This is a genomic window from Rubrobacter tropicus (assembly GCF_011492945.1).
Classification (GTDB): domain Bacteria; phylum Actinomycetota; class Rubrobacteria; order Rubrobacterales; family Rubrobacteraceae; genus Rubrobacter_D; species Rubrobacter_D tropicus.
Genome location: NZ_CP045119.1, coordinates 342752 through 573437 on the forward strand (window position 1 = coordinate 342752; position 230686 = coordinate 573437).

At 66.4% G+C, this 230686-nt stretch carries 218 protein-coding genes, 1 tRNA gene, 4 pseudogenes and 2 riboswitches (2 of these 225 cut by a window edge); of the genes and pseudogenes, 129 read left to right on the top strand and 94 right to left on the bottom strand.

Annotated features, from left to right (window positions below; genetic code table 11):
• A protein-coding gene (locus GBA63_RS01530; protein WP_166172832.1) for an aminotransferase class I/II-fold pyridoxal phosphate-dependent enzyme crosses the window boundary here: on the top strand, window positions 1-3054 show its 3' portion. The gene continues 294 nt to the left of window position 1, outside the view; the window shows 3054 of its 3348 coding nt (coding positions 295-3348); its start codon lies beyond the left edge, outside the window; the stop codon is at window positions 3052-3054.
• Window positions 3055-3291: 237 nt separating this feature from the next.
• On the opposite strand, the gene GBA63_RS01535 is transcribed toward GBA63_RS01530, so the two are convergent.
• The 9 genes from GBA63_RS01535 to GBA63_RS01575 form a co-directional block, all read right to left on the bottom strand.
• A complete protein-coding gene (locus GBA63_RS01535; RefSeq protein WP_166172834.1) occupies window positions 3292-3774 on the bottom strand; it encodes an SRPBCC family protein in 483 nt (160 codons plus the stop codon).
• 9 nt (window positions 3775-3783) lie between these two features.
• Window positions 3784-4146, bottom strand: a complete 363-nt coding sequence (locus tag GBA63_RS01540) for a hypothetical protein (RefSeq protein ID WP_166172836.1) — start codon at window positions 4144-4146, stop codon at window positions 3784-3786.
• A gap of 149 nt (window positions 4147-4295) precedes the next feature.
• Window positions 4296-5015: a mechanosensitive ion channel family protein gene (locus GBA63_RS01545; RefSeq protein WP_166172838.1), complete on the bottom strand. Its 720-nt coding sequence runs from the start codon at window positions 5013-5015 to the stop codon at window positions 4296-4298.
• 88 nt (window positions 5016-5103) lie between these two features.
• On the bottom strand, window positions 5104-5739 hold the full coding sequence (locus GBA63_RS01550; RefSeq protein ID WP_166172840.1) for a hypothetical protein: 636 nt from the start codon (window positions 5737-5739) through the stop codon (window positions 5104-5106).
• A 29-nt stretch (window positions 5740-5768) separates the two neighbouring features.
• Window positions 5769-6728 carry an MIP/aquaporin family protein gene (locus GBA63_RS01555; protein WP_207957015.1) on the bottom strand — a complete coding sequence of 320 codons (960 nt, stop codon included), beginning with the start codon at window positions 6726-6728 and terminating at the stop codon, window positions 5769-5771.
• A 47-nt stretch (window positions 6729-6775) separates the two neighbouring features.
• A complete protein-coding gene (locus tag GBA63_RS01560; protein ID WP_166172842.1) occupies window positions 6776-7021 on the bottom strand; it encodes a hypothetical protein in 246 nt (81 codons plus the stop codon).
• A 40-nt stretch (window positions 7022-7061) separates the two neighbouring features.
• Entirely contained in the window at window positions 7062-7307 is a 246-nt protein-coding gene (locus GBA63_RS01565; RefSeq protein ID WP_166172844.1) for a hypothetical protein, read from the bottom strand.
• Window positions 7308-7361: 54 nt separating this feature from the next.
• Window positions 7362-7817: a DUF2382 domain-containing protein gene (locus GBA63_RS01570; protein ID WP_166172846.1), complete on the bottom strand. Its 456-nt coding sequence runs from the start codon at window positions 7815-7817 to the stop codon at window positions 7362-7364.
• 86 nt (window positions 7818-7903) lie between these two features.
• The gene (locus GBA63_RS01575) at window positions 7904-8818 is read right to left on the bottom strand and encodes a DUF2382 domain-containing protein (protein ID WP_166172848.1); all 915 of its coding nucleotides are present in this window, start codon (window positions 8816-8818) and stop codon (window positions 7904-7906) included.
• Between the two features lie 383 nt (window positions 8819-9201).
• Between GBA63_RS01575 and GBA63_RS01580 the strand changes: the two genes are divergently transcribed.
• The 3 genes from GBA63_RS01580 (at window position 9202) to GBA63_RS01590 (ending at window position 10563) form a co-directional block, all read left to right on the top strand.
• Window positions 9202-9960: a helix-turn-helix domain-containing protein gene (locus GBA63_RS01580; RefSeq protein WP_166172850.1), complete on the top strand. Its 759-nt coding sequence runs from the start codon at window positions 9202-9204 to the stop codon at window positions 9958-9960.
• Between the two features lie 14 nt (window positions 9961-9974).
• Window positions 9975-10349: a hypothetical protein gene (locus GBA63_RS01585; protein WP_166172852.1), complete on the top strand. Its 375-nt coding sequence runs from the start codon at window positions 9975-9977 to the stop codon at window positions 10347-10349.
• A gap of 67 nt (window positions 10350-10416) precedes the next feature.
• Entirely contained in the window at window positions 10417-10563 is a 147-nt protein-coding gene (locus tag GBA63_RS01590; RefSeq protein WP_166172854.1) for a hypothetical protein, read from the top strand.
• A gap of 74 nt (window positions 10564-10637) precedes the next feature.
• Here the strand turns inward: GBA63_RS01590 and GBA63_RS01595 are convergent, their stop codons facing one another.
• Window positions 10638-11057 carry a hypothetical protein gene (locus tag GBA63_RS01595; protein ID WP_207957016.1) on the bottom strand — a complete coding sequence of 140 codons (420 nt, stop codon included), beginning with the start codon at window positions 11055-11057 and terminating at the stop codon, window positions 10638-10640.
• Window positions 11058-11140: 83 nt separating this feature from the next.
• Here GBA63_RS01595 and GBA63_RS01600 point away from each other — a divergent pair, with 83 nt between their 5' ends.
• The 6 genes from GBA63_RS01600 (at window position 11141) to GBA63_RS01625 (ending at window position 15866) form a co-directional block, all read left to right on the top strand.
• On the top strand, window positions 11141-11878 hold the full coding sequence (locus GBA63_RS01600) for a VOC family protein (RefSeq protein WP_166172858.1): 738 nt from the start codon (window positions 11141-11143) through the stop codon (window positions 11876-11878).
• Window positions 11879-11949: 71 nt separating this feature from the next.
• Window positions 11950-12159 (top strand): hypothetical protein, encoded by a 210-nt coding sequence (locus GBA63_RS01605; protein ID WP_166172860.1) that lies wholly within the window; start codon window positions 11950-11952, stop codon window positions 12157-12159.
• 251 nt (window positions 12160-12410) lie between these two features.
• Window positions 12411-13163, top strand: a complete 753-nt coding sequence (locus GBA63_RS01610; protein ID WP_166172862.1) for an SDR family NAD(P)-dependent oxidoreductase — start codon at window positions 12411-12413, stop codon at window positions 13161-13163.
• Window positions 13163-14263 carry an aldose 1-epimerase family protein gene (locus GBA63_RS01615; protein ID WP_166172864.1) on the top strand — a complete coding sequence of 367 codons (1101 nt, stop codon included), beginning with the start codon at window positions 13163-13165 and terminating at the stop codon, window positions 14261-14263. The genes GBA63_RS01610 and GBA63_RS01615 overlap by 1 nt, the downstream gene beginning before the upstream one ends.
• A gap of 64 nt (window positions 14264-14327) precedes the next feature.
• A complete protein-coding gene (locus tag GBA63_RS01620) occupies window positions 14328-15467 on the top strand; it encodes an amidohydrolase family protein (RefSeq protein WP_166172866.1) in 1140 nt (379 codons plus the stop codon).
• Window positions 15468-15509: 42 nt separating this feature from the next.
• A complete protein-coding gene (locus GBA63_RS01625) occupies window positions 15510-15866 on the top strand; it encodes a cupin domain-containing protein (protein WP_166172868.1) in 357 nt (118 codons plus the stop codon).
• A gap of 20 nt (window positions 15867-15886) precedes the next feature.
• On the opposite strand, the gene fghA is transcribed toward GBA63_RS01625, so the two are convergent.
• Both fghA and GBA63_RS01635 read right to left on the bottom strand, forming a co-directional pair.
• On the bottom strand, window positions 15887-16738 hold the full coding sequence (gene fghA / locus GBA63_RS01630; protein WP_166172870.1) for an S-formylglutathione hydrolase: 852 nt from the start codon (window positions 16736-16738) through the stop codon (window positions 15887-15889).
• Between the two features lie 99 nt (window positions 16739-16837).
• Complete coding sequence (locus tag GBA63_RS01635; protein WP_166172872.1) at window positions 16838-17947, bottom strand: S-(hydroxymethyl)glutathione dehydrogenase/class III alcohol dehydrogenase; 1110 nt, start codon at window positions 17945-17947, stop codon at window positions 16838-16840.
• A gap of 165 nt (window positions 17948-18112) precedes the next feature.
• On the opposite strand from GBA63_RS01635, the gene GBA63_RS01640 reads away from it, so the two are divergent.
• Together GBA63_RS01640 and GBA63_RS01645 are read left to right on the top strand one after the other, a co-directional pair.
• Window positions 18113-18487 (top strand): Rieske (2Fe-2S) protein, encoded by a 375-nt coding sequence (locus tag GBA63_RS01640; RefSeq protein WP_166172874.1) that lies wholly within the window; start codon window positions 18113-18115, stop codon window positions 18485-18487.
• 2 nt (window positions 18488-18489) lie between these two features.
• Window positions 18490-18744, top strand: a complete 255-nt coding sequence (locus tag GBA63_RS01645) for a hypothetical protein (protein WP_166172876.1) — start codon at window positions 18490-18492, stop codon at window positions 18742-18744.
• Between the two features lie 25 nt (window positions 18745-18769).
• On the opposite strand, the gene GBA63_RS01650 is transcribed toward GBA63_RS01645, so the two are convergent.
• A complete protein-coding gene (locus GBA63_RS01650; protein ID WP_166172878.1) occupies window positions 18770-19666 on the bottom strand; it encodes a proline iminopeptidase-family hydrolase in 897 nt (298 codons plus the stop codon).
• A gap of 259 nt (window positions 19667-19925) precedes the next feature.
• On the opposite strand from GBA63_RS01650, the gene GBA63_RS01655 reads away from it, so the two are divergent.
• Window positions 19926-22733 (top strand): UxaA family hydrolase, encoded by a 2808-nt coding sequence (locus tag GBA63_RS01655; RefSeq protein ID WP_207957017.1) that lies wholly within the window; start codon window positions 19926-19928, stop codon window positions 22731-22733.
• Window positions 22734-22925: 192 nt separating this feature from the next.
• The gene (locus GBA63_RS01660; RefSeq protein ID WP_166172880.1) at window positions 22926-23975 is read left to right on the top strand and encodes an alpha/beta fold hydrolase; all 1050 of its coding nucleotides are present in this window, start codon (window positions 22926-22928) and stop codon (window positions 23973-23975) included.
• 230 nt (window positions 23976-24205) lie between these two features.
• Here GBA63_RS01660 and kduD read toward each other — a convergent pair whose 3' ends face one another.
• Entirely contained in the window at window positions 24206-24976 is a 771-nt protein-coding gene (gene kduD / locus GBA63_RS01665; RefSeq protein WP_166172882.1) for a 2-dehydro-3-deoxy-D-gluconate 5-dehydrogenase KduD, read from the bottom strand.
• Window positions 24976-25461, bottom strand: a complete 486-nt coding sequence (locus tag GBA63_RS01670; RefSeq protein ID WP_166172884.1) for a 2,4'-dihydroxyacetophenone dioxygenase family protein — start codon at window positions 25459-25461, stop codon at window positions 24976-24978. The genes kduD and GBA63_RS01670 overlap by 1 nt, the downstream gene beginning before the upstream one ends.
• Window positions 25462-25826: 365 nt before the next feature.
• On the opposite strand from GBA63_RS01670, the gene GBA63_RS01675 reads away from it, so the two are divergent.
• The 4 genes from GBA63_RS01675 to GBA63_RS01690 all read left to right on the top strand — a co-directional run bounded on the left by GBA63_RS01675 (window position 25827) and on the right by GBA63_RS01690 (window position 29940).
• On the top strand, window positions 25827-26939 hold the full coding sequence (locus tag GBA63_RS01675) for an amidohydrolase family protein (protein ID WP_207957018.1): 1113 nt from the start codon (window positions 25827-25829) through the stop codon (window positions 26937-26939).
• 14 nt (window positions 26940-26953) lie between these two features.
• Window positions 26954-28072: an amidohydrolase family protein gene (locus GBA63_RS01680; protein ID WP_166172886.1), complete on the top strand. Its 1119-nt coding sequence runs from the start codon at window positions 26954-26956 to the stop codon at window positions 28070-28072.
• The gene (locus GBA63_RS01685; RefSeq protein WP_166172888.1) at window positions 28073-28531 is read left to right on the top strand and encodes a Rieske (2Fe-2S) protein; all 459 of its coding nucleotides are present in this window, start codon (window positions 28073-28075) and stop codon (window positions 28529-28531) included.
• Between the two features lie 65 nt (window positions 28532-28596).
• Window positions 28597-29940 carry an MFS transporter gene (locus tag GBA63_RS01690; protein ID WP_166172890.1) on the top strand — a complete coding sequence of 448 codons (1344 nt, stop codon included), beginning with the start codon at window positions 28597-28599 and terminating at the stop codon, window positions 29938-29940.
• A 225-nt stretch (window positions 29941-30165) separates the two neighbouring features.
• On the opposite strand, the gene GBA63_RS01695 is transcribed toward GBA63_RS01690, so the two are convergent.
• The 10 genes from GBA63_RS01695 to GBA63_RS01735 all read right to left on the bottom strand — a co-directional run bounded on the left by GBA63_RS01695 (window position 30166) and on the right by GBA63_RS01735 (window position 38832).
• A complete protein-coding gene (locus GBA63_RS01695; RefSeq protein WP_228282433.1) occupies window positions 30166-31014 on the bottom strand; it encodes an IclR family transcriptional regulator in 849 nt (282 codons plus the stop codon).
• Window positions 31015-31060: 46 nt separating this feature from the next.
• A complete protein-coding gene (locus GBA63_RS23870) occupies window positions 31061-31183 on the bottom strand; it encodes a hypothetical protein (RefSeq protein ID WP_266096288.1) in 123 nt (40 codons plus the stop codon).
• Window positions 31180-31641: a VOC family protein gene (locus GBA63_RS01700; protein WP_166172894.1), complete on the bottom strand. Its 462-nt coding sequence runs from the start codon at window positions 31639-31641 to the stop codon at window positions 31180-31182. The genes GBA63_RS23870 and GBA63_RS01700 overlap by 4 nt, the downstream gene beginning before the upstream one ends.
• 4 nt (window positions 31642-31645) lie before the next feature.
• Window positions 31646-33094, bottom strand: a complete 1449-nt coding sequence (locus tag GBA63_RS01705; RefSeq protein WP_166172896.1) for an aldehyde dehydrogenase family protein — start codon at window positions 33092-33094, stop codon at window positions 31646-31648.
• A gap of 75 nt (window positions 33095-33169) precedes the next feature.
• Window positions 33170-33985 carry a fumarylacetoacetate hydrolase family protein gene (locus tag GBA63_RS01710; protein ID WP_166172898.1) on the bottom strand — a complete coding sequence of 272 codons (816 nt, stop codon included), beginning with the start codon at window positions 33983-33985 and terminating at the stop codon, window positions 33170-33172.
• Between the two features lie 217 nt (window positions 33986-34202).
• Window positions 34203-35150, bottom strand: a complete 948-nt coding sequence (locus GBA63_RS01715; protein ID WP_166172900.1) for a glycine betaine ABC transporter substrate-binding protein — start codon at window positions 35148-35150, stop codon at window positions 34203-34205.
• A 41-nt stretch (window positions 35151-35191) separates the two neighbouring features.
• Window positions 35192-36019 (bottom strand): ABC transporter permease, encoded by an 828-nt coding sequence (locus GBA63_RS01720; RefSeq protein WP_207957019.1) that lies wholly within the window; start codon window positions 36017-36019, stop codon window positions 35192-35194.
• On the bottom strand, window positions 36016-37188 hold the full coding sequence (locus GBA63_RS01725; protein ID WP_323127026.1) for an ABC transporter ATP-binding protein: 1173 nt from the start codon (window positions 37186-37188) through the stop codon (window positions 36016-36018). The genes GBA63_RS01720 and GBA63_RS01725 overlap by 4 nt, the downstream gene beginning before the upstream one ends.
• On the bottom strand, window positions 37185-37844 hold the full coding sequence (locus GBA63_RS01730) for an ABC transporter permease (protein ID WP_207957020.1): 660 nt from the start codon (window positions 37842-37844) through the stop codon (window positions 37185-37187). Before GBA63_RS01730 ends, GBA63_RS01725 begins: the two co-directional genes overlap by 4 nt.
• Window positions 37845-38436: 592 nt before the next feature.
• Window positions 38437-38832 carry a hypothetical protein gene (locus tag GBA63_RS01735; RefSeq protein WP_166172902.1) on the bottom strand — a complete coding sequence of 132 codons (396 nt, stop codon included), beginning with the start codon at window positions 38830-38832 and terminating at the stop codon, window positions 38437-38439.
• A 376-nt stretch (window positions 38833-39208) separates the two neighbouring features.
• On the opposite strand from GBA63_RS01735, the pseudogene GBA63_RS24230 reads away from it, so the two are divergent.
• Together GBA63_RS24230 and GBA63_RS01745 are read left to right on the top strand one after the other, a co-directional pair.
• Window positions 39209-39355 (top strand): annotated as a pseudogene (locus GBA63_RS24230) (DNA-binding response regulator); the annotation flags it as partial.
• A 67-nt stretch (window positions 39356-39422) separates the two neighbouring features.
• Complete coding sequence (locus GBA63_RS01745; protein ID WP_228282435.1) at window positions 39423-39866, top strand: response regulator transcription factor; 444 nt, start codon at window positions 39423-39425, stop codon at window positions 39864-39866.
• Here the strand turns inward: GBA63_RS01745 and GBA63_RS01750 are convergent.
• On the bottom strand, window positions 39863-40210 hold the full coding sequence (locus GBA63_RS01750; RefSeq protein WP_166172906.1) for a hypothetical protein: 348 nt from the start codon (window positions 40208-40210) through the stop codon (window positions 39863-39865). The two genes, GBA63_RS01745 and GBA63_RS01750, sit on opposite strands and share 4 nt — an antisense overlap.
• A 308-nt stretch (window positions 40211-40518) precedes the next feature.
• On the opposite strand from GBA63_RS01750, the gene GBA63_RS01755 reads away from it, so the two are divergent.
• The 4 genes from GBA63_RS01755 (at window position 40519) to GBA63_RS01770 (ending at window position 44485) form a co-directional block, all read left to right on the top strand.
• Window positions 40519-40746 carry a hypothetical protein gene (locus GBA63_RS01755; RefSeq protein WP_207957021.1) on the top strand — a complete coding sequence of 76 codons (228 nt, stop codon included), beginning with the start codon at window positions 40519-40521 and terminating at the stop codon, window positions 40744-40746.
• 294 nt (window positions 40747-41040) lie between these two features.
• The gene (locus GBA63_RS01760; protein ID WP_166172910.1) at window positions 41041-42108 is read left to right on the top strand and encodes a fatty acid desaturase family protein; all 1068 of its coding nucleotides are present in this window, start codon (window positions 41041-41043) and stop codon (window positions 42106-42108) included.
• Between the two features lie 182 nt (window positions 42109-42290).
• On the top strand, window positions 42291-43502 hold the full coding sequence (locus tag GBA63_RS01765; RefSeq protein ID WP_166172912.1) for an alpha/beta fold hydrolase: 1212 nt from the start codon (window positions 42291-42293) through the stop codon (window positions 43500-43502).
• Window positions 43503-43603: 101 nt separating this feature from the next.
• Window positions 43604-44485 carry an MBL fold metallo-hydrolase gene (locus tag GBA63_RS01770; protein ID WP_166172914.1) on the top strand — a complete coding sequence of 294 codons (882 nt, stop codon included), beginning with the start codon at window positions 43604-43606 and terminating at the stop codon, window positions 44483-44485.
• Between the two features lie 202 nt (window positions 44486-44687).
• On the opposite strand, the gene GBA63_RS01775 is transcribed toward GBA63_RS01770, so the two are convergent.
• Window positions 44688-45503 carry an MBL fold metallo-hydrolase gene (locus GBA63_RS01775; protein ID WP_166172916.1) on the bottom strand — a complete coding sequence of 272 codons (816 nt, stop codon included), beginning with the start codon at window positions 45501-45503 and terminating at the stop codon, window positions 44688-44690.
• 145 nt (window positions 45504-45648) lie between these two features.
• Between GBA63_RS01775 and GBA63_RS01780 the strand changes: the two genes are divergently transcribed.
• Together GBA63_RS01780 and GBA63_RS01785 are read left to right on the top strand one after the other, a co-directional pair.
• Window positions 45649-46425, top strand: a complete 777-nt coding sequence (locus GBA63_RS01780; protein ID WP_166172918.1) for an HpcH/HpaI aldolase family protein — start codon at window positions 45649-45651, stop codon at window positions 46423-46425.
• Window positions 46426-46571: 146 nt separating this feature from the next.
• A complete protein-coding gene (locus tag GBA63_RS01785) occupies window positions 46572-47660 on the top strand; it encodes a golvesin C-terminal-like domain-containing protein (RefSeq protein WP_166172920.1) in 1089 nt (362 codons plus the stop codon).
• A 97-nt stretch (window positions 47661-47757) separates the two neighbouring features.
• Here GBA63_RS01785 and GBA63_RS01790 read toward each other — a convergent pair whose 3' ends face one another.
• The 9 genes from GBA63_RS01790 to GBA63_RS01830 all read right to left on the bottom strand — a co-directional run bounded on the left by GBA63_RS01790 (window position 47758) and on the right by GBA63_RS01830 (window position 56621).
• On the bottom strand, window positions 47758-48816 hold the full coding sequence (locus GBA63_RS01790; protein WP_166172921.1) for an aldose 1-epimerase family protein: 1059 nt from the start codon (window positions 48814-48816) through the stop codon (window positions 47758-47760).
• 40 nt (window positions 48817-48856) lie between these two features.
• Window positions 48857-49639, bottom strand: coding sequence for an ATP-binding cassette domain-containing protein (locus GBA63_RS01795; protein ID WP_166172923.1), 783 nt, complete (start codon window positions 49637-49639; stop codon window positions 48857-48859).
• Window positions 49639-50655 carry an ABC transporter permease gene (locus tag GBA63_RS01800; protein WP_166172925.1) on the bottom strand — a complete coding sequence of 339 codons (1017 nt, stop codon included), beginning with the start codon at window positions 50653-50655 and terminating at the stop codon, window positions 49639-49641. The genes GBA63_RS01795 and GBA63_RS01800 overlap by 1 nt, the downstream gene beginning before the upstream one ends.
• A gap of 130 nt (window positions 50656-50785) precedes the next feature.
• Complete coding sequence (locus GBA63_RS01805; protein ID WP_166172927.1) at window positions 50786-51883, bottom strand: sugar ABC transporter substrate-binding protein; 1098 nt, start codon at window positions 51881-51883, stop codon at window positions 50786-50788.
• 193 nt (window positions 51884-52076) lie between these two features.
• Window positions 52077-52844 (bottom strand): SDR family NAD(P)-dependent oxidoreductase, encoded by a 768-nt coding sequence (locus GBA63_RS01810; RefSeq protein WP_166172929.1) that lies wholly within the window; start codon window positions 52842-52844, stop codon window positions 52077-52079.
• Window positions 52844-54007, bottom strand: coding sequence for a mandelate racemase/muconate lactonizing enzyme family protein (locus GBA63_RS01815; RefSeq protein WP_166172931.1), 1164 nt, complete (start codon window positions 54005-54007; stop codon window positions 52844-52846). The genes GBA63_RS01810 and GBA63_RS01815 overlap by 1 nt, the downstream gene beginning before the upstream one ends.
• Entirely contained in the window at window positions 54004-54939 is a 936-nt protein-coding gene (locus GBA63_RS01820) for a U32 family peptidase (protein ID WP_166172933.1), read from the bottom strand. The genes GBA63_RS01815 and GBA63_RS01820 overlap by 4 nt, the downstream gene beginning before the upstream one ends.
• Window positions 54936-55661, bottom strand: a complete 726-nt coding sequence (locus tag GBA63_RS01825) for a FadR/GntR family transcriptional regulator (RefSeq protein WP_166172935.1) — start codon at window positions 55659-55661, stop codon at window positions 54936-54938. Before GBA63_RS01825 ends, GBA63_RS01820 begins: the two co-directional genes overlap by 4 nt.
• A 162-nt stretch (window positions 55662-55823) precedes the next feature.
• Window positions 55824-56621: a DeoR/GlpR family DNA-binding transcription regulator gene (locus tag GBA63_RS01830; RefSeq protein WP_166172937.1), complete on the bottom strand. Its 798-nt coding sequence runs from the start codon at window positions 56619-56621 to the stop codon at window positions 55824-55826.
• 343 nt (window positions 56622-56964) lie between these two features.
• Here GBA63_RS01830 and GBA63_RS01835 point away from each other — a divergent pair, with 343 nt between their 5' ends.
• The 24 genes from GBA63_RS01835 (at window position 56965) to GBA63_RS01955 (ending at window position 86660) form a co-directional block, all read left to right on the top strand.
• Window positions 56965-58365, top strand: a complete 1401-nt coding sequence (locus GBA63_RS01835) for an ABC transporter substrate-binding protein (RefSeq protein WP_166172939.1) — start codon at window positions 56965-56967, stop codon at window positions 58363-58365.
• 9 nt (window positions 58366-58374) lie between these two features.
• Window positions 58375-59238 (top strand): carbohydrate ABC transporter permease, encoded by an 864-nt coding sequence (locus GBA63_RS01840; RefSeq protein WP_166172941.1) that lies wholly within the window; start codon window positions 58375-58377, stop codon window positions 59236-59238.
• A gap of 1 nt (window position 59239) precedes the next feature.
• On the top strand, window positions 59240-60091 hold the full coding sequence (locus GBA63_RS01845) for a carbohydrate ABC transporter permease (protein ID WP_207957022.1): 852 nt from the start codon (window positions 59240-59242) through the stop codon (window positions 60089-60091).
• A gap of 85 nt (window positions 60092-60176) precedes the next feature.
• Entirely contained in the window at window positions 60177-61652 is a 1476-nt protein-coding gene (locus tag GBA63_RS01850; protein WP_207957023.1) for an FGGY-family carbohydrate kinase, read from the top strand.
• Complete coding sequence (locus tag GBA63_RS01855; RefSeq protein WP_166172943.1) at window positions 61649-62290, top strand: histidine phosphatase family protein; 642 nt, start codon at window positions 61649-61651, stop codon at window positions 62288-62290. Before GBA63_RS01850 ends, GBA63_RS01855 begins: the two co-directional genes overlap by 4 nt.
• Window positions 62287-63318 carry a 2-hydroxyacid dehydrogenase gene (locus GBA63_RS01860; protein WP_166172945.1) on the top strand — a complete coding sequence of 344 codons (1032 nt, stop codon included), beginning with the start codon at window positions 62287-62289 and terminating at the stop codon, window positions 63316-63318. The genes GBA63_RS01855 and GBA63_RS01860 overlap by 4 nt, the downstream gene beginning before the upstream one ends.
• A 14-nt stretch (window positions 63319-63332) precedes the next feature.
• Entirely contained in the window at window positions 63333-64781 is a 1449-nt protein-coding gene (locus GBA63_RS01865) for a xylulokinase (protein WP_166172947.1), read from the top strand.
• A 41-nt stretch (window positions 64782-64822) separates the two neighbouring features.
• On the top strand, window positions 64823-65602 hold the full coding sequence (locus GBA63_RS01870) for a class II aldolase/adducin family protein (RefSeq protein ID WP_166179726.1): 780 nt from the start codon (window positions 64823-64825) through the stop codon (window positions 65600-65602).
• 91 nt (window positions 65603-65693) lie between these two features.
• Window positions 65694-67139 carry an FGGY-family carbohydrate kinase gene (locus GBA63_RS01875; protein ID WP_166172949.1) on the top strand — a complete coding sequence of 482 codons (1446 nt, stop codon included), beginning with the start codon at window positions 65694-65696 and terminating at the stop codon, window positions 67137-67139.
• Between the two features lie 234 nt (window positions 67140-67373).
• On the top strand, window positions 67374-68030 hold the full coding sequence (locus tag GBA63_RS01880; protein WP_166172951.1) for a class II aldolase/adducin family protein: 657 nt from the start codon (window positions 67374-67376) through the stop codon (window positions 68028-68030).
• A gap of 178 nt (window positions 68031-68208) precedes the next feature.
• Window positions 68209-68775 carry a GNAT family N-acetyltransferase gene (locus tag GBA63_RS01885; protein WP_166172952.1) on the top strand — a complete coding sequence of 189 codons (567 nt, stop codon included), beginning with the start codon at window positions 68209-68211 and terminating at the stop codon, window positions 68773-68775.
• Window positions 68776-69594: 819 nt separating this feature from the next.
• Window positions 69595-70380, top strand: a complete 786-nt coding sequence (locus GBA63_RS01895) for a DeoR/GlpR family DNA-binding transcription regulator (protein ID WP_166172954.1) — start codon at window positions 69595-69597, stop codon at window positions 70378-70380.
• Window positions 70381-70463: 83 nt separating this feature from the next.
• Complete coding sequence (locus GBA63_RS01900) at window positions 70464-71837, top strand: MFS transporter (RefSeq protein ID WP_207957025.1); 1374 nt, start codon at window positions 70464-70466, stop codon at window positions 71835-71837.
• A gap of 47 nt (window positions 71838-71884) precedes the next feature.
• Window positions 71885-74608, top strand: a complete 2724-nt coding sequence (locus GBA63_RS01905) for a glycoside hydrolase family 78 protein (RefSeq protein WP_166172956.1) — start codon at window positions 71885-71887, stop codon at window positions 74606-74608.
• 143 nt (window positions 74609-74751) lie between these two features.
• Window positions 74752-75114 carry a sensory rhodopsin transducer gene (locus GBA63_RS01910; protein ID WP_166172958.1) on the top strand — a complete coding sequence of 121 codons (363 nt, stop codon included), beginning with the start codon at window positions 74752-74754 and terminating at the stop codon, window positions 75112-75114.
• A gap of 57 nt (window positions 75115-75171) precedes the next feature.
• Window positions 75172-76053: a sugar phosphate isomerase/epimerase family protein gene (locus tag GBA63_RS01915; RefSeq protein WP_166172960.1), complete on the top strand. Its 882-nt coding sequence runs from the start codon at window positions 75172-75174 to the stop codon at window positions 76051-76053.
• Window positions 76053-77567: a rhamnulokinase gene (locus tag GBA63_RS01920; protein WP_166172962.1), complete on the top strand. Its 1515-nt coding sequence runs from the start codon at window positions 76053-76055 to the stop codon at window positions 77565-77567. The genes GBA63_RS01915 and GBA63_RS01920 overlap by 1 nt, the downstream gene beginning before the upstream one ends.
• Before the next feature lie 70 nt (window positions 77568-77637).
• On the top strand, window positions 77638-79218 hold the full coding sequence (locus GBA63_RS01925) for a sugar ABC transporter ATP-binding protein (RefSeq protein ID WP_166172964.1): 1581 nt from the start codon (window positions 77638-77640) through the stop codon (window positions 79216-79218).
• Complete coding sequence (locus GBA63_RS01930) at window positions 79211-80209, top strand: ABC transporter permease (protein ID WP_166172966.1); 999 nt, start codon at window positions 79211-79213, stop codon at window positions 80207-80209. Before GBA63_RS01925 ends, GBA63_RS01930 begins: the two co-directional genes overlap by 8 nt.
• A complete protein-coding gene (locus tag GBA63_RS01935) occupies window positions 80206-81165 on the top strand; it encodes an ABC transporter permease (protein ID WP_166172968.1) in 960 nt (319 codons plus the stop codon). Before GBA63_RS01930 ends, GBA63_RS01935 begins: the two co-directional genes overlap by 4 nt.
• Before the next feature lie 62 nt (window positions 81166-81227).
• Window positions 81228-82256: an autoinducer 2 ABC transporter substrate-binding protein gene (locus GBA63_RS01940; protein ID WP_228282262.1), complete on the top strand. Its 1029-nt coding sequence runs from the start codon at window positions 81228-81230 to the stop codon at window positions 82254-82256.
• A gap of 64 nt (window positions 82257-82320) precedes the next feature.
• Window positions 82321-83538 (top strand): L-rhamnose isomerase, encoded by a 1218-nt coding sequence (gene rhaI, locus GBA63_RS01945; protein ID WP_207957026.1) that lies wholly within the window; start codon window positions 82321-82323, stop codon window positions 83536-83538.
• A gap of 178 nt (window positions 83539-83716) precedes the next feature.
• Window positions 83717-85801, top strand: a complete 2085-nt coding sequence (locus GBA63_RS01950; RefSeq protein WP_166172971.1) for a bifunctional aldolase/short-chain dehydrogenase — start codon at window positions 83717-83719, stop codon at window positions 85799-85801.
• A 442-nt stretch (window positions 85802-86243) separates the two neighbouring features.
• Window positions 86244-86660 (top strand): hypothetical protein, encoded by a 417-nt coding sequence (locus GBA63_RS01955; protein WP_166172973.1) that lies wholly within the window; start codon window positions 86244-86246, stop codon window positions 86658-86660.
• A gap of 20 nt (window positions 86661-86680) precedes the next feature.
• Here the strand turns inward: GBA63_RS01955 and GBA63_RS01960 are convergent, their stop codons facing one another.
• Window positions 86681-87154: a hypothetical protein gene (locus GBA63_RS01960; protein WP_166172975.1), complete on the bottom strand. Its 474-nt coding sequence runs from the start codon at window positions 87152-87154 to the stop codon at window positions 86681-86683.
• 293 nt (window positions 87155-87447) lie between these two features.
• Here GBA63_RS01960 and GBA63_RS01965 point away from each other — a divergent pair, with 293 nt between their 5' ends.
• Complete coding sequence (locus tag GBA63_RS01965) at window positions 87448-88596, top strand: DEAD/DEAH box helicase (RefSeq protein ID WP_166172977.1); 1149 nt, start codon at window positions 87448-87450, stop codon at window positions 88594-88596.
• A 20-nt stretch (window positions 88597-88616) separates the two neighbouring features.
• On the opposite strand, the gene GBA63_RS01970 is transcribed toward GBA63_RS01965, so the two are convergent.
• Window positions 88617-89144, bottom strand: coding sequence for a cupin domain-containing protein (locus tag GBA63_RS01970; RefSeq protein ID WP_207957027.1), 528 nt, complete (start codon window positions 89142-89144; stop codon window positions 88617-88619).
• Window positions 89145-89307: 163 nt separating this feature from the next.
• On the opposite strand from GBA63_RS01970, the gene GBA63_RS01975 reads away from it, so the two are divergent.
• The 3 genes from GBA63_RS01975 to GBA63_RS01985 all read left to right on the top strand — a co-directional run bounded on the left by GBA63_RS01975 (window position 89308) and on the right by GBA63_RS01985 (window position 91037).
• On the top strand, window positions 89308-89550 hold the full coding sequence (locus tag GBA63_RS01975) for a type II toxin-antitoxin system prevent-host-death family antitoxin (protein ID WP_166172979.1): 243 nt from the start codon (window positions 89308-89310) through the stop codon (window positions 89548-89550).
• 1 nt (window position 89551) lies between these two features.
• The gene (locus GBA63_RS01980; RefSeq protein ID WP_166172981.1) at window positions 89552-89968 is read left to right on the top strand and encodes a type II toxin-antitoxin system VapC family toxin; all 417 of its coding nucleotides are present in this window, start codon (window positions 89552-89554) and stop codon (window positions 89966-89968) included.
• Between the two features lie 91 nt (window positions 89969-90059).
• Window positions 90060-91037, top strand: a complete 978-nt coding sequence (locus tag GBA63_RS01985) for an HNH endonuclease (RefSeq protein WP_228282436.1) — start codon at window positions 90060-90062, stop codon at window positions 91035-91037.
• A gap of 2 nt (window positions 91038-91039) precedes the next feature.
• Here the strand turns inward: GBA63_RS01985 and GBA63_RS01990 are convergent, their stop codons facing one another.
• Both GBA63_RS01990 and GBA63_RS01995 read right to left on the bottom strand, forming a co-directional pair.
• A complete protein-coding gene (locus tag GBA63_RS01990) occupies window positions 91040-94309 on the bottom strand; it encodes a DNA polymerase III subunit alpha (protein WP_166172985.1) in 3270 nt (1089 codons plus the stop codon).
• Entirely contained in the window at window positions 94309-94728 is a 420-nt protein-coding gene (locus GBA63_RS01995) for a hypothetical protein (RefSeq protein WP_166172987.1), read from the bottom strand. The genes GBA63_RS01990 and GBA63_RS01995 overlap by 1 nt, the downstream gene beginning before the upstream one ends.
• A 256-nt stretch (window positions 94729-94984) precedes the next feature.
• Here GBA63_RS01995 and lexA point away from each other — a divergent pair, with 256 nt between their 5' ends.
• The 7 genes from lexA to GBA63_RS02030 all read left to right on the top strand — a co-directional run bounded on the left by lexA (window position 94985) and on the right by GBA63_RS02030 (window position 101765).
• Window positions 94985-95638, top strand: coding sequence for a transcriptional repressor LexA (gene lexA / locus GBA63_RS02000; RefSeq protein WP_166172989.1), 654 nt, complete (start codon window positions 94985-94987; stop codon window positions 95636-95638).
• Between the two features lie 226 nt (window positions 95639-95864).
• Window positions 95865-97418 (top strand): hypothetical protein, encoded by a 1554-nt coding sequence (locus tag GBA63_RS02005; RefSeq protein WP_166172991.1) that lies wholly within the window; start codon window positions 95865-95867, stop codon window positions 97416-97418.
• A 166-nt stretch (window positions 97419-97584) separates the two neighbouring features.
• Window positions 97585-98559, top strand: a complete 975-nt coding sequence (locus GBA63_RS02010) for an ATP-binding cassette domain-containing protein (RefSeq protein ID WP_166172993.1) — start codon at window positions 97585-97587, stop codon at window positions 98557-98559.
• Window positions 98556-99362: an ABC transporter permease gene (locus GBA63_RS02015; protein WP_166172995.1), complete on the top strand. Its 807-nt coding sequence runs from the start codon at window positions 98556-98558 to the stop codon at window positions 99360-99362. Before GBA63_RS02010 ends, GBA63_RS02015 begins: the two co-directional genes overlap by 4 nt.
• 10 nt (window positions 99363-99372) lie before the next feature.
• A complete protein-coding gene (locus tag GBA63_RS02020) occupies window positions 99373-100452 on the top strand; it encodes a winged helix DNA-binding domain-containing protein (protein ID WP_166172997.1) in 1080 nt (359 codons plus the stop codon).
• Between the two features lie 57 nt (window positions 100453-100509).
• Window positions 100510-100842, top strand: a complete 333-nt coding sequence (locus GBA63_RS02025; protein WP_166172999.1) for a hypothetical protein — start codon at window positions 100510-100512, stop codon at window positions 100840-100842.
• Window positions 100843-101009: 167 nt separating this feature from the next.
• Window positions 101010-101765 (top strand): hypothetical protein, encoded by a 756-nt coding sequence (locus GBA63_RS02030; RefSeq protein ID WP_166173001.1) that lies wholly within the window; start codon window positions 101010-101012, stop codon window positions 101763-101765.
• 206 nt (window positions 101766-101971) lie between these two features.
• On the opposite strand, the gene GBA63_RS23055 is transcribed toward GBA63_RS02030, so the two are convergent.
• From GBA63_RS23055 to trxA, 7 genes are read right to left on the bottom strand one after another with little or no spacing between them, the layout of a single operon-like run.
• A complete protein-coding gene (locus GBA63_RS23055; protein ID WP_207957028.1) occupies window positions 101972-103081 on the bottom strand; it encodes a thioredoxin domain-containing protein in 1110 nt (369 codons plus the stop codon).
• Window positions 103078-104052 (bottom strand): DMT family transporter, encoded by a 975-nt coding sequence (locus tag GBA63_RS02045; protein ID WP_166173003.1) that lies wholly within the window; start codon window positions 104050-104052, stop codon window positions 103078-103080. Before GBA63_RS02045 ends, GBA63_RS23055 begins: the two co-directional genes overlap by 4 nt.
• On the bottom strand, window positions 104053-104421 hold the full coding sequence (locus tag GBA63_RS02050) for a DUF2255 family protein (RefSeq protein ID WP_166173005.1): 369 nt from the start codon (window positions 104419-104421) through the stop codon (window positions 104053-104055).
• Window positions 104414-104947, bottom strand: a complete 534-nt coding sequence (locus GBA63_RS02055) for a nitroreductase family protein (RefSeq protein WP_166173007.1) — start codon at window positions 104945-104947, stop codon at window positions 104414-104416. Before GBA63_RS02055 ends, GBA63_RS02050 begins: the two co-directional genes overlap by 8 nt.
• A 9-nt stretch (window positions 104948-104956) precedes the next feature.
• On the bottom strand, window positions 104957-105580 hold the full coding sequence (locus GBA63_RS02060) for an NADPH-dependent F420 reductase (protein ID WP_166173009.1): 624 nt from the start codon (window positions 105578-105580) through the stop codon (window positions 104957-104959).
• Complete coding sequence (locus tag GBA63_RS23875; RefSeq protein WP_266096289.1) at window positions 105577-105699, bottom strand: hypothetical protein; 123 nt, start codon at window positions 105697-105699, stop codon at window positions 105577-105579. Before GBA63_RS23875 ends, GBA63_RS02060 begins: the two co-directional genes overlap by 4 nt.
• Window positions 105696-106034 (bottom strand): thioredoxin, encoded by a 339-nt coding sequence (gene trxA, locus GBA63_RS02065; RefSeq protein ID WP_166173011.1) that lies wholly within the window; start codon window positions 106032-106034, stop codon window positions 105696-105698. Before trxA ends, GBA63_RS23875 begins: the two co-directional genes overlap by 4 nt.
• A 163-nt stretch (window positions 106035-106197) precedes the next feature.
• Between trxA and GBA63_RS02070 the strand changes: the two genes are divergently transcribed.
• The gene (locus GBA63_RS02070; protein ID WP_207957029.1) at window positions 106198-106461 is read left to right on the top strand and encodes an ArsR/SmtB family transcription factor; all 264 of its coding nucleotides are present in this window, start codon (window positions 106198-106200) and stop codon (window positions 106459-106461) included.
• A gap of 159 nt (window positions 106462-106620) precedes the next feature.
• A complete protein-coding gene (locus GBA63_RS02075) occupies window positions 106621-107898 on the top strand; it encodes a putative sensor domain DACNV-containing protein (protein WP_166173015.1) in 1278 nt (425 codons plus the stop codon).
• 35 nt (window positions 107899-107933) lie between these two features.
• On the opposite strand, the gene GBA63_RS02080 is transcribed toward GBA63_RS02075, so the two are convergent.
• Together GBA63_RS02080 and GBA63_RS02085 are read right to left on the bottom strand one after the other, a co-directional pair.
• Window positions 107934-109109, bottom strand: a complete 1176-nt coding sequence (locus GBA63_RS02080; RefSeq protein WP_166173017.1) for an MFS transporter — start codon at window positions 109107-109109, stop codon at window positions 107934-107936.
• Between the two features lie 2 nt (window positions 109110-109111).
• Complete coding sequence (locus GBA63_RS02085; protein ID WP_207957030.1) at window positions 109112-109945, bottom strand: alpha/beta fold hydrolase; 834 nt, start codon at window positions 109943-109945, stop codon at window positions 109112-109114.
• A 104-nt stretch (window positions 109946-110049) separates the two neighbouring features.
• Here GBA63_RS02085 and GBA63_RS02090 point away from each other — a divergent pair, with 104 nt between their 5' ends.
• Window positions 110050-110637 (top strand): CGNR zinc finger domain-containing protein, encoded by a 588-nt coding sequence (locus GBA63_RS02090; protein WP_228282264.1) that lies wholly within the window; start codon window positions 110050-110052, stop codon window positions 110635-110637.
• A 32-nt stretch (window positions 110638-110669) separates the two neighbouring features.
• Here the strand turns inward: GBA63_RS02090 and GBA63_RS02095 are convergent, their stop codons facing one another.
• The 16 genes and pseudogenes from GBA63_RS02095 to GBA63_RS02165 form a co-directional block, all read right to left on the bottom strand.
• Window positions 110670-111503 (bottom strand): NAD-dependent epimerase/dehydratase family protein, encoded by an 834-nt coding sequence (locus GBA63_RS02095; protein WP_166173023.1) that lies wholly within the window; start codon window positions 111501-111503, stop codon window positions 110670-110672.
• Window positions 111504-111560: 57 nt separating this feature from the next.
• The gene (locus GBA63_RS02100) at window positions 111561-112397 is read right to left on the bottom strand and encodes an SDR family oxidoreductase (protein ID WP_166173025.1); all 837 of its coding nucleotides are present in this window, start codon (window positions 112395-112397) and stop codon (window positions 111561-111563) included.
• Window positions 112394-113860 (bottom strand): glucuronate isomerase, encoded by a 1467-nt coding sequence (gene uxaC, locus GBA63_RS02105; protein ID WP_166173027.1) that lies wholly within the window; start codon window positions 113858-113860, stop codon window positions 112394-112396. Before uxaC ends, GBA63_RS02100 begins: the two co-directional genes overlap by 4 nt.
• Window positions 113860-114909, bottom strand: a complete 1050-nt coding sequence (locus GBA63_RS02110; protein WP_166173029.1) for a Gfo/Idh/MocA family protein — start codon at window positions 114907-114909, stop codon at window positions 113860-113862. The genes uxaC and GBA63_RS02110 overlap by 1 nt, the downstream gene beginning before the upstream one ends.
• Before the next feature lie 56 nt (window positions 114910-114965).
• On the bottom strand, window positions 114966-115817 hold the full coding sequence (locus GBA63_RS02115) for a sugar phosphate isomerase/epimerase family protein (protein WP_166173031.1): 852 nt from the start codon (window positions 115815-115817) through the stop codon (window positions 114966-114968).
• A gap of 49 nt (window positions 115818-115866) precedes the next feature.
• Window positions 115867-116862: a hydroxyacid dehydrogenase gene (locus GBA63_RS02120; RefSeq protein ID WP_207957031.1), complete on the bottom strand. Its 996-nt coding sequence runs from the start codon at window positions 116860-116862 to the stop codon at window positions 115867-115869.
• Window positions 116859-117701, bottom strand: coding sequence for a sugar phosphate isomerase/epimerase family protein (locus tag GBA63_RS02125; protein ID WP_166173033.1), 843 nt, complete (start codon window positions 117699-117701; stop codon window positions 116859-116861). The genes GBA63_RS02120 and GBA63_RS02125 overlap by 4 nt, the downstream gene beginning before the upstream one ends.
• Window positions 117701-118870, bottom strand: coding sequence for a dihydrodipicolinate synthase family protein (locus GBA63_RS02130; RefSeq protein ID WP_166173035.1), 1170 nt, complete (start codon window positions 118868-118870; stop codon window positions 117701-117703). Before GBA63_RS02130 ends, GBA63_RS02125 begins: the two co-directional genes overlap by 1 nt.
• Entirely contained in the window at window positions 118863-120026 is a 1164-nt protein-coding gene (locus GBA63_RS02135; protein ID WP_166179738.1) for a Gfo/Idh/MocA family protein, read from the bottom strand. Before GBA63_RS02135 ends, GBA63_RS02130 begins: the two co-directional genes overlap by 8 nt.
• Before the next feature lie 38 nt (window positions 120027-120064).
• Window positions 120065-120913, bottom strand: a complete 849-nt coding sequence (locus tag GBA63_RS02140; protein ID WP_166173037.1) for a sugar phosphate isomerase/epimerase family protein — start codon at window positions 120911-120913, stop codon at window positions 120065-120067.
• 23 nt (window positions 120914-120936) lie between these two features.
• On the bottom strand, window positions 120937-122304 hold the full coding sequence (locus GBA63_RS02145; protein WP_166173039.1) for a family 4 glycosyl hydrolase: 1368 nt from the start codon (window positions 122302-122304) through the stop codon (window positions 120937-120939).
• Window positions 122301-123017: pseudogene (locus tag GBA63_RS23880) on the bottom strand (ABC transporter ATP-binding protein); the annotation flags it as partial. The gene GBA63_RS02145 and the pseudogene GBA63_RS23880, both read right to left, overlap by 4 nt.
• 77 nt (window positions 123018-123094) lie before the next feature.
• A pseudogene (locus tag GBA63_RS23885) lies at window positions 123095-123598 on the bottom strand (ABC transporter substrate-binding protein); the annotation flags it as partial.
• Between the two features lie 46 nt (window positions 123599-123644).
• Window positions 123645-124529, bottom strand: a complete 885-nt coding sequence (locus GBA63_RS02155) for a carbohydrate ABC transporter permease (protein WP_166173043.1) — start codon at window positions 124527-124529, stop codon at window positions 123645-123647.
• Between the two features lie 6 nt (window positions 124530-124535).
• Window positions 124536-125495, bottom strand: a complete 960-nt coding sequence (locus tag GBA63_RS02160) for a carbohydrate ABC transporter permease (protein ID WP_407690828.1) — start codon at window positions 125493-125495, stop codon at window positions 124536-124538.
• Between the two features lie 77 nt (window positions 125496-125572).
• A complete protein-coding gene (locus GBA63_RS02165) occupies window positions 125573-126910 on the bottom strand; it encodes an ABC transporter substrate-binding protein (protein WP_166173047.1) in 1338 nt (445 codons plus the stop codon).
• Between the two features lie 170 nt (window positions 126911-127080).
• Between GBA63_RS02165 and GBA63_RS02170 the strand changes: the two genes are divergently transcribed.
• Window positions 127081-128112 carry a LacI family DNA-binding transcriptional regulator gene (locus GBA63_RS02170; RefSeq protein ID WP_166173049.1) on the top strand — a complete coding sequence of 344 codons (1032 nt, stop codon included), beginning with the start codon at window positions 127081-127083 and terminating at the stop codon, window positions 128110-128112.
• Window positions 128113-128226: 114 nt separating this feature from the next.
• Here the strand turns inward: GBA63_RS02170 and GBA63_RS02175 are convergent, their stop codons facing one another.
• Window positions 128227-129726 carry a tagaturonate epimerase family protein gene (locus GBA63_RS02175; RefSeq protein ID WP_166173051.1) on the bottom strand — a complete coding sequence of 500 codons (1500 nt, stop codon included), beginning with the start codon at window positions 129724-129726 and terminating at the stop codon, window positions 128227-128229.
• A 273-nt stretch (window positions 129727-129999) separates the two neighbouring features.
• Between GBA63_RS02175 and GBA63_RS02180 the strand changes: the two genes are divergently transcribed.
• Window positions 130000-130683, top strand: a complete 684-nt coding sequence (locus GBA63_RS02180) for a DUF5612 domain-containing protein (RefSeq protein WP_207957033.1) — start codon at window positions 130000-130002, stop codon at window positions 130681-130683.
• 131 nt (window positions 130684-130814) lie between these two features.
• Here the strand turns inward: GBA63_RS02180 and GBA63_RS02185 are convergent, their stop codons facing one another.
• On the bottom strand, window positions 130815-131720 hold the full coding sequence (locus GBA63_RS02185; protein WP_166173053.1) for a VOC family protein: 906 nt from the start codon (window positions 131718-131720) through the stop codon (window positions 130815-130817).
• A 148-nt stretch (window positions 131721-131868) separates the two neighbouring features.
• Window positions 131869-132303, bottom strand: a complete 435-nt coding sequence (locus tag GBA63_RS02190; RefSeq protein ID WP_166173055.1) for a DoxX family protein — start codon at window positions 132301-132303, stop codon at window positions 131869-131871.
• 97 nt (window positions 132304-132400) lie between these two features.
• On the opposite strand from GBA63_RS02190, the gene GBA63_RS02195 reads away from it, so the two are divergent.
• From GBA63_RS02195 to GBA63_RS02225, 7 genes are all read left to right on the top strand, one after another.
• Window positions 132401-132784, top strand: a complete 384-nt coding sequence (locus GBA63_RS02195; RefSeq protein ID WP_166173057.1) for a winged helix-turn-helix transcriptional regulator — start codon at window positions 132401-132403, stop codon at window positions 132782-132784.
• A gap of 84 nt (window positions 132785-132868) precedes the next feature.
• Window positions 132869-133921, top strand: coding sequence for an LLM class flavin-dependent oxidoreductase (locus GBA63_RS02200; RefSeq protein WP_166173059.1), 1053 nt, complete (start codon window positions 132869-132871; stop codon window positions 133919-133921).
• A 404-nt stretch (window positions 133922-134325) separates the two neighbouring features.
• Entirely contained in the window at window positions 134326-134955 is a 630-nt protein-coding gene (locus tag GBA63_RS02205) for a YIP1 family protein (protein ID WP_166173061.1), read from the top strand.
• Window positions 134956-135305: 350 nt separating this feature from the next.
• Window positions 135306-135755: a hypothetical protein gene (locus GBA63_RS02210; RefSeq protein ID WP_166173063.1), complete on the top strand. Its 450-nt coding sequence runs from the start codon at window positions 135306-135308 to the stop codon at window positions 135753-135755.
• 327 nt (window positions 135756-136082) lie between these two features.
• Window positions 136083-136601, top strand: a complete 519-nt coding sequence (locus tag GBA63_RS02215) for a Rieske (2Fe-2S) protein (RefSeq protein ID WP_166173065.1) — start codon at window positions 136083-136085, stop codon at window positions 136599-136601.
• A 57-nt stretch (window positions 136602-136658) separates the two neighbouring features.
• A complete protein-coding gene (locus GBA63_RS02220; RefSeq protein WP_166173067.1) occupies window positions 136659-137747 on the top strand; it encodes an amidohydrolase family protein in 1089 nt (362 codons plus the stop codon).
• A gap of 133 nt (window positions 137748-137880) precedes the next feature.
• On the top strand, window positions 137881-138585 hold the full coding sequence (locus tag GBA63_RS02225) for a GntR family transcriptional regulator (protein WP_166173069.1): 705 nt from the start codon (window positions 137881-137883) through the stop codon (window positions 138583-138585).
• A 35-nt stretch (window positions 138586-138620) separates the two neighbouring features.
• Here the strand turns inward: GBA63_RS02225 and GBA63_RS02230 are convergent, their stop codons facing one another.
• Window positions 138621-139796 (bottom strand): amidohydrolase family protein, encoded by a 1176-nt coding sequence (locus GBA63_RS02230; RefSeq protein WP_166173071.1) that lies wholly within the window; start codon window positions 139794-139796, stop codon window positions 138621-138623.
• 346 nt (window positions 139797-140142) lie between these two features.
• Here GBA63_RS02230 and GBA63_RS02235 point away from each other — a divergent pair, with 346 nt between their 5' ends.
• The 8 genes from GBA63_RS02235 (at window position 140143) to GBA63_RS02270 (ending at window position 147717) form a co-directional block, all read left to right on the top strand.
• The gene (locus GBA63_RS02235) at window positions 140143-140802 is read left to right on the top strand and encodes an RraA family protein (RefSeq protein ID WP_228282437.1); all 660 of its coding nucleotides are present in this window, start codon (window positions 140143-140145) and stop codon (window positions 140800-140802) included.
• Window positions 140802-142028 (top strand): alpha-hydroxy acid oxidase, encoded by a 1227-nt coding sequence (locus GBA63_RS02240; RefSeq protein WP_166173075.1) that lies wholly within the window; start codon window positions 140802-140804, stop codon window positions 142026-142028. The genes GBA63_RS02235 and GBA63_RS02240 overlap by 1 nt, the downstream gene beginning before the upstream one ends.
• An 18-nt stretch (window positions 142029-142046) precedes the next feature.
• Window positions 142047-142934, top strand: a complete 888-nt coding sequence (locus tag GBA63_RS02245; protein ID WP_166173077.1) for an SMP-30/gluconolactonase/LRE family protein — start codon at window positions 142047-142049, stop codon at window positions 142932-142934.
• An 85-nt stretch (window positions 142935-143019) separates the two neighbouring features.
• Window positions 143020-144366, top strand: a complete 1347-nt coding sequence (locus GBA63_RS02250; protein WP_166173079.1) for an MFS transporter — start codon at window positions 143020-143022, stop codon at window positions 144364-144366.
• A gap of 2 nt (window positions 144367-144368) precedes the next feature.
• The gene (locus GBA63_RS02255) at window positions 144369-145223 is read left to right on the top strand and encodes an alpha/beta fold hydrolase (RefSeq protein WP_166173081.1); all 855 of its coding nucleotides are present in this window, start codon (window positions 144369-144371) and stop codon (window positions 145221-145223) included.
• Window positions 145224-146061: 838 nt separating this feature from the next.
• Complete coding sequence (locus GBA63_RS02260; protein ID WP_166173083.1) at window positions 146062-146859, top strand: hypothetical protein; 798 nt, start codon at window positions 146062-146064, stop codon at window positions 146857-146859.
• Entirely contained in the window at window positions 146856-147164 is a 309-nt protein-coding gene (locus GBA63_RS02265; protein ID WP_166173085.1) for a hypothetical protein, read from the top strand. Before GBA63_RS02260 ends, GBA63_RS02265 begins: the two co-directional genes overlap by 4 nt.
• Before the next feature lie 103 nt (window positions 147165-147267).
• Window positions 147268-147717: a hypothetical protein gene (locus tag GBA63_RS02270; RefSeq protein WP_166173087.1), complete on the top strand. Its 450-nt coding sequence runs from the start codon at window positions 147268-147270 to the stop codon at window positions 147715-147717.
• A 199-nt stretch (window positions 147718-147916) separates the two neighbouring features.
• Here the strand turns inward: GBA63_RS02270 and GBA63_RS02275 are convergent, their stop codons facing one another.
• Window positions 147917-148147 (bottom strand): DUF3892 domain-containing protein, encoded by a 231-nt coding sequence (locus tag GBA63_RS02275; protein ID WP_166173089.1) that lies wholly within the window; start codon window positions 148145-148147, stop codon window positions 147917-147919.
• Between the two features lie 324 nt (window positions 148148-148471).
• Here GBA63_RS02275 and GBA63_RS02280 point away from each other — a divergent pair, with 324 nt between their 5' ends.
• From GBA63_RS02280 to GBA63_RS23065, 3 genes are all read left to right on the top strand, one after another.
• Window positions 148472-148816 (top strand): hypothetical protein, encoded by a 345-nt coding sequence (locus GBA63_RS02280; protein ID WP_166173091.1) that lies wholly within the window; start codon window positions 148472-148474, stop codon window positions 148814-148816.
• 245 nt (window positions 148817-149061) lie between these two features.
• Entirely contained in the window at window positions 149062-149547 is a 486-nt protein-coding gene (locus GBA63_RS23060; protein WP_207957034.1) for a Fic/DOC family N-terminal domain-containing protein, read from the top strand.
• Entirely contained in the window at window positions 149519-150154 is a 636-nt protein-coding gene (locus GBA63_RS23065) for a Fic family protein (protein WP_207957035.1), read from the top strand. Before GBA63_RS23060 ends, GBA63_RS23065 begins: the two co-directional genes overlap by 29 nt.
• A 95-nt stretch (window positions 150155-150249) precedes the next feature.
• On the opposite strand, the gene GBA63_RS02290 is transcribed toward GBA63_RS23065, so the two are convergent.
• Entirely contained in the window at window positions 150250-150816 is a 567-nt protein-coding gene (locus tag GBA63_RS02290; protein ID WP_166173093.1) for a helix-turn-helix domain-containing protein, read from the bottom strand.
• 580 nt (window positions 150817-151396) lie between these two features.
• On the opposite strand from GBA63_RS02290, the gene GBA63_RS02295 reads away from it, so the two are divergent.
• From GBA63_RS02295 to GBA63_RS02325, 7 genes are all read left to right on the top strand, one after another.
• Window positions 151397-153025, top strand: a complete 1629-nt coding sequence (locus GBA63_RS02295; protein ID WP_166173095.1) for a GmrSD restriction endonuclease domain-containing protein — start codon at window positions 151397-151399, stop codon at window positions 153023-153025.
• 192 nt (window positions 153026-153217) lie between these two features.
• Entirely contained in the window at window positions 153218-155848 is a 2631-nt protein-coding gene (hsdR, locus tag GBA63_RS02300) for an EcoAI/FtnUII family type I restriction enzme subunit R (RefSeq protein WP_166173097.1), read from the top strand.
• Complete coding sequence (locus tag GBA63_RS02305; protein WP_166173099.1) at window positions 155845-157359, top strand: type I restriction-modification system subunit M; 1515 nt, start codon at window positions 155845-155847, stop codon at window positions 157357-157359. The genes hsdR and GBA63_RS02305 overlap by 4 nt, the downstream gene beginning before the upstream one ends.
• A gap of 17 nt (window positions 157360-157376) precedes the next feature.
• Window positions 157377-158621 (top strand): restriction endonuclease subunit S, encoded by a 1245-nt coding sequence (locus tag GBA63_RS02310; protein WP_228282438.1) that lies wholly within the window; start codon window positions 157377-157379, stop codon window positions 158619-158621.
• 53 nt (window positions 158622-158674) lie between these two features.
• On the top strand, window positions 158675-160576 hold the full coding sequence (locus GBA63_RS02315) for an HsdM family class I SAM-dependent methyltransferase (RefSeq protein ID WP_166173103.1): 1902 nt from the start codon (window positions 158675-158677) through the stop codon (window positions 160574-160576).
• Entirely contained in the window at window positions 160573-162087 is a 1515-nt protein-coding gene (locus GBA63_RS02320; protein WP_166173105.1) for an AAA family ATPase, read from the top strand. The genes GBA63_RS02315 and GBA63_RS02320 overlap by 4 nt, the downstream gene beginning before the upstream one ends.
• A gap of 38 nt (window positions 162088-162125) precedes the next feature.
• Window positions 162126-163397, top strand: coding sequence for a hypothetical protein (locus GBA63_RS02325; protein ID WP_166173107.1), 1272 nt, complete (start codon window positions 162126-162128; stop codon window positions 163395-163397).
• Window positions 163398-163424: 27 nt separating this feature from the next.
• Here GBA63_RS02325 and GBA63_RS02330 read toward each other — a convergent pair whose 3' ends face one another.
• A complete protein-coding gene (locus GBA63_RS02330) occupies window positions 163425-164303 on the bottom strand; it encodes a hypothetical protein (protein WP_166173109.1) in 879 nt (292 codons plus the stop codon).
• Window positions 164304-164749: 446 nt separating this feature from the next.
• Window positions 164750-164826 (bottom strand) — tRNA-Arg (locus GBA63_RS02335).
• Window positions 164827-164942: 116 nt separating this feature from the next.
• Here GBA63_RS02335 and GBA63_RS02340 point away from each other — a divergent pair.
• On the top strand, window positions 164943-165632 hold the full coding sequence (locus tag GBA63_RS02340; protein ID WP_166173111.1) for a response regulator transcription factor: 690 nt from the start codon (window positions 164943-164945) through the stop codon (window positions 165630-165632).
• Window positions 165633-165997: 365 nt separating this feature from the next.
• On the opposite strand, the gene GBA63_RS02345 is transcribed toward GBA63_RS02340, so the two are convergent.
• Entirely contained in the window at window positions 165998-167029 is a 1032-nt protein-coding gene (locus tag GBA63_RS02345; protein ID WP_166173113.1) for a sugar phosphate nucleotidyltransferase, read from the bottom strand.
• On the opposite strand from GBA63_RS02345, the gene murB reads away from it, so the two are divergent.
• The gene (gene murB, locus GBA63_RS02350; protein ID WP_207957036.1) at window positions 167001-168047 is read left to right on the top strand and encodes a UDP-N-acetylmuramate dehydrogenase; all 1047 of its coding nucleotides are present in this window, start codon (window positions 167001-167003) and stop codon (window positions 168045-168047) included. The genes GBA63_RS02345 and murB overlap by 29 nt on opposite strands.
• Before the next feature lie 107 nt (window positions 168048-168154).
• Here the strand turns inward: murB and GBA63_RS02355 are convergent, their stop codons facing one another.
• Complete coding sequence (locus GBA63_RS02355; protein ID WP_166173117.1) at window positions 168155-168742, bottom strand: LabA-like NYN domain-containing protein; 588 nt, start codon at window positions 168740-168742, stop codon at window positions 168155-168157.
• A 104-nt stretch (window positions 168743-168846) separates the two neighbouring features.
• Between GBA63_RS02355 and GBA63_RS02360 the strand changes: the two genes are divergently transcribed.
• The 5 genes and pseudogenes from GBA63_RS02360 to GBA63_RS02380 all read left to right on the top strand — a co-directional run bounded on the left by GBA63_RS02360 (window position 168847) and on the right by GBA63_RS02380 (window position 173714).
• Window positions 168847-169203, top strand: a complete 357-nt coding sequence (locus GBA63_RS02360) for an STAS domain-containing protein (RefSeq protein WP_166173119.1) — start codon at window positions 168847-168849, stop codon at window positions 169201-169203.
• Between the two features lie 246 nt (window positions 169204-169449).
• Window positions 169450-170367, top strand: a pseudogene (locus GBA63_RS02365) (dipeptidase); the annotation flags it as partial.
• 69 nt (window positions 170368-170436) lie between these two features.
• Complete coding sequence (locus GBA63_RS02370; protein ID WP_166173121.1) at window positions 170437-171972, top strand: HD domain-containing protein; 1536 nt, start codon at window positions 170437-170439, stop codon at window positions 171970-171972.
• 4 nt (window positions 171973-171976) lie between these two features.
• On the top strand, window positions 171977-172849 hold the full coding sequence (locus GBA63_RS02375; protein WP_166173123.1) for a sulfurtransferase: 873 nt from the start codon (window positions 171977-171979) through the stop codon (window positions 172847-172849).
• A gap of 256 nt (window positions 172850-173105) precedes the next feature.
• Window positions 173106-173714, top strand: a complete 609-nt coding sequence (locus GBA63_RS02380; RefSeq protein WP_228282439.1) for a class E sortase — start codon at window positions 173106-173108, stop codon at window positions 173712-173714.
• A 74-nt stretch (window positions 173715-173788) separates the two neighbouring features.
• Here the strand turns inward: GBA63_RS02380 and GBA63_RS02385 are convergent, their stop codons facing one another.
• The 3 genes from GBA63_RS02385 to GBA63_RS02395 all read right to left on the bottom strand — a co-directional run bounded on the left by GBA63_RS02385 (window position 173789) and on the right by GBA63_RS02395 (window position 175622).
• On the bottom strand, window positions 173789-174499 hold the full coding sequence (locus GBA63_RS02385; RefSeq protein WP_166173127.1) for an SDR family NAD(P)-dependent oxidoreductase: 711 nt from the start codon (window positions 174497-174499) through the stop codon (window positions 173789-173791).
• 215 nt (window positions 174500-174714) lie between these two features.
• Complete coding sequence (locus GBA63_RS02390) at window positions 174715-174933, bottom strand: hypothetical protein (RefSeq protein WP_166173129.1); 219 nt, start codon at window positions 174931-174933, stop codon at window positions 174715-174717.
• 161 nt (window positions 174934-175094) lie between these two features.
• Entirely contained in the window at window positions 175095-175622 is a 528-nt protein-coding gene (locus GBA63_RS02395; RefSeq protein WP_207957038.1) for a calcium-binding protein, read from the bottom strand.
• 121 nt (window positions 175623-175743) lie between these two features.
• Window positions 175744-175818, bottom strand: a riboswitch (cyclic di-GMP riboswitch).
• A 312-nt stretch (window positions 175819-176130) separates the two neighbouring features.
• Between GBA63_RS02395 and GBA63_RS02400 the strand changes: the two genes are divergently transcribed.
• Complete coding sequence (locus GBA63_RS02400) at window positions 176131-176883, top strand: Crp/Fnr family transcriptional regulator (RefSeq protein ID WP_166173131.1); 753 nt, start codon at window positions 176131-176133, stop codon at window positions 176881-176883.
• Between the two features lie 277 nt (window positions 176884-177160).
• Window positions 177161-177394, top strand: a complete 234-nt coding sequence (locus tag GBA63_RS02405; protein WP_166173134.1) for a 4Fe-4S dicluster domain-containing protein — start codon at window positions 177161-177163, stop codon at window positions 177392-177394.
• A gap of 87 nt (window positions 177395-177481) precedes the next feature.
• Here GBA63_RS02405 and GBA63_RS02410 read toward each other — a convergent pair whose 3' ends face one another.
• Window positions 177482-178051 (bottom strand): SRPBCC family protein, encoded by a 570-nt coding sequence (locus GBA63_RS02410; protein WP_166173136.1) that lies wholly within the window; start codon window positions 178049-178051, stop codon window positions 177482-177484.
• Between the two features lie 40 nt (window positions 178052-178091).
• Between GBA63_RS02410 and GBA63_RS02415 the strand changes: the two genes are divergently transcribed.
• From GBA63_RS02415 to GBA63_RS02475, 13 genes are all read left to right on the top strand, one after another.
• On the top strand, window positions 178092-178652 hold the full coding sequence (locus GBA63_RS02415) for an NUDIX hydrolase (protein ID WP_166173138.1): 561 nt from the start codon (window positions 178092-178094) through the stop codon (window positions 178650-178652).
• A 3-nt stretch (window positions 178653-178655) separates the two neighbouring features.
• A riboswitch (TPP riboswitch) is annotated at window positions 178656-178770 on the top strand.
• Window positions 178771-178805: 35 nt separating this feature from the next.
• The gene (thiT, locus tag GBA63_RS02420) at window positions 178806-179366 is read left to right on the top strand and encodes an energy-coupled thiamine transporter ThiT (protein ID WP_166173140.1); all 561 of its coding nucleotides are present in this window, start codon (window positions 178806-178808) and stop codon (window positions 179364-179366) included.
• A gap of 1 nt (window position 179367) precedes the next feature.
• Window positions 179368-180036 (top strand): thiamine diphosphokinase, encoded by a 669-nt coding sequence (locus GBA63_RS02425; RefSeq protein ID WP_166173142.1) that lies wholly within the window; start codon window positions 179368-179370, stop codon window positions 180034-180036.
• On the top strand, window positions 180033-180800 hold the full coding sequence (locus GBA63_RS02430) for a 3-oxoacyl-ACP reductase (protein ID WP_166173144.1): 768 nt from the start codon (window positions 180033-180035) through the stop codon (window positions 180798-180800). The genes GBA63_RS02425 and GBA63_RS02430 overlap by 4 nt, the downstream gene beginning before the upstream one ends.
• A 66-nt stretch (window positions 180801-180866) precedes the next feature.
• Complete coding sequence (thiD, locus tag GBA63_RS02435; protein WP_228282268.1) at window positions 180867-181643, top strand: bifunctional hydroxymethylpyrimidine kinase/phosphomethylpyrimidine kinase; 777 nt, start codon at window positions 180867-180869, stop codon at window positions 181641-181643.
• Window positions 181640-182440 carry a hydroxyethylthiazole kinase gene (gene thiM / locus GBA63_RS02440; RefSeq protein WP_166173148.1) on the top strand — a complete coding sequence of 267 codons (801 nt, stop codon included), beginning with the start codon at window positions 181640-181642 and terminating at the stop codon, window positions 182438-182440. Before thiD ends, thiM begins: the two co-directional genes overlap by 4 nt.
• Window positions 182433-182936, top strand: coding sequence for an energy coupling factor transporter S component ThiW (thiW, locus tag GBA63_RS02445; RefSeq protein ID WP_166173150.1), 504 nt, complete (start codon window positions 182433-182435; stop codon window positions 182934-182936). The genes thiM and thiW overlap by 8 nt, the downstream gene beginning before the upstream one ends.
• Before the next feature lie 68 nt (window positions 182937-183004).
• Window positions 183005-183772: a YqjF family protein gene (locus GBA63_RS02450; protein ID WP_207957039.1), complete on the top strand. Its 768-nt coding sequence runs from the start codon at window positions 183005-183007 to the stop codon at window positions 183770-183772.
• On the top strand, window positions 183769-184380 hold the full coding sequence (gene thiE, locus GBA63_RS02455) for a thiamine phosphate synthase (RefSeq protein ID WP_207957040.1): 612 nt from the start codon (window positions 183769-183771) through the stop codon (window positions 184378-184380). The genes GBA63_RS02450 and thiE overlap by 4 nt, the downstream gene beginning before the upstream one ends.
• Before the next feature lie 168 nt (window positions 184381-184548).
• Window positions 184549-185421: an NUDIX domain-containing protein gene (locus GBA63_RS02460; protein ID WP_166173152.1), complete on the top strand. Its 873-nt coding sequence runs from the start codon at window positions 184549-184551 to the stop codon at window positions 185419-185421.
• The gene (locus GBA63_RS02465) at window positions 185418-185711 is read left to right on the top strand and encodes a transporter suffix domain-containing protein (protein WP_166173154.1); all 294 of its coding nucleotides are present in this window, start codon (window positions 185418-185420) and stop codon (window positions 185709-185711) included. Before GBA63_RS02460 ends, GBA63_RS02465 begins: the two co-directional genes overlap by 4 nt.
• Window positions 185708-186640 (top strand): thiamine-phosphate kinase, encoded by a 933-nt coding sequence (thiL, locus tag GBA63_RS02470; protein WP_166173156.1) that lies wholly within the window; start codon window positions 185708-185710, stop codon window positions 186638-186640. Before GBA63_RS02465 ends, thiL begins: the two co-directional genes overlap by 4 nt.
• Before the next feature lie 87 nt (window positions 186641-186727).
• On the top strand, window positions 186728-186925 hold the full coding sequence (locus GBA63_RS02475) for a ChaB family protein (protein WP_166173158.1): 198 nt from the start codon (window positions 186728-186730) through the stop codon (window positions 186923-186925).
• A 111-nt stretch (window positions 186926-187036) separates the two neighbouring features.
• On the opposite strand, the gene GBA63_RS02480 is transcribed toward GBA63_RS02475, so the two are convergent.
• The 3 genes from GBA63_RS02480 to GBA63_RS02490 are packed head-to-tail and all read right to left on the bottom strand — an operon-like array spanning window position 187037 to window position 192542.
• Entirely contained in the window at window positions 187037-189364 is a 2328-nt protein-coding gene (locus GBA63_RS02480; RefSeq protein WP_166173160.1) for a hypothetical protein, read from the bottom strand.
• A gap of 32 nt (window positions 189365-189396) precedes the next feature.
• Entirely contained in the window at window positions 189397-190893 is a 1497-nt protein-coding gene (locus tag GBA63_RS02485; RefSeq protein WP_166173162.1) for a glycosyltransferase family 2 protein, read from the bottom strand.
• Entirely contained in the window at window positions 190890-192542 is a 1653-nt protein-coding gene (locus GBA63_RS02490; protein WP_228282444.1) for a HEAT repeat domain-containing protein, read from the bottom strand. Before GBA63_RS02490 ends, GBA63_RS02485 begins: the two co-directional genes overlap by 4 nt.
• 109 nt (window positions 192543-192651) lie before the next feature.
• Here GBA63_RS02490 and GBA63_RS02495 point away from each other — a divergent pair, with 109 nt between their 5' ends.
• Entirely contained in the window at window positions 192652-193047 is a 396-nt protein-coding gene (locus GBA63_RS02495) for a response regulator transcription factor (protein ID WP_166173166.1), read from the top strand.
• A 118-nt stretch (window positions 193048-193165) separates the two neighbouring features.
• Here the strand turns inward: GBA63_RS02495 and GBA63_RS02500 are convergent, their stop codons facing one another.
• From GBA63_RS02500 to GBA63_RS02525, 6 genes are all read right to left on the bottom strand, one after another.
• Complete coding sequence (locus GBA63_RS02500) at window positions 193166-194107, bottom strand: diguanylate cyclase domain-containing protein (protein WP_166173173.1); 942 nt, start codon at window positions 194105-194107, stop codon at window positions 193166-193168.
• Window positions 194104-200043, bottom strand: coding sequence for a PAS domain S-box protein (locus tag GBA63_RS02505; RefSeq protein ID WP_166173175.1), 5940 nt, complete (start codon window positions 200041-200043; stop codon window positions 194104-194106). Before GBA63_RS02505 ends, GBA63_RS02500 begins: the two co-directional genes overlap by 4 nt.
• Window positions 200044-200139: 96 nt before the next feature.
• Window positions 200140-204573, bottom strand: a complete 4434-nt coding sequence (locus GBA63_RS02510; protein ID WP_166173177.1) for a PAS domain S-box protein — start codon at window positions 204571-204573, stop codon at window positions 200140-200142.
• A 131-nt stretch (window positions 204574-204704) separates the two neighbouring features.
• A complete protein-coding gene (locus GBA63_RS02515; protein WP_166173179.1) occupies window positions 204705-205481 on the bottom strand; it encodes a sensor histidine kinase in 777 nt (258 codons plus the stop codon).
• Between the two features lie 3 nt (window positions 205482-205484).
• Entirely contained in the window at window positions 205485-206207 is a 723-nt protein-coding gene (locus GBA63_RS02520) for a response regulator transcription factor (RefSeq protein ID WP_207957041.1), read from the bottom strand.
• Between the two features lie 306 nt (window positions 206208-206513).
• Entirely contained in the window at window positions 206514-208064 is a 1551-nt protein-coding gene (locus GBA63_RS02525; RefSeq protein ID WP_166173181.1) for a PQQ-dependent sugar dehydrogenase, read from the bottom strand.
• Between the two features lie 402 nt (window positions 208065-208466).
• Here GBA63_RS02525 and GBA63_RS02530 point away from each other — a divergent pair, with 402 nt between their 5' ends.
• The 7 genes from GBA63_RS02530 (at window position 208467) to erpA (ending at window position 216382) form a co-directional block, all read left to right on the top strand.
• On the top strand, window positions 208467-209438 hold the full coding sequence (locus GBA63_RS02530; protein WP_166173183.1) for a dipeptide epimerase: 972 nt from the start codon (window positions 208467-208469) through the stop codon (window positions 209436-209438).
• Entirely contained in the window at window positions 209435-210460 is a 1026-nt protein-coding gene (locus GBA63_RS02535; RefSeq protein ID WP_166173185.1) for a DUF1611 domain-containing protein, read from the top strand. The genes GBA63_RS02530 and GBA63_RS02535 overlap by 4 nt, the downstream gene beginning before the upstream one ends.
• Window positions 210461-210763: 303 nt before the next feature.
• On the top strand, window positions 210764-211303 hold the full coding sequence (locus GBA63_RS02540) for an HNH endonuclease (protein ID WP_228282270.1): 540 nt from the start codon (window positions 210764-210766) through the stop codon (window positions 211301-211303).
• A gap of 206 nt (window positions 211304-211509) precedes the next feature.
• Window positions 211510-212457 carry an AAA family ATPase gene (locus GBA63_RS02545; protein ID WP_207957042.1) on the top strand — a complete coding sequence of 316 codons (948 nt, stop codon included), beginning with the start codon at window positions 211510-211512 and terminating at the stop codon, window positions 212455-212457.
• 4 nt (window positions 212458-212461) lie between these two features.
• The gene (locus GBA63_RS02550; protein WP_166173187.1) at window positions 212462-213736 is read left to right on the top strand and encodes a DUF58 domain-containing protein; all 1275 of its coding nucleotides are present in this window, start codon (window positions 212462-212464) and stop codon (window positions 213734-213736) included.
• On the top strand, window positions 213733-215970 hold the full coding sequence (locus GBA63_RS02555) for a transglutaminase family protein (RefSeq protein ID WP_166173189.1): 2238 nt from the start codon (window positions 213733-213735) through the stop codon (window positions 215968-215970). The genes GBA63_RS02550 and GBA63_RS02555 overlap by 4 nt, the downstream gene beginning before the upstream one ends.
• A 64-nt stretch (window positions 215971-216034) precedes the next feature.
• Window positions 216035-216382 (top strand): iron-sulfur cluster insertion protein ErpA, encoded by a 348-nt coding sequence (gene erpA / locus GBA63_RS02560; protein WP_166173191.1) that lies wholly within the window; start codon window positions 216035-216037, stop codon window positions 216380-216382.
• A 153-nt stretch (window positions 216383-216535) separates the two neighbouring features.
• Here erpA and GBA63_RS02565 read toward each other — a convergent pair whose 3' ends face one another.
• From GBA63_RS02565 to GBA63_RS02575, 3 genes are read right to left on the bottom strand one after another with little or no spacing between them, the layout of a single operon-like run.
• On the bottom strand, window positions 216536-217897 hold the full coding sequence (locus GBA63_RS02565; protein ID WP_166173193.1) for an HD-GYP domain-containing protein: 1362 nt from the start codon (window positions 217895-217897) through the stop codon (window positions 216536-216538).
• A complete protein-coding gene (locus GBA63_RS02570; RefSeq protein WP_166173195.1) occupies window positions 217894-218448 on the bottom strand; it encodes an NUDIX hydrolase in 555 nt (184 codons plus the stop codon). The genes GBA63_RS02565 and GBA63_RS02570 overlap by 4 nt, the downstream gene beginning before the upstream one ends.
• Window positions 218441-218836 carry a response regulator gene (locus GBA63_RS02575; protein WP_166173197.1) on the bottom strand — a complete coding sequence of 132 codons (396 nt, stop codon included), beginning with the start codon at window positions 218834-218836 and terminating at the stop codon, window positions 218441-218443. The genes GBA63_RS02570 and GBA63_RS02575 overlap by 8 nt, the downstream gene beginning before the upstream one ends.
• A 75-nt stretch (window positions 218837-218911) precedes the next feature.
• On the opposite strand from GBA63_RS02575, the gene GBA63_RS02580 reads away from it, so the two are divergent.
• Window positions 218912-220729, top strand: coding sequence for an ABC transporter ATP-binding protein (locus GBA63_RS02580; protein WP_166173199.1), 1818 nt, complete (start codon window positions 218912-218914; stop codon window positions 220727-220729).
• A 174-nt stretch (window positions 220730-220903) separates the two neighbouring features.
• Here the strand turns inward: GBA63_RS02580 and GBA63_RS02585 are convergent, their stop codons facing one another.
• A complete protein-coding gene (locus GBA63_RS02585; RefSeq protein ID WP_166173201.1) occupies window positions 220904-221608 on the bottom strand; it encodes a response regulator transcription factor in 705 nt (234 codons plus the stop codon).
• Complete coding sequence (locus tag GBA63_RS02590; protein WP_166173203.1) at window positions 221605-223290, bottom strand: sensor histidine kinase; 1686 nt, start codon at window positions 223288-223290, stop codon at window positions 221605-221607. Before GBA63_RS02590 ends, GBA63_RS02585 begins: the two co-directional genes overlap by 4 nt.
• 174 nt (window positions 223291-223464) lie before the next feature.
• Here GBA63_RS02590 and GBA63_RS02595 point away from each other — a divergent pair, with 174 nt between their 5' ends.
• From GBA63_RS02595 to GBA63_RS02615, 6 genes are all read left to right on the top strand, one after another.
• Complete coding sequence (locus GBA63_RS02595; protein WP_166173205.1) at window positions 223465-224334, top strand: sigma-70 family RNA polymerase sigma factor; 870 nt, start codon at window positions 223465-223467, stop codon at window positions 224332-224334.
• Window positions 224335-224515: 181 nt separating this feature from the next.
• Window positions 224516-224647, top strand: coding sequence for a hypothetical protein (locus GBA63_RS23890; protein ID WP_266096290.1), 132 nt, complete (start codon window positions 224516-224518; stop codon window positions 224645-224647).
• A 107-nt stretch (window positions 224648-224754) separates the two neighbouring features.
• Window positions 224755-225855, top strand: coding sequence for a S1C family serine protease (locus GBA63_RS02600; protein WP_166173207.1), 1101 nt, complete (start codon window positions 224755-224757; stop codon window positions 225853-225855).
• Window positions 225856-225858: 3 nt separating this feature from the next.
• A complete protein-coding gene (locus GBA63_RS02605) occupies window positions 225859-226179 on the top strand; it encodes a hypothetical protein (protein ID WP_166173209.1) in 321 nt (106 codons plus the stop codon).
• 160 nt (window positions 226180-226339) lie between these two features.
• Window positions 226340-227194, top strand: a complete 855-nt coding sequence (locus tag GBA63_RS02610) for a Gmad2 immunoglobulin-like domain-containing protein (RefSeq protein ID WP_207957043.1) — start codon at window positions 226340-226342, stop codon at window positions 227192-227194.
• Between the two features lie 178 nt (window positions 227195-227372).
• Window positions 227373-228686, top strand: coding sequence for an ABC transporter substrate-binding protein (locus GBA63_RS02615; protein WP_228282272.1), 1314 nt, complete (start codon window positions 227373-227375; stop codon window positions 228684-228686).
• 176 nt (window positions 228687-228862) lie between these two features.
• Here GBA63_RS02615 and GBA63_RS02620 read toward each other — a convergent pair whose 3' ends face one another.
• Complete coding sequence (locus GBA63_RS02620) at window positions 228863-229888, bottom strand: AI-2E family transporter (protein ID WP_166173215.1); 1026 nt, start codon at window positions 229886-229888, stop codon at window positions 228863-228865.
• Between the two features lie 308 nt (window positions 229889-230196).
• On the opposite strand from GBA63_RS02620, the gene GBA63_RS02625 reads away from it, so the two are divergent.
• Window positions 230197-230686, top strand: partial view of a heavy metal translocating P-type ATPase gene (locus GBA63_RS02625; RefSeq protein WP_166173217.1) — the beginning only. 2222 nt of this gene lie beyond the right edge of the window; 490 of the gene's 2712 nt are visible here — the first part of the coding sequence; it begins with the start codon at window positions 230197-230199; the stop codon falls past the right edge of the window.

The following is a 230686-nucleotide window of genomic DNA, read 5'->3' on the forward strand; positions in this document are numbered from 1 at the left end:
GCGTTCCTCGGTTGCCTGTACGCCGGGGTGGTGGCCGTGCCCGCCTACCCGCCGCGGCTCAACCGCCCCATATCCAGGCTGCGCTCCATCGCCACGGACTCGGGCGCGACCGTGGCGCTTGCCCCCTCTCCCGTCCTGTCCAACCTGGAGAAGCGGCTCGCGCACGCCCCGGAGATGAGGTCGCTGCGTTGGCTGTCCACCGACGACGGCGAAGACCGGGCCGAAGCGTGGCGCCGGCCCGAGGTGGACGCCGATACGCTTGCTTTTCTGCAGTACACGTCGGGTTCTACTTCCTCGCCCAAAGGAGTAATGGTCACCCACGGCAACCTGCTGCACAACCTGGCCCTGATCTACCACGGTTTCGGGCACTCGGCGGGCAGCCACATGGTGAGTTGGCTGCCCCCCTACCACGATATGGGGCTGATCGTCGGGATACTGCAGCCGCTCTACGGGGGCTTCCCGGCCACCCTCATGCCGCCCGCCTCCTTTATGCAGCGACCCCTTGGCTGGCTGCGGGCCATCTCCCGTACGGGGGCCGACAGCGCCGGCGCGCCCAACTTTGCCTACGACCTCTGCGCCCGTGTGATCACCCCCGAAGAGCGGGCGACCCTGGACCTCAGCGGCTGGAAGTTGGCCTTCAGCGGGGCCGAGCCCATCCGGCGGGAGACCCTGGAGCGGTTCGCGGAGGCCTTCGCGCCCTGCGGTTTTCGATGGGAGGCGTTCTACCCGGCCTACGGCCTCGCGGAGGCGACCGTGTTCGTGTCGGGGGGAAGGAGGCAAGATCCGCCCGTGGTGCTCCCCCTCGAAGGGGCTGAGCTCGAGCGGGATCGGGTGGCCGTCGCCGCGTCGGATGGAGGCCAGCGTTCGATCGTGGGCTGCGGGCGCGCTCCGGCCGACCAGGAGATCGTCGTGGTCGATCCCAAAACCCTGACCGTCTGCCCGCCCGACCGCGTGGGAGAGGTGTGGGTGTCGGGTCCCAGCGTCGCCCAAGGGTACTGGGGGCGGCCCGAGGAGACGAAGGACACGTTCGGGGCTTACCTGGCGGATACGGGCGAAGGGACCTTCTTGCGGACCGGCGACCTGGGGTTCTTGCACCACGGGGAGCTCTTCATCACGGGGCGGCTCAACGACCTCATCATCGTCCGTGGACGCAACCACTACCCGCAAGACATAGAGCTTACGGCGGAGCAGAGCCACGCGGCCCTCCGTCCGGACTGCAGCGCCGCTTTCTCCGTGGACATCGACGGGGACGAGCGCCTGGTGATCGTCCACGAGCTGGAACGCAGCCACGTGAAGAACGTGGATGCCGACGAGGTGGCCGCGGCCGTGCGCAGCGCGGTGGCGGATCTTCACGAGTTGGAGGCCCACACCATCGTCCTGGTCAGGACCGGGAGCATACCCAAAACATCCAGCGGCAAGATCCAGCGCCGCGCGACCCGGGCCGCCTACCTGGAAGGCTCCCTGCCCGTCGTGGCCACAGACGAACTGTCTGACGACGCGGGTCGGCAAGACACCGAAGAGGAGGGAGATCCGGTCGCGCCCGAGGTTGCCGGCGAAGCAGATCGCGTACTGGACACGGTCGGCGATTTCGTCCGACGAAGGGGACGAACGGAGCCCGTGCGGCCCTCCGACTCCCTGCGGGGGGATCTGGGGCTCGACTCGCTGGCGATAGCAGAGATGCTTATGGACTTGGAGTCCGCCTTCGAGGTGCGGATGGGCGATTCGGTTATCGCCGACTCGCGAACGGCGGAAGACGTAGTCGGCGAGGTGCTCAGGGCCCGCCAGACGGACGCGGGGGGGCCGTCGGAGAGCGACGGGATCGCCGGGCTGCAGGAACGAATATTCCGCCAGATCCCCCAACTCGGCGCGGTCGTGAACGAGCAGGACGGTCGGAGCGTCAAGATCGGGGGGCGGTGGTGCGCTGATTTCGCGTCCGCGAACTACCTGGGTCTGGACCTGCACCCGGAGGTTCTGGCTGCGATCCCCGATGCGATAAGACGCTGGGGCGTGCACCCGAGTTGGACGCGGGCCGTGGCCTCACCGCAGATCTACGACGACCTGGAGCGGGAGCTCGCCGACTTCGTCGGTGTCCCGGACGTACTGGTGTTCCCGACGATCACCCTCCTACACAGCGGCGTCTTGCCCGTCCTTGCGGGCGCGGACGGCCTCATTCTCCTGGACCGGGCCGTGCACACCTCCATGCAGGAGGCGGCCTACCTCGCCAAAGCCCGGGGCACGGCCGTGGACTGGTTTGACCATAACGACCCCCAGGACCTCGAACGGGTGCTGGAACTCCACCGAGGGCGGCCACGAAAGATAATAGCCGTGGACGGTGTCTACTCGATGTCCGGTGCGTATCCCCCCCTGCCGGAGTTCGCGAGGCTGGCACGCAAGCACGAAGCCAGGGTGTACGTGGATGATGCCCACGGTATCGGCGTGGTTGGCGAAAACCCCACGCCTGACAACCCGTACGGGGATTGGGGCAACGGCATCGTCCGCCACCTCGGTCTGCGCTACGGCAGGGAGATAGTCTACGTCGGCGGCATGTCGAAGGCGTTCTCTTCGATGGCCGCTTTCGTCAGCTGCTCGGACGAGGACGAGAAGCGTCGTCTGGCCATGGCCTCGACGGCGGTCTTCTCCGGGCCTTGTCCCACGGCGAGCCTGGCGAGCGCCCTTGCGGGCCTCAAGATCTCGCGGAGGGATGAGGGATCCGCCATACGCCGTCGCCTGTTGCGCCTTACCAGAGATCTGGTCGACGGGGCTCGCGCGCTGGGCTTCGCCGTCGACAACAACGAAAGGTTTCCGCTCGTCGGCGTGAGGATCGGCGACGTGGACGCCGTCATCAGAGCCTGCAACGTCCTGTGGGACCACGGTATCCTCTTGACGCCCGCCTTGTACCCCGCGGTGCCCATGGACCGCGGCGCACTGCGCTTCACGGTCACCGCAGCCAACACTGAAGAGCAGGTCCAGCGGGCGATCGAAGGTCTGCGGAGGGTTCGCGAAGAGGTATTCCCGCACGGGCATCCTTCAGCGCTCGCCGCGTCGGCGGAGTAAACGGCCGGGCCGCTCCTTGTCGAGAACGTCTCCTCGACCCGCACCCAAGGGCGGGCCAAGGCGCGGCCCAAGGCCATTGCCGGCGTCGGCTACAGAGCGATCCGCCGGCAAACCTCTCCACGATGATGTGGGAGCCGAATGCCACCAGGTGGGTTATCTTCTTGCGCTCGGATGATTGGACTCAGTGAACGTTCGACAGTCCTGTTTACGCAGCCCCTGACGCCCGAAGCCTACTCTTTAGTTTTCGGGCGAGGGTGGCGCGAGCTTGCCGCTTCCTTCTTCGATCTGGCGCCGGATGGATTCGAGGGTTGCGGCGAGTGACTCTTCGAGAAGGTTGCGGTCGTCGCTGGACTCCTCCTGGATCTCACCTTCTACGGACCGCGGGCCGAAGGAGAGGTGGACGGTTACCTCGCTCTGGCCGTCTCCTTTCCCGGACACCTCCAGCCGGCCCGAGTAGTCCCGGCCGGTCTCGGCGCCCCAGCGCATCGTGCGGGCGTCGGCGTCCACGTCGAAGTAGCCCTCGCTCTCGAACTCTCCTCTGTCCGGGATCTCGACGTGCATCCGCACCTTTTCACCGGGGTTGTCTCCCGCCGATGCCCCGTCGATGCCTGCGTCTTTTATGGGCGGCAGGTACTTCGGGAGGTTCTCGACGTCGGAGACCCAGGCGAACACCTCGTTCGCGGGGGCGGCTATCGTCTCGCTCTGCTCGTACTCTCGCACCCCGTCCTCCTAAACCCTTGTCGCCCTGTCCGTCAACGCGTCGCCTTCTTTGCCGAGCAAGACGCCGAGTTGCGAGAGTTTGCGGCCTACCTGCTCTCCGACCTCGGCGCCGGCCACCCGCTCGACCTGGTCCCCCAAAGACATCAGCAACGCGCCGACGCTTACGGGGTCGAAACCGTCGGGGTCCAACTGGGCCTTCAACTCGGAGAGGGTCTCCGCCACCGCGCTCAGGCCCGGGTCGCCGGAGGCCGCGAGCCTCTCCTGCCAGGCGGATATCTCGGGCAACGCCGCCGACACGCCCAGGCGCACCACGCCTTCTCCCAGCGAAGCCACCGTAAGGTCCAGCGCGCCGCCGATGTCGTTCTCCGCCACTCTCGTCTCCTCATCGCCAACGGATACCGTCGCGAACCATTGTGCCCCGCGGGATCGCCCCGGCACTGTGGCAGAGAACACCCGGAGCAAGAGAAAGGCGGGACCCGAAGGGCCCAGCCCGCTCTGGACGCCACGGGTTTCGTTTGGCGCTACTCCTTGCGGGGGGTGGGACGGGCGGTCGGCCTGTCCTCGGCGGAGCCGTCCTGCCGCTCTATCTTTTCGCGGGCTTCGCCCCTACGGGCGTAGGCGCTCTCGACTATGTCCTGGGCCACGTTGCGGGCGCCCCAGCCGAAGGCTATGGCCGCGGCGAGGGCGACGGCGCCGAGCACTATCAGGAACGTGGGGGCGGTGAGCTGGACCGCGATCCCGAGCTGCGTCAGCGCCGCGAAGATCGCGTACACCATGATCGCCGCCTGCGCCACGGTGCCGAGCACGTCGATACCGGTGGCCCCGCGCACCAGCCCGGCGACGAACTGGGCCAGAAGGCCGGCCAGTACCAGGATCAGGACGGCCGCTATGATGTTCGGGATGTAGGCGATGAGCTGGCTGAAGACCGCCGAGACCTGCTGGATGCCCAGGGCGTCCGTCGCCATCGTGATCGCGATGATGAACACGAACCAGAAGACCAGCTTGCCCAGAATGGTCGCCGGCGTCTGCCTGGTGTCGGCCCTGTCGAAGTACTGCTTTATGCCGCTGCGCTCCATCCAACCGTCGAAGCCTATGCTCTTCAAGACCCGGCTGACGACGGCCTGCAGGATCTTGGCCACGACGTAGCCGATGATCAGTATGATTATCGCGCCGATGAGCTGAGGAATGAAGGCGAAGAAGGCGTTCAACCCCTGGGACAGGGACTGGGTTACTGACTGCATTCGTTTGTTTCCTTTTTCTGTTCTTGTCTACGCAACAGCGAGGGCGGCGGGGTCTCGAAGACCCCGCCGCCCCTGTGACGAATCCTTGTTACGGTCGCGCCTGGCCGGTCTTCGCGCCCTTGGACCCGCCGAGGGCCCCGCCGAGGAACGGCGCGAGGAGCACGAGGATGCCGCCTATTATGGCCGCGATGCCGAGCCCCTCGGGCACGCTCGTCGGGATCGCCTGCGTGAGGCCCGGCGGTACCGCGCTTGCGAGGGCGTCACCGAAGACCCCACCGAGCACGCCGCCCGCGACGGCGAAGATTATCGCGACGATGAGGGCGAGGAGGGCCACCAATAGGCCGTGCTTGGCCCCTGAACGGCTCGCCATCCTGCCGGCCACGTAACCGCCGATCAGGAACGCCAGGAACAGGGTGATCACGGCTCCCACGATGCTGGATATGCCGCCCCCGGATGCCCCGAGACCTAAAGCCGCGATGAGCCCGCCCACGATGGCGCCGACGATGCCGGTGAGGATGAACCCGGCACCAAGCGCCGCGAGCCAGCCGAAGACGACGCTGGTCCAACTCGTGCCCAGCTCGCTCTCCCTGCGCTTCCGATCCGCCTCGTGGTCCCGGCGTGCCTCGCCCACCCTGCGCGGGCCGGACTCCGTCCCTCCGCCGGAGCGCGCGTCGTGCTCGTCCACCTTCGGCGCGTTCTGGTTTCCTCTGTCTCTGTCGGTCATTCTCGTGCCTCCTGGTTCGCGAATCGTCGTTACGACGGGGTCTCGGCCTGGGCCATGGTGCGGTCGTAGAGGAACGCCGCCAGCACGCCGCCGATGATCGGGCCCAGGATGTAGAGCCACGCGCTCGTCAGGTCGCCCGCCACGAGCATCGGCCCGAGCGCCCGCACGGGGTTGACCGCGCCGCCGGTAACGGGCCCCGCTATGAAGACCCCGACGGCGAGCGCGAAGCCCACCGCGATCGGGGCTATGGGCGCCGGCGCCCTGTCGTCCGTCGCTACCGCCATTACCACGAAGACGAGGATGAAGGTTATGAGTATCTCCAGAAGGAAAGCCTGGAGATCCCCGACCCCCTGCGCCGGGTAGGTCGCGGCCAGCTTCGCCTCGACCCTGCCGGGCCCGCCGAACGCGAGCCAGGTGCCCAAAGCGCCGAGCACGGCCCCGACGAGCTGCGCCCCGATGTAGAAGGGCACGGACTTCCACGGGAACTTGCCCGTGGCGGCCATGCCCAGCGTTACGGCGGGGTTGACGTGGGCGCCCGAGACGTGGCCCACGGCGGCCACCACCGCCGCAAGCGCGAGGCCGAAGGCGAGGGCTATCGCCAGCGAGTCGTAGGCGGCGCCCGCCGTCGGGAGGTTCAGGATGGCGCCGACGGCGACGGCCGTACCGCCGAAGACCAGGATGAAGGTGCCGACGAGCTCGGCCAGAGCGGCGCCGAAGATCGGGTCGCTCGTGCTGCTGCCGTAGAGGCCGTCGCCCTTGAGCTCCTCTTCCCTCTCGATGAGCGCCTCTTTGGCGGCGCGGCGCATCTCTTCCCTGGTGGTGCGATCTCCGCCCGCTCCTGCCGCGCCGCTGCCCGTCCGGGCCTCACCCGGCGCGCGGCGCCGGACGTCCGGGGATGGATCGTACCTCTCCCCATTCTCCCCGTCGGTGGCGAGGCGCGAGGCCTCCGCACGCCGCAACTCTTCTCGTCTGTTTCCTTCTGAATCCAAACGTCCGTCCCCCTTCGGTGGTCTTGGTCGTGTTTTCGGTCCGTTCTTTACTTGAGCGCGCTCGGTATGAGGACCTGGCGCTCGGTGTCGAAGTACAGGCTCTCGCTCGACTGGATCAGCTTGATCAGGACCTTGGTGTCCTGGGCGACCGGGCGGATAACGTACTCCTCCGCACCGTTGTCCAAAACGAACTGGAGGGAGAACTTGCCCGGCTCTCCATCGCCCTGCTCGCTCCAGTTGGCGTGTATGTCGGTTACCTGCCTGACCTTGATGCCCTGCGCGTTGTCCGCCATGGGTCGGACTCCTTCCGTTTCGCCTTGATGAGTGCGTGTGCTAGGTGATGTCCCTGAACAGCAGGACGCCGCGTCCTAGGTCGAAGTAGAGACTCTCGCCCGCCGCGAACAGGTCCATCAGCACGTCCGCGTCCTCCGAGGTCGGACGGATCACGCGCTCCTCGGCGCCGTTGTCCAGGACGAGCTGGAATGAGAACTTGCCGGGGGCCTCGTCCCCCTGCTCGCTCCAGTTCGAGTGGATGTCCGTAACCTGGCGGACCTGTATCTTCTCCGTGTAGTCGCTCATGGAACCCCTTTCCTATCCGGGACGGACCTCGAAGATCCGCCCTTCTGCTTTCCGCTACCGCGCGCCCCTGGTGGTCTGGTCGTCTATCTCGACCTCTTCCTTGCGGAGGTCCACCTCGACGACCTCCTCTTCCTCGACCACCCTCTTGCGCAGCCGGATCTCCTCTTTCAGCACGACCCGCTTGGTGACCACCACCTCCTCCTCGAAGACCTGCACGACGACCTCTTCGTCGCCGAACTCGAACTCGGCCCCCGAAACCTCCCTGTCCATCTGCACCCGCTCGACGTCGACCTGCTCGCGCCTCTTGGGTACCCGCACCTCCTCGCGCTCGGTGTGCACGCTCTTCTTGACGTTCACGGAGCCGGCCTCGCGCTGGCGGACGCCGGCGCGGAGCTCCTCCTCGGAGCGTTGAACTCTTAGATCTTCGTGCTCCGTACCACCGCGCTCGTCCGCCGTCGTACCCTCGGGAACGTCCCCCGGCGGCCGTTCGTCGCGCTCTTCATTGATCAAAACGGACCTCCTCAGGCCGAGAACCGACCAAAGCGAAGGGGATGCGACGGACTACCCGCCGCATCCCCCAGAACAAGGTTTCGACCTTACCTGTCGAGGCCGCTGCCCCGCTCGGTGGCGTCTTCGACGTCGATCTCCTCGCGGCGGACGTCGTCCTCGACGACCTCGGTGTCCTCCACCACGTCCTTGCGCAAGCGCACCTCCTCCTTGGCCACGGCCCGCTTGTCGGTGACGACCTCCTCCTCGGTCACCGGCACCGAGACCTCCTCCTCGCCGATCTGGGCCTCGGTCGCCTCGCCGGAGACGGGCACCCGCTCGACGCTGACCTCCTCGTGCTTGACCGGGACCTCGATGCGCTCGCGGTCGGTGCGCACGCGCTTGCGGACCCTCATGGCGCCCGCCTCGCGCTCGCGGGTGCCCGCCCGGAGCTCTTCTTCGGAGCGCTGCACCCTCAGCTCGTCGCGGTCCTCGAGGTCGTCGCCGCGGCTCTGGTTGACGCCCTCGTCGTTCGAGTCGTGCTCGCGGAACTCGCCGGTCTCGGTGTCGCCCATGCTCATGCCCGCGCCCACGGTGCCGGCCGAGGTCGAGCCGGTCGTGCCGGCGCCGGAGTGCTCCGCGCCCTCGTCGCCGTAGTACTCGCCGTAGGAGCCGCGGTCGTCGGTGCCCGTGGCGGCGCCGAGGCCGTAGTAGGAGCGGATCTCGCCCTCGTACTCGGGGGTGATCTCCCGGTCGTCGTCGAAGGAGGGGCCGTTCTTGACGGTGTCCTTGTCAGAGGAGACGGTGATCGTGCTGTTCGCCTCGTCGGTGGTGGCCATGTCGGCCGGGATCAGCGTGGAGCTGGTGCCCAGAAAGCCCATCTTCACGCCGAAGTACTCGGGCTGGTCGTTCTCGTCGAGGAACAGGTCGTCGACCTTGCCGATCTTGCTCCCGGAGTTGTCGTAGACGGTGTAGCCCGCGTACCTGTCCTCTATCGCCGTGAAACCGTCGCTGCGATTCTCCATTGCTCTGCCTCCTTCGTAGGATTTCGGCCTCGTACTTTTGTCGAAGCCTGACCTTGCGTACTTGTCCCGCCAATGGTGTCCGGGATTACTTCGACCTCTACCCCTCGAAACGTTCACGCAAAAGCGATTTCGCGCCCAACTCAAATAAATGGACCGAAAGGTGCAGGCCACCCGTCCGAAAACACTCCCGGTGCTACACGCCAGAGTTTTGCCTTCGCACCTCCTTTTTCCGTCTCACAACGCGCTCGACACTGTGCTGTCCGGTATCGTTACGCCCAAAGGTTTACATTCAAGTAGTGTAAAGTCAAGTAAAGTCCATAAAAGTACAATAAAGAAACTGCTATGATCTGTCTCCGGGTAGGCAGAGAGAAGGTTGGGAAGACGTGGGCAACGTTTCTAACGGGAAAAAGGATCTGCTGGACGTGGCGGAGGTGTCCGAGTACCTGGGGGTTGGATCTGTAACGGTCTACCGCTGGTGTCGGGAGGGCCGTCTGCCGTGTTTGAAGGTCGGAAAGTCCTGGCGCATAAGGCGTGAGTCGTTGGAGGATTTTCTGAGCCGGGGGGAGCGACCGACCACGCTCGTCGGGCAGTTGCGGCAGTACCTGGCGGTGCCCGACAGCGTGATCGCCATAGCCCAGACCACGGAGTTGTTGCACCAGCTCGACGCCGCTTTCCTGCAAGTGGGGGAGGCGCACGGGGGGTTGCTCGTCAAGTTCCACGGTGGCGAGCCGACTTCCAACGAGAATGAGTTGCGGGCGGAGTTGAACCGGGCCGGGCTCGACGTGCCCCGTCTGGAGAGCGAGGGTCGCCTGGTCTTCGTCGCCGAGAAGGACCCGAAGGTCCCGCGGGCCGACGCCCTGCGACGGTTCATCAAAGAGCAGGCGGCCGAAGGTCGCACCATCTGGGCCACATTCGACTGGACGCAGAGTGCGAGTCTGGAGGAGGCGCTGGAGCAGCAGGAGGCGTTGACGGAGATCGCCAACGCCGGCCAGCTCGTCATCAAGACGGCCCTGCTAGAGCGGGTGACGGACGAATGGACAGCCGAGGAGCGGCGCCGGGCGCAGGCGGCGCACGCCGGCATGATCTGGCTCTCCGAGGCCGGCCTCTCGCTGAGTCGCGTCACGCCGTTGTCCGCGGGATAGAAAAAGGAGGAAGGGTGTCGACCAGAGAGCGTGGGGGAGTTGGTCCCGTGTACTGGCTGATCTCGGGCGCCTCGGGGCGAGACGGCGTGTTCGTGCTGGACCTGGCGGGGCTTGGCCGGTCCCTGCCCGTCTTCAGCTTCAAAGAGGAGGCCGAACTTTTCCTGGCGCTCGGGGGCCTGGGCGAGGGCTGGCGGGCCGTGGAAAGCGGGGCCGGCGATTTCCTGTCCCTGTTCTTCGGGCCCGCCGCCGACGTGAAAAGCGTGGTCCTCGACCCGTTGCCCAACATGTTCCGCGACAGCACGGCGGGCCTGGTGGGCCTGAGCCTCGGTCGTTTTATGGACCGTTTCCTCGGCGTATCCGGGGCCGACGTCGTGCCGGAGCCGGGTTAATCCCTTAACGAACTAACTGCGCCTGGCGTGCGATACTAGGCGCGTCCGGAAGTTTAGGGGAGGTCTTTTGACGGCGGAGTTGTGGCAGTTTGCGGCACTGATCGGGGTCTTCCTCATGGTTGCCGTGTTGTGGCTCTGTATCATCTACCTGCCGGCGCGCACCATGGAGTACTCGGAGGCCCGCCGGTCGAAGACGCGCGACGAACAGAGCTAGTCAGCCTGTTAGCACGCTCCGGCCTTCGGCCTCCGCTCTCGGCCTGTCAGCTTCTTCTCTCGCTGACCGCTTTGTCATCCCGGCCCGCGCCTCGCGCGGAAAGCTCGCTCCCTCCTCGCTTCCACAGCCTCCCGCAGCAACTCGTCTAAAGGCCTGCCGGACTCCGCGTGTGCGTCCAACACCTCGCTGAACTCCAGCACCCGGTCCCTCGTCCCGACCTCTCCCAGGAAACCGGCCGCCTCGTCCGTTTCCACGCCCTCCCGCGCGGCGAACTCGCGCACCACGCGGTTCATCAGGTCCATCAGGAGGCGTCGGGTCTCCTCCTCTCCGTCGCCGACCGGCCGTCCGGAGATACGTTCCTCGAACTGACGGCCGAAGATGACGGCGGCCGAGACGATCCGGCGCCGGTCCTCGGGCGAAGCCTCCTCGCCCCACGCCAGGCGCATAGTCTCTTCCCGTAACTGGTTCAGGTACGCGACGGTAGCGTCGCCCATGTCGGACATCTCCCGACTCCTCTCGCCGGCGGCGCGGACATGGTATCACCGGGTACCTCGAAGACCGAAACAGGGGGCAAAGCGTGTTGACCCGGCTTGACCATCTGGTGATCCTCGTCCAGGACCTGGACAGGGCCACCGAAGATTACGAACGTCTAGGCTTCAGGGTCATACCCGGCGGAGAGCACGCCGACGGCCTCACCCGCAACGCCCTCGTGCCGTTCGGCGACGGCACCTACCTCGAGCTGGTCGCCTTCATAGATCCCGAAGACGACCAGGACAACGTCTGGGGCTGGCGGGAGTTCCTGCCCCACGAGGGCCTCATCGATTACTGCGCCGCCTCGGACGGGCTGCCTGAAGACGTCCGGCGGCTCCGGGACCTCGGCTTCGAGGTTGACGGCCCGCACGAAGGCGGCAGGAGGCTGCCCGACGGGCGGAAGATCCTGTGGCGCAGCGCCAGCTTCGCGCAGGGCGAGAGGGTCCTGCCGTTCATGATCGAAGACCTCACGCCAAGAGAGACGCGCGTCCCAACCGGACCCGACACCTCCCACCCGAACGGCGCGACCGGCATCCGGAGGTTGGAGATTGCCGCGTCCGATGCGCAGGAAGCCACCAAAAACCTCGCCGCCCTGGCGGCGGTCGAACCGGAGCATCTCAAGCTCGGAGCCTGCGAACTCTTCCCGGTGGACATGTGCACAGAGCAGGGGCCCGGCCCGGTGGCGGTAGAACTTTCGACGGCCCCATCCGAGAACATCGGGGCGTTGGACCGGAGCCTCGCCCACGGCGTCCGGTTCACGCTCTCCCCAGAAGCTGATAGCTGAGGGCTGATAGCCAACAGCTATTTCTCCTGTATCATTCTGCGGGACGCAGCGTACCACCGAGAGGGGAGAACGTGAACGACGCGACGAAGCAGCGGGTGATCACCATAGTGGCAGCGGGCATCGCCTACCTCATAAGCTCGATGGTGACGAACCGCTACATAAACATCCCCGAGCAGCGCGGCCTCAAAGACGACGCGCTGGAGGCGATCCTCAAAGGCGCCACCACCGCCACCTCGACGATCCTCGCCTCCGTCCTGGTCCGCCGCTTCTTCAAGGACTAGAGCTTGTCAGCCCGCTGCGCCCTATGTGCTCCGCTTTCGGCACGCGTCGGGCCTGCTTCGCAGCCCCTCGCTTTCAGCAATCAGCTTTCAGCCGCGCAGGGCCGAACCGGGCAGCGCCGGGCGCGACGGTCCGGTTGTCGCTTGGCGTGGGGTGTACGGACGACTTGCTGATAGCCGACCGCTGAAAGGCGCGAAGCGCCGGGCTGAAAGCGTAGGCGAAGCCGGAGCGTGCTAAAAAGGAGGTCGGTGCTTTGGCGGGTCGTTTGGATGGTCGGGTTGCTATCGTTACGGGCGGGGGCGGGGGGCTCGCCGAGGGTATCTGTGGGAGGTTGTCGAGGAGCGGCGCGGCCGTCGTTTGCGCCGACGTCTCGCTCGAGAAGGCCGGACGGGTCGCCGGGCTGGTGTCGGAGGGGGGTGGACGGTCTCTCGCGGTCGAGGTGGACGTTTCGGACAAAGGGTCCGTAGAAGGTGTGGTTGAGCGGGTGGTCGAGGAGTTTGGCGGGGTGGACGTTCTCGTGAACAACGCCGCGATCTACCCCCGCAGGGCGTGGACGGAGATCGAGGAAGAAGAGTGGGATCGGGTGATGGCCGTGAACCTCAAGGGCTACTTTCTCTGCGCCAGGGCCGTCTATCCGCACATGAAGGAACGGGGCGGGAGCATCGTCAACGTCTCCTCGATCACGTTCTTCGTCGGGTGGACGCTCCTGATGGACTACGTCGCCTCGAAGGGGGGCATCGTCGGGTTCACGCGCACGCTGGCGCGGGAGATCGGGCCTGACGGGATCAACGTCAACGCCATAGCCCCCGGCGCCTTCCCCACGGACGCCGAGAAGATCCACCCGGATCAGGAGGGCTACAACCGCTGGGTCCTCGAACAGCAGTCCATCAAACGCCGCGGCACGCCCGACGACGTTGGCAACCTCGTCGCCTTTCTCGCCTCGGAGGAGGCCTCCTTTATCTCAGGCCAGACCATCGGCATCGACGGCGGCTGGATGATGCGCTGATGCCCGACCTCTTCGGAGAGCGCCTCGGACGCGGGGACCTGATGCGCCGCATCGGCAGGTTGGATCAGGCAGCCGGCGTCAGGCTCGTCTCTTTGGGCGACGGCGCCGAGCGCGGCGTCAGGCTGCTGGAGTTCCAGACCGGTACGGGCTTCTCCTTCGACGTGGTCGTCGACCGCGCCCTGGATATCGGGCGCTGCGAGATGGGCGGGCGCCCTTTGGGCTGGCTCTCGCCGGTGGGCTTCGCAGGTCCCTGGTTCGACGAGCCGGAGGGTCTGGGTTTCCTCCGCAACTGGGGCGGCGGCCTGCTCACGACCGCGGGCCTCGACCACGCCCTGTTCATGGCCGAGGACACCGCCGAACACTTCCACTACCCGCCGAAAGAGACGGAGAGCTACGGCCTGCACGGGCGCGTCTCGAACCTTCCGGCCAGGCTCCTCGGCTACGGGGAGCGGTGGGAGGGAGACGAGTGCTTCCTCTGGGCCGAGGGCGAGGTGCGCCAGGCCGCGGTCTTCGGCGAGAACCTCGCGCTGCGGCGGCGCGTCGAGGCCAAGGTAGGGGAATCGCGCCTCAGGATCCACGACGAGGTCGAGAACGCGGGCTTCGACCCGACGCCCCACATGTACCTCTACCACGTAAACGTCGGCTGGCCCGTCGTCGACGAGGGCTCCGAACTCCTTGCCCCGGCGCGCGGCGTCTCCCCCCGCGGCGACTACCAGGCCGAGGGCTACGAAAGGTTCCACGGTCCCCAAAGGGGTTACGTCGAGCGGGTCTTCGAGCACGACCTCGCCGCCGAACAAGGCGGGACCGTGCCTGTCGGAGTCGTCAATCGTAGATCTGGCCTCGGCTTCTACGAGGTCTACAGGCGCGACCAGCTACCCCACCACTTCGTCTGGCGGATGCTCGGGGAAGGAACCTACGTAGTCGGCGTCGAGCCGAGCACCAACCGCACCGCCGGGCGCCTGGACGCGAGGGAGCGGGGGGAGCTGATCGAACTCTCCCCCGGAGAGGGTCGCACCTACGACCTGGAACTCGGCGCCCTCGACGGAAACGAAGAGATAAACCGCTTCGCACGGCGCGTTGAAGCCCTGCGCCCGGGATAGGAGCGTACTGAAAGCTGATGGCTGAGAGCTGAAAGCTGAAAGCTCTAGAGAAAGCGAGCGTGGCGTGGCGGAGACGGTAGACCGAACTCACGAACGCAAGGAAAGACTCGAGGACATCCTCGTCGTCGACTGCGACGTCCACGTCAGCGAGACGCCGGGCAAGCTCGCTCCCTACTGCGACATGCCCTGGCGGGTCTCCCTGGAGCATATCGAGAAGAACGAGCCCGTACGCTACCTGGACATCCCCGGCTTCTCTCCCGGAAACGCCGCCTACGAGGCCCGCTTCCCGACGGGCCACGAGGCCACCCGCGGCGTCGACACGCCCGCCCAGATGCGCCGCGAGCTCGACGCCATCCACGTGGACATCGGCATCCTCTTCCCCGACCACCTCCTCAAGCTGCCCGTCATCACCCAGTCGGACTACGCCGCCGCGATCGCCCGCGCGTACAACGCCTGGCTTCTCGAAGAGTGGTGCTCCGTCGAGAACGGCCTCCTCGGCTGCATCCTCGCCTGCCCCCACGACCCGGCCGACGCGGCGCGCGAGATCCGGAAGTACTCGAAAGAACCCGGCATGGTCGGCGTCTACCTGCCGTGCGCCGGCCTCGACCCCTTGTGGGGACACCGGATGTACGACCCCATCTTCGAGGCCGCGGAGGAGGCGGACCTGCCGGTCTTGCTGCACAGCGTCACCGTCATACATCCCGTCTTCCCCTTCAACACCCACGGCTTCGAGACGGAGTTCGGGCGGCACATCTGCAGCCACACCTTCTCCATGATGGCGAACCTCGTCCACATGGTCACCACAGGCGTCCCCGTCCGCTACCCGAACCTGCGCATCGCCTTCACCGAGGCCGGCATCTCCTGGGTGCCTTTCCTGATGTACAAAATGGACAAAGAGTACGTCGAGCGTCGCCGCGAGGTCCCTTTCCTGACCGAGAAGCCGAGCCACTACCTCAAGAAGATGTACTTCGCCACCCAGCCCGTCGAGGAGCCCGAGGACCTCGGGGACCTGGTGAAGTTGATGGACCTCTACGACGGCGAGGACACGACCATCTTTGCTTCCGACTGGCCCCACCACGACTTCGACCACCCCATGAAGGTCCACCAGGTCCCGTTCACGAACGAGGTCCGCCGCAAGGTCTTCGGCGACAACGCCTTGCGGCTCTTCAACATCGACGCGAGAGGGAACCGGCTCAACCCGTGAGCGGGTGGTCGGAGCGGTGGACCGGGGTGCGAGAGGAGGAGTATGGAAGGGGCTGTGGACCTTGGGGGGATCTCGGCTGGCGCCCGGGGGACGGGAACCGTGTGGACGGAGCGGGAGGGACGGGACTTGAACGCCAACCTGGTCCGTTTCCCCCAAGGAGAAGGCGTCGGGGAGCACGTAAACGGTGAGGTGGACGTCCTCTTCGTTGGCGTGTCCGGCTCCGGGGTCGTGGGGGTGGACGGCAGGGAGCACGCGCTGGAAGCTGGGGTCCTCGTCCTCGTTCCCAGGGGAGCCCGGCGGTCCACCCGAAGCACCTCGGAGAGTTTCTCCTACCTGACCGTACACAGGAGAAGGGGGCCGGTGCGCCTCCGCGCCGGCCGGGATGGGCCGAACGCGTGAGGCACCATCGGGGCGTCGGGTCAGGCGCGGTTCAGGGCCGCTGAGTGGTGGCGGATGTGTTCCTCCATAAAGGTCGAGATCGCGTAGTACGAGTGGTCGTAGCCCTCGCGGCGGTTCAGGGTTAGCGGCTGCCCGGACTCGGCGCAGGCCTCTTCCAGGGCTTCGGGCAGGAGCTGCTCTTCGAGGAACTGGTCCGAGAGGCCCTGGTCCACGAGGATGTTCCGTCCGTCGGGGAAGGGGTGCTCGCGCACGAGCTCGCTCGCGTCGTAGGCCTTCCAGGCCTCCCTGTCCCCTCCGAGGTAGCCCGAGAAGGCCTTCTCGCCCCAGGGGACGCGGGTCGGGGCCGAGACGGGGGCGAAGGCCGAGACCGAGCGGAAAAAATCGGGGTTCTTGAGGGCGCAGACGAGGGCGCCGTGGCCGCCCATCGAGTGGCCGAAGACGCCGCGGGCATCGGGGCCTGCGGGAAAGTTCTCTTCTACGACGGACGGCAGCTCCCTCGTGACGTAGGAGTACATCCCGTAGTGGCGGGACCAGGGCTCTTCCGTGGCGTCCACGTAGAAGCCCGCGCCGGTGCCGAAGTCCCAGTCGTCGTCTTCGCCGGGTATGTTGGCGTCGCGGGGGCTGGTGTCGGGCGCGACCAGCATCAGGCCGTGCTCGGCGGCGAGGCGCTGGGCCCCACCCTTGATCATGAAGGTCTCCTCCGTGCAGGTCAGGCCGGCCAGGTAGTAGAGGACGGGCACAGGCCCGTCCGCCGCCTGGGGGGGCGTGTAGACGGCGAAGCGCATCTCGCCGTCGCAGGCGGAGGAGTGATGCTCGTGAAACGAGACGGTTCCGCCGAAACACGCGTGCCCGCCCAGGGTGTTGAGGTTCATTATGGCCCTTTCTGGAGTCTCTCTGGTCAAGCCTCGTCGGCGAGCCAGAGTAGATCGCCGACGAATCCTGAAGCCTGCAACCTGATGCCCGAAGCCTCCCTAGAACGTCACGACGCTGCGGATGGACTCGCCGCTGTGCATAAGGTCGAAGGCCGTGTTGATCTCTTTGAGGGGCATGGTGTGCGTGATCATGGAGTCCACCTCGATCTTGCCCTCCATGTACCAGTCCACGATCTTCGGCACGTCCGTGCGGCCCCTGGCTCCCCCGAACGCGCTTCCTTTCCACGTCCTGCCCGTCACGAGCTGGAAGGGGCGCGTGGAGATCTCCTCCCCAGAACCCGCAACCCCGATGATGACCGACTGCCCCCAGCCCTTGTGGGCGCACTCGAGGGCCTGGCGCATCACGTTCACGTTGCCGATGCACTCGAAGGAGTAGTCGGCCCCGCCGCCCGTCAGGTCAACCAGGTAGGGAACCAGGTCCCCCTCGACCTCGTTCGGGTTCACGAAGTGGGTCATCCCGTAACGCTCGGCGACCGCCTTCTTGGCGGGGTTCAGGTCCACGCCCACGATCTTGTCCGCCCCGACCATGCGGGCGCCCTGCACGACGTTGAGGCCGATGCCCCCGAGGCCGAAGACGACGACGTTCGAGCCCGGCTCGACGCCCGCGGTGTAGACGACGGCCCCGATGCCGGTCGTCACGCCGCAGCCGATGTAGCAGACCGACTCGAAGGGGGCGTCCTCGCGGATCTTGGCCGCCGCGATCTCGGGCAGCACGGTGTGGTTGGCGAACGTCGAGGTGCCCATGTAATGGTAGAGGGGATCTCCGTTCAGCGAGAGCCGGCTCGTCCCGTCTGGCATGACCCCGCGTCCCTGGGTCGTCCTGATGGCTTGGCACAGGTTCGTCTTCGGGTTCAGGCAGTACTCGCACTCCCGGCACTCCGGCGTGTAGAGCGGGATGACGTGGTCGCCTTCTTTCAGGCTCTTCACGCCGGGTCCCACCCCCACCACGACCCCCGCCCCTTCGTGGCCCATCACGGTGGGGAAGAGCCCCTCGGGGTCGGCGCCGGAGAGCGTGTAGGCGTCCGTGTGGCACACCCCTGTCGCCTTCACCTCCACGAGTACCTCGCCCTCTTTCGGGCCTTCCAAATCGACGGTCTCTATGCTCAACGGTCTCTCCGCCCCGAAGGCGACTGCTGCTCTTACTTCCATCTCTCCTCCTCCGTCTTCATCTACGGCCCAACACCTTAGCACGGGGCGGGGGCCGTCCTCGCGGATAGGAAACACGCGTCCCTGGCGCGGGGATGGCCACGGACTTATGGTGATCCCGAACGGGCGCGACCCGGCGGTCGTCGGCGGGAGAGACGGGAGGCACGAGTGGCGAAGAGGCGCGAGGAGCACGTCGTGGGAGACCTTTCGGACTTCCCCGAGGGCATCCACAAGGTGGTCAAAGCCGGGCGGCGCGAGGTCGGGATCTTTAATATCAGTGGCGAGCTCTACGGCCTGCCCAACCTTTGCCCCCACCAGACGGGGCCGCTGTGCGCCGGCGTGAAGCCGACGACCGGCGCCCTCGTCTCCCGCAAGGAGAACGACTGGAGGTTCGAGTGGGTCCACGAGGGCGAGGTCGTGGCCTGCCCCTGGCACGGCCTGGAATACCACGTCCCAACCGGCCGCTGCCTCGCCTACCCGAACGTCAAGCTCCGCTCCTACGAGGTCGTCGTCGAGGACGGAAAGGTGAAGGTCCGGCTCTAGCTGTGGACCAAGACTCTTCAAACGGCCCGCAGGTGGACGGCCCGCTCGCCGTCAGGGAGGTGGAGGCTGCGTTCCTGGTGGTCCGCGAAGGGGACCCGGGGGACTGGTTGGCACGCTTCGAGAAGGGTGGCGGCTTCCCGGCCCGAGCCTGGGCCGAGAACATGGTCGCGGTCTACAACCGGCGGTTGCGGGGTCGCGACGCCGGGCCCCCCACGCCGCCGGACGCGCGGCTGGACGGCCACCATTCTCCGACTTGACGCGGCGTCCCGACGCGGACGGGGCTTACGGTTTCGTCTGGCTCTCCGAGCGGGCGAGGAAGCCTTCTAGCGTGTCGAGGAAGCGTTCGGGTTCCTCGGCGAAGGGGTAGTGAGAGCTTTGCTCGAAGATCGCGAGCTCGGAGTTCGGTATGCCCGCGTGGATGTCGCGCTCCTGGCCCGCGGCCATGCCGTCGTAACGGCCGGCGGCCACGAGCGTGGGTACGTTTATACCTCCGAGGCGAGGGCGCAGGTCCCACGCGCGGAGCGGGCCTGGCTGTGGCGCGTTCGGTGGGCCCCACATGGCGGTATTCGCCTCCACGTCCATCTTCGAGAGCGCCCGGTTCAGCCAGTTGGGCCACGGGTCGAGGCGACAGGCGTGGCGCCGGTAGAAGAGGTCCATCGCCTCCCCGTACTCGGGGTCTTCGAACGTGCCGGCCGCCTCGTGTTTGCGGATTGCTTCCCGCGCGTCCCGGGGCAAGCCGTCGTAGAAGCCCTGCCGGCATTCGAGCATCGTTTTCCCGCTCACGACGGCGCCTACCAGGATCAGGCCCGCCGGAGGTTTCTCCGCCTCCAGGACGTGCTCCATGGCGAGCAGGCCGCCCCACGAGTGGCCCAACAGGTGGACTTCGTCCAGCCCGAGCTCGCTCCGGACCACCGCGAGCTCCCCCAGGAAGGCACCCACGCTCCAAGGACCGGGGCCTCCCGAACGGGTCGAGTTGCCGCAGCCGAGCTGGTCGTAGAACACGACAGGACGCCCCCCGCGCGCCAGGTCCTCCAGGGGCTCCAGGCTGTCGTGGGGCAGGCCCGGTCCCCCGTGGAGCGCGAGCACCGGGAGCTTGCGCGCCCGGGAATCTGCCGGATCCCCAACCACCCGATACCAGATCCTGTTTCCCCCGAAACGAAGCGTGCCTTCGCCCGCCATGACTGCCTCCCGTTGCCGCCCGGTTCCGGCCCCGCGCTTTACCCTGACCTTACCCCAACCCGCCAGGAACCTACTAGAGCGGTCGCGGTGGCATTGAGCTACCGCGATCCGCGCCGTCGGCTTTTTGCTCCTGGCTGAAAGCCTACGGCTAAAGGCTGACAGCTTCGCAAAGAGGTTCGACCTCTCTGCAAACCGCTCTAGGATAAACTGAACGGGAGATGGAATGCTCCGACGGGAAGTTATGGGAGGCGGTATTTCGATGACGGGGACCGGGCAAACCTTCGGCTTTGATGAGGTGGGCCGCCTTCCGGCGCCGGGGGACAACGTCGCCATAGCCACCCGTCGCCTGGAGGCCGGGACGCGGGTGGAGCGCGGGGGATCGGAGTTCGTCATTCCTCATACCGTCCTCGAAGGGCACCGCTTTGCGGTCGAGGAGATCCCGGACGGAGGAGAACTCCTCTCCTGGGGTTTGCCATTCGGGCGCGCGTTGTCGGGCATATCTCCGGGCGACTACGCCTGCAACGAGAAGATCCTGCGCGTGCTCCGCGAACGGTTCGCCGCACTCCCGAACCGCCGCGAAGGGGAAGATCCCGAAGGCACCTCCGACCAGGGCGGGGGAAGGGTGCCCGGAGGCTACAAGAAGAACGGCCTCGACCTTCCCGATAGACCAAATTTTCGGGACGCCGAACTGGAACCGTACGTCCTGGACGAAGAGAACTTCCGGCCCGGCGAGCAGGTGCCGCTACACGACGAGCCCCGCACTTTCATGGGCTACCGGCGCGGCTGGGGTCGTGGCGTCGGCACGCGCAACTACGTGGTAGTGCTCGGCGTCAACTCGCGGCTCACGGGCTTCGTGCGGGCGCTCGAGTGGGAGATGAACGGCGTGTCGGACGCCTACGAGAACGTGAGCGGCATCGTCTGCGTCGCCCACACCGAGGGGGGAGAGGGCCGGACGCCCAACAACTTCGACCTTTTGCTGCGCACCCTGAGCGGCTTCATGGTCAACCCGAACGTGGGGGCCGTGCTCGCCATCGACGGCGGCGACGAGGGTGCCGTCGCGAACGCGGCGCTCCGCCGCTACGCCGAAGAGAACGGCTACCCGCTGGACGACGTGCCGCACGAGTTCATGAGCCTGGAGGGGAGCTTTCGGGCCGATCTTGAGCGGGCAAAGTCTCGAGTAATGAATTGGATGGAGCAAGTCAACGCGCTTCGGCGGACGGAGGAGCCGCTCTCCGAGCTGAAGGTTGGGCTCCAGTGTGGCGGTTCGGACGCGTTCTCCGGCGTCTCGGCGAACCCCCTGGTCGGCTGGGTATCGAGGGAGGTAGTGCGCAACGGCGGGGCCGCGAACCTGGCCGAGACGGACGAGCTGATAGGGGCCGAGCGCTACGTCTTGAAGAACGTGAAGGACGCGGGGACGGCGAAGAGTTTCTTGGGGGCGGTCGAGCGGTTCAAGGAGAGAGTCGGTTGGCACGGGCACACGGCCGAGGACAACCCCTCTGGCGGCAACAACTTCCGCGGGCTCTACAACATCTCCATAAAGTCCATCGGGGCGGCCAGAAAGAAGGATCCCGATGTGAGGTTGGACCACGTCATCGAGTACGCGGAGAGGATGGACGGGGGCGGCTTCTACTTCATGGACAGCCCCGGCAACGACCTCGAGAGCGTGGCGGGGCAGGTCGCTTCTGGCGCGAACATGATCTTCTTCACCACCGGCAACGGCTCCATCACCAACTTCCCCTTCGTTCCGACCATAAAAGTGGTGACCACCACCGGCCGCTACCAGCTCCTCTCCAAAGACATGGACGTAAACGCCGGTGCCTACCTCGACGGTACCCCCATGGACGGGCTCGGGCGGGAGATGTTCGAGCGGACCATCGAAGCCGCCTGCGGCGAGAAGACCGTGGGCGAGCGGGCGGGCCACGCCCAGGTCTCCATCTGGCGCGACTGGAAACAGACGGGGCCCGAACACCTGGAAGAGTTGGAGAACGCCCCCGAGCCCGACGGCGAGCCGTTGCCCGTGCGTAACAATGTTCCGGACGCGGACTTCTCCTTCGAGGCGATAGCGACGGATCGGGGCCCCGCAACAGACCAGGTCGCGCTCGTGATGCCGACGAGCCTGTGCTCGGGCCAGATCGCCCGCCGCATAGCCAACCGCCTGAACGGGCGCGGCGCGGGCTTCGCCGGGGACAAGGTGACCCGCTTCGTCGCCCTCCCGCACACCGAGGGCTGCGGCGTCTCCGCGGGCTCGGCCGAGGCCATCTACTCCCGAACCGTCCTCGGCTACCTCGCCAACCCGACCGTCAGGCTCGCCCTCCTTCTGGAGCACGGCTGCGAGAAGACCCACAACGACTACTTCGAGAACCGCCTCGCCGAGCGCGGCCTCGACCCTGACCGCTTCGGCTGGGCCAGCGTCCAGCTGGACGGCGGCATCGAAAGCGTGGTGGAGAAGGTGGAGTCCTGGTTCGCGGAGAACCTAAAGGCTTCAGGAGCTATCGAGTACGAGACCGCTGGGCCGGGCGCCCTGCGGCTCGGGCTCTACGCCGCGGGTCCCCTGCCGGACGAGGCGGCGAGGAGCCTCGCCGAGACGACGCTCGCCGTCGTCGGCGCGGGCGGCACGGTGGTCGTCCCCCAGACGGCGGCGGTGCTCGGTTCCGAGGTCTACCTGGACGCCGTTTTTGGGGGCCGCACCGTCAAGAATACCCTGGCTTACGGGCAGGCTTTCCGGGAGCCCGGTTTTCACGTGATGGAGGCGCCGACGGACCATTGGATCGAGACGGCCACGGGGCTCGGGGCGACCGGCGTGGAACTCATGCTGGCGCACGTCGCCGGACGGCCCTTGCAGGCGCACCGCATGATCCCGCTCGTCCAGGTCTCGTCCGATCCCGAGACCATCCGCAACCACGCAGACGACCTGGACACGCTCCTCGACGGAGACCCGGACGCATGGACGGAGAAGACGCTTCGGACCGTCTCCGAGGTCGCCTCCCGCGAGTACACGCCCAAGCTTCTCGCGGCGAACAACACGGACTTCCAGTTCACCCGCGGCCTGCTCGGCGTCTCGATGTAGGGTTGTCTCCGGGGACTTTGGGCGACCGGGCCAAGAGGGGTCTCCCGTCTCCGGCGGTTGCGAGGCCGGAATAGCGCCCAAAGAAGCATAGATGACTTAGATTCCCGACCGCGTGTTGCGCGGCATCCGGGGTGTGGTTAGCATCACCGTTGGTGAGGAGGGCGCGCGCCCCGCAAAAGGTGGAGGAGACAAGTGATCGAGAACCCGTTCTACACGCCGGAGTTTCACGGCCCCTACGAGCTGTTTTCGCTGGGGGATTTCGTGCTCGAAGAGGGGCAGACGCTGCGGGATTGCAGGCTCGCGTACGCGGCGTTCGGGGAGTTGAACGGGGCGAAGGACAACGCGATTCTGGTCCCGACGTGGTTCTCGGGGACGCACCAGATCCTGCGCGACCTCTACATCGGCCCCGAGCACGCCCTGAACCCGGAAGAGTACTTCGTAGTCGTCGTCAACCAGATCGGCAACGGCCTCTCGACCTCACCCCACAACACGCCGGGCAACTTCGCCTCGGGCCCCCGGTTCCCGAAGGTCAGGATCGGCGACGACGTCGTCGCCCAGGAGCGCCTGATGCGCGAGGCTTTCGGCGTCGAGGAACTCGCCCTCGTCGTCGGCGGCTCGATGGGAGCCCAGCAGACCTACGAGTGGGCCGTCCGCTTCCCCGAGAAGGTCAAGCGGGCCGCCCCCATAGCCGGGACCGCCAAAAACACCCCGCACGACTTCCTCTTCACGCAGGCGCTCATGGACGCCATCACGATGGACCCGGGCTACGCCGGCGGCTGGTACGAGACGCCGGCCGACGTGCGCGAGGGCCTCGTCCAGCACGGGCTCGTCTGGAGCGTGATGGGCCTCTCGACGGAGTGGTGGAAGCAGGAGCGCTGGCGTCCCCTCGGTTTCGCCTCGGCGGAGGACTTCCGCGCGGGCTTCGTGGACGCGTACTTCAGCGTGCTCGACCCGAACAGCCTCCTCGCCCAGGGCTGGAAGTGGCAGCGCGGCGATGTCAGCCGCCACACGGACGGGGACCTGTCGGCCGCCCTCGGCCGCATCAGCGCGAAGACGTTCGTCATGCCCATAGGCGAGGACATGTTCTTCCCCCCGCGCGACTGCGCCGCCGAGCAGAAGCTCGTCCCGAACAGCGAGCTGCGCGTGATCGAAGACATCAGCGGCCACTGGGCCCTCTTCGGCTTCGAGACGACCTTTATGGAGCAGGTGGATCGGCACCTCGGCGAACTGCTAGCGTCGTGAGCCCGGCTTCGCCGGTCAGCACGCCTCCTTCGGAGGCTTTCAGCCGGTCAGCACGCTTCGGCTTCGCCTCGCTTTCAGCGGTCAGCCAGTCGTCTCGACACGCCGCTCCCGGCGCTATCCGAACCATGCCGGGTTACGCTGCTCGGTCGCGTTATGCACGGCGAGATGCTGACAAGCTGAAAGCGAAGCCCGAAGGGCGAAGCGTGCTGACCGGCTGACAAGCTGAAAAGCTATCTCCCCAGCCAGCCCCCGTCGACGGGCAGGACCGAGCCGTGGATAAAGTCGCCCGCTAACGAAGATAGCAGGACCACGGCCCCTTTGAGGTCTTCGGGCTCGCCGTAGCGGCCCGCGGGGATACGGGCCAGAAGCGCCGTGGAGCGCTCTTCGTTCTCGCGGATTGCGCCAGTCAACTCGGTTGTGTAGTAGCTGGGTGCGAGGGCGTTGACGTTTATGCCTAGCGGGGCCCACTCGTTTGAGAGGGCGCGCGTGAGGTTGGCGATGCCGGCCTTGGAGGCGGCGTAGGACGGGACGGTTATGCCGCCTTCGTAGGAGAGGACGGAGGCTGTGTTTATGATCTTTCCTCCGTCGCCCTGTTCGACGAAACGCCTGGCCGCCGCCTGGGAGAGGTAGAAGGCCGCCGAGAGGTTTACCTGGATGACGCTCTCCCAGTCGTCCTCCCCGAACTCCAGGGCCTGATCTCTCCTGATGATGCCGGCGTTGTTGACGAGTATGTCGAGGCGGCCCATCTCGGAGACGCAGTGGGCCACGATCTCCGCGGCACCTTCCGCCTTGGTCTCCAAAAGGTCGCGGTTCATGGCGTGGAACCGGCGACCGGTGGCGGCGACCTTCCCTTCCGTCTCTTCCATCGGAACTATATCCAGGCCCACGACGTCCGCGCCGGCTTCTGCGAGGCCCAAGGCCATTCCCTGTCCGAGCCCACGCGCCGCCCCCGTGACCAGCGCGACCTTGCCGTCCAGCCTGAGGTCGTCAAGAACGCCCATTAAAAGCGGAGGTCCATCGGCTCGATGCCTTCCTGCTCGCAATAGTTGAGGTAGCGGTCGAGCTTGGAGAAGACGTCGTCCTGGTAGATCGGGTTATCTTCGTCGTCGAGGTACTGGATCACGCCCTCCAGGATAAACAACGTCTGCATCTCCTCGACACCCTCGTCTACCACGAGCGTGTGTATGTCGCCGGGTGGCTCGTAGACCAGGGTGCCCGGCCTGGCCACCCAATCGCGTTCGAGGTAGTGCCAGGAGCCCTCCAGGCAGAAGCCCATCACCTGGCCTCCGGAGTGCCGGTGGCGGTTGATCCTGCCCGAGCCCCGGACTTTGAGGAGGTTGATCCAACGCCCCGTGGCGAGGTCGAAGCGAAGCGGCTTGAACCAGGCCCGCTCGCCCTGGGGCACCCAGGGGATCTCGTCCACATTTATTGCCTGGTCCGGCAACGCCCAGTCCTCGGTAAAGGACTTGAACCTCTCGTCTATCATCGTCCCGCCTCCCTCGTACCGCGTCGTTTTATAGAACGAAACCTCGTCTCATACAACAGCACGCAACATATTATACTCCCGGGCGAACCGCGTCAATGCTACGTTCGTTCTCTCTCGACCGGCGTGGCGCAGCACACAGATTATCCATCTATTTGTTGCTCCAGGCTCACAAGGTTCGTGACTGCTTGCCGCACACCGTCGTCGCGCGACGGCGGTGTGCAAAGGACACGCGTGCTTGTTGACGACGATCTGCGTCCGTGCTACGGTTCTTACGTATTTCGTAGAATAGTGTATCGTTTCATTCTACGAGACGAACGGGAACGGAGCGAGGATCGCAGGGAAGCAGTCGAGGGGAAGGGGCAACCTTGGGCAGGACAGTGACACTGCCGGGTCGGGAGAAGCGGGGCAACATAGAGGGCGGCATCATCGACTGCGACGTTCACAACGCGGTGCCTTCCATCGAGTCCCTGTTTCCCCACCTGCCGGACCGCTGGGTCGACTACATGGTCGAATCCGGCATTAAGACCATAGAGCCCAACTACTATCCGAAGGGCGTCCCCCTGTCGGCGCGTCCCGGATCGGAGCCTGCGGGGGGACCGGCGGGTTCCGACCTTGGGCTGTTGAGGGACCAGTTGCTAGATCCGTGGAACGTCCGGTACGCGATGCTCAACTGCGTCTACGGCGTTCAGCTGATCCAGAACCGCGAGTGGGCCATGGTCATGGCCAGCGCGCTCAACGACTGGCAAATTGCCGAATGGCTCGAAAAAGACGGGCGCCTGCGGGCTTCGATCACAGTTTCGACGCGTGATCCGGGGACTGCGGCGCGGGAGATCGAGCGCGTGGGCGGCCATCCGGGCTTCGCGCAGGTGCTCTTGTTGGCCAGATCCGAGATGCCCTACGGCGAGCGCTACTACTGGCCGATCTACGAGGCCGCCGAGCGCCACGGGCTGCCGGTCTGCATCCACGCCGGCGGGAGCGCCGGCAACCCCATCACCTCGGTGGGTTGGCCTTCCTACTACATCGAGGATTATGTGGGGTTTGCCCAGGCTTTCCAGGCGCAGGTAGTCAGCATGGTCACCGCCGGCGTCTTCGCGGAGTATCCCGGGCTCCGGGTCGTGCTCGCCGAGGCCGGCATCACCTGGCTGCCGTCGCTCATGTGGAGGTTCGACAAGGACTGGAAGGGCATCCGGCGGGAGACGCCGTGGGTCAGCCGTCCGCCGTCCGAGATCATCCGGGAGCACGTGCGCCTCACCACCCAGCCGATCGACGAACCTTCCAATCCCGAACATTTGCTCCAGGTCATAGACCAGATCGGGTCGGAGGAGATGTTGCTCTTCTCGACGGACTACCCGCACTGGCATTTCGACGAGCCGGAGGACGCGCTCCCCGTGAAGCTCCCCCCCGACCTGGAGCGCAAGATTTTTTCCGGGAACGCCCGCGCCTTGTACGGGCTGGACGACGCAACCAGCGAGCGGTAAAGGAGGCAACCGCGATGGTCGAGAAGTTGACAGAGAGAGCAACTGCGGGCCGGACCAGGGTTGGTGTGGTCGACGCAGATATACACAATGTCTTTCCGTCCCGGGAGGTCCTAAAGAGTTACCTGCCGTCGCGCTGGCAGAGGCACCTCGAGACGATCGGGCCGCGAGGGCACGACGGCTACATGTACGCTTCGACGAAGTACCCCAAGGTTTCCGCGGCCACCGCACGTACAGACGCGTGGCCGCCTTCCGGGTTGCCGCCGGGTTCGGACCTCGAGTTCATGCAGGAGCAGCACCTCGACGCCTTCAACATCGAGTACGGGATCCTGAACTGCTTCGAGCACGTCGGGCACGAGCTCAACGACGAGTGGGCCGCGGCGATGGCGCGGGCCGTGAACGACTGGCAGATCGCGGAGTGGCTCGAAAAGGACGAGCGCCTGCGGGCCTCGATAGTGGTGCCTTTCGAGAACGCCGAGCTCGCGGCGGAGGAGATAGAGCGGGTCGGGGACCATCCCGGCTACGTGCAGGTGCTCTTGCTTACCCGAACCCTGGAACCCCTGGGCCGGCGCAAGTACTGGAAGATCTACGAAGCGGCGGAGCGCCACGGCTTGACGATCGGGATGCACGCCAGCAACACGACCGGCGTACCGCCCACGCCCGTCGGCTGGCCCTCCTACTATCTGGAGGAGCACGTCATAGTTTCCCTGGCCTCCCAGAGTCAGGTGATCAGCCTCGCTTGCGAGGGCGTATTCGAGATGTTTCCGGACCTGCGCCTCGTGTCGATAGAGGGAGGGTTCGCCTGGCTTCCTCCGCTCATGTGGCGCCTGGATCAGAACTGGAAGAGGTTAAAAGAGGAGGTGCCGCACCTCAAACGGCCGCCGTCGGAGTACATCCGGGAGCACCTCTGGGTAACCACCCAGCCTATAGAGGAACCGGCCGACCCCAACCACCTCCTCCAGGCCATAGAGCACTTCGGGGCGGACGACAAGATCCTCTTCGCCTCGGACTACCCGCACTGGGATTTCGACGACCCGAACAGGGCCTTTCCACCCAGGATGCCGAAGGAGCTGAAGCGCAGGATCTTCTCCGAAAACGCGAAGAAGCTCTACGGATTCGGCCAGGAGGGCGGCTGAATGGGCGAGCACGTGGTGGGGACGGTGGAGGAGATACCGCCCGGCGGGCGCAAGATAGTCGAGGTGGGCGGACGTTCCATAGGCGTGTTCAACGTGGGGGGTGAGTTCTTCGCCCTCCGGAACCAGTGCCCCCACCAGGGGGCCGAGCTGTGCAAGGGCGTCCTGTCTGGGTTCGTCCACGCCGAGAAGCCGGGCGACGTGACGTACGTCAGGAGGGGGGAGATCCTCCGGTGCCCGTGGCACCAGTGGGAGTTCGACATCAGGACGGGTCAATCCTGGGTCGACCCGGCAAAGGTCCGGGTGCGGCGCTACGAGGCCAAGGTCGCGCCCGGAAACACGCTGCTCTCCGAGCCTGGCGGCAGCAAGGAACTCGCCGAGGCCGGCCTGGAGAAAGGGCTTTACGTAGCGGAGACGTACGAGGTCTCGGTCGAACACGAATACATCGTTCTCAACCTGTAGCTTTCGTGACCGGTGGTCGGACAAGAGAGGGGACATCTAGTGCGTCTCAGGGAGGAGCAAGAAGCATGGAAACCATAGAGAAGTTGGGTGGGGAAGACCGTGGGCAGACCGCGGACGTCAGGACCGTTGCCGTGGCGAGCATGGTGGGCACGACCGTCGAATGGTTCGACTTTTTCGGCTACGCTACGGCGGCGGCGCTGGTCTTCGGCCTCCTGTTCTTCCCTGGGGCCGATCCGCTGGTAGGCACGATGCTCGCCTTCGGGGGGATCGCGGCGGGATATCTCTCGCGTCCGCTCGGTTCCATCGCTTTCGGCCACTACGGGGACCGGCTCGGACGCAAGACCATGCTGGTCGTGTCCCTCTTCGTGATGGGTGCCGCCACCTTCCTCATCGGGGTGCTGCCCACCTATGCCGCCATAGGCGCCACGGCCGCCATTCTGCTGCTTGTGCTGCGCTTCATACAGGGGTTCGCCCTCGGCGGGGAGTGGGGCGGGGCCGTCCTCATGGCCGTGGAACACGCCCCGCCCAACCGGCGGGGTTTCTACGGCAGCTTCCCCCAGACGGGGGTAGCCCTGGGACTGCTCCTCGCCACCCTGATCTTCCTCGCCATCGAGGCGCTCCCCGAAGACCAACTCCTGACCTGGGGCTGGCGCGTACCGTTCCTGGCCAGCGCCTTGCTCGTGGCCCTGGGCCTCTATATCCGGTTGAAGATCGTCGAAACCCCCGCTTTTCAGAGGGTCAAGGAGAGCCAGACCGAGGCCCGGGTGCCCTTCGTGGAGACGCTGCTCACCCACTGGAAGGAAGTGATACTGACCTGCCTCTCCTACCTGGTCATCGGCGGGATCTTTTACGTGATCTTCGTCTTCAGCCTGACGTACGGCACCGAGCAACTGGGGCTGGAGCGTAGCACCATGCTGCTCCTCACCGTCTTCTCCAGCATCTTCAGCTTCTTCGGGCTTTTGTTCTTCGGCCACCTGTCGGACAGGGTGGGGCGCAAGCGGGTGTATGTGGGCGGGAGCCTGCTCGTGATGGCGTCGGCCTTCCCCATATTCTGGCTTATCAACACGGAAGTGTTCGTGTTCATGCTGCTGGGATACCTGCTGGCCACCGCCGGGTTCTGCGCGACCTACGGACCGATGGGCACGCTCTTCTCCGAGGCGTTCGACGTGCGCGTACGCTACACGGGTATCTCCCTGGGGCTCACGATCGGGACGGTCCTGGGCGCCGCATTCGTGCCTATGATCTTCACCCAACTGCTGGCGAGTTTCGGCAGCTACTGGCCGATCTCCGTGTACCTGATCGCCGTAGCGGCGATCAGCGCCGTGGCCGCAACCCTGCTTCGGACGACCGGCTCGGACAAGATCGAGCGCCCGGAGGATGCCGCAAGAACGGCGGAACGAGTCCATTAGAAGGGACAGCAGCCCCGACTGGGGAGACCGGGCCGGCATCGATGCCGGCCCGGTCTCCCGTTCTTAAAGCGAAGTGGCTCATAGCGGAGTTCATGAGCATTGATCCCCCTGGCCCGAAGGCCCCGGGTTGGCGACCGCCGTCCGTCCGGGAAGACGTTCCTGATGCCCGAAGCCTGAAACCTGTAGCCCGGCTCGCAGGAGGATCGATCCTCCCGCGAGCCGTTATCAGGCGGTAGGGAGCCCGTCCCGCCGTTGTGTGTAGCCCAGACGGGTACTGATCTCTACGGCCGCGGCTCTCACCGCATCGGCGAGCTCGCCCTGAAGCAGGTGCTCCGGAAGCCTCTGCGTGGGACCGGAGACCGAGACGGCGGCGACCGTATTTCCGCCGGCCGCCCTGATCGGGCACGCCACGCATCGAACGCCCGGCTCGCGCTCTTCGAGATCCAGGGAGTACCCTTGCGCTCTTATCTGTTCCAGTTCGCGTCGGAGGGCGTCGGGCTCGTATATGGTGCTGGGCGTGTGGCGCTTGAGAACCCCGTTGGCTTCCAGGACCTCGACCGGGTCGTAGTCGAGCTCGGCCAGCAGCGCCTTTCCGCTCCCTGTGCAGTACGAAGGAACCGTCCGGCCGATCCTTGACGACATGAGCCCCAGGGCGTGGGTGGTGTTCAGCTTTTCGAGGAACACGACCCGCAGTTCGTCGTCTAGTACGGAGAGATGAACCGTCTCGTCGAACTCCTGGCGCAGGCGTTGCAGGGTGGGCAAGGCCTCGCCCCGGAGGTCGGTCTGTTCCAGATATGCCTGGCCGAGCGTGAGGCAGCGCACGCCCAGCCGGTACGAGTCCGAACCGGGTATGCGCTCGATCAGACCGGTACTCTCCAACGTGCGGACCATGCGGAAGATCGAGGCTTTCGCCAGATCGGAACGCCCGGCCAACTCGTTGAGAGAGGCCCCCCCGTCGCTCGTTCGGAGCAACTCGAGGATGTCTACCGCGCGGACCACCGCACGTACCTGGTAACCGTTCGTGCCGGGGGAGGTGTTTGTTCCGACTTCGCCCTTATTATTCGTCGTAGCCATTACGATCAAGTGTAACCTGTTTCCGGGACGGCCGAGGTAACGTATATTATGTACTTGAGGAGGTTGAGCCAACGCCCAGGAGCGTCCAGGAGACCTCGTCCTTGTTTATGGCCCTGTCCGGCAGCGCCGAGTCTTCGGTGAGCGTCTTGAGGCCCTCGCCGATCGTCACTCCTCTTCTCCTTCTGGGTTTATGTACAAGACGGCGTCCGGGGGGCCGCCGATTTTGCGGATCTCCCCGATAAGCTCCAGATCAAGCGTGCCCACGTCGCGCCAGTTGACCTCGACCAGGTTCCCGGACGGGTCCCGCAGGTACATCTGTACCGCCCCATCGGGTAGCTCCCTGACGGTCGAGTAATTACCGCTCTTGACGCGGGCACCGGTCTCTCCGGCTTTCCTGAATACCTCCTCGAAGTCGTCCACGTCGAGCGCGAAGTGGTGGCCGACGGGCGCCGGGTTCTCGTCGTGGAAGAGGTGTAACTGGAGATCACCGACTCGCAGCCAGCGCACCGGGCCCGAGAAGTCCGGGGCCGGGACTTCCTCCATTCCGAAGAAGTCCTTGTAGAATCGGGTGGACTCCTCCAAGTCCCTGGCGCCGATGCTGACGTGGGTGAAACCCTTCGCCTTCATTGCCCTAGAGCGGCATCACGGAGACGGTCTTCCAGGCCGAGTAGAAGTCGAGGGCCGCGGGGCCCTGCTCCCGACCGCCGACGCCCGACTCCTTGTTGCCCCCGAAGGGCACCTGGAACTCCAGGCCCGCCGTCGGCAGGTTCACGTTCACCAACCCCGTCTCCGAGCGGGCCATGAACTCGTAGGCGTAACGCAGCGACTTCGTGGCTATGCCCGCGGTCAGGCCGTAGCGCGTGTCGTTGGCGAGTTCCACGGCGTGGTCGAAGTCGCGGGCCTTTATAACGGCGAGGACGGGGCCGAAGATCTCCTCCTGCGCCGTCTCCGACCGGTTGTCCACATCAGCGATGATCGCCGGCGCGATGAAGTAGCCTTCGTCCTCTGAGCCCGTCGCCCCGCCTTCTATGACCACCCGGCCCTCGCCCTTGGCCGTCTCCAGCGCGGCGAGGATGCTCTCGTACTGATCCTTGTTGACGACGGGGCCGACGGCGACGTCCTCGTCCATCGGGTCGCCGACCTTGATGGCCTCCGTGGCGCTCTTCAACTCTCCTATGAACTCGTCGTAGACCTCTTCGACGACGATGGCGCGGCTGGCGGCGGTGCATTTCTCGCCCGCGAAGCCGAAGGCCGAGAAGGAGATCTTGGCGGCCGCGTCCGCGAGGTCGGCGTCTTCCATTACGACGAACGGGTTCTTGCCGCCCATCTCCAGCTGCACCTTCTTGCCTATGGCCCGCTCCTGGATGCCGAGGCCCGTCGCCGTGGATCCGGTAAAGGAGAGGCCCTTGACGCGCGGGTCTGTAACGAGCGCGTCGCCGACGGTGGAGCCAGGCCCCGTCACCATGTTCACCACGCCGTCGGGCAGGCCCGCCTCGGAGAGGATGCCGACCAGGGCCGCGGCGTTCAGGGAGGCGTTCGCGGCCGGCTTGATGACTATGGTGTTGCCGCAGATCAGCGCGGGCGCCATCTTCCAGGACGGTATGGCGAGCGGGAAGTTCCACGGCGTTATGAGGCCGACGACGCCCAGGGGCTCCCTCATGGAGGCGTGGGTGACGCCGGGGCGGGCCGAGGGCGGGTTGATGCCGTCCAGGCGCCAGCCCTCGGAGCCGTAGTAGCGGAAGATGCTGGCGGCGCGGCCCACCTCCATCCTCGCCTCCTTCATCGGCTTGCCGGCCTCGCGGGCCATGAGCGTCGCCAGCTCGTCCTCGCGCGACTCGATGATGTTGGCGGCCTCCATCAGGATCGCACCCCGGGAGGCCGGGAGCGTCGCTTTCCAGTCTGGGAGCGCTTTTGTAGCCGCCTCGATGGCCCGTTCGGTCTCGGCCCTGTCCGACCTGGGCGTCGTTCCGAGGATCTCTGACGGGTTGGACGGGTTCACCACCTCGGAAGTCTCGCCGGAGTCGGCCGGGACCCATTCGCCGCCTATAAAGTTGAGGGCCTCTGTCTGGGATTCGATCACGTTCTCCTCCAGGTTTGCTCGTAAAACCTTCGTCTTTTCTCTACCCGATCTCCGCGCTTCTTATTTCCTGCCCCGCTACGAGACCACGTCGTTCTCGAGGTCCAGCTCCCCGACGGAGATCTCGACCCTGTCCCCCGGCGTCAACGTGAACTCCTCCCCCGGCACTATGCCCGTCCCCGTCATCAGGAGGGCGCCGGAAGGCAGCGTCAACTCCCTCCCGAGGTACTCCGCGAGCTCTTCGAAGGAACGCTTCATCCTCGACGTCGAGACCTCGTCCTCGAAGACGGCGGCACCGTCCCTGAAGACGCGGAGCCGTATCGGCAGGTTTCGCATCTCATCAGGCCCGGCGAGCACGATGCCGGGGCCTAAAGAGCACGAGCCGTCGTAGACCTTGGCCTGGGGCAGGTAGAGGGGGTTCTCGCCCTCGATGTCCCTCGAAGAGACGTCGTTGCCCGCGGTGTAGCCCATGATCTCCATCCCGCTGTTCAGGACGAGCACGAGCTCGGGTTCGGGCACGTTCCAGCGGCTGTCCTTACGGACGCGGACGCTGCCCCCGTGGCCGGCGGCCCGCCAGCCGTGGCCCTTGAAGAAGAGCTCCGGGCGCTGTGCGTCGTAGACCCTGGCGTAGGCGTCCGCGTCGGCCGACTCGAGCTCGCGGGCCTCGCGGCTCCGCTCGTAGGTAACCCCGCTGGCCCAGACCTCCTGGTAGGGCTCGACTGGGGGCAACAGGGGGCCTTCCGCGGTGTCTCCTGTCGCCAGGTCTTCGAGGGCCGTGCGGGTTCGCGCTGCGGGTCCTTCCAGCAGCCCGGCCAGGGTGAAGTCCCCGGGCAGGTAGCGTCCGTCGAGCGCCCACCGGGGGCCCTCGGCGGTCCCGTGACGAGAGAGATACATGTTGGTGGGATCCTCCTTCCTCCAGGGACACAAGCTAGCACGACTCCGGCGCTCCTGCCCGCCTCTTGAGAGCCGTCAGCGATCAGCTTCAGCAAGAGCGAAAAACTGATGGCCGACAGCGGAGGCGAAGCCGATGCGTGCTGATCTCTTTGCAAAGCCGCTGTGGCAACGCGAAAAGGCCCGGGGGCGCGTGCCCCCGGGCCTGCAGGAAGCCTCCCTACTCTACGAAGCCCTTCTCGGAGAGAAAGTCTTCGGCCACGTCCTCGGGGAGCTCGCCGTCGACGTCCACCCTGGCGTTCATCTCGGTCATCGTCTTGGCGTCGAGCGCCTTGGCGATGGGGGTGAAGATCTCCTCGAGCTGGGGCCCGTACTGGTCGAAGGTCTCCTTGCGGACCTCCAGGGCCGGGTTGTACTTGGGGAAGAAGTTCTTGTCGTCCTCGATGGCCGTCAGGCCGAGGGCCTCGATGCGGCCGTCGGTGGTGAAGACCTCGCCGAAGTTGCAGGGGTCGCCCTTGTCCGTGCGCTGGTAGACCGTGCCGGTGTCGAAGAGGGCGACGTTGCCCTTCGGGAACTGGAAGCCGTACTCTTTCTCCAGGCCGGGCAGGCCGTCGTCGCGCGAGTTGAACTCGCTCTCGACGCAGACCGTCGCCTCGTCCGGGTTCTCTTCCACGAGTGTCTTGAGGTCGGAGAGCTTCTCGACGCCCACGTCTTCGGCCGCCTCCTCGCGGATGGCGAGCGCGTAGGTGTTGTTGAACGGGGCCGGTTCGAGGAGCTTCAGGTTCTCCTGCTCCATGTCCGCCTTCGCGGCGGCCTCGTACTGCTTCTTGCTGTCGGGGATGGGCTTCGTGTTGCCGAGGTGGTTGATCCAGATAGTGCCCGTGTACTCCCAGTACATGTCTATGTCGCCGCCGACGAGCGCCTGGCGGGCCGCGTCGGTGCCCGCGAGGCCCACCTGGTCCTCCACGTTCGCCCCGGCGTTCTCGAGCGCCTGGAGGGTGATGTAGCCGAGGATCAACTGCTCGGTAAAGTCCTTGGAGCCGACCACCAGGTCCGCGTCCGAGAGGTCCACGTCCCCGCTCGCCCCGCCGCCGCCACCGCCGCAACCGACGGCGACCATCGCCGCCACGACCAGCACGCCAACCATCCGAAACACGGCTCTGTTCACTAAACGATCCTCCCTGTAGGGTTTGCTCTCCATCGGCCCGCTCACAGGCCCTTCGGTCTCAAGACGTCCTCGGCTATGCCGGCCAAATAGTCTATGGCCAGGGCCAGCACGGCGGTGAGGATGGAGCCCGTGATGAGTATCGGCTCGCGGCTCGTCTTGATCCCGGTGTTGATGATGTCGCCCATCCCGCCCGCGTTGATAAAAGTCGCGAGCGTCGCCGTGCCGACGACTATGATCAGGGCGGTCCTGATGCCGGCGAGCATGATGGGCACGGCGAGCGGCAGCTCTATCCTGAAGAGCACCGCTGTCTTGGTCATGCCCATCCCGCGGGCCGACTCGATGGTCGGGCGGTCCACCTGCCTTATGCCGACCATCGTGTTCCCGAGCACGGGCAAAAAGGCGTAGAGCACGAGCCCGAAGACCGCCGCCCTGAAGCCGAACTGGTCGAAGAGGATGGCTATGAGTATGAGGACGCCTATGGACGGTATCGCCTGACCCGTGCTCGCCAGCGCGGCGACGTAGGGCGACACCTTGCGGAAGGCCGGGCGCGTCAGGACCACGCCCGTGGCCACGGCAAGCACCACGACGACCAGCGTGGCGACGGCGGTGATCTCAAGGTGCCGCACGACGCTGCGCAGGATGACGTCGCTGTTTATGGAGCGCCGCTCGATGCTGTCGAGGTCCAGGGTGCCGAGCCACACGTACAGCCCCGCGCAGACGGCCACGAGAAAGACCGGCATGACCAGGTAGCGCGCGAGCGTCCTCCCGAGGCCGGCCCCGCCCGCCTTACTAGCAGGCCCGGGCGTCCGCGGGGTCTCTGAAACCCCGCCCGGGGGTGCGGTCTCCCGCCTCTCCTCGGTGCCCCTCACGCGCCCCCGCCCACGCGGTGCTCCTCCGGCCTCATCTCCTCGATGGCCTGCAGGACCGTCCCGAAGTCGACGACGCTCTCGTAGCGCCCCTCGTCGTCGACGACTATGGCCGAGCCCTTGTATGAGGTGATCATGGTGTCCAGCGTCTCGTAGAGGCTGGACTTGCCTTCCACGATCGCCACGGCGGGCCACCCGGCGTTCCTGAGCGGGGCGCCGTCCATCTCGAGCTCCGCGACGCCCACCCAGCGCTTGGGCTTGCGCCCCTCGTCCAGCAGGAGCACGTAGTCCTTGCCCGACCTCTTCAGCGTCTGGAGCACCTCTTCGTGGCTGTCGGTGAGGCTCGCGACGGGCCACTCGCTCGTCTTTATGTCCCGAACCCGGCTTAAAGACAGGCGCTTCAAAGAAGCCCCCGCCCCTATAAAGTCCTCGACGTAGGCGTCTGCCGGGTCGGTGAGGATGCGCTCGGGGGTGTCGTACTGGGCTATAATGGACTGTTCGCGCAGGATCGCTATCCTGTCGCCCATCTTTATGGCCTCGTCGATGTCGTGGGTGACGAAGACTATGGTCTTCTGGATCTCTTCTTGAAGCCGCAGGAATTCGTCCTGGAGCCGCTCGCGGGTTATGGGGTCGACGGCCCCGAAGGGCTCGTCCATGAGCATGATCGGCGGGTCCGCCGCCATCGCCCGCGCGACGCCCACCCTCTGTCGCTGGCCGCCGGAGAGCTCCTTCGGGAAACGGTCCCTGTAGGACTTGTCCATGCCGACGGTCTCCAGCAACTCGTCCGTGCGTTCGGCTATGCGCCTCTTGTCCCAGCCGAGCATCTTGGGGACGGTGGCGATGTTGTCGGCGATGGTCATGTGGGGGAAGAGGCCGATCTGCTGGATCACGTACCCGATGCGCCGCCTTAGCCTGTCAGGGTTTGTCCTCGTCACGTCCTCGCCGCCGATGATGATCCTGCCGCCCGAGGGCTCGATGATGCGGTTGATCATCTTCATCGTCGTGGTCTTTCCGCAACCGCTGGGTCCGACGAAGACGACGATCTCGCCCTCGTGGATGTCCATGGTCAGCTCGTCCACGGCGGGCTCGGACTGCCCCGGGAAGGTCTTGGAGAGCTTCTCCAGCCGGATCATGGCCTCCGACCCCTGATTACTTCGTTCTTCGTCTTTCAACCCAACCCCCTTGAAGTGGTCAACCTGCCGAGAACCGCGAACAACACCTCGAAGACGAGTGCCAGGATGACGATCCCAAGCACCCCTCCGAGCACCAGGTTCAGCGAGTTGGCGCCGCCGATGCGGCTGAGGCCGGAGAAGATGTCCCCGCCGAGCCCCGGCCCGTTGACGTACGCCGCTATCGCCGCGATGCCGAGAATGAGCAGCGCCGAGACCCGGATGCCGGCGATGATCACCGGCCACGCGAGCGGCATCTCTATCTTGAAGAGCACCTGCCACTCGCTGAGGCCCATCCCCTTGGCCGACTCCGTGACGGCCGGGTCGACGGACTGCAGGCCGGTTATGGTGTTCCTCAAGATGGAGAGCACCGCGTAGGCCGAGAGCGCCACGACCGTCGGCGTGTACCCGAGCCCCATGAAAGGCAGGCTGAGCACGATTCCGAAGAGCGCGAACGACGGGATGGTCAGTATGGCCGAGAAGACGGCCAGGACCACCTGCGCCGCCGCCGGACGCCGGTAGGTCAAGACGCCGAGGGAGACCCCGATCACGGTCGCTATGAACAGCGACACGAGCACCACCTGCGCGTGCTCTATGGACAACTCCAACAGGTCGTCCCACCGCGAGGCGAGGTACTCGAAGAATCCCATGCTGTTCATGCCGCCGCCTCACGTGAGTAGCCGCGCATCACGTGTAACCATGCATAATCATTAGCACAACCTCTCTCGAAACGACTCCAGATAGTGCACGTCTCCACCGGCTCATCCGGTGGCAGGCGCACGGTAATAATAGACATTTCTTGTTGCGGGCGCCACCGTCACGGTTTTGGCTTCCTTCCGGCGCGGGTCTTTGCGCGGCCTGCCAGGACGGGTTCGGGCCGCGCGGCATGCCCCCTCGAAGATGCAAAGCAAGCCACCAGCCGAGACATCCCGTCGCCTAATTGGCCAGCATCTCGGCCCGACGGTGGCGTCGCTTTGTTCCTCGGCATCTCCGGCTCCCCTCCAAATAAAGATCGATCCGTAGGAACCGTGGTTCCCGGATCACGCCGCGCCAGATCCTGTAACTCTAATGGTTCGCGGCTGCGCCGGAAACCCAGGATAGGCTTTACTATCGTAAATGTGTCAAAGTATGTAAGCGATGGACCGCCGGAACCAACCCGCGGGGCGACTTCCTTACCCGGAGGGTCGTGAAGGTCGCAGCGTGCTGGAAGCCAGCGGCGCGCTGGGCGGGAGTTCACCCATTCCGATCGCTTCAGTTACGCGCGAGCCTCTCCTGCGACCTTACCGCGTGGCGCTCCGCGAAGCCGGCCAGGCTCAAGGTCACGAGGGCGATGGTCGCGTCGGACATGGAGCCAACCATCTCCGGCAACGGGTCCAGGGCCACGAGATCGACGCCCGCACGCTGGTACTCCGCGAGCCGCGAGACGAGCTCCCCGGCCGTGCTCTCGACGGCCAGCCAACCTTCTTTTTCCAATCCGCCGAGCCTCAGGAACATATCGGCTTCGTCCGGGAAGCTGAAGACCGGCAGCGCCTCTCTCTGGGCGCCTATACGGACTGTGAACGCATCCGACCATTCGGCTTCGGGGTTCTCTATCAGCCAGTAAACGGTCGTCAGGTTCGGCGGCTGCGCCGTCTCATGCCTCAACATCTCCGACTCTCCTTCGCGTGGAGACCGATCCGCGAGAGCCTCACGAGGATCGCGCTTGCCCGGTCCCTATATCGCCGCAATGGGCACGAGCCGACAGCTTAATACACGGCCATTATCCCGGAAACCCCGGAAGGCCGCCTCGCACGGCAAATGTGTCGAAATGTGTAGACGAGGCCACTGCGGGGGCCTGGAAGAGTACGGACGTAGACTACATACTAAGACACACGTAAAATGCGCAAACAGTCTGGCGTCGTGGACGTTCGGCGCGAACGCGTGGGAAGGACCCGTTACTTTGGGGATGTCTGCAATCTTCGATAGGTTCAAATAGACGATGGACGGCCGGCCGACGACGGTGCTACTGGCGGACGACCACACCATGTTCCGCGAGGGGCTGGCGCAGCTCTTGACCGCCTACGGGGGGCTCGAGGTCGTCGGCGAGACCACCAACGACGATGGCGCCGTCGACCTCGCCCGCGAGAAGAAGCCCGACGTGGTCATCATGCAGGTGCAGATGCCCTTCGAGAAGGCCAGGGAGTCCCTCGACAGGATGCGCGAGGTCGAGCCGGCGCCCAAGGTCATCGTCCGTGACCATGTTCGAGGACCCCGAGATGATGCGGACCTTCTTGAGGCTTGGGGCCAGCGGATACGTGCTCAAGAGCTCCTCCACGACCCAGCTCGTGAGCGCGATCCGCGCCGCCGCCTTCGCCCCCGAGGACGGCAACGTGGTGGTGGGCATGCCAAGGACGATGTTGGAGGAGTCGGAGGGCGGTTCCGAAGGCTTGCTCTCGGTGCGGGAGCTCGAGATCCTGCTGCTCGCGGCACGGGGCCTCTCCAATCGCCAGATAGCCAGCCGGGTGCACCTGGCGGAGGGGACCGTCAAGCGCCACCTCTCGAACACCTACAACAAGATGGGGGTGGGATCTCGGGGCGAGGCAGCGAGAAAGGCGCTGCAGGAGGAGTGGATCACCGTCAGCGAGATCACGGACTACGAGCCCTCCGACGAGGACGGGCAGCCCGGAGGCCGGCCGGGTTAGTCCACCGGCTCCGTGGAGATGAACTCCTCCACCTCGTCCAGGACCGCGAGCAAGTCCGCCACGCCCATGTCTTTTATCTCCCTGACCCGGCCGTCCAGGTTGACCCTGACGTCCATCCCGTCGCTGAACAGCACCTCGATCCGGCACGCGATGCCGACGAAGTCTTCCGGCGAGAGGCCGTCGTTGTCGTTGCGCACGAGCAGGTCGGGCGCGAAGTCCCGCACCTGCCCGTCGAGGGAGTCCGCAGAGGCTATCATCACCTCGGCGTCGGGACGGTGCTCGTGCAGGGCCAGCGCCAGCGTCTCGCGGTACATCTTGGGTTTTACGGTGACGAGTATGCGCACTCCCGCACGCTCCTGACTCGCGGGAAACCAGATACGAAACGATACGCACAAGAGCGGCCCACAAATAGCTGTGAGTGCACTATACACCCGTCGCCGGAGGATTGGGACGGCCGCGACGCATAATGTGTGAAAGTGTGTAGCGGGCGTTTCGTATCCCGGGTGCCGGCTCCGCCGTGAACCGTGCGGACCTCCCGCTACACACTTCGACACATTTCCTATATGTAGGGATCGAAATCACTACCGGGAGGGTCAGGGTGAGGCTATATTCGCGCGCGTCCACCCATCCTCGAATACAGGAGCGCGACCGGATGCTTGAGCGGGGCGGAGAAGGCGGACGGCGTTCGGGCGGTCCCGTTGCCAGCCGCGGGGACTCCCTCGAGTGGGCCCGCTCCGGAAATCGGACGAGGCTGGTGAAGCTCCTGAACCTCGTCAGGACCGAGATGCTCTTCGACATCGACTCCTCCGATGGACCGTGGTTGAACCGCAACCGGGTATCGAGAGCAGACGCCACGCCCAGCCCGAAACGCGCCGTCTGAAGACTTGACTGCGGCGCCCTCTCACATCCGGAGTCACCGTCTGCTTTTCGAGTCGTCCGTTTTGCATACTTTGACACATTTTTGGTTCGTATCTGCCGAATCGGGCCCGGAGGAGCCGCCAGGAGGGTATGCTCATCTCCATTGTTCGGCGTCTGACCTTCCTTCTTTCCCCATCTCACCCACCCAGGCGCCGGGCGTCACCGGAAAGAGGGTCGAGGACAGGCTTCGAGAGACCCAATCGAACTCCACACAGAGCCGCCGGACAGTCGCCCCGGCCGGAAAGGAATACGACGTATGAGACCAGACGTTTCGCCCTCCGCCGAGATGCCGGACCCGTCCGGCCGGCGTCAAGAAGTCAACCTTTACGCCGAGTTAAAGCGGATCGTCAAGAAGGACGGGCTGCTCGAACGTCAGCCGGCCTACTACGCGGGCAAGACCGCCCTCACCCTGGGCCTGCTGGCGGTGGGCCTTGCCTTGTTGTTCGTCTTCGACGACCTCTGGTTTCAGCTCTTGAACGCCGTATATCTGGCGTTTGTGTTCGTCCAGATCAGCCTGCTCGCCCACGACTTCGGGCACCGGCAGTTCACCTTCCGCTCCGCGCGGAAGAACGACTGGCTTACCCTCGTCTTCGGCAACCTGCTGCTCGGCGTGAGCCGCCAGTGGTGGATAGACAAGCACAACGAGCACCACGGCCACCCCAACCAGGTCGACGTGGACCCGGACGTGGACATCCCGCTGCTCGCCTTCGACGAGGACCAGGCGATGGACAAGAGGGGCATCGCGCGGTTCGTCGTCAAGTACCAGGCGGCCCTGATCTTCCCCCTCTCCTTTCTCCAGGCGTTGAGCATGCACCGCAGCAGCGTCGAGTTCCTGGCCTCGGGCAAGGCGAAGAGCACGCTGGTCGAGGCGCTCGTGATCCTGGCCCACTTCGCCCTCTATTTTGGCCTGCTGTTCTCCGTGCTGGAACCCCTGACGGCCGTGCTGTTCGTCGTCGTCCATCGCGGGCTCTTTGGCGTCTACATGGTCTCCATCTTCGCCCCCAACCACAAGGCGATGCCCCTGCTGGAGCAGGACAGCCGGGTCGATTTCCTGCACCGTCAGGTCCTGACCAGCCGCAACGTCCTCTCCCACCCGATCACGGACTTCTGGTACGGGGGTCTCAACTACCAGATAGAGCACCACCTCTTCCCGAGGCTGCCCCGCAACAAGCTCAAGGAGGCGCAGCCGATCATCAAAGACTTCTGCCGGAAGCACGAGATCCCGTTCCACGAGACGAGCGTGCTCCAGTCCTACCGTGAGATCCTGAGCCACCTCCACGAGGTCGGCTCCCCCCTCCGCAAACCCCGGCGCACCAGCCCGTAAAGCCGGCCAGAGAACATACGACGGATTTCTAATATCGCATGTATATGTAGAATGCACATAGTATACGGGTATTGAGGCGATTGTTTCGGAGGCATCGGTATGGTGGCAGGCGGGTATGGGCTTTGGGTGGCGGGCGGGCGTGCCGTCGCCGGGGTCTTCGGGCGGCGGACGGGCGGTCTGGTTTGATCCGCGAGCGGTCTTCCGGCGGGGCGGGCCCGTTGCGGTTGGTGGACGGTTCGGCCGACGGGTGGGGCCTTGGGCCGTTGGGCATCTGCAACTACGACGGTCCCGAGACGATCCGGGCCAGAAAGTACGCGACGGGCACGCACGTGCTGTTGCGGGAGGTAGGTGTCGAGACGGGGGCCACGCCCAGGGAGGTGGTCTGGAGCAGGAACAAGGCCAGGCTATACCGCTACCGGGGCGGTGGGGGTCGTGCGGGGAGAAGGCGTCCGGTCCCGGTGCTTCTGATCTACGGCTTCGTGCTCAAGCCCTACGTCCTGGACCTGGTGCCGGGCAACAGCCTGGTGGAGTATCTGGTGGGGGAGGGGTTCGACGTCTACATGCTGGACTTCGGGGTCTCCGGCGCCGGGGACGCGCGGCTGTCGCTCGAAGATTTCGTGCTGGACTACATGCACGGCGCGGTCCGGAAGGTCGTCGAGACTTCCGGCGCAAAAGAGGTAAGCCTCTTCGGGCAGTCGCAGGGGGGCACCCTGTGCGCCATGTACGCTTCGCTCTTTCCCGAGGGGCCCATCAAGAACCTCGTGCTGCTCTCGGCGCCCACGGAGTTCGTGCCGCGGGACCCCGGTCTCCTCGGGCTCTGGACGTTCGCGAGCCGCAACGGCGGGGCGCTCTTCGACCCGGCGGTGGTGCCGCGGTTCCTCGGGAACCTGCCGACGGGTTTTGCCAGCTCGCTCATCAACGCGGCGGCCTCCCTGCAGGCCGCCGCCGTGGGCACGGTCGCCAGGGCCGGCGGCTTCGGCCTCTACGACGCCGTATTGCGCGAGGTCCGGGATCTCGCCGGGCGCGACGTCTCCCTGCGTTCGTGGCTGGCGGTGAGCAAATGGGTGGACGACGCCGCCCCTTTCCCGGGCGAGACGTTCCGCCAGTGGGTAAAGGACTTCTACCAGCGGGACATGCTCGTCAAGGGCCGGGTGGAGCTTCGCGGGCGTAGGGTGGACCTCTCGAACATCCGGTGCTCCGTGCTCAACGCCTCCGGAAAGTGGGACTACGTCGTCCCGGCCTCCCAGACGGGGGCCACGACGATCCTCGCCGGTAGCCGGGACAAGGAGTCCGTCTCCCTGGACGCCGGTCACGTGGGCATGCTCGTCGGGCCGGGCGCCGCCGACCTCTGGCCCAGGGTCGGCGACTGGCTCGCGCCCCGCTCCGGTCGCTAGGCACCGAACGGTGGCCGCGCCCGGACGGCCGCGGCGTTGCGCGGAACCCTGAGGATGTTAGTGTGGGCCTTCGCGGATCTTGTGGATAGGGGAGGGCCGAAGTGGAGATCCTGCCTGGAGTGCATCGCATCGAGTCAGACCTCGGCGAGCGGTTCGTGTGCCAGTACCTGCTGGTCGGGGAGGATAGGAAGATCCTTGTGGACACCGGCCTCTCCGGCACGCCGGAGGGCGTTATCGTCCCCTATCTCGAAGGCATCGGGCTTTCGGTGGACGATTTGGACGAGGTCTTCGTCAGCCACGCCGACGTCGACCACTGCGGCGGCAACCGGGCCTTGAAGGAGATGAACCCGCGGCTCCGCTTCCTCTGCGGCGAGTCAGACCGGGCCTGGGTCGAGGGCAACGACAGGATACTCGCCGAGATCTACCGCTGGTCCGAGCCCTACGGCTTCGGCCTGGACGGGGAATCGCTGGCCTGGATCCGCGCGGAGCTCGGCGGCGACTGCCCAGTGGACACCGGCCTGCGCGGCGGAGAGACCCTTCGCCTCGGTGCCGGCCGTCGCGTCGAGGTCTTGCACCTGCCGGGCCACACCCCGGGCCACCTCGGCCTCTGGGATCCCGACAGCGGGGCCGCGATCGTCATAGACGCGGCCCTCGAAAGGGGCATCTACGACCGCGCCGGCACCCTCCTCCAGCCGCCCCGCTACTTCGACGCCACAACCTACCGCGCCACGATCCGCAAGCTCCGCGCCATGAACCCCGAATACCTCCTCACCGCCCACTACCCGCAGATGCAGGGGCAGGAAGCCCTCGACTTCCTCGACCGCTCCCTGGAGTTCACCGACCGGGTACACGAGGTAACGCGGGAAGGAATAAAGGGCGGCATCACCGGCCTCAAAGAGCTGACGGAGCTGGCCGACGAGAAGCTCGGTCCGTACCCGGACTTCGCCATCGAGATCGGGGCCGCCATCCGCGCCCATATGTGACGAGGGCTTTGCCCTCGTCAGCACGCCTCCTTCGGAGGCTCTCAGCCTGTCAGCTTCTTTCCACCCGGGGCCTTACTAGGCGGCGCTATACGTGAAGGTCCGGCGATCGCTAGGCGGCACGCACCGAGACGACTGGCTGACGGCTGAGAGCGAGCCCTGCGTAGCAGGGCGAAGCGTGCTGACAAGCTGAAATGCTGACAAGCTATTTAGCGAAATACAGAAGCTCGCCCGGGAGCAGCAGCTTGTGGCGGCGCATCGGGTTCAGGCCGTACAGATAGCTCACGAAGTGGCCCGGGTCTGCGCCGTTGAAGGCGAAGAGGTCGTAGTGGGTGGGGACGATCAGGCCAAAGTTCAGGGCCTCGGCGAGCTCCGCGGCCTCCCTGAAGTCCGTGTTGCCCGCGATGCCCCGCGCCGTCCTGAAGTAGTCGCGGCCGTTGATCGGGACGAAGGCGACGTCTATTTCCCAGCCGGATAGCCTCTCTATGAGGCCGTCGTAGATCACGGTGTCCCCAGCGTGGTAGACGGTGACCCCGTTCCACTCGATCACGTACCCAAAGTATGGGTAACCGCGCCCCGCGTCGTGCTCCAACTCCGTGTGCGCCGAAGGGACCGCCGTCACTTTCGCCCCGGCGACCTCGACCGGTTCCCCAACTTCCGGCTCGACGAGGCGGTCGGAGGCCAGTCCGGACTCCACGAGCGTTTCGCGGCTGGTGAAAGGGGCGACGAACCGGGCTTCCGGCGACGCCCCGGAGAGCGGCAGGACGGTGTCGGGGTCCGTGTGGTCTATGTGGTCGTGGGTGAGGAGAACCGCGTCCGCGTTCCTGACCTCGTCGGGACGCAGCGGGGGAGGGAAGGCGCGTTCGAGGCTCCCGCCCTCGCCGTCCGAGTCGGTCAGGTACGGGTCGACGTACAGCACGCTCTCGGGGCCCTGGATCGCCACCCCCACCTGCCCCATCCCCCAGAAGGCGAGCGCCCGTTCCCCCACCCGCAGCCCGTCGATACCGGAGATAATGTCCATGCCGTCTACCTACCTCTCCCGCCGGCCGTTAGTGCCGGCCAGCTTACCACCGAGTCATATCCCCGCGCCCCCCCTACCGCGAAGCGGGGGGACACCTTCCGGCATAGAATTACCGTCCGTCATCATCTAAGAGGGAGGAGAGGGCGTGCGGGAGAACAGGGTGAGGTCCATCTGGGAGGGCGGCGGCGTGGTGCTCAACGGCTGGCTGCACGTGCCCAGCTCCTTTTCGGCCGAGGTCATGGCCCACGCCGGCTACGACAGCCTCACCATAGACCTGCAGCACGGTCCACCCGACATGGGGAGCGTCATTCCGATGCTACAGGCGATATCTACAACCGACGTCGTACCCTTCGCGCGGGTGAACTGGAACGATCCGGGCACGATCATGAAGCTATTGGACGCTGGCTGCTACGGCATCATCTGCCCCATGATCGAAGGCCGCGAAGACGCCGAGGCTTTCGTCGGGGCCTGCCGCTACCCGCCCGAGGGCTACCGCAGCTACGGCCCGTTTAGGGCGAACCTCTACGGCGGCCCCGACTACGCGGCGAACGCCAACGAGGCCGTCGTGACGGTGGCGATGATCGAGACCAGGGAAGCCCTCGAAGACCTGGAAGGCATCCTCTCCGTCCCGGGCCTGGACGCCGTCTTCGTCGGGCCTTCGGACCTGGGCCAGGCCCTCGGGCACGGGCCCGGGATGGACCGCGAGGAGCCCGAAGTGGTCGAGGCGATCGTCCGGGTGGTCGGCGCGGCGCGGGACAAGGGCCTGGCAGCCGGCATCTTTACCGGCTCCACGGGGTACGCCGGGCGCATGATCGAGGCCGGCTTCAACTTCGTCAACGTCTCCTCGGACGTCCGATTTCTGGCGGACGGCGCCTCGGCCGCGGCCGCGGCCCTCAGGGAAAAACGTCCTCCAGAGAGGTAGGCGGCGCTCCCGGGCCAGACCGTAGGGTCACCCTGGCGCCGGGGCCCGTATGGTCTTCAAAATCGTTGTTTCGAAACCTTAACTTTTGTGTTTCGTTACGTTACACTACGTTGCGAAAATGACCCATTCGCCCGGAGGGGGGCCACATGCGTCGGATCTCGTTGGTCGGTGTCACCATGTTCGTGGCTTCCATCATGGCCGTGTTCCTGTCTTTATTGGTAGTCGCGGAGGCGAAGTCCGAACCTGGACCACCCACCGCCAGGGCCCTGGAAGAGCTCGAGGGCGTGGAGGACCGGGTCTTGAACGAGTCCCCGAAGAACCCCTACCACCAGGTAGTAGACAACTCCAGCAGCAACTTCGAGGCGAAGGGCTACCAGAGCAAGCAGGTGGCCGGAAGCGCTTTCGGCAAGGGGTATGCCGTCGCCACCGAGAAGGCGGGGCCCGTCTCTTTCAAGATGAAGGTTCCCCGGACCCGCTACTACTCCGTTTGGGCCCGCTGGCCCGCCGGTGGTGAGAACGCCCAGGCGGCGCGCCTCGGCATCCCGGCGGCGGGCGGGACGAAGTGGGAAGAGGTGGACCAGAGCAAGGACGGCGGTATGTGGGTCAGGATCGGCGCCTACAAGATGCAAAAAGGCCAGAGGGACATCCGGCTCGAGTCCGGCGGCGGCAGGGCGGTTGCCGACGCCGTCATGATCGTGGGCGACGCCCTCGTTGGCAAGGACGGCCGGACGGCCAGCGTCGCCGACCCATACACCTTCGCCGCGGACGAGGAGGACCGGAGCTCGTACGACTCCTCGGGGTCTCTCTCCAAGAGCTCCACGACCACGAAGGCGGGCCAGCCTACCGGCGCCGACGTCCTGCGGGTCGCCAAGAGGCACCTCGGCACCCCCTACGGCCACAACCGCTGCCGCAACGACGTTCAGGAGGACTGCTCCTGCCACACGAAGCTCGTCTTCAAGAGGTTCGGCCAGAGCCTCCCGGACTCCCCGGTCTACCAGTGGAACATGGACAGGGGATACAAGATCTACGGTAAGACCCGCCTGCGGGCCGGCGACGTCGTCTTCCACGACCTGGACAGGGATGGGCGGCTCCGCTCCCACTTCGCGGACCACGTCTCGATCTGGGCCGGCAGGGGCAACATCATCCACGCCTCGACCTACTTCGGGCGCGTGGTCGTGAGCGAGGAGAGGTACCTCGGCGGATACTGGGGAGCCAAGAGGTTCGCGCTCAGGTAGGCTTCAGGCTACGGGTTTCGGGTATCGGGGTGGGCCGTTCGCGGCCCACCCCGATGTCGTTTCCGGGAGCTCCGGAACCCGGCATCGCGCCTGATGCCTACCTGCAAACCATTCCCCACACGCTCGTGAACGATTCGCCCGGGGCGAGGACGCGCAGGCCGTCGCCAGAGTTGAAGGCGTTGGGGGCGCAGGTCATCGGCTCTATGGCGATGCCGCGCCGCTGGTCCTCTTCGGGCAGGGTGTCGCCCGTGTAGACCTGGATGAAGCCGTGGGACGGGTCCATGCCGAGCGTGATCTGTGGGCTGCCATCGGGGTGGGTGAGGTACACGCGGGTGAAGCCGTCGGCCTCGGGGATCACGTCGGTAAAGCAGGTGTCGAGTTGGGTGGCCCCGATCTCACGCCCATCCCGGAAGTCGAAGTCCGTCCCGGCGACCGACGACCTCCCGGTCGGGATGAGCCGGTCGTTGGTTTCGAGGGTCGTCCGGGCCGGCAGTCGCAGCGTCGCCGCGTCGATGGTCCGGGTGCCGACGGTCAGGTAGGGATGATGGCCGGCGCCGAAAGGCAGGGGGCTATCCCCGACGTTGGTGGCCGTCGTCGCGACCGTGAGGCCGAGGTCCGAGAGGGAGTACTCGATCTGGAGCGCCAGCAGGAACGGGTAGCCGTCCTGCGGATAGAGCCGCTGGCACAGGGTCACGCCAGAGGCCGTCCAGCGCAGGGGCGTCCAGTCGAGCCAGCGCGTCAGGCCGTGGATGGCGTTGTTCGCGGCTGCTTCGGTGAGCGGGAGTTGCTGCTCCTCCCCCTCGAACTCGTAGAGGCCGCCGTCTACCCGGTTCGGGAACGGGAGGAGCACCTGCCCGCGCGAGGCGTCGCTCATCTCGTCCACCCCGAAGGTGTCCAAAAGCTCCAGGCCCGCGACGGAGAAGGAGCGAAGCGTGGCGCCGACCTCCGTGACTATCGCGCTCTGGTCGCCGTGGACTATCTCGAACTGCCCGCCCGTGGGCAGGTACGCCCCTGCGCCTGTCATGCCCTGCGCCTCAGCCCCGCGCGGTGCGCCCAGCGAGAGGGCGAGGGCCGCCCCACCCACTGCCGCGCCGCGCAAGAACTGGCCGCGGCCGAGCCTTCGTCCGGTACCTTCCGGTACGGCGTCGGTACCCATCCTGAACCACCCCCGGATTCGCCTTTCTCTCCAGAAAGGATTATTGTCCGTCGCCGGTGTTGCCCGCGCGGGCCTTGCGGTACTCGGCTACGACGAGCTCCGTCAGTTCCTCCACGGACGTCTCGGCGACTGGTTTGTCGTACTCGATGCGGCCGTTGCGCAAGAGGTTCACGCGGTCGCAGACATCGAAGACCTGGGCGTAATTGTGGACTATGAGGATCATGGGTATCCCCCGCTCGTCCTTGAGGCGTTGGATCAGGTCTAGGATAAGCGCCCCCTCTTTCGCCCCCATCGCCGCCAGCGGCTCGTCCAGGAGCAGCATCTTCGCGTCCGAGTAGACGGCCCGCGCCACGGCTATAGCCTGGCGCTGGCCGCCGGAGAGGCGGGCCACCTCGGTGTCTATGGACGGGATGCGCACGCCCATGTCTTCAAGGTAGCGGGCCGTCTTCTCCTTCATCTTGCGGTTGTTCAGGAAGGGGCCGACGGTCAGCTCCCCGTTCAAGAACATGTTGTGGAAGACCGACAATTCGTTGACCAGCGCCAGGTCCTGGTAGACGGTCTGGATGCCCAAAGAGCGGGCCTGAGAGACGGAGCGGAGGTTCACCTCCTTGCCTTCTATGAGGATGCGCCCGCTGTCCGGACGATGAAAACCCGTGATCGTCTTCAGCAGCGTGCTCTTGCCCGCGCCGTTGTCCCCGATGAGTCCCAGCACCTCGCCCTTCTTGACGTGCATGTCCACGCCCTTTAGGACCGAGACCGCGCCGAAGCGCTTGACCACGTTCTCGGCGCGCAGGAAGTCCCGGCCGTTGTTTTCGTTCTCCATCAGACCCTCCCCGCGCCGCGCAGGCGGGCCACGTAGACGTTGAGGATCATGGCTACCAGGATCGCCGCCCCCAGGACTATATTGAAGGTGTCGGCGTTGATCCCCTGCAGGGTGAAGCCGTTGCGGAGGATTACGAGCACGAGCGCCCCGAGGAACGCGCCCGTCACCGTCCCGATCCCACCCAGCAACGCCGTACCCCCGATTACCGCGGACGCTATGCAAAGGAGCACGATGTCGGGCCCGCCGGCCAGGGGGTCTATCGAGTTGATGCGGAAAGACTCGATGATCCCGACGAACCCGCCGAGCACGGCGCACATGATGAAGTTGCCGATCTTGATGCGCGCCACCCCGACACCTGCTTCTCTAGATCCGAGCGGGTTTCCGCCCGTCGCGTACGTGTGGAGCCCCCACCTGGTACGCGATAGGACCAGTTGAAGCACGGCGACTATGACCAGGGCCCAGATGGTCCCGGCCCACGGGTACTCGCCCAGGATTTGGGTCAGGGCGTTCGTATCCGGCGTGGTCGCGGGGAAGCCGCCGGTGAGCGTCACGTTCAGGCCGGCGAGCAGGAAGAACATCCCCAGCGTCGTGATGAGCGAGGAGACGCCGAGGTAGACCGTGATCAGGCCGTTGACGAGCCCGACGACCGCCACGGCGAGTATGCCCGCGAGCACCGCGAGCGGCAGCACGAGGAAGAGCTCGTCGTAGGCCAGGTACATGACGATCGGGGCGAACGCGAACGACTGGCCGACCGAGAGGTCTAGCTCGCCGCAGATCAGGAGCAGGCACAGCGCCGACGCTATGACCACGTACGGCACGGCGAACCGGGCGAGCGAGAGGATGTTCTGTTCGGAGAGGAAGGCTGAGTTGGCGGCCTGGAAGTAGAGCACCAGCCCAACCGCGACGATGAGCACGCTCACCTCCCGCACCCGGACAAGCGCGGTCAGCAACCGGCCGCCGAAGCCCCGCTCCCGCGGCCCGGCTTCGGATGTCTTCTGCGCGGTAGTCTCGCTCAAGCTCTCTCCTCTCCGGAGGCTTCGGGCTTCAGGTCGCCTGCTTCGCAGGCTCTCAGGCTTCAGGAGCGCGCATCCGAGACCGAGTCGCGCCAACCATCCCTGATGCCTGTAACCTGATGCCTGACACCTCTTAGGCCGGCGCCTCTACGATCTTCTGCTGCTCCGAGTCCCCCTCGAAGCGCGACTCGGTCTGCAGGTAACGGTCCACCGTGTCGGGGGTGACGAAGATAAGGCCCGTGTTCGTCTCCGCGGGGCCCGTTACGCCGCCGGAGATCTTGTACAGGTAGAGTTGCATGATCGGCAAGAAGCCCTGCAAGTAAGGCTGCTGGTCTATCGTGAAGTCTATGTGACCGGCCTTCATGAGCTTGAGGATCTCGGGCAACAGGTCGTACCCGCCGGCCCTGACGCCCTGCTCGGCGAGCCCGAACTGCTCCATCACCTGCGCCACACCCTGGGTGCTCCCCGCGTCCACGGCGAACATTCCCGCGACGTCCTGGTGGCCGTTGTACCAGGCCTCTATCCTGGAGCGCTCCTCCGGCAACTCCGCGCCCGTGGTGACCTGCTGGATCTCGATGTTGGCGCCCGAGTCTTCTATGGCCTGCCTGGCCCCGTCGATTCTAGGCTGGATGTTGAGCTGGCCCGGCGTCGCGATGAACAGCGCAACGAGACCCTCGTCCACGATATCGACGATCCTGTTGCCCATCTCGACCCCGGACTGGAACAGGTCCTGCCCCACGTACGCGAGCGCCGGGTTCTCCTGGTCCGCCGCGCCGTCCGCGTTGTACGCGATCACCGGAATGTCCTGGTCCAGCGCCCGCTGGATGGGGTCGTTGAAAGCCTCGGGGTCCACGATCGACACCGCGATCCCATCGGCGTTCCCCGAGATGGCCGAGTCCATCGCCCCCACCATCTCCCTGACCACGGAAGTCTCGGACCCCGTCCACTGCGACTTGGTCCCGAGCAACGCCTCGGCGTCCTCGATCCCATACTGCGTGGGCACGAAGAACGGGTTCGTGGTCACGTGGTTGACGAAGACGAAGTTGTACTCCGGCGTGTCAGGGAAGTTGCCACCCGACCCCCCGGATCCCCCCTGGCTCGCCTGCTGCGCCTCCTGCCGGCACCCGGCTAGCAACAACCCGGCCGAAGCCAGCGCACCCCCCGCCAGGAACTGCCGCCTCCCCAGCCTGAGGTCGCCGAAACCAACCGTGCCGGATCCACGCCCGCCCATACGCTACCCCTATCTACTCTTTGCGCGAAAGCCTTTCCCATCAGGCATTGTCATACCAATATGCATCCGTGTCAAGAGAGGCTTCAGGTTACGGGCATCGGGCTTCAGGGGCGCGGGGTCGGGGCCCGGCCGCGAACAGCACACCTGATGCCTGAGAGCCTCCGAAGGAGGCGACCTGACGCCTGATGCCTTACTACCCCTGCTCCCACCAGAGGCCCATACGCGCCGTCGTGCCGCCGTCTGCGTAGAGGACCTGGCCCGTCACGAAGTCGGCGGCGTCGGAGGCGAGGAAGGCGACGGTTGGTCCTATGTCCTTCGGGCGTCCGACGCGGCCCCAGGGGACCAGGGTGTTCCCGAACTCCGAGGAGTAGTTCGGGTCGTCGAAGTAGCGGGGGACCTCTATGATGCCGGGACCAACGGCGTTCACGCGGATCTTCTCGTCCGCGAGCTCGATGGAGAGCTGGCGGGTGAAGGCGTTGATGGCGCCCTTGGTGGCCGCGTAGGCCGTGTGCCTGGGCAGCCCTGCGAACCCGTGGATGGAGGTGATGTTTGTTATGCTTCCCCTGCCCCGCTCCCGCATGAAAGGCACGGCCCGCCGGGCCAGGAAGAAGTACCCCTTCATGTTCAGGTCGAAGAGGGAGTCGTAAGTCTCTTCGTCGGTGTCCAGAAAATCCAGAGCCTTCGTAACGCCGGCGTTGTTGACGAGCGTGTCGAGACCGCCGAGCGCCTTCGCCGCTTCGTCCACCACCCGCTCGCACTCTGAGACTTTGCTCAGGTCTCCCTGGACGGTGAAGGCCTTGCCGCCGAGCTTCTCTATCTCGGCGACGGTCCCTTCCGGTTCGGTGTGGGCGTAGTGGACGGCGACCTGTGCGCCCTGGCTGGCGAGCTCAACCGCGATGCCCTGCCCGATGCCCATGCCGGCGCCGGTTACGAGGGCCTTCTTGTTCGATAGGGCGGCCATCAGAACCCCGGGGCCCTCGTCGTCTCGCGCTTCTCCCAGCCCTCCGCGAAGAGGTTAAAGTGGACGTCCTGTTTCGGGTGGGCGGCTATGACCTCTTCGTTCAGTTCGACGCCGAGGCCGGGGCCTTTGGGCAACTCGAAGTAGCCGTCTACCACCTCGGGCAGGCCCGGGGCGGTCTCGCGGACCCAGGGGTCGGCGAAGTCGTTGAAGTACTCCTGGATACGGAAATTCGTCGTGCAGGCTGCGAGGTGCAGGGCGGCGGCCGTGTTGATCTGGCCCCCGACGTTGTGCGGCGCGATGGTGACGTAGTACGCGTCGGCCCACGCCGCGAGCTTCTTCGTTTCGAGCAGGCCGCCTATGTGGCTTATGTCCGGCTGGATGACGTCGGCAGCCTGCAACTCGAAGACCTCGCGGTACTCGAGGCGCTGGTGGATGCGCTCCCCGGTGGCGACAGTGGAGCGGATTCCGTCCGAGGCCTTCTTGAGGGCTTTCAGGTTCACGGGCGGGACGGGTTCCTCGACCCAGCCCAGGCCGAACGGTTCGAGCATCCGGGCCATCTCGATGGCGGTGGCCGGGGAGAAGCGACCGTGCATCTCGAGCAGGATCTCGGGCTCCGGCCCGATAGAATCCCTGACGGCCTCGACGAGCGCGACGGCTTTGAGCTTCTCCTCCCGCTCCATCTCGTAGTGTCCCGGTCCGAACGGGTCGAGCTTGAGCGCCCTGTAGCCCTTCTCCACCACCTTCTTCGCGGCGGCGTGGAACTCCTCGGGCGTGCGCTCGACGCGGTACCAGCCGTTTGCGTAGGCTTTTACCTTGTCGCGGACGGGCCCGCCGAGGAGGTTGTAGACGGGCTGGTCGAGGGCCTTGCCGACGATGTCCCAGCAGGCGGTCTCGAAAGCCGCTATACCGCTGCTCATCACCTCGCCGGCGCGCGAGAAGTCGTCGCGGCCCATCTTCTTTACGAGGTCCTCGATGCGGAACGGGTCGTGCCCGACGAGGTGGCGCGGGATGGCTTCGGCCAGGTACCCGACCAGGGCGTCCGTGTGGTTGACCATCCTGACCTCGCCGAGGCCCGTCAGGCCTTCGTCCGTGTGGACGCGGACGATCGTGAGGTTGCGCCATTCCGTGCCGACGACGAAGGTCTCGGCGTGCGTGATCTTCATGATCCCTCCTTTGCGGGGATGCCGGGGAAGACGGCCCCCTTCTCCGTGGTCTCGGCCTCCGGGTAGTAACGGTCCAGCATCGAGAGCCCGATCTCGGCCCGCCTTACCCGCTCTCTTCCGAGTGCCACCGCGGTCGCCTCCAGGTGCGTCCCGCTCGGGTAGATGTTCGGGGCGTTGCGGAGGCCGAACTTGACGAAGACGGGCGAGGCCACCCTGACGAGGTCCGGGATCTCGTAGTGCCTGACGAACCCGCCGAAATCGTCCGGAACTTCCACATACACGTCGAGCGGGAGATCCGTGACGGCCCGGATCGCCGCCAACTGCGCGAGCGAGAGGTCGGTCGGCGTGTTGTAGGTACCTGCCCCGAGGTCCTCCATCGCCTTGACGGCCGCCGCGTTCGCGGCCGCGAGCTGCACGGAGACCTTGACGACGAGGTCCTCCGGCAACCCGCCCTTCGCCTTGAGGTCCCGCAAGACCCACAGCAGGCCCGCGTCCGCGACGAGCACGCCGCGAAGGCCCAGGCTCACGCCCCGGAGCACGTCTTCGAGGGCGTAGGCCAGCTGGTCCTGGCCCCTATGCTGGGCGCCGAGCACCCCGCCCGCGCTGGAGCCGGCGGAAGCGCCCGTCTCCCAGGAGGCCCGCGGGCCGACGAAGAGCGAGAGCTCCAGCCCCGACTCCCGCGCCATCGAGCACATCTCGAGGATCTCGGCGTCCGTGAGGAGCATGATGCCCGAGCCCTGGGAGACGCGGTGGAGCTGTACCTCGCGTTTCTCGGCCTCGTCGAGCACCGCTTCGAGGACGCGGGGGCCTTCGACGCTCGGGATCTCGACGCGGTACCGCGCCCCGTCCGGGAACCGTTTTTCGGTGTCGGGCAGATCGTAGAGGTCCTTGCCCGGCAACCCCAGGCCGGCCAGCAGTTCGCGCGCTCTCATGTGTTCTCCTCCCCGGTCTCCAACATCCCCTCCCTGATGGCCTCCTCGATGTCCCTCGCGGTGTTCGCGAGGTGCGAGCGCATCTCATCCCTCGCCCCATCCGCGTCGCCGGACTCTACGGCGGCGAGGATCCGCTCGTGCTCCCCGAGCGCCCGCCGCGCGTTTCCCGGGCGGGAGGCGCTGACCCGGCGGCTGGCCCTGAGCAGATCCACCACGGGATCTAGCATCGTGAGCAGCACCCCGTTGCGCGCCGCCCGCGCCAGCAGCGCGTGGAAGGCGACGTCCGCGTCCACGTACCCCTCGGGCGCGTCGATGGACCCGCGCATCCTCTCCACCTGGACCCGCATCTCCTCCAGGTCCCCCGGACCTGCGCGCCCGGCAGCGAGGCCGGCGACCTCGACCTCCAGGATGCCCCGCATCTCCAGAAGCTCCCACAACGTCTTGGGCTGGACCCTCAGCAACAGCCCCAAAGTGTCGCGCACGGCCCGCGGTTCTCCGCCGCTCACCACCGCGCCGCGGCCGTGCTCGATGCTGATGAGCCCGCGCGCCTCCACCAGATTAAGCGCCTCCCGAACCACGGTCCGGCTCACGCCGAGGCGCTCGCACAACTCGCGCTCCGGCGGAAGGCGCTCACCCGGCCGAAGACCGCCGGAGATCACCATGTCCAGGAGCTCCTCGGCCGCCCGGTCCCTGAGCCTCGTACGCTGGATCTTGTCTTTCACCCCAGCGGCATTGTCATACCAATCGGGCGGAGTGTCAAATAGGTTTCAGGCGTTGTAGAGAAGCGCCGCTGCTGATGCTATGCCCTTGGCAGAACGTAGTTGCGTAATCCGGCTGCGATGTCGCTCATCTTCTTTACCTGCAACCCGATGCCTGTAGCCTCATTACAGGGAGGCGATTTCGAAGGGGATTTCGTTTTCTTGGAGTTCCTGGATCTGGGCTTCGCTGACTTTGGCGTCCACTATTACGAGGTCGAAGTCGCTTAAGTGGGCGAGTCGGTGGAGGGCGACTTTGTCGAATTTGGTGTGGTCCACGAGGAGGATGCGGCGTTTGGCCGAGTTCATCATGGCCCTTTTGCCGCGCATTATCTCCTGGTCCTGGTGGAGGGCGAAGCAGTCGGAGACGGCCGAGGTGGACATGAGGACGACGTCGGCGCGGACTACGGAGAGGGAGGCTTCGCAGACGGCGCCGCCGAAGGCTTCGAGGGCCGGCAGGTATTCGCCGCCGAGCATGATCAGGTCGACCCCCCTCAAACCGTGTAGCTCGTTCATCGCCATGACGAAGTTGGTTATGACGGTGATGGGGCTCTTCTCCGGCAACAGCCTCGCCGCCATGAGCGCCGTCGTGGACTCGTCGAGGATCACCGAATCGCCGGGCCGCACCTGGGCGGCCGCCGACCTCGCGAGCGCCTCTTTCTCCGCCGTCGCCGTCCTGAGCCTGTAGCGCACGCTGCTGTCGAACCGGCTCGTCGGCTGCGCCGTAACGTGCCCCCGCAGCTTCCGCAGCAGGCCCTGGCGCTCCAGCTCGTCCAGGTCGCGGTGGATCGTTATGAGGCTCACCCCGAAGAGGTCAGTCAGGTCCTTGATCCCGACAGATCCCTTCTCCAACACGTACTCCGCCACCCGCGCCTGACGCTCCGCCACCCGCCCGACACTACCCCTGCCAGACCCTTCTCCAGTCAACTCGAAGATCCCATACCCCCCTCCTACACCACGCGACGACACCACGCAACAAGACGGACAAAACGATTGTACATGTCCGAGAATCGCACGTGTACCTTCGAGACGCAAGAGAAAATTTCATGAAAAGAACACTTGACATGAGATTATTTCATCATTTACGATAAGAATAGGAGTATAAGTTACGAGGCTAGGGTGAGCGGGTGCTGGCGGGAGGCGTTCGGGCTACCGGCGGAAGGTGGGTCGTGGGTTCGGGTTTCTCGTGAGCTTTTTCGGTAACCGAGGCCGACGGTTGGAGGGGACTCGATGGGCCGCTTCGTTTGGGTGGTCCGGGGAAGGAGAAGGGATGCGGGAAGAGGGTATGGGGTTGCGCAGGATGCGGCGCAGGGACTTTCTGAGGGGGGTCGGGGCCGGGGCCGCGGCGCTTGGGCTGGCCGGTTGCGGGGTGGACTTCGCGCAGGAGCGGTCGGGCGGGCAGGATCCGTCCAAGGTCAAGGGCGAGTTCTCGTGGACGCGGGAGAAGGGCAAGACCATCAACGTGCTCTTCGCCAAGCATCCGATGGCCGACTCGTTCATCAAGGAGCTCGGGAGCTTCGAGAAGAAGACCGGGATCAAGGTCCAGTACGACACGCTGCCCGAGGAGGAGTTCTTCCAGAAGCTCAGGACCGACCTCTCGACCGGCAAGGGCAACTACGACGCGTTCATGAACGGGCCGCCAAACAACTGGGAGTTCGCTGCCCCGGGCTGGAGCGAGCCGCTCGACGCCTACATCAACAACAAGGCGCTCACGAGCGCCGACTACGACCTCGACGACTTCTACCCGGCGGCGCTCGGGGTGAACAGGTGGCGCGGCAAGCTGTGGTCGATACCCGCCAACGAGGAGGGGTACTCGCTCTTCTCGCGGACGGACATTTTGGAGGAGGCCGGGATCTCGGCTCCCCAGACCTGGGACGAGCTCATAGCGGCCGTCAAGGAGGTCGACGGGAAGACCTTCGGCGGCAAGAAGGTGGACGGCTTCGTGGCGCGCGGGGACAAGACCTTCCCGACCATCCAGTCAGGCTACAGCACTGCGTTCCTGGGGTACGGTGCCACGGATGTCGACGAGAACGGCAAGGTCGCCATCAACTCCCCCGAGGGCGTCGAGGCGACGGAGAAGTGGGCCGAGGTCATGGGCCACGCGCCCAACAACGTGGGCACCTTCACGTGGTACGAGGCCATGAACCACTTCAGCGCGGGGAACGCGGCGTTCTTTATCGACGCCGACCACATGTCCGAGGCCTTCGAGGACCCGACGGCGAGCGCCGTGGCCGGGAAGGTGGACTACGGGTTGCCGCCCGAGGGGTCGGCGGGAAGGATGGGGAACATCTGGCTCTGGTCGCTGGCGATGTCGGCGTCCTCAAAGAACAACATAGCGGCCTGGATCTTCCTTCAGTGGGCGACGACGAAAGAGCAGCTCGAAAAGGCCATCACCGAAGGGAACATCAACCCCACCCGCCAGTCGCTCGCCAACTCCGAGACCATGAAGGAGTACACCAAAGACTGGGGCTCCTACAACGAGACGTGGCAGAAGATCCTCTCCGACCACGCAGCCTGGAACTACATAAAGTCGCCCAAGTACCCGGCCTTCGGCGACCGCTGGGCGCTCGCCATCCAGGAGATAGCCCTCGGCGGCGGGTCCGTGAAGGAGACGCTGGACGCGGCGGCGAAGGACATGCAGGAGATCTACGACTCGGCCAAGGGCTCGTAGGCCGGGGCCATGAACCAGTCGCGACGGCTCCCGTACCTGCTGCTCCTGCCGGGCATAGCGCTGCTGCTCGCGGTGCTCTACCCGTTCCTGAGCGGGGTCTACTGGAGCTTCACGGACTTCGACCTCACGCTCGGCCAGAACCCCGCCTTCACCGGCCTGAGCAACTACGTCGAGGCGTTCAGGCCGAGCGGGGACGGCCTGCACTCGATCCTCATCACCTTCGCCTACGCCGCCCTGGCTGTCACGGTGCAGCTGTTGCTCGGGTTCGGGGTCGCGCTGCTGCTGACGAGGGAGGGGGCGCACATAAAGGTCTACAGGGCGCTGATCGTGCTGCCGCTCCTCATGCCGCCGGTGGTGGCGACCATGATGTGGCGCGTCATGATGACGCCAGACGGGGTCCTCAACTACATGCTCAGCTGGGTTTACCTGCCGCCTTTCGATTGGCTCGGCTCGACGAGCACGGCGCTCTTCTCGGTGGTCTTGATAGATACCTGGATCTACACGCCCTTCGTCATCCTGATCCTGCTCGCCGGGATGCAGTCCATCCCGACGGAGGTCCACGAGGCCGCCAGGGTGGACGGCGCGAGCTACGCAAGAGAGGTGTGGAACCTCGTAGTGCCCCTCCTGCGGCCGTTCTTCGTAATCGTGATCGTGTTCAGGGGCATCGACTCGCTGAAGATGTTCGACATCATCTACACGGCGACCAGGGGCGGCCCGATAGACGCGACGATGAACCTTCACGTCCAGTCGTACTTCACGGGCATAAGGGCGCTCGACATCGGAAGCTCGATGACGTACCTGGTCGTGCTCTGGGTCCTCTGCTACGCCCTCGCGTTCTTCTTGCTCCGCGCCAGGAGAGGGAGGTTGGCCTGAAGTGTTAGGAAAAGGCAAGACCAGCGCCAGCCGGGCGAAGCGCAGGAACGGCATCCTCGCGAACGTGGCGTTGCTCGCCTATACGGCGTTCGCGTTGTTTCCCCTGTTCTGGATCTTCCTCATGTCCCTCAAGGTGCAGCGGGACGTTATAGCCACGCCCCCCAAGTTCATCTTCACCCCGACGCTCGCCAACTACGCCGAGGTCCTCTCGCGGCCCGACTTCCTGACGCCGTTCAAGAACTCCGTAATAGTCACCTTCGGGGCGTTGTTCTTGTCGGCGCTCATCGCGTTGCCGGCGGCGTACGCGCTGGCGAGGATGGAGTTTCGGGGCAAGGAGGATCTGGCGTTCGCGTTCCTCTCCTTGCGGTTCGCGCCGGAGCTGATCATATTGCTTCCCCTGTTCGTGATCTACCAGTCGTTCGGGCTCTACGACACGTACATCGGCCTTATCCTGATCTACCAGCTCATCACCTTTCCCCTGATGGTCTGGATGATGAGGAGCTTTCTGGAGGACGTGCCCAGGGAACTCGAAGAGGCGGTCCAGATAGACGGCGGGAGCTGGTTCACTTCCTTCCGCATGATTATCACGCGCATAGCGTTGCCGGGGCTCGCGGCCAGCTGCGTGCTGTCTTTTATTTACGCCTGGAACCACTTCGTCTTCGCGCTGGTGCTGGCTTCGCAGAGGACCCAGGTAATTACAGGGGGTTTGCTCCAGTTCATCTCCTTCGAGCAGATACAGTGGGGGTCCATGGCGGCCGGCGTGATGCTGGCTATCGTCCCCGAGTTCGTCATCGCGGTGTTCGCGCTGCGGTACATGATCCGGGGCCTCACGGCCGGCACGGTAAAGGGTTAAGGTAGGCGTCTGGTGCGGGCACGCGAGGGGAGGCAGGCGATGACGCGGGGAGGGCGGGCAAGGTCGTGATCTCCTGGGAGAACGGGTGACCTCGAACGGCACCGACGCGCCGGTAACCGTCGGCATAGACCTCGGCACCCAGAGCGTCAGGGTCGTGCTGGTGGAAGAAGACGGCGCGGAGGTGAGCTCGGGCAGCGCCCCACTCACGAGCGAGCGTTCGGACGAGGTGCGCCACGAGCAGGACCCCGAGTCCTGGTGGGAAGCCGTGGGCGAGGCCGCGCGGGAGGCGACGAAAGACCTCGGCGGCAGGCCCGTGGACGGCCTCGCCATATGTTCCACCTCGGGCACGATCCTTCTGGCGGATAAAGAGGGGCGCCCGCTGACGCCCGCGATCATGTACAACGACGGCCGCGCCGCCAAAGAGGCCGAAACGGCCCAGGAGGTCGGGCACGAGCTCTGGGACTCGCTCGGGTACAAGATCAGCGGCTCCTACGCCCTCCCGAGGTTGTTGTGGCTACTCGAACACGGCTTCGGCGAAGGTGCCTCCAGGATGATGCACCAGGCGGACTTCGTGGCCTCACGCCTTGCCGGGGAACCCGTCGGCACCGACTGGAGCCACGCCCTGAAGACGGGCTGGGACCTCGTAAACGAGCGTTGGCCCGAAGGCGTGATGGAGCACCTCGGCGTCCCGGTAGGCCTCCTGCCGCCGGTCGTGCGTCCCGGCACCGACCTCGGAGAGGTCTCCGCGCGGGCGGCCGAACACACCGGCATCCCCGCGGGCACCCCGATCCGGGCGGGAATGACGGACAGTTGCGCGGCCCAGATTGCCGCCGGAGCCCTGGAGCCCGGGCGCTGGAACTCGGTCCTCGGCACGACGCTCGCCCTGAAGGGTGTCGCCCCGAAGCTCCTGCGCGACCCGGCCGGCGTCGTCTACTGCCACCGCCACCCCGACGGCGGCTGGCTCCCCGGCGGCGCCTCCAGCACCGGCGCCGGCGTCATCCCCGAGATGTTCCCCGACGCCGACCTCCAAGCCCTGAACGGGGAGGCGGAGAAGAGGGGGCCGTCGAGCGCGGTCTTCTACCCGCTGGCGACGAAGGGCGAGCGTTTCCCCTTCTCTGCGCCGGAGGCCCGAAGCTTCTGGGAGGGCGAGCCGGAGGACGAGGTGGACCGCTACAGGGCCGTGCTCGAAGGGGTGGCTTTCGTCGAGAGGCTCTGTTTCGCCCACCTCGACTCGCTCGGGGCTGAGGTGTCGGGGCCGGTGAGCAGCACGGGGGGCGGGGCCAGGAGTCGTCTGTGGTCCCAGATCCGGGCCGACGTCCTCGGGATGCCCGTGATCGTGCCCCGTTCTTCTGAAGGTTCTGTCGGAATGGCGATCCTGGCGCGCGCCGGCTCCGGCCCCGTCGCCGAGACCGCGACGAGCATGAGCGGGACGAAGTGGGAGTTCGAGCCCGAAGGCTCCAACGGCGGGCTCGCGGAGAACTTCGAACGCTTGGCGGACGCCTTCGTCGAGCGGGGCTTTATACACGAGGATCTGGCCCACCGGGCGAGGCTGGACGGATGACGGAGCCTGTACGTCTCCTGTTGGCCCGCCACGGCCGGACGGAGTGGCACCGCGACAACCGCTACGTGAGCCGGACGGACATCGGCATAGACGAGACCGGCCGCGAGCAGGCCAGGACGCTCGCCCGGCGCGCGAAGCAGGAATCCCCGTCTCTCGTGCTGAGCTCGCCGCTCAAGCGGGCGCTGCTCACCGCCGGGCCCGCCGCGGAGGCCTGCGGCCTAAAGCCGGAGACGGACGACCGGCTGAGGGAGCTGGACTTCGGGGAGTGGGAGGGCAAGACTTTCGATGAGATCCGGTCGGAGGACCCGGAGCGCGCCGAACGGTTCCTCGAATCCGCCGAGCACGGCTTCCCTGGCGGCGAGCCGCTGGAGGACGGGGCGAATAGAATCCTCGCGGTCTTCGAGGACCTGCGCCTCTCGCGCGCCGGGGCGACGGTCCTCGTGGTGGCCCACAACACGCTGCTCAGGCTCGGGCTGTGCGCGGCGCTCGGCGTCCCGCTCGGGGAGTATCGGCGGCGGCTGCCGCGCATCGTCAACGGCGCCGTGAGCGAGATGCGCTTCGGCGTGGGCGGGGGCGCGCTGTACTCCTTGAACGACCTTGCACACGCGGAGAACACGAAAAGGGAGAACGTCAGATGAAGATCCTGGTCGCGGGGGACCGCCACGTACTGAGCCGGCTGATGGTGCAGGCCCTGAAAAAGGAGCTTGGGGATAGCCTCGACGTCACGACCATAGACTTCGACTGGCCGATGGAGCCGCACGTGGACGTGGCCGAGGTCAGGGAGGCGGCCGGCGGCGAGGAGGAGATCGTCGCCGCCGGTCGGGGCGCGGAGGTCATAGTCACGCAACTGGCCCCGATCACGCGGAAGGTGCTGAACTCCCTCCAGGACCTCAAGCTCGTGGTCGTGACGCGCGGAGGACCCGTCAACGTGAACGTCGAGGCCGCCACCGAGAACGGCGTCATCATAGCCAACGCCCCGGGACGCAACGCCCCGGCCGCCGCCGAGTACGCCCTCGGGCTCATGCTCGCCGCCATGAAGCGCATCCCGGACGCCCACGCCTCCCTCAAGGGCGGCGAGTGGCGCGGCGAGTTCTACGCCTACGAGGAGAACGGCATCGAGCTGGACGGCTCGACCGTCGGGCTGGTGGGTTTCGGGGCCATAGGCAGCCGGGTGGCGAAGGTCCTTGCCGCGTTCGGGGCCGAGGTGCTGGTCCACGATCCTTTCGTCGAAGACGGACCGGTCGTGAAGGCGGGTGGGCGCAAGGCCGGGCTCGACGAGTTGCTCGAAAGGTCGAAGGTCGTCAGTTTGCACGCCCGCCTCAGCGACGAGACGCGAGGCATGATCGGGGCCGAGCAGATCGGAAAGATGCCGGAGGGCTCCGTCCTCGTCAACACGGCCCGCGGGGGGCTGCTGGACTACGACGCCCTCTGCGACGCCCTGGAATCCGGCCAGCTCGGGGCCGCCGCGCTGGACGTCTACGAGGAGGAGCCGCCGCCTGAGGGGTCGCGGCTCTTCGCCGCGCCGAACCTCGTGCTCTCGCCCCACATAGCGGGTGCCACCAGGGAGACGGCGCACCGGGCCGCGGATATCGCCGCCGCGGAGGTCGGGCGGTACGCGCGGGGGGAGAAGATGGAGAACGTCGTCAACGGGGAGGCGGTCGGCTAGAGGCCGGTCCGGTCATGAACGCCATCGGCATAGACGCGGGCACCACTGGCCTGAAGGCGGTCGCGGTCAACCCCGACGGGGAGATCGTCCGCGAGAGGACGGTTCGTTACCCCACCAGGCTCGCCGGGCTCGGGGCCGAACAGGACGCCCGGGCCTGGTGGCTGGCGGTGACCGACGCGCTGCCGGGGGTGGTCGCGGGGGAGCCCGTCTCGGGCGTCGCCGTGACGTGCCAGGCCCCCACCCTCGTCTGCGTGGACGGGGACGCCGAGCCGCTCGGGCCGGCGCTCACCTGGATAGACCGCCGCGCCCTTCGGGAGACGCGGGAGATCTCCGCCGCCACACAGCCGACCCGCAACCCGCCGGACCCGTACTTCGCCACAGGCAAGCTCCTGTGGCTCGCGCGCAACCGCCCGGAGGAGTTGGAGAACGCCCGCGCGGTCCTGTGCGTCAACGGCTTTCTGGTGGCGCGGCTGACGGGGGAGTTCACCCTCGACGAGACCACCGCCGGGCTCTTTCAGGGGTGGGACGGCGAGTTCGACCCGGCGCTCCCAGGCCTCGTCCCGCTGGATCTGCTCCCCCGGGTTCGGCCCGCGTTGCAGATCGCCGGTGAGGTCTCAGGGGCTGCGGCGGTCGCCACGGGCCTGCCCGAGGGCACGCCGGTCGCCCACGGCGGGATAGACGCCGTCGGCGCGGCCCTTGAGGCCGGCATCTTCGGCCCGGGAGACGGGCTCGTGGAGATGACCGGCTTCTCCACCGTGGCCATCACCGCCGCCGAACGCGGGACGCGCGTGCCGGGCATGATCCACACGCGCCACGGCGTCGGCGGCAAGGACCTCATCCTCGCCGCGATGGTGACCGCCGGCGCCGTGACCGACTGGGGCGTGAAGCTGACCGGCTTCGAGAACCCTGCTGGCTTCGACGCGAACGCCTCCGAAAAGATCGGGGAGCGCCCCGGCAGGCTCCTCATGGTCCCCGCCTTCGCCGGCGAGAGAACCCCCACCTGGGACGTAACCGCCCGCGGCGCCGTGGTCGGCCTCGACCTCGACGTGGACGCGGGAGACTTTGCAGTCGCCATCTACGAGGGCACGGCTTTAGGCCTCGGGGATAACTTCGGGCGTCTGCGGGAGGTGCTCGGCGACCTCAGCCCCGTGCGATCCGTCGGCGGCGGCTCGAAGAGCGAGGGCTGGACCCGGATAAAGGCCGATGTGCTCGGCGTCCCGGTCACGGTGCCGCGCCTGGGCCACGGCGCGGCGGCGGGGGCCGCGATGCTCGCCGGCCTGGCCACCGGGCTGTGGCCCGACGAGGCGTCGGTGAAGGCGCTGTCCAACACGGAGGGACGGACGTTCGAGCCCGACCCGCGGATGACCGCGCGGTACGCCGGGCGCCTGGAGCTCTACAAGAACCTGCAAAGCATGCTTCCCCCCATCACGCAGGCCCTGCAAGAAGGGCGTGGAGGGCGGTAGCGGTTGGGGAATGCGACCCGGAGGAGGAGACGCCCGTGAACATGCCTGTGAACGCGCCAAGCGGTACGCGACTGGACGAGCTGGTGGGCCTGTCCAGGTCCCTCGGAAGGCCCGAGAGGGACCTTGTGATCCTGGGCGAGGGCAACACCTCGGTCCGCCTGGACGACGAGACGTTTCTCGTCAAGGCCAGCGGCACGTCGCTGGCCGAGGCGAGGGAGGGGAGCTTCGTCAGGATGGATCTCGGGCGCACGCTGGCGCTCCTGGACCTCGTGGACCCGTCGGACGGCGAGCTGGGCGAGGCGTTGATGGCGGCCCGGAGCGAAGGGGAGGGGGACTTGCGCCCCTCCATAGAGGCGGTGATGCACGCGCTCTGCCTTACGGAGGGGGAGGCGACCTTCGTGGGGCACACCCACCCGACCGCCGTGAACGCCGTGCTGTGCTCCGACCGGGCGGGTTCGCTCTCCGAGGGCGCGATCTTCCCTGACCAGGTCGTGGTGCTCGGCCGGCACCCCTTGTACTTGCCCTACGTGGACGTGGGGCTTCCCCTGGCCCACGCCCTGCTCGATGCCCTGCGGGCGCACCGGCGGCGCGTCGGAGCGGCCCCGAAGACCATCTACCTCCAAAACCACGGGCTCGTCGCCCTGGGGCAGTCCGCGGGAGGGGTGGAACAGGTCACCACGATGGCGGCCAAGCACGCCCGCATCATGTCCGGGGTGCTCGCCGCCGGGGAACCGGTCTACCTGACCGCCGGGCAGGCCGACAGCCTTGATGCCCGCCCGGACGAAGAGTACCGCCGACGGGTGATCCAGGGCGACCGTTGACCGCCGAGTACCGGGGAAACGGGCCCGCAAAGGACGCGAGAAGGATCGGAGGGCGTCGTGACCGGAGAGAGACCAAGGAGATGATGCGCAGATGATACTCGGTATAGACCTCGGCACCTCGGTCGTGAAGGCCGCGGCCTTCTCGCGGGACGGGGATGTCCTCGCGACCGAGGGCCGCGGCGTAAAGCTTTACAACCCCCGCCCCGAGTGCTCGGAGCAGGACATCGACGAGACGATGGAGGCGCTCGGCGCGGTCGTCCGGGCCGTGCTGGAGCAGACGGACGAGCCCGTGGAGGCCGTCGGCCTCACGGGCCAGGGCGACGGCCTCTGGCTGCTGGACGAACGCGGCCGCCAGGTGCGCCGCGCCGCGACCTGGCTCGACGCCAGGGCGAACCCGATAGTCGAGGAGTGGACGGCCTCGGGCGTCTTCGAGGAGCATTTCCGCAGGAACGGCAACGTCACCTTCCCGGGCGCGCCCTCGGCCATCATGGCCGCCCTCAAGCGCGACGAACCGGAATCGCTCGAGAAGGCCGCCACCGCCGGCTACTGCAAGGACGTAGTCCTCCAGCGCCTAACCGGCGTGCGGGCCACCGACGCCTCAGACGCCTCCGAACCGTTCATGGACCACTCGACCCGCCAGTACGACGCCAGCCTGTTGGAGCTCTTCGGCCTGGAAGACTACGAGCGCCTGCTCGCGCCCATAGACGAATCGCCCGGAGAGGCCCGTCCCCTCGGCAAAGCGGGGGCGGAACTGACGGGGCTTCCGGAGGGGACGCCGGTCCACAACGGCCCGTTCGACCTTCCGGCGACGGCGATGGGCGCGGGCGTCACGCGGCTGGGGGACGGCGTCATCATCGTCGGCACCACCCTCGCCTGCGAGGTACTGACCGACCGCGTGGAGACCGGCGGGGAGCCGGGGGGGCAGACCCTGTGCGCGCTGGAGCCCGACCGCTGGCTCAGGGCGATGCCGGCGATGGTCGGCACCGCCTCCATGGACCTGACCCTGAACCTGCTCCGCTCCGAGCACGCGGAGATAGAGGACTTCCTGGCCGAGAGCCCGCCTGGCGCAAACGGGGTGGGCGTCCTGCCGTTCTTCTCGCCCTCGGGCGAGCGGGCGCCCTTCGTCGAGCCCCACGCCCGCGGGCAGCTCTCCGGCATGACCCTGGGCACCACCCGCTCCGACGTGGTCAGGGCAGTGGCCGAGGGCGTCGGGTACGCGGCGAAGCACTGCCTGGCGGCGGCGGGCCTGAAGGGTGAACTGTCCATCTGCGGTGGCGGGGCGGAGTCCCGGGCCTGGCGGCAGGTGCTCTCCGACGTGCTCCAGCAGCCCCTCAAGGTCGCCCGCAGGCCCGAAGTCGGCGCCAGGGGCGCGGCCATGGGGGCCATGATCTCACTCAAAATAGACTTCGACCACGACGCCTGGACCCGCGCGGAAGACGAGGTGCAACCGGGCGAAGACCTCGCCGAGCTCTACGAAGAAGGCTTCGAGCACTACCTGGCGAGGGTCGATTCTGCCCGCGATCTGTGGGGGAGATAGCCATCAGCTTTCAGCCATCAGCTTTTTGTGGTCCTGGCCGGGGGTTGGGGTATGGGCGGGACGCTTCGGGGGAATGCTGAGAGAAAGAAGACCGACAGTACGGTTGGCAAGGGTTGGAGCTGCCTTATTAATGCCAGCGGCATTCAACCGTCCCAGGCAAAGCTGACAGCTGAAAGCGGAGGCCGAGAGGCCGGAGTGGGCTGACCGCTGACGGCTTCGAAAAGGAGGAACGGATTGAAGTACCAGGAGCTACGCGAAGAGGTGACGAGGATCTCGCGCCGGATGGGTGACTCCGGCCTCGTCCGCACGACCGCAGGCAACGTCAGCGCCCGCACCCCGGACGGGGACGTCCTCATAACCCCGAGCGGGCTGCCCTACGAAGACCTGGAGGCCGGGGATCTCGCCCTCGTCGACCTCGACGGGAACCTCCTGGAGGGCCCGCTGGAGCCATCGACGGAGGTCCCCATGCATACCGGCATCTACCGCCAGAGGCCGGGCGTCGGCGGCATCGTTCACACCCACGCGCCCTACTCGACCGCGCTCGCCTGCCTGGGCCTCGAAATACCCGCGGTCCACTACATGCTCGCGGCCCTCTCCGAAGAGGGCCGCGTCCCCCTGGCGCCGTACGCCACCTACGGAACCGAGGAGCTGGCCGGATACGCGAGCGAGACGCTCGGCGGGACCCACTCCGCCTGCCTTCTCCAGAACCACGGCACCATCACCGTGGCGGAGACCGCGACCAAAGCCTACTCCCTTACCGAGATCCTCGAAGAGATGGCCGAGCTCTACTACCGGACCCGCCTCGCCGGCGACCCGATCATCCTCGGCCCCGACCGCATAGCCGAGACCCGCGCCAAGATAGCCGGCTACGGACAAGCTAAACGCTCGTAGCTTGTAGCTTGTCAGCCGGTCAGCGCTGGCCCGAGGCCGGGATTAGCGTCAGACCATCCCAGACTAGGAGATAAACCCCGGGCTCTGGCGAATTCTTGATGAAATGGCGCGGCGCAATCCTTGGCGGAGCTATGGCGCATAATTGTGGCGTCCACGAAGCAAGGGAGGTACCGTTACTGTGCAGCCGCTTCCCACCTTGGAGACCGAGCGACTGGTGCTGCGGCCCCTCGCGCCCGGGGACGCCGCCGCGGTGCGCGCCCTGGGCGGCGACCGGCGCGTCGCCGAGATGACCCTGTTGCCGCACCCCTTCGGAGAGGAAGAGGTGCGCCGATGGGTGGAGGGGCGCCTCGAGTGGGCGGCGCAGGGCAAGAGCCGTCCGTTCTCGGTACTGCTCAAGGAGGACGGCGCGCTGGTCGGCCACGCTGGGCTCCTCCTCGACCGGGACAACGATAAGGCCGGGCTCTACTACTGGATGGGGGTGCCCTACTGGGGACGTGGTTACGCCACCGAGGCCGCCCGGGAGCTTGTCCGCCACGCCTTCGAAGACCTCGGCCTGGGGCGCGTCTACGCCGACCACGTCGCCCGCAACCCCGCTTCCGGCAGGGTGCTCCAGAAGGTCGGCATGAGCTACGAAGGCTGCCGGAGACGGGACTTCAAGAAGTGGGATCGCTTCGAGGACCTGGCGCTCTACGGCGTGCTCGCCGAGGAGTGGTCCCCGGCGGCGACGTCCGCGTCCCCGCGGTAGCGGCGCCGTGCGCCCCATCGCCGCGAGACGAAGGAGGCCCTTAGTGTAAGACCCGCGCGGTGCCCGTTGCCCCGCGTGCGGGAAGGACGCCGCCAGGGCGCACAGTGTCTACACTCGCACGATCGCCGACCTGCCCTGGCGCGGCGCCCCGGTCATCCTGCGCGTCCGCGCGAGGCGCTTCTTCTGCGACGAGCCCTCTTGCGAGCGCAAGATCTTCTGCGAGCGGCTGCCCGACGTTCCCGCCCACGCCCGCAAGACGGGCAGGCCGGAGGAGGCCGGCACCTCGGAGGCCGAGGTGGTGAGGAAGCACGCCGCCGGGCTGAAAAAGGACCTCTCGGCGGTGAGGGCGGGTCTCACGGAGAGGTAGAGCAACGGGCCGGTGGAGGGCTTCGTCCACAAGTCGAAGCTCGTCAAGCGCCAGGGCTACGGGAGGGCCGGCTTCGACCTGCCGAGGGCGAGGGTGCTCTGGCGGCTGACCTCCGCCGCGACGGCGGTCAGGAGGACGCACCGCTTTCACCAAGAAGCCGACAGAACCCGGGGTTTATGTCCTAGTTTGGACTATCCCACCGTGGGCGAGTTCGAGACCCCGCCCACGCCTGGAGAAAGGCCAGAGAAGACGGTCTCTTTCGCCGACGACCGTTCGCCGGGCGATGCCGGGCGCAGAGCCCGGCAACAAGCGGAGAGCCGCGAAGCGGCGTGCTGACCGGCTGACAAGCTGAAACGCTGATCTTGCGCCAGAATGCAGCCTCCGTTACAGTATGAGCGGGCAGAGGAGGTATTTGAGCGATTTAGAATAAAAATTGCTCGAACAATCATAAATTGTCAGACAAACGCGCAGATTTACCGGGCCAGCGGCAGCAGCGGATAGCTGAGCTCGTCCGCGAATCGGGGAGCGTCACGGTGTCGAGGTTGGAGGAGGACCTCGGCATCTCTTCGGCGACCGCGAGGCGGGATCTTGCGGTGCTCGAGAGGCAGGGCAAGGTAAAGAGGACCCACGGCGGGGCCGTCATGCCGGGGTTCACGCAGCACGAGGACTCCTTTCAGCAGCGGCTGGGGGAGGCGGTGGAGGCGAAGGGGCGGCTGGCGCGGGTCGCGGCGGCGATGCTCGAGGCGGACGAGACCGTGTTCGTGGATTCGTCCACCACGGCTTACTACGCGGCGCGGCGCATCCTCGCCGACGCGCCCAGCGTGACGTGCCTCACCAACCTGGTGCCGGTCATGGACCTGTTCTCCACGGCGGACCCGTCCGGCGCGAGCATGGTCGGGGTCGGCGGCATCTTCAGGGCGCTGACGCTCTCCTTCGTGGGACCGTGCGCCGTGCGCACGGTCGAGTCTTACCTGGCGGACAGGGCGTTCGTGAGCGTCAAGGGGATCACGGCGGGGGGGCACCTCACGGACGCGGACCCGCTGGAGGCCGAGGTCAAGCGTGCCATGATCCGGCAGTCAGACAAGCCCGTGCTGCTGGTGGACGGCAGGAAGTTCGAGCGCCGGGGCATGAGCGTAATAGGTCACGTCTCCGAGGTCTCCCTGGTGTTGACCGCCGACGCGCACCCTTCGCACGTGCGGGCGTTGGAGGACCTGGGGGTGGCCGTGAAGAGCGTGTAGGAGGAGCGCGCAAGGCCGGCTGGGGAGCCGGATCGCGGGAAAGAGAAGTCGAGGGTGTATGCCCGGGAGGATTTATCTGAGTCATGGCTACTTCGGAAGCGGACATGAACAGGCAACACGACGACAGCCACGTCACGGCCCAGCAATGGAAGTGGAGCGCACTCGCGGGTATGGCGTCCTACATAGATGCCGGGTCGATCGTGGCCCTCGCAGCGGGACTCGCGCTGTGGGAGCAGTACCTGGATTTGAGCAACACCACCCTCGGATTGCTTACAGCCCTGGGGCCGAACGCCTTCGGGGCGGCGCTCGGCGCCCTGATAGGGGGACGGCTCGGCGACCTGTTCGGCCGCAAGCGCATCTATCAGTACGACCTGCTCGTCTACGCCTTCGGGACCCTCCTGATCGTCTTCTCGGTCAACCTGCCGATGCTCCTCATCGGGACCTTCATAGTGGGCGTCGCGGTCGGCGCCGACGTGCCGACCTCGCTCGCGCTTATCGGCGAATTCTCGCCGAGCAAGGCCCGCGGCAGGCTCATGGGCCTCAGCCAGGTGGCCTGGAGCCTGGGCCCGATCGTCGTGTTCGTGCTGGCGTTCGTGCTCACCCCGTACGACTTGCTCGGCAACAGGATAGTCTTCGCCCACCTGTTCGTGGTCGCGATGGTCACGTGGGCCCTCAGGCGTGGCATGGTGGAGTCCGCCATCTGGACCGCCGCGTCGGGCGCCGGTGAGGCGCGGCCCACGCCCGATCCCGAAGAGCAGCCCGAGGAGGCTAGCGTGCCGGCCGATCCGCTGGCGAAGAGCCGCCTGCGCGACCTGTTGTCCGGGCCGACCCTGGCGGCGATGGTGTTCACCGCCACCGTGTACCTGTTCTGGAACCTGGCAGCGGGGACCTTCGGCGTCTTTACCCCCTTCCTCCTGAGGAACCTCGGGGCGCAGAGCCAGGCGGCCAGCGTCGCCCTGTCGTGCGCGGGCTTCGTCATCACGCTGGTGGCCGTCGTTCTGATCTTTATGCCCTTCAGCGACCGCAGCGATAGGAGCCGCCGCATCATGTGGGGCGTCGGGGCTCTCCTGAACGTGGTTGCGTTGGGCCAGCTGCTCATCTTTCCCTTCAACACGGCGACGGCCATCACTTTGATCGTGCTCTTCGGCATCGGGGCCGCGCTCGCGGGAGAACCGTTCTACAAGACGTGGTCGCAGGAGCTGTTCCCAACCATGCTCAGGACCACGGCGCAGGGGCTCACGTTCGGGGTCGCCCGCTTCCTCCTCGGCATCTGGAGCTTCTTCGTGCCCGTGCTCGCGGGTTTGAGCATCAGGCCGGTCGCCCTGATCCTCATGATCTTCCTCCTCATAAGCGGCGTGGTCGGCTTCCTGTTCATGCCGAACACCGCCGGCAGGTCGCTGGAGGAGATCGAGGCGGAGCGCAGCGGTAGTCCGGCACCCGACAAGGTTCCGGCCTAGACGATGGCACGATCCGTCACCCACGAACGGCGACAGGGAGAACGAGGATGACCGCGGCGGACCTACGCCCCGTCCACCTGAAGTGCGAGCACCGCGTCGATCCCCTCGGCATCGACGAGAGGTCTCCGAGGTTGAGCTGGGCTTTGGCGTCCGAAAAGCGGGCCGAGGTGCAGTCCGCCTACCGCGTCCTGGTCGCGGGCGGCGAGGAGGACCTCGCCGCGGAGACGAACCTCCTCTGGGACAGCGGCAGGATCAAGTCCGGCCGCTCCCTCGGCGTCGAGTACGGGGGCGAGGCGCTGAGGTCGGGCGCGCGCTGCGTGTGGAACGTGCGCGTCTGGGACGGGGAGGGAGGGGCGTCCTCCCCGAGCGAGCCCGCCGTCTTCGAGATGGGTCTATTAGAGAGGTCCGGCTGGGAGGGAGGCTGGATCTCCGCGGGCGAGGGCCCCGCCGGGGACATGGAACCCCCGACGGGCGACGAGTACGACGCCCTCGGCAACGGCCTCGCCCCGAGCCCGTACCTGCGCAGGGAGTTCGGCCTGGAAAAGTCGGTGCGCCGGGCGCGCCTCTACGCGACGGCCCGCGGGCTCTACGAGATCTCCATAAACGGCGCCCGTGTGGGGGACGACGTGCTCGCCCCCGGCTGGACGGACTACCGCAAGCGCATCCAGTACCAGACCTACGACGTGACGGATCTCTTGCGCGAGGGGCCGAACGCCCTGGGCGCGATCCTGGGCGACGGCTGGTACGCCGGCTTCGTCGGGTTCGACCCAAAGCGGGCCGGTGCCCACTACGGCACCCGCCCGCAACTCCTCGCGCAGCTCGACGTCGAGTACGAAGACGGCGCGACGGAGAGCGTCGCGACCGACGGCTCGTGGCGCTCTTCCACGGGGCCGATCCTCTTCTCCGACCTCCTCGCCGGCGAGTCCTACGACGCCCGGAAGGAGATGCCGGGCTGGAACGAACCGGGCTTCGAAGACGCGGGCTGGCACGGCGTCGGCGTCGAGCCTTTGGGTGACGTACCGCTCGTCGCCCAGCCCGACGAGGGCGTCAGGGCGACCGAGGAAGTAGCGGCACAGGCCGTGGCCGAGCCCGAAGGTGGGGTCCACGTCTTCGACATGGGCCAGAACATGGTCGGGTGGGCGCGGCTGAAGGTGCGCGGTGAGGCCGGAACAGCGGTGAGGATGCGCTTCGCCGAGGCGCTCAACCCGGACGGGACCATCTACACCGAGAACCTCCGATCGGCCCGCCAGACGGATACGTACGTTCTCAAGGGCGAGGACGAAGAAGTCTACGAACCGCGGTTCACCTCTCACGGCTTCCATTACGTCGAGGTGACCGGCTACCCCGGCGAGCCGCCGCTCGACGCCGTGGTCGGGCGCGTCGTCCACTCCGCGACGCCGCCCAGCGGTTCGTTCGAGTGTTCGAGCCCCATGGTCAACAGGCTACAGAGCAACATCGTCTGGGGACAGCGGGGCAACTTCCTCTCCATCCCGACCGACTGCCCGCAGCGCGACGAGCGCCTCGGCTGGACGGGGGATGCCCAGATCTTCGTCCGCACCGCCTCCCTCAACATGGACGTCGCCGCCTTCTTCGCCAAGTGGATGGACGACGTGGAGGACGCCCAGTCGCCGGATGGAGCCTTCACCGACGTGGTGCCCCTGCTCGAAGGCTCGGGCCTCATAAACCTAAGCCGCGGCGCCCCCGCCTGGGGCGACGCCGGCATCATAGTGCCGTGGACCATCTACAAGACCTACGGCGACACCAGGATAGTCCGGAAGCACTACGACGCCATGACCCGCTGGATGTCCTACCTCCACGAGGCAAACCCCGACCTCCTGCGCCGGAACAAGCTGGGCAACAACTACGGCGACTGGCTCTCACCCGAGGGCGACGCCACCCCCAAAGACCTACTGGCCACGGCCTACTGGGCCCACGACGCGAAGCTCGTGGCCGAGATGTCCCGCGCGATAGGCCGCGAAGGCGCCGGCTACGAAAGTCTCTTCGAGAACATCAAAGACGCGTTCAACCGGGCCTACGTCACCCCCGACGGGCGTGTGGGAGCCGACACCCAGACGGGCTACGTGGTGGCCCTGCACATGGGGCTCCTGCCCGAAGAGCTGCGCGCGAAGGCCGCCGGGCACCTCGTCAGGGCCATAGAGGCGAAAGACTGGCACCTCTCCACGGGGTTTGTCGGCGTGGGGTACCTGTGCCCCGTGTTGACGGAGGCCGGCTACCCCGACGTCGCCTACCGTCTGCTCAACAACGAGACATATCCATCCTGGGGATACACCATAAAAAACGGGGCCACCACGATCTGGGAGCGCTGGGACGGTTGGACGGAGGAGAACGGCTTCCAATCGCCCAACATGAATTCCTTCAACCACTACTCCTTGGGCTCCGTGGGCGAGTGGCTCTACCGCTACGTGGCGGGGCTGGACATGGATCCCGAGACGGCGGGCTACGGGCGCATCGTCATACGCCCGCGCCCGGGCGGCGGCCTGGCCCACGCGCGGGCCGAGTACGACTCGGTCCGTGGCAGGATCGCCAGCGCCTGGAGCGTGGAGGGCGACCGGTTCGAACTCGGGATCGACATACCCCCAAACACGACGGCCACGGTCTACGTGCCGGCGGAGGGCGGGGCTGGTATCTCCGAGGGCGGCAAGCCGGTAGAGAGAGCCGAGGGCGTCAAGGTCTTGAAGATGGAGGAGAAACAGGGCGTTCTGGCCGTCGGTTCCGGCAGGTACGAGTTCGTGGGCAGGGTAGCCCGGTGACCGCCTCTCAAAGATTCCACAGCGCGTACGGGACAACGCCGGAGGGGCACTTCACGGACACCGACCCCCTGGGCCGCACGATCCGCGTCCGCGGGGTTACACTGGTACTGGCGGCCGAGGTGCGGTGTGTTTAGGAATCTTTCGTGAGCGAAGGCGCCAGAGTATGGATCGTGCCCGACGGGTTCATCCCGGCGGAGAGCACGGGTTCGCAGCAGAGCCACGAGGCGATCTGCGTGCTCAACACGTCGGCGGAGCGGGCGCGGCTCTCCGTCTCTTTCTACTTCGAGGACCGGGACCCGGTCAAAGACGTCGAGGTGATCGTCCCGCCGGAGCGCACCAGGCACATACGGACTGACGAGATAGACGGCGTCGAGATCCCGCGCGGCGTGCCGTACGCGGTCCGGGTCGAATCGAGCGTGCCCGTCACGGTGCAGGTCTCCCGGATGGACACCACCCAGCCGGCCCTCTCGCTCATGACCGCCATGGCCTATCCGGTGGAGCGATGAGCGCGAAGCCAGACTTCTCAGCTTTCGAGATCCCAGGGTCCAGGGAAGGGTAACGGTATGCCGCAGTTCGGAGCGCACGCGTTCATCTGGGCGGGCGAATGGACGCCCGAGGGGGCCGAGAGGGTGATCCGGGGCGCGTCCGAGGCCGGGTTGGATTTCGTGGAGATTCCCCTGTTGCATCCCGAAAGCATGGACGTCTCCGGGACGAGGGAGCTGCTGGACCGGTACGGGATCGGGTGCACCTGCTCGCTTGGATTGCCCGAGTCGGCGCACCTTCCCTTCGCCCCCGACGCGGCGGAAAGGTTTCTCAAGAAGGCGGTGAACGTTACGGCCGAACTTGGGTCTGACGCTCTTTCTGGGGCGATCTACACGCACCTTGGCACCCTGACCCGCAAGCCGCCCACCGAGGACGAGCTCGCGACGGTGGCGCGGGTGATCAAGAGCGTGGCGCGGTACGCGGCGGAACAAAACGTCTCGCTCGGCATAGAGGCCATCAACCGCTACGAGACGTACCTGATCAACCTGGCCTCCCAGGCCGACGAGATGGTGGGCCGGGTCGACGAGGCCAACGTGTTCGTTCACCTCGACACCTACCACATGAACATCGAGGAGAAGGGCTTCTACGAACCGATAGTCGCCACCGGGCCCAGGATGCGCTACATCCACCTCTCGGAATCCGACCGGGGGACGCCTGGCACGGGCAACGTGCACTGGGACGACGTCTTCGGGGGCCTGAAGGATGCGGAGTACGACGGGCGGCTGGTGATGGAGTCGTTCGCGGCTGTCAACGAGGACATCATAGGCGCCACGGCCCTGTGGCGGAACGTGGTCGGAGATCCGCAAGCCTTGATAACCGACGGGCTGGCCTTTCTGCGCGATAAAGCCGCCGAGCACGGTCTACTCGACGGCCCGGCCGGGCCACCGCGGGGCGGTCGGTAGTGGCCGCGGAGACCGCGTTCCTGGCGGTCGACCTGGGGGCCGAGAGCGGACGCGTCGTGCTCGGGCGTTTCAGCGGCGGGCGGATGGCCCTCGAAGAGGTGCACCGGTTTCCGAACGTGCCCGTCCGGCTACCCGACGGCCTGCACTGGGACGTGTTGTGGATCGTCGAAGAGGTCAAGAACGGGATCGCCAGAGCGGCCAACGACGGTGAACGAATAGAGAGCCTCGGGGTCGACTCCTGGGGCGTGGACTTCGGCCTCCTGGACCGCGACGGCTGCCTGATAGCCAACCCCTACCACTACCGCGACCCCCGCACCGAGGGCATGGAGGAGAGGGCCTTCGATCGGATGCCCAGGGAGGAGATATACGAAACGACGGGCGTCCAGTTCATGCCCATAAACACCCTCTACCAGCTTTTGGCGATGGAGGGTTCGCCCCTTCTCCAGGCGGCGCAAACGCTGCTCCTGATCCCCGACCTCATCGGTTACTGGCTCACCGGCGAGAGAGCCTGCGAGTTCACCGCCGCCAGCACCACCCAGCTCTGCGACGCGCGTTCGGGCGGTTGGGCCCGCGACCTCCTGGAGAAGATGCGCCTCCCCGGCCACATCTTCGGCGAGATCGTCCCACCCGGCACCCAACTCGGCCCCCTGCTGCCCGCGGTTGCCGAGGAGACGGGGGCAAAGGGAGGGTTGCCGGTCACGTCCGTCGCCTCCCACGACACCGCCTCCGCCGTGGTCGCCGTCCCCGCCGAAAACGAGAACTTCGCGTACATCTCCAGCGGCACCTGGTCCCTGGTGGGCGTGGAGTTGCCGAAACCGGCCATAGCGCCCGGGGGCATGCACGCAAACTTTACGAACGAGGGGGGCTTCGGCGGTACGACGCGGTTCCTGAAGAACGTCATGGGCCTCTGGCTTTTGCAGGAATGCCGGCGCACCTGGGCCCGCGAAGGACGCGAGTACTCCTACGAAGAGCTGGCCCGCCTCGCTCAGGCGGCGCCGGGCGGCGGTCCGCTGCTGGACCCGGATCACCCCTCCTTTCTCCCCCCTGGGGACATGCCGGGACGGATCCGCCGTTTCTGCCGGGAGACGCGCCAGAGTCCGCCCGGGGAACCGGGGGAGGTCGCGCGGTGCGTGCTCGAAAGCCTGGCGCTCAAGTACCGGTGGTCTCTGGAGCGGGCCGAGGAGATAACCGGCCGGCGGGCCGAGGTCGTCCACGTGGTGGGGGGCGGGGTGCGGAACACGCTCCTGTGCCAGCTCACGGCGGACGCGACGCGACGGCCCGTGCGGGCAGGACCGGTGGAGGCGACGGCCCTTGGCAACCTCATGGTCCAGGCCCACGCCAGGGGGTACCTGGGTTCTTTAGAGGAGATCCGGGCCGCCGTGCGGCGCTCCCCCGTAGAGCTGCACGACTACGAGCCGATGGGCAGCGCGGACGAGTGGGATGGGGCCTACGAGAGGTTGCGGGGGGTCATGGACGCTGCCGCGCACCTGGACGCGGAAGGAGCGAGCTTTTGAGTAGGTGGGCAGGGAGGGATAGAGAGCCGGGTGGTGACCATCTGGAGGGCCTCGGGAAAGTTGGAGCGCCATGAGCCTCTCCGAGGAGCCCGGCACGGAGAGGGCCGCCACGGTCGCCGAGACACCGCCCGTCTTCCGTTTGCGCGACGTGACGAAGCGCTTCGGCGGCGTGACAGCCGTGGAGGGGGTGAGTTTCGACCTGCGGCCCGGCGAGGTCCACGCCCTGGTGGGAGAGAACGGCGCGGGCAAGAGCACGCTCATGAAGATGGTCCACGGCCTGTACGCACCAGACGAGGGGACGCTGGAGGTGGGCGGGGAGGCCGCCGAGTTCTCCTCGCCGCGCGACGCCGAGGCCGCCGGCATCGCCATGATCCCGCAGGAGCTGGACCTGTTCCCGGAGCTCTCCGTTACGGAGAACCTGTTCGTGGGCCGTCACCGGCCCCGCACACGCTGGGGCACCCTGGACAGGACCGCCATGCGGGCCGAAGCCCGCGGGCGGTTGAGGTCCCTCGGCGTCGACCTGGACGTCACCACCTCCGTCAAGGGGCTCTCGGCGGCCAACCAGCAGATCGTGGCCATCGCGCGGGCCCTCGTGGGCGAGGCCAGGGCCGTGGTCATGGACGAGCCGACCGCCTCCCTGACCGAGCGGGAGGTCCGCCAGCTCTTCAGGATCATCTCCGATTTGACCGCTGGCGGCGTCGGCGTCGCCTACATCTCGCACCGCCTGGAGGAGATCTTCACTATCTCCGACCGCATCACCGTGCTGCGCGACGGGCACCACATCACCACCGCGCCCGCCGCAGACCTCGACTCCGAGGAGCTGGTGCGCCTCATGGTGGGCCGGCCCTTGAACGAGCTGTTCACCCGGAGCGCCCACAACCCGGGCGAGGTGGCCCTGGAGGTGCGCGGCCTGAGCAGGGCCGGAGAGTTCGAGGACGTAGACCTCGTCGTGCGCCGGAGCGAGATCGTCGGTTTGTCCGGGCTCGTCGGGGCCGGCCGTAGCGAGGTGGCCCAGGCGATCTTCGGCATCCGCTCACCCGAGTCGGGCGAGATCCGGATCGACGGCGAGGTAGTCCAGATACGCTCCCCCCAGGCGGCCATGGAGCGGGGCATCTTCTACGTCCCCGAGGAGCGGCGCTCGCAGGGGCTCATCCTGCCTTTCTCCATAAAGAACAATATTACCCTGAGCATCCTGGATCGGATCGCGCGGTTCGGGTTCGTGCCGAGGACGGAGCGGCAGACGGCCGACCGGTTCGCCAAGGGGCTATCTATTCGGGGGGGCAGTGTGTCAGATCCCGTCAGCCGCCTCTCGGGCGGCAACCAGCAGAAGGTGGTGCTGGCGAAATCGCTAGCCCGCGAGCCCTCCATCCTGCTCCTCGACGAGCCGACCAGGGGCATCGACGTCGGGGCCAAGTCCGAGATCTACCGCCTCATAGACGACCTCGCCAAGGAGGGAAAGGCCATCCTGCTCATCTCCTCGGAGCTCGAGGAGGTCCTCTCCATGTCCGACCGGGTGGTGGTCATGCGGGAGGGCAGGATCACCGGCGAGTTCGGGCGCAACGAGGCCAGCCAGGAGATGGTGATGACCGCGGCCACCGGCGGCAAGAACCGGCCGGCCGGTCCGGGAGAGGAGGCACCCGAAGATGAGTGAAGCACAGGCGCCGATCCCCGCAGAGAGTAGCGCTAACGGTACCGCGCTGCGCCGGTGGTTGGTGCGCCCCGAGGCTCCTGCTCTGGTGTTTTTGGCCGTTCTGCTGGTGGCCTTCTCGCTCAGCAGCGACAAGTTTTTGAGCGGCTCCAACCTCGAGTCCATCCTGGTCTCCGTGGCCGTGCTGGGCACTATCGCCCTCGCGGTCAACCAGGTGATCCTGTGCGGGGAGATAGACATCTCGACGGGCTCGATGATGGGCCTGTGCGCGGTCGCCGCGGGGGCCGTGGCGACGAGCACGGGCGGCCTGATCCTCCCCCTGCTGACGGGCGTGGCCGTCGGCGCGCTGGCCGGGGCCGTCAACGGCCTGCTCGTGACCCTCGGGCGCATCCCGTCCATAATCGTGACGCTCGGCATGCTCTACGCGCTGCGCGGGGTGATCCTGCTGGTCACCGGAGGGACCTGGATCACCGGCATCCCGAACGAGACGCGCGTCCTCGGGACCGGGTCGGTGCTGGGCATCGAGTACCCCGTGTTCGTCCTCCTCTTTCTGTTCGTGGTGATGGAGCTTGTCAGCCGCCACTCGACCTGGGGCCGAAACGTCTTCGCCGTCGGCGGCAACCGCCGGGCCTCCCGCCTGGCGGGCCTCCCGATAGACCGCGTCCGTTTCCTGTCCTTCGTTCTCGTAGGCGTCTTCGTCGGCATAGCGTCCATCATCTACCTCGGGCGGGCGGGGTCCGTGCAGACCAACACCGGGACAGGCCTCGAGCTTCAGGTGGTCGCGGCCGTGGTGATAGGGGGCACGAGCATTTCGGGCGGGCGGGGTTCGACGCTCGCCGCCCTCACAGGGGCCGTACTCATAGGCGTCATCCTCAACGGTCTCATCCTGCTCGGGGTGCCCGGCATCTGGCAGGACGCCGTGCTAGGGGCCCTGATCCTGCTCGCCGTCACGACAGACGTGTTGCGCCGGCGGCTTTTGGGAGACAAGTCATGAGCGCGGCCACGGCGGTCCTCAGGCGGTTGAAGTTCTCCCGAGAGGTCGTGCTTCTCGGGGTGCTGATCGTCCTATTGGTCGTGATGTCCCTTCTCTCGCCGCTCTTCCTCACGGTGGGCAACCTGCTCAACACCTCGCGCTTTTTCGTCGAGGTGGGGCTAATGGCGCTCGGGATGACCCTGATAATCATCACCGGGGGCATCGACCTCTCGGTCGGCTCGAACCTGGCCCTCGTCTCGGTCGCGGTCGGGTTCTCCTACGCCGCCGACCTGCCCCTGCCCCTGGCGATAGTGTTCGGCCTCGTGGTCGGCCTTGCAGCCGGTCTCTTCAACGGCCTCTTCATAACCTTTCTGGACCTGCACCCGCTGGTCGTCACGTTGGGCACCTTCGCCCTGTTTCAGGGCCTGGCGTACGGCCTGTCGAGGGCGGAGGCGGTCTCGGATTTCCCCGCCTGGTTCGCCTACTTCGGGCAGGCTTACTTCCTGAACGTGGTGCCGGGGCAGTTGTTCATCTTTATCCTAGCCGTGGTGGTGGTCTGGCTGATCCTGTCGCGCACCCGCTTCGGCCGCTACGTGTACGCCATCGGCAACAACGAGGAGGCGGCCCATTTCTCCGGGGTGCCCGTCCGCAGGGTGAAGCTGGCCCTCTACTCCGGGATCGGGCTGCTTGTGGGCATGGCTGCGGTCATCTACACCTCGCGGGTCTACACGGCGCGCGGCGACTCGGGCCTCGGGCTGGAGCTCGACGTGATAAGCGCCGTGGTCCTCGGCGGGGCCAGCATCTACGGCGGATCGGGGACCATAGGCGGCACCGTGCTCGGCGTCCTGATCATCGCCACCTTGCGAAACGGCCTGGTTCTGGCCGGGGTGCCGAGCACCTGGCAGGTCTTCGTGCTGGGGGTCCTGCTCCTCGTGGCCGTCTTCCTGAACGAGTTTTTCCGAAGAAGGGAGGAGTGAGCCGTATCCGAGAGAGGAGATCGTCGGTGAAGAGCGAAGCGTACCGAGAAGGAGGAGAGAACGTGTCAGGATCCACGTGGGGGGTCAAGATAGTCCGTGTAGCCCTGCTGATGGCGTTGGTGCTGGTGGCCGCGTCCTGCGGCGTGGGACAGCAGCCGTCCCAGGGTGGCGGTGGCGGCGGCGGGCCGAAGAAGATCTGCATGATGCCCAAACTCGTCGGCATTCCCTACTTCAACGCCTCCGAGAAGGGCGCCGAGGAGGCGGCCAAGGACCTCGACGTCGAGCTTGTCTACGACGGGCCGACGGAGGCCAAGGCGGCGCTTCAGTCCCAGATGATCGAGCAGTGGATCCAGCAGCAGTGCGGCGCCATCTCGGTCGCCGCCAACGACCCCGACGCCCTCGCCCCCGCCATGAAGAAGGCCGAGGACGCCGGGATCAAGACCTCTTCCTGGGACGCCGACGTGGCCAAGGACGCCCGCGAGGTCTTCGTGAACCAGGCGACCTTCGAGGCCATAGGCTACGAGCTCGTCGACGTGATGGCCGAGCAGACTGACGGCAAGGGCAAGTTCCTGGTAGTCACCGGCTCGCTGACCGCCCCGAACCAGGTCGCCTGGCTCAAGGAGATGCGCGAGCGCATGAAGGAGAAGTACCCCGAGATGTCCATCGCCTCCGTCGAACCCGGCGAGGAGGATCTCCAGCTCGGGATCGACATAACCAAGAACTACCTCAGGGCCAACCCCGATACGGCGGGCGTCTTCGGGATAACCTCCGTCGCCCTGCCCGGCGCGGCCGAGGCCGTCGAGCAGGAGGGGCTCGAGGGCGAGGTGGCCGTTACCGGCCTCTCGACGCCGAACGACATGAAGCCCTACCTCGAGTCGGGGGCCGTGGAGAAGTTTGTCCTCTGGAACCCTGTGGACCTCGGCTACCTTGCCGTCCACGTCGCCAACGCCCAGATAGAGGGCAACATGCCCAAATCGGGGACCTTCGAAGCCGGCCGGCTGGGCAAGGTGGAGATGATCGCCGAGGATGAGGTCCTTCTCGGGCCGCCGCTGGTCTTCAGCCAGGACAATATAGACGAGTACGACTTCTAGGGCAGCACAGGCGCCGGCGCCCCTCATGAGAGGCGCCGGCACCCGATTGGAGGAGGAGAAAGCTTTGAAGAGTACGGAAGGGCCGGCCTACGAGGGCCTTTCGGGGACCCTCGCGGCCCGGGGGGTCGACGTCGACCGGGTGGAGGGGCGGCTGCGCTCGCAGAGGTTGGAGACCCCGTCCTGGGGCTACGGCGACACCGGCACGCGCTTCGCGGTCTTCCCGCAGAGGGGCGTGCCCCGCGACCCCTTCGAGAAGGTGGCCGACGCCGCCCGGGTCCACGGGCTGACCGGCGTCTGCCCGACGGTCGCCGTCCACATCCCGTGGGACAGGGTGGACGACTACGGTGAGCTGAGAGGACACGCGGAATCCCTGGGCTTGCGCATCGGCGCGGTCAACCCCAACCTTTTTCAGGAGCCGGGGTACAGGCTCGGCAGCGTCTGCCACCTTGATCCGGACGTCAGGCGCGAGGCCACGGACCACCTGCTCGAGTGCGTGCGCGTGGCGGGGGAGGTCGGCTCCGACGTCCTCTCCCTGTGGTTCGCCGACGGCACCAACTACGCCGGCCAGGACTCGTTCATCGAGCGCCGCCACCGGATGGTCGATTGCCTGGGCGAGGTCTACTCGGCCATGCCCGAAAGTATGCGGATGCTGCTCGAGTACAAGCCCTACGAGCCGGCCTTCTACCACACCGACCTCGCAGACTGGGGCGCGGCCCTCACCGTCTGCCAGAAGCTCGGCGACAGGGCCGAAGTCCTGGTGGACCTCGGGCACCACGCCAAGGAGGTAAACATAGAGTACGTGGTGGCGCTGCTGTTGGACGAGGGTCGGCTCGGGGGTTTCCACTTCAACAACCGCAAGTACGGCGACGACGACCTCATCGTCGGGAGCGTCAACCCGTTCGAGCTGTTCCTGATCTACGTCGAGCTCGTCGGGGCGGAGGAGCACTCCGAGACGCGCATCGACTACATGATCGACCAGACCCACAACATCGAGCCCAAGATGGAGGCCATGATCCTCTCCGTCATGAACCTCCAGGAAGCCTACGCGAAAGCCCTCCTGGTGGACCGCCGGGCGCTCGACGAGGCCCGTCGCGCGGGCGACGTCCTCGGCGCGCACCGAACCCTGCTCGACGCCTACGCCACGGACGTACGCCCGCTGTGCGCGAAGGTCCGCGAGGACCTGGGCGCCGCGGCCGACCCGATAGCCGCCTTCAAAGAGAGCGGGTACGCGGAGAAGGTCGCCGCCGAGCGCGGCGAGGGCGCCGGGGCGGGATGGAGTTAAAGCTGTCAGCCATCAGCGGTCAGCTTCCAGCCAGTCGATGGGTGGCGAAAGTGAGTCCCGCTCTTGGAACCGCGAGGTTGGCGCTGCACCGTGAAACGCTTGCGAATGACGAACGGAATACAAAGAGCTGATGGCTGACGGCTGATAGCTGACAGCGCCGACCGTAGGGAGGCCACACATGCAGACGAGGATACCCGGGTCAACGGAGAACCTGTGGGACGGGGGCGCGGTCGCCGGCCTCTCGGAGCTCGAGAAGCTGGCCCACCGCTCGAACCTCCTGGGCAGGGACCGATCTGTCGCCAACTTCGGGGGCGGCAACACTTCTACAAAGGCGAGGGAGCGCGACCACGCCGGGCGGGAGGTGGACGTCCTCTGGGTCAAGGGCTCCGGCTCGGACCTTGCCACGATAGGGGCGGGACAGTTCACCGGTCTCAAGTTGGGCGAGGTGCTGCCGCTTGAGGAGCGGGACGGGATGAGCGACGAGGAGATGGTCGCCTACCTCGCCGCCTGCCAGCTCAGGCCGGACATGCCGAGGGGGTCGATAGAGACGCTCCTGCACGCCTTCGTGCCCCACCCGCACGTGGACCACACGCACCCCGACGCGATCAACATGATCTGCTGCGCCGGGGGCGGCGAGGACCTGGCCGCCCGGTGCTTCGGTCATGAAGCCGTCTGGATCCCCTACATCCGTCCCGGCTTCACCCTCTCCAGGCAGGTCGGGGAAGCCGTGAGGAACAACCCGAACGCGAAGTTCGTCCTGCTCGCCAAGCACGGCCTCGTCACCTACGGGAGCACCCACGAGGAGAGCTACGGGCGGACTATCGAGGCCATCAACCGCGCCGCCGAGTTCGTGGCGGGCAGGGCCGGGGAGCCGTTCGGCGGCCGGTCGGTCGAGCCGCCCGCGCCAGGGAGACGTGAGGAGCTGCTCGCGGGCGTCCTGCCCGCCTTGCGCGGGGCGCTCTCTTCCGGGTCAGCGGAGGCTGCGCACAAGATCCTGCGCGTCGACCACACCTCGGACGACGTCCTCGAGTTCGTCTGCGGGCGCGACTCCAGGGAACTCTCCCAGGTTGGCGCCGCCTGCCCCGACCACCTGGTAAGGACGAAGGTAAGGCCCCTCTGGGTGGAATTCGACCCCGCGAACGAGGGTGCCGGGGAGCTGAAAACGAAGCTCTGCGAGGGGGTCGAGGCTTACAGACGGGACTACGAGGCGTACTACGCGCGCCACGAGGAGGCCGACGAGGAGATGTTCGACCCGAACCCGAGGGTCGTCTTGATCCGGGGCGTCGGGCTCGTGGCCGCCGCGCAGAACGCCAAGGAGGCGGGCCTGAGCAGGGACTTCGCCTACAGGGCCATCAACGTCATGCGCGGCGCCCACACCCTCGGCGGCTACGTCTCCCTGACGGAGGAGGAATCCTACGCGATCGAGTACTGGCCCCTGGAGCTCTACAAGCTCGCCCAGGCTCCGCCTCCCCGCGAGCTCGCGGGCAGGGTCGCCTTCGTCACCGGAGGTGCCGGGGGCATAGGCGGCGCCGTGGCTCGGTCCCTGGCCGCGGAGGGGGCCTGCGTCGTGGCCTGCGACCTCGACGAAGAAGGCGCCGGAGAGGTCGCGGAGAGCCTGCCTCAGCCTGGCATAGCCGCCCGGGCCGACGTCACCGAAGAGGAGGAGGTCGCCCGCGCCTACCGCCGGGCCATCCTCGAGTACGGCGGGGTGGACGTCGTGGTCTCAAACGCGGGCCTCGCCTCCTCCGCGCCCATCGAGGAGACGAGCGTCGAGATGTGGGACAAGAACCACGCCGTGCTCGCCAAAGGGTACTTCCTCGTCGCGCGCGAGGCGTTCAAGATCATGAGGGAGCAGGGGATCGGGGGCAGCCTCATCTTCGTGGCCTCCAAGAACGCCCTGGCGGCCGGCAAGAACGCGGCCGCCTACTCCTCGGCGAAGGCCGCCGAGCTGCACCTGGCGCGTTGCCTGGCCGAGGAGGGGGGAGCCGCGGGCATCCGGGTCAACACGGTCAACCCCGACGCGGTCCTGAGCGGGTCGAGGATCTGGGGCTCCTCCTGGCGCGAGGAGCGCGCCGCCGCCTACGGCATCGAGCCGGGCGAGCTGGAGGAGCATTACCGCCAGCGCAACGTGCTCAAGGTCAACGTGCTCCCCGAGAACATCGCCGAGGCCGTCCTGCACTTCGCCTCAGCGGCGCGCTCATCCCGCAGCACCGGCAACGTCCTGAACGTGGACGGCGGCGTGAAGGACGCCTACCCAAGGTGAGGTTGCGGCATCCGGCGGCGGTACTGTTCCTGATAGCGGGTTGCGTAAGGACCGAACGTTGGTGTTGGTGAGGTTTTGAGGTTCTTGGGCACCGAGGTCTTGAGGGGCGCGTCACGAAACGGACGGGGGAGCCCCGACCCTCCGCCCCTGAAAGCCTAAAAGCCTTGGAACCTCGAAACCTCCGCAACTCGTGGCCCGTTCGCGACGGGCCCCATCCTTCCGCAAACCGCTGTGAGGCCAGAAGAGTCCGACGCGTCGGGCTGGCTGGGGCGAAAGGCCAGACCGGGGTCGACCCGAGCATGAGTTTCCCCCGCATCCTGTCGCTGCGGTGGCGCATGGACCGATCCGTACCGAACGAAAGAGGCAGAGGTTACGCCGGACTTTCTCCGGGTACAGCTATTCCGTTTACGCGAGGCGTCGGCGAGGACGGAGGAGACCTGACATGGGCAGAAGGGGCAGGCGCGGGGGATCGCAGGGTCGCGCGCAGGGCCGCGTGCGGGAGCGCGTGCGTGGGGGCTCGAAGCGTGGCGGCGGAGGAAGCCCGGGCCGCAAACGGAGTGGCTTCGACGTGGGCGCCATGGAAGACCTGGCGGGCCGCCTGACGGACCGCCGCGGGGGGTCTTCGGGGCTCGCGGGCGCCGCCGCGGGGCTCGCCGGTGGAGGCCTCGCGGGCAAGCTCCTGGGAGGCGGTTCGGAGGGTTCCGAGGAGGACTTCAGGGGCGAGGTGGCAGACCGATTCGCCCTCGTCGAAGAACGCCTGCAGCTCTTGGAGGATCAGGTGCGGGAGCTACGTGAGATGCTGGGGAGCGGAGAAGCTTCCGGGGAACCCGAGGGCGGGGCGGACACCAACGAATTTTAGCGTTCGGGGCCTCTGGCGGGTCAGGTCTCGTCTTCCAGGGCTTCCACGATCGCGTCTTCGATGGCGTCTTCCACGATGTCGGCGGCGAGTATCGATTCCAGGCCGTCGAGGACGTCCTCGGCGTCCAGCACGTAGGTGCCGTAGCCATCGGTTCGCGCCCGTTGCCTCAGGGCGTCCATTATTTCGAGGAGGCATCCGGCGCCCCACTGGATGTCTGACTGATCCAGCCTGGAAGTCGCCACGCTCACCACGGCATCCACGGCGGCCGGCTCCAGCCCGCCTGACTCGGGGTCGATCAGCAGGTAGTCGTTGGCCCGGAGCACCTCCTCGACCACCCGTTTGGCGTCCGGCATCGGGGGGACTTCGAAGAGGGGGAGGTAGGCGGCGGAGATCACGCGCAGCGCCTTTACCTGGTGGTTGTGGTCGCCCCGCGCGTAGTTTTCTATGACCCCGAAAAGCTCGGGAAAACTCTCTGTGCCCGTGGGCTCCGTCATCGTCCGTCCTCCCGTCAGCGTTGGCCGTGGCGCCGGGCCGGGCCCGACGCGCAATCTATACCCCCGCAAACGGAAACCTACCCGTGACGATCCCCGCCTCGAATACGGGCGAACGTGCGGTATACTCCCCTCCGTTACGCGATAAAGAACTTACGTCCACGATCTTCGAGATGCCCGAAGCGCATCTCTTTTTTTGTGCTTTGCGTCTATCTCCTCACGTTGAGCGGTAGCCCACGACGTACGCTCCTTATTGTGGCGACTACTGACCAGCGAGAGAGAGGAAGCGCACCACCTTGACAGAGACCATACACGAGGTCCGAACGGCCTCGTTCACAGACCTGCCCATCTCCGAGAACGTCCGACGGGCCGTCGCCGGCCAGGGCTGGGAGACCCCGACGCCCATCCAGGCTCTGGCGATGCCCGAGCTTCTAGACGGCGAAGACGTCGTCGGCCTCGCCCAGACCGGCAGCGGCAAGACCGCCGCCTTCGCCATACCCCTCATAGAGAGCCTGGATAGGAAGCCGCGGGGCGTCCAGGCGCTCGTGCTCGTGCCGACGCGGGAACTCGCGTCTCAGGCCGCGACGGAGATCTCGAACCTCTCCCGCTACAGCCCGGTTCGTCCGGTAGTCCTATGCGGCGGCGTCGGCATAGGGCCCCAGATCAAGGCCCTCAAAAACCGCGCAACCTCCGTCGTCGTCGGCACGCCCGGGCGCATCCTCGACCACCTCCAGCGCGGCACGCTGCGGTTGAACGCGGTGCGCTACCTCGTGCTCGACGAGGCCGACCGGATGCTGGACATGGGCTTTGCCCCGGACGTGGGCCGCATCCTCTCCCACACCCCGAACGAACGGCAGACCGCCCTCTTCTCGGCGACGATGCCGGACGCGATCAAGGGCATGGTCAAGCGCCACATGCGCTCCCCCCGCTACCTGACGGTCGAGTCCGAGGCCCCCACGGTCGACACCGTCGAGCAGGTCTACTACCGCCTCGACGGCAAGGACAAGACCCGCGCCCTGCGGGCCCTCATCGACGCCGAGAAGGACCCCGTGGCTATAGTCTTCCGCCGCACCAAGCACGGCGCAACCAAGCTGCACCGCCAGCTCGAGAAGGCCGGCTACAGGGCGGCCCTCCTACACGGCGGCAAGACGCAGGCGCAGCGCACGAAGACGCTCGACGGCTTCACCAAGGGCCGGACCCGCATCCTGGTCGCAACCAACGTCGCCTCGCGCGGGCTCGACATCCCGAACGTCTCGCACGTAGTCAACTACGATCTGCCCGAGGACACCGAGACCTACGTCCACCGCATCGGCCGCACCGCGCGGGCCGGCAAGGAAGGCGTGGCCGTAACGCTCGTTGGCGAGGCCGAGGTGAGGGACTTCAAGAAGATCCAACGCGCCCTGCCCGTCGAGGTCCGCGAGAGCCGGCTCTCCCTCTCCGCCTGAGTCGGCGGCGTAGGAGGCACTTATCCCGGCCAGCGCCGGAGTAGCGGACCCTCCCCGCCGAAGAGGGGGTCCGTCTCCGGCATCGGGACGTCGCGGATGTTCTCAAGTACCCCGGGCCGTTCGCCCTCTTCGCCGGTTCTCAGGTCGTAGTTCTCCTGGCCGCGCGGGTACGCCCCGACCACGGTGAACCCGCCGCCGGAGCTTTCTCTACAATGCCCCACCCCCGCCGGGATGACCACCACGTCGCCCGCCCTCACTTCGACGGTCTCACCTTCGGGACCGCCGAAAGTTATGCGCGCCTCACCGCCGACCACGCACAGGACCTCGTGGGACGTGCTGTGGTAGTGGTGGTACGGGAAGACGCCGTTCACCCAGGCGCCGCCCCAGCCGTTCTCGGCGAGTAGCCCTTTGCAGCGCGAAGGGTTCTGTTCGTCCTCTGGCAGCGCCTGCGGGTAGAAGAGCAGTGGCAGTGTCGGATTGTTAGGGATGAGACCGTCGTCCTCGAAGAGGTACTCTCGTACATCGATGCCCGGCATTCGCCCTTGCATGGAACCTCCCCAAGGTCTGTCTATCCTGGAGAACATCTTAGACGTCGGGCCGCCGACGGCGCCAGCCTCGGGCGTGGTACGGAGGGCCGACACTCGCCTGGATCTCTCCTGCGTCCAGGCCTATAATCTGGACAGACTGGACAGAAAATGTAGGAGTGAGAGCATGACCTGGCAGTTGCAAGAGGCCAAGCAGAGGTTCAGCGAGTTGGTGCGGCGGACGCTAGAGGAGGGGCCGCAGGTGGTCACCAGGCACGGGAAGGAGGTGGTCGTTGTGGTTTCGGCGGAGGAGTACGGGCGGACGGGTGAAAAGAAGCCGGACTTCAAGGAATTTCTGTTATCCGGGCCGGACTTGAGTGTGCTGGATCTGGAACGGCCCAAGGAGATGCCGCGGGACGTAGACCTGTAAGGTGAAGTATCTACTCGATACGAACGTCATCTTCGAAGCGCGCAAGCCACGGGGCGCCGAGCGGGTGAAGCGTTGGATCTCCTCCGTGCCAGTAGAGGATCTGTACCTGAGCGTCCTGACGCTCGGGGAAGTCAGACGGGGTATCGGGCTTCTCGAAGGAAGAGACCCCGTGCAGGCGGAGGTCTACGAAGCCTGGCTAACCACCGTTCTCAGGGACTACGCTGATCGGATCATACCCGTCGATGCCGAGACCGCGGAGGAGTGGGGGAGGATGAACGTACCCGGCCCCGTACCCGTGGTCGATAGTTTGATGGCCGCCACCGCCAGGGTCAGGAACATGACCTTCGTCACCCGCAACACCTCCGACGTCGCCCGTACCGGCGTGCGGCTCCTCAACCCGTTCGAGTCCTCTGGCTAGGGATGCTGCCGTTGGTTTGCGGAGCACACACCTCGACACGGTTCGAGACTGGCGCGAGAAGAAGCGTGGCGGCTAATATGCTTGCACGTTGATGGGTGATGGGATAGACGGCTACGCGGAGCGTTTCGCCCGGCTAAGGACCAACAGGAACCGAAAGGGGTGGTCCGGGGTCACGGCACACCAGGCTCCGCACAAACCGCTCCTGCTTCTCTGCGTTTTGGATCTTTTTGAATCCGGCAAGGTCTTCTCGAACCTCGTCGAGATCACGGACGATCTTGCGGAATTGTTCGGTCGGTACTGGGAGCGCGTCCTGCCTTTCGGCCGTTCGGGCAACCTCGCGCTGCCCTTCTTTCACTTGCAGAGTGATGGCTTCTGGCACCTGCTACCGAAGCACGAGGACGCCCGGATCGGCCCGCAGATCTCGTCGCTGTCCCGGCTCCAGGAAGAGGTCCTCGGGGCTCGTCTGGACGAGGACCTCTACGACTTTGTCCTAATAAAAGAGTACCGCGACCGGCTACGAAGCGTCCTGATCGAGACTTACTTCTCTTCAGAAACTAGAAGCATCGTCTTGGAACAGAGCTTCATCAATCGCGGCGCCTTCGTCTACAGCGAGGAGTTGCTGAAACATCCCGAAGATCCCAGAGTGAAAGAGGCGCTGCCCGTCGAGGAGGCGTACCGTCCCGCCGTCCGCGACCAGGGTTTCAGGCGCGCCGTCGTGACCGCGTACCGCCACCGTTGCGCCCTGTGCGGCATCCGCGTCCGCACGCTCGACGGGCACACGGCCGTCGCGGCGGCGCACATCGTCCCGTGGAGCGAGACGCGGGACGACCGGCCTGCCAACGGCATGGCTCTCTGTCGGATGTGCCACTGGGTGTTCGACGAGGGGCTCATGTGGGTGTCGTCGGGGTACGAGATCTCGGCTTCCCCCCAACTGACCACCTCCGCCAACCTTCCCGGTTATCTGACCAACCTCGAAGGGCGCGGTATCGTGGGCCCCTCGCAAAAACCCTTCTGGCCGGACATCGAGTCGCTGCGGTGGCATCATGAGAACGTATTCCGTGCGAGATAGCCCTAACTGGCCTTTCTGCTCCGCCTCCCCGCCCGCAGGAAGGCCCCCGGCGAAGGCGTGACCCGCGGCGTCGGCACCGCGGCCCCGGCCAGGGCTTCCCGCAGGCTCCGCGCGCTGTCGACCAGGAAAGCGAAACCCCTGGCGGCTGTCTGCTCCACCCGGCCCTCTAGAAGGAAGGCGCCCTCGCGGTGGAGCAGGTCCCCGCACCTCTGGTATGCCGAACGGAAGAGGGTCGCCTGCAATAGGCCGCTTTCGTCTTCTATCAGGAGGAAGTACACCCGGTGGCCGCTCTTTGTCGGCGGGCTCTGCAGGCACTCTATGAGGCCCGCGGCGCGGGCCCGGGTGCCGTGGGGAAGTCTCCTTATCTCCTCGCTCGAAACCGCTCCCAACTCTCTGAGCGCCGCCCGGTAGGGCAGCAGCGGATGCCTGCGGGCGTTGAGGCCGAGGACCTCCCACTCCATCTTTTCTCGGGCGGTCTCGGCAAGGGGCAGGTGCTCGATGCCCCTCCTCTCCCGCGTCGTCCACCAGCTCGCCGGGTGCCTCAGGGGTATCTCCGGCTGCTCCCCGCGCCTCCGCTTCTTCGGTAGGGTCATGGCCTCGTCGAGCAGCCGTGACCGGCCGGGCTCTCCTGGTAGATCGTCCAGAAAGCCGCCCTTGATGAGGTTCTCCAGCGAGTCTTTCTCGACCGCGGTCCTCCCGTACAGGTCGGTGACGGAGGCGAAAGGCCTTTCGCGACGACCTGAGAGGATCGAAGATATAGCCTTCTCCGAGAGGCCCTTGCAGTAGCGGAGGCCCACGCGGAGCGCGGCTCCGGCTTCGACGGCGAATTCTGCTTCGGAGAGGTGGATGTCGGGTGGGAGCACTTCGAGCCCGATCCTGCGCGCCTCGTTCAACAGCAGCCTGGGGCTGTAGAAGCCCATCGGCTGCGAGTTTAGAAGGGCGGCGAAGAACTCGGCCGGGTAGTGGGTCCTCATGTACGCCGATGCGTAGGAGAGCTCGGCGAAGGAGGCGGCGTGGGCTGCCGAGAAGCCGTAGACGGAGAAGCCCTCCATCCAGGAGAAGACCTCGCTCGCCCTGACGGCCGTAACGCCTTTCTCGCCCGCCCGGTCCAGGAACTCGCGGCGCAGCCCGTTCATCGCGCCCGGGCCCCGGTCTTTGGTCATGGCGCGGCGGAGCATGTCCCCCTCTGTGAGGGAGAAACCGGCCACGGCGTTCGCCACGGCGAGGACCTGCTCCTGGTAGACGAGGACGCCATAAGTCCGGCGCAGCACTTCCCTTAATTCGGGTAGGATCTCCGCGCTCCGTCCTTCTTCGTTCTTCCTCTGTATAAAAGGGGTTATGAGGTCTCCCCTGACGGGTCCGGGCCTGAAGAGCGAGATCTGGGCCACAAGGTCCGTGAACTTCTCGGGCCGGAGACGCCGGCTCAAATGCATCTGACCCGGGGACTCGAGCTGGAACATCCCGGCGTTCCGGCCGGTCCTGATGAGCGCGTAGGTGTCCCCGTCCTCGGGCGGCAGGTCGTAGGGGTCTACCTTCCGGCCCGTTCTCTTCGTTGCGAGGACGCCTGCCCTGTGCAGCGCGGTGTGCATCCTCAGGCCCAGCAGGTCGAGCTTGGGGATGCCGATCCGCTCCAGGTCGTCCTTGTCGTACTGGCAGCGCAGCAGCCCCTCCTTCCCCGAGGGCTCTAGCGGCACGAGCTCGGAGAGGTGGCGCTCGGCCGTCCCGAAGACCATCCCGCCGCTGTGCGTCCCCGCCTCCCTGACGCGCCCGAGGAGACCCGCCGAGAGCTCCAGAAGGAGCCGGTATCTCTCCACGTCCTGCAAGGGGTGGTTCCGCATGGCCGGTTCGGAGAGCGCCTCCTTCCAGCCGTCGAGGCCCGCGTAGACCCGGTCGCGGTCCCTGAAGCGGGTAGGGACGTGCCGGCTGAGGTCGTTTATCTCGCCAGGCTGGTGTCCGAGCGCGCGGGCCGCGACCCTCACCGCCCCCCGCAGGGACATGGTCTGGACCGTGGCCGCCTCCGCGGCACCGCTCCTTTCGTGGCGCCGGACCATCTCGAAGCGGACCTCGTCGCGCCGGAGCGAGCAGAAGTCCAGGTCTATGTCCGGCGGGTCTTTGCGACCCTCGTGCATGAACCGCTCGAAGAGGAGCCCGTTGCCGAACGGCTCGGGCTGGGTCAACTCCAGACAGTACGAGACCAGGCTGTTCGCCGCGCTCCCCCGGCCCGTCACCGGGATGCCTCTGGAGCGCGCGATCTCCCGCGCCTCGCACGCCACCAGGAAGTATGGCGCGAACCCCAGCTTCTCTATGCACCCGAGCTCTCGCTTTAGCCGGGCCGCCACCTCCCCGAGCGTCGGGTCTTCGCCGGCCTTCCCGTAACGCTTCCTCGCCCCCGCGAAAGCCATCCTCCTTATAGTCCTCCACGCCGAAGATCCCCGCGGGACCCTGGCGGCCGGCACGTGTACTCTCCCGGAGAGGTCCACCGCGCCGGCGCAGCGCTCCGCCACCGCCGCGGCGCATGCCAGGGCCTCCGGGCGGTCCTCGAAGAGCCGGCGCATCTTTTCGGGAGTTTTTAGATAGAGCTGATCTGTCGGCCTGTACTCCGGCCCCGGCAGGCGCGAGAGGTGCGAGGCGGCGACGAGGACCTCGTGCAGGCGATGGTCCCCCGGCCGCAGGTAAGACACCTCGTTGGTCGCCAGGACCGGCAGACCTCTTTTCCGGGCCAACGCCGCGACCTGTCCCATCCTTCTTCGGCTGCCGGCGGTCCCGTCGTCCGTGAGCTCCACGAAGACCCCGTCCCGCCCGAACGCTTCCCCCAAAAGGTCCGCGACCCTCTCCGCGCGGGCGCCCTGACCGGAGAGAACGAGGCGGGGGACGAGGCCGAAGGGAACGGCCCCCGTCAGGCAGACGAGACCTTCGGCGTGGTCCAGAAGGGTCGCGAGCGGGCACGCCGGTTTGCGCCTGTCCCCAGACGAGCACCTGTAGGCCGTGATGAGCCTGCAGAGCGAGCGATACCCTTCCATCCCTTCGGCCAGCAGAACCAGGTATCCGCCGCCTTCGATGCAGATCTCGGCCCCTACGATGGGAGATATACCCGCCTCCCCGGCGACCTCCAGAAAGCGCGGGATGCCGTACAACCCGTCGCGGTCGGTGAGGGCGAGGGACCTCATCCCCATGCCGGCGGCCTCCTCGACCAACTCCTCCGGCGTCGCCGTCCCGTATCCGTAGGAGAAGCCGCTCCTTACGTGCAGGTGGACGAAGTGGTGGGAGGCCATCAATCCAGCACCCCGACCACGAACCAGCCGCCTTGCTCCCGGGTGAGATCCGCCACCGTTCCGTCGGAGAGGAGCACCCTGGCCGTGGTCCTGTCGGCCGCCCTGTCCTCGTCCCACCACCACCCGACCTCCCGCCAGCGAACGAGACCCTCCACGATCCACGCTTTACGTGAACGCCCCCGGCCCGAGGTCCGCGTGACCCGCACGCGACCGCGGAGGTTCTCGACCTCGACCGGCTCCCGCCTGACGCGGGCGGCCTGTCCCCCGGTCCCGGCCAGCTCCGAGGCCCGCGAGAGCCACGGCGCCCGAAGCAAATGCTCGACGACCGCCCGCTTCGACCCGCTGGTGGGAAACAACGGCTCCTCGAACCCATCGGGCCTCGCCGGGTAGGCGTGTATCTCGGCGACGCTCGCTTCCAAGAGATCCTCCTCCCAGAGCGCCGGCAGCCGAGCCAGGGGTGGGGAGGACCCGCGCCGCCCGGTATAATCCGGACGAAGGGCGTCCTCGCCTCCTCAAACCCCCGAAGACCGCTACTGGTTGGTCGCCGTTCGGTCGCCGGGGCCCGGGGTGGGGGCGCTCCTCTATTTTTCTTTCACGCTACCACAAACTATTGTTTGCGGTCTAGGGCAAGATCCGCTAGAGTGTTCCCGCGGCACGGCGACAGAGGGAGCGGAGATGGTCCCTGAGAACTGGGGGAAGAGGTTGGAGATGCTCCGGCACCTGGCCCGCCTGGGCGCCGGGGGGGGCGGGGCGCCGACCGTGCGCGAGCTGGGGGAGGCCGTCGGGTTGCGGAGTTCCCAGACGGCCTACAAGCACCTCAAGAAGTTGGAAGAGGCCGGCTACGTCGAGCGGGAGGGCGCGTCGCGGAGGGCGCGGGGCATCAGGCTAACGGGGAAAGGTTGGGAGGTGGTCGGGGAGATGCCGCTGCTCGGGCGCATCGCCGCTGGTCGCGGGCTGGAGGCCGTGGCGGCCGTGGACGGGGCGTACTCGCTGGCCGCCGAGCTCGTCGGGTCCCGTTCGGGGCGTCGGCGGTACCTGCTGAGGGTGGTGGGGCAGTCCATGATCGGGGCCCACATAGCCGACGGTGACCTGCTCGTTGTCGAGGAGGACGAAGACCCGGCGGACGGCGAGGTCGTCGTGGCGCTCTTGCGGGGCGGGGAGGAGGTAACCGTAAAGAGGATCTTCCGCGAGAGGGGCGAGGCCGGGGAGTTCGTGAGGCTCAGGCCCGAGAACGGGGACCACGAGGACCTCGTCGTGCCCGCCGAGGAGGCGGAAGTCCAGGGGCGCGTGGTCTACGTCGTCCACCCGCCGCGGGGAAGACGTCCCTGAATCGGCCCGCTCCGGCTTCGCCTCAGCTTTCAGCGGTCGGCTTTTTTGCCCTCGCTGAAAGCTGACCGCTGAAAGCTGAAAGCTGGCGTTCTGCACGGAGCTGCCGTAAAGTGAGAGGACTAACAAGCATCGTTTTCTTGGCGATGTAAGCTTTGTGGCGTTGGTGCGTGGGTTTGGGGCTGTCTTCGGGGGTGGCCGCTTCCGTAAAAAGGGTTTAGGAGGGGTTTTGGCTGGCACTGAAGATCGCGGGGTTTTGGGCGGTGGGGTCAGTCGCTCCCGTTTCCTGAAGTTGGCGGGCCTTGGGGCCGGGCTCTCGCTTTTCCCCGGCTCGCTGCTCCCTTCGGGGGCCGGCCTGGCGCAGACGGTGGGCGGGCCGGCCATCTTGAACGACGGCAGGTATCCGATCGCGGCGTGGTGGCCGCCGCCGCCCGTGCCAAACACGAACCCCGATCCCGCGTCGGAGACGGCGAGGCGCTACGCGGAGCTCGCCGGGGCGAACTTCAACACCGTCATCGGCGGCAACGGCGTGAGCAACGACAGGGCGAACAGGCTCGCCCTGGAAGCCTGCGGGCCGAACGGCCTGCGGCTCGTGCTCGACGACGGCAGGCTGCGCAACGCCATCGAGGGCACGGCCCCCGCCCAGGCCGCCCGGGCGGGGGGACAGGAGGAGCCTGAGGGCGTGTTGCAGGCCCTCAACGAGCAGGATTCCGAGCAGGACGTGCGGGCGCAGGCGGCCGCCGACCCGGCGGCGATCACGCAGAGGATCCAGGAGCTTCAGGTCAGGTTCGGCAACGGCCAGTACCCGGCGCTCGCCGGCATCTTCCTCTACGACGAGCCGGGCAGGAGCCTGTTCCCCACCCTCCGGTTCGCCAGAGAGGAGGTCGAGCGGGTGTTCGGCGGCGAGGAGTTGCCGTACGTGAACGCCTGGCCTTCCTACGCGTCTCCCAGCAACGCGCTCGAAGCCCCGTCCTACGAGGCCTACCTCAACTACTACATGAACGAGACGCAGTATCCCAACTCGGCCATCGCCCCGCCTTTCCTGAGCTTCGACCACTACCCGCTGTTGGCGAACGAACGGACCACCACAGACTACTTCTACAACCACGCGGTCATCAGGCGTTTCGCGCTCCGTTTCGGGGTGCCCTCCTGGGGGTTCGTGCAGAGCATGGGCTTCGACGGGCGGGGCATCGGGCTCGCGCCGCGCCGGTCGCCCGACGAGGCAGAGCTCTTCTGGCAGCTCAACGTGGCCCTCGCCTACGGGGTGAAGGGCATCCAGTACTTCACCTACTGGACCCCGGCCAGCGGCAACGGTATCAGGTTCGGCAACGCCCTGATCACGCGCGCCGGCCAGCGCACTTTTCTCTACAACTACGCCCAAAGGGCGAACGAGTACCTGCGAAGGGTGGGCGCCGTCCTCTTGCCCCTCACCTCCACCTCCGTGACCCACGCCAACGAGCCAAAGCCGCCGCGCGGCGCCCAACCCTTCAGGGGAAACCCTTACGTCAGGGCCGCCACCGGGAGCGCGGTCATCCTGAGCTTCTTCAACAAGCCGGGTGCCCCCTCCGAGCGGTACATGCTCGTCGCGAACCGCGGCCCCAACCGGGCGGCGAAGGCCCGCCTGACCATCTCCAACCTCGTCAGGGGCGTGGAGGTGTTCGACCCCTCGGCCGGGGCGGACGGCGCGTTCGTCCAGACCAACCTTGGCGGGACGCCGCCCCAGTACCTCTACCCCGTAATCTCTCCCGGCAGGGCCCGCCTGTACCGTCTGCGCACCGGCTAAATCGCCCCGCAGACCGCCAGCAGAAAGCGTCAAACCGGCCATCGCTCGGGCGAACCGACCGATGGAATAGAGGGCTTTGCAAGTAGAATTATTGGCAGAAACAACACGTCGAAACACGGGCAAAAAGCGGGGAGGCGGTAGGGGTTTGGGCGCGCGAGGGGCATCTTTGAATGGAACCGCGATCAGGGCCGAGGGCCTCGTCCGGCGGTTCGGGGAGAACGCGGCGGTCGACGGGGTAGACCTCTCCGTAAAGCCGGGTGAGATCTACGGCTTCCTCGGCCCGAACGGGGCCGGCAAGACCACGACGGTCAGGATGCTTGTTACCCTGCTGTCTCCGACTGCCGGCCGCGCCACGGTCGCCGGACGGGACGTCGTCTCCGAGCCGCACGAGGTCCGGCTCCGGATCGGGGTGGCGTTGCAGGAGGCGGCGCTCGACGCGCAGCAGACGGGCGCCGAGATCCTGCACCTCCAGGGACGCCTCTACGGCCTGACCACCGGCGAGACCAAGCGCCGCCTCGCCGAGCTCGGCGAGCTCATAGACCTCGGCGACGCCCTCGACCGGCGCGTCGGCGGCTACTCCGGCGGGATGCGCCGCCGCCTCGACCTGGCCGCCGCCCTCGTCCACAACCCGGACGTCCTCTTCCTCGACGAGCCGACCACCGGCCTCGATCCCGTAAGCCGCCAGAAGGTCTGGGAGGAGGTGAGACGCCTGAACGATGAACTGGGCGTCACCATCTTTCTCACGACCCAGTACCTGGAGGAGGCGGACCGTCTCGCCGACAGGGTGGGCATCATCGACGCGGGCCGCATCGCCGCCGAGGGCACGCCCGAAGACCTCAAGCGCTCCGTGGGCCAGGACATCGTCGTCGCCCGCACCCGCGGCGAGGCGAACGGCGCGGTCGAGAAGCTGCGCGGCCTGGAGGCTGTCGAGAGGGTGGACGTCCACGGCGAGGAGCTTACCGTCGCGACCCCCGACGGCCCGCGCGTAGTCGGCAAGGTGGCCGTGGCGCTCGAAGAGTCGGGCGTTGCCGTGGAGAGGCTGACCCTCCGCACCCCGACCCTCGACGACGTCTTTCTGGAGGTAACCGGCAACAGGCTCGGCACGGACGACGGCGCGGACACGGACGAGGAGGGACGATGACAGGGGCCAGCATCGAAGTGGGCGACGGGCGCGTCGGGGCGCGGCCAGCGGGTTTCTGGCGGGACCTCGTAAGCGTCGCGGGGAGGGCCCTGCGGGCCATACCACGCGAGCCGGAGGCGCTCATACCGGCGCTCATAGTCCCGATCTTCTTCTTCGCCGTGAACGTCGGGGCGCTCGCGGACATCTCCTCGTTCGCGGGCGTCGAGGACTTCGAGGCGTTCCAGTTGCCCGTCGCCATCGTCTTCGCCGTGACGGGCATCTCCAGGGCGTCCGCGCTGGTCACGGACATCCAGTCCGGCTACTTCGACAGGCTGCTCGTCTCCCCCGTGAGCCGCTACAGCCTGCTGCTCGGCCTGATGGCCGCCGACCTCGTGCTCGTCATCGCGCTCTGCGTGCCTGTTCTCGTCCTCGGCTTTATCCTCGGCGTCGGCTTCGCGACCGGGCCCCTGGGCGTGCTCGCGTTCCTGCTTCTCAGCGGTCTCTGGGGGCTCGCCTTCACGGGTTTTCCCTACGCCATCGCGCTCAGGACCGGCAACCCGGCGGCGGTCAACTCCTCCTTTATCCTGTTCTTCCCCTTCGCCTTTCTGACGACCACGTTCTTGCCGCAGGAGGCGCTGACCGGCTGGCTCGCCACCGTCGCGGACTACAACCCCGTGACGTACCTTCTGGCGGGACTGCGGGCCCTGATCTCCTCCGGCTGGGTCCTCGCCGACCTCCTCCCCGCCATCGGCGCCGTCGCCGCGGTCGGCCTCGTCTCGTTCTACCTGGCCTTCTCCGCCCTGCGTGCCAGGGTCCGAAACTAGCGGATACGCCTTGTCCGCCATCCAGGAACAGGCCGGGCGCTGGTCCTACGACCGCCAGCGCCTGGGACACAGATCCCCCGACGTGGAGGCCGCCCTGCGGGCCGTCGTCGGCGTGTACAGCTCCCACCCGTCGGCCCCGCTCTCGCTACGCGCCCGCGCGAAGGGCTTCACCACGGAGGCCTTCAGGCGTCTGGACGCCGATCGGCGGGCGCTCCGGCTGCCGGCGATGCGCGGGTCGATCCACCTCCTCCCGCGCGAGACGGCCCACCTCGCTTTCCGCGCCGCCCCCGAGCCGCCGTCGGGCCTGAGGCAACGCCTCAAGTACTTCGGCATCGCAGAAGATCGCTACCCCGAACTGCGCGAAGCGGCGCTCGCCGCGGCCGACGAACCGAGCACGGCCAGGGATCTCGGCCAGAAACTGCGCGAGGCGACAGGCTACGATGGCAGCCCGACGCCCGTCCTGAGCGGCATGGCCCGTGAGGGCGTCCTCCTGCGCGTCGGCGCCGAGGGACCGCGCTCCAACGCCCTCCGCTACGTCGCCACCCAAACCTGGCTCGGCGACGACCTGCCCGCGGCCGACGCCGACAAAGCCCTCGCCTGGCTCGCCGGCGAGTACCTCCGCGCCTTCGGCCCGGCCCGGCCGGAGGATTTCCGCTGGTGGGCCGGCGTCTCTAAAGGCCGCGCCGCCGCGGCGCTAGAGACCGTGGAGACCATCGAGCTCGAAGACGGCCACCTCCTGCCGTACCAAGACCTCCAGGCTTTCGAGGCTGCCGAAGGCCCCGGTCCCGACGCCGTGGACGTCCTTCCGAAGTGGGACTGCTACACGATGGGGTACGCCCCCGATGGGCGGGAGCGCTTCGTGCATCCGGACGTGCGGGGACGCGTCTACACACCGGCCGGGGACGGCCTCGGCGTGGTGCTCGTGGGCGGGACGGCGGTCGGGGCCTGGGAGGCGCGGTTCTCCGGCAAGGTCATGGAAGCGCGGCTGGATATGTTCGAGCGTCCCGGCGCGCGTTTGAAGAGAATCCTGGACGGCCGGTTCGGGGAAATAGCGGTCTTGCTAGGCGCGCGCGAGATCCGTTTTGCCTGATCCCAAACGGCGAACGCGCTCACCCGTCCCAAAACGACCCGGCAGTAAAATACGCGGGTGAACTACACGAACGGCGCAGGGGGTGGGAGGTGCGAGTTGTGCGGCCGGCCCGTGGAGCGGCTGACGCGCCACCACCTCGTCCCCAGGACGCGCCACAAGAACAAACGGAACAAAAAAACCTTCGACCGGCGGGAGATCCACCGCACCGTCGGCCTCTGCCCGCCCTGCCACCGGCACATCCACACCGTCCTGGACAACAAAGATCTCGAACGCCACTACAACACCCTGGAAGCCTTGAGGTCACACCCCGAAGTCGGGAAGTTCGTAGCCTGGATCGGCAAGAAACCCCACGGCACCACCACGGTTGGCCGCCACCGCGACCCCCGCTAGGAACGGAGCAGCCCGACTTGGACCGACTCCCCGTGACGCCGCCGGACGTCGCGCGCGTGAACTATTTCACGCGAATCGCCGCCCGGAGGTTTCGGATTGCGAGAGTGTGGTACATATATGCAGTAAGAACATAGAGGAAGCGATCTACTTCAACGGAGGCAAGACTGATGGCTACTACTACGAACATTGACAAGATGACCCGCACTGCGCGGGAGATGACGGAGGCCCAGCGGGATTCTTACGAGGCCCTCGCGGAGAGCTTTACCGCCTCCCAGCGTCGGAGCGCCAGGCTGGCCCAGGACGGGCTCAAGTTCTTCAAGCTCCAGGAGGACAATGCCAGGGCGGCGCAGGAGTGGTTCGCCAACGGCGTGCGCCTGATGCAGCTCCAGCAGCGCAACGTCAGCTTTGCCCAGGACTGGTTTGGCGGCGGCGTCGAGGCCCTGCGGGACCAGGCGGAGCAGAACCTCCGCACGGCGGACGTCTTCGCGCGCAGCGCCCGCAAGCAGCAGGAAGGTCTACAGGCGCTCGGCCGCGAGTGGGTGGGGGCCTACCGTAACTTTTTCTCCCCCTTCGCCTACGCCCGGGAAGGCCTGAGGACCGCCCAGAAGGCCACCGAGCAGGGGATCCAGGCCACCCAGCAGGTCGCCCAGCAGGGTCTGCGGGTTGCCGAAGAGACGGCCGGACAGACCGAGAAGGTTCTTCGGGAGACCGTCGAGGCCACCCGTGAGGCCGAGCTCAGGACTGCCGTCTACGGCGCCCTCAAGACCCAGAGCTATGAGGATCTCAACGTCGACGAGGTCTCCAAGAGGCTCGACGGCCTCTCCGCCGGGCAGCTCAAGCAGGTGCGGGAGTTCGAGAAAAAGAACAAGAACCGCGAGACCCTCATCGAGCAGATCGACCGCAAGATAAAGGCCGCCTCGTAGCTTAGGGCGCTACCGATACAGGTATGTGAGGGCCGGGGTTCAACCCCGGCCCTCTTTTTCGTTGGTCGACCCGGCAGGCGGGGCGTTCATCAGCCTAGAGCGGTCAGCTATCAGGCCGCTCCGGCTTCGCCTTCGCTCTCGGCCTTCAGTTTTTTGTCTTTGGCTGAAAGCCGACCGGCTGACAGCTAATAGCCTCGCAAACCGCTCTAACGCCCGGGATACGGCCCGTAGCCGCGGAGCATCCACACCTCGGGCACGACCTCGGCGACGACGCCGCCTTCGTCGAACACCCTGACGGTCGAGCTCTCGGAGACGGCGACGGCCACTGTTCCCGTGTTTCTCGAGATGGAGGCCGCCGCCATGTGGCGGCTCCCGAGGCCGAGGGGGATGTCCAGGTTCCGCGAGGCCGCGTCGAGGTAGCGGGCCGCCGAGACGACGACGCCACCGTCGGAGACCACGAAGGCGCCGTCGAGCTGGGCGAGCTCCTTTATGGTTTCGCGCATGTCGGGGTCCTTGACGCGTTTCTTGTCGTCCGGGTGGCCGGTGAGGGGGTCGAGGATGAGGGGCCTGGACCTGACCAGGACCTCCTCGTGGTCGCCGACGGTGAACAACGTCCCGATCTTGCGCCCCTCCCGGCCCTCCCGCGCTATCTCGACCGCGAGCTCGACCACCTTCTTGAGCGTTCTGTTGTCGACGCCCCTCTCCTCGGAGCAGATCTCGGCGATAGGGTCGTCCAACCCGTCCAACAGGCTCCCCGGCCCGACGCGCCGAACCGCGCGGTCCTCCCCTCCGTCAGGGCGGTCAAGCTCCCCCTCGACCGCTTCGAGCAGAGCCTCGAACTCCAGGGGGCCGTTGTACGGAGCGCCGTTGAGGAAGACGCCCGGCGTGCCGCGCACGCCGCTACGTTCTCCCGCGAGGCGGTTCTCCTGGACCCGTTCGGCGTGGCGGTGCTCCGCGAGGTCCCCGTCGAAGCGCGCGAGGTCGAGCTTTAGCCTCACCGCGTAGGAGCGCAGGTCCCCGTCGGACAGGTCATCCTGGTTCTCGTAGAGTAGGCCGTGCATGGGCCAGAAGGCGCCCTGCGCTCCGGCCGCCTCTGCCGCCTCGGCCGCGCGCCTGGCGAGTGGATGGACGGAGTCGAGCGGGTAGTGGCGGAAGACGAGGCGCACCTTCCCGTCGGACCTCTCGACGAGGTCTTCGAGGACGGGCCTGGCTTTGGCGCAATAAGGGCACTGGTAGTCCCCGTACTCGACGAGCGTCACCGGCGCGTCGGCCGGCCCTATTGCGTGGTCTCCACCCTTCGTCTCTGCCACCGTCATCTTTCCTCCGTCCTGAGGTCCGTATCTTGCAGGGTCTTGTCTCCCGACCTACCGAGGGCGTAGATGGCCGCCCAGAGCAGGAAGAACCCGACTACCTGCCCTGCGTTGATCCCCACGCCCAGCAACGCCCAGTTCAGGGCGACCGCGGTCGCCGGGAAGGCGAGCTCCGCGAGCGTCGCGTGCGAGGCCCTCGTCGAGGAGAGGCCACGATAATACAGCAGGAGGCCCAAAAGACCCGGGATCAGGGCCAGCAGGACCAGCCTCCCCGGCTGGGACCCGAAGCCCGCGCCAAGCTCTCCGAACGCCCCCTGGGCCAGCGCTATAACCGTCAGGGGCGCGAGGGCGAGCAACAGCCGGGCGCCGGTCAGGGCGTGGAAGGGGACGTCCCGCAAGACGAACCTCCCGAGCGCCGTCGAAGAACCCCACAGCGCCGCTGCCCCCACCGCGAGCAAGGCCCCCGACGCCGCCTCCGAGCCGAGCGCTGCGAAGGGGCTCAGGTTTCCGAAGGAGACCAGGTAAGCCCCGACGATGGCCGCGGCGAAGAGCGGCCAGTAGGCGGGCTTCAGGCGTTCCCCAAGGACGAGGTGAGCCGCCCCGATCGCGAAGAGCGGCTGCGTCTTTTGCAGGAGTATGGCGACCGTGGGATCTCCCGCCGCGAACGCCGCCGTAAAGAGCAGCGTGGCCAGCGCCGACCCGCCCCACCCGATGACCAGCAAGGCGCCCCAGCCCCTGACGCCGAGCCTTCCAAGCGCGCCCCATCCGAGCGCCACGGCCGGGACGGAGTAGAGCAGCAGGATCAGGTGCTCCCCAAGCACGATGGCCGCGGGCGACATCTCCCCGAGCAGGGGCACCCGCAGCACCCCGTCCGTACCCCACAGCGCCGCCCCGAGGGCGACCAGCAGCACGCCTGCGCCGACGCCTGCCCTGCCGGAATAATTCGCGTGCCAGTGGCGGGCGATCCGGGCGGGCATCTACGCCGGGAGCAGCCTGAGCGTGGTCGGCAGGACCTCTTCCCGCAACATCGCCGCCGTCGGGCCGGGGTACGAGGCCCCGTACTTATCTCGGTAGGCTGCGCTGACCTTCTCGATGGTCGCCGCGTCCGTCTCGGGCACGGCGCGCACCAAAATCCGCCTGTCGTCCACCCGGAGCGCCGCTTCCCGGTTCGCCGAGGCCTCGCGGTACCAGCGGCCCTTCTCGCCGCGCACGGAGCGCACGAAGACGGTGTCGTCGACGACGACGGCCCAGATCACGGCGCCGGGAGATCCGCCCCCGCCGGTCTCGACGCGGACCTCCTCGGCCTCGTCGAGCACCTCCAGCGTCTCCCTGTCGAACTTATCCATAACGCTCCTCGTGGACTATCTCCGAGAGCGGCTTGCGCGCCGGGGCCCCGCGCCCCCGACGGGCCTCCTCGTCCGGGTAGCCGAGGGAGATCGCGGTCCGCACCGTCCGTCCTGCCGGGATGCCGAGGAGCCTCTTTGCTTCCGCCCTCCCCTCCCGGACGAACCAGCCGATGCCGGAGCCGACGCCGTGGGCCCAGGCGGCGAGCATGATCCTCTCGCACAGCCGTCCCTCGTCGTAGGCTTCCTGCTCTTCCCGCTCCCCGGCCATGACGAGCACTATCCCGAGCGGCGCGTCCCTCAGGTGGCCCGCGTAACCTCTCACGCCGGCCAGGGCGTCGAGCGCCGCCCGGTCCCTGACCACGACGAGCTCCCAGGGTTGCCTGTTCGAGGCGCTGCCCGAGAGGCGGGCGACCTCCAGGACGTCGTCCACGACCTCCCGCGGCACGGGCTCGTCTCTGAACTCTCGCACGGCCCGCAGCGAGCGCAGGAAGGAGGCGTGGTCACCCGGTTTTTCTCTCCCGGTCACCGCCCTACCTTAACCCATTTCGGCGAGCATCTCGCGGGCCTTCTCCGGCCCCATGGGGACGTTGTAGATGGGGGAGCCCGGCTCCTGTCTGCGGCTCCCGGCGAGCGTGCCCGTGTCCACGGGGGCGAAGCCTATCTCCTCGATCAGGCCGGAGACTACCCTCTTTGCCTCCCCGTCGTCCCCGGCCACAAAGACGACTTCCCGGTCCTCCAGCGGCGCGTCGGGACGGCCGTTGTCCCGCAGCCTCTCGTAGTAGATGGTGTTGAAGGCCTTTACGACGCGGGCCCCCGGGAGGTGCCTCTGGACCAATTCGCTGGACGCCAGCCCATCGTGGTCTATCTCCCCGTCGCGCCCGGGGTAGTAGTTGGACGCGGTCACGAAGATCTTGCCCGCGAGCCCTCCGGCCGGCAAGCTTTCGTAGAGCCCGAAGGGGATGGCCTCCATCACGACGTCCCCGAACCCGGCCGCCTCCTCGACGGTGGCGGCGCGGGCGTTTGGCCCGATCCCCCGGACCAGCTCGCCCAACGTCTCTGGCCCGCGCGAGTTGCTGACGGCTACCCTGTGGCCGGCCGCCGCGAACAGCTTCGCCGCGTTGGCGCCGATGTTGCCCGATCCTATGACCCCGATGTTCACTTTTCTTTTTTCTCGGGCTCTTCCCGATCTTCGAGGTACAGGACCGGGTCTTCCGTGGGATCCGGGCCGTTCTCGTCGGTCTCGCGGCCAAAGAGGCGTCTTGCCTCGGCCCGCGTCACGCCCGCGCCCCGTCTAGCGCCTCGTCGAGCTGGGCCTCTATGCGGGCCTTCGGCAACGCGCCGACGACGCGCCCCACCTCTTCGCCGTCCCTGAAGACTAGCAGCGTCGGGATCGAGTTCACCCCGTAGCGCATCGCCACATCCGGGTTCTCGTCCACGTTGAGCTTGAAGACGCTCAAGCTGTCGGCCCTCTCCGTGGAGATCTCATCGACTATGGGACCCACCTTGCGGCAGGGACCGCACCACGCGGCCCACAGGTCCACCAGCACCGGCTTCTCAGACCCCAGAACCTCAGCGTCCCAACCCGCCGTTCCAACCTGCCTCACCTCGGACATCCGACCGCTCCTGACTCTCTAGCCAAACTCGACACCCGCAGATTATGCTCCCAACTCCCCGGATAGTCAAACAATCGCTTGTGTGTTTGACTATTTGACCGAGACGGGTGTGAGAAGTAAGATAGGTTTCATGGTGGAGAATGCGGGACAAGGCAGGCGGGGGGTGGATCTCGAGCGTCGGGCGAAGGTTTTCGCGGCGCTTTCGGACCCGAACCGGTTGAGGATCGTGGAACTGCTCAGGGAGCGGGAGGAGTTGTGCGGCAAGGAGGTTGCGGGGGCTTTGGGTATAAGCCTCTCGCTCTACTCCCACCACGCCCGGGCGCTCAGGGAGGCCGGCATCATCACGCGCCGCAAAAGCGGGCAGACCGGGTATTGTTCCCTGGACCGGGAGCTGCTGGCGGACGCCCTGGGGCCCCTCAGCCGCTAGGGGCTTGTGTTACGGTTCGCGGGCGGCCTCTTTCGGGGCCGTTGACGTTGCGAGAGACACTTTCGGCACGACAGACGGAGGTGCTGGATCTTTACGACCGAACAACCGTCCGACAAGACGGAGAGGGAGCACGCCTACCCGGGCGACCTGGCGGCCTTCGTGCGGGAGCGGTGGGCAAGGTACCCGGACGATACGGGGGACTCGGACGGCGGGGAGGGGGCGTTGCCGGAGGCGTCCGTGATGGAGGCTTTGCTTTCCACCTGTTACCAGGCGAGCCTCTTGCGCGAAGAAGAGCGGCCCGTGATCTTCCGCATGATCTTCGCCTCCCCCGAGGAGTTTCCGGAGGGCGATGGCCCGCCAGAAGGGCTGCACCGGCTTGAGTTCGACAAACCCCGCCCCTTCGACGAGCATGAGCTCAGGCGCCTCTCCCCGGCCGCCGACTTCGACCGGTCCCTGATCGGGGTCTCGCACGACGACGACGGGGACCTGAAGGTCTGGGGCGTCGTCCACTCCGGGCCGCGCTGGCTCAGGGGCGTGCAGGGCGGGCGGGAGCCTTCGGCGCCGCTGCCGCCCGTGCCGGTCGTCGAGGTAGAGGGCCCCGGGCGTCTGCAGGTGAGGAAAGGCTCCGTCTCCATCGCGGAGCTGGAGGCCGGCCGGCTCGGCGACTCGTACACCGACGTCTTCGCCAGCTGGTGGCTCCCCGAAATGTTCGCGCCCGTGCGGGCCGAGCTCGTGGAGCTCCACGAAGAGGCGCGTCGGGAGGCCGCCTCCGTCGAGGAGCCGTGGGCGCCGCTCGACCACGACCTCTCGCGCAAGGTGGCCCAGCAGATGTTCCGCAGGCTCGTCTCGACCGTGCGCGACGCGCGCCACGGGGGCACCATTATCATAGTCCCGCCGGAGAGGGCCGATGAGGTGCTCGCGGGCAGACGCGTCTCCCTCAAACACGCGTTCGTGGACGGCGAGCCCAGGCGGCGTTTTCGGACCCTGATCGTGCGCATAATGAACCGCCTGGCCCAGTCCCACGGCAGGGGCGAGGAGGCGGCCTACCCGAGGGCGGTCGGGTGGGAGGAGTACGTCTGGAGCGAGGACCGCGAGCTGGCCGAGCTCGACGAGGCGATCTTCGAGTTCGCCCACCTCGTCGCGGGCCTCGCCGCCGTCGACGGCGCCGTCGTGATGACCCGCCGCTTCGAGCTCCTGGGCTTCGGGGGTGAGATATCCGGCGAACTGGAGCCCGTCCAGACCGTCCGAAACGCCCTCGACCTCGAAGGCGAGAGCACCATAGAGGAAGGCACGCAAGGGGTCGGCACCCGGCACCGCTCCGCCTACCGCCTGGCGGGGTCTCTCCCGGACGTCCTGCTGGTCGTGATCTCCCAGGACGGCGACGCCCGCTTCGTCAGGGATAAAGACGGCGCGGTGACGTGCTGGGATCAGGCGTAGGGGGCGGTTCGGGAACCGCCCCCTACGCTCGGAGATCAATACTCGCGGGGTTCTGGTCCACGTACTCGCCGTTTGGGACGGATGAACGCCGTAGCGACGGAGAGCGCGGCCATAAAGGCAAAGGCAGGCCTGAGGCCGGATTCTCCCACCGTCGCGCCCACGAGGGCGGGGCCGACGACGCCCCCGCCTCCGAAAAAGAGCAGGGCGGCGCTGAAGCCGGACGAAGGCCGCTCGCGAAATGCGGCCGAACTCCACAAAGACAGCAGCGCGCTCATGAACATCGTGCCGGCCCCAAAGAGAACCGCCGAGGCCATCACGGCCGGAAGCAGAGCCGGCGCCAGGCCGAGAAGCCCGGCCGCGATGCCTACGCAGACGAGCGTCACGCAGAGCGTACGCCGCAGCCCGAAACGGGCCACCGTGTCCCCGGTGAGAAGTCCGGCGAACCCCGAGGTCCCGAGGGTCGCATAGAGTAGCGGTCCCGTTACCGCAGGGGGGCCGGTCGCGCCGGAGACCGCGTCCACGGCGAAGGACCAGTACACCGCGTTGACCACCCCGAAGCAGAACGCCACGACAAACAGCGGCGCGGACGCCGGGCGCCAAAACCACCGCAATCCCGGCCGATCCACCGCCCGCCCGTTTCCCGGGAACCCGGTGCCCCGCGGAAGGAGCGCGGCGTTGGACACCGCGGCGGCCAGGGCGCCCGCGGCGAAACCGAACCAGGCGGTGCGCCACGGGAGCCCGTGGGTCGTCGCCGCCAGAGCGGCCAGCCCGGCGACCGCAACTCCCAACGTCGTGCCCGTGCTTATGACCGAGAGTACCCTGTCCCCCGAAGCGGCCGGCACCGTCCGTCCCACGGTGTCGTTGTACGGTGCCCATGACCAGCCCGCAGCAGTTCCGGCGATGACGACGCCCGCAGCCAGAACCGTCACGCTATGGGAGAACGCCACCAGGGCCATCCCCACGCCGGCCGAGAGGAGCCCGATCGTCACCGGCAGACGCGGGCCGTTCCTGGCGGCGAGCAGACCAACGGCGAGCAACGCAGCCAGATAACCCACGTAGAGCCCACTCGCTATGAACCCGAGCATCTGCGTGGACAGCCCGAACTCTTCTCGTATCTCCGGCAGGAATAGACCGTAACCGTTGCGGGCCGGACCGAAGGTTACAGCCGTGGCGACGAACCCGGCGAAGCCCAACCGCCTCGATGCGCCCACCGCTACGGGTTCGCGCCGGGCGGGATCTCCGCGAAGAACCCTGCCAAGATCTCCGCCACCCTCCCGGGCGCGTCCTCCATCACGAAGTGCCCTGCACCAGCGACGAACCGCAGTTCGGCACCGGGTATCTTCCTTACCAGGGCCTCGGCCTGCGAAGGATGGAGCCACGCGTCCTCCCCGCCCCACACCACCAGCACGGGCGCCCGAACATCTCCCAACAGCCGCTCGACTTCCGCGGTGTCCCGCTCTATGAGCGCCTCGTCCTTTCTCAGGTACGCCGCCTGACCCTCCGGCCCGCGCCACTGCGAAAGGTAGGCCTCTGATACTTCCCTGTCCATCTTACGGCTCGTGGTCCCTTCCAGGCGGGCGGCGACGTATGCTTCGAAGACTTCTGTCGGCATCGTCCGGTAGGCGCCCAGATGCTCCCTGACGTGTCTCAGCGCAGGCGTTCCCCACGGCGTCAGGACCACCGCGTCGAGGAGCGAGATCTTCCTGAAAGAAGTTCCTTCGAGAAGGTGGGCCCGCAAAACGATCCCACCACCTATGTCGTGCCCCGCTACCGCCGGCTCCTTCAAACCCCACCGCTCGACGAGCCCGGCCAGCACCCTTCCCTGCGCGGCTATGGAGATGTCCTGACCCTCGTGCCTCTCGGACTTCCCGAAGCCCGGCAGGTCGTAAACGTAGACCGCGTGACGCTCCGCCAACCGCGAAACCACGCCCCGCCAGATGTGCGAACGGCTCGGAGTCCCGTGCACCAGGACCACCGGCGAGCCCTCCCCGAAGACCCCGTAGGCCACCTCGCCGACATCCGTCCGTACCCGATTCTCAAGCCTCAAGCCACCCTCCACTACCGTTCCTCCCGATTCCGTATTAGTTACTGTCAAATACTTTATGGTAGTAACTAATACCGGTCAATAGTTTTAGAAGGTAAAATCTCGGTATGGAGAGAAAACGTCAAGAAGGTCGGGACCTCGATGGCCTGAGGTTGAAGCCTGCGCCGGGACCGTTGGCGCTGGTACAGGGTTTCGTAAACACAAGGAACGTTATGCACGACTACGACTTGTTGGAGGGTACTCGGGAGGCGGCCGCCTGGCTGTCCGAGCGGGATCTATTGGATAAGGGCGTCCCGTTAGAAAAAGAGGAACTGGCCCGGCTGTTGGTACTTCGGGAGGGGTTGCGGGAACTGCTCCTGGCCCACAACGGGGGGAGCGCGGAGAGAAGCGTCGAGATCCTGAACGAGTTGGCGGAAGACGCGCTCCTGTGTCTACGCTTCGACGAGGAAGGCAAGCCCGACCTGTTGCCGGCGGGCTCGGGTACCGCGGCTGGCGGGGTGACGGCCCGTCTGCTCGTCGCGGCGGTGCGCGCGTCGTCGGAGGGAACCTGGCGGCGGCTCAAGGTCTGTCGCAACGAGGACTGTTTGTGGGCCTTCTACGACGGCTCCAGGAACCGCTCGGGCAGCTGGTGCACGATGGATGTGTGCGGTTCCAGGGCCAAGATGCGTGCCTACCGGCAGCGCAGGTCCTCCTAGCCGATACGGAGATCCTACTATCGGCGTTGGCTTTACAGGTGGTTACGCCACGAGTGATCCGGGGCGTACCCGAGCAAGTCTCGGGCCTTGTCTATCGAGAGGAGCGTGTCGAAGTTTCCGGTTCCGTCTTTCAGGGGAACGCCGGGGAAGACCTCGGCCATCAACTCCGCGTTGGGCCGGTTCATTACCGTATCGGCCGCCGCGATGATGAACGCCTCCGCGCCGGTGACGTCGGCCTCGAGGCCCACGCGGCAGCTCTGGGCAACGTCGCGGGCGTCCACGTAGCCCCACAGGTTCCACTTGCGGAGCATCGGGTCGTCCCAGAAGCCGGGGAACCTCGCGTAGTCGTGGGGCTCCATGATGTTCGAGAACCGCAGGCCCACGAACGGGATGCCGCCCGTCCGGTTGAGCTGGCGGGCCATCTCTTCGGAGAGGACCTTCGAGAGAGCGTAGCTGGACTCCGGGTAGAGTGGGTGTTCCTCGTCTATGGGCGCGTAAAAAGGCTTCTCGCGGTCGAACGGGAGTCCCAGGGTGGTCTCGCTGGAGGCCCAGACCACCCTTTCGAGCCCGAGAGAGACCGCGGCCGAGAAGACGTTGTGGGTGCTCACGGTGTTATTGCGGAACGTCTCGCCCTCGGGGCGGCGTCCGGGGGCCGGGATCGCGCCCAGGTGGACCACCGCATCCGCGCCGGTCAAAACCTCGAACGTTTGTCCGAGGTCCGTGAGGTCCACTTCGAGGGAGGGGCAGAGGTCTTCTTTCGGGGGAAGCAGGTCAACGTTTAGGACCTCGTAGCCGTTCTGGAGGAGGTCCCGGATCACCGCCCGCCCCGCCTTGCCGCTCCCGCCCGTTACCACGACGTTTTTCACGTTCTACGTTCTCCTTCGTCTTGGACCGTATCCACGTCTCGCAAAGAGCTCCGGGCGCTACACCCCAGAGAAGGCGCCGAAGCCCCCGTCAACGGGTACGACCACGCCGGTCACGAACCTGGCGGCCGGGGAGCACAGGAAGATCAGGGCCCCCACCAACTCGTCCGGCTCCCCGAATCGTCCGGCCGGCGTGTGGTCCACGATCTGCCGTCCCCTTTCGGTGAGGCCGCCGCTCTCGTCGACGAGCATCGCCCGGTTCTGTTCCCCGAGGAAGAAGCCTGGGGCCAGGGCGTTGACCCGCAGGCCGGCGCCGTACTTGCGCGCCAGCTCCACCGCCGTCCAGCGGGTAAAGCTCTCGACCGCCGCCTTGGCCGCCGAGTAGCCGACGACGTTGGTGAGGGGTCTCTGCGCCGCCATCGAGGAGACGTTGACGATGGAGCCTCCGGGGTCGGTACCCTGCGCCATCGCCTCGCCGAAGACCTGGACCGGCAGCACGGTCCCGATCAGGTTGAGGTCAAAGACGCGTCGCAAAGCCTCCTCGGGCAGATCGAAAACCTCCATGCCGCCGGAGACCGTGGCCTCGGGAACGTTGCCGCCGGCGGCGTTCACGAGGATGTCCGGCCCGCCCCAGCGCCCGACGAGCGCGTCGCGGGCCGCCTCCAACTGCCCGCGGTCGAGGACGTCGGCGGGCAGCGCCATCGCCTCCCCGCCCGCCGCCTCTATCTCCGCGACGACCCTGGCGGCCCGTTCCTCGCGCCGTCCCAGCACGCCGACCTTCGCGCCGGCGCGGGCGAGGCCGCGGGCCATCTCGCCGCCTAAAGTACCCGTGGCGCCGGTGACGGCCGCCACCCTGCCGGAGAGGTCGAAAAGCCCGCCAAGGAACGCCTCCGTCATCGGGTGCTCCTCACTGGCTCCCCTTCGAGGTTGTAGGCGCGCCTGGCGAGGCCGTAGGCGAAGTCGTGGGCCATCTCCCCGGCGTCCTCCTCGTCTATGACGCCGGTGATGAGTTTTTCGGCCAGCCAGTCGCACGTCACGCGGCGCCAGACGTCGTGGCGGGAAGGGATGGAGGCGAAGGCTCGGGTGTCGTCGTTGAAGCCCGCGGTGTTCTGTAGGCCGGCCGTCTCGATCACGGCGTCGAGGTAACGGCGCATCCCGAGCGGGCTGTCGTAGAACCACCACGGCGCCCCAAGCAGCATCGCCGGGTAGTGCCCGGCCAGGGGCGCCAGCTCCCGCGCGTAGGCGCCCTCGTCGAGGGTGAAGACGACCAGCCGGAAGCGCGGGTTGGAGCCGAAGTCGTTGAGCAACTCCCCGAGGCCCCGCGTCCAGTCCGCCCTGACGGGGATGTCCGCGCCCGAGTCGGGCCCGAAGCGTTGGTGGACGTCCTCGTCGTGGTCGCGAAAGCTGCCGATGTGCATCTGCATCACGAGCCCGTCCTCGGTGCTCATGCGCGCCATCTCGTGGAGCATGTGCGCCGTGAAGCTCCCGGCGTCTTCTTCCGTGGCCTCGCCGCGCAGGGCCCGCGCGAAGATCTCCTCCGCCTCGTTTTTGGGAAGACGCCTCACGAGCGGGTAGAGGGCGCTGTGGTCCGTGGCGAGCGCCCCCATCTCTTTGAAGAAAGCCCTTCGGTCCTCCAACGCCCGCGCGAACGAGCCGTAGTCAGTTACTCCCACGCCCGAGGTCTCGGAGAGCCTCTCGATGTTGTCCATCCAGTCCGGGTGGGCGAGGTCCGTGACGCCGTCGGGGCGGAAGGTCGGGCGCACGGTATCGCCCCAGCCCTCTTCGCGCAGGGAGCGGTGGTGCTCCAGGGCGTCGCCCGCGGCGTCGGTCGTGCAGAGCGTCTCGACCCCGAAGCGCCGGAAGAGGGCGCGCGGGGAGAACTCGGGCCTGGAAAGCTTCTCTTCCAGTTCGTCGTATAGCCTCCGGGCGTTCCCGGCCGAGGGTTTCTCTGTCATGCCGAAGACGTTCGCGAGTTCGTCGCGGAGCCAGAGGCCCGTGGGGGTGGCGCGGAAGAGGTGGAAGTTCTCGCAGAAGCGCTGCCAGACACGTCGGTGGTCCGTCTCTACCGGCGTCCCGTCCCTGGTCGGCACGCCGAGCCCCTCCATCGGGACGCCGCGGCTGTAGAGCATGCGGTAGACGTAGTGGTCGGGGATGATGAAGAGGTCGGCCGGGGTGCCTAAAGTCGCGTCGGGGTCGGAGAGGAGTGCCGGCGGGACATGGCCGTGCGGGCAGACGAGCGGCAGGTCTTTTACCTCTGCGTAGAGTTCCCTGGCCGCGGAGCGCCGGGACGGCTCCGGGTCGAAGAGACGGTCGGGTGAGGGGGCGTGGACCGGACCTGCGGTCTCGCGCGCGGCGCCCACTATGCTTCCTTCCTGGCGTCGAGCGCGGGGTCGAGGGAGACCCGTTCCCCTTCGCTGGCGGCGCGGTAGATGCCGAGTATGATCTCGACGGCCTTGCGGGCCTCTTCGCCTGGTATGGGCGGCTCCGTGCCTTCGCGCAGCGCCGAGAAGATCGCGCGCAGTTGCCGCTCGTGGGCGGCCCCGAAGGGTTCTTCCGGCGCGTCGGGGAAGGCGGCCAGCTCCCCGGCGGAGAGGACCTCCTCCTCGCGGGCAGGACGCCAGTCGGTCAGCCGGGACCTCTCGAAAGTGGCGCCCCCTTCTGTGCCCCGGATCTCCACCTTCAGCGGGTAATCCGCGTGGGTCGAGGTGGTGCCCTGGATCGCGCCCAGCGCCCCGCTCGTGAAGCGCAGGGCCGCAGATGCTACGTCCTCGGTCTCTATGTCGTGGGTGAGCGTGTCGGCGTAGGCGCAGAGGCTCTCCACGGGACCGAGGAGCCACTGCAGGAGGTCGACGGCGTGGACGCTCTGGTTCATCAGGGCCCCGCCGCCGTCGAGGTCCCACGTGCCCCGCCAGCCGCCCTTCTCGTCGTAGTACGCCTGGTTGCGATGCCAGTGCACGAGGGCGTTGCCAAGGACGGGACGCCCGAAGAGCCCCGCGTCGAGGGCCCGTTTCAGGCGCAGGGCCTCGCGGTTGAAGCGGTACTGGAAGATCACCGACAGCGTCACCCCGGCCTCGCGGGTGGCCCAGATCATGCGGTCCAACCCTTCGAGCGTTACCGCCATGGGCTTCTCCGTGATGACGTGCTTTCCCGCTTCGGCCGCGGCCACGGCGGCATCGGGGTGCATCCCGGAAGGCGTACACAGCACCACCACGTCCACGTCGTCTCTGCCGAGCAGGGCCCCCGCGTCGGCGTGCCACCCGGCCCCGTTCTCCCCGGCGAGCGTCCGCCCCGCCTCCTCCCGCGGCTCGGCGACCGCCACCAGGCGGGCCTCCTCTATCTCGCCTATTGCCCTGGCGTGTACCGCCCCTATGGTCCCCGCCCCGACGATGCCTACCCCAAACTCCGCCACGCTTCTCCTCTCCGTCTATCGGTCGGTCTACGCTCCCGCGTCCGCCACCGGCCAGCTCAGATCCTCCCCGCGCCGGCCCTCTCCAGGAACGTCCGGACGAAGCCCAGGTTGTGCCTCAGGGCCTCGCGGCTCGGGCGGGCGTCGCTGAAGTCCTCGATCACGAGCCACCCGTCGTAGCCGACGCCCTCCAGGGCCTCGAAGACCCCACCGAAGTCCACCACCCCGTCCTCCAGCGGCGACCAGCGGGGCCTCCACACGCCGCCCCCCTCTGGCCGCTCGAATGCGGCGTTCTTGATGTGGACGTGCGCCAGGTACGGGCCCAGAAGCTCAGCGCCGATGCGGTAGTCCTCGAAGCCCTCCTGGGCCATGTTGCCCGGGTCGAAGATGACGCCAACGAGGTCGGGATCGAAGGCAGAGACCAGCCTGTGGGCGAGCGAGGCGCTCGGGCAGATGGTCTTGTGGTGGATCTCCACGAGCGCCTTGACCCCGTGCGACCCGGCCAGGTCTTCGACCCCCCTCAGGAACTCCTTAGCCACAGAGAACAGTTCTTCGTAAGAAGATCCATCCGGGGCCCCGACGCCCACCCGCACCTGCGGGGCGCCCGCGGTCCGGGCGAAGCGCATCGCCTCCTCCGCGGCTTCGATGTCGCCCACGGCGACGTAGGTGCCGATCCCTGGCACCTCGAGGCCGGCCTCCTCCGACACGCGGCGCGCCCTGCTGGCCTCCTCCTCCGTGGGCGCCAGGGTGCAGAGGTTGTTGCCCCAGAACGAGGGCTCTTCGTATCGGACCTCGTCCGGGACGCGGGTGACGCGCCACTCCACGCCGTCGTAGCCGGCGTCCTTTATCTCGCGCGCGGCCTCCTCGGGCGTCAGGTCCGGCAGACCCACCGTAAAGACTCCTACCTTCATGAACCTCCTCTTCGGCTCTCCGATCTACAGCTCTTCGGGCCCCGCCTCGTCAGGCCATCAGGGCCTCCCTCTCCCTGGTCACCTCGTGCTGCAGGGGATCCCCGCCCACGTACCGGCGCAACTCGTCCACCACGAGGCGGCCCATGCGCCTGCGCTCGGCGCCCTGGGAGCCGGCGATGTGCGGCGTGAGCACGACGTTGGGCAGGTCGTAGAGGGGGGAGCCGGGCTCAGGCGGCTCGGGATGCGTCACGTCGAGGACCGCCTGGAGGTCGGGCCTCTCCGCGAGCACGGAGACCATCTCGGCCTCCCGCACGACGGCCCCGCGCGAGGTGTTGATAAACGTGGCGTCCGGTTTCATGGAGGCGAGGTGGGCGCCCTCGACCATGCCCTCCGTCTCCTGCAGCCAGGGCGTGTGCAGCGAGACGACGTCCGACGTCGCGAACAGCTCTTCCAGCGGAACGAGCTCGACGCCCAGGCCGGCCGCCTCTTCTTCCGTTACGTAGGGGTCGTGGGCCACCACGCGCAGGTCGAAGGGTTCGAGGCGCTTACGCAGCAGGCGTCCGGTGGCGCCGAGGGAGACGATCCCGACCGTGCTCCCGTAGGCGCCTGGTATCCCCACGCGCGGCGGGAAACCCCGCTCCCGCCTGACGGCGGCGGCGAGGTGCCAGACGCGCTTCAGGGAGAACAGGACGGCAGCCAGGGCATATTCCGCGACCGGAGCGGCGTTGGCCGCGTAGGCGCTGACCACGCGGACATTCCTCTCCCAGAGCTCATCCGTGACGAAGTGGCGGACGGACCCGGCCCCGTAGAAGACGGCTTCGAGACCTGGGGCCGCCTTCAGGAAAGCCGCATCCATGACCGGGGCTCCCCAGCCGGAGAGGATCACCTCCGCCCCGGCCAGTAACCCCGGGTCCTCCGCGACGGACTCGGCGGTCTGCGGCGGGGCATAGACGTCCACCATCTCCTCGATGTCCGCCCTCTCGGGCCCGCCGTAGACCCCGGCGAAGGCGTCTGGCCTGAGAACGTACAGGGCGCGGGGCTTCACGCAGAACCTCCCGCGGGCACCTCGCCGAGCACGTGCTCCAGGTAGCGACGCTTCATAGTTTCGAGGACCTCTTCGCCGGGCTTCGCCCAGATCGCCTCGTTGAAGATCTCGACCTCCACGGGGCCTTCGTAGCCCGCGTCTTCGACCGCCTCGCGCATCCGGCGAAGCCCGATCACGCCGTCGCCCATCATGCCGCGGGAGAGAAGCGGGTCCCCGCCTCCCCTGGGCCAGTCGTCCACGTGAAACCCGAGAATGCTTCCGGACGCCCGCCCTATTTCGGTGTAGAGATCCGCGTCCCACCACACGTGGTAGGCGTCAATGACGACCCCGACCCGTGGCGAGCCGACCCGTCTGACTATGCCGTTCGCCTCGCCCAGGGTGCAGACGACGGAGCGGTCGGCGGCGAAGGCGGGATGCAGAGGCTCTATCCCCAGGTTGATCCCCGCCTCGTCGGCGTAAGGCGCCAGGGTTTCTATGGCCTCTTCTACCTCGTCCCTGGCTGCCCTGAGGTCCCTGCCTGGGGCCGCGCCGCAGACCAGCACGAGCACGTCCGTGCCGAGGGTGGCGGCCTCGTCCACCGCGCGGCGGTTGTCGTCGAGGCGGTCTAATCGCTCCCGCTTCGTGGTGGCCGGGAACATGCCGCCGCGGCAGAGGCTCGAGACCTTCAGGCCCGTCTCCCGCACGATGCTGGCGCTCTCTTCCAGGCCCGTTTCGGCCACCTTGTCGCGCCACAGTCCGATCCAGGGTATCCCGGCCCGCGCGCAGCCCTCGGCCGCCTCGCGCACGCCCCACCGTTTCGTCGTTGCCTGGTTGAGGCTGAGCCGTGAGAGGCCTGTCATCAGGAGACGCCAGCCAGCGCCAGCACGGGCCGCATCCTTCCGGCGGACTGCTCGGGGTCGGCCAACAGCCCGGCCCGGTCGGCCAGCACGAAAATCTCGGAGAGGTGGATGATGGATCTCGCCCCTTCGAGCCCCCCGACCATGCGGAAGTGGTCCTGGTGGCCGTTCAGGTAAGCGAGGAAGACGACGCCTGTCTTGTAGAAGCGGGTTGGCGACCGGAAGACGTGGCGGGCAAGGGGGACGGTGGGGGAGAGTACCTCCCCGTAGCGTTCTTCGTCGCCCTCGTCCAGGGCGCGCAGGGCGAGGGACGCGGCGGGTGCTATGGCGTCGAAGACGCCGAGCAGGGCGTCGGAGTAGCCCTCCTCGTCGCCAAGGATGAGGCCGGGGTAGTCGAAGTCGTCGCCGGAGTACATTCTCACGCCCTCGGGCAGCCGGCGGCGCATAGCGACCTCGCGCTCGGCGTCGAGCAGGGAGACTTTTATGCCCTCGATCTTGGGCGCGTGCTCCCCGATGATGCCGAGGCACGACTCCATCGCGAGGTCGAGGTCGTCGTGGCCCCAGTAACCCTTCAAGGCGGGGTCGAAAGCTTCCCCGAGCCAGTGCAGGACTACGGGTTCCGAGACCGCCGAGAGCACGTTCCCGTAGACCCTGGCGTAGTCTTCGGGGCCGCGGGCGGCGGCGGCCAGCGCCCGGCTCGCCATCAGGATGACGCGCCCGCCCGCGCTCTCGACGGAGGCGCACTGTTCCTCATAAGCCCTTTCTACGTCCACGAGGGAGCTTGCCTGGTTCTGATCTAGGTGGTCCGTGCCGGCGCCGCAGGCTATGCGGTCTTTGGCGCCCTCCGCGCGGGCCTCGGCGACGGAGCGCCGTATCAACTCCCCCGACGTCTCCCAGTCGAGGCCCATCCCCCTCTGGGCCGTGTCCATCGCCTCTGCCACGGAGAGGCCCAGGGACCAAAGGTGACGCCTGTAGGCGAGCGTAGCCCCCCAGTCTAGAGCTACCCTGAGCGTCGGGTCGTTGTCTGCCAAAGGGTCGGCGACGACGTGGGCCGCGGCGTAGGCGACCCGCGTCCGCGGCGGCGCGGCGGGCACGATGGGTAGCGGTTCTCCGTGGGGTATGTATGGTTTCAGCGACCCGTCGGCGCGCGGGAGCGTTAGTTCTTTAAGCACGGCCCAGCTCCCTCTCGGGCTCCCGCGACGGCCGCGCCTCGAGTTCGGGGACGTCTAGCCAGCGCCGCTCCCTCCAGGACTGCAGGCCGAGCTCGGCCAGTTGCACGCCCCTGGCGCCTTCGAGCAGGTCGTAGGGGAACGGGTCGTCGGCGACCACGTGTTTTAGGAACATCTCCCACTGGATCTTGAACGCGTTCTCCGGCTCGTCGTCCTGAGGGATATCGAACCACTGCGAGCGGTAGTCGTTCGTGTCGGGCAGGTCGGGGTTCCAGACGGCCTTCGGCGTGTTGGCCCGGTGCTGGGCCTTGCAGTCGCGCAGGCCCGCGACCGCGCTTCCCTCCGTGCCGTCGACCTGCAACTCGAAGAGTTCGTCCCGGTTGACGCGCACGCACCACGAGGAGTTGAAGTGCGCGACTATGCCCCCCTCCAGCTCGAAGGTCGCGTAGGCCGCGTCGTCGGCCGTCGCCTCGTACGGGGCGCCGGCCTCGTCCCGGCGTTCGGGGATGTGGGTCGCCCCGAGGCAGGAAAGGGCCTTGATCGGGCCGAGCAGGTTGTCCAGGACGTAGCGCCAGTGGGGGAGCATGTCCACGATGATCCCGCCCCCGTCCTCCGCGCGGTAGTTCCAGGACGGCCTCTGCGAGGGACGGCCCTCCCCCTCGAAGACCCAGTAGCCGAACTCGCCCCGCACCGAGAGGACGCGGTCGAAGAAGCCCTCGTCGACGAGACGCCTCAGCTTGAGCAGGCCAGGCAAAAAGAGCTTGTCCTGGACTACGCCGTGCTTGACGCCCCGCTCGCGGGCCAGGCTGGCGAGGTCCAGGGCTTCATCCAGGCTCGTTGCGGTCGGCTTCTCGCAGTAGACGTGCTTGCCCGCTTCTATGGCCTGGCGAACGGCCTCCACCCTGCGGGTCGTTGTCTGGGAGTCGAAGTAGATCTCCGTATCGGGATCTGCCAGGCACCCCTCGAGGTCCGTGCTCCAGCGCCCGACTCCGTGCGCCTCGGCCAGGGTGCGCAGCTTCTTCTCGTTGCGCCCGACGAGGATCGGATCGGGCATAAGCGTCTCGCCGCCGGGCAGCGCGACCCCGCCCTGCTTCCTGATGGCGACGATGGAGCGCGCGAGGTGCTGGCGGGTTCCCATCCTCCCCGTGACGCCGTTCATTATGATGCCGATCCTGCGTCCCGAAGGCGACGCCACGGCTACGCCTCCAGCTCCACGCCGGCCTCTTTGCAGAGGACCCGGATCTCGGCGAGCGACTCCCGGGTGGCGCCTTCGAGGCCGCCCCGGGCAGTCTCGTAGTGGGTTTCGAGGGAGAGCAGGCCGGCGTACCCGTCATCGGCGAGGGCGCGAAGCTGGCCAACGTAATCTATTACGCCCGAGCCCATCTTCGTCCAGTCGCCTCTCTCGTCCACGTCCTTGAGGTGGACGTGGACTACGCGGTCGCGGACGTGGGCGTAGCCTTCGGGGAAGGGCCGTGAGCTCATGGCCGCCTCGTTGCCGGGGTCCCAGATCACGCCGAGCGCCGGCGACCGCACGCGGTCGAGGACCCAGCCGGTCTCCTTGCCCGTGGCCAGGTTGCAGGCGTGCTCGTTCTCGATGCCCAAAGTGAGGCCGGCAGCCTCCGTTCTCCTGGCTGCTTCGGCCAGCGCCTCCGAGACCTCCTCCCGCACCTCGTCAGGCCTCTCGACCCGCCAGAACGAGAACGCCCGCACCAGCGGGGCATCGAAGAGGCGGGCGACGTCGAAGGAGCGTTCGAGGACCTGCCACTGCTCGTCCCTGGCCGCCGGCGAGGCGAAGTGCGTGGCGCCTCCCGGCTCCCCGCTACCGTCGAGGTGGCACTTGAAGAGCGGCGAGGCTATCCCGCCGACGCGTATCCCCCTGGCGTCGAGGAGCGACTTCATCTCGGTCAGGCTATCCTCGTTTTGGGAGACAACGTTCTCGCCGCCGACGGCGCGCAGCTCGACCGTGCTCACGCCAAGGTCCTCGCAGACGTCGAGGGCGTGGGCAAGATCCTGGGAGATTTCGTCAGTGATCACGCACAGGCGCACCTGTTCTCTCCTTTCGTCGTGTCCTAGCGGGGGCCGGCGGTGAGCCCGGAGGGTTCCTCGAAATGGGACAGGTACTCCGACTGGGCCTCGAACATCTCATCGAACATCTCCCTCGCGCCTGGCCTGTGGCCGACGAGGGGGTCGTTCGCGAAGGCCCTGTAGGCGAGGTCCCGGTCCCCGGCCAGGGCCGCGTCGACGATCACCTCGGCGTTCCAGACGTGCGGGTGGACGAGGGCCGCGACTTCGGGCGGGAGCTCCCCGAACGCGACGCCCGAGGCCCCGAGTCCGCCGACCGCGCCGAAGGTCTCGACCACCGCACCATCCGGGACGCCGCGGAGCTGGCCGTTGTTTGGCAGGTTCATTATGTTGACGGATGTCCTGCCCGTCGTCATCGCGGCGATGATGTCGGAGATCTCCTCCCGCGAGCGCTCGAGGGGGATGGGCTCTTCGCCGGAGGCCATCCTGCGCGTCTTCTCCCTGGCGGCGGCGAGCTTCTCGCGCCGGGTCTCCATCGTCGTGATCCTGAGGTCGAGCCGCCCGCGCTCCTCATCGCTCTCCAGGTAGCCGGGGACGAACTCGCAGACGTGTCGGTCGCCCGCCGCGGGCAGGTAGCCGTGCGTGCGGCACAGCTCGGTCCTCATGCCCCAGGTGTTCACGAACGGGTCGCCGGAGGACGACCTCCCCAGCGCCCGCTCGCGCGCCTCGCCGCCCGCGACGCGCCGGAACGCTTCTCCCGTGACGTCCCGCCCGCGGGCGGAGACGGCCGTGATCCAGATAAAGTGGTTGACGCCGGCTACGCCCACGCCAACCTCTTCTTCCGGAACGTCGAACATCTCGGAGAGCATGGCCAGGGTCGAGAAGAGCTCGTGGCAGAGGCCGACGCAGCGCACGGAGGTCGCCTTCGTGACGGCCCTGGTGAGCGTCGTCATCGGGTTGGTGAGGTTGAGCATAACCGCGTCCGGGCAGTGCTCCTCCATCGCGCGGGCGATGCCGACGACGACTGGGATGTTCCGCAGGGCGCGGAACACGCCGCCCGGGCCTACCGTGTCCCCGACCGTCTGCACCACGCCGTATCGGGCCGGTATCTCGAGGTCGAGCGCCATCGTGTCGAGGCCGCCGGTGGAGATGCAGAGCACCACGAAGTCCGCCCCGGCGAGGGCCTCCTCCAGCACGGTAGTCTTCTCCAGCGCGAGGTCTGCGCCGGAGAGGGAGACCATGCGTTCACCCAGGCGATAGAGGTCTTCAAGGGCCTCGGGGTCGAGGTCGTGGAGGGTGAGCGTGCTCCCCGACAGGTCCTCGTTCAGGGCGACGTCTTCTATTATCTTCGGCCCCCACTGGTAGCTGCCGCCCCCGACGACGGCTATCTTCGGTGCCGCTTTACCCTCGCTCACCGGTTGGCCTTCTCGAGGGCGCTCTCGGCCTCGGTAAAGAACTGGTCGACGGCCTGGTCGACGTTCGACCGGCCGAAGGCTACGTCCTGGTTGGTGCGGAGCAGGATCTCCTCGATCTCGCCCGCTCCCATCGGCGGGGGAGGGGGCAGGGGCGCGGCGTCCTGGCGGACGGAGGCGAGGTAGTCGAAGACCTTCTGCTCCGTCTCGGGGACCTCGCTGCGCAGCATCTCGCGGATCTCCGAGTTGCCCGAGATGCCGCGCTCGGTGCCGAGGATCCTGTTCGCCTCCTTGTCGTTGAGGAAGAAGTCTATGAGTTGGACGACCTCCTCCTGGTAGTCGCTGCGCGAGTAACCGCTCAGGAGCTGGGAGGGCTTGAGGTATATGCCGGGCTCGGCGCCGCTCGGTATCGTGGTCAGGTCGAGCTCCCTCTCGGTAAGCTCCGCCAGGCCCGTGTACTGGTTGGAGAAGGCGAACTCCATGGCGGCCTTGCCCCGGATCAGGAGCGTCGTGTTGAGGTCCCCCGTGTCGGTCGCCTGCAGGTCGCCGGGCGCGGCGGCACCGGAGCGGCGCAGGTCGTCCCAGAACGTCAGCCACTCCCTGTAGGTCTCCTCGTCGAAGCCGAGGCTGGTGCCGTCGTAGAGGCTCTGGCCCCTCTGGATGGTGAAGATCTCGAGCACGGGCTCCACACCACCCGCGTCCTCGACCCCGTAGAACTCTTCCCCGCCTGCCCCCGAGAGCTGCCCGGCGGTCCGGGCGAGGTCGTCCCAGGTCCAGGAGTCGTTCGGGGCTCCATGCCTGCGTCCTCGAAGCGCGCCACGTCGTAGGCGACTATCTGCGCGTTGTCCCCGAAGGAGAGCGCGTAGGTCTTGCCGTCGATCTGGCCGTTCTCTATCTGCCCCCGATCGAAGTTCTGGAGGTTGATCTCGTCCGGTATGTACTCGTCGAGCTCCATGAGTACGCCGCGACCGGCGTACTCCGTCAGGTAACGGTAGTCGGTCTGGATGACGTCCGGGGCGTTGCCGCCGGAGGCCTGGGTGGCGAGCTTGTTCCAGTACTCGTCGAAGTCGCCGATGGGCTCGGGCGTGATCTTGACCCCCGAGTTGTTCTTCTCGAAGAGCTTGAGGGCCTCCCTCGTCCTCTCGTGGCGCACCGTCGAGCCCCACCAGGTCATGCGCATCTGCGTCCCGCCGGCGCCGCTGCCGGCGCAGCCGGCCAAAAGCCCAGACGCGTAGAGGCCGGCCAGGACCGCGCCGCCCCCCTTGAGCACCTGCTTCCGGGTCAACGTGTTTTGCATAATTCCTCCAAGGTTCTCTGGTCTTTGGCTCGTCTTCTCCACAGGCTCAGCCTTTCAGGCCCGTGGTGGAGATGCCCTCCACGATCAGGCGCTGGAAGAACAGGAAGAACAGGAACGTGGGCGCGAGCGAGAGGACGCTCATCGCGAACATCGGCCCCCACTGCGAGTCTCCGGTGGAGTCGAGGAACAGCCTCAAGCCCAGCGGCACCGTGTAGAGCGCGGTGTCCGAGAGGTAGATGAGCTGGCTGAAGAAGTCGTCGTAGGTCCACAGGAAGGTAAAGATCGCCGTCGTCACCAGCGCCGGCAAAAGGAGCGGGACGATGATGCGCCAGTACACGGAGAACGGCCCGCAACCGTCCACCTTCGCCGCGTCGTCCAGCTCCCTCGGGATCCCCCTTATGAACTGGACCATGAGGAAGATGAAAAAGGCGTCCGTGGCGAGGAACTTCGGCACGATCAGGGGCAGGAACGTGTTGACCCAGTCGAGGTTGAGGAAGAGCGTGTACTGCGGGATCAGGGTGACGTGCTGGGGCAGCATGATGGTGAGAAGCATCATCGCGAACCAGAAGCCCTTGAAGCGGAAGTCGAGCCTGGCGAAGGCGTAGGCCGCCATCGAGCAGGCGAAGACGTTGCCCACAACGGCCCCGGCGCACACGACGAAGGAGTTAAGGAAGAAGCCGCTGAAGGGCGTCCCGGCACCGAACCAACCGTCCACGTAGTTAGAGAGCACGATCTCCCTCGGGATCAGGGACAGGTCGCTGAAGATCTGGTCGGCCGGCTTGAGGGAGCTCGCGAACATCCAAAGCAGGGGGTAGAGCATGATCACGGCCCCCCCGATGAGCAGGGCGTGCAAGGTCAGGGCCCGCCAGCCGGCCCCCGCCCCCCGCTTGCCCGCCGGCGCTTCCGTCGGTGCCGCGCTTTGCGTCGCCATCTCCTCCTACCTTCCGTCGTCTTCGTAGTGGACCCAGTAGCGGCTCATGAGGAAGTTGGCCGCCGTAAAGGTGCCTATGATCAGGAGCAGGACCCACGCCATCGCCGCCGCGTAGCCCATCCGGAAGTTGGCGAAGCCCTCCTGGTAGAGGTAGAGCGTGTAAAACAGCGTCGAGTCCGAGGGACCGCCGGAGCCGCCGGAGACTATGAAGGCCGGCGTGAAGGCCTGGAAGGCCCGGATGAGCTGCAGGACGAGGTTGAAGAAGATGATCGGGGTTAGGAGCGGGATCGTTATCCTCAAGAACCGGGACACCTTGCCCGCCCCGTCCACGGCCGCGGCGTCGTAGAGTTCCTGCGGGATCTGCCTGAGGCCCGCCAGGAAGATGACCATTGGCGAGCCGAACTGCCACACCCTCAGGAGCACCAGCGTGTAGAGGGCTGTCCCCGGCGTGGAGATCCAGCTCGGGGCGGTCTCCCAACCCAGGAGCGCCAGGAACTGGTTGAAGAGCCCGTCGCCGCCGAAGACCTGCCGCCACATGATGGCGATGGCCACGCTCCCGCCCAGGAGCGAGGGCAGGTAGTAGATGGCCCGGTAGGTCCCGAGCGCCCTGATGCCCCTGTTGAGCAGCACCGCCACCAGGAGGGCGAACGCGAGCTCCAGCGGCACCGAGAGCGCCACGTAGATGAAGGTGACCTTGAGCGACTGCATGTAGCGCGGGTCTTCGGTGAACATCCTGACGTAGTTCTCCAGGCCCACCCACGTGGGTGCCGTCAGGAGGTCGAAGTCGGTGAACGAGAAGTACAGCGAGGCGAGCATCGGCCCGAGCGTGAGCGCGAAGAGCCCGAGAAACCACGGAGCGAGGAACAGGTAGCCCCACAGGTTCTCGCCCTGCTGGCGCCGGCTCCGGCCGCCGGAGGGCGGTCGGGCGGGCACGACCTCGCCCGCGGCGTCGTCTCGCGCTCCCACTTCCGTGCCCCTCTCGCGGGCGGTCCCGCCGACGGCGAGGGCGCGCGGGTCGTGCCCGTCCGCGTTGCCTGAGAGCGTCATGACAGAATCCTCCCCGCCTCCTCGAAGAACCGGTCGACGCCTTCGTCTATGCTCGTGCGGCCGAAGGCTATGTCCTGGGAGGTGCGCTCGAGGAGGCTGCCGGTGTCGGCCAGCACCTCCCCGACGTTCACGGGCCTCTGGATGGTCATGGGTACCTGCTCCTCGGCGACGCGCTCGACGTAGGCGACGATCTCACGCTCCATCTCCTCCATGTCGGGCAGGAGGAACTCCCGGATCTCGGGCGAGGGCGGTACCCCCCGCTCGGTGCCCAACGGCCTCGCCACGTCTGGCACGTTGACCAGCGCGTTCATGACCTTCGTCGCCTCCTCCGGGTACTCGGTGCGCGAGTAGGCGCACATGGTCAGGGCCGGGCGCAGGTACATCCCGTACCGCGAACCCGAAGGACCGTTTGGTATGACGTTGTGCCCGAGACCCTTGTCCACGAGCCCCGAGAACGCGATGAGCCTGTTCGAGAAGTCGAACTCGGCCGCGGCCTTGCCCGTGACGAGCGGCGTGTCCGTGACGTCGCCGGTGGAGAGCGCCTGCACCTCGGCCGGCACGGCGGCCCCGCTCTCTCTCAGACGGTCCCAGAACTCCCACCAGTCGGCGAGGTCGGACTTCTCGAAGCCGAGCCGGCCGTCCTCGGTGAAGAGCTCCCTACCCCGCTGGCGCACCCACACCTCCAGCACGTAGCCGTCCCCGCCGGTGTCCTCCGTGCCGAAGTACTCTCCCCCCGAGGACCGCCCGACGTCGGTGGTGATCCTCTCGAAGTCCTCCCACGTCCAGCCCTCGTCCGCCTCCCTGACGCCGGCCTTCTGGAACGCCGCCGCATCGTAGATGAACATGAACGAGTTGAGCCCGAGCGGCACGCCGAGCAGCTTCCCGCCTACCCGGTCGAGATCTAACGTCTCCTCCGGCCAGCCTTCGACGGAGAGCAGGTCCGGCACGAAACGGTCGAGCTCGAGCAGGATGCCGCCCCGCTGGGAGAGCTCGGCGAACTGGTTCGGCTCGGACTGGAAGACGTCCGGCGCGTTGCCGCCCGTGGCCTGCGTGACCAGCTTCTCGAAGTACCCGTCCCCGCCCGAGAGCTCCGTGGCGATCTCTACCCCCGGGTTCTTCTTCTCGAAGACGCGCAAAGCCTCCTGCGTCCTCCTGTGCCGCCCCTGCTCTCCCCACCACGTCATCCGCAACCGGGTCCCCCCGGCGGAATCCCCTCCCCCGCAACCGACCAGGCCCATCGCCAGAGCCCCGGCCACCGCGCCCCCGCCAACCCTCAGAAAATCGGCCCGCGTATGCCCCCGCCGAAGACCACCGGTCCCTCCAATGCCAGACACCTGCTTTCCTCCCCACAGATAGAAAGCGTTTTCTAAACAGGGAACATAACAAACGGTTCCTGGGGTGTCAACCCGATCCGGGAGGGCGGTCGATGACTTGTTTTCGCGAGGAAAGGGGTAGGATAAGCTTATCGTTCGGGTGTGGCGTATGGTTCAGGAGGTAGGGCGGGTTGGCCAATCTCGCGAAAGTCGCCAGGCGGGCCGGGGTCTCTCTGGCCACGGCTTCGCGGGTGATCTCCAACAGCCCGTACGGGGTGACGGCGGAGTTGCGGGAGCGGGTGTTGGAGGCGGCGCGGGAGCTGGATTACGTGCCCAACGCGCACGCCAGGGCGCTTGTCAGTTCCAGGACGCAGACCATCGGCGTCGTGGCCCAGGACGTCAGCGACCCTTACTTCTCCGAGGTCGTGCGGGGGGTGCAGCACGTGGCGGACGAGGCGGACCGGCTCGTGACCGTGTGCAACACCCACCGGGACCCAGAACGGGAGCTCGCGTACTTCAGGCTATTGAGGTCGCAGATGGTAGAGGCGATCCTGCTCGCCAGCAGCGGGCTCGAGGACGAGGGGCACGTCAAGACGATGGCCGCGCAGATAGCGGCGTTCCAGTCCTCCGGGGGGAGGGTTGCCCTGATCGGGCGCCACAGCCTCGTCGCGGATAACGTGGTGCCCGAGAACTTCAAGGGCGCGAGGGCTCTGGGCCTCGAGCTGTCGCGTCTCGGGCACCGGCGCTTCGGGGTCATATCCAGCCCGACGCGCCTCGCGAGCACGACGGACAAGCTGGAAGGCTTCAAGGACGCGCTCTCCGAAGCCGGCATCGAGCTGCCGCCTGAGTGCGTGGTCGAGGGGGACTTCACGCGCGACGGCGGCTACGAGAGCATGCGTAAGCTCCTTGGCAGGGTCCCCGACCTCACCGCCGTCTTCGCGGCCAACGACCTGATGGCCGTCGGGGCGCTTGCCCTGCTGCGGGAGAAGGGCGTGGCCGTGCCCGAAGAGGTCTCGGTCGCCGGCTTCAACGACTTCCCCATAGCCCGCGACATGGTCCCGTCGTTGACTACGGTTCGCCTGCCGCTCGTCGAGATGGGAGCAAGGGCCGCCAGGCTAGCCCTCAGACCGCGCGAGGACGGGGCCGACGGCGGGCCGCGCGTCGAGAGCCTGCCCACGCGCCTGATCCTACGCGACAGCACCGGCCCAGCGCCGAAAGGTTGAGCCGGTCAGCATTTCAGCTAGTCAGCACTTCAGCTTTTTGCTGACGGGCTTAGAGCGAGGCCTGCTACGAGCAGGCCGAAGCGTGCTGACAAGCTCGCGAAGCGAGCGGGCTGACTAGCTGCCCGAAGGGCTGGCGAAGGGGGCGAGGTGTCTGCGGAAGTGCGACTCCAGGTTGGCGGCGTAGGCTTCCTCGTCTTCGCGCAGGAGCTCGAAGAGGCGTCCGCCCAGCGCGGCGGCGTCGAGCACCGAGCCGAAGGTTACGTGCAGGATCTCGCGCTCGTCGAACCTGTCCAGGAGCAATGGTAGCTCCGCATCCTCGACGGTTTCGGGACGGGCGGCCTTCTCCACGTTCGCGGAGACGTGGTAGCTCGCGCGGTCCTCCGGGTAGCGGGCCAGGGCGAGCGCGTAGACCTCGCGGAAAAATGCTGGGTCGAGGACCGCGGCGGTCCTGAGCGCCTCCAGGTAGCTCGTCCCCGCGGTCTTGAGGTGCGCCAGCCCGCGGGTCTGGCGCACGAAGGCGGGGTAGACGGAGAACTTGTCGGAGCCCGAGTGGAGGCTGAGCTTGTACGGGCCGTTCGGGGAGGCCTCCCTGGCGATGGCCGCGTGTACCGCAAGGTCCTTCTCGAACTCGGCCACGTCGCCCAAGTAGTCGACGCCCTTCTCGAAAGAGCCGACGAGGCGCGGCGCGAGGCTGACGAAGCGCACCCCGAGTCGGGAGAGCTCGCGGACTATGTAAAGGTGCTGGACGTGCGTGGTTGGCGACTCGGTCTCGTCTACCGAGACCTCCACCTCGAACTCACGCTTCCCCATTACCGACTCAAGCCGCCGGTACAGGTAGGCCGCGTGTACGACGGCCCGGCCGTACTTGACGGCGGCCCGGGCTACCGACTCCCCGTCAACGGGGACTTCGTGGCCGTCAAGGGAGAGGCTTGCGTCCGGGTAGCGTCCCAGGAGGTTTCCCGGGGTATCCTCCAGATCGTCCCAGGGCAGACCGTCGAAGAGGGCGCGCAGCGCGGTCGGGTCGGCGGTCCCGGCGCGGTCGTCGACGCGGTCGCCAGGGTCGAAGGTGAAGAAGGTGTAACCGGCCGCGGCGCAGGCGTCCACGTGTTCGGCCGTCTTGAGGTGGTCCGCGTCGGCGCCGAAGCCGTCGCGCCAGTCCTCAGCGAAGACGCCCCACGCCGCGTCGTCCATCACCTGCCGCGGCGTGCGGCCCGCGCGCTCCATCTCCCGGATGGACTGCTGGGCGAAGATGGGGCCTATGCCTGCACCGGAAGAACGCATAGCCCGCACGTGGCCCGGCGTCGCCAACCCCAGCCTGTCGCCCATGCCGGCTGAGGTGCCCAACCCTAGCGGACGCGGGACGAGCCACGGCAGGACCCCGCGCAGGGCATCCAGGTTCTTCGGCCCCGCGGGGCCGAGGAGCAGGACTTCGTCGCCGCGGCGGGCGCGGTCGCCCTCCAACCTCGCCAGCAGCGGCGAATCCGGGGGAGCCAGCGCGGCCAGCCGGGGCTCAGAACCGTCCCGGGACAGCCCGACCTCCGCCTCTCCGACAACGCTCACGGACCGGACGTCCAGGTCGCGCAGCGCCCGTAGACCGCCGGGTTTGAGGCTCATGATCCAGGTCCTTTCATATACGCTTCGTTACACGCCGAGGGGCGAGAACGTGGGGTGGCCTTTCTTCTATCAGGTTGTTGACCCCTGATGCTTTCCCCTGTTCCAGGGTCGACGACTCGACCACCAACAACGTACAGGACGGAGAGGATCTGTCAACCTGACGGCGCCGGGCGTCGCACGGAAGCCCTCTTTCGGAGCGACGGACGACGCTCTGCTCTAAACTCTGTTTGTGCGTCACGGAAGAGACAACTTCGTCGGCTCGAAAGAGTGCCGGTGAGCGGGGAACTCGACGGGCGTCCGGCGCCGGTTGCGCTTGTGGTCCGCGCGGTCGAAAGGCCGGGGGTGCTCCACGCGCTTACGAGCGTCATTCTGGAGCATGGGGCGAACATCGCCTACGTCGATATAGCCGAGCGGCGCGAGGACGGGTCCACGGTCTACTTCGAGCTCGAAGGCGTTACGGAGGCGGCGGCTGAGGTCTTGATCCGGGACCTGGAGGCGCTGCCAATCGTCGGGGAGGTCGAGCGGGCGCCGTCGTTCGCGAAGATATACGGGAAGAGGATCATAGTCGTCGGCGGCGGCGCCCAGGTGGGTCAGGTGGTCATCGGCGCCGTCGCCGAGGCCGACCGCCACAACATCCGCGGGGAGAAGATCTCGATCGACACCATCCCGCTGGTGGGCGAGGAGGACCTGGCCGCCGCGACGAGGGCCGTGGCCCGGTTGCCCCGCGCGGTGGCCCTGGTGCTCGCGGGCGCCTTGATGGGCGGGGACGTCGCCAAGGCCGTGTACGAGATCCGGGAGAAAGGCATCATCGTCCTCTCCCTGAACATGCCGGGCAGCGTCCCCGACGCCGCCGACCTCGTAGTCAGCGACCCCGTCCAGTGCGGCGTCATGGCCGTGATGGCCGTCTCCTCCTCCGCCCGCTTCGACATCGCCCGCCAGCGGGGAAGACGCTATTAGAGCGGTCAGCTATCGGCGCGCTGCGGCTTCGCCTCCGCTTTCGGCGGTCAGCTACTTTGTTCTTGCTGAAAGCTGACCGCTGATGGCTGATAGCCTTGCGAAGAGGCTTATGGGCCTCTTCACAAACCGCTTCAGGAGCCTTGCGCCGCGTCCTCCGAGGTTATGCGGATGCCGTTGCGCGAGTGGTCGCGCAGGAAGACGGCGTTCGGCTGTTCCTCGAAGTCCGTCCCGGCCTCCCGCAGGCGCGAGACCACCTTTTCGAGGTCCGCGGGTTCGGGAAGGTGGATCTCGAAAAGGCGCAAACCCGCGCTTCCGTCCGGCGGTGGTGGGGCGCCCGCGCCGGCCCAGGTGTTGAGGCCTACGTGGTGGTGGTAGCCGCCGGCCGAGACGAAGAGGGCCTGCCCCCCGTAGCGGGCCACCACGTCGAAGCCCAGGACGCCGTGGTAGAAGCGCTCGGCCTCGGCCAGATCCCGAACGTGCAGATGCACGTGGCCTATGCTCGCCCCGGCCGGTAGCCCTTCCCACGGTTCCCCGGCGCCGGGCTCCTTGAGCAGGCCGCCGAGGTCCAGGCGCCTGGTATCCATCTCCACCAGGTTTTCCCGCCAGCGCCAGGTGTCGCGCGGACGGTCGCGGTAGATCTCGATCCCGTTCCCGTCTGGATCGTCCAGGTAAAGCGCCTCGCTCACCAAATGGTCGGAAGCCCCCCACAGCGGGTAATCCTTGTCCACAAGCCGCCTGAGGGACCTCGCCAGGGAGACCCTGTCCGGCTGGAGGATCGCGTAGTGGTAGAGCCCCGTCGTGTCCCGCGGTCGCGGCGGCGCCCCCGGCGACTCCGTCAGGACCAGCATGTCCTCCCCGCCTACGCCGAGATAGGCCTCGTTACCCTGCCGCCGATGTACCCGAAACCCGAGCACCTCGACGTAGAACTCCAGCGAGCGCTCCAGGTCGGCTACCGTTAGACGCACGGCGCCGAGGTGCAGCGTCGCGGGAAGCCCCTCCGACGCGTCACCGGCCCGATCCCGCCTCACGGAACCCATTACGCCACCACCCCCCGCAACTGCCCGTCGCGCCGGCCGGAGGCCCCGGTTGTCGCGATGTTCATAAAACCTTCTCCTTATCCTGTCCTGCACGACCGTCGCCGCACGAGAAGCGCGGGGATTCGCCCGCGCTTCTCGTCGAGTTCTATTACCTGAGTATAGCGAGCGCGCTCTCGAGACTCGGGGTGCCGAGTATGCCATCGAGGCTGAAGGCGCCGGCGCCGGTGAACAGCAGGGCGAGCGCCATGGCGGCGAGCGCCAGGTTGTACTCGTAGCCGCCGTTCATGCTGAAAAAGCCGTTCCTCAGATGCACCGTGAGCGTGGCGACGACCATCGTCGCGACGAGGGCCAGGGCAGCCAGCGGCGTCAGGAACCCGACGGCTATAAGGATCCCACCCACGAACTCCGCAAGCCCGGCCACTACCGCCATCAGATAAGGCGGCCTTATGCCAAGCTGGCCGTGGAACCCCGCCGTGCCCTTCAACCCCGGGCCCCCGAATGCGCCGAACAACTTCTGGGCGCCGTGCGCGACGAAGATCACACCCAACACCAGACGCAACACCAACAAACCGACGCTTACCATTTCCACCCTCCTCTTGGGCTTTAGTTACTTTACATAACCGAATATATATTCGTATATAGGTTACGTCAAGTGCGACGTCATGATAAAATTCCGTGCGATGGCGGAGATGCACCAAGAGCGGGTAGAGAGTTCCGAGAGGTTCTGTCCGAGGTATCAGCGGGCGGTCGAGATCGTTGGCCGCCGGTGGAGTGGGGCCGTGTTGCGGGCGATGCTGGCCGGGGCTTCGCGTTTCGGTGAGATACAGGATGCGATACCCGATCTCTCCAACAGGATGCTCTCCGAGCGGTTGCGGGAGCTCGAGGCCGAGGGGATAGTCGAGAGGGTCGTCGTGCCCGAGCGGCCCGTTCGGGTCGAGTACCGTTTGACGGAGAAGGGGCTGGCGCTCCACGCGGTGGTCGACGGCCTCTCCCGGTGGGCGGAAGAGTGGATCGAGCCGGAAGGTCTCGATCCGGACGGAGAACGTTCCGCCGAAACCGCGTGATCCGCGCGCAAGGGTTGTGGGACGAGTTTATCCGACGTCCATAAACGCACGCCAGCAGCAGATAAGATCCGAAAGGAACGTTTCATGGAGCTAGGCTTGTATACCTTCGCGGACGTTGGGCCGGGCGTGGATCCCGCCGGGCGTTTGCGCAACCTCGTCGAGGAGATCGAGCTGGCGGATCAGGTCGGGCTCGACGTCTTCGGCGTCGGGGAGCATCACCGCCCGGACTACGCGGTCTCGTCGCCGGCCGTGGCGCTCGCAGCGGCGGCCGAGCGCACGAAGAACATCCGTCTGAGCAGCGCCGTTACGGTTTTGAGCTCGGACGATCCCGTCCGCGTCTTTCAGGACTTCGCCACGCTCGACCTGCTTTCCGGCGGGAGGGCCGAGATCATGGCCGGCCGCGGCTCGTTTATAGAATCGTTCCCCCTGTTCGGCTACGATCTCGGCGACTACGACGAGCTGTTCGCCGAGAAGCTCGAACTGCTGCTGAAGTTGCGCGAGTCCGAGAGGGTGACGTGGTCTGGAAGGCACCGCGCGCCCTTGGAGGACGTCGGCGTGTATCCGCGTCCGGTCCAGGACCCTTTGCCGGTCTGGATCGCGGTCGGCGGGACCCCGCAGTCCGTGGTCCGGGCCGCCTTCCTCGGCCTGCCGCTCGCGATCGCGATCATCGGCGGCCAGCCCGAAAATTTCGCGCCGCTCGCGGACCTCTATCGCAAGGCCGCGAGCGAGGCCGGCCACGACCCCGGGCGGTTGCCCATAAGCATAAACTCCCACGCCTACGTGGCCGAAACCTCTCAGCGGGCAGGCGACGAGTACTTCCCGACCTACGCCGCGATGATGAACCGCATCGGCCGGGAGCGGGGCTGGGGCCCGATGCGCCGCGGCCAGTTCGAGGCGGGACGTTCGCCGCGCGGAGCGCTCCTCGTGGGTAGCCCCGAGGAGGTCGTCGAGAAGATCCTCTACGAGCACGAGCTCTTCGGCCACGAGCGCTTCATGGCCCAGATCAGCGTCGGCGCCCTGCCCCACGACAAGGCTATGCGCGCCATAGAACTCTTCGGCGCCGAGGTCGCCCCCGCCGTCCGTAGAGAGCTCGAACGTCGGAGATCCACGAGCGTGCAAGAACCTTCAACCGTCTGAACAAGAGGCGAAGCGCGCTCTGCAGGACTCGAACCTGCGACCGCTAGACGCAAGTGAATATTGCCTAAAGCGGTTTGCAAGGAGGTTGGGCCTCTTCGCAGGGCCATCAGCCTTCAGCAAGAACAAGAAAGCTGACCGCTGAGAGCGGAGGCGAAGCCGCAGCCGGGCTGATGGCTGACCGCGCGGATCGCGGTGGCTCGATGCCACCGCGATCCGCTTTAGCGACCGGCCTCTTCGTGGACCCGGTACTCCCGGAATGCTTGCCCCGGCTCCAGAGATCCGCGTCCGTGGTTCGCAAACCGGCAAGCGTTGCCCAGTTGCTTGATCAATTTGAACGTCGTGGACGAAGGATTCGGCGCTTAGAGTCGGGTTGTGGGCCGGCGAGACTCGAAAGGAGAGCGAACATGAGCGCAGGGACGACACCGGGTTCTTCGGGGGGCGACTACAACCTCTCTGCCCCGGTCAACGGCTTCATCGAAGTGGTCCGGCGGGTGGTGACGGCGCCGGCGCTGTTCTTCTCGGCGATCCCCAGGCGCGGCAACTACCTGGCCCCGCTGCTCTTCGCCCTGATCTGCATCGAGATCTCCACGATCCTCGGCGGCCTCGTCAGGCTCGCCTGGCGGAGCGAGGCCGCCGGCGGCGTGAGGTTCGAGGGGGCGGGCTACGGCTTCGGGAGCTTTGTCGCCGACGTCATCCTGTCGCCCATCGGGGGCACCATAGGCCTATTCGTTCTGGCCGGCATCGCGCACCTTCTGGTGGTGCTCTTCGTTGGGGGCGGCAACTCGGGGTTCGAGGCGACCTTCCGCGTCGCCTCCTACGTCTCGGTCACGAGTCTGGTCAACTGGATCCCCTTCGTGGGCGGGCTCCTCGCCCTCTACGGGCTTTACCTGGCCGTCGTCGGCATCCGCGAGATGCACGCCACGACCACCGGCAAGGCCGCGCTCGTGGTGCTGTTGCCGGTCGCGGTGATCGCGCTCATACTCCTGCTCGTGATCCTGGTCGCGGGCGCCTTTATCCTGGGCCGGCTTACGTAGGCGGCCCCCCGGCACGAATGCGGGCACGAAAGGAGCATCCCATGCGGGACACACCGATCAGCGTCGAATACCCCAAGCGGGAGACCTGCACCTCCGGATCTCCCTGGGGCCTGCCGCCTGAAGGCGGAACCCGGTGAGGGGACGGTTGGATCTCCGGCGTCTGCCACGACCCGACCGGCAATCGCCCCCCCAGAATAGTCGAGGAAGGTGGAACGGTCAGGATCACCGAGTCCGAGCCTTCCTTCGAGCGCCTGCCGGCGGTCTTTGGGGGCGTCCCCCTCTACGAGATCAGGATCGGCGGGGGACGCCCCTTCGCCCTGACCATAGAGACGGGGGCGAGCGAGTTCGAGATGGATCTCGGGGGCGTGCCCATAAGCAGCCTGACGGTCAGGCAGGGGGCCGGCAGGTTCGAGCTGGATTTTTCGGCCCCCAACCCCGCGCCCATGGAGACGTTCGAGGTGTCGAGCGGGGCGGCGGGCATCGAGCTGAAGAACCTCGCGAACGCCAACTTCTCCGAGATGCGGCTCTCCGGGGGGGCAGCCGGCTACGAGCTCGATTTCGGCGGCAAGCTCTCGCGAAACGCCAACGTCGCCGTCGAGGCCGGCCTGAGCGGTGTGGATATCGAGGTCCCCGCCTCCACCGCGGCCAAGATCGTGGCCGAGACGACCCTCGGCAGCGTCGACGTGGGCGACGGGTTCGAGAAGAGGGAGGGCGCCTTCTGGACCGGGTCCGGCACGGGGCCGATGCTGACGGTCCGCGCCGGGGTGAGGCTGGGTTCGCTGAAGCTCAGAACGGCATAAGCCTTCAGCCGACCAGGCCCCTCGGTGACGGAAAGAAGGCCAGATGAACGCGTTGACGAGAACTGCACCGGACCGGGTTACGGGCGCGGGACCAAACCGTAACGGTGCCGTCTCCAACACGGTAATCTCCGAGAGACGGTACAGTCGTCGGCCGAGTAAGCTCCTAGCATTCGCTCACCTGGACCTTAGGATGAAGAGCCGATTATGAGGGCTCGGCAAGAATTTGCTAGGGGCTGCACAACCGGAGAGCAATATTATGTTATGTTATATGGATTGTTAGAGTAGCTTCGCCCTGTATCCGATACGGGGCAAGGTGGAGGTGAGTATATGGAGGCCCGTAAGAAGACGGCGAGAGAGGTAGAACGCCACATCGTAGCGCGGGTTGGGGACGTGCCAGAGGGGGAGCACAGGATCTTCAGCGTGGCGGGGAGGGAGATTGGTATTTTCAACGTGCGAGGTGAGTACTTTGCGCTGAGGAACCGTTGTCCTCATCTGGGCGGGCCGCTATGCGAGGGCGAGGTTCTTGGGCTCGTTTACTCGTCGAAGCCGGGCGATGTGCGGTTCGACGGCTCGAAGAGGCTCATAACCTGTCCGTGGCACGGATGGGAGTTCGACGTAAAGACCGGACAGTCGTATTTCAACCCGCGTCTCAAGGCTCGCCGGTACACCGTCGAGACGTCGGTGGGGGAGGCGTCCCGGGAACGCCAAGAGGCTGTTCCCGAGAACCCCGACGAACTGGAGCCGGGACCGTACAAGGCCGAGGTCCTCCAGGTAAAGGAAGAGGGCGAGTACCTCGTCGTAGCGATGCCCAAGTCGACGGCCGGCAGGGAAAGGGGCGCGTCGTAGCCTGGCGCAAGGCCAGCCGGGTCGAGGTAGTGCAAGAAGCGGGGAAGCGGAGGATAGATGACTACGCCGTTACTGGAAGGTAAGTCCCGACGGGAGCTCTGGTCGGGCCCGATAATAGACTGCGACGTGCACGCGAACGTGCCTTCGCTGGAGGCATTGTTCCCGTATCAGGAAGAAGTATGGGCGCAGTTCGCCAGGGATCGGGGCTGGGGCGGTCCGACGGGGGTGGACATTGCCTACCCGGCGGGCGCGCCGACGACGGCGAGGCCGGAATGGAGGTCGGAGGGTAGCGTACCGGCCTCCGACGTCGCGATGCTCAGGGAACACATCCTCGAGCCGTGGGATGTAGAGCGGGCGGTGCTCAACTGCTATTACGCGGTGGACTCGCTGCGGCACCCTGACTGGGCCGCGGCCCTGGCCCGGTCGGTGAACGACTGGGTTGTCGCCGAGTGGCTCGACAAAGATCCCAGGCTCGTGGCTTCGATGGTCGTTCCGGCGAGGGATCCCGCGGCCGCGGTGAAGGAGATAGAGCGCGTCGGGGATCATCCCCGCATCGTGCAGGTTCTGATGCCCGTCCGCTCCGAGCGGCTGTACGGACAGAGGGTCTTCTTCCCGATCTACGAGGCGATGACCCGGCGTGACCTGGTAATGGGCCTCCACTGGGGCGGTACGCCGGAGGGAGAGCCTTCGACCGGAGGGTTCCCGTCTTGGTACGCGGAGGAGTACGCCGCCGAGACCCAGAGTTACGGGGCGCAGATCACTAGCCTCATCGCCGAGGGCGTCTTCCAGCAGTTCCCGGACATGAGGGTCGCGGTGCTGGAAGGCGGGTTCACGTGGGTACCGGGCTGGGGCTGGCGCATGAACGCCGAGTGGAAAGGACTCAGGCGTGAGATCCCCTGGGTGGATCGACCACCGATGGACATAATCAGGGACCACTTCCGTTTCTCTATCGCGCCCATAGACGCCGGTCCGCCGCAGGAGATGGCGAAGATCATCAAATGGATCGGCACCGAGGACATCCTCATGTTCGCGACGGACTACCCGCACATGCACAACGACGACGTCGGAGCATTCTTGGAGCTCCTGCCAGAGTCCATGCGCCGGAAGGTGATGGCCGATACCGCCCGCGACCTGTATCGGCTGTGATCGCGTCTCTAGCCTCGTTTCGGGCTACATAAAGGTAAGAGAATCGGGCCCCGTTGACCATCGTGTCGGCGGGGCCGTTGCCCGACGCGAAGGATGTCACAGCATACGGACAAACATATTATAATGTCCAGGTATGAGATCCTTTCCTTCGCCTCTAGAGACCGACATCGCCGACGGCTACGGCAACAAGGTAGAGCGCGTCGAGCGTAAGCTCAGGGGCATGATGACCCGGGGGGAGATACTTCCGGGCGAGCATCTGAGGCAGGATCAGCTCGCGCACACGATCGGCGCGACCCGAGTGCCCGTCAGGGAGGCTTTCAAGACCCTCGTGGCGGAGGGCTTGCTCGAACACCGGAGGAACTCCGGGCACTACGTCGTGAAGTTGACGAGCCACGAGTTCCTGCAGCTGTGCTGGCTGAGAAGCGCGCTGGAGGCGCGTCTGGCTCAGCACACGCGCTGGCCGGATGACCAAGAGATGCGCCGCATAGAGGAGATCAACGCCCGGATCGAGGATCTAGGCGCCGACCCGGAGTCCGTGTTCGATGTGGTCGAGTTGGACCTCGCGTTCCACTACGAACTGTGGCAGCTATCAGATCAGAACCTTCTCGCCAGGGAGATGCTCCGCATCCGGCGTCTCATGGGACCGTACCGGGCCGCCACGGCGTACACAAAGGACGTCGTCAAGAACTCCCAGATCGTCGAGGAGCACGAGAGGATCATCCAGGCGCTGAGGGACAGGGACCTCGAAGAGTACGAGAAGGCCCTCGTCGACCACGTGGGTCTCTTGTACAGGATCGCGGACTACATGGCGGAGAAGGAAGAGGCCGGAGAGGCCTAGTACAGCCCTCTCCGGCCTTCGTTTTACTAACTTCGCTAACCGGCTATCGTCGCCGGGTTCTTCGTGAGGATGCCCCTGTTTTCGAGAAGTGGGATCTTGTACAGGTTGCTGGCGTTCTCGCCGAGGATCTTGCGGCGTGATTCCTCGGAGATCGAGGTCGAGATTGCCTCGTACGGCGAGTCGAAGTCCCAATGTGGGTAGTCGGAGGAGAACATCAGCTTCTCCTTGCCGAAGAAGTCCTCGAACATCCCGACGACGTTACTGACTTCCTTCTTGCTCTCGGGCTCGACCATCGGCTGTGTGCCGAACCAGAAGTGATCCCGCAGGTACTCGGAGGGCTTGCGCTCGAGGTGCGCGACCTCCCTCTTCATGGCCTCGTACGAAGCGTCCATGCGCCAGGCGAAAGGAACCGCCCACGCCCAGCCCTGCTCGATGAGCGCGACCTTGAGGTTCGGGAACCGCTCGAACACGCCTTCGAAGATGAGGCTCGGCGTGAACGAGAAGTTCCTTAGGGCGATGCCGCAGTGCCACTCGAAGTAGTAGCTGATGCCCCCGGACGCGGTCATCCTGCGCCCCGGGGAGGTGTGGAACGAGAACGGGACATCGTAGTGCTCGCACGCCTCGAAGACGGGCCAGTACCTCGGGTTGCCGATGAGGTGATCGGAGCGCGGCTCGGTCATCACCTGTACGTAGCGATCGCCATACGGACCCTCCTTGCAGCGCGAGATCTCCTTTACCGCCGCCCCCGGGTCCTCGATGGGTATGTTCAGCGAGGAATAGAAACGCGGGTCGTCGTCCATCCAGACTTCGGCGTGGGCGTCGTTGTACGCCCGGCACAGCTCCAGCGCGAGTTGGGCCGGGAAGTTCCCGTTTCCCTTGAGTAGCTGTATCGCGGTCGTGTCGTTGAGGATCGCACCGCTCATGTCGTACTCGTCGAGGAGCTGCCCCCGCGTGAAGCTCGGGATGTACGCCGGACGACCGCTCGGATCGAGCGCGTCCACCCGGTGCGTGAACTTGCGCTGCGGCGGGATGGTCCGCTCCGTCGAGGTGTCCCGGAAACCGAATTCCCGCACGTACTTTCGCCAGCGCGGCGAGAGGCGATCCGAGATCTCCGGATCGGTGGGGGCCAGGGTGGGGTGGACGTCCGTGTCCACGACGGCGATCCTCTCCTCCGCCTCCCTCGAACTCTCCGTCAATACGGGCTGAGCCATAAGCGAATCTCCTCCTCGTTAGAGGTCCAGCCTTACAATCGAATTCCCCTGAAGATTATAACATGTTATAGAGTGCCATCAATGTTCTGGGTGGGCCGAAACTAATCCGGCAGCAAGGCGCTTTGAATCTTCATAAATAACATGTTATGTTATACAGGGTGAAGGGGTCTTGTGGTGGCGGCGGGTACAGGAGACGGAAAACGTGAGCCAGCGGTTCTCTGATTCGGCGGATAGTGGATATGGGGGGGGCGTGGCGCCCGGCGTGCCTCGCCATCGGCCTCTGGGGCACCGGGCGGTCATCCCGCCGAGGACGTTCGGTCTTCCGGAGATGCTGCCCGGGGATGTGATGGTTCGTTTCGCGGGTATTGGCGCCACGGACGTGAGCGACGCCGTCGGGCAGCTGTACACGATGGACCATGGCATGAGGTCGCTCTACGAACCGGCCGGGAAGCTAATCGGAGAGGCGTTGACGGTGAAGGTTCCGCCCGGGGACAACTGGGCGATATACGCCGCGCTCCAGCAGGCGAGATCGGGGAGCGTGCTGGTCGTTGATTGGCGAGGATACGTCGGGGGGTGCGGGGCGGGCGTGCTCGCGCTCGTGAGGGCTATCCGGAGGGGGCTCGCCGGGGTCGTGATCGACGGAGCCTGGAGAGACGTGGCGGAGTTGCGGGCCATCGGGTTCCCCGTCTACGGGAGGGCGGTAAGCGCGTTCTCGCCGTCGAAGCGAGAGATGGGGGAGGTCAACGTTCCCGTCTGTTGCGGGGGGGTCATCGTCGAACCCGGCGACGTGATAGTCGGGGACGATGACGGGGTGGCCGTGGTCCCCAGGCGTCATGCCCGAGACGTAGCGGACGCACTCAGACCCTCGGAGCCTGTCGCGTCGATCGACGACTATCCCCCCGACGAGGAGCTCGATTCAGACGCCGTAGGGGAGATAGAGACCGCCTACCTGGATGCCTACGAGGAGCACACGCGGGCCTACCAAGAACGCGGAAGGGAGGAGTAGTGGGGCCGTTCGGCTTCGATTACAGGCTGGTCGCGCCGGAGAAGCTGTTGAGCCTGGACGACTACAGAAGGGAGGCGAAACGCAGGCTCCCGAAGATGGTCTGGAGTTACGTAGACGGCGGCGCGGACGACCACGTGACCATCAGCGACAACCGGGAAGCATTCGGTCGCTGGTCGTTCAGAACGAGGGTCCTCGCCGGCCACGCCGCGCGCGACCTTTCGGTGAAAGCCGCCGGGGTAACGCTGGACCTCCCTATCATCCTCGGTCCGACGGGGTTCGCCGGGCTGTCGTACTGGCGGGGTGACATCGCGGCTCTCAAGGCCGCCGAGCGTCATGGCACGCGGTACGCGGTCAGCACCGTTTCCTCGTGGTCCATAGAGGAGATAGCCCGAGAGTCCGGTGTGGACCACTTCTTCCAGCTCTATCCGCAGTCGGGAGAACTCGCGGCGAGCCTCATGCGGCGGGCGTGGAACGCCGGACAGAAGACGATGTTCGTGACCGTGGACGTACCGGTGAGGGGGAATCGGGAGGGGGAGCGAAAGCACGGCATGGGCATACCGCCCGTCCTGACGCCGAGGCGGCTCCTGAACGTGGCGAGGCACCCGAAGTGGGCTCTGGACGTGCTGCTGCATCAAAGGATCGGAGGCAGGAGCCTTGCGACGACCGGTGGCGTGACCGGTGCTATCGAGTCTATCGAGATCCAGTCCCGCGAGCTCATGCAGTCCACCCTCGATTGGGACGACCTCGCGTGGATGCGCGACAAGTGGAAGGGAAATCTCTACATCAAGGGCGTTCTTGACCCGGAGGATGCGACGCGGGCGGTGGACCTCGGCCTCGACGGCGTGGTCGTCTCCAACCACGGCGGCAGGCAACTCGACTTCACACCGGCGACCCTCGACGTGCTGCCGGACATCGCCGACGCCGTCGGCGATCGCGCCGAAGTCCTGATGGACGGGGGGGTTCGGAGGGGAAGCGACGTCGTCAAGGCGCTCGCGCTCGGGGCTGACGCGGTCCTGATCGGTCGTCCGTACCTCTACGGGCTCGCCGTCAACGGCGAGGACGGTGTCGCGCACGTACTCGACATCCTCAGGGAGGAGATCGACACGACGCTCGCGCTTATGGGCGTGGGCAGCGTTGCCGAGCTCGATCGGTCGTGGATCGTGCCGAGGGCATCGGCCGCGGCGCAGAGTCAGAACACGTCTGCTTTCCGGGACCAGACCGTCTAGCGACAGAAAGGATCGACCATGAGCTTTGCAAGCGAGAAACCGACGCTCCCGACGAACATCGAGAAGCTGGCGGAGGGAGTCGGATTCGCCGAGGGGCCCGTCATAACCGAGGACGGAGAGATCTTCGTCACCTCCATCGACCAGGGCCGCGTCTACCGGATAACCGGTTCTGGTGCTGAGGTCCTCGCCGACCTCGGGGGCGGCGCGAACGGCGCCGCCCTCGCCGAGGACGGGACGCTCTACGTCGCCCAGAACGGCGGCCGGTGGAGCCCCGAGGGCCCGTGGTGGGGCCCGGACTCCATCGGCGGCGTCCAGGCCGTGCGCCCCGACGGCACCTTCGAGTGGGTGAACAGGGACCCCATCGCGCCGAACGACCTCTGCTTCGGACCAGACGGCTACCTCTACGTGACAGATCCAACGAGGGCCCCGCGCGCCGCGGACGGCCGCATCTGGCGGGTCGATCCCGCCTCCGGAGAGGCCGAGTTGCTCGTATCCGTGCCCTGGTTCCCGAACGGCATCGGGTTCGGCCCCGACGACGCGCTCTACCTGGCCTCGACGTGGGATTCCCGAATTATCCGCTTCTCGCTAGACGAGGGCAAACCCGTCGATCCCCAGACCGTCGTACAGATGGAGTACGGACACCCCGACGGGTTCGCGTTCGACGTCGAGGGGAACCTGCTCATAGGCGCCATCTCCGATGACGACGACACGCCCGGCGACATACAGATCTGGGACCCCTCCGGTACGTTGGTGGACGTCCTGGAGCCGGGTCCCGGCAGCAAGTACACGAACGTCGCGTTGACCCCGGATCGCAAGCTGATCATAGCCGCCTCGTCGCTCGGCCAGGTGCTCAGCATCGAGGACTGGCCGACCGCCGGGCTACCCCTCCACCCGTTCCGGTCGTGACCCCGATGCGGGTAGCCGCCGACACAGGTGAGCAGAACAGAAGAAACGGTAGGCAACCGCTTCACCGAAAGGAGTAGGAAGCGAGATGAGCACATCCTACGATCCCGCGACCGCGAGTTCCGGAACCGGTCAGGAGACCGGTTCCAGGCGGCGCGTGGTGATCTCGACATACATCGGCACGGTCATCGAGTGGTACGACTTCTACCTCTACGGCGCGGCCGCCGCCCTCGTCTTCAACGTCTTGTTCTTCCCCGAGTTCAGCCCTCTGGCCGGCACGCTCGCCTCCTTCGCCACGCTCGGCGCGGGCTTCCTCGCGCGTCCGATAGGAGGGATCGTGTGGGGACACTTCGGTGACCGCTTTGGCCGGAAGAGGATGCTGGTGGCGAGCATCGTGATCATGGGGGTGGCGACCACGCTGGTCGGCCTGTTGCCGACTTACGCCCAAATCGGTGTCTGGGCGCCGGTACTGCTGGTGTCCATACGGATCGTGCAGGGCATCTCGGCCGGCGGCGAGTGGGGCGGCGCCGCCCTGATGGCCCTGGAACATGCCCCAACCCGCCGGCGCGGGTTGTGGAGCAGCGTGGCCCAGGTAGGCGTGGGCAGCGGAATAGTGCTGTCAACGCTGGTCTTCTCCCTGTTTACGAGGATGCCCGAGGGGGCGTTCATGTCCTGGGGCTGGAGGGTCCCTTTCCTCCTCGCGTTTCCTCTGGTCGCGCTCGGGCTGTACATACGGCTCAAGGTCGAGGAGAGCCCAATCTTCCAGGAGGCGCAACGCCGCGGCGAAGACCGGGCGGACGAAGCCGGGGTGCCCATCGTGGAGCTGCTGCGCCACCAGTGGCGCAGCGTCCTGATAGCCATTATGCTCGTGATCGGGCCGTTCGCGGCGAGCGCCGTGTTCATTACCTTCGGCCTCAGCTACGCCGCCCAGGTCGGCTTCGACAGCACGACCGCGACCGGTGCCCTGGTGGTTGCCGCCACGGTCTCGGTAATCGGCGGGATTCTGTCCGCCGCCGCGTCTGACTATTTGGGCCGACGACCTGTGTTCATGACCGGGGCCGCGCTGCTGGCCGTCATGTCGTTCGTGGTTTTCTCTGCGTACAATACCGGCTCGACAGTACTCCTGTTCCTGGGGTTGAGCATCACGTACGGAACCCATTCCGTGATGTACGGCCCGTTGGCCGCATTTCTCTCGGAACTGTTCGCAACCACCACCCGGTACACGGGTGCGTCCGTCGGCTACCAGGTGGCCGGGGCCCTCGGCGGCGGATTCGCACCTGCCATTGCAGTCATCCTGCTCGGTGCCGCGGGCGGACCCCCGAACACCCTGTACGTCTCTCTGTTTATGGCCGCTTGCTGCGCGGCAAGCTTCGTGGCCGCGTATCTAAGTCGGGAAACGTATCGACTGGACTTGACGAAGGTGTCGAAGAGTTAGTTGTGGCGGCGGAGCCGCAGGCAACCGCTCCGGGGGCGAAGCCTCGGGACGGGTTCGCTCCGTCCGCGAGAGACGCCCCGAAGAGCGTCTCCCTGCGCCACGAGGTGGAAGGAGAGGGCGAGACCGTTCTTCTCCTCCATCCCGTCGGCCTGGATCTCACCTGGTGCGGCCCACTGGCGGAGCGGCTACGCCCGCACTTCCGCGTCCTGCGCGTCGACCTGCGAGGCCACGGGGGTTCGCCCGTGCCGCCCGGACCCTGGCGCATAGAGGACCTCGCCGCCGACGTACACGCCCTGCTCGGCGCCACGCGCCTGGGCCCGGCGCACGTCGTCGGTCTCCTGTTGGGCGGCATGGTCGCCCAGGTCCTCGCCATCGACCACCCGGACGACGTCCGTTCTCTCGTGCTGTCGGGCACCGCATGCACCTTCGCCCCCTCGGTACGAGAAGCCCTCGCCGCCCGGGGAGCCGCCGCCGAAGACTGCGGGATGCAGGCCGTCGTCCGGCCCACGCTCGAACGCTGGTTCACGCCCGGCTTCTTGGGCTCCGAGTTGGTCGAACGGTGCCGACAACGCCTCCTTTCGGACAACGTCGCCGGCTGGGCAGCGACCTGGCGCGCCATCTCCGTCTTCGACGCGCTCCCCAGGCTGCGCGAGATCTCCGTCCCCTCCCTCGTGGCTGCCGGCAGCGTCGACACGAGCACCCCGCCCGAGGTCGCCCGAACCATCGCCGAAGCCATCCCAGGCGCCACCCTCCATACCATGCCCGGTGCCCCGCACATGGCGCCCTTCGAACGCCCCGACCTCTTTGACCCGCTCGTCCTCACTTTCTTGCGAGGACTGAAAACACGGCCCCTCTAACGTGGCCGGGCTCGAGGGAAACGCCAACAGTGTTCCCGATCGTCGCCACAGCGGCGACACCGGTTCTCCCATTCGGCGAGGGTAGGATCCGCGAACGCCCGTCTCCGAGACGGACCAGCCGCATGCGTGGCGCCAGATGCGTCTGGCGCGGAGAACGATTCATGCCGTCTGGAGTAGGGTTGCCAAGGTCTGGCCGGGCAAACCTCACGCCGTAGGTTCGAATATCGAGTCAGGGTCAACGCCGGACGGTGGATGGTGCCGCGCTGGGACGCTTGTTTCAGTATCCGGCCCAGGAGTAAAACAAGAGGCATCGAATCGGGCACTTGTTTCACTCAAGAGCGACAACAAGAGCGGCGGACCTCGATCTGCTGGTGGGACCAAGACACGTTCCCTTGCTGACGCGACGGTGAGACGGCGCGGTTAATGGCGGATCTCCTCTTCCCGTCGAAATCGGTCTCCGACGGGACCGATTAACCGTCAAAGCCCTTTCGGGGCCGAACCGGAGCAGAAAGAAATCCCCCGTAATCTGCGTAGGTGTGGGGGATTCGGCGGCGCGCTCGGCAGGACTCGAACCTGCGACCTCCTGATTCGTAGCGAGCGGCTCCGGGGGCTCACTGAACCCCACCGGGTCCCGTTTGGCCCCCGTTTACGGGCCCTTCGCCCTGATCCAAGCGTCGTCAAGTCTTCATAAACCCCGTGGGCCCCCACCCATAAGTGGTAGCGTAAGTGGTAGATTGACGGTCGCGGCCGGGCCTCCAATGCGCCTAAGTCCGAATCGCTCAGTCCTGGTTCGAATCCTGCGAATGCGCAGAGTTTGAGGTTTGTGCAAAATAGACCTATGAAACTACGCATTCAACTCTACCGACTGGATAGGTGCGGCTTCTACCGCAGGGGACGACAGGACGCCGACTTCGGGAGCATACAGGAATGGTACATGGATTTCCTCGGGTGGCTCGAGCCGAAGAGGCTAGCAGGTGTGCCACTGCCACATACCAGCACGTTGGCAGAAGAGAGGAACGATGTTCCGTTGGACATATATTGCGTCGGCGTGACGGAAGACGGGCGAGGAAATTTCGGAGTGTCGTTGTTCAGCAGGAGCCTCGGTGAAGAAGAGGGCGGAACGGTCATGGCGCCCGACGCGTCTCTAGGTAACCCCACGTTCCTGAGCAACGAGCTAAGGCCGGGGGCGATACCCGGATGGCTCAGCTACTTCTGGGTGGTGCCCGCCGAGAACATAGTCGTGGCCCTCATGCCCGCGAGAGCGGTCGCCAGCATCGATTCTTTCCGTGAGTACTTCCTCGGCTACCTGCGGAGCGAGAGCGAGTACCTGGACGAGATGTACCAAAAGGTCGATGTGGCCACGGGGACGAGCAAACCTGTATACAGGTACAAGAATCGTCGGGGAGAATATGCTCATGGGGTGTTCCCCAGCCTGCAAGTCTCTCAAGAAGTGAGCAACGCGGGCCAGATAAACAGCATCAAGAACAGCTGGCGAGAGATCAGAAGTTTCATAATGCGCACCGAGACACTGTACCTGGCCGAGGAGGACAAGGGCGAGGGGGTTGTCAACAAACTGCTGGATAGCTCGCTGTTCAAGCCGAAGGAAGAGACGCAGTCAAACCAGAGCCCGCCGTGATGCAGCTGAAGGTGAAATGGCACCCACAAAGCAGGGAAGAGGTCGAACAGGTCGTAGACGATTGGATGTCCGAACCGCGAACGGAGAACTCCTGGGCGGGCGTCATGTACAAGAACGACGGCAGTCAGCACAAGTTCGACGTCGCCAAGTGCAGGGATACGGTGAACGTGCAGGGCGGCACGCTCCCCCAATCCAGGTGGAGCGAAGAGGACCTGAGAAGGGGGTGGGAATTGGTGAGTGAGCGGGTAGAACAATTGATACGGCAAGCCAAAGAATCCAGGACACCGGACGCTGAAACCGAGTAGGGGAAAGACGGCAGGACTCATAGTATTCACCAGCATCGTTTTCGGTGTCGGGGCTTTTTGGAACGCGGATCTTCCCTTTATCGAGAGCACGACCAACGCCCTCGTGACCATCGCGGCCGTCGTGTTCGGTATCCTCGGAATATGGATCACCGCACTCAATCCTTTGAAGGTTTTCCGTTCGGATGCGCCAACGGGGGAAAGCGAACAGGAGCTTATCAACGACCTTCAACCCTTCTTTATAGTGTCGCTATTCGCTTTCTCCGCGGTGGTAGTACTGAGGCTACTTGTTTTCGTGATCCCACCAACGGCCGACTCGGTCGGCATGTTGGTGGAGGCTCTTGTTGAGCGAGCGAACGGCGGCAAAGATTACGTCTTCGAGTTTCCCGCGGCTCTCGGTACAGCAGCGAAGGTTCTTGCCGGAGTGGTAACGGTGTTCTTGTTCTTGGTCGAAGCTGTTTTGGTTATCGTGAACCTCAAGCCTCTGTTCGAAGCCAACAAAGAACAGGTCAATCAGAACATAGAACGGAGCAAGGGCTCCAACAAGCGCAAGTGAAAGCTTTTTATTCCGTGTGCATAGTTCGTGTGTGGGCAGGTCTACGCCTACGTTGCGAACGTCGGACTAAGGACGGCGCTTCTGGTGCCTTGGGCGACCACGCAGGGTAATCGCGAACCTGCCACTCGCACACCTTGGTGGTGACACAGTCCGGAGGAATGCCGGGAAGCAGAGCAGAGGCACGACTCTATGCGCGGGTTTAGTCCTGCGCCATCTCATCCAGGTTATTACCGGCCTTACCGTCGGGGTTGGTACGAAGGTACTCGCCACCGTCCTTCTTTTTGACCGCGTGGGCGTTCTCCAATCCGCCCCGCTTGGCCATCTCGATTGCCCTCTCCACGGGAGTGAAGTTTTGGTTGCCTTTGAGCTTGACGTGACTGATGTTGCCGTCGCGGTCTTGTCTCGCGTCGGTGACCTTCCTTTTGGCCATTCGGCCTCCCTTCCGCGTGTGCCGTCGTCTCACGACCACTATAACGCCGAAGATTCACACGGGACAGGGTCACCAGGGACTCCACCGACAAGCGATAATCGTTGGGAAGAAAGGTCTTGTCGACGATTAGTCCAGGGTTCCGTGGACTCTGTTTGGCTTAGTTTGCGCCTCTTGCTCGGCAACGATACCGTTGGATCCTTCGAATCTCCAGGGATTGGTACACATAAGTGATAGCGTAAGTGGAAATGAAGTGTCCCCGGGATGGCAAGGTCTCAGAGGTCGTAGGATGGACGACGATGGTCGCGTTCTTCTGGGAGGTGGACCGTGGCGAACGAGGGAGACACCGGCAGTGCTTTCCGCTTCGAGACGACCTTGAAGCCGGGCGAGGATCCTAAAGATGCCGAGACCCGTTGGTACCGGTGGGACAAGGAAGAGAAGCGGTGGGAGTTCTACGGCAACGAGATGCCGCCCTGGGACGAGCTCTCCGAAGGCGCCAAAGGCACCCTCTCTCGGGTGTACGATCTCATCTTCAGGGGTCTCTACGAAAAGGAGCGGGGCGAGGCCATAGGGCGGGGCATGAGCCCCGAAGAGCTTCCGGAATCACCCGAGACCATACTGGAGGTCCTCTACTACCTGGACAAGGCTACGAAGCACCAGGCCGAAGATTAGAAGCCCCCGTTGTTCTTCAGCACTCCGTCTCACGGATGAGCCCTTGAAGGGTAGGCCCGTCTCCGCTGTGCAAGACCACCCCGACGCGCCGCCGCTCGGATCTTTGCGCAACCGGCGTAGAACAAGGGCAGAATTATTCAACTCGAAGGGTATATTGTAGAATAAGCGGCGCGATGCACGAGGGAGATTTTTCGTCCGGGAAGCCAGGCAGGCTGGTGTCAGTCGGTGGAGTGGGGAAGGCCTTCGTGCCCGATCCTCTCCCCCCGACGCTGGGCTTCGGCTCCCGGCTGGTCCGGGCGCTCTCCGAGGCAGACAGGGCCCTCGGCGAGTTGGCCGGCCTGGGTCGTACCCTGCCGAACCCTTACCTGCTCACCCGGCCCTTCTCGAGGCGCGAGGCGGTCCTCTCCTCCAGGATAGAGGGCACCCAAGCTTCTCTGGTGGACCTGTACGCCTTCGAGGCCGAGCCCCCGCTCTTCGGCGCGCTCGAGCGTCGGAGCGACGTGCGGGAGGTGCAGAACTACGTGCGGGCCCTGGAGCACGGCCTGGAACGCCTGAAGGAGCTGCCGATCTCCCAGCGCCTCTTGCGGGAGATGCACGCCGTCCTTATGGAGGGGGTACGGGGGGCGCAGCGCGACCCGGGGGAGTTCCGCCGCGTGCAGAACTGGATCGGTCCCCGGGAGCAGGCGCGGGGAGGCCACCTTCGTGCCCCCGCCGCCCGGCGAGATCTCTGAGGCTGTGGGCATGCTGGAGCGGTACGTCCACGAGGACGCCGGGTTACCGCCGTTGGTGGACATCGCCCTCGTCCACTACCAGTTCGAGGCCATCCACCCCTTCCTCGACGGCAACGGCCGCATAGGCCGCCTGCTCATAACCCTCATGCTCATCGAGCGCGACCTGCTCCCCGAGCCGCTCCTGTACCTGAGCGCCTACTTCGAGCGACACCGCGAAACCTACTACGACCGCCTGCTCGCCGTCAGCCGGGAGGGAGCGTGGGAGGAATGGCTGCTGTTCTTCCTGAGGGGCGTCCTCACGGAGGCGCGCGACGCGGCCCGCCGGGCGGGGACGCTCTTCGACCTGCGCGAGGCCTACCGGGAACGGTTCCGTAGGGAGGGGGGAGGCGCCAACCTGCTCGCCGCCGTGGAGCACCTCTTCGCCCGACCCGTTACCGACATCCGCGAGATCGAGGGGTCCCTGAACGTCTCCTTCGAGGCCGCGCGCAGGCTGGTGAACCGCCTCGAAGGGGAAGGCGCCCTCGAAGAGATCACCGGGCGGCGTCGTAACCGGGTGTACGCGGCCCGGGAGATCGTGCGTATCCTGCAAGGGCCGCTCGGCGAGTAGTGATGCGGCGAAGGCGCGGGTGAGAGAGCGCGAACGTTGACTTGCCACCGGGGTGCTCACTTCGTATCCGCCACTATCGCTCTCTGTCTCTGGCTTTACTTGGTGTCCGCTACCCGCTCCGCCTCGAGACCCTTCTCCCACAACTCGCCGTCGGCCACGACGGTGCGGTAGTCACGCGGCACGGGCGTCTCGCTTTCGACGACCACCTCCTGCACCAGGATCGTCTCGCCCCTGGTCGCGAAGCGGACCAAGGCCAGCGGCAGGGGAAGAGGTTTGCTGAGCCACCGCAGGTCCGCCAGCTCCTTCAGCCCGGGACCATCCTTGCCGAGCAGCCACCTGCGAGCACCCGTGCCCGGTCGTCCCGGCTCCGGCCGCACCAGCTTCGTGATTAGGGCCTCTTCCAAAACGAGCCTACGCACCTCATCTCGGCGCACGCCCAGAAAGTCGTACAGCGTCGGGCTCGTCGTCCACCTGCGCCACTCCGGCGGCCTGCCGAAGCCGGTCTGCTCGGGCCACGCCTCGCTCGGGATGAGCCACTGCCTGCCCACCTTGACCGCCCCCGGTATCCGCCTCGCTATGCACAGTCTTCTCACTTGACTGTCGTCCACCCCGAACCTCATGGCTGCCTCCTGGGTCGTCTCGTAGCCCGGTATTCCGGTCATCAAACCGCCTTCTTATCCCGCCACTGCGCTGTAGTATTTACTGGCAAGCTCTCGACTTCTGAGCTGGTGACGTCGATTCACACAGCCCGCAGGTTTCTATAGATCGACGTGTTTCCCCCTTGGGTGTAGCGGGACGCTGTCCCTGCCCTGAGAAGCCGTTCGGTGTTGGGATCCTCCGCCTCTGACCTTGGCTGGTCGAGTGCGCCGTGTGTTTCCAGACGGTAGCCGAGCTCTAATGAATCCACGCCTCTTATATACACGTGAACGTGTATAAGTGCAAGGGCTGAAGGAGCCGGGATGCCGAGCTCGCTCAGGGACCTAGGGGAGGATAGGGCGTTCGCGTTCCTGCAAGGACAAGTACTCTTGGCCCCGCGAAGGTGAAGTGTCGTCGGATCCTTCTGTCCGTTAACATAATTGGGTGCTTTAAGATTAGGTTTTGTTGCAGAGTTCATAGGATGGGGAAACGCGATGGGGACGCGGCTGTGTAAAGTGGCGGTTAGCCTTTGCGGGAGTTGCGAGGCGGTCTAGGCTCGCGATGTTTACTTAGTCCGTTGGCCCAAGGAGCCGGAGGAGCGTCACTTTGGCATACGAGTCCATAAAGATCCGCGAGGTTGTCGACCGCGCCGTCAACCATACTTGGAGTATCCCGGAGTTCCAACGCGGGTTCGTGTGGAAGTCGACCCAAGTCCGTGATCTCGCCGAGTCTTTGTGGCTCGACTACCCGATAGGCAGTTTGCTAGTGTGGAACAGCCAACAAGAGGTCGAGGCGCGCGCCGGGCAGGACGCGCAAAGTCCGGCGCTGTGGGTCGTGGACGGCCAACAAAGGGCGACGGCCCTCAGCATACTTTTCGGCCGCAAACCTTACTGGTGGGATAGCGCAAGTGAGTGGGAGAAGACCCTCACCAAGTACGACCTACGGTTCGACATCGACGCTAAAGAACCGCCGTACTTTCGGGTGGCCAACGCTGCGATCCGAAGGGCAAAGGGCGACCGGTACATACCGCTGCGCAATCTTCTGGTGCTCGACACGCAAAAAGAAAAAGATCAGCAGAAACTGCAAGCTCTGGCCAAAGAGATTAAGCACCAGGGGCTCTGTGACGGCATGGACGCTATGGAGGTGTTCACGCGTATCGATCGTATCCGCAAGATCCGCGATAAGGAAGTGGTGACGATCTCTGTGGACCACGAGCTTGAGGACGTCGTCGAGATCTTTTCTCGCCTCAACAGCAGGGGCACGCGGGTAACGGAGGCGGACATCTACCTGGGTGTCGTGGCGGCGAGGACTCCGGGATGGGTACGCGGGACGTTCTTGCCTTACAGGGACAGTCTCGCGGACGCGGGCTTCGATCTGAGCCCCAACCTCCTCTTCAGGAGCTTGACGGGGGTCGGGGCCAAGAAGGTGAAGTTCAAAGAGATCCCGAACGCCTTCTGGGACCAGAGCAACATTCATCCCTATTGGGGCCGCACGAAGCAGGCGTGGAACGAACTGATCCTTCAGTTCAGGAAGTTCGGCGTCTTGAGTAACACCCCGATGCCTACCCAGGCGGCGCTGGTGACCATGATCGCGCTGCTCGACAAGTTCCCCGGCAAGTCCTTCGAGCCCGCCCTCTACTGGTTCCTCCAAGCCTCCCGGTGGGGGAGGTACAGCGGGTCGGGAGCGACGGCTTTGGAAGAAGACCTTCGGGACGTCCAAGAGGCCGATTCGCTGCACGCGGCAGCACAACGCTTACTGAATCGCTTGCCCCACGAGCGCCCCTTGGAGGCGGAGGACTTTCTTCGCGACTACGGCGACTGGCGGTTCGGGCGCTTCCTTTTGTACTTGCTCGTCTACCGCAACGAGGCCCAGGATTGGGACCAAGCCGGTCACCGCATCGGCTTCGAGGGACTGGAGGTGCTCGCCGACTTCCGACCCCAGTGGCACCACGTCTTTCCGAGAAAGTTCTTGGAGGGCAAAGCGGCGGGGGAGAAGATCGACGCCCTGGCCAACATAGCGGTGATCGGGCCCAGCATCAACATCCGCATCAGCGCTAAAGATCCGATGGACTATATCGAACGGTACGGCATTGCCAAGGAAAAGCTGGTCCAGCAGTTCATCGATCCGAGCATATCAGGTACCCATGCCGCGGCATATGAGGCCTGGCTGAAGGAGCGAGCCGACAAACTAGCCCAGGCGGGTAACGCCTTCTTGAGTGAACTCAAGGAGTCCTAACGGTGGACGCGGGGGATTCGACAAGTATGAGATTGCCGTTCACTTCTTCTTCGGTACGGTTCTCATACATCGCGGCGTCCGCTCGTAGCGCCGTCATTGATGTGCTGGCACCGTTGTCTCCTTGCGATGTAGCGAAGTGGTAGCCGCCTGTACAGGAGTAGCAGAGCACCCTCTGCACGGAGCCTCCAAGGTATGAAGTACTACAACGAGGCCGACACCCGGGCGAAGCTCATCGACCCCAAGGTCAAGCTCGCAGGATGGGGTGAAAGCCAGATCGAGCGGGAGCACTACTTCGTGAAGGGCCGCGCCGTGACGGATGGCAGGATTTACCTCGTAGGTGAAGAGTCCCGTCGGCGAGAACCTCGCCGGGTCGACTACCTGCTCCGCTACAACGGCCAGATGATCGCCGTTCTCGAGGCGAAAGACGAGCGCCAAGCACCGGACGCCGGCTTGGAGCAGGCCAAGTCCTACGCCCGTCTGCTCGATGTACCCTTTGCCTACTCCTCAAACGGTCACGCCTTCGTCGAGTTCGACCTGCAGGAGAATAAGAGCCGCGAGCTGGACGGCTTCCCCGCTCCAGACCCTCTCTGGAATCGATGGCAGGCGACGAGGAGTGATAGCGCAGGAGCCGCAGACCTGGTCGCTGAACCTCGGACAGGATACGCGACCGATCCGCTGTTGCAGCCGTTCTGTCCGCCTTCGCGCTCCGGTAAGGAGCTAAGGTACTTCCAAGAGGTCGCGGCCCGACGCGTGATCGAGCGCGTTGTCCGAGGTCAGAGCCGCATCCTGCTCACCATGGCGACCGGGACCGGCAAGACGTTCACGGCTTTCCAGATCGCCTGGAAACTCAAGAAGAGCGGCTGGCTACGTAAGCCGATCCTGTTTATAGCCGACCGCAACGTCCTGCGCGATCAGGCGTACAACGCTTTTGCTCCGTTCGTGGACGGGCAGTCCGATCCTCGCGCCGTTATCGAGGGCGGACGGTTCAACGCCAATCGGGACCTGTACTTCGCGCTCTACCAGGCGCTCGACGCCGAAGACGGCGGTGCCCCCCTCTTCAAGCGCATTCCTCGGGATTTCTTCGGTCTGATCGTCATAGACGAGTGCCACCGTTCGGGATTCGGCAAGTGGAACGAGATCCTCCGCCACTTCCCCAACGCCGTCCAACTCGGCATGACGGCCACGCCGAAGCGGGACGACAACATAGATACCTATGCCTACTTCTGTTCGGAGGAGCCGGAAGTGTACGCGGACCCCGAGGACCCCTCGAAAGGGACTACTCGGCCGCCGGCCTATGCCTACAGCCTTGGACAGGGGATAGACGACGGATTCCTGGCGACCTACAGAGTTCACAAGGTCAGGACGAGCGTGGACAGGGACGGTCTGCACATCGAGGACGCCCAGGTGCAGGGAGCGGAGATCTACATACCCGAGAACGCCGACCTGCGCGACCTGTACAACACCTCGAGCTTCGAGCGCGAGATCACGCTGCCCGACCGCACGAAGGCGATGGTTGAGCACCTCGCCGGTCTCCTCCGGCGCTTCGATCCCATGGAGAAAACCATGGTGTTCTGCGTGGATATGGAGCACGCACGCCTTGCCGCACGACTGCTTCAGAACGAGTTCTCAGACCGTGGCCGTCCTGACTACGCGGTCCCCATAATCTCCGAGGAGGGGGAGGCATCCTCCTGGCTCGAGCGCTTCGCCGACCCCGACCGCGAATGGCCCGTGGTGGCGACGACCGCCGAGCTCCTCTCCACCGGGGTAGACGTGCCTTCTTGCCGCAACGTCGTGTTCATGAAGCCCATCGCCTCGCCGGTCCTGTTCAAGCAGATAGTCGGGCGCGGCTCTCGGGTCGACCCGACCACAGGCAAAGAGTGGTTCCGCATCATCGACTACGTCGGGGCCTCGCGGCTCTTCGACGAGTGGGACCGCCCGCCGGGCGAGCCGCCACCCGCCGTGGACGGACCGCGCACGAGCGTCCTTGAAGGCACCGTCCTCGACGCCGAGTCGGGCGCCCTGATCGTGGGGGCGTCGGTGAGCGCGCGGGTCGCCGCCAACGAGCAGCAAGGTCCGGTTCGCACCGACGAGCACGGGCGCTTCCGCTTCGCCGACCTCCCGGCAGGGACTGTGCGTGTGTACGTGCGCGGGACGGGCTTCCGTCCCCGGGACGTGGGCGCGGAGACGGGGCCAGAAGTGACGGCGAGCATCACTGTCGAGCTCCGGCGGAAAGAGGCTTCGGCAGGAAAGATCAGAATCAGAGGGCTCGAGGTGACCATTGCCGACGAGGCGACGTTTTTCGTCGAGGCCACCGGGGAGCGGCTGACCCTGACCGAATACCTGGATTACACCCGAAGGAAGGTCAGGGGCTACGTCCCGGACTCCGCCAGATTGCATGAAGTCTGGGTCGATCAAGGGAAACGTGAAGAGTTCCTGCGCGAGCTGGAGGCCACGAGCATCGAGGTCGATGTACTGGCCGACGTCCTCGCCAAGCCGGAAGCCGATCGGTACGATCTACTGGCGCACCTTGCGTTCGAGGGACCGATCATCACCCGCGGCGAGAGGGCCGAGGCTTTCGTAAACTACGAGCAAAACTTCATACAGAGCCACGACGAGCGGGCGCGCGAGGTGATCCTAGCCCTGCTGGATAAATACCGGCTCGCAGGCGTGGGAGAGATGACCGATCCCGACGTCTTCTCCCTCTCTCCGTTCAGGGAGATGGGCCGGATGCGGGGATCTGCTAAGCGGCTCGGCGGCGTCGAGGCGTTGAAGGAGACGCTAGACGAGATGCAGAAGCGGATCTACAAGAAGGAGATTGGATGACCCTGGAGAAAGACCTCTGGCGTGCCTGCGACATCTTGCGCCGCGACAACAACTGCGGCGGGGTGATGGAGTACGTCGAGCACATCTCCTGGGTACTCTTCTTAAAGTTCCTCGACGAGCAGGAGAGCGAGTTCGAGACGCGCGCCAACTACGCCAGACGTCCGTACGAGCGCACCGTTGCTGACGAGTACCGTTGGGAGAAGTGGGTTGGCAAGGCGCTCGGGGAGCCGGTCGGCGAAGGGATGCGCACCGCACCGGAGTGGGACGGAGAGGAGTTGATGCGCTTCGTACGGGGTGAGCTTATCCCGCATCTAGCCTCGCTCTCCGGCTCGCCCGAACGCGAGGTTATCTCCGGTGTTTTTGGCGAGAGAAACGTAATCGTGTGCGCCTCGCCTTATAATTTGAAAGACGTGCTAGGCATCGTGGACCGCATCAACTTCGAGAGCGAAGACGATGTCCACACCGTTTCACAGTTCTACGAGGGCCTCCTACGGCGGCTTGGGCAGGAGAACAAGGTCGCTGGCGAGTTCTACACGCCCCGGTCCGTGGTCCGCTTCCTGGTAGACATCGTAGACCCAAAGATCGGTGAGACGGTCTACGATCCGGCGTGTGGGAGCTGCGGCTTCCTTGTCGAGGCCCACGAGCATATGCGTAAGCAAGAGCGGACCATAAAGGATCACCGTGTCCTGCAGGAGAAGACCTTCTACGGTCAAGAGAAGAAGCCTATTCCGGCGCTGCTGGGGTTGATGAACATGGTCCTGCATGGCGTTCGTACGCCGAGCGTACGTCGCCGCAACACCCTCGAAGAGAATGTGACCCGCGGAGTTTCCGAGCGGTTTGACGTTGTGCTCACGAATCCTCCGTTCGGCGGTACGGAGAATGTTCAGATCCAGAACAACTTTCCCGTGAGAGCTAATGCTACCGAGCTGCTATTCCTCCAGCACATTTCGAAAAAACTCCACCCTCGCAAAGGCTCTCGGTGCGGCATGGTTGTCCCCGAGGGCACTCTCTTTCGTGGGGGAGCGTTCGCCGCTGTGAAAAGGCAACTCCCCGAGGACTTCGACCTTCAGATGATCGTTAGTTTACCGTCAGGAGCCTTCGCCCCATACTCTGACGTAAAAACCGCCCTCCTGGTCTTCGAGCGCTCAGGCCCTACTCAAGAGGTCCTCTTCCACGAACTACCACTGCGCACGGGGTTGAAGAAGTTCAGTAAGGGTAATCCCCTGTCCGACGCCGATTTTGCCGAGGCCCGTGAGGCTTGGAAGTTATGGCAGCGCCACCGTCGGGATGAAGGCCCGCGGCCCGAAGCCACCTCGCGCACCTGGATCGAGTCGGCAGAAACCCTGGTGGCCCGTGGGTACGACTTGTCGGCGAAGAACCCTAACCGTCCTGAGGAAGAGACGCCCCAAGCACTAGCCGACATTACGGCTTCCCTCCTCGAGAATAGTCGCCGTCTTCAAGAGATGGCTGCACGTCTCGACACGCTGGTTAATAGTAAGGAACTTGTTTGACTACAGCGCGAGCAGCAATGCGAGCTACGCAAGGCCCCTCGGAGCTTCCCGAGGGCTGGGAATGGGCGCGGTTAGACGACGTGTGCCAGGTTAACCCGCGGAAGCCACAACTGAAGAGGGGTGACGAAGCTCCGACGTCCTTCTTACCGATGTCCGGGGTAGACGAGGTCGACGGGGTAGCTTCCCGTCTCGAAGTCCGCCCTTTTAAGGAAGTGGCTCGTGGGTTCACGTACTTTGAGGAAGAAGACGTGCTCTTCGCCAAGATCACTCCGTCTATGCAAAACGGTAAGAGCGCAGTGGCTCGGGGCCTGTTGGATGGCTTGGGGTTCGGGTCCACCGAATTTCACGTACTCCGTCCCGGTCCTCGCGTTACCGCCGATTGGGTTCATCGTTTCGTTCGGCGGTGGTCTTTTAGACAAGAAGCTAAGGAGCACTTCCGCGGCGCTGTTGGGCAGCAGCGGGTACCACGGGGGTTTCTTGAGGAACACCTTATACCCGTACCACCTACTATCGAGGTGCAAAATCGCATCGTCGCCCGCATTGAGGCGCTGCTCGTAGATGCGAAAGAAGCTCGCGCACTCCTCGAAACAATGCGGCGCGATACCGATCGAGTCATGGACGCAGTGTTGGAGGAGGTTTTCGCTAGGCTGGATCAGGCTGGTTCAGACTCGAGGCTCTTAAAAGAAGTGTTACGTACAAAACCTCAGTACGGCACTTCTCAGAAGGCTTACGATGTCTTGCCTGGCACCCCGATCCTGCGTATGGGCAACATCATCAACGGTAGGATCTCCTTCGAGGATCTGAAGTATGTCGTGCTCGACCCTCGAGAAGAAGCCAAGTTCTTACTCCGCCGCGGGGATATCCTCTTCAACCGCACGAATAGCGCGAAACTCGTCGGGAAGAGTGCCGTTTACGAAAGTTCCGAGGCTACCGTTTTCGCGTCTTTCCTGATCCGCTTGGTAGTCGATCCAACCCTAGCGAACCCTCACTACGTCGTCGCCTACATCAACTCTGGACGGGGTCGAGCCTACATCAGGTCTCAAATGACGCGGGCTATAGGTCAGGTCAACGTGAACGCGACGAAGATCGCCGCAATGCCCATACCTATACCGAAACTGAGAACTCAAGAGCATATCGTTGCTCACCTCGAGTCTGTGCGGGTCGAGGTCGACGAAATACGTCGCTCCTTGAACCGAGATGCCACGCTGCTGAACAGGGTAGAGCAATCGGTGCTTGAAGACGCTTTTAGGGGAAAGCTGTAGGTATGCCCGACGTACGGACGCAGCTTAACCATGTCCGGGATTTGTTCCGTGGCGTGGGCATCGCAGACACTTTCGCAATCATCGAGAATGTGGCCGAACTCCTCCGGCTTGGCGATGCCTATCAGCCACCAAGAGGCATGACGCAGCGTCAGACTCAGGAGGTCCGACAACTTCTTGAGGGGGCCGCTGACAAAGTTGACGGCGTCGGACCCCTATTTGACCGTCACCTACTGTTCCGGCTTTCGAAGATCCTTCCTGGAGGACGCTATCCTACTCCTAGGCATATCGTCTCGATGATATTCCGCATAGCGGAGGTCGAACCTTCACATCGCCTGTGCGACCTAGCGTGTGGAAGCGGTGGATTCCTTGTGTGCCGGGGCATTACTGACGGAAACGTTGAACGTACGGTCGGCGTAGAGATCTCGCCGGAATGGGTGCGTATCGCTCGAACTAACGCGTACCTCCATGATGTACAAGCGCGCGTAGAGGCCGGTAACGCTCTCTACGTCTGCGGACCTAAAGGCGAGCTGGACGGTGAGACCTTCGATCGTATCCTGCTAAACCCGCCCTTCGGTGAGAAACTAGACGCTGGTCTCGCGAAGGAGGTCGTGGGATGGAATGTAGGGAGTCGTAGCGAAACCGTGTTCGCGGCCTTGGCTCTTAGCCGGCTAGCAGACGGAGGCCGAGCGGCGGTCCTGGTGCCCTCTGGGGTGTTGTCCGGTACCGGTGCGGGCGAGCGGGAATTGCGGAGACGATTGGTGGAGGAGCACGATGTCGAAGCCGTGGTCTCTTTGCCGAAAGACGCCTTTCAACCCTTCAGTTCCTTGCAGACTCACCTATTGCTCGTGCGCAAAAGGACGCAAAGTCAGGACGCGAGAACATGGTTCTTGCAGGTCGAGAGCGATGGCTATCCTTCAGGCCGCGGTCGAGACCTAACGATAGATCCCCCAAGTTTCGGCGACCTGCCGCTCATCGAGCGAGTCCTAACCGTGCGCGACGAAGAAGTTGAGGAGTCTCTGCCCGAAGATAGCCCCCGCCTCGGTATAAGGTGGATGAGTCTCGGCGACGGTAACGTGCGCGGCGCAGTAGTCCAGGCTGTCGGTGCAAACGTAATCTCGTCGGCCGAACGTTTTCCCGCTGTCGGAGACGAGGCTGCTTTCGTACTGCTGACGGTAGAGAGCATGTTCGGACAAGGCGGCGATCTCTTCTACGTCAAGGTATCGCTCGACGGGGGGACAGCGGAGCCGCTAGAAGAAGACCCGCAACAACTTATTCAGAGGCTGTACAAGCCCAAGAGCACCGATCCGAACCCCGGAACTAGCTTGTTTTTCAAGCGAGCCGATCCCGTGCGAGCGGTGGCCTTCACTACGGGTGGACGTGCCTTAGGGGTAGCCATACCTAGTAGCTCCACAGGTCCTCCTCAGCACGAACTTAGGCCGAGTAGGTTTGTGGGGGGCGAAGAGGAGACGCACCACGCAGGTTCCCCTACGCAGCTTTTAAGCGACATCTACAAGAACCAGCGCTTGTTGGTCCGTCACGTAGACAACCTCCTGGGACGGCTGGAGTTGAGACCCATAGCGGGTCAAGAGGGGCCCGCGCCCCTGTTGGGAGATGCGGTTCCCTTCGGACGGCTCTCTCCCGGACAGGAGGCCGTGTGGAGACGAGTGCGCGATAGGTTCGAGAACTTAGGGGACGAAGGTCAGGAGAAGGCGGCTTTGTTCACCCTTGAGGAGGTAGATGGGGTGGAACCTGCGACTGTGGCGTCGGACATAACAAGGTTGACCGTCGGGCTGCTAGAGCGTATGGGAATCGTCATGCCGGTGACCGTCACCGATCCGAGCACGGGGAATTCCGCTGCTTTCTACCGGCTCGTCACAGAGAAAGACCTCTGGTTGCTACCGCCTAAAGAGGACCCTCTCGGTGAAGAGGGTGTATCCGAGCAGGGAAACACATGAGGCTCGAGCGTCTGTACATAGGCGATTACCGAGTCTTACGTGACCTCGAGATACATTTCGAACCACCTGAAGAGGTGACGCTTCCGGTCCTTGGACCCGACTATGCGCTCGACTTTCTCGTCGGTGTGAACGGCACGGGTAAGTCGACGGTCCTGCGCGCTTTGAGCGAAATCTTCCGCCGCATGGATGGGGACACAAAGGCCGCTGCGTTCCCGTTCGACATCTCGTACCGTTTGGCGTCCGGCGAAGGAGTTTCCGTTACAAACATCGATCCAGACACGCGGAAGGTATCGCTGGACTTCTGGCTCAGACGCCGAGGAGGGGAGGAGCGCGTAGGCAAAGTAGACGAGCGATACCTGCCTACGAGAATCGTCGCCTTCACGACCGGGAGCGAGGCGGAGTGGGAGATTTCAGAGACTACAGAGGACCCTGACCCAGACGCCGTGCGATTAGTACGGAGCATGACGGCCGACGAGCGAGAAGTTAGAGAAATACCCGGTTTACCCGTCAACACGGGGGAGCCGGGCGAGGATCGTGCAAACCGACAGAACAGGTTATTGTTCATTCGGGCTTCTCAACTGACCTTGGTGACGCTGTGTGGCTTGCTGGCAGATCTTTCGAGGGAAGACCGGCGGCTCAGCGAGGTGCTTAGAGAGGCAAAGGTCGGAAGCTTCAAAGGGTTCTCGCTAAGGTTCCGTACGAACTTGCCCTCCACCGACCCCACCGACCACGCCTACGTCGAGGATCTGGCCAGGCACGCCACACGCGCCCTACGTTTGGGCTCCGATCGTTTGCTAGTCTTCGATCTCGCAGAGCGCCCACAAGACTTCCCAAGTGACGTGCTTGAAGAATTCGATGGCGGCTTGTCACTCTTCGAGACTCTGGCTCGCCTCGCGACCCCTGCCGAAGACGGCCAAGCATCCTTACGCGAAGTGAACCTTTTCGTCGAGCGCTATGAGGCTGAAGAACGGGAGAACGAGCGGGGTGAAGCGCCGCTGATGCACCTCTTCGATTGGCTAAGTGACGGTGAGCGGAGCTTCGTGGGACGCATGTGCCTATTTTCGCTCCTGGGTGCCACCGAGGCACTTGTACTGCTCGACGAACCTGAGGTCCATTTTAATGATTACTGGAAGCGGCAGATCGTGAAGCTCATAGATGGTGCGATCGAGGATAGCGACAGTCATGTATTGATCACGACCCATTCCAGTATTGTGCTGACCGACGTTCCGCGTGAAGACATAGTGATCCTAAACCGCGGCGCCGGCTTTACTGATGATTACTCTTTCCCCGGCATCAAGACCTTTGCCAGCGATCCCAGCGACGTCATGGTGCACGTGTTCGGGGCACCGCAGGCTACAGGGGCGGCGAGCGTACAGCAGATCCAGGAAGCATTAGAACGGTCGCGTCGAGAACCTAATCAAGACGAGCTGAGATGGCTCTTCGATCGTACTGGCCCGGGTTACTGGAGCTACCGGATACGTCGAGAACTGGCGCGAATGGAAAACGAGTGATTCACTGGGTTGCCCTCCCGAGGATAACCCGAAGACGTTTGACCGACGTGGTCGTACTCCAGATGCTACTTCTCAGGTATGCGGCCTCTACAAGCGAATTGGACAGAACTGCTTGCGCCGGTTACATCGACCAATGCGACAGGTTCAGGGGACGCGGAGAGCGTATCGCAGGCTGGGTCTGGCAAGCTCCAGTAAGCAGGAAGGGGCTACTTGCCGAGTTTGCCAAAGGATCCATGGCTCGCAAGCGACTGTGGGTAGATAGGATGTGCAACGAGGTCGTTAACTTACTCCGGGGCCCGAACAGTGCCTTGAAGCTCACTCCTTACCGGGTGCGCAACCCGGAGAGCTGGCGGAGCGCCGGGGCTAAGTTTTTGCGTGGTTTCTACGACTCAGGACTTGGCGCCTCAACTTCCACATTTCCCGAGTATTTGTTCTCTGAACCGAGCGCTGAGCCTTTCGGGAGAGAGCAGTTTCTCAGCGCGTTCCTCACGGTAAATAGAGAGCTACGATTCTGCTCGGCGTGTGATGAGACAAAACACTACACAGTCTCCCGGACCGGTAAACGCGCGTATATAGACCATTACTTCCCAAAGAGCTTGTACCCCCACCTCGCTTGCCATCCGTACAACCTGGTCCCCGTATGTTCATTCTGCAACGAGATAAAGCAAGATCGAGATCCTCTCCTAAGGAAGACTAGAAAAAGGCGAAGCAAACCGTCGCATATCTCGCTACCTTACCGTGGACAATCTGATTTGGGGTCCTGGACTTACCTTAAGGTAAGGCTTCTCGACACGTTGCCTCCTGCTGCGTTCGAGGAACTCAAACCGCAGGGAGCCAACTACCTAACGGACGGCATCGAGACCTTCAGAGAGCTGTACGAGGTGCCCGACCGTTGGGACAAGCAAGTAGACTGTGTTGGTCCCTCGCTAGTTAGACATCTGTTCCAATTCTTGGACGCTCACTTCGTCCCACGCGACGCCGGGCGGATATCAGTGGACTACATGGACTGGTTTTTGTCTCAGCTTATGGATTACCGGGGCAGGGAACCGTTCGCGTTCGCAATGACATGGTGGGCTGCCGCGTTGGTTAACAAGGAACAAGTTGACACTGTCGCGCACGATGCGGAGCACAGCACTTCGCTCATGCTGCAGTTGCCAATACTCTTTGGGTACGATGAAAGGCCGAGACCTGCTCACTTCGAGGATCCAGATGAGTACGAGATCTCAGAAAACCTTCTTGAGGAAGACAACGTTCGCTCCGCTATTGAAACGGCACGAAGCTTAAGGGGGGTGGCCGATACTGCAGCGTGAAGTTCGCAGCCTTCCTCCTGTAAAATCCTACAGTTCTGAGTCCTGATCGAGCTCCCTGCGTAGCAAGCCGGCCTTCACCGGGTGTCCGTTGTCTTTCAACCACCGCACGGTCTCTTGCGCCAGCTTGCGCAGCCGGTCCACCTCCTCTCTCAGGGCAAGTATCTGGTCGAATTCCTCGGACGCCTCCCGCCCACACCACTCCCTTACGAGGGCGTGAACCGGCTCGACCTTCCTCAGCCGCTCCTCGGCCCGCTCGCGGTAAGGAGCGCTGTCGACCCACCACGCGTGGGACGGGACGGGCCCGCCGGAGACCAGTTCCTGCCGCAGCTCGTCCTCCTCCTTCTGTATGCGGCCGAGGACCTTCTGCGGGAACCGTCGGCAGAGGTCCTTCGCCAGCTTCACCGCCGTTTGGAACGGGGCCCTGTACCATCCGAGCCGGTCCACAAAGGCGTAAGGCTCGTCGAGCATCGCATCTTTGTCCAAGCCGAGCCTGAGCGCCGCCGCATCCAGGTCCTGGACGAACAACAGGTCGTACTCTATGGCCCTGTATCCTAGGAAGATTTCCTCTTGAGGGCTAGAGTGCTCGGACAGCGCACCGAAGACCTCACCGGCAGCCTCCCACGTCACCTCGTCGGAGGCCTCCTCCGAGACCTCGACCGCCGCTAGCATTTGGCGCTCCTCTTCGAGGAAGGCCTCCGCTTCCTCCCACGGCGCGAGGAGTCGGATCTTCGGGACCCACTCCTCCAGGCCCTCGTACTCGCCATCGAGCCAGCGGACCCGCGCCTTGTTCGAGCGGGGCGGTCCTTCCTTGACCACCTCGACGGGCCGCACAGGCTCCCCGTACGCGCGCACGCGAGCCCGGTAGGCGAAACGCTGCCCAACGCTATCGGCCCAATCGGATCCCAAGGAGCAACCTCCTTCGATCGACGTTTGCTTCGGCCGCGCCCATGTTAACTATCCGCCCAGGCACCAGCAACGAGCGTACATGTCAGAAGATCAACCGGATTATGGGTGCAGCTCATAGGAAACCTTTTCGATCACTCTCGGCGAAAAGCTCGAGCTTCTACCTCGGATCGCCGGGAGATTGTGGCTTTCTGAGCGACAAGCAAAAGCGCGTAACACCGCCAATTACAGTCGCTTCTATAGCCCAGGTAGCAACTACGCCAGTCGTTTGACAACGGTAAGAGAGATCTATTAAGACGCGGTTCGGGATGCTCTGATTCGAGGGGATAAGTCGAGCCAGCCAGCGCTCTACAGGACCATCGCGTAAACGATAAGTGGTAGACGAGTGGTACACATCAGACGGTCAGCTTGTGGGGCAAGACAAAAAGACCTGCAAAACGGGCATTTTGTGGCGCGCTCGGCAGGACTCGAACCTGCGACCTCCTGATTCGTAGTCAGGCGCTCTATCCGGCTGAGCTACGAGCGCATCGGAAGGTCTATGATACCGCCGCGTTGGGTATCTCTCAAGGCGGGCGCCTCGGTGGCGCGGTTTTGTGGATATACTTGCGGGGTGGTTGTGGTTCGACGGACGAAGGCGGGGTATTGAGCGGGTCGGTTCTGCTGGTCATAGGGGATGACGAGGAGAGGTTGCACCTGAGAAGAGCATTGTCCGGGGAGGGGTGGCGTGTGATCCCGGCCGGCTCAGGCAACCAGGCCCGACAGATGGCGAGCCGCGAAGAGTTCGAGATAGCCGTCGTGGACAACCGCCTCCCGGACGAGCGGGGCTTTCAGGTGATCTCGGCCGTCCAGAAACCGAACGTCTCGACGGTCGCCCTGCTCCGGGACGAGGACACGATGGACCGCATAGTCGGCATCGAGCTCGGCGCGGATTACTACATGCGTTCGCCGGTAAACCCGAGGGAGCTGGTGGCGCGCGTGAAGCAGATCTTCCGCAAGCGCGAGCGCGGCGGCGACGAGGACTCGGGCAGGCTCTTCGTGGGAGACCTTGAAATAGACCCGGACCAGGTCCTCGTCCGGAAGGGCGAGAAGGAGATCGCTCTCTCACCCCGCGAGTTCAAATTGCTGCACACCCTCGCCCGCAGCCCCGGACGCGTCTTCCCCCGTACCGCCCTACTCCGCCAGGTGTGGGGCGAGGACGAGTTCATAGACGAAAGAACCGTCAACGTCTACGTCCAGCGCCTGCGCAACAAACTGGGCGACAACCCGAACGAGCCGAAGATGATAGAGACCGTCAGAGGGTTCGGGTACCGCCTCGTAAGACCGAGCGGTTAGCGGCTCGCGAAGCGAGCCGCGCTTTCGGCTTTCAGCGGTCAGCTTTTGGTCTCAAGGTCGTGGAGAGGAGGCGCTGCGGGTACCCGATGGTGTCCTCGCGCGGGTTCACCCCTTCCGAAGGCACGTTTCGCTTCACTACAGCGGTTTGCAGAATCTCAAGCCCGTTGGGGGTGGGCCTACGGGTTTTTGGGCTTTCGGGTTCCGAGGGGTGGAGGGTCGGGGCCCGCCCGCGGCCTCGTGGCGCGCCCCTGAAAACCTGAGTGCCTCAAAACCCAAAAACCTCACCAACGATGAGGGTCGGTCTCTCCGCAAACCGCTGTAGAAAAAACTGATAGCTGAAGGCTGACAGCCGAAAGCCCGGCGCTCTACGAGCGCCGGATAAGCGCCCCGCCCCGGATCGTCTCCCCCGGCCTGACGTTGTAGCCGTGGCCCACTATGCAGTCCTCGAGGTACGCGCCGTCGCCGACCATGGAGCCGGGGAGCAGGATGCTACGCTTGATGGTGGCGTCGGGCCGCACCCAGCAGTCGGTGCCGATGGTAACGTCGCCGGAGAGGGTTACGCCGCGGCCAACCACCGCGTCCCTGCCCACGAGGACGTGGCCCTCTATGTTGGCGGCCGGGTGGATCTGGGCGTCCTCCCCGACCCACAGGCTCTCGCCGCGTTTTTCGCCGGGGATCTCGACGCCGACCTTCCCCGAGAGCACGTCGTACTGGGCCTGCCTGTACGCCTCCAAAGTCCCTATGTCCGACCAGTAGAAATCCCCCTGGTAACCGACGAACCGTTCCCCGTTCTCGAGGAACTTGGGGAAGACGTCCTTGGCGAAGTCGAAGAAGGTTTCCGCGGGGACGTAGTCGAGCGCCCGCGGCTCCAGCACGTAGATGCCCGTGTTGGCGAGGGTGCTTATGGCCTCCTCGGGGTCGGGCTTCTCCTGGAAACCGAGGATGCCCGAGTCTTCGTCTATCTCGACCACCCCGAACTCGGAGGTGTCGTAGACCCATCGCAGCGCTATGGTCGCGAGCGCCCCCTTCTCCTTGTGGAAGCGGACCAGCTCGCCGATATCGATGTCCGTCAGGGCGTCGCCGGAGACGACGACGAAGGTGTCGTCGAAGCGTTCGGCCAGCCGCCTGACGCCGCCGGCGGTGCCCAAGAGCTCGTCCTCCCTGCTCAGTTGGACTTTCATGCCGTTTATTCGCGACTCCTCGCCGTAGGCTTCGAGGAGGGCGTCCGCCAGGTAGTGAACGTTAACGTGAACCTCGTCGACGCCGTGCCTGGCGAGGAGGCCGAAGATGTGGCCGATGATCGGGGTGTCGACGACGGGGGCGAGGGGCTTTGGGATCTCCCCCGTCAACGGAAAGAGGCGGGTGCCCTTGCCGGCCGCGAGCGCCATTGCCTTCATAGTCGGTCTACCATCCTTTGTCCTCGTTCCGTTTGGCCCTCTTCTCGAAGGCGCCCTAAAGGTCCACGCCCATCAGGCCCTGCTGCAGCCCGCCGGTCCGTGCTCTATATTCACCCCCGTGCATGACGGCACTTTACACCGGCTCTTCCCGTCGGCCAAGTTCGACGAACCGCTCAAGCGCTACACGGCGTGGAAGATAGGCGGTCCGGCCGACGCCCTACTCGAACCGAAGAGCGCGGACGAGGTCGTCGCAGCGGTAAACGCGGCCCGCGAGAACGACGTGCCCGTTACGGTTCTCGGCGGCGGTACGAACGTGCTGGTGCGCGACGGCGGCATCAGGGGCCTGACCATCAGACTCGCAAAATCCCTGACGAACGTCGAGGCGGACGGTACCTCCGTAATCGCCGACGCCGGCGTCCTCTACCCGGTCCTCGCCAACACCACGGCCGCCAAGGGCCTCGCCGGCCTGGAGTTCGCCACGGGCATCCCGGGCACCGTCGGCGGCGCCGTCTTCATGAACGCCGGCGCCTACGGCTCGGAGACCACGGAGGTCCTGGATTGGGCCGACGTCTTCGAGGCGGACGCCGGCGAGGTCGTCAGGATGAAAAACGAGGACCTGCGCCTCTCCTACCGCCGGAGCATCCTGCACGAGCACCCCGACTGGCTCGTCCTGCGGGCCGGCTACACCTTGCGACCCGGCGACGCGGAGTCGCTCAAGGCCCGCATAAAAGAGTTCAGGGCCCAGCGCATGAACGGCTCCCCGAACAGGCCGAGTTGCGGCTCCACCTTCAAACGCCCCCCCGGCGACTTCCCCGGCCGCGTCATAGAAGCCGCAGGCCTCAAAGGCACCAGGGTGGGAAACCTCGAAGTCTCACCCGTCCACGCCAACTACCTCGTAAACCTCGGCGGCGGCACCGCCGAAGATGCCCTGAAGTTGATAGAACTCGTCAGGAATACCGTCCGCGAGAAGCTGGGCGTCGAGCTCGAATCCGAAGTGAGGGTGATCGGCGAGCCGTAGGATCTTAGCTTTCAGCAGTCAGCTTCAAGGTTCGCCATCCGGGTTCTGAGACGGACTCGCGACGTTTGGAGGGCTTCTTGTGGGGACGCGGTTCCGCCATAGACGACTTAGCTGATCGCTGATCGCTGATCGCTGACAGCCTGTTTCGGCGAACGCCGAAACAGGTCCGGTATCTCCGCAAGGTCCGTGTGCGAATCGCAGGCGTCGAGAAGCGCTTGCGAGGTGCATTGGGCCGCGCTTATGACCTCTACGCGCAAGCCCTTTTCGCTCTGGAGGTATTCGACGGCCTCGACGTAGTCGCCGTCGCCCGAGACGAGGACGTACGTGTCGGCGTGGGAGGCGAGGCGCATCATGTCGACGACTATGCCGACGTCCCAGTCGCCCTTGTGGGAGACGGCGCGTTCGCCCTGCGGGGTGGTCGTCTCGTGGACCTGGAGCGGTTTGGAGCGCACCTTGTAGCCGAACTTGTTGAGGTTGTAGACGAACGGGCGGGCCGAGGGGGTGCCCTGGGCCTCGTCCGTCTCTTGCTTCTCTACGATGTAGAAGGTGGCGCGGAGAAGTTTACGGTCGCCGACGGCCGCTTGGAGGAGGCGGGAGTAGTCCAAGACGCCCTTGTGGTAGCTTTTGATCGAGTGGTACAGGTTAGCCCCGTCCACAAAGACCGCAACCCGCCCGCCATGACCACGCCCCTCCATCGCGCGAATGGTAGCAGAAAATACCCGTCGCCCCTTTAAGAATGGCGGTTTACCCTGCGGGACAACTGGGTTAATATCCGTAGGCTTTACGGGACAGAGACCGGTTGGGAGGGATCGCCACGGACTTCGAGGTCAGCATCGACGAGCACGCCGACGATTACTCCGTCGTGGCCGTCCGCGGCGAGATGGATCTCCACACCTCCCCGAAGGTCCAGGGCGCCATCGAACGGGCCTCCGAGAGCAACGGCGTGGACGCCGTCGTCGTGGACATGAGCGGTGTGGCCTTCATGGACTCGACGGCCCTCTCGGCCCTCGTACGCTCCAAGGACGCCCTCGGAAAACGGGACGTCGCCCTGCGCCTCGCCGCGCCCTCGGACGCCGTGGCCCGTATCTTCTCCGTCACCGGCTTCCACGACTTCTTCGAGGTCTTCGACTCCCGCGAAGCCGCCATCACCGCCTAGAGGCCGTGCCGGCGATTTTGCGTGCCCGGCAGGATCGTCCACGCTAGCTTTCGATCACGAGAATCATCGTCGGTGGAGCGTGAAGGGAACGACCATCCTTGAACAAACTGCCCCTCGTAGATTCGCACCTCGACCTGGCGGAGAACACGACGCTTTTCGGACGCGACCTGACCCTGGGGGTGGCCGAAACAAGGGCGCTCGAGAGACGCACGACGCAGCAGGCGACCGTCTCACTCCCCGAACTCGAACGGGGGGGGTATAGCGGTGGCCTTCGCGACGGTGACCGCGGGTTTCCTGGCCGAGGACGTCGGCGAGGGTTTCGAACCCGGATCTGCCATCTACCGCACGCCGGAGGAGGCCGAAGCGCAGGCGCTCGTCCAGGTTGGGCTGTACGAAAGCTGGGAAGAGGAAGGCCGCGTGCGGCTTATCCGATCTGTAAACGACCTGGATCATCACCTGCGCCTGTGGCAACACGACCGCAAGCCGGGGCTCGTCTTGCTCATGGAAGGCGCGGACCCTATCGTTCGTGTACGCGACCTGCCCGGATGGTGGCGGCGCGGCCTCAGGATGATCGGGCTCACGTTCGGCGACACGAACTACGCAACGGGGGTGGGCGGCGGCAGTCCTGCGTTCAAACGGGGCGGCCTGACGCCGAAGGGCTTCGAATTGCTCGGGAATATGGCGGAACTAGGCTTTATCTGGGACATCTCGCACCTCGCCGAAGACGGTGTATGGCAAGGGCTGGATCTCGGGTTCCCCCGTGTTTGTGCGTCACACGCGAACGCCCGAGCCTTAACACCGACGGACAGGCATCTGGACGACGAAGCCATCCGTGCCGTGGCCGAACGGGGTGGGGTAGTCGGTCTCGTCCTCTACAATGGTTTTCTCGAGCCCCGCTGGAGACAAGACAAAACCGTACCCGTCACGCTCGAAAAACACCTGCGGCGACACGCAAACCACGTCGCAGGCCTCGTCGGTTGGGAACACGTAGGGATAGGCTCCGACCTGGACGGCGGCCTGGGCCTCGAAGAGAGCCCGTCGGAGATAGACACGGTGGCCGACCTGTACAAGGTGGGATCGGTCGTGCCCGCCGAATTTAGGGAAGCGGTGCTGGGCACAAACTGGTTGGGTTTCCTCAGATCCTCGCTGCCGCAAACCTCGTGATGCCGAAACGATTTGAGTGTCGCTGGCGTCCGTGATCCCCGGTCCGTCGCGTACTAGAATCTGATGGTTATGATGGCCGACGTAAAAAAGCTGGAGATTCCCGAGCCCGTCGTTCGCCTCGGCGAGGCGTTCCGGGGGGCGGGGCACGAGCTGTACCTCGTCGGCGGGTACGTGCGGGACAGATTGCTCGGTGGTCACGAGGAGGCGAAGCCGGACGCCGACGCGACGACCGGAGCGCGGCCGGCGGAGATAAAGCGCCTGCTCCGGCCCCTCGCCGACGATTTGTGGGCCGTCGGGGAGCGCTTTGGGACCATAGGGGCGACGGTCGGCGGCTACGCGGTGGAGGTCACTACTTACAGGAGCGACCTCTACACGGAGGGGAGCCGGCACCCCGAGGTCCGCTTCGGGGACAGCCTGGTCGAGGACCTGGCCCGGCGGGACTTCACCATAAACGCAATCGCGGCCGATGCCCTTACGGGGGAGATCTCCGACCCCTTCGAGGGCAGGAAGGACCTTGAGAGCGGCGTGATCCGTCCGGTGGGAGACCCGCTCGACCGGATGCGCGACGACCCCTTGCGGATGCTCCGCGCCGTCCGCTTCGAGACGACCCTGTCGAAACCGGACAAACCCTTCGCCCTCACGACGGACCTGGAGAAGGCCATTCGGGAGAACGCCCGCTGGCTCGAGAGCATAAGCGCAGAGCGCATCCGGGAGGAGTTCGAGAAGGTCCTTCTCTCCGAGAACGTAACGGCCGGCCTGCGGGCCCTGGTGCGCCTGGGGCTCATGCCCTACATCGTGCCCGAGTTCATGGAGACCTTGAAGGTCGAGCAGGAGGCGGAGTTCCACCACAAGGACGTCTTCGAGCACACCCTGATTGTGGTCCAGAACGTCGAGAATACCCCGGTCTTGCGCAAGGCCGCCTTTTTCCACGACATCGGCAAGCCCCGCACCCTCGTCTACGAGCACCGCTGCACCTACTGCGGCGCCAAGAGCGCGCAGAAGACTACCGGAGAGGGGGAGTGCGAGGTCTGCAGGGGGCGCACGATCCCGAAGAAGATCCACTTCTACGGCCACGAGAACGTGGGCGCCGGCATCGCGCGGCGGGCGATGAAGCGTCTGGCCTACCCGAAGGACGACACCGACGCCGTCTCCCACCTCGTCGCCCACCACATGCGGCCGATGGGCTACGCCGTGGGGCGCGACCCGTGGAGCGATTCGGCCGTCAGGCGCTTCGTCAGGGACACGTACCTCGCCCGCGGGGACAAAGTACTCGCCGACGTGGACATGCTGCTCAAGCTCGCCCGGGCCGACATCACGGGGAGCGCGCCGAGAAGACGGCGCGTCGCAGAGGCCTCGTGGCAGAGCCTCAAGGACAGGGTGGACGAGGTCCGGGCCGAGGACTCCATCGAGAGGTTGGAGAGCCCGCTCGACGGCAACGACCTGATGCGGATGTTCGACCGGCCTCCGGGGCGTTGGATCAAGCCCATAAAAGACCACCTTCAGGGCGAGGTTATAGAAGGCCGCCTCGCCAAGGACGACACAGGGACGGCCCGCCAACTGGCCGAGGCCTTCGCCCGGGAGCACGACCTCTTCGGAGAGGAGTAGAATCGTGGAGACCTTCGACCCCCTGGTCCGGACCAACTGGCTTCAAGACCACCTCGAAGACCCCGACCTGCGCGTCGTGGACATCCGGGGCTACGTCAAGAAGACGGACCTCGGCGGGGGCCGCCAGAGTGCCGAGTACCTCCCGGCCCGCGAAGAGTACGACGAGGCCCACGTCCCGGGCGCCGCTTTCGTGGACTGGACCAGCGACATAACCGACCCAAACGACCCGGTTCCCGCCCAGATCGCCCCGCCCGTCCGCTTCGCGGACCTGATGGGCTCTCTAGGCATCGGAGATGGGACGCACGTGGTCGTCTACGACCACGCCGGCGGCCAGTTCGCCACCCGCCTGTGGTGGGCCCTGACGTACTACGGCCACGACCGCGTCTCCGTCCTCGACGGCGGCTGGGACAAGTGGACCGCCGAGAACCGCCCGACCACGGACGAGGCCCCGACCCCGCCGCCTGCCCGCTTCACCCCGAGGCCAAGAACCGGCTGGCGCAAGGAGGCCGCCGACGTGCTGGACGCGAGCAAGGGCGAAGCCCTCGTGCTCGACGCCCGAGACGAGGGACAGTACACCGGGGCCGTGACGAGGGGCGAGGGGCGTCCCGGTCACGTTCCGGGGGCGAAGCACCTGCACGCGGACGGCCTCTTCGGTCCGGACGGAACCTTTCTCTCCGACGAGGAACTCGAGGAAAAGCTGCGGGAGGCGGGCGTGCCGGAGGACAGGGAGGCTTCCGTCATCGCCTACTGCAACGGCGGGGTGGCGGCGACCGTGCCGCTCTTCGCGCTGCACCGGCTCGGGTACGAAAACCTCGCCAACTACGACGGTTCGTGGAACGAGTGGGGCGTGAGGGAGGACCTTCCCGCCGAGCGCTAGGCGGTTCGCTGCGCGAACCGCGCTGTCAGCTATCAGCCGTCAGCTTTTTGGTCTCGCCCTTAGCTACAGCGTCGGGAGTGGGCTGTCCGTTCGTACGCCCGAGGGCGGTTCGCGGACGGTTGGAACCTCTCGAAAACGTGCTCCGTGTCGGTCTAGAAACGGGGTGGCTGAGGGCTGAAAGCTGAAAGCCGACGGCTCGATGCTACAATCGCGTGCGGATATGGAGAGAAGCCGGGCAAAAAAGATCATCTTGTGGGTGCTCAGCCCGATCATGGTTCTGGCCGGGATCGCCCTTATAGCCTCGTTCTTGCTGGCCGGCCGCCTCGACAGCACGGCCACCAACAGCGAGGACCCGGGCGGCTTCAACGTGCCCAGGCTCGAGACCACCCAGGGCAACGAGGAGACGACCCAGGCCGGGCCGCAGGACACCACCCTCAAGCTGACGGTGCCCGCGATGAGCCGCGTAGAGGACGACGAGATCCCCTCCACGACGGGGGACGACGAGGCCAAACTCAAGGAGTACGCCGCCATCCACCTCGAAGGCACGGGCTTCCCGTGGCAGGACGAGGCGAACGTCTACATCGCCGGCCACCGCCTCGGGTTCCCAAACACCGAGAGCTGGCTGACCTTCTGGGATATGGACAAGGTCTCGGTGGGCGACGAGGTTTTCGTCACCGACGCCGAAGGCACCGAGTACACCTACAAGGTCTTCAAAGAGTTCACCGTCGGCCCCTCCGACACCTCGGTCACCAACGCCGAACCCGGTAAGAACATCCTCACGCTCCAGACCTGCACGCTCCCCGACTACTCCCAGCGCCTCATAATCCAGGCCGAGCTAACGGATACGTCGGAGAAGGCGGCCTAGCGGCCCGGGGAACCCGGGCCGCGCTCTCGGCTTTCGGCCATCAGCTTTCAGCTCTTGCTGCCGGGTCGGTGCTCTCATCCTTTGTTGAACTCTTGCGCCTTGAAGCGTTGGGCCGTTATCCCTTTCGATTCGTCCGAGGCCAGGTAGAGGAAGACGGCCGTGTTCTCTTCCGGGGTGATGCGGGTCTGGGGGTCTTCTTCCGGGTAGGCGGCGGCGCGCATGCCGGTGCGCATCCCGCCGGGGTCCACGGCGTTGGAGCGGATGCCGCGGTCTTTTAGCTCGGCTGCCAGGATCTGGGAAAGGCCTTCCATCCCGAACTTGCTGACGGAGTAGGCGCCCCATTCGGCCCTTCCATCGACGCTTACGCCGCTTACGACGTTTATGATGGAGCCGCCCTCGCGCATGTGGGGGATGGCCGCCTTTGAGACGAGGTACGGGCCGGTGAGGTTCGCGTCGATAACGCGCCGCCACTCGTCCTCCGGGTAATCTTCTATTGCGACGCGGGGGCCGAGCACGCCCGCGTTGTTTACGAGCACGTCGATCCCCCCGAACCTTCCGACCGCCTCGTCGACGAGGCTTTGCGCGTCTTCGCCTTTCGACACGTCCGCCGCCACGGCGTGCACCTCCGTGCCCAGACCTTCGACCTCTTCGGCGACGGGGCGGATGCTTTGCTCGCTGCGGGAGTTTACGACGAGCGATGCGCCCTCCTTCGCGTAGGCGAGGGCGAGCGCTTTCCCGAGCCCCTGGCTCGCGCCGGTTATGAGGGCGACTTTGTCTTGTAGCATGGGTCTTCCTTTCGGCAGCTTGTCGGCATTTCAGCACGCCGCCTTCGGCGGCTCTCAGCCCGTCAGCTTAAACGGTGGGCGGCGGGTTTGCGTGCGGGGGCGGGGGGCTTTGTGCATCGTTTCCGACCGTTACGCAATATGCGAGTTCATGTAATCCGTCTGTTACCCGGCTCCCAGACCTTCTCCGCAACCTACGCGTTCGGTGCTGGCCAGGGCTAGGGAACCACCGCGGAAGGAACCGTTCCGGAAGAGACCGTCGTCGGGCAGGCCGCCGCGGCCCCGACGCGGGCGAGCAGCAGGGCGGTATCTTCGAGGAGGGCGGCGCCCTGGGCTTCCTTCCCGACTTCGGCGCCACGGCGGTCCTGGCCCTCGTGGCCGGCGGCGCCCTGCTGCTCGGCGGCCTCCTCGCCTACCGCTTGACGCGCTAGGGGCAAGTCTCACCGAGTAGAAGGCGGGACGCCATGTTTCGCGGCCCGCCTTTTATGCGCCACGTATTGGGAAGCCGGTGTTTGGCGGCTCCAACGCAATCTCGCCGACCGGCTTCATAACGTCCACCCGCAGAACGGTTGCACGTCCTGCGGGTGTGAATCGGTCGCTATTGCAGGTTCACCGTTACGCGCTCGCAGCTAGAGATGCTCACCACGTCGCCGGGTAGGGTCGTCACCGAGCTAACGAGTTGGTCGTCTACGACGTCGTTGAGGCCAACCGAGGCGCGGTCGAAGCCGGCGCCGCAGGAGATGGCGTCGCGCTGCCCGTCGTTGGCGGCGAAGATCTGGTCGCCCTCGGTCTCGCCGGAGAGCCTGTCGTTGCCGGCCAGGCCGTAGACCTCGTCGGGCCCCTGACCCCCGACAACCTCGTCGTCGCCGGTCCCGCCGGAGAGGTAGTCCTGGTTTGGACCGCCCTGCACGGTGTCTGCGCCGTCCAGGCCGAATACGTCGTCGTTGCCGGCGAAGCCGTTGATGGTGTCGGCGGCCGCGGTGCCGGAGAGCCTGTCGTCTCCGGTAGTGCCGTTTATCGTGGCCGCCAGGGCGACGCCGGCCGCCAACGCCGTCAGCGTCATCGCCACCAGCGCAACGAGGCCCATGCCGCGGGCGGCGCGTTTCGGTATGCTTGTTTCGTTCATGGAGCGTCCCTTCGTATCCGTGAACATCGGGTTTCGGGGCGTTCGCGGCGTCCCGAAGCCTTTCTCTTCGTACGTGTGCCCGGATCGGGCGTCGTCAGAGTCTATGCTGGGAACCACCCCTTTCGGCAGCCCGGCTGCCTCGCAGAGGCCCGCGGCTTTGCGCCCCCGCCTCGCGGCGGGTTTGCCTTTTCGTGGGTACTTGGGCAGATTCTACCCCCGCCCGGTTCCCTCAAACGTGACGGCCGTGACTATCGAGGCTGTGCGCATTTGATAAAGCCTGCACTGGGGGCGGTCGGCGAGGTTACGGAAGACGCGTCCGGGGAGCGGTGCCGCGTTTACAGGCCGCTCGGGCTCGACGTTCCTTTCGTCCGGACTGGCCGCTGGGGATCTCGGGCATCTTCGCACGGGTGACCGTAGAGGCAAGGATCGGTTTATCTTACTGCAATCTCTAGCCACGTAGCGTATAAAGGTAGCGTGAAACGGCGAACTCTAGTGAGGACACTCCCCCGTGTACGGTGAGAACGCGCCGCCTTCCTGGGCGCGGCTGCCGGGGGCGCGCTGCCGGGCCGTGGAGCACCTGACGAAGCTCGAAGGGCTCAAAGAGTTCGAACTCCTGGAGGGGTTGGATGAGGGATTCTTCCAGGCGCTCGCGATCTCGGCCGAGGTGCTCGAACTCGGCGCCGGAACCGCGCTCTACAGGGAGGGCGAACCTTCCGGGGCCGTGTACTTCATGCGAGAGGGGAGGGCGAAGCTCTACCGCTCCGTCGGCGGGCCGAAGGCGCGGGACCAGATCCTGGGCGTCGTCGGCGACGGCTCGGTCCTCGGCCTCGGCGCCGCCCTGGAAGGCCGCCCGCAGAGCCAGGGCGCCACAGCCCTCACCGACTGCGTTCTCTACGCCGTCTTCCGCGACGACCTCTTCGAGGTGATGGGCCGCTTCCCCGAGGGCGCCGTCCGCCTGAACCGGGTCCTCGCCGCCCGCGCGCGCGAGCTGGAAGACCTCGTCGGCGACCTCGTCTTTCGCAGCGCCCCGCAAAGAGTAGCCCGGATGCTCCTGAACCTAGCCACGGAGGAGGGCCGCGTCACCAAGCGGGGCGTCGTCTTCGAGCCCTCGCTCTCTCGCCAGGAGATGGCAGAGGCGACCGGCATCTCGCGCGAGGCGCTCTCCCGCGCCCTCTCCCGCCTCGCCCAGGAAGACATCCTGGACCTCGAAGGCAAGACCGTAACCATCCTCAAGCCGGCAGAGCTCCGCTCCCGCACCTGAAGGAGGAGGCTTCGGGCTTCAGGTCGCCTCCTTCGGAGGCTTCAGGTCTCAGGGCCGCGTTATCGGAACCCTGCGACGAAGAGCACCCCTGTAGCCTGAAACCTCCTATTCGAGAATCGTTCCCAAAAAGGCGCGGTTTTGCGGGGTTTTTGATCCAGATCACACGCGGCGATGATCCCGGTCATGGGTGGAGATGATGGCCGTCAACGGTGGGTGGTTGGGGTATCTCCCGGCTGTTATAAAGCCGCCACAAGAGCATTACGAGAGGAGGAGCAAGATGACCTATGTGATCACGGAGCCGTGCATCGGCACGAAGGACCAGTCCTGCGTCGAGGTCTGCCCGGTCGACTGCATCTACGACGCCGGGGACCATTTCATGATCAACCCCGAGGAGTGCATCGACTGCGGCGCCTGCGAGCCGGAGTGTCCGGTCGAGGCGATCTACCCCGAGGACGAGGTCCCGGACGACCAGGAGAGCTACATCGCCAAGGCGGCCAACTACTTCGAGTAGCGGCGAACCAAATCTGGTGACGGGGGAGGGGCCTTCGGGCCCCTCTTTTTGGTGCCGCGAGACGTGGCTCGGCCACCCGACGCGATGCTAGCGAGAGATTCTGGGTCCTACCCCCACGGCGTTCTTGGCCGACGGACCGCGGCGATCGGCCCGCCTGCCCGCGGGCGCCGGCCCAACGATGACCCGCGCGTCGTCGCCCGCTACCAGCCGGCCTAGCCGGGAGAGCGAGCGCCTGAGGTGGCTTCCCGCCGCGCTTCTCGCGGTCGCTCCCCGTGCCAGGGCCGCCAGGAACGGATCCGTCGGTACCAGCACGGTCCCGAAGGCCGCCACCGCGCCACCACCAACGGCGGCTATCGAGCACTCGCCCCACCCTTCGAGCGGTCCTTCGTACGTCCAGCGTAGCCGGTACGGGGCCTCCGTCTCCTCCAGCACGCTCAGGACCTTCTTCCTCAGGCCGAGAAACGAGACCTCCCACTCCGAGAGCATCCCGGTCCCCCCCTCGCCCGAGAGCACCTCGACCCGCCGCACGCCGGGCGCCCACGCCGGAAACCCGCGCACGTCGAGCACGGCCTCGTAGAAGTCCTCCGGCGCCGCCGGCGCGAAGACGCTCGCCCCAAAGGCCGAATCAAGGATTTTGTTCGATGTTGCTACGTTCATGTAGCAAAATTATACATCCTGCGGGGATATACTCCCCTTCGTGGAGGACGGGAGCTGGCGGACGTTTGGGCGGGAGTACGTGTACCGGAGTCCGTGGTGCTCGTTTCGGGTGGACGGGGTGGAGTTGCCCGGGGGGCAGAGGATCGAGTACGGGGTGCTCGAGAGCGGCGGGTTCGCGGCCGTCGTCGCTTTGACCGAAGAGAACGAGGTGGTCCTGGTGCGGCAGTGGCGGCAGCCGCTCGGCGCTTTCACGCTGGAGTTGCCGAGCGGGGGCGTGGACGCCGGGGAGAGCGCGGCTGAGGCTGCCGGGCGGGAGCTGCTGGAAGAGACGGGGTACGGGGCCGAGGGGTTGGAGCGGCTGACGAGCGTACACACGAGCACCGGTCGGAGCACGGAGGTCGGGCACGTCTTTCGGTGCCGGGCCGTCAGGGATGGGCGGGGGCCGGGGCCAGAGCCCACGGAGTTTATCCGGGTTGTGGAGGTGCCGTTCGGGGAGGCGTTGGCGATGGTTCGGGACGGGCGCATCACGGACGCTGCGACCGTTCTCGGGCTGTTGTGGGAGGCGGGGCGTGGCGCGGGGGGCGTCCCTCCGGTAGACTAGGGAGACAAACAACCGGGGAGCCGCGAGGCTGAGAGGGCAAAAAGACCGAGAGGTTTGGAGCCGACCCGCTGAACCTGATCCGGGTAATGCCGGCGCAGGGAGATAAGAGAGTCTCGTCGGCGCATCCCCGCACAACGACAGGAGGGTGCGCTTTTGAACGCTTTCAGGGACACGAGGGTCTTGACCGAGGCGGCGCTCGCCGTCGCGCTCGCGTTCGTCCTCAGCTTCGTCAAGGTCTTCGAGATGCCTTTGGGGGGGTCGATCTCTCTCGAAATGTTCCCCCTCATGCTCCTCGCCCTCAGGCAGGGCCCCGTCGTCGGCATAACCGCCGGCGCGGTCTACGGTCTAATGGACATAATCACCCCGCCCGTCTTCGTCTTTCACCCCGTCCAGGTGCTGCTGGACTACCCGCTGGCCTTCGGCGCGCTCGGGCTGGCCGGCTTCTTCCGGCCGACCGTGCGGGGTGCGATCGTAGGGGCGACGGCGGCGGTCCTCGCCCGCTTCGCCTGCCACTTCCTCTCCGGCGTCGTCTTCTTCGCCTCCTACGCGCCAGAGGGATGGAATCCGTACCTCTACTCCGCCGCGTACAACGCGGCGTATCTGGTCCCGAGCCTCGTCATAGCCGCGGTCGTGGTGGTGGTCCTGCTCAGGGCGCTCGAAGGGGCCCAGCCCTCGCCGCGTCAACTTCGGTACCGGCGCTCCGCCGTCTCCTAGCTTGCGCGCGGCCGTCTTCCTGAACGGTTCCCCGGACCCGCCCGACCTGCTCCGCCGCGTCGCCGCGGCGGCCGACCTCGTGGTCGCGGCCGACGGCGGCGCCTCGCACGCGCTCGCGGCGGGCATCGTCCCCGAACTCGTCGTCGGCGACATGGACTCCCTGGGCGACGAGGGGGCGCGGCGGGTCGGGGCGCAGGGGGCCACCCTGGAGCGCCACCCGGCCAGGAAGGACAAGATGGACGGGCACCTCGCCGTCCTCGCCGCCCACGAGAGGGGCGCAACGGACCTGGACCTCCTCTGCGCCGCGGGCGGAAGGCTCGACGCCACCTTCGCGCTGCCGCACCTGCTGCTCGCCGCGGAGCGGATGGGGCTCAGGGCGACTGTCGTGGCGGGGTGGGGGGAGATGTTCGTGGTGGAGGAAGGCTCCCGAGCGGTCGCGGGCGGACCCGGCGAGAGCGTCTCCGTCTTTCCGGTCTCCGGCGCGGCGGGCGGCGTCACCCTCGAAGGCTTCCAGTACCCGCTGGAGGGGGCCGGGATCGAGGCCGGCGACACTTTGGGGTTCCACAACGAGTTGCTCGGGGGAGAGGCCAAAGTCTCCGTGAAGAACGGCGCCTTGTTGGTGATCCACGAGACCGGGCCGATGCCCGGTGGGGGAGGGGAAGTGCTTTGAGTGTTCTGGAAGGAAAGGTCGCCCTCGTCACGGGCGCGAGCCGGGGTGTCGGTGCCGCCATCGCCGGCGTGCTGGCCGACGAGGGCGCGGCGGTCGTCGTCAACTACCTGAAGAACGAGGAACTCGCGGAAGGGGTTGCGGGCGGCATTCGCGGGCTCGGCGGGAGGGCCTTCGCCCACCGGGCGGACGTTACGGACGAGGCCGCCGTGATGGAGATGGTCGAGAGGGCGACGGGCGAGTTCGGGCCCATCGACGTGCTCGTCAACAACGCGCTTCCCGACTACAGGTTCGACCCCGCCGGGCGCAAAGACTTCGGGAGCGTGAGATGGGACGATTACCTGCAGCAGCTCGGGGGGCTGAAGGGTGCGCTGCACTGCTCGCAGGCCGTGGTGCCCGGGATGGTAGAGAAGGGGGGCGGCAGGATCGTCAGCATCCTCTCCAACCTCATAAACAACCCGGTCGTCCCCTACCACGACTACACGACGGCCAAGAGCGCCCTCCTCGGCTTCTCCCGCAACCTCGCAGCCGAGCTCGGCCCCCACAACATAACCGTCAACATGGTCGCCGGCGGCCTCATAGACGAGACCGACGCGAGCGCCCCGACCACCGAGGATGTCCGCCGCCTCGTCGCTGGCTCAACGCCCCTGCGCCGCCTCGGCACCCCCGACGACCTCGCGCGCGCGGTCCTCATGTTCGCCTCGCCGTGGTCGGACTTCGTCACGGGACAGTACGTAACCTGCGACGGCGGGTTGGTTATGGCTTAGGGCTATCGGCTTTCAGCGGTCAGCTATCAGCCCTTGTTGGGAGGGACTTTGAAACGGGTTTTGAGCGTGGCGACTAGTGATTCGGGGGCCGGGGCCGGGATTCAGGCGGACTTGAAGGCGTTTTTGCGGTGCGGCGTCTACGGGACGACGGCCGTCGTCGCCACGACGGCGCAGAATACCGTCGGGGTAACGGACATATATCCGTTTCCGCCTGGGGTCGCCGTGGGCCAGATAGAGGCCGTCGCGGAGGATATCGGGGTGGACGCGGTGAAGACCGGCATGTTGTTCAACGCCGGCATCATCTCGGCCGTGGCCGGGGCGGTGCGGCGTTTGGGGTTGCCGAACCTCGTGGTCGACCCCGTTATGGTCGCCGAGAGCGGGGCGGAGTTGCTAGAGCCAGCGGCGGTAGAGACTTACAAGGAGGAACTTTTTCCGCTCGCCAGGGTCTTGACGCCCAACGTAAACGAGGCGTTTGCGTTGCTTGGCGAGCCCGTGGACGAGGGTGGGATCGAGGATTGCGCGGCGGCGCTCCTCGAGTTGGGACCGGAGGCCGTGGTCGTAACGGGCGGGCACACGTCCGCGGGCGCAGACCTTCTCTACGATGGTTTGAGGTTCGAGAGGATAGAGGGGCCCGTGCATTCTTCGCAGAACACCCACGGGGCGGGGTGCACGCACTCTTCGGCGCTGGCGAGTTTTCTGGCGCGGGGATTTGGTCTCTTGGAGGCGGCCCGGCGGGCCAGGGAGGTCGCGTCCGAGGCCGTCGGGTACGGGCTCGCGGAGATCGGGGCCGGGGCCGGGCCCGTTCACGCGCTCGGCGGTGTTCTGGAGAGGGGAGGGCGATGAACGCCTCCGGGGCGCTGCGGAGGATCGGGGAGAGACGGCCGCTCGTCCACCACCTGACGAACTACGTAACCGTCAACCTCGTCGCCAACGCGACGCTCGCGACGGGGGCCTTGCCCGTGATGGCGAACGCCGTCGAGGAGGTGGAGGAGATGGCGGCCACAGCCTCCGCGCTCGTCATCAACACGGGGACGCTCGACGGGGACTGGGTGGAGGCCATGATCCTGGCCGGCAAGGAGGCCAACCGCCGCGGCATCCCCGTCGTCCTCGACCCCGTCGGCGCCGGGGCCACCCGCTTTCGCACCGAGACGCCGGAGAGGCTCCTCTCCGAGATAGACTTCACGGCCGTCTGCGGCAACGCCGGCGAGGTCTCGGCGCTCGCGGGCCTCGCCGCGGAGGTCCGCGGCGTGGAGAGCATCGGCGGCGACGCGAGGGAAGCGGTCCAGAAGGCCGCCGGGCGCCTCGGGACGACCGTCGCCGCGACCGGCCCGGTCGACTACGTGTGCGACGGGGAGCGTCTCCTTGCCGTCAAGAACGGCCACGCCCTGATGGGGCGCATCGTCGGGAGCGGCTGCGCCTCCACGGCCGTCGTCGGGTGCCTGGCCGCGGTCGGGGGTGGCGACGCGGGGACGGTGGCCGGGGCGCTGGCCTACTTCGGCCTGGCCGGGGAGGTCGCTGCGGGAGGGGCCGGGGGGCCGGGCACCTTCGAGCCCCGCCTGCTCGACGCGTTGTCCGCGCTCGCCGCGGATCCGGACGGCCTCGACGGGCGTCTCGTGGTGGAGGAGGTGCCGCTTGCGTAGCGCCGCCGGGGGCGTTACGGGCAGCCCGACCCGCAGGCTGGTCCTCGCCGCGCTCTTCGCGGGGCTTGGCGTCCTTCTCTCTTCCTTCGCCGTGCCGGTCGGGGCTTCCCGCGTCTTCCCGTTCCAGCACGCCATAAACGCCGTAGCCGGGGTCCTGCTCGGGCCGTGGTGGGCCGCGGGATCGGCGCTCGTCACGGCCACCTTGAGGTTCTCCCTGGGGACGGGGAGCATCTTCGCCTTTCCGGGGAGCCCGTTCGGGGCGCTCGCGGTCGGCCTTGCCTACCGGTACTCGCGCAGGGACGAGGCGGCCCTGTTCGAGCCCGTCGGCACCGTGTTCGTCGGGGCGACGGTCGGGGCGGTCTTGATCTCACCTTTCCTGGGGGCGGCCGGCGGCCTCGTGGTTCTGATGGTCTCCTTCGCCCTCTCCAGCATCCCCGGCGCCGCCATCGGCTACGGGGTTCTGAAGGTTTTGAGGAGATCCGGGCAGGCGGGATGAGCGCCTCACGGAACCGGGCGGGGACGCCGTTCACTGAAAGAACCGGCGAAGAGGCGTATGTTCTGGGCATGAACCGGACGCCTGGGGCGCGCGAGATCCTGAACCACTCGGACCACCGCGCCTACCCGACGCCGGACGGCCCCTGGGTCCTGAGCATGAGCTGGCACGACCTCCTCTTCATGCACTGGCCCGTCCCCGCTCAAGAGTTGCGACCGCTCATACCCCCCGCCCTGCACCTCGACACCTTCGACGGCCGCGCCTGGCTCGGCGTCGTCCCGTTCCGCATGAGCGGCGTCAGGCCGCGCTTTCTGCCAGCCGTACCGGGGCTCTCCGGCTTCCCCGAGCTGAACCTCCGCACGTACGTCAGCGCCGGGGGCAAACCGGGCATCTGGTTCTTCTCGCTGGACGCCCACAACCCCGTGGCCGTGCGCCTCGCGCGCGCCACCTTCCATCTGCCGTACTTCGACGCCAGGATGTCCTCCCGGAAAGAGAACGATGAGATCTCTTACCGGAGCGTCCGTACCCACCGGGGCGCCCCGCCGGCGGAGTTCGTGGCCCGCTACAGGCCGGCGGGCGAGCCGTTCGAGAGCCGGCCCGGGACGCTTGAGAATTTCCTGACGGAACGCTACTGTCTCTACGCCGCCGATGGCCGGGGCAACGTCAGGAGGGGGGACATCCACCACCGGCTCTGGCCCCTAAGACCGGCCGAGGCCGAGGTCGAGACGCTCGGGATGACAGGCCAGATCGGGGTCGCATTGCCCGATACGCCGCCGCTCCTGCACTTCTCCGACAAGCTGGACGTGCTCGCCTGGGCCCCGAGGAGGTTGGAGACTTGAAGATAGACGGCGCCCGCCTTCTACTCGTCACCGACCCGCGTCCCGACCTCGTCGCCCGCGTGGAGGCCGCCGTCCGGGGCGGGGTGGACATCGTCCAACTGCGGGACAAGAGGGCTCCGGTGGAGGGGCTGATCCCGCTCGCCGAGGAACTCAAGGACGTGTGCGAACGCGCCGGCGCCCTGTTCACCGTCAACGACGACGTGGAGCTCGCCAGGCGGGTCGGGGCGGACGGGGTTCACCTCGGGGAGGATGACGATCCCACGCCGCGCGCGAGGAGCGTTCTCGGCACAGGGGCCGTGGTAGGGCGCTCCGCAGGCGGCGTCGCGGAAGCGCTTGAGGCCGTCCGTGGGGGCGCGGATTACCTCGGCGTCGGGGCGGTCTACGCCACCCCGACGAAGCCCGAGGGCGAGGTGGCGGGACTTGAGACGATCCGGGCTCTCTCCCGCGAGAACCTCCAGGTCCCATGGTTCGCCATCGGCGGCGTAACCCTCGAAACGGCCCCCCACGTGGCCGAGGCGGGAGCCCCCGGTTTCGCCGTGGTCCGCGCGGTCCTCGACGCCGAAGACCCGGAGGGCGCGGCCCGGGCGCTGCGCGTGATCCTGGAATAGAGGTTCAGGCATCGGGTTTCGGGCATCAGCCGCTTACTCGTGCAGCGTGGCGTGGGACGCAACCGAGGTTCGGCTGACGCGGGAGCCAACGATTTGGCCGTTAAAGTCTGATGCCTCAACGGAAGGCTATACTCCCCGGATGGCTGTCGTCCCGAAAAATCTCACCTCGTGAGGGCCGACCTCGTCTCCGGCATCCTGCCCGTCAGGGCCGATGGACGCATGCTGTTGCTGCAGCGTCCGGCGGGGACCTGGGAGCCGCCGGCGGGGCGGTTGAGCACCGGCGAGACCTTCGAGACGGGCGCGGTGCGGGAGCTGTACGAGGAGACCGGGATGCTCGTCGCCCCGCAGCGCATCCTGGCGACCTGGGTCGGCGAGGCCCCGAGCGGCGGCGCCCTGGCCGCCGTGACGTTTATCGGACGGGCCGAGGGGGATGAGGTGAGGCTCTCCCACGAGCACCTGGATCACAGGTGGGTCACCCTCGACGAGTGGCTCGGTCTGCCGAGCTGGTGGAGCCCCGAAAACGTCCGCCGCGTGGCCGGACCCCTGGAGGCGCTTCGCGAGGCGCCCCTGCCCAAACCGGCGGTGCCCGTGGGCGGGGGCGACAGCGGCGTCGTAAACGCCGTCCTTGGCGCGGGGGTGGTGATCACGGACCTCGAAGAGCCCCGGCCGCGGGCCCTGCTCATGCGCCGCCGGAAGCCGCCCGTCGGGCTGTGGGAGAACCCCGGCGGGGTGCTCGAGCCCGGCGAGGACTTCGAGGCCTGCGCCCGCCGCGAGGCCGGGGAAGAGACGGGCCTCAAGGTCGAAGGCCCTCTGCGGCCGTGGTGGACGCGGGTCGAGCCCTGGAAGGCACCGGACGATACCGAGCTGTACGCCGGGGTCGGTTTCCTCGCCCGTCATCCCGGCGGCGAGGTAGAGCTCGAAGGCGCCGCCCACGACGCCCATCTCTGGGCCACCGAGGAGGAGTGGCGGGGCCTGCGCACCTGGTACACGGAGGAGGACTCGGACCGTCTGTGGGCGGAGATCCGGGAGTTGCACAGATGACCGGGCCGTGGGACCCGAAGGAAGGGGGAGCGAAGCCCCACGGAGACGAGAAGTCCGGGCCGGCACGGGTAGTCGGGATAGGGTTGCTGGCGTTCGCCGTCCTGATGTGGATCTCGGCCCCCGCCGTGTTGCTCCTTCCGCTCTCGGGCGGTCAGAAGCTCTGGATGGGCACGGCCCTTCTCGTGGCAGGGGAGGTGGCGTTCTGGGTTTCAGCCTTCGTTCTCGGGCGGGAGGTGTTCCGCCGGTACCGGGGGCGCCTCGACCCGCGCCGGCTCTGGGGGCGGGGTTGAACGAGTTCGACGTTATACGCAAGCTCTCTGGCCTCCTCCCGCCCGCGCCCCCCGAAGTTTTGGTGCCCATCGGGGACGATTGCGCGGTGCTCGAGATCGGGGGCAGGAAATGGGCCGCCGCCTCCGACATGCTCGTCTCGGGCCGCCACTTCGAGGGATGGGCGACCCCGGTCGACGTCGGATACAAGGCGGTGGCCGTCAACGTCTCGGACGTGGCGGCGATGGGCGGGACCCCGCGTTTCGTCCTGGTCTCCGGCGCCGTTCCCGACCCCGAGACGGCCCTCGGCGTCTTCGAGGGGGTGGCGGAGGCGTGCGGGGAGTTCGGCGTCTACCCGATAGGGGGCGACACCACGGGCGCCGAAGCCCTCACCGTGGACGTCGCCATCCTCGGTGAGCTGGAAGCGGATCCAGTCTTGCGCTCCGGGGCGAGGCCGGGCGACCTGCTCGCCGTCACCGGGGAGCTCGGCGCCTCGGCGGCCGGTCTCCTCGCGTTCGAGGACGGGGTGGACGGTTTCGGGCGTCTGAAAAGCAGGCACCTGCGGCCCCAGCCGAGGGTCGAGGTCGGCCGGGCGGCGGCGCGGCTCGGGGTGGGGGCCATGATCGACCTCTCAGACGGCCTCGCCTCCGACGTCCGCCACGTCTGCGAGAAGAGCGGGGTGGGCTGCAGCCTCGACCTCGACCTCCTCCCCGTCTCGGACGACACCCGAAAGCTCGCGACGGCCCTGGGGCGTGACCCCCTGACGCTCGCCGCCACCGGCGGGGAAGACTACGAGCTCCTCATCTCCGCGCCCGAACGCGTCCTCGAAATCCTCGCCGGAAGCGTCCCCGTTCCGGTGACCGTCGTTGGGGAAATGAGGGGCTCCGGTGCCGAGTTCCGGCGCGGCGGGCAGGTGGTGGGCGACCTTTCCGGCTGGGACCACTTCGTCTGAGCTTCCGGCTCGCCCATCCGGGTCGCAGAGAGGATTGTTCGACGCCCATATGGGTATCGAGAAGGCAAGTCGAAGAGAGGAGGGCTTGTGCCGTACAAGATGATCACGCAACTGCCCGACGGCGTGAAGAACAACCTGCCCAAGCACGCGCAGGAGATCTACAAGGAGGCGTTCAACTCGGCCGAAGAGCAGTACGGTGAGGAGGGCCGCGCCCACCGCGTGGCCTGGGGCGCCGTCGAGCAGAAGTACGAGAAGAACGACAAGGGCAACTGGGTCCAGAAGTAGCCTGTAGAGCGGGCTGCGGACGCGTCACCTTCGCGACCCGCTCCGTCAGCTACCGGCCATCGGCTCCTCGCCCTTGCTGAAAGCCGACCGCTGAAAGCAGACCGCTTTCAGCTACCTCTTCGCGGCCACTTCCGAACCCCCCGTTTCCTTGACGGGCTCGCGACCCGCGTAGGCTTCGCGCAGGATCGGGAAGCTCTTCTTCTTGCGTTCGTGGAAGGCGGGGTCCTCCCAATCGTCCCAGAAGTAGTCGAGGCGCTGGACCTCCTCCTCGCCCGTCTCTCCGGCGGGACGAAGCGAAGGGTAGATGCGCAGGCCCGGTACTTCCGTGGCCCGCAGGCCGCCGGCCTTGAAGGGGTAGTCGAGGACGCGGAGGCTGCTCGGGTCGGTGAAGCCCATGAGCATCCAGGGGATGCGCACCTCTAGCACGTCGCCCTTCGCCTGCCAGTCGGCCAGGTTGTCGAACTCGGGGCTCGACGGGTCCGTGATGCCCTCGGTCATCCTGCCGACCTCCACGTCGTCGAAGGGGATCTTCTCCTTCGTCTGGGGCAGGAAGATGGGGCGGCTGAGGGCCAGCTTCCAGGGCAGGAAGTCGCCCGCGGCTGGGTCCCGGCTCGCGTCGGGAAGGGGCAGGTAGTCGTCCGAGTTGTAGGCCCACTGGTAGGTGAACTGGTCGTAGCCGCTGTTGACGAGCATCCGGGAGTCGTCTTCTCCCTTCATCCTGAGGAGGGTCTGGATGCCGCCGTCGGGGAAGGTGAGGCCGGGTGCCGCGTCGGCGGTCTCGGCCCCCTCTCCAAGCGTGCCGAAACCGACGTCGAGCTCGTCCCGCGTGAAGTCCCAGTCGCCCCGTTTCTTGTCGAAGCGGAGGTAGAGGTAGGCCGCGTCGTGGGAGACGCTCATGTCGAATTCGTCGTGCTCCTGCTCCTCCACGCCCGAGGCCTGGCCGCTTATGCGGTCGGAGAGCCAGTCCACGGTGTCGCCTATGCCGTCGGGGCCGCCCGAGATGCGTTCCCAGTCGTCCGTCTCGCCGTCTACGTGGATCGTCTCTTCCTCGCTCTCGCCGGACTCCGATGAGATCACGCCGAACTGTTCCTCGTTTGTGAGGCGGTTGCGCCACCTGTCCCTGCGGTCCGTCGGCAGCTCCAGCTCCAGCGTGTTCCAGGTAAATTTGAACCACTCGTCCGTCCAGGCGAAGAGGGCCGAGCCGTCCAGACCCTCGTCCCTCATCACCTCGCGCATCCCCGAGACCATCTCGCCCTGCTCCTGCTCCGTGTGGTAACCCTGGTCGCGACCAAGCGGCCCGCGGTGGGCCATGCCGCGCGAGGTCGGCAGCCCGAACTCCCCGATAAAGAGCGGGATGCCCTCGTGGTGGGCGCGCAGCTCGTTCAGGTAACCGGCGTAGGGGTCTTTCTCGCCCTCCTCGTTGGTGTAAGACGTGTACTTCGGCTCGAAACGCATGAAGTCCGGGTAGTACGGATAGACGTGGTACTGGGAGAAGTAGCCGGCCTTCCACGCCGGTGTCGGCTCGACGTGCATCGGGTCCACGGGGACGAGGTCCTCCTGCTCGTTCGCCTCGTTGGGATGGTTGAGGGGGTCCGTGGTCGGCCAGTTGGTGAAGGAGGCCGGGTGCTGCCAGCCGTACTCCATCTCCTCCTCGGCCAAAGTGTCGAGCATCCAGGCCAGCCAGCTCTCGAAGGGCCTGGCGTCGTCGGTGGCGCGGAAGTACTCGCCCGAGTAGGGTTCCATGCCGGCGTTCGCCTCGTTCGTCTCCTTGACGGCGTAGGGGAACCACTCCGTGCCGACCATCCACCCGAGCATGTACTCGGAGATGTCGGACCTGAACCGGCCGCTGGCGTGGCCGGTTCTCTCCGGGAGGTCGGCGTCGCCGTGGACTACGCGGACGGCGTCCCGGATCTCGGCCCGGAAGTCCTTCGTGATGTGGCCCTTGTAGGCGTCGTGGCCCTGTTCGTCCTCCCCGATCAACTCCTCCTCCGGCGACCAGACGCCGTGGATCACCCACAAAGGGTCCTCCCTGTCGGCGTTGAAGTCGGCCAGGGCGTCGTAGAATTCGGGGTTGAGGATGGTGTAGACCCGCACCACGTCCACGTTCATCTCTTTCATCTGGGGGAACCAACGCATGTAGTCCTCCCTCGTCGGCGCCAGCTCGCCCGGCGAGTGGCCCGGGAGCGAGGCACCCATGTTCATGCCGTCCCAGTACCGGGACTCCCAGCCCTTCCCGTCGTAGACGGCGAGGTTGGCGTCCTTGACGGTCGAGACTTGCTTGATCCCGTCCACCTCCGAGACGGGTCTCTCTACCTCGCCCCAGCCCAGGATCACGACGACGGCCGCGACGGCCGCCACGAGCACGGCGATCAAAGCAAGCAGGCGTGCGAGACGGGCGCCCAGCCCGGATCTCCTCCTCGTCTCGTAATGTTGGTACACGTTCCCCCTTTAAAGATTGCGTCTAGTTGGCGCTACTCGGACCGCCGGGTGGGCTCGCGCACGGTCTCGGGCGCCGTTTCGGCCCGCTTCTCGTCCTTGCCGGGCGTGTATTTTATCCCGCCGTCGGCCTCCCCCTCGTCAAAGCCTTTACGCTCCATCGCCCCCCACTCGGTGTTCTTGCGGGCGAACGAGACGATGGCGAGGGCGCGCCAGAGCGTGTTGATCTGACGGTATCCGAAGTTCTCTAGTATCCCGTAGAAGGTGAGCTTCAGGAGGTCCCGCCACCTGGGGTAGCGCTCCAGGCGCAGCTCCTCCAGAAAGACGGCGGCCGTGGAGAGCAGGACGCCGAGGCCGATCGCCGCCAGGAAGAACGCGATGGCGAAAGGCAGGTTGATGACGCCGAGGAAGAGGCCCGCCGCGAAGGCCACGTAGCCGGCCAGCTCGACCACGGGCCCCAGAAACTCGAACAGAAAGAAGTAGGGCATCCCGAGTACGCCGACCGCCCCGTAGCGGGGATTGAAGAGCATCTTGCGGTGCCGGAAGAGCGTGTCTATGAGGCCTCGGTGCCAGCGGTTCCTCTGGCGGCCGAGGACGCGCAAGGATTCGGGGACCTCCGTCCAGGCGACCGGGTCGGGGACGAAGGAGATCTTGTACATCCGGTCGTTCTCGCGCAGGACGCGGTGCATGCGGGTGACGAGCTCCATGTCCTCGCCCACGGTGTCCGAGGCGTAGCCGCCCGCGGCGATGACGTCCCTGCGGCGGAACATCCCGAAGGCGCCCGAGATGATGAGCAGGCAGTTGAGCCTGCTCCATGCCGTCCTCACCGCTATAAAGGCCCTCAAGTACTCCACTATCTGGAAGTTCGGCAGCGCCTTGCGCGGCGTCTTCGGCTCGATGATGCGGCCCTTCTCGAAGCGGGAGCCGTTGGCCACCCGCACGATGCCGCCGACGGCGGCGACCGAGCCCGACTCGACGAGGGGACGGGCGATCCTCAGCAGGGCGTCCTCCTCCAGGATGATGTCCGCGTCCATGCAGCAGACCAGCGGGTACTGGGCGGCGCAGATGCCGGCGTTCAGGGCGTCGGACTTGCCGCCGTTGGCCTTGTCCACGACGACGAGCCGCTCCGTGGGCGAGGCGTAGACGCCCGTTATCTCGGCCGTCTCAAGTTGCAGGCGCACGGGCTGGTCCGACTCGTGCAGGTCGAACTCCCGGATCAGGACGTTCAGGGTCTCGTCTTTGGAGCCGTCGTTTACGACCACGACCTCGTGGAGCGGGTAGTGGAGGGTCAGAAAAGAGCGGACGCTGTCCACGATCGTCGCCTCCTCGTTGTAGGCCGGGACGACGATGGTGGCGGGCGGGGCGTAGTTGGAGGCGAACAGCTCCGAGAGGCCCGAGAAGACGTCGCGGCGGACGTAATCCGCGATCTCGGCGAAGGAGATCGCGTACAGGACCAGATACACGGCGTTTATGACCAGAAAATAGGTCAGAACGAAGTAGTTGGCGTAGACGACGAAGTCCCCGAGGGTCATGGTCTCACCTTGATGAGCGACTCCCTGATGTGCGCGTACGCCTGTTTGGCCCGCCTCCGCAAGCCCCCCGACAGGGCCACCACGGACATGGCGGTGATGGAGACGGCGATGACAGAGACGACGATGCGCTTCTTCCCCCTCTCGACAGACTCCGGGGTCCGACGGACGTCCGTCTGGACAACATCGCGCGCCGCGCCGCCTGATACGGCTACCAGAGGGGTGTTCTCGCGGACGACCAGAGACGATCCGGAGGACCCGCCGGGGTGCGGAGTCGAGGGGCCCGCCTTCCCGGGCAGAGCCTTCTGGAGGCTTACTACGTCTCCGACCTCGCTGGTCTCAGCAGCAGGCCTTCTATCGAGTCGGGGGAGATCCGGGCCGGGCAGACCGTCCGGCGTTTCCGTCGTTACGTCCGGTGGGGGGACGGTGGGCCCTTGTTCAGCGCCTTCGCCCTGGCCATTCAGTATCCGGTTCAACTCCAGGCGAGTCTCTCCCTCCGGCATCGTCTCCGCGAGCCTTCCGAGGTAACGGGTTGCGCCCGCGCGGGTCATGGCCCGGATCATACGCCGCGCGTTCTCGCCCCGCTCGCCCGGCTGGTCGAGGGCTTCAGCGGCCCGCCGGATGACGCCCCGCGCCTCCAGCGAGCTCGCGGCCCTGTCGCGCGCGAAGCGGTCCTCGCCCTCGAGCACGCTGACGAGGGCCGCCTCGCCGGCGGGACCCATGTTGGAGAGGGCCCGGCTGGCGTTCAGGCGGACCCACCATTCCTGGTCAAGGGTGAGCCTCCGGAGGGCCGGGATGGTCGAGGCCTCCCCGATCCTCTCCAGGGCGTTGGCGGCCTGCGCCCGCACGGGCCACTCCTCGCTCTCGGAGGCCTTTACGAGTACGGGGACGTCCTCCGGGTCGCCGATCTTGCCGAGCGCGAGCGTGGCCTGGGCCTTGAGGTCGATCGGGACCTCATCGTCCGGGCCGGTGAGCGTCTCGCGCAGCGCCGGCCTGGCGTCGGCGGCGCGCAGGTTGCCTAGCACCCTGGCGGCTAGCACGCGCGCCCTGGGGTTGCCGGCGTCGAGGGTCTCGACCAAAGAGGCCGTCGCCACGGCTCCTATCCTCTCCAGGTTCTCGGCCATGCGCAGGCGGGTCAGCTCCGAGGGGTCGTTAAGGGTCTGCGACAAAGACGCCGCCGCCTCCGGCGTCCCGATCCTGGCAAGGGCCCTGGCGGCGACGGCCCTGACGGTCTCGTCCTCGTAAGAGAGGAGCTGCGTTATCTGCGGGACCGCCTCGGGCCCGCCGAGGTAGCCGAGGCCCTCGGCGGCCTGGGCCTTTCTCCAGCGGTTGCGCGAGCGCAGACGCCAGAAGAACCTCCTCACGAGGCCCGCCTCCCGCGCCAGCTCGATCAGCCTCTCCCGCTGCGAGCCTGTCAGGAGCGTGAGGTACTCGATGAGCCTCGCCGCGAGAAGGTCCATATCCCGCCCCTTGAGGTTCAGCAGCTCCGGGTCGGCCCGCCCCGTCAGGAGCGACTCGTCCAGGGCTGCTTCGAGCGTGGCCGCCCTCGCCTCGAGGCCGCGCTGCTTGACGGTCCTGCTCATCTTTACCCCGAGGGTCAGCAGGACCATCAGGACGTTCAAGACGCCCATGACCGCAATAGTCCACAACATAACCGTCACGTTTTTCGCCTCACCCCCACTCTTCTCAAGACTTTTAGTATCTTATCGCGTGGGTAATCATTACAAGTAGGCTTACGCACTCGGCGAGGTGACGGATCTGTTGGACACAAACGGGATAAAGATCCTGGCGGCGGACGACGATCGCATCGTGCGGCGGATCGTGGTCGCGAAGCTGACGGGCCTGGGCTACGACGTGACCGAGGCCCAGGACGGGCAGGAAGCGCTGGACATCCTGGAGAGCGGGAACATACCCGACCTCCTGATCACGGACAGCCTCATGCCCCGCGTCGGCGGCCTGGAGCTGGTCCGCAACGTGAGGAAGAGCCAGAACGCCGCCGTTGCCTCGTTGCCGGTCATCATGCTGACCTCCCGCCAGGGCGAACGGGACATAATAGAGGGCCTCGAAACCGGCCTCGACGACTACGTGACCAAGCCCTTCTCCCCCGACGAACTCGCCGCCCGCGTCCGTACCGCCCTCTGGCGCGCGAGACGCTAGCGCGCTCCGGCTTCGCCTCCGCGCGGCACGCCCCCTTCGGGGGCTTTCAGCCCGGCGCTGCGCGCCTCTCAGCACGCTTCGGCCTGTCAGCAAAAAGAAGTGCTGACAGGCTGACCAGCTATTCACCCGTCGAGACGCGGTTTCGGCCGGCTCTCTTGGCGGCGTACAGGGCGGCGTCGGCCTCTTTGAGCAGGTCGTCGGGGGCGCCTGCGGAGGAGAAGGCGGCGACGCCGGCGCTGATGGTTACGACGTTGCCCGGGGGGTTCGATTCGTGCGGGATGCCGAGGTCCTCTACCGTGTGGCGCAGGCGGTCGGCTATACCGACGGCCATCTCCACGGACTGTTCGGGGAGGACGATCAGGAACTCTTCCCCGCCGTAGCGGTAGGCTGTGTCCCCGCCGCGCAGGCTGGCGGAGATCGTCTGTGAGACTTTCTGGAGGGCGTCGTCGCCGGCGAGGTGCCCGTAGCGGTCGTTGTAGGCCTTAAAGAAATCGACGTCGCAGAGGACCACCGCGTAGTCGTGGCCGTACCGTTCCGCCCGGCTCTGGAGAACTTCGAGGTCCTCGCGCATGCGCAGGCGGTTGCCAAGACGGGTAAGCGGGTCCTGCCTGGACTGTTCGAAGAGCATCCGGTTCAGATTCTCCAACTCGTCGTTCTGGAAGGCGAGTTTCCGGTGCAACTCGGTCACGCGGTCGGCCGAGATCAGGCGCATCCCCAGCTCGTCGCGGTCGAGCGGCTTGGAGAGGTAGTCGTCCGCCCCGGCTTCGAGGCCCATTAGCAGGTGGTCCCTGTCGCCGAGCGCCGTGAGGAAGATGAAGTAGGTGTACGCGCGGCCCCGGGCGCCGCGTTCCTCTTCCCGGATCATCCGGCAGAGCTCCAGACCGTCGACGTCCGGCATCATCCAGTCGCTTATGATGACGTCGACGCAGGGCTGTGCGCAGAAGGTCTCCCACGCCGACCTTCCGTCTTCGGCGACGAGGCACTCGTGGCCGAGCTTCTCGACGGCGCGTTTGAGGATGGTGCGGGAGACCGCATCGTCTTCGGCAACGAGTATCTTCAAGAGGCGTTCTTCTCCTTCTCTTCTTTCAGGGCCGGCACCACGTGCCCGAGCTCTTCTTCCAATCGGTCGATCAAACCGGGCACGGCATCCCGGTCGCCGGTGGCCCCGGCGGCCTGCAACCGGGAGGCGAGCTGGCTCATTCGCCGGGCCCCCATGTTGGCGGCGCTCCCTTTGAGGGCGTGCGCCGCCAGCTCCACGGCCGAGTCCTCACCCTTCCCGGCCGCCCGCTTCAGGTCGCGGAGGTGTTCGGACGCGTTCTCGAGGAACATCTCTATCAGCTCGGAAAAGAACTCCGGGTCGCCGAGCTCGTGCAGGACCTTCAGTACGTCCGGGTCGAGGGGCGTCTGCTCCGACGCCGGTGAGCCTTCGGGGTCTCCGGCGCCGGACGCCGCCCCCGAGGTTGCCTCCGGCGTATCTTCCACTACCCAACGGGCCAGCACCGCCGCGAGCTCCTCTGCCCCGACGGGCTTGGAGAGGTAGTCGTCCATGCCGGCCTCGATGGCCTTCTCGCGGTCGCCCACCATCGCGTTGGCGGTCATGGCGAGGATCGGGACGCGCCGGCCGTCGCCGGCCTCGCGCTCGCGGCGGCGTATCGTGGCCGTCGCCTCGTAGCCGTCCATCTCGGGCATCTGCACGTCCATCAGCACGGCGGCGTAGGAGGCTTCGGGATCGGCGTGGGAGATGGCCTCGACGGCCTCGCAGCCGTTTCGGGCGACGTCCACGCGGTAGCCGATGTTCTCCAGCATCCTGACGGCGACCTTCTGGTTCACGGGGTTGTCCTCGGCGAGGAGGAGGCGGGCGCGGTTGCCGGTCCTCTCTTCGCGCAGGGTGTGGCGGGTGACGAGCCGGGCCTCCTTCTGGTCGGGCTCCCGGACGCCGCCCATGACGGCGGCCAAGGCGCCGTGGAGGTCGGACTGGCGGACGGGCTTGGTCAGGTAAGCGTGTATGCCCGCGTCCCTGGCCTCCTCCCCGTCGCCGCGCTGGCCCACGGAGGTCAGGAGGATCAACCTGGTGGGGGAGAGGGTCGGGTCTTCCTTTATCTTCCGGGCGAGCTCCATCCCGTCCATGCCGGGCATCTGCATGTCGAGGATGGCAAGGTCGTAGGAGTCTCCGCGTCCGGCCGCGCCGCGCAACTCCTTGAGGGCGTCCGGCCCGTCCGCCGAGCTTGCGGACTCCACGCCCCAGGATGAGAGCTGGCGGGCGAGGATGCTCCTGTTGGTGGCGTTGTCGTCCACGACCAGGGCGCGCAGGCCGTGGAGGTCGGCGCGGGGCTTCGTGGCCTGCGCGCCGGCCGGCTGTCTTCGCAGGGGCAGGAAGAAGCAGAAGGTGGAGCCCACCCCCGGCTCGCTCTCGACGCCTATCTCGCCCCCCATGAGCTCCACGAGTTGCTTGCTTATGGCCAGGCCGAGGCCCGTGCCCCCGTAGCGGCGGGTGGTGGAGGCGTCGGCCTGGGAGAACGACTCGAAGACGCCCCGCTGCTGCTCCGGCGCCATGCCGATGCCCGTGTCCCGGATCGAGACGCGCACCCCTATTCTGTCAGCCTCGTCGGGGGAGTCTCCGGACCTCTCCACGCGCAGGACGACCTCGCCCTTCTCGGTGAACTTCACGGCGTTGCTCACCAGGTTCGAGAGTACCTGCTTTATGCGTCCGGGGTCGCCGCGAAGGGCCGTGGGGACGTCGTACTCGACCAGGCTGGCGAGTTCCAGGCCCTTGCTGTGGGCCCGGCCTGCGAAGAGGGCCATCACGTCCTCCACCGCCGCGCGCAGGTCGAAATCTATCGTCTCCAGGCGCATCTGGCCGGCCTCGATCTTCGAGAAGTCCAGGATGTCGTTGATGATCGCCAGCAGGTTCTCCCCCGAGAGGCGCACGGTCTCGACGAACTCCTGCTGCTCCGGCGAGAGCGGCGTATCCAGCAACAGCTCGGTCATGCCTATGACGCCGTTCATGGGGGTGCGTATCTCGTGGGACATGTTCGCCAGAAACTCGCTCTTGGCCCGGTTCGCCGCCTCGGCCGCCTCGCGGGCCTCGCGCAGTTCTTCCTCGGCCCGCGCGCGCTCGGTGACGTCAAGCATCGAGCCGATCATGCGCGTCGGCGCGCCCCCCCGGTCGCGCACGACGTAGCCGCGGTCCACGACCGAGGCGAACGTGCCGTCCTTGCGGCCGAAGCGGTACTCGTCGGTCCAGGCGTCCGTGCCGGAGGCGAGGACCGACTCCAGCCCCGAGAGAACCCGTTCCCTGTCTTCCGGGTGGATCCGCTCCTCCCACCACGAGCCGTCGTTCGGGATCTCCTCCAGGGCGTAGCCGAACATCTCCTCCACGGCGCCGTCCCACGTCTGCGTGCCGGTCTTGAGGTCGTTGTCCCAGATCGCCTCGTTGGTGGCGCGGGAGACCAGCCGGTAGCGCTCCTCGCTCTCTCGCAGGGCCCGCTCTGACTGTTTGCGATCCGTGATATCGCGCACGAGCCCTATGAACAGCGTGTCGTCGCCCCGCTCGGTCCTGGAAAGCGAAACCTCGACCGGGAACTCGGAGCCGTCTTTGCGACGGGCCGTGGTCTCCATGGGGTGCTCGAAGACCGTCAGATCCGGCTCCGTCCAGAGGACGTGCAGGTTGCCCGCTATCTCCTCGCGCGCGCCCTCGGGCAGCAGCAGGGTGAGGGAGTTACCAACTACCTCGTCGGCCGGATAACCGAAGATACGCTCGGCCGCCGGGTTGAAGGAGAGGATCTTCGCGTCCCGGCCGAACGAGACGATGGCGTCGGAGGCCGTCTCGACCAGCGCCCGGTTGCGCGCCTCGCTCTCTTCGAGAGACCGGGTGGACCGGGAGCGCTCGATCGCGCGCCCGAGCTGGGTGCCGACCTGGGTCATGAGCTCGAGCACCCCCTCGTCCGGTTCGGTGATCTCCGTGGAGAAAAACTCCAGCACGGCGGTCACCTCGCGGCCCGCCAGCACCGGGAAGGCGAACCCTGCCCTGATGCCGCTCTCCCGCGCCTGCTCGTACCTCGGCAACGACTCATCCGCTTCCAAATCCGAGATCCAGACCGGCTCCCCGCTCTCGAGGACCCGCCCCGGCAGGCCAATGCCCGCCTCGAAGCGCGTCGCCCGGGTCGCCCCGTGAAAGGCTTCGAACCGCCCCGGGTCGTCGTCGTGCCACAGGTCGGTCGGGACGAGCTGCGCGTGGTTCCCGTCGCGCAGGTGTATGTGGCCGAGCGGCCAGCCAGTAAAGGCGCAGACCCCGTTCAGAGCGATGCGCATGGCGTCCTCGACGCTGGAAGCCTCGTTGGCGGCGGTCGCCACCTGCCCCAGAAGGCGAACCAGGGCCTCCCCGCGGCGGGCGGCCTCCTCACTCTCTCTGAGCGCCTCCTCCGCCCGCTTGCGGTCCGTGACGTCTATCTGGACTCCCTGCCAGAAGAGGGGGGAGCCGTCGTCCCTACGCACGAGCACCGCCTCGTCGCGGATCCAGACGATCTCCCCGTCGCGCCTGACTATACGGTACTCCACCCTGAAGGGCTCGCCGGTCTCTTCCGTGCGCACCTCTTCGGCCATTACCCGTCCGTGGTCCTCGGGGTGGATGATCTTCACCCAGAGCGTCGGGTCTTCCGTGAACGCCCGCGGCGGGTAGCCGGTATGCTCCTCTATCTGTGGGCTGGCGTAGACGGTGGGGGCAGGCTCACCGTCCTCGCCCGGCATCTGCACGTATGTGACGGCCGGGATGTGCTCGACCAGCGTGCGGTATCGGGCTTCGGCCTCGGACAGCCTCTCCTCCGCCCGCTTGCGGTCCGTGACGTCCAGGAGGACGCCCTGCCAGAACATGGGGTTCCCGTCCTCGTCCCTGACCAGGACCGCCTCGTCGCGCACCCATATCACGTTGCCGTCGCGGGCGATTTGGCGGTACTCTAGCTTGAAGGGCCCGCCGGTTTCGTTGGTGCGCTCGTCCTCGGCGAGCACCCGCTCGCGGTCGTCGGGGTGGAGCCGTCTGGCCCAGTGCTCGCCGTCGGCAAGGATCTCCTCCGCCGTGTAGCCCTGCATGTCCGCTATCTGCGGGCTTATGTAGGTGGTGCGGCTGGGGTTGCTCAGGTCCTGCACGTAGACGACGGCGGGCACGTTCTCGACAAGGACGCGGTAGCGGGCCTCGGCTTCGCGCAGGCGGTCCTCCGAGCTCTTGCGCGCCGTGACGTCGCGGGCGTTCACGAGCACGCCGCGTACGCGGGGATGGTCCATCATGTAGGCGCCGTGGGCGTCCATCCAGCGCCAGGAGCCGTCCTTGTGCCTGAAACGATACTGGGCCGTGTTCCGCACGACCTCGCCGTTTTCGAGCCCGCCTTCGAGCGCCTCGGCGGTCCTCTCGACCACGGCCGTCAGGTCTTCGGGATGGACGTAGTCGAGCACGTTGCGCCCGATCATCTCCCCCGGGCTCCAGCCGAGGACCCTCTCGAAGGTGTCGTTGGTCCAGCGCAGCGTGCCGTCGGGGTCGCAGATGCTGATGACTTCCGAGGAGTTGTCGACCACCGAGCGGAACAGGTCCTCGGCCTCCGCCAGCCGCCGCGCGGCCTCTTCGCGCTCCGTTACGTCGTAGATGAGGCCCTCGATGGCGAGGACGTTGCCCTCTTCGTCGTAGACGCCCCGGCCGTACTCCTCGACCCGCTTGAGGGTGCCGTCCCGGTGAACGAGCGTGTACAGCAACCGGTAACGCTCGCGCTTTTCGAGCGCCTCCTGCGTCTCTCTCCAGACCCTCTCCCGGTCCTCCTCGACGATGAGCCTGCCGAAGCGCACCCCGCCGCCGATCAGGAGATCCTCGGGCGGGTAGCCGGTCAGCTCCAGGGCGTAATCGCTGGCGAACATCTCCGGCCAGTCGGGCTCGTTGAGGCAGCGGTAGACCATCGCCGGGGTGTTGGCGAGCAGGGCCGAGTAGCGGCGCTCGCTCTCCCGGATCAGACCCTCGGCCTCCACGCGGTCCGTGATGTCGCGGCAGTTGATGAGGATGCCCCCGACGCTCGGGTCGTCGAGCAGGTTGGTCACCGTGTACTCGGTGTGCCGCACGGAACCGTCGCGCCCGAGCAGCCTCACGGTACCCATCGTCTCCGCGTCCGAACCGGCCTCGATCGCCCGCTTTACGAGGTCGTTGCGCTTCTCGACGTCTTCGGGGTGGACCGGCGACGTCTCGTAGATGTTCTTGCCGACCCTCTCCTCGGGTTCGTGGCCGAGAACCCTGCGCATGGAGGGGCTCTGGTAACGGATGTTGCCGTTTTCGTCCACCAGGGTGATGATGTCCGAGGAGTTCTGCACCAGCGAGCGGAACCTCTCTTCGCTGTGGCGGAGCACCTCCCGCGACCGCCGACGCCCCCGGCTGTACAGGGCGAAAGCGGCTATCCCGGCCAGCGCGGCGAGCAGGGCGATGCCGGCGGTGCCCAGATCCGCGACCATCTCCGACCGGCGGGCGAGACCATCGTACTCGGCCTGCAGGGCGGCGAGCGAGCCGTCGAGCGACTCGCTGATCGGGTCCACCCGGCTCCCGTTCAACTCCTCGGCCGCCCCGACGCGCCCCGCCTCTATGAGCCGAAACTCCTCGTCTACGGCGGAGGTGTAGTCGCTGGTAGAACTCCTCAGCCGCGCCAGCGAGTCCTCGTCGAAGTCGCGCGCTTCGAGGGCGTCGAGAGCGTCTAGCATGCGCCCGCGGGCCTCTCGGGTGCGTTGCTCCGTGTTGGGGCCGACCTCTTTGTCCTGTATCGCCTCGTACTCCAGGGCCTCCTGGGTGTTCAGGGCGCCCCTCAGCGAGGTCAACTCGCTCTGCGTGCGGAGGTAACCGAAAGAATACTCGTAGAGCCTCTCGATGGCGATGGCGGATATTACCGTGAGCACCAGCAACGCGGCGACCAGCGCGAGCGCCCGACCCCTGTGGCTCCCCGGCGGGCCCGGCATGTTTTCGGCGCTCGACGACATCTATCTCGCTCCCCCCGCGCGGCGTTCCTCTCTACGGTTCGCCGCGTCGCGAAAGATCGTGCCGTCGTTCGTGTACGTCCCGAAGTGGGGCAAGGATCACCCGCCCCCGTTCTTCGAGAGCTCCGCGTCCAGCGCGCCACGAACGCGGTCGAGTTCCTGCTCCAGCTCCCCCAGGAGCCGCGGCGCGTCCGAGAGGTCGCCTTCGCCGCCGGCGTCTTGCAGCACCGAGGCGAGGCTGCTTACTCTGGTGGCGCCCATGTTTCCCGCGCTGCCCTTGAGCGTGTGGGCGGCCCGTTCCACGCCGGTGGCGTCGCCGCTTTCGAGGCACGACCGGATCTCCTCGACGCGCCCTGGCGCGTCCTCCAGGAAGATCCCGGCGAGCTCTTCGAGGATGTCCGGCTCGCCTTCCCCCTGTAGCTCGCGCAGGCCCGCCAGAACGCCCTCGTCGAGGACCGGACCGGCGGCCGCGTCGTTCTCGCCACCCGCGGCGGGGTCTTCGGATCCCGTGGGCTCCCGCGGCACCCAGCGGGAGAGGACCTCGCCGAGGACCTCCTGCCGGACGGGCTTGGAGATGTAGTCGTCCATGCCGGCGCCTATCGCCTTCTCGCGGTCGCCCTGCATGGCGTTGGCGGTCATGGCGATTATCGGGATCTGGCGCGCCGAACCTTCGCCGTGCGCGGCGCGCTGGTACGCTTCCAACGCCTCGCGGCGGCGGATCTCGGCGGTCGCCTCGTAGCCGTCCATTTCGGGCATCTGAACGTCCATGAGCACGGCAGCGTAAGCGTGGGCGCCGTCCCTGGCAAGCGCGGAGAGCGCCTCGCGGCCGTCCTTTGCCACGTCCGCGCGGTAGCCGAGCCTCTCGAGCATCCTGATCGCCACCTTCTGGTTCACGGGGTTGTCCTCGGCGAGGAGGACGCGTGAGCGGTTGCCGGTCCTCTCTTCGCGCAGGGTGTGGCGGGTGACGAGGCCGGGTTCCTCGTCGGGGGCGGTCCCCTGCGGGGCGCCCATGACCGTGGAGATCACGTCGTAGAGCTCCGACTGCCTCACCGGCTTTGTCAGGTACGCGTCTATGCCGGAGCGGCGGGCCGCGTCGCCCTCCCCCCTGTAGCCCATGGAGGTCAGCAGGACCAGCCGCGCCCCCGCGACGGCCGGATCGGCCCTCACCTCCCGCGCGAGCTGCATGCCGTCCATGCCGGGCATCTGCATGTCCAGGATAACGAGGTCGTAGGGGCGTCCGCCTCCGGCGGCGGCGCGCATCATCTCGAGCCCCCGCGGCCCATCGCCGGCCTCGTCGTTCTGCATCTCCCAGGAGGCGAGTTGCTCGTGCAGGATGCGGCGGTTGGTGGCGTTGTCGTCGACCACCAGCACCCGCAGCCCCCGCAGGTCGGCGAGCGGTTTCGGCCTCTCGACGGGGCCCATCTGCTTGCGCAAGGGCAGCGTGAAAAAGAACGTGCTGCCGGCGCCGGGCTCGCTCTGTACGCCTATCTCGCCCCCCATGAGCTCCACGAGTTGCTTGCTTATGGCGAGGCCGAGGCCCGTGCCCCCGTAGCGCCTCGTCGTCGAGGCGTCCGCCTGGGTAAAGGCCGAGAAGAGGCGCTCCCGCTGCTCGGGGCTCATGCCGATGCCGGTGTCGGTGACCTCGAAGCGGACCAACACCTCGTCCGCCGACTCCTCTACCGGTGTGAGCTTCAGGACGACCTCGCCCTTCTCGGTGAACTTGATGGCGTTGCCGATCAGGTTCGTCAGTACCTGCCGGATACGTCCCGGGTCGCCGCGCAAGGACGTTGGCAGGCCGGACTCGATCAGGCTGGCGAGTTCCAGGCCCTTGGACTGGGCCCGCTCGGCGAGAAGCGCGACCGTGTCTTCGACGGCCAGGCGCAGGTCGAAATCTATGACCTCGACCTGCATCTGTCCGGCCTCGACCTTGGAGAAGTCCAGGATGTCGTTGATGATCGCCAGCAGGTTCTCACCGGAACGGCGCACGATCTCCGCGTACTCCCTCTGCTCCGCGTCGAGGTCGGTGCTCATGAGGAGGTCGGTCATCCCGATGACGCCGTTCATGGGGGTGCGTATCTCGTGGGACATGTTCGCCAGAAACTCGCTCTTGGCCCGGCTGGCGTCCTCGGCGATCTCTTTCGCCTCCCGTAGCTCCCTCTCCGCGCGCCGCTCGGAGATCACGCGACCTATGCTCTGGGCCATCAGCTCGATGATCTCGCGCTCGAAGCTCTGGAAGCCCCGCTCCCTCGGCTCTTTGGAGCTGAAAAGCAGGACGCCGTAGATCTCGCCGTTGACGCGTATGGGCGAGCCGATGTACGACTCGACGTTCGAGGACAGGTAGACGGGGTTGGAGTTCATGCCGTCTATCTCGCCGATCCGGTCGTAGGAGACCGTAGCCCCGCACTCGACGACCGCAGAGCAGTAAGTCTGGTTCAACTCAAGGACCAGCCCCGGCGCGAGGTCGAGCTCGTCCGAGTCGACGGCCAGGATGGTGTACTCCTCGCCCCGTATGCGGGCTATGATCCCGGTCGGGAGGCCGAAGATCTCGCGCCCGGTCTTGAGATAGTCGGCGAAGAGGTCTTCCCGGGAGTCGTACCGGCTCGTGCTCACGCGGTGCAGCTGCCGGAGGTCGGAGCTGAACTCCTGCAGGGACCGGGATTTTTCGAGGATCTCCTCCTGCGCCCGCACCCGCTCCGTGACGTCGGCACCGACGCCGATGACGCCCGTCACTTCGCCCCCGTCGTCCAGCATGGGCGAGTACATGGTCTCGTAGGCAAGACCGTTCACGGGTATCGTCGTCGTCAGGGTCTCCCCGGAGAGGGCCCGCCCGACGCTCTCCAGGATCTCCGGCACCTCGGCGTAGATCTCGAAGATGGAGCGGCCGACGAGGTCTTCCGGTGTTATCTCCAGAGCCTCCAGCCCCCTTCCCTCGGCGAAGGTGAAGACACCGTTGCTGTCCGTGGCGAAGAGCACTACCGGCACGTTGGCCGTCACCGTCCGGAAATGCAGTTCGCTCTCCTTTACCGCTTCTTCGGCGCGCTTGCGCTCGGTGGTGTCGCGGATGATGCCGGTGAAGAGGATGTCTCCATCCTCGCGCATCTCCCCGAGCGAGAGGTCCAGCGGGAACTCCTCGCCGTTTTTTCTCAGGCCTGCCAACTCCACCGCGCCCCTGCCCACCACGCGCGCCTCGCGGCCCTCGAGGTAGGCGCGGAAGCTCGCCTCGTGCGAGCCCCGGAAGCGATCTGGCATGAGCATTCGCAGGGGCTGGCCGATCACCTCGTCGGTCGGGTAGCCGAAGATTCTTTCGGCGGCGGGGTTGAACGAGCGGATCAGGCCGTTCGTTGTCATGGTGATGATGGCGTCGGTGGCGGTATCGACGATGGCCCGGGTGCGCGCCTCGCTCTTCTTGAGCTTCTCTTCGGACCGTTTGCGCTCGGTGATGTCGCGCACCGCCGTGACGTAGACGGTGCGGTCCCTGTGGTAGGAGGACCTCCCGCGAAGCTCTACGTCGAAGGTGGTGCCGTCTTTCCTGACGCCCTCGATCTCGTATGGTTCCTGGTAGTCAGAGAGCGTGTTCTCCTGCACGATGTCGTGGTAGGCGGGAAGCGTGAAGTCCAGGGTGTTCATGCCGACGACCTCATCCGGCTCGTAGCCGAACATCCCGGCGAAGGCCCGGTTGGATTCGACGACGCGACCGTCCTCGCTGATGACGATGCCCTCGAAGGCCGCGTCGGAGAGCTGCCGGAAGCGCTCCTCACCCCGCCGCAGCGCCTCGTTTGCCTCCTGACGGCGCTCGGCCATCCGATTGAACGCGACGGCTACCTCCTCGATCTCATCCCCCGAGCGGAGGTCTATGCGGTGGTCCAACTCGCCGCGCCCGATCCTGTTTGCCCCCTCACGGAGCTTCCGGACGGAGCGGATGATCCTCCCACCGATCACCCCGGCCGCCAGAAGCCCGAGCACGAGGCCCACGAGGAGCAGGAAGGCCATCGAGATCTGGCCCCCCCTTATCGCCGCCCGCGCGTCGGCTTCGGCCTCTAAGAGCTGCCGGGCGGTCCAGGGCTGTATCTCGTCGTCCAGCAGGTCGTCCATCTCCATCTGCACCCGCGAGAACTCGTCCACGCTCTCGGAGAGGGAGTCACTACCCTGATCGCTCTTCCGCACGATCTCCTCGACGAGGACGATGTAACGGTCGTAGAGGCGGCCCATCTCCTCGGCGTGCCTCCGGCCCGTGGGGCTCTCCACCAGGTCGTTGTGCTGCCTCTGGAACTTCTCGAAATCGGCCCGGTCGCTCTCGATGCGGCTCAAGTAGCGCCCGTCGTCCGTGTCCAGGTAGGCGAAGACGTTGCGGCTGATCTCGACCGCGTTGATCTCCATCTCGAAGGAGGCGGCGCGCGTCGGCTCCTCGACCTCCGCTATCTCCCTCAGGTTCCGCTCGACGATCCTCTCGCTCACGATCGTGAACAACCCGGCGACGACGAATAGCAGGATCAGCACCCCGAACCCCAGCCGCAACCTGTTTGTTATCGACATGCTTTCCCCTCAGTTCTGCTCGCCGCCCCGCGCGAGAATCATCGTGCTCCCGGAGCATCTGTTGCGTGGTCCCTCCCGAGCGCGCGAAGAATTATATACGCAACGTCGGGTGCGAGCGGGCGCGCCGGGGACTAGGCGCGGGGAAGGTAGACGGTGAAGGTGGTCCCCTCTGCGGGGACACTCTCGACGGTCACCCGGCCCCCGTGGTTTTCCGCGATGTGCTTGACTATGGAGAGGCCGAGGCCCGTCCCGCCGGTCGCCTTGGATCGGGCCTTGTCGACCCTGTAGAACCGCTCGAAGATGCGCGAGAGCTTCCCCTCCGGGATGCCGATGCCCGTGTCGGCGATGCTGATGACGATCTCACCCCCCTCGGTCCCCCCGGTAACCTCTACCCGCCCCCCGGACGGCGTGTACTTGACGGCATTATCCACTAAATTAGTGAACATAGAGGTTAGCTGGGTTTCGTCTCCGTGGACGGTGTAGCGGGCGGCCTTGCCGAAGCGTTTCCACTGGAGGGTTATATCCTTTCTGCGGGCCACCCTTCTCATGCCCGAGAGAACGGTCATGAGGACGCCGCGCACGTCCACCAGGGTCGGGTAGTCGGTCCTCTCCTGGCTCTCCAGGCGGGCGAGATCGAGGAGGTCCGTGATCAGGTTGGCGAGGCGCTCGGTCTCTCTCTTGAGCTGGGCGGCGAAGAGTCGCGCCTGGACCGGGTCCTCGTCGAGGCTCTCCTCGAGGCTCTCGGCGAGGAGTTTGAGGCTGGTGGCCGGGGTCTTGAGTTCGTGGGAGACGTTCGCGACGAAGTCGCGCCGGATCTTGTTGACCCGCTGCAGCTCGTCTGGGCTGAAGGGGCTGGTGGTGGGCTTTGCCGACCCGTTTGCCGGTGGATCGTGCCTCTCCAGCGCCACCCGCTACCCCGGTCTGCCGGCCGGCGACCCGGTCCTCGATCTCGCCTCGAAGCGATAGCCGAGGCCCCGCGCCGTGTGGATGTACTCGTAGGAGCTCTTCTCCTCGAGTGCTGCCCTTATGCGGCGTATGTGCACGTCGATGGTGCGCGAAGACCCGACACCCGCGTGACCCCAGACTTCCTTTGCCAGATCCTCCCGGCTCCTGAGTTCCCCTGGTGTGGAGGCGAGCGCCGCCAGAAGCTCGAACTCCTTCAGGCGCAGATCCAGGGGTTCCTCGCCCGCGCGGGCCGTGAAGTTCTTCGTGTCCAGCTGCAAGTCCCCGGCCTCGATCAGCTTCCCGCGCCCGCCCGTCTCGCCCCGCTTCAGGTTCGCGTTTATGCGGGCGACGAGCTCCTTCATCCCGAACGGCTTGGTGACGTAGTCGTCCGCGCCCGCCTCGAAGCCGCGGACCTTGTCCTCTTCGGCGTCCTTGGCCGTGATCATGACGATCATCACGCCCTGGTCCCGCTCCCGAATACGCTCGCAAACCTCTATCCCGGACTCTCCCGGCAACATGATGTCCAGAAGGATAAGGTCGGGCCTCAGTTTTCTCGCCATCCGCAACGCCTCGGCCCCCGTCGTCGCCTGGCTCACCCCGAAGCCGCTCCGGGAGAGGTTGTAGGCGAGGGTGCCCATGATGACCTCGTCGTCCTCGACTATCAGGATCTCCGCCACACTCGTCGCCAAAACGTGCCCTCTCCCGCTCTTCGGACCCGGACAAACCGAAGTATAAACGTCGCCTCCCCACGCTTCAGTCTTTTAACCAGCATTTAACGGTGGGCGCCGGATGCCCGGATTGGCCCTCCGCTCGGGACGCAACACGGCCTGCCCCGCGCCGATCCCGAACACCTCTTCAGCGTGTGGCCGAGCCGGCCTGAAGCAGACGTACCGCGGCAGACCGGTGGGCGAGAAAAACAGGGGCCGGGGCTCGTCGAAGCCCCGGCCCGGGGGTGCTACCTGTATTTCTTTGCCGGCTACTCTTCCGAGGACATCCTAGTCCCGGCAATCCCTGTTCGGCGCGCACTGACGCACCAGCTTCATCACGACCCCCGTCTCTTCGAAGGGGATGCCCGTCTTGTTGGCGAGCGCGTACAGTTCGCCGTTGGCGTCTTCGCCGAAACCGTTCACGAAGAGGTTGGTGTGGCCGTTGATCAGGTTGAAGACCTTCGGCGTCCTCTCGTGGATGTCTGCGTCGTCGCTCTCGTCTACGTACATGACGCGGCCGTTCGCGGAGTTGAAACCATCGGAATAGTCGCCGAAGACGTAGTGTCCCCGAAGCTCCTCGATGCGTTGGCCCCGGTAGACGAAGCCGCCGATGGTGGCGACGCCCTCGTCGTGATCGTACTCCGCGGTCGGATCGATCATGTCCGCAGGCTGGCCCGGCGAGAAGCCGTAGACGAAGCCGTCTGACGCAAACCCGCGCAACTCGTAGAAGAACGGGTTGAAGAGCCACTGGCCCTCCTTGAAGTGCCAGCCGTAGTTGCCGCCCTGCTGGACCCTGCCGTCCACTTCCTCTATGTGGTTCTGGCCGACATCGGCGGTCCAGATCTCGCCCGTGCCGCCGAGGTCCGCGCGGTCCGAGGACGCCCGGAACGGGTTGCGGAACCCGTAGGCGTAGATAGTCTCAGGCAGGGCAGCCTCGGGGTAGGTCCCGGTCGGATCGAGCCTGAGGATCTTCCCGAGCGGCGTGTCGAGGCTCTGCCCGTTGCCGGCCTTGTTGGGCGCCGTGGCCTCGGAGCCCGGGCCGTGCCCGATGCACGGGCCCTCGCCGCCGAGCCCGAGCTGCATGTTCTGGTCGTCGGCGCACCCGCCGTCGCCGGAGGTGACGTAGAGCAGGTCGCGCTCTTCCGGCCTGGTGCCGAAGAAGATAGCCCCGCCGTTGTGGTTGAACTGCGGCTGGACGAAGCTCGTCACCTCACGGGTCGCGCCCGGCTCGACGCCGAACTCGCCCTGCGCGTTGTCGTCGTTGTTGGGGGCGTTTCGGGGGTCCGGCACGCGGTTGGCCGCGGGCACCACCCACTCCCGGATCACGCTGCGGTGGTTGGGCTGGACCGCGGGGCTGCCTTCGGGGTTGTTCGGGATACGCTCCGACGTGTAGGTGTATAGCCTCCCGTTCGTCCCGAAGTCCGGATCGAAGGCCACCCCCAGGAACCCGCGCTCGTCGCCCGGCACCAGAGGTACCAGCAGAGGCCGGGTGTTGAGGACTACAGTCTTGCGACCGGTCCGGATGTCGATCGCCCAGAGGGGGCCGTCCTGATCTACCACGTATAGCGTGTTCTGTTGGCCGGGGGCGTAGGTGCCCCAGTTCGGCGCCGTCAGGCCCCGGCCTTCGGCCAGGGTCTCTAGCTCGACTTGTATGTCTCCGTCCTCGATGTGTCCAGGAATCGGGTCGTCGATCGACTCGTTGGGGTCGGGTGGTTCGTCCAGGTGGCTGGTGAACGCCGCAGGTGCGGCCACTAGCAACACCAAAAACGCGATCGCCAGAGCGACCAACGAAACCAGGACCTGCGGCCTGATCGCCGGAATGGTCAGCCTTGTACTCATTTGCCCCCTCTCCTCCGAAACCCTTTTCGTTACTCATGTATCAATATACGCCCGGTCCGGAGTGGCGCGCTATGGCTCAAATGGGCTAATTTTCAGCGCCTGGCGCATGATCGGGAGGATAAAATGGCGAAGCCGGACGACGCCGAAAGCGGTGTGTCACTGCTCTACCGGGGGCGCCACGCGGGCTCTGGGCGATGCTGAGTTTTGAGTGAATTCCCGTCTCTGGGTTGTGTTACGGGGTGAATAAGACGTCTTCCGGCAACGGAGATCTCGACCGTCCTCTTTATTCGAGAGCATCTTTCGCCCGGGATTTCGGACCCTCCGGGAAGGTGACACCGGGCGCCGCTACAATGCGTTCGACGGGAGGCTTGGAGGGGCGTATTGAAGACGCGGGTACGGACGATGACGGTTCATACGAGGCGCGCATTCGCCATAGCCCGCTCCTCCGAGGACACCTTCGAACGCGTGGTCTTCGAGGTCGAGGAAGGCGGCGAAGTCGGCCGGGGGGAAGCCGCCCCGACGGGCCGCTACGGCCAGGACGCGGGAGGTGCCGCCGCCGCGCTGGAGAGGGCCGAGGTCCGTGACCCGTGGGACGTGGACGGCACGCTCCGGTTGAACGCCGGCCTGCCCCCGAGCGCGCTCTGCGCGTTGGACGGCGCCCTGCACGACCTTGCCGCGAAGAGGCTAGGCGTTCCTGCCTACCGGCTGCTCGGGCTCGGCAAGCCACGGCCCATCTCGGCCTACACTCTGGGAATAGCCGATAGGGAGACGACGGTCGCCGACGCTGAGAGGCTCAGGGACTATCCCGTTTTGAAGGTCAAGCTCGGGGGGTGGGAGGACGTCGAGACGCTGAGGGCCGTGCGGGAGGTCTCGGACGCGGAGCTCTGGGTGGACGCCAACGAGGCGTTTTCGCCCGGGGAGGCCGCCGAGCTCGCGCGCGAGTTGCGGGGCTTTGTGGGCATGATCGAGCAGCCCGTACCCGTCTCGGCCGGCCCGGAGGCGTTGCGGGCCGTTACGGAAGCGGCCCGTCCTGTGCCCGTGATCTCCGACGAGGGCGCCATCGACGCCCGCGACGTGCCGAAGCTCGCCGGCTGCGTCTCGGGCGTGAACGTCAAGCTCGCCAAGTGCGGCGGCATCAGGGGCGCGCTCGAGATGGTCCACACGGCCCGCGCCCACGGAATGAAGCTCATGCTCGGCTGCATGGTGGAGACCTCGCTCGGCATCGCCGCGGCAACCCACGTCTCCGGTCTCTTCGACTTCGTGGACCTCGACGGCGCCATGCTTCTCGCCGACGACCCGTTCGCCGGCCCGGAATACGAGCGGGGAAGCATCCTCCTCCCCGACGTCCCGGGACTCGGCGCGTGGCCCCGATGAACGGAACCTTGAGGCGGCGCTACGTCATCCTGGCCGAAGGCCGCCTCCACGAGGCGAAGACGGCCCACGGCGTGCTGCGCTACGGCAAAGACGAAGTCGTGGCCGTCCTCGACTCGACCCTCGCCGGGAAGACCGCCGGCGGCGTGATGCCAGGTCTCCTCACCGACCCGGGTCGGGACGCCCCGGTTGTGGCGACCCTTTCGGAGGCGCTCGCGCATTCGCCCACCTCTATCCTGGTCGGGGTGGCCCCGGCGGGGGGGAGGTTGCCCGGGGAGTGGATGGAGACCCTGCGGGGGGCTGCCGAGGCGGGGCTGGAGATCGTGGGCGGCCTGCACCAGCGCCTCGCGCCGGAATTCCCCGGGGCGAACGTCTGGGACGTCCGGGAGCCGCCGGCTGAGGTCCCGATCTTCTCCGGCGAGGGTTTCGGGGTGGCGCCGAAGGTCGCGCTCACGGTCGGGACGGACGCGGCCATCGGCAAGATGACCGCGACGCTCGAAGTAGAGAGGGAGGCCAGGAGGGCCGGTCTCTCTACCGGCTTCGTCCCGACCGGGCAGACGGGCGTCATCATCGCCGGGTGGGGCGTGTGCGTGGACGCCGTCGTCTCGGATTTCGTCGCGGGCGTCTCGGAGATGCTGGTCCTCCAGGCCGCGAAGTCCTCCCCGGATTTGATCCTGGTAGAAGGACAGGGCGCCCTCTCGCACCCGGCCTACTCGGGCGTGACCCTCGGCCTCCTCCACGGCTCCTGCCCCGACTGCCTCATCCTCTGCGTCTCCCCCGAAGACGGCCCCGGCTACGCGGGCGTCCCCCGCCCCTCCCCGGCCCGCGCCGCCCGCCTCTACGAAGAAGTCGCGGCCCTCGTCAAGCCCGCCCCAGTAGTCGCCATCAGCGCCAACACCAAAGGACTGACCGACAAAGAAGCCGACGCCTTCGTCGAGAGGATCTCCACCGAGACGGGTTTGCCGACCGCCGACCCGTTCCGCGACTCCGCGAAACCCATCCTCGAAGCGGCAATGAGAAGCTAGTCAGCACGCCTGCTTTGCAGGCTTTCAGCCCGGCGCTTCGCGCCTCGTCAGCACGCCTCGCGGGCTCTCAGCAAGTCGTCTGTGGGCGTCACGCCGAACGACGCTCGAACGGTTCCGCAAAGCGTCGCCCGGTCGGGCCGTGGGTGGCCGAAGGCTGAAAGCGAGGCGAAGCCGCAGCGGGCCGAAAGCGAGGGTCTGCGAAGCAGTCCCGAGGCGTGCCGAGGGCGGAGCCCGCAAGGGCGGAGCGCGCTGACCAGCTTTATTCCGCACGCCCAAGCATTCCCTTATGTTAGAATGCCGGACGTGGCACGATGCTTGACGCTCAACGCTAGCTACGAGCCCGTGGCCCTGGTGCCGGTCAAGAGGGCTATCGTCCTCGTCGTCTCCGAGAAGGCCGAGATCGTCGAGGCCAACCTGGAGCAGAGGTTCCGTTCGGAGAGGTCCGAGTACCCTTATCCGCTCGTGATCCGGCTGGTCAAGTACGTCGAGATACCGCGCCGCCTGCGCAAGCACGTAACGAACGCCATCCTCTTCGCCCGCGACAACTACAAGTGCCAGTACTGCGGCAAACACCGCAACGACCTCGGCCGCCGCGACCGCCTCACCCGCGACCACGTGAAGCCTATCTCCAAGGGCGGCCTCAACACCTGGGACAACGTGGTCACCGCCTGCACCAAGTGCAACGCGCGCAAGGGCAGCCGCCTCCCCATGGAGTGCGGCATGTACCCGAAGACCACCCCCAAAGAGCCCCGCTACGTGGTCATGGTCTGGTACTCCCGCGACCTGAACGAAGTCCAACGCCGCTACGTGGATCAGTTCTACGGAGGCCTACCGGCCTCCTAGCGGTCAGCTTTCAGCGGTCAGCAATCAGCCAAACCTTTCGAAGCGGTTCTCTGCACGGTGAACGTACAGTATCGGCAAGAGTAGCTCCATGGTCCGCGGCGCCGCGTACGACGCGCATAGGCGGCGCCGGCTGGAAGCTGAAAGCTGATAGCTGACCGCTATAAGATATAATTCTTTCTCGTCGTTGGGCCACGAACAGGATTTCTTTGGACTACAACGGTTTTTCGGAGAGGGTCGGGCGTATCGTTGGGAACGTCGAGCGTGCCGTGTCGGGCAAGCGTGAGAGCGTTTTCGTGGCCGTCGTGGCGATGCTGGCGGGGGGCCACGTCCTGATCGAGGACGTGCCGGGCGTCGGGAAGACCTTGCTCGCGAAGTCGTTGGCGCGTTCTATTCGGGCGGATTTTCGGCGGATACAGTTCACGCCCGACCTCTTGCCCGCCGACGTCACGGGGCTCAACGTCTACAACCAGGGGGATGGGGACTTCGAGTTCTGGGCGGGGCCTGTGTTCGCGAACGTGGTGCTTGCCGACGAGATCAACCGCGCCTCCCCCAAGACCCAGAGCGCGCTACTGGAGGCGATGGAGGAGGGGTCGGTTACGGTCGACGGGGTGACGCGGCACCTGCCGCAGCCCTTCGGCGTCGTCGCCACCCAGAACCCCGTGGAGCACGAGGGGACCTACCCTTTGCCGCACGCGGAACTCGACCGGTTCATGGTCAAGATGCGGATAGGTTACCCGGACGAGGACGCCGAGACGGAGATGTTACGCCTCTCAAGGGACCCGGTCGCCGACCTCTCGCCCGTTGTCGAGGTCGAGGAGTTCATGGAGATGCGGCGGCTCGTCGAGGAGGTTTACGCGAGCGAGGCGGTTTTGCGGTACGTCGTCTCGGTGACGTCGGCTACGCGGGAGCACCGCGGGATCAACCTCGGCGCTTCGCCCCGGGCGAGCCGGATGCTTCTCTCCTCGGCCCGCGCCCGGGCCGCCGCGAACGGGCGCTCCTACTGCGCGCCGGACGACGTGAAGGCAATGGCGCCAGGGGTCCTGGGGCACAGGATCATCCCCGCCGCCGGCGCGGGCGATGGTGGTTCTTCGGAGGAGGCCGAGGAGATCGTGCGCGACATCCTCTCCTCCGTGCCGGTAACCGAGGCGGTGTAGGACTTTGCTTCGCCGGGCCGGGAGGGACGGCTCGCGTCTCTCCGTCAGGCCCACGTCCGCCGGCTGGCAGGTGCTGGCCGCCGGCGCGCTCGTCTTTTTCGTGGCAAGGCTCATCGGCACCACGCAGTTCCACCAGCTCGCCTACGCGCTTCTGGCATTGCCCTTCGCCTCCCTCGTGCTCGGGATCGCGGGTAGCCGCGGCGTCCGTTTTTCGCGCTCCGTCCCGCCGGGGACGCACCTGACGGCCGGGGAGACCTCCGCCGTCGTCCTGGAGCTCTCGCGCACGCGCTTCGGCGCGTCGAGGGCCGAGGTCGTCGACCGCCTGCCGGAGCCGCGCACCCTGAAGTTCCCGCCCCCGCGGGGCGGAAACCGGACGGCGGTTCTGGAGGCGCCCCTCTCCTTCCCGCGGCGCGGGGTCTACGAGCTTGGTCCCGCGGAGACAAGGATATCCGACCCCTTCGGTCTCCTCGGCTTCTCCAGGACCTTTCGGGAGAAGACGGAGGTCGTCGTCTACCCGAAGACGTATCCTTTGCCCGGCTTTCCCCTGCGCGGCGGGGACATGGAGGCTGGCTCGCGCGGCTCGCGCGGGCAGCGCGGGGACGAGTTCGCGAGCCTGCGCGAGTACCGCCGGGGGGACGACCGGCGCCACATCCACTGGAAGAGCGTGGCCCGCACCGGCGAGCTCTTCGTCAAGGAGTTCTCCCTCGAGGCCCCGCGCCGCCACACGGTGGTACTCGACGCCAGGCGGGAGGGCATAAGGACCAACGAGGGCGAGGTCGAGGACGCCGTCTCCGCGGCCGCCTCGGTGCTGCGCCACCTCTCCCGCGAGCGCCTGCCGCTGCGCCTGCTCTGCGCGAACGCCGCCGCGCAGGCGACGGAGTTCGGCAACGACGACGCCCCCTACCGGGAGTCGATGCGGCTCCTGGCGCAGGTCAGGGCCGACGGGGCCCGCCACCTCTCTGAGGTCGTGCTCGAAGGACGGGGCGGGCTCGGCGAGGGCGTCGTGATCGTCTCGCGCACCCGCGACGCGGGGCTGCCCGCCGCGGTGCGGTCCTTGCGGGACGCCGGCCTCTCCGTCGTGGTCGTGGCGCTGGCGACTTACACCTACCGCACGCCCCCCGGTAGCGGGGGCGCGGCGCAGGGGAGGGGGGAGGAGTTCGCCCGGTCCCTGCGGCTGCTGGAGGCAGCCGGGGCCACGGTGCGCGTGGTCGACCAGCCGAACGGGGTCGGGGGCCTGTCTGGAGGACGCAGGAGCGCAAGGGCGGGGAGCAACGGGTGAGGTACTGGCTCTACGCGGCCGTGCTGGTGGCCGGGTCCGCGTTCTCGATCCTGTTCACCGGCGACTTATACACGGAGACGAACACGGGCTTCGGCGACCTTTCGGTCGTCTCTATCATCGCGGGGAACCGGGCCTTCTTGCCCATGCTCTTCGCCGCGGCCGTGGGTGCTCTGATCGGGTCCGCGGGGAGGTGGAGGTTCGTTCTACTGGTCCCCGTCGGGGCGCTTTACACGATCCTGGCCGTCTACGGGGTGCCGCCCGTGTTCTCGCCGGGCGAGTGGCGGCAGTTCGGGTACAGGATCGGGAACGACGTGATCGACGCGGCGAACATCATGTACGCCGAGCCCGTCCCGTACGACCTGGCGCCCGGCATCTTCGTGATGGTCCTGCCGGCGGTCGTCATCCTCGCGACCTTCGCAACCTCGGCCGCTTTGTACGAGGGGACCCCGGTCCTCTCGGTGGCGGTCATGGGCCTCACCATAGGCGTCCTCTCGACCGTCAGCTTCGAGGACGGGGCCGGGCCGTTCTTCGCGGCCTTCCTCGCCTGCGCCGTGGGGCTGCTGCTCGCGGCCGGGTCCGTCGGGCAGGAGGGGCCGGGGCGGGCCGCGCTCGTCGCGGGGGCCGCCGTGGTGGCGCTCGCGCTGCTGGTGCCCAGGCTGCCGTTCAACGACGCCACCATCAGCCCCGGCATGATCGACTGGACCCGCATAGGGACCGGCGGGACCTCCAGGCTCGACGTGCAGGCCGACGTCGGGGACTATCTGGCCGCCGGCCGCGACGCCGAGCTCTTCACGGTCAGGAGCCCCGAGCCGCTCCTCTGGCGCGGGGGGACGCTGGACTCCTTCGACGGCGTCCGCTGGTCAGACACCACCACGCCCGCCGAGGACTACGGGGCGGAGCTCGCCCCCGGCGTCCCCTCCCGAATAGTGGAGCAGGACGTGGAGGTCCTCAACGCCGAGACCGACGTCCTTTTCGGGGGCTACAGGATGGTGGATACCGACCGCTTCGACGCGACCCGGCACTCCGACTCCTCCTGGACTTTGGACGAGCCGTTCGAGGAGGGCGACAGCTACGAGGTCATCTCCCAGATCCCGCAGCCGACCGAGGGCCAGCTCCAGGCCGCCGGCACCTCCTACCCGTCTTCCGTCGAGAGGAAGTTCCTGCAGCTCCCCGACAGCACGCCCGGGGTCGTCGCCGAGACGGCCGACAGGATAGAAGAAAGATACGATCCCGGCACGCCCTACGACACGGCGCGGGCGGTGGAGCGGTACCTGATCTACGACGGCGGCTTTATCTACAACCTGGACGTCAGCTACCGGCGCGCGGACAAGGCAGTGGAGGAGTTCCTGGGAGACAGCAAGGAGGGCTTTTGCACCCAGTTCTCGACCTCGATGGCGCTGATCCTGCGCGACATGGATATCCCCTCGCGCGTCGTCTACGGGGCGACGAGCGGGGAAGAGGTGGACGAGGACGAGTACGTGGTGACCGGCTCCAACATGCACACCTGGGTGGAGGTCTATTTCCCCGGCGTCGGCTGGTACCCGTTCAACCCGACCCCCGGCTTCTCCATGCCGTCCACGATGGAGGCGAACGCCCGCAGGCCGAGCATCCCGGTCCCGTCGACCATCGGAGGCCCGACGGAGAACAACCTCGACCTGCGCCAGCGGCTGAACGAGCAACGCCCGGCCCCGGAACAACAGCAGCAGGACGCCCGGCAGGATCGAAACACCGCCCCCTCGGAGGAGAGGCAGGCGCCCCTGTGGCCCCTGTTCGTGGCCCTGCCCGTGCTGCTCGTGGCGGCGGTCCCGCTCTCCAAACGGGCGCTCGCGGCCCGCGGCAGGCCCGAAGACCTGTACGGCGACCTGACGGGACGCCTGCGCGACGTTTTGCCGCCCAACACCGCCGCCGTCGCGGACTCCCCGGCCCTCACACCCACCGAGCGGGTCCTGCTGCTCTCCGGGGCCGCCGGCGTCGAGGAAGGACCGATGGGCGGGTTCGCCAGGGCCTACTCGGATCACCTCTACTCCGCCTCCGGGGACGCCGATGCCGTCGCCGCCGCCCACCGCCGCGCGCTAGGGGCCTACGGGCGACTGCCGCTCTGGAAGAGAACGCTCGCCGCGGTAAACCCGTCTTCGCTCCTCGCCAGGATGGGAAAGAACGTCGCGTCGGGGCGGGCGCGGGCGGGGAAGGCGGTGCGGGGCAGGATACGGGCGCTGCTCCGAAGGGGGCGTTGAAGTATACGGTAGGGGGTGTAATAATTCGGCAACAAACCGCCCCACTACAGCACGGGAGGTGCTGATGCAGCAGAAGCAAGAGACCACTATCGTAAACATCACCGATAACGCTGCAGAGAAGGTCAAGGCCCTCATGGCCCAGGAGGGCGAAGAGGATCTCGCCCTGCGCATCGGCGTCAGGCCCGGTGGCTGCTCCGGCTTCCAGTACAACATCTACTTCGACGACGAGATCGCCGACGACGACGAGGTCTTCGAGACCAAGGGCGTCAAGCTCGCCATCGACGCCATGAGCGTCCCCTACATCATGGGCAGCGAGTTCGACTACGTCGACGGCCTCATGGGCGCCGGCTTCGCCGTCAACAACCCGAACGTCCAGGGTGGTTGCGGCTGCGGCAGCTCCTTTACTTGCTAGGCGGCCTCCTTCGGAGACCGCGCTGATAGCTGTCGGCTTTCAGCTTTAGATCTTGGTTCGAAGCCCGGGGTTCTCGCCCCGGGCTTTTTGTTGCGCCGGTTTGCCGGGCCGGACGGGTGACGGCCACGTGGGGGCGTTTCGCGAAACGCTCCGCTACACGGCGTTCTCGTTGATGAGGTCTTCGAGGATGGTTACGGAGTCGGCGTCCAGTTTGGTGCCGCTGTCTTCTCGAAGGATGCCGAGGACCTTCTCCTTCGGCAGGGCCTTGTGGTACGGGCGGTCGGCGGAGAGGGCGTCGTAGATATCGGCGACGGCGAGGATTCTTGATGGGAAGTCGAGGTCTTCCGCCCCGACGCCCCGGTGGTAGCCCGAGCCGTCTAGCTTCTCGTGGTGGTTGGCGGCGGTCTCGGCGATGGGCCTGAAGGGTCCCACGCGGGAGAGGATCTCGTACGTCAGCTCGGGATGCCGCCTGACCTTCGCGTACTCCTCGTCCGTAAGCGGGCCGGGCTTGTCCAGGATGCGGTTGGAGATGCCGAGCTTGCCGATATCGTGCAGGAGGCCGGCGCGCATCAGGTCGCGCGTGGCGTCGGGCCCGAAGCCGGCCCTCTCTCCCATCGCCACGGCCACCTTCGCCACCCCTTCCGAGTGGCGGTACGTGAAGGGGGACTTGGCGTCGATGATCTCGCCGAAGGCGCGGGCGACGAGGTCGACGCGCTCCGGGGTGGCCTCGAGGGTGCGGTCGTCGGGCTCCAGGCGGGTCACCTCCCGTTGCGGATCTTCCCGGGAGAGGTCCTTCCACAGCCCGCCCTCTGCGGCCTCGGCCAGCAAGACCTCGACCAGCGCCGGGTCGAACCAGCGTCCGCTGCGAACTCTAGCGACCTCCTCCGCCCCGGCGGGGCCGTGGGCCGTGAAAAAGACCTCGACCGTCTGGGCCAGGCCGCAGATGCGCGCCAAAAGCGGTATCTCCTCGCCCTTCAGCCCGTCGGGGTGGCCCCTGCCGTCCCAGTGCTCGTCGAGGCTCCGGATCGCCCAGGCCGTCTCCTCGGGGAAACCCATGAGGCGCGTGATGTCCGCCCCGCGTTCGCAGCGGATGCGGATGAGGTTCCTCGACTCGGCCTGCCCCCTGGCCGCGAACCGGACCATTTTCCCGGCTTTCGCCAGCAACGACCCGTCCGGGCTCACGGTGCGCGCCGCGTAGAGTGCGGCGTGGGGCAGGCTCGTCCAGTCCACGGTCTTTACTTTTTTCTTGGCCTCCATGTCGTCGGCGTCGAAGAGGGTGGACATCATGGAGGCGTTGCTCGAACACCCGGCGTCCTTGAGCAGCAGGGCGTAGAAGAGCGCAGAACGCATCTCCGCGTCGAGCCCGAGCCGCCCCGCCACCTTCATCCCCACGAGGCACGAACGGACGGTGTGCCCTTCAGGCTGCCCCTCTACCAGGTCGAGCGCGAAGGAGAGCGCCGAGAGGACCTCGGAGAACCTGAGGTCCCCCGACTCCCGCTTCGTCTGCGGGCTCATCGCGCCCCTTCTTCCAGCCGCCGCAGGGCGAGCATGACCGCGGCCACGCCGCTGGAGGAGACGATCTCGCCGGAATGGACCAGCCCGAAGATCTTGTCGAGCGGCACGCGCACCACCTCGATCGACTCGTGCTCGTCCGGGTCGGGCGGGGACTTCTCCTCCACGCCGCGGGCGAGGAACAGGTATGCCCAGTTGTCTTTCAGGCTTGGGGACGAGGCGAGCGAACCGAGCGGCTCCCACTCCCCGCCCCCGTAGCCGGTCTCCTCCGCCAACTCCCGCCTGGCCGCGACCTCGGGCTCCTCGCCCGGCTCGACGAGGCCGGCCGGCAGCCCGAGCTCCAGCATCTCGATCGGCGGCCTGTACTGGCGCACCAGGACGACCTCGCCGCCCTCCGTGACCGGAAAAATTATGGCCGCGTCGGGACGTTCGAGGACGTAGTAAGGGTCCTTGACCGAGCCGTCGGGGAGGCGCAGCCGGTCGGAGCGGAGGTTGAAGTAAGGGGTCTCGAGGAGCCTTTCGCCGCCGAGGCGCTCCCAGGCGCCTTCAGCCAACGCCCGCCTCGTCCGTGGTGTCGGACGCCTCGCCCTCGGCCAGGACCTTCGGCAGGTCCTTCGTAAAGGCGCTGCGGGCCATGACGCGGTCGCAGCCCGCCTCCTTTGCCGCAACCGCGAGGTCCTTCTGGACGTGGGAGAGAAAGCCCACGGTCTTTACGCTTCTCGTCTCGTCCTCGGACCTCACGGTCTGTAAGACCTGTAGAGGATCGAAGCGGGAGGAGTTGAGGTCCAGGATCAGGAGGTCAGGGGGGGAGGTCCTGATGGCGTCATCCAGCTTCTTGGGATTGCGGGGGAAGGAGGCCGTGATGCCGAGCTGTGTGGCGGTCTCGGAGATCTTGCTCCGAAACAGCAGGTCTTCCACGGCCGCAACTATTCGTCTCGCCAAGACCGATTCCCCTCCGCGTTTCTCATTGGTATGCCTCGCACATTCTACCCCGTGGGGTTGCGGTATCCTATTCGGGTGGACAGATTGATCGAAGCCCGCGCCGGCCTGCGGCGCACGCGAGAGACGCTATCCAACTTCACGCCGTTCCTGAAGACCCGCCGTAAGGGCCTGCTCTTCGCGCTCTTCGTCCTCCTCGTGGAGACCGGGACGAGCCTCGCCCAACCGTGGCCCCTCGCCCTCACCATAGACTACGTCCTCACGGACAACGAGCCCGTGCCGGCCTTCCTGCCGGGGTTCTTGCAGGACAAGGCGGCCCTGCTCGCCGCGATTGCGTTCCTTATAGTCTTCATCTTCATGCTCACCCGGAGCATCGCCTCATTCCGGCGCTTTCTCCTGCAGAAGCTCGGGCAGGAGACGGTCTTCGACATGCGCGAGTCCCTGTACGCGAAGGTTCACGCTCTGGGCCTCGACTACCACGGCAAGAAGCGAACCGGCGACACCATCACCCGCGTGACGAGCGACGTGAAGGAGGTGCGCACGCTGCTGGTCGACTCCGTGGTCGAGGTGTTGTCTTCCGTCATGATCCTGCTCGGCATGCTCGTCGTGATGCTCTGGATGAACTGGCAACTCACCCTGCTCGCCCTGGTTACGGTCCCTTTCCTCTTTCTCGCCGTGAGCCGCTACCGGCGGGCGCTCGTCGAGAGGATGCGGGTGGTGAGGACCAAGGAAGGCATCATAGCGAGCGTTATGCAGGAGGCGATAACGGGCATCCGGGCCGTAAAGCTCTTCGCCCGCGAGAACGACGAGATGGAGCGGTTTCGCAAGGAGAGCCGCGAGTCCTTGCGCGCCAGCGTCGACAGCGCCGTCATAGAGGCCAAATTCAGCACCGTCCTCGGCATCGTCGGCGGCATCGGCACGGCCCTCGTCGTCTACTTCGGCGCGAGGCAGGTGCTCTCGGGCGCCCTCTCGTTGGGCGACCTTACGGTCTTCGTGGCCTACCTCGCGCTCTTTCTCTCGCCTCTGTGGGCCTTGAGCCGGCAGGTCAACCAGATCGGCAAGTCCCTCGTCTCCGGGGAGCGCATAATCGAGCTCCTGAACGCAAACCCTACCGTCAAGGACGAGCCGGGCGCCGTCCAGGCACCCCCCTTCGAAGGCAACGTCGCCTTCGAGAACGTGCGCTTCGCCTACGAGGACGAGGCCGGGGAGGTCTTGCGGGGCGTGGACTTCGAGGTCGAGGCAGGCAGCCGCGTCGCCCTCGTCGGCGTTAGCGGCGCCGGGAAGACCACCGTGACGAGCCTTGTAGCGCGCCTCTACGATCCCTGGCAGGGACGGGTCCTGATAGACGGGCGGGACGTAAAGGACTTCACGCTAAAGTCCTTGCGGGATGAGATCACCTTCGTCCCCCAGGACCCCATGCTCTTCAGGGCGACGGTCGCGGACAACATCTCCTACGGCAAGCCTGGTGCCGACCGGGACGAGATCGAAGCCGTGGCAAACCTCGCCGGTGCCGACGACTTCATAAACGGGATGCCGGAAGGCTACGACACTATGCTCTCGGAACGGGGCGAGAGCCTTTCGGGGGGGCAGCGCCAGCGCATCTCCATAGCCCGCGCGATGCTGCGGGACACCCCTATCCTGATCCTGGACGAGCCCCAATCAGGCCTGGACGCCGAGGCGGCGAGCGCGGTGGAGGAGAGCTGGCGGGCGCTGACGGCGGGCAGGACCACCTTCGTCATAGCCCACGAGCTGAGGCTCGTCAGGAACGTAGACCAGATCCTGGTCCTCGAAGAGGGCCGCGTCGCCGAGGCCGGCACCCACGAAGACCTCGTCTCATCGGGCGGCCTCTACGCCAGGCTCCTCTCCCTCCAGGAACGCGACCCCGTCCAGCCATAGAGCGGAGAATCCTTGAAAGAACTCCTGATAATCAGCATAGTCCTTACCGCCGTCGCCGTCTTTATCTACGTCTCTTTCGCGTAGACGCGCCGCCATGCTGGTAGTGGGAGGGACTGGGAGAGCGCCGAGGCGGCTTGGGTGGAGAACGGTTGACTCCGGGCGACCGGGGTGGCATTAGAGGTCTGCGAATTTGTAGCCCGCGCCACGGACGGTCAGGACGTAGCGGGGGTTCTGGGGGTCGGGCTCTAGCTTTTTACGGATGTGCTGGACGTGTACGTCCGCCGCGCGGGCCTCGCCGAAAAAGTCCCCGTCCCAGAGGTGGCGCATGATCTGCTCCCGGCTGTAGACCCGGCCGGGCGAGGAGGCGAGCAGCGCCAGCACCTCGAACTCCTTGGCGGTCAGGGAGGCCGTCTCGTTCTGGCTCATGACTTCCCGTTTGAGGAGGTCGACCTCGAGACCGGGGAACTCCAACTTCTGGGTCTGCTGGCCCTCGGCCGAGTCCAGGCGCCTGCGCCTCAGGTGGGCGCGAACCCGGCTCACGAGCTGGCGCGGGGAGAAAGGCTTGGTGACGTAATCGTCGGCCCCGACCTCCAGGCCGACGACCACGCTGGTCTCGTCGTCGCGGGCGGTCAGCATGATAATGGGCACGGCCTTGTTGCGGGAGGAGCCGGACCGAAGCTCCCGGCACACGGAGACCCCGTCAACACCGGGGAGCATGACGTCGAGCACCACGAGGTCGAAGGTCTCGGCGCCGCCGAGTCGCCTCAGGGCGTCCTCGCCGCTGGGTACCGTGGAGGTCTCCATGCCCTCCCGCGAGAGGGCGTGCTCCACCACGTCCCGAACCGCCGGATCGTCCTCGACCACGAGTATCCTGCTCATCTCCCATCCTCCTCCGGCAAGATTATCTCTACCCGCGTGCCCGCTCCCCCCTCGGAAGAGAGGGAGATCTCGCCCCCCATCCGGCGGACCAGATCCCGGCAGATGGGGAGCCCCAGCCCGAACCCGCCGGAGCCGTCCCTACCCCGGTAGAAGCGCTCGAAAACGTAGGGCAGGTCCTCCTCCGGGATGCCGTCGCCGTCGTCCTCGACAGCGAGCCTGGGCCCGTCCGCGCGCAGCCGCACCGCGCCGCCCCCGTGCTGGAAGGCGTTGTTGAGGAGGACCAGGAGGACCTGGTCCAACCACTCCCGGTCCGCGAGCACGCGACCCCCCTCGCCGTCGACGCGGAGGGCGTGGCCCGCCCTTTCTGCGAGCGGGCGCATGCGCTCGGCGGCCTCGCTGGCGGCGAGCTTCGTGTCGAGCGGCTCCGGCTCGGGGTCCCGGCCGTCTGAGCCCGTGCGGGCCAGGCGCAGCAGCGTCTCCGAGAGCCGCTGCATGCGACGGGCTTCTGAGTGGATGTGGTTCAGGAAGCGCCGCCGGAGCTCCGCGTCCTCGTCTCCGGTCAGCAGCAGCTCGGAGGCGCCGAGGATGGTGGTGATGGGAGTCTTTAGCTCGTGGGCGGCGTTCGCGAGGAAGCGCTGCTGGTTGGCTTCCAGGCGCCGTCCTTCGGAGAGGTCCTGCACGACCACGAGCACGCCGCCCTTGTGATCGTCGAAGGCGGGCATGCGCTCCAGGTAGACCCTCAGGAAGTCCTCCCCGGCACGAACGCGGGCCTCGCCGCACTCGCCCTCGACCGCGCAGCGGGCCACGGCGCGCGGCAGGTCGTAGTCCTCGAAGGCGTCGGGCACCTTGCCGGGGGCCGTATCTTCCTTGAGGTTCAACATACTTCTTACGGAGTTGTTGGCGAACATGACGTCGCCTTCGAGATCTACGGCCAGCACGCCCTCGCTGAGGCTGTTCACCACGGCGTCGAGCGTGGCGTTGTTCTCCTCCAACTGGACAAAGGAGGCCTGCAGCCTGGCCGCCATGGCGTTGAACGATCGCGCGAGTTCCCCGAGCTCGTCGTCCGAGCCCGGCCGGATGCGTGAGGAAAAGTCGCCCCCCTCGATGGATCTGGCGCCCAGCGTCAGGCGCTCTATCCGACGGGAGAGGAGGGTGGCGAGCAGGAACATCAGACCGCCGCCGAGCACGGAAGCTATCGCCGCCGCTTCGAGGCCGCTGCGCAGGAACAACTCGTAGGCCGTCGCCTCGAACTCTTCCGAGGCGAGGATGATCCCGCCCGCAAAGGAGCCCTCGACGACCACCGGCTGCACCGCCACGCTCACGCCGCCCCTCCGCTCGAACGCCCGTTCGCCGACGGCGGCCGTCCTCAACGCCTCCCCGGAGGGCTCGAAGCCGTCGACCGACCCGTCGCGGGCCACGATGCTGCCGAGCTGGTCCACTACCACGACCTCGCCGCCCGTGGAGTCGGCCGCGAGCGCGAGTTCGTTGCGGAAGGCTTCGTCGCCGCGCGTCTTGGAGAGGGCGTCGGCCGTCGCCGCGGCCTGGCTTGTGACGATGCTCTGGGCGGAGGCCGTGATCCTGGCCCTCAACGTGGGCACGCCGTAGAGGAACATCAAGGCTATGGAGAGCAGCACGATGAGCACGGCGGCCAGCGGCATCCATATGCGAAGTTTTAGACCCACGCGCGGATTCTATACCTCCCGTCCGGGGACCCCCGCCGCCAAGGGCCCGTGGTTCCGGAAGTGTTACGCGTTCTTGACCGTACGTTAACGGGGCTTTACGCGGGCTTAAGCAAGAACCGGAAGAATGGAACACGCCGGCAAGACGGCCTGGTAAAGCGACGACGGGGGACGAGGATGACAGAGGGATTAGGCAGAAGGGGCGGAGAGGCCACGGGGACCCCTGAACTTATCAGGGGCTACTTCGACCGCATCGACAAGGGCGACCTCCTGACCCGACGGCAGGAGGCACAGCTCGCCCGGAGGGCGCGGGAAGGCGACGGGCGGGCCAGGAGCAGGCTCGTCGAGAAGAACCTGAGGCTGGTGATCAGCGTCGCCAAGAGGTACCGCGGGATGGGGCTGCCCTTCGAGGACCTGATCCAGGAGGGCAACGTCGGCCTCATGAACGCCGTCGGCAAGTTCGACCCCGAGAAGGGCTTCCGCTTCTCCACGTACGCGACGTGGTGGATCCGCCAGGCCGTCCAGCGCGCCGTCGCGGACAAGGGCCGCACCATAAGGGTCCCCGTCCACACGGGGGAAAAGATCCGGAAGATGTCCCGCGCCTACAACGATCTCTCCGCCCGGCTCCCCCGCCAGCCCACCGACGAGGAGGTCGCGGAGCTTCTGGGATGGGACCCCGAAGAGGTGAGGTTCGTCAAAAGCGCCATGTCCGACGCCACGAGTTTCAACCGCCCGCTCTCGCCCGACGGGAGCGGGGGCGAGGTCGGCGAGCTGATCGAGGACACAAACGCGCCCGACCCGGCCGGGGAGACGATGCGCGCGCTGGCGATGGCGCGGTTCGAGGAAGCCGTGGAGGCCCTGCCCGAGCGCCACCGCCACGTTCTGCTGCGGCGCTACGGCCTCGACGGCGGGGATGCGTCCACGCTCGCGGCGCTCAGCGCAGAGATTGGCGTCTCCCGCGAGCGCGTCAGGCAGATCCAACGCGAGGCCGAGGAGATCCTGCGCGAGGGCCGCCACGGCGAGTTTATGCGCGCCATCGTCGCCTAGCGGGTTCCCGGCGGACTGCGAGGCGGCCTTAACCGCCCCTTTGCCGAAAGCTTACGACGGGATGGCCGGGCTTAACAGCCCGCTGGAACAATATGACCGTCGACGACACCGGCCGCGCCCACCAGGGCCGGAAGCCGTGCCGCGTAGGGCAACGCGACAACGCGAACCTTTAGGAGGAAAGATGAGAAAGAGGGCCGTTGCCCTGCTCGCGGCGCTCACCCTGGGCGTCGCGGGCTGCGGTGAGGCCAACGCCCCGGAGCGGCAGGACGAGCCGCCGCGGGAGAGGAGACGACCCTGTCCCCCGGTGAGCTGAACGACGAGGAGACCGCGGGCGAAGCGCCCGAGAAGGAGCCCGCCCTGCGGGACGACACGGTCGCCCGGTAACGCAGAGGGACTTCGACGCACAGAGGAGGACGCGAGATGACACACGGTAGGTACGAGAGGCGAGGCCCCCGGCCGGTCAGGCGGTTGTGGGTAGTCTTGCTGGCGGCGGGTTTGCTGGCGGCCGGATGCGCGGGCGGAGGGGCAGGTGCGCAGGAGGAGGACGCGCAGGCGGAGCGGGAGGCGCCGGCCGGGGACGTCTCGCCGGTTGCCGAGGTGGCCCGTCGCATCGAGCCCAGCGTGGTGCAGGTCAACGTTTCGTCCATCCAGACGTCTCCCTACGGTCCGCAGGAGGCGCAGGGGTTGGGTAGTGGGGTGGTCTACCGCGAGGACGGCTACGTCATCACCAACAACCACGTCGTCGAGGGCGCCGACACGGTCAACGTCGCCTTCGCCGACGGCTCCGTGGAGAAGGGGGAGGTCGTCGGCGGAGATCCGTACACCGACATAGCCGTGGTCAAGGTGGATAGGGTCAACCTGCCCGCGGCCGAGTTCGCCGACAGCGGCGACCTCGTCGTCGGCCAGCTCGCGGTCGCCGCCGGCAGCCCGTCGGGCTTCCAGTCCACGGTGACCTCCGGCATCATAAGCGGCCTCAACCGCGAGATACCGCCTGAGATCACCGGCGGCTCCCAGCAGAGCGCGCTGGTCGACCTCATACAGACCGACGCCGCCATCTCCCCGGGCTCCTCGGGTGGTGCGCTCGTGGACCGGACTGGGAGCGTCATCGGCATCAACGTGGCCTACCTGCCCCCGGCCCAGACGGGCGCCGTCAACTTAGGCTTCGCCATACCCTCGGCCACCGCCACCGACGTTGCGGACGCGATCATCGAGGACGGCCGGGCGGAGCACCCATACGTCGGCGTCTCGTTGATCGACCTGACCCCGGAGATAGCCCGCCGCTTCGACGTCTCCGTCGAGTCCGGGGCGATCGTAACCGGCGTGGACCCGGACGGCCCCGCCTCGGACGCCGGCATCGAGCCGGGCGGCGTGGTGACCGCCGTGGAAGGCGAGAAGATCACGAGCACGGGAGACCTGCTCGCGGCCCTGCGCCGCCACGATCCGGGCGACTCTGTCGAGCTTACCGTGGCCCGCGAGGGCGAGGCGCGCGAGTTCACGGTCGAGCTAGAGGGGAAGGGGTAGGCGATGGGCGCGAACCAGGAGAACAACCCGGAGGTTTGGAAGCTCAACGCCGGCCGGCTGCTCTCGGGCTTCGCCCTGGTCTTCTGCGTGCCCGTAGGCGCCCTGTTCGTCTCGATAGCGGCGGGCGCCGTGGGTATATTCCTCGGCACGGCGGGCTACGCGTTGGGGGCCAGAAGGCTCGGCTCCCTGGCCGTCGTGCTCTGCACGGCGGCCATGTTCGTCGGCCTGCTCGTCGGGCAGGGCGTGATCCCGGGCGACGCCTACGACCGCGCGGTGGACGGCTGGTTCCGCAACATGCCCACCGACCGCTTCACCGAGGAGTGAGCGGGTGAAAATGGGGGATCTATCTCAACGTCCGCCGGGGCCACCGGCGGACGTTGCCCCGTTCGTCCCCGCCGGGCCCGCGCGGGCCCCATCCCGCACGGAGACGTCTCCCACTATCGCTGGCAGCCAGAGGCTCAAGACGTTCGCGGCGGCCGTACTCGTGGCCGTGTTCGCGTCGGTGGCGGGCTGCGGCGTCGGCGGGGGAGATACGACAAAGCAGGACGGGGATCAAGCCGGACAAGACGCGTCGGTAACGATCCCGGCCCCGGGGGGCGAGGCAACGGAGCCTGGAGACGACGGCTTCGTCGCGTCTGCAGGGAGCAGCGGCGGCGAGGCCGGGGCTGCGGACCGGATCGAGGGGGTACGGTTTAGGATCTTCGACGACTACGAACGCCTCCTCATAGACTTCGGCCGGGAAGGCGGGTCCGCCGGCGTCCCCCGTTGGTCTGTCGAAAGCCCCGCGCAAGGGGGCTACGTCCGCCTGGACTTCCCGGGTCTCGCCTCGACGGCGATCACGGACGAGGACTTCGTCGGCTCCGTGCTCGACGAGCTCTACGTGGTCCGCGACCGCGGCGGCGGGCTTTTCGCGGACGTCTTCGCCATGCACGAGTTCCGCTACCGGGTGACGGAGCTTCCAGGATCCGGGCAGCTCGCCGTGGACTTCCGCGGGGTGCGCGAAGAGCTCGACCTCCCGCCGACGACGGGCTACAAGACGGTCGTTCTGCAACCCCGCGAAGCCGAAGAGGTCGACAGCCCCGTCTCCGTGCAAGGCTACACCCGGCTCTTCGAGGGCCAAGTGACCATCTCTTTGCTCTCCCGCGAGCGGGAGGTGCTCTCCTCGAAGACGGTGCGCGCCAACGAATGGGCGGCGGTCTGGGGTCTCTTCGAAGCCACGCTGGAGTTCTCGGACTACGAGGGCCTGGCGACGCTGCGCGTCGGCAGCGGGAGCCCGCGGGACGGCTCCTTCGTCGGAACGGAGACCGAGGTCTTCCTCGAAAGTTCCGGCCCGGGATGAGCCTCACGGGATGCTTACCGTTTCTTTACGGGAACCTTGCCGCCGCTAACGGCGCCCCCGGCGTCGGCGTCTAGCATCACTCATCAACGGAGTAACAGCGCATCCTACGGTCGGCTGCGCGGAGAGGAGCGTCATGGGACAGCGGAATCCGAGCCGGCAGGCAACCGTGGGCGGGGGCTTGAGCAGGAAGGGTTTCTTGAAGGTCGGGGGGACGGCCCTCGCCGGGGCGACGTTGCTCGGGACCGGGGCGCTGGCCGGTTGCGGCGGGTCCGGAGATGATGCTTCCGGGGCGACCGAGTTTACGTTCTCGTTCGGCCCGGACAACTCCGGCAGCCTGGAGGAGATCGTGCGCCGGTTCAACGAGAGGTTCGAGGGACGCTACAGGGCCAACTACCGCGTGATGGCCGCGGACACCGGCCAGTACTTCAACCAGGTCAAGACCGAGTTCCAGGCGGGGGGCGGCGAGATAGACCTGATAGGCGGCGACGTCGTCTGGCCGGCGCAGTTCGCCGCGAACGGCTGGATCGAGGATCTCTCCGACCGCTTCACCGAGGAGGACCGCCGCGCCTTTCTGCCCGCGCCGGTCGAGTCTTGCGCCTACGAGGGCGCGGTTTACGGCGTGCCCTGGTTCACGGACGCGGGACTTCTCTACTACCGCAAGGACCTGCTGGAGGGGAGCGGCTTCTCCGGCCCGCCTGAGACCTGGGAAGAGCTCAAGGAGCAGGCGATGAAGGTCGCGGCCGACTCGGACGCCGAGGACGGCTTCGTGTTCCAGGCGGCGGAGTACGAAGGTGGCACGGTCAACGGCCTGGAGTACATCTGGACCGCGGGCGGCGACGTCCTGGCCGGGGAGGACCTGGGGGACGTGGTCATAGACGGCCCGCGGGCGGTCGAGGGCCTCTCCATAGAACGGGACATGGTCGAGAGCGGCGTGGCGCCCCAGGCCGTCTCCACCTACGCCGAGCAGGAGTGTCAGGCCGCCTTCCTGAACGGGCGGGCGGTCTTCTGCCGCAACTGGCCCTACATGTACGCCCTCGCAGGGGAGGAGGGCCAATCCAACATCGAGCCCGGGCAAGTCGGAGTCGCGCCCCTGCCGGTGGCCACGGGCCGGGACAACAGCTTCAGCGGCCTGGGCGGCTGGAACTTCTACCTCAACGCCGCCTCATCGGGGGAGGAGAAGGAGGCGGCCTACGAGTTCGTGAAGTTCGCGACCGCCCCCGAGCAGCAGAAGTACCGGGCGCTGAACGGTTCTTTTTTGCCGACGTTGCAAGACCTGTACAGCGACGAGGAGATCGTGGACAAGGTCCCTGTCATCGCCCTCGGGGAAGAGGCGATAAAGAACGCCCGTCCGCGGCCCCTCTCCCCTTACTACTCGGACATGTCGCTCGTGATGGCCGAGCAGTTCAACGCCTGCGTCAAAGGCGCGAAGACCCCGCAGGAGACCGCGGACACCCTGGACCGGGAGCTGCAGGAGATAGTGGACAGCGCCTAAAGCGGACTGCAGTGGCATTGAGCCACTGCAGTCCGCGCTGTCGGCTGTCGGCCCGCTCCGGCTTCGCCTCCGCTTTCAGCGGTCGGCTTTTTGTCCTTGCTGAAAGCTGAGTGCTGAAAGCCGACAGCCTTCCAAAGAGGCCCAACCTCTTTGCAAACCGCTCTAGAGCACGTCCTCTACCCGGGGTTCCGTTCCAGGCGCTCGAACCACAGCCTTCTGACGAGGATCCCGACCACCACGACGGCGGGCACGGCGAGCAGGGCCCCGAGAACGCCGAACGCCGCGCCCGCCACCGTCACGGAGGCTACGACCACGACCGGGTGCAGCGAGACCGCCTTCTGCATGACGAGCGGGGTGAGCAGGTTGCTCTCTATTTGCTGGATCGCCAGGTAGGCCAGAAGAACCCACAGCACGTCCCACGGGTTCCCGGCGAACGCGAGCACTAGCGGCGGCACCGCCCCCACGACAGACCCGATGATCGGGACGAAGGCGACGAGACCGGAAAAGACGCCCAGAAAGAGCGCACCCGGCACACCTATGAGGTAGAGCGCAACGGTCGCCAGTACCCCGACGACGACCATAGAGAAGATCCGACCCCGTAGCCAGCCGAGGAGGCCCTCGCGACACTCGGAGAGGATCTCCCGCGTCTCGGGCCTCCTGCCGGGGGGGAACAACCTCACCACCCAGCCCACCACCGGGCCCGGCATCGCCGCCAGGTAGAGGGGCACGAAGAGGAGCACGAGCGCGGCGGTAAAGAGCGAGGCCAGGCTGCCGAAGAGGCCCAGCAGCCCACCCAGGACCCGCCTCGCGGCGCTAGCCAGGGTACTGGGCGAGATCCCACCATCGCCCCCGCCGATCTTCACGCCCAGCCTGCCCGCGAGCCCCCTCGCCCGATCGACTAGCTGCTGCAGCGCGTCCGGCACGGACGAGGCGAGCAGCGTCGCCTCTTGCACGAGGGTCGGCAGCAGCAGGTGGCCCGTGATCCCCACAACGGCCAAAACCGACACGACTATGCCCGTCACCGCCGCGGGCCTCGGTACCTTCCTGCGATACAACGCCTCAACCGGCGCCGAGAGCGCCGCCGCCAGCAAGAGCGCCGTCGCGAGCAGGAGGAAGACCCCGGCCACCGCCGCCAGGAACCGCCAGACCACGAGCAACGCGAAGCCAACCAGCACCGCCCGCAACAGCCCCCGGTCCGTCATAGCCCCGTCACCATCCACCCCGGGTCGCGGCGCGGTTCCCTCCCCGCCGATCGAAACTCGCACATGGCATCGACCTTATCATGGGCCTCGGCACGAACCACGGCTCCCTGTTAAGGCCCTGTCAAGGTCGCGTAAATCTCCACGATACATGGCGCCCGGAACCTTCTCCGCAAGCTCGAACACGAGAACGCCGATTCCCTGCCAACCCCCTGGACATACCTGTGGGCGAAATTCTTGACGATGAACGATGACCAGTATAGGGTAGGGGGGTATACTAGAGATTGACAGAGACGGCCGCAGGAGGACGCATGTCGGGCGAAAGTGGCAGGAGTACGGTCGAGTTTCCGGTGGCGGGGATGACTTGCGCCTCTTGCGTTCGGCGGGTGGAGAAGGCTCTGGGTCGGGTGGACGGCGTCGAGGAGGCGAGCGTGAACCTCGCCACGGAGAAGGCAAGGGTCTCCGTCGATCCGTCGGTGGTGGGAGGGGAGGATCTCAAGTCTGCGGTCGAGAGGGCCGGCTACGGGGTGCGTGAGGTCCCTGCCTTGGCTTCCGGTCCGGGGGACGGCGGGGCCGTGGGCGAGGTCTCGCTGCCCATCGAAGGTATGACGTGCGCTTCGTGTGTGCGGAGGGTGGAGAGGGCGCTGACGAAGGTGCCGGGCGTGAGTTCGGCGACGGTGAACCTGGCTACCGAGAAGGCGAAGGTCGAGTACGACGCGGCTGGCGGGCCGGGTATCGACGAGTTGCGGGCCGCGGTGGAGGGGGCCGGGTACGAGGTCGGCGCGGTTGAGGAACCCGATC

Excerpts from the sequence above, each read along its gene's own strand:
- GBA63_RS01735 (WP_166172902.1), bottom strand. The coding sequence starts at position 38,832 with ATGTTGAGGCATGAGACGGCGCAGCCGCCGAACCTGACGACCGTTTAC.
- GBA63_RS01985 (WP_228282436.1), top strand. The coding sequence starts at position 90,060 with ATGGGTGATGGGATAGACGGCTACGCGGAGCGTTTCGCCCGGCTAAGG.
- GBA63_RS02200 (WP_166173059.1), top strand. The coding sequence starts at position 132,869 with ATGGAGCTAGGCTTGTATACCTTCGCGGACGTTGGGCCGGGCGTGGAT.
- GBA63_RS02230 (WP_166173071.1), bottom strand. The coding sequence starts at position 139,796 with ATGGCTCAGCCCGTATTGACGGAGAGTTCGAGGGAGGCGGAGGAGAGG.
- GBA63_RS02215 (WP_166173065.1), top strand. The coding sequence starts at position 136,083 with ATGGAGGCCCGTAAGAAGACGGCGAGAGAGGTAGAACGCCACATCGTA.
- GBA63_RS01785 (WP_166172920.1), top strand. The coding sequence starts at position 46,572 with ATGCGTCGGATCTCGTTGGTCGGTGTCACCATGTTCGTGGCTTCCATC.
- GBA63_RS02490 (WP_228282444.1), bottom strand. The coding sequence starts at position 192,542 with ATGTTGTGGACTATTGCGGTCATGGGCGTCTTGAACGTCCTGATGGTC.
- GBA63_RS01915 (WP_166172960.1), top strand. The coding sequence starts at position 75,172 with ATGCCGCAGTTCGGAGCGCACGCGTTCATCTGGGCGGGCGAATGGACG.
- GBA63_RS02275 (WP_166173089.1), bottom strand. The coding sequence starts at position 148,147 with ATGGCCAAAAGGAAGGTCACCGACGCGAGACAAGACCGCGACGGCAAC.
- GBA63_RS01730 (WP_207957020.1), bottom strand. The coding sequence starts at position 37,844 with ATGAACAGCATGGGATTCTTCGAGTACCTCGCCTCGCGGTGGGACGAC.
- trxA (WP_166173011.1), bottom strand. The coding sequence starts at position 106,034 with ATGTCCGAGGTGAGGCAGGTTGGAACGGCGGGTTGGGACGCTGAGGTT.
- GBA63_RS01635 (WP_166172872.1), bottom strand. The coding sequence starts at position 17,947 with ATGGAAGTAAGAGCAGCAGTCGCCTTCGGGGCGGAGAGACCGTTGAGC.
- GBA63_RS01760 (WP_166172910.1), top strand. The coding sequence starts at position 41,041 with ATGAGACCAGACGTTTCGCCCTCCGCCGAGATGCCGGACCCGTCCGGC.
- thiM (WP_166173148.1), top strand. The coding sequence starts at position 181,640 with ATGAACGCCTCCGGGGCGCTGCGGAGGATCGGGGAGAGACGGCCGCTC.
- GBA63_RS01935 (WP_166172968.1), top strand. The coding sequence starts at position 80,206 with ATGAGCGCGGCCACGGCGGTCCTCAGGCGGTTGAAGTTCTCCCGAGAG.
- kduD (WP_166172882.1), bottom strand. The coding sequence starts at position 24,976 with ATGGGCGTTCTTGACGACCTCAGGCTGGACGGCAAGGTCGCGCTGGTC.
- GBA63_RS01790 (WP_166172921.1), bottom strand. The coding sequence starts at position 48,816 with ATGGGTACCGACGCCGTACCGGAAGGTACCGGACGAAGGCTCGGCCGC.
- GBA63_RS02235 (WP_228282437.1), top strand. The coding sequence starts at position 140,143 with ATGGTTCGTTTCGCGGGTATTGGCGCCACGGACGTGAGCGACGCCGTC.
- GBA63_RS02345 (WP_166173113.1), bottom strand. The coding sequence starts at position 167,029 with ATGAAGGCAATGGCGCTCGCGGCCGGCAAGGGCACCCGCCTCTTTCCG.
- GBA63_RS02260 (WP_166173083.1), top strand. The coding sequence starts at position 146,062 with ATGAAACTACGCATTCAACTCTACCGACTGGATAGGTGCGGCTTCTAC.
- GBA63_RS01815 (WP_166172931.1), bottom strand. The coding sequence starts at position 54,007 with ATGAAGATCACGCACGCCGAGACCTTCGTCGTCGGCACGGAATGGCGC.
- GBA63_RS02030 (WP_166173001.1), top strand. The coding sequence starts at position 101,010 with ATGGCTACTACTACGAACATTGACAAGATGACCCGCACTGCGCGGGAG.
- GBA63_RS02385 (WP_166173127.1), bottom strand. The coding sequence starts at position 174,499 with ATGCTACAAGACAAAGTCGCCCTCATAACCGGCGCGAGCCAGGGGCTC.
- GBA63_RS02605 (WP_166173209.1), top strand. The coding sequence starts at position 225,859 with ATGGGCGCGAACCAGGAGAACAACCCGGAGGTTTGGAAGCTCAACGCC.
- GBA63_RS01900 (WP_207957025.1), top strand. The coding sequence starts at position 70,464 with ATGGCTACTTCGGAAGCGGACATGAACAGGCAACACGACGACAGCCAC.
- GBA63_RS01565 (WP_166172844.1), bottom strand. The coding sequence starts at position 7,307 with ATGAGCGACTACACGGAGAAGATACAGGTCCGCCAGGTTACGGACATC.
- GBA63_RS01595 (WP_207957016.1), bottom strand. The coding sequence starts at position 11,057 with ATGGGCGACGCTACCGTCGCGTACCTGAACCAGTTACGGGAAGAGACT.
- GBA63_RS02310 (WP_228282438.1), top strand. The coding sequence starts at position 157,377 with ATGCGAGCTACGCAAGGCCCCTCGGAGCTTCCCGAGGGCTGGGAATGG.
- GBA63_RS02125 (WP_166173033.1), bottom strand. The coding sequence starts at position 117,701 with ATGACAGGCCTCTCACGGCTCAGCCTCAACCAGGCAACGACGAAACGG.
- GBA63_RS23055 (WP_207957028.1), bottom strand. The coding sequence starts at position 103,081 with ATGACGGTGGCAGAGACGAAGGGTGGAGACCACGCAATAGGGCCGGCC.
- GBA63_RS01955 (WP_166172973.1), top strand. The coding sequence starts at position 86,244 with ATGGGCAGAAGGGGCAGGCGCGGGGGATCGCAGGGTCGCGCGCAGGGC.
- GBA63_RS01795 (WP_166172923.1), bottom strand. The coding sequence starts at position 49,639 with ATGGAGAACGAAAACAACGGCCGGGACTTCCTGCGCGCCGAGAACGTG.
- GBA63_RS02530 (WP_166173183.1), top strand. The coding sequence starts at position 208,467 with ATGACGGTTCATACGAGGCGCGCATTCGCCATAGCCCGCTCCTCCGAG.
- GBA63_RS01655 (WP_207957017.1), top strand. The coding sequence starts at position 19,926 with ATGACGGGGACCGGGCAAACCTTCGGCTTTGATGAGGTGGGCCGCCTT.
- GBA63_RS02220 (WP_166173067.1), top strand. The coding sequence starts at position 136,659 with ATGACTACGCCGTTACTGGAAGGTAAGTCCCGACGGGAGCTCTGGTCG.
- GBA63_RS01745 (WP_228282435.1), top strand. The coding sequence starts at position 39,423 with ATGTTCGAGGACCCCGAGATGATGCGGACCTTCTTGAGGCTTGGGGCC.
- GBA63_RS01685 (WP_166172888.1), top strand. The coding sequence starts at position 28,073 with ATGGGCGAGCACGTGGTGGGGACGGTGGAGGAGATACCGCCCGGCGGG.
- GBA63_RS01840 (WP_166172941.1), top strand. The coding sequence starts at position 58,375 with ATGAACCAGTCGCGACGGCTCCCGTACCTGCTGCTCCTGCCGGGCATA.
- GBA63_RS02115 (WP_166173031.1), bottom strand. The coding sequence starts at position 115,817 with ATGAAGGTAGGAGTCTTTACGGTGGGTCTGCCGGACCTGACGCCCGAG.
- GBA63_RS02135 (WP_166179738.1), bottom strand. The coding sequence starts at position 120,026 with ATGAACGGCGTCACGGGGAGGATGGGAACCCGCCAGCACCTCGCGCGC.
- GBA63_RS01930 (WP_166172966.1), top strand. The coding sequence starts at position 79,211 with ATGAGTGAAGCACAGGCGCCGATCCCCGCAGAGAGTAGCGCTAACGGT.
- GBA63_RS02290 (WP_166173093.1), bottom strand. The coding sequence starts at position 150,816 with ATGACCGGAATACCGGGCTACGAGACGACCCAGGAGGCAGCCATGAGG.
- GBA63_RS01700 (WP_166172894.1), bottom strand. The coding sequence starts at position 31,641 with ATGAAGGCGAAGGGTTTCACCCACGTCAGCATCGGCGCCAGGGACTTG.
- GBA63_RS02175 (WP_166173051.1), bottom strand. The coding sequence starts at position 129,726 with ATGAGCCTCAAACCCGGCGGTCTACGGGCGCTGCGCGACCTGGACGTC.
- GBA63_RS01860 (WP_166172945.1), top strand. The coding sequence starts at position 62,287 with ATGAAGATCCTGGTCGCGGGGGACCGCCACGTACTGAGCCGGCTGATG.
- GBA63_RS02585 (WP_166173201.1), bottom strand. The coding sequence starts at position 221,608 with ATGAGCAGGATACTCGTGGTCGAGGACGATCCGGCGGTTCGGGACGTG.
- GBA63_RS01545 (WP_166172838.1), bottom strand. The coding sequence starts at position 5,015 with ATGCAGTCAGTAACCCAGTCCCTGTCCCAGGGGTTGAACGCCTTCTTC.
- GBA63_RS02395 (WP_207957038.1), bottom strand. The coding sequence starts at position 175,622 with ATGAACGAAACAAGCATACCGAAACGCGCCGCCCGCGGCATGGGCCTC.
- GBA63_RS02210 (WP_166173063.1), top strand. The coding sequence starts at position 135,306 with ATGGATCTCGGGGGCGTGCCCATAAGCAGCCTGACGGTCAGGCAGGGG.
- GBA63_RS01755 (WP_207957021.1), top strand. The coding sequence starts at position 40,519 with ATGCTTGAGCGGGGCGGAGAAGGCGGACGGCGTTCGGGCGGTCCCGTT.
- GBA63_RS01950 (WP_166172971.1), top strand. The coding sequence starts at position 83,717 with ATGCAGACGAGGATACCCGGGTCAACGGAGAACCTGTGGGACGGGGGC.
- GBA63_RS02195 (WP_166173057.1), top strand. The coding sequence starts at position 132,401 with ATGGCGGAGATGCACCAAGAGCGGGTAGAGAGTTCCGAGAGGTTCTGT.
- GBA63_RS02225 (WP_166173069.1), top strand. The coding sequence starts at position 137,881 with ATGAGATCCTTTCCTTCGCCTCTAGAGACCGACATCGCCGACGGCTAC.
- GBA63_RS02250 (WP_166173079.1), top strand. The coding sequence starts at position 143,020 with ATGAGCACATCCTACGATCCCGCGACCGCGAGTTCCGGAACCGGTCAG.
- GBA63_RS01575 (WP_166172848.1), bottom strand. The coding sequence starts at position 8,818 with ATGGAGAATCGCAGCGACGGTTTCACGGCGATAGAGGACAGGTACGCG.
- GBA63_RS01670 (WP_166172884.1), bottom strand. The coding sequence starts at position 25,461 with ATGATAGACGAGAGGTTCAAGTCCTTTACCGAGGACTGGGCGTTGCCG.
- GBA63_RS02305 (WP_166173099.1), top strand. The coding sequence starts at position 155,845 with ATGACCCTGGAGAAAGACCTCTGGCGTGCCTGCGACATCTTGCGCCGC.
- GBA63_RS02450 (WP_207957039.1), top strand. The coding sequence starts at position 183,005 with ATGAACCGGACGCCTGGGGCGCGCGAGATCCTGAACCACTCGGACCAC.
- GBA63_RS02505 (WP_166173175.1), bottom strand. The coding sequence starts at position 200,043 with ATGTCGTCGAGCGCCGAAAACATGCCGGGCCCGCCGGGGAGCCACAGG.
- GBA63_RS01550 (WP_166172840.1), bottom strand. The coding sequence starts at position 5,739 with ATGACCGACAGAGACAGAGGAAACCAGAACGCGCCGAAGGTGGACGAG.
- GBA63_RS02465 (WP_166173154.1), top strand. The coding sequence starts at position 185,418 with ATGACCGGGCCGTGGGACCCGAAGGAAGGGGGAGCGAAGCCCCACGGA.
- GBA63_RS02370 (WP_166173121.1), top strand. The coding sequence starts at position 170,437 with ATGATGGCCGACGTAAAAAAGCTGGAGATTCCCGAGCCCGTCGTTCGC.
- hsdR (WP_166173097.1), top strand. The coding sequence starts at position 153,218 with ATGAAGTACTACAACGAGGCCGACACCCGGGCGAAGCTCATCGACCCC.
- GBA63_RS02355 (WP_166173117.1), bottom strand. The coding sequence starts at position 168,742 with ATGGAGGGGCGTGGTCATGGCGGGCGGGTTGCGGTCTTTGTGGACGGG.
- GBA63_RS02485 (WP_166173162.1), bottom strand. The coding sequence starts at position 190,893 with ATGACCCTCGGGGACTTCGTCGTCTACGCCAACTACTTCGTTCTGACC.
- GBA63_RS02510 (WP_166173177.1), bottom strand. The coding sequence starts at position 204,573 with ATGTCGATAACAAACAGGTTGCGGCTGGGGTTCGGGGTGCTGATCCTG.
- GBA63_RS01810 (WP_166172929.1), bottom strand. The coding sequence starts at position 52,844 with ATGGCCGCCCTATCGAACAAGAAGGCCCTCGTAACCGGCGCCGGCATG.
- GBA63_RS01710 (WP_166172898.1), bottom strand. The coding sequence starts at position 33,985 with ATGTATCTCTCTCGTCACGGGACCGCCGAGGGCCCCCGGTGGGCGCTC.
- GBA63_RS01695 (WP_228282433.1), bottom strand. The coding sequence starts at position 31,014 with ATGGCTACGACGAATAATAAGGGCGAAGTCGGAACAAACACCTCCCCC.
- GBA63_RS01990 (WP_166172985.1), bottom strand. The coding sequence starts at position 94,309 with ATGGCCTCCCACCACTTCGTCCACCTGCACGTAAGGAGCGGCTTCTCC.
- GBA63_RS02185 (WP_166173053.1), bottom strand. The coding sequence starts at position 131,720 with ATGGGTTCCGTGAGGCGGGATCGGGCCGGTGACGCGTCGGAGGGGCTT.
- fghA (WP_166172870.1), bottom strand. The coding sequence starts at position 16,738 with ATGAACCTCAACACCCTGGGCGGGCACGCGTGTTTCGGCGGAACCGTC.
- GBA63_RS01960 (WP_166172975.1), bottom strand. The coding sequence starts at position 87,154 with ATGACGGAGCCCACGGGCACAGAGAGTTTTCCCGAGCTTTTCGGGGTC.
- GBA63_RS01925 (WP_166172964.1), top strand. The coding sequence starts at position 77,638 with ATGAGCCTCTCCGAGGAGCCCGGCACGGAGAGGGCCGCCACGGTCGCC.
- GBA63_RS01970 (WP_207957027.1), bottom strand. The coding sequence starts at position 89,144 with ATGCAAGGGCGAATGCCGGGCATCGATGTACGAGAGTACCTCTTCGAG.
- GBA63_RS02405 (WP_166173134.1), top strand. The coding sequence starts at position 177,161 with ATGACCTATGTGATCACGGAGCCGTGCATCGGCACGAAGGACCAGTCC.
- GBA63_RS23890 (WP_266096290.1), top strand. The coding sequence starts at position 224,516 with ATGAGAAAGAGGGCCGTTGCCCTGCTCGCGGCGCTCACCCTGGGCGTC.
- GBA63_RS01865 (WP_166172947.1), top strand. The coding sequence starts at position 63,333 with ATGAACGCCATCGGCATAGACGCGGGCACCACTGGCCTGAAGGCGGTC.
- GBA63_RS01905 (WP_166172956.1), top strand. The coding sequence starts at position 71,885 with ATGACCGCGGCGGACCTACGCCCCGTCCACCTGAAGTGCGAGCACCGC.
- GBA63_RS01625 (WP_166172868.1), top strand. The coding sequence starts at position 15,510 with ATGGAAGGGGCTGTGGACCTTGGGGGGATCTCGGCTGGCGCCCGGGGG.
- GBA63_RS01690 (WP_166172890.1), top strand. The coding sequence starts at position 28,597 with ATGGAAACCATAGAGAAGTTGGGTGGGGAAGACCGTGGGCAGACCGCG.
- GBA63_RS01875 (WP_166172949.1), top strand. The coding sequence starts at position 65,694 with ATGATACTCGGTATAGACCTCGGCACCTCGGTCGTGAAGGCCGCGGCC.
- GBA63_RS02600 (WP_166173207.1), top strand. The coding sequence starts at position 224,755 with ATGACACACGGTAGGTACGAGAGGCGAGGCCCCCGGCCGGTCAGGCGG.
- GBA63_RS01560 (WP_166172842.1), bottom strand. The coding sequence starts at position 7,021 with ATGGCGGACAACGCGCAGGGCATCAAGGTCAGGCAGGTAACCGACATA.
- GBA63_RS02620 (WP_166173215.1), bottom strand. The coding sequence starts at position 229,888 with ATGACGGACCGGGGGCTGTTGCGGGCGGTGCTGGTTGGCTTCGCGTTG.
- GBA63_RS01805 (WP_166172927.1), bottom strand. The coding sequence starts at position 51,883 with ATGGGCGGGCGTGGATCCGGCACGGTTGGTTTCGGCGACCTCAGGCTG.
- GBA63_RS02090 (WP_228282264.1), top strand. The coding sequence starts at position 110,050 with ATGGAGAGAAAACGTCAAGAAGGTCGGGACCTCGATGGCCTGAGGTTG.
- GBA63_RS01820 (WP_166172933.1), bottom strand. The coding sequence starts at position 54,939 with ATGAGAGCGCGCGAACTGCTGGCCGGCCTGGGGTTGCCGGGCAAGGAC.
- GBA63_RS02320 (WP_166173105.1), top strand. The coding sequence starts at position 160,573 with ATGAGGCTCGAGCGTCTGTACATAGGCGATTACCGAGTCTTACGTGAC.
- GBA63_RS02190 (WP_166173055.1), bottom strand. The coding sequence starts at position 132,303 with ATGGTAAGCGTCGGTTTGTTGGTGTTGCGTCTGGTGTTGGGTGTGATC.
- GBA63_RS02595 (WP_166173205.1), top strand. The coding sequence starts at position 223,465 with ATGACAGAGGGATTAGGCAGAAGGGGCGGAGAGGCCACGGGGACCCCT.
- GBA63_RS02015 (WP_166172995.1), top strand. The coding sequence starts at position 98,556 with ATGACAGGGGCCAGCATCGAAGTGGGCGACGGGCGCGTCGGGGCGCGG.
- lexA (WP_166172989.1), top strand. The coding sequence starts at position 94,985 with ATGGTCCCTGAGAACTGGGGGAAGAGGTTGGAGATGCTCCGGCACCTG.
- GBA63_RS02100 (WP_166173025.1), bottom strand. The coding sequence starts at position 112,397 with ATGACGGAGGCGTTCCTTGGCGGGCTTTTCGACCTCTCCGGCAGGGTG.
- GBA63_RS02525 (WP_166173181.1), bottom strand. The coding sequence starts at position 208,064 with ATGAGTACAAGGCTGACCATTCCGGCGATCAGGCCGCAGGTCCTGGTT.
- GBA63_RS01855 (WP_166172943.1), top strand. The coding sequence starts at position 61,649 with ATGACGGAGCCTGTACGTCTCCTGTTGGCCCGCCACGGCCGGACGGAG.
- GBA63_RS01680 (WP_166172886.1), top strand. The coding sequence starts at position 26,954 with ATGGTCGAGAAGTTGACAGAGAGAGCAACTGCGGGCCGGACCAGGGTT.
- GBA63_RS02565 (WP_166173193.1), bottom strand. The coding sequence starts at position 217,897 with ATGAGCCCGCAGACGAAGCGGGAGTCGGGGGACCTCAGGTTCTCCGAG.
- GBA63_RS02245 (WP_166173077.1), top strand. The coding sequence starts at position 142,047 with ATGAGCTTTGCAAGCGAGAAACCGACGCTCCCGACGAACATCGAGAAG.
- erpA (WP_166173191.1), top strand. The coding sequence starts at position 216,035 with ATGCAGCAGAAGCAAGAGACCACTATCGTAAACATCACCGATAACGCT.
- GBA63_RS01975 (WP_166172979.1), top strand. The coding sequence starts at position 89,308 with ATGACCTGGCAGTTGCAAGAGGCCAAGCAGAGGTTCAGCGAGTTGGTG.
- GBA63_RS01650 (WP_166172878.1), bottom strand. The coding sequence starts at position 19,666 with ATGGCGGGCGAAGGCACGCTTCGTTTCGGGGGAAACAGGATCTGGTAT.
- GBA63_RS01775 (WP_166172916.1), bottom strand. The coding sequence starts at position 45,503 with ATGGACATTATCTCCGGTATCGACGGGCTGCGGGTGGGGGAACGGGCG.
- GBA63_RS01835 (WP_166172939.1), top strand. The coding sequence starts at position 56,965 with ATGCGGGAAGAGGGTATGGGGTTGCGCAGGATGCGGCGCAGGGACTTT.
- GBA63_RS01615 (WP_166172864.1), top strand. The coding sequence starts at position 13,163 with ATGCCCGACCTCTTCGGAGAGCGCCTCGGACGCGGGGACCTGATGCGC.
- GBA63_RS02205 (WP_166173061.1), top strand. The coding sequence starts at position 134,326 with ATGAGCGCAGGGACGACACCGGGTTCTTCGGGGGGCGACTACAACCTC.
- GBA63_RS02045 (WP_166173003.1), bottom strand. The coding sequence starts at position 104,052 with ATGCCCGCCCGGATCGCCCGCCACTGGCACGCGAATTATTCCGGCAGG.
- GBA63_RS01870 (WP_166179726.1), top strand. The coding sequence starts at position 64,823 with ATGCCTGTGAACGCGCCAAGCGGTACGCGACTGGACGAGCTGGTGGGC.
- GBA63_RS02535 (WP_166173185.1), top strand. The coding sequence starts at position 209,435 with ATGAACGGAACCTTGAGGCGGCGCTACGTCATCCTGGCCGAAGGCCGC.
- GBA63_RS02410 (WP_166173136.1), bottom strand. The coding sequence starts at position 178,051 with ATGAACGTAGCAACATCGAACAAAATCCTTGATTCGGCCTTTGGGGCG.
- GBA63_RS02155 (WP_166173043.1), bottom strand. The coding sequence starts at position 124,529 with ATGGCGACGCAAAGCGCGGCACCGACGGAAGCGCCGGCGGGCAAGCGG.
- GBA63_RS02050 (WP_166173005.1), bottom strand. The coding sequence starts at position 104,421 with ATGGATAAGTTCGACAGGGAGACGCTGGAGGTGCTCGACGAGGCCGAG.